Here is a 227,719-nt window from a genome sequence, read left to right on the forward strand (position 1 = left end):
GGCCCACCTGGGGGGGGGCCGGGGGGGGGCGGGGGGGGCGCGGGCGGGGGGGGGGGGGGGGGCGCGGGCCCCGCCCCCCCCACCGCTCGTGCCGGCCTCGTCAGAAGCGGGACCACTTCTGGTTGGCCGCGCCGAGGCAGTCCCACAGGTGCAGCTTGCCGCCGTTGTTGGGGTTGGCGTCCCGCACGTCCACGCACTTGTTGGCGCTCAGATTGACCAGGTCGCCGGCGCCGTTGAGGGTGAAGCGCTGGGCCGGATTGCCGTTGCAGCTCACGAGGTTGACCTCGGTGCCGTTGGCGGTGCCGGCCCAGGCCGGGTCCATGCACTTGCCCATCGCGCGTACGGTGCCGTCGGAGGCGAACGTCCACGCCTGCGCCGCGGTCGTGTTGCAGTCCCAGATCTGCAGCTTGGCGCCGTCGACCGGGTTGGCGCTCGGGATGTCGATGCAGCGCCCGCTCTGCGCCCCCCTGATCCGGGTGGTGCCGGGCGCCGGGTCGCCGCCGCCGCCGGAGGTGTAGCTCGACACCCGGACGTAGTCGACAAGCATCTGCTGCGGGAACTGGGTGGAGCCGTCCGGGTAGCCGGGCCAGTTACCGCCGACCGCCACGTTGAGGATCATGAAGAACGGGTGGTCGAACACCCACCGGTTGCCGCCGAGCCGGGCGGGGTCGACCCGGTGGTACTGCACGCCGTCCAGGTACCAGGTGATCGCACCCGGCTCCCAGTCCACCCGGTAGTCGTGGAAACCGTCGGCGAGCGGGCTGCCGAGGGTGCGGCTGCCGGTGATGCCGCCGCTACCGGAGTAGCCGGGCCCGTGCACGGTGCCGTAGACGGTGTTCGGCTCCCGGCCGATGTTCTCCATGACGTCGATCTCGCCGGCGTCGGGCCACCCGCCGCCGGTGCCGAGCATCCAGAACGCCGGCCAGATGCCCTGGCCGCGCGGGATCTTGATGCGGGCCTCGAAGCGGCCGTACGTCTGGGTGAAGGTCGCCGCGGTCAGCAGTCGGGCGGAGGTGTACTCGCAGCGACCGTAGTGGCACTGGTAGTTGGCCGGGTTCTCCCGGCGGGCGGTGATGACAAGGTTGCCCTGGCCGTCGTGCACCGCGTTGCTGGTGCTGTTGGTGTAGTACTGCCGCTCGTTGTTGCCCCAGCCGCCACCACCGATGTCGAAGCGCCACTTGTTCTGGTCGACCGGCGTGCCGGCCGGGGCGTTGAACTCGTCCTGCCAGGTGAGCGGGCCGATGGCGGCCTCGGCCCGGTCGGACTCTCCCGGGAGGGTGAGGGAGGCGAGGGTGGTGACGAGGGCGACCGCCGCGAGGACGAGGGGACGCAGGCGGGATGGGGGGCGGGCTGTGAACACGGGAGGCTCCTCAGCGGAGGGGGGTGGCGGAGGCTACGCGCCGGAGAGGTCGGAGAGCGCTCTCTGAAGTGAAGCATGTCGATATCATGACTTTCTGTCAAGAGTGTTTCCAATGCGACGACGGTCCGTTACCGCCTGATCACACCCCTCCATAGCGGTCGAATCGACAGTTCCTATTGCCGTGGAGCGTCCACGCGGGACAGGATGACGAGGTCCGCAGGAAACCTCCCCGTAACCTGCGTGCTGCTGGTCTCTGTCACAAGGAAGTGGGAGTCAGTCATGAGCGACGCGTCGACGGCGCTGGGTGTGCGCCTCTACCCGGACCTGGTCGAGCGGGGTGGCCTCGCCCCCGCGCTCATCGAGACCGCTGCCCACCACCAGCTCGACATCGGGCGGGTGACCGCCCCCGAGCAGGGGCGCGCCCGGTTCACCTGCGCCGAGCTGCACTCCGATCAGGGTGTGGTCTGCATCGGGCTGGGTTCGCAGGCCCGATACTTCATGATCGACCTCCGGTCCGCGGGAGAGGTTCTCGCGCGCGGTGACTGCATGGACCTCGTCCAGGTCGCCCAGGTGGCCGCGGCCTGGCGGGCCGGGCTGACGCTCGCCGAGCTGACCGCCCGCTTCGCGTTCATGGAGGAGATCAAGCACCGCCCGGCGTCGGTGCCGCAGGCCGTCTAGTGCGGTGTCCACGAACGTTCACCGGGTGTCCGGTGGTCGTTGTGGATCCTCGCCTTGTGGGCGAGCGACTCCCCTCCGGGTGGTGGGGCGGGCCTCCGCGGGCCACCTGATCCGCGCGCCGCGCGTGGGCGGCGGGGATCACGTCGGGACCGGCCGGCACCGGGAAGGTGCCGGCCGGCTCGACGGTGCGTGAGCACCTCCGACAACACAACAGCTGTCGGGGTGGTGTGTCCGCCGCCCGGGCTACGGGTGGCGATGGTGGCAGCCGCGACCAGGTCACGGTGCCCGGAAAACCGGCAGTGCGGGCAGGACAGGGTCCGCCCACGGGGTTTCGGTACCCGCCGCAGGCAGGCAGGGCAGGTCGAGGACGTGCCACGTTCGTTCACGAGGCGCAGCGTGATGCCGGCCAGGGTGGCCTTGTCGGTGAGGACCTGTAAGAGCCGGCCGACCTGCCACTGCCGCAACCGCAGGTTGTGCCGCCGCCCCGCCTCGATGTCGAGCACCCCACGCGGGTCCCCGACGCGCAGCTCACCGATACGCTGTTCTACCGCCCACGACACGACCGATCGGGCGGCTTCGTGCTGGGCCTGACGGACCCTGCGCCGATGCCGGCCCTGCACCATACGGGCGCGGCGTCGGTACTTGCGCCATCGCCGTGAACCCCGCTGACCCGGCTTCGGCGCCCGGCGTGCGACCGCCCGGCGGCGGGCTTTCGTGTCAGCCAGGTGCATGCGGTGCTCCGCGCGGATCGCCCGCCCCGACACCAGCAACCCCGCACCGTCCGGGCCGGCCACCGCATACGGGTGGATGATCCCTAGGTCCACCCCAGCGATCCGGGCCGGATCCGGTCCAGCGCCGGCCGGATAGGTCGCGATCGGAATCTCGGCACTCACGTCCAAGAACAGCCGACCGCCCTCACACAGCAGCGTGATCGAGCGGACCTGCTCGAGCGGGTACGGCACCTCCCGCGCCAACCTCACCCACAACGGCGCCGCGCCCCTGCCCGTCGGGATCCGGACGCGACGCCCGTCCAGGGCGAACGTTCCGTGATACCAACGCACCGGCACCAACCCCCGCCGCCGACGCGGGAACCCCGCCGACACGTCACCGTCCTTACGTCGCTTCGCTGCCGCGAACCACGCGTCGGAGAACCGGCGCAACACCGACCGGGCCCCCGTCGAGTCCAACTCGGCGAACGTGCCCGGCCCCGAGGCCGCCAACTCCCGACACAACTCCTGAAAGCCGGACAACGGCGCGTCCCGGCGGCGACGCCGCCACGCGTTCACCTCCAACACACACGCCCACACATCACCAGCCGAACGCAGCAACCCGAAACACCGCCGCCGCTGCCCTGGCGTCACCCGCAACGCCACCCGCGCGGTGCGATACACCACCCGGGGCGCGGCAGGATCCCGACGACGAGGCATAACCAAACCCAACACCACCGGTACGACAAAACCCCCGGCCCCAACCCGGCAAACGTTAGTGGACACCGCACTAGCCGCGGGCGCGTCAGCAGCGCAGGCGGGGAGGCAGCGGCGGCTCGGCGCTGACCTCCCGGTCGAGGTAGGACGCCTCGACGAAGGCGAGGAAGCGTTGCGCGTCGGAGGCGTTGGAGGCCAGGCCGAACGAGACCCGGACCGCGCCGCCGGTCGGCAACCGCAGCGCGCCGAGGTACTCGTCGATCGTGTCGACCCGCGCGAGCAGCCCTCGCCGCAACGAGGTCCCGCTGATCTCGAACGCGCCCTCACCGGCCCCCGGGTTGCAGAAGCAGCCGGTCCGCAGCGAGAAGCCGGCTGCGGCGGACTCCCGCGCCACCAGTCGCTCGTCCACCGGGGACCCGTCCGGGCGCAGGACGTTGAACGTCACGGTGCCGCCCCGACCCACGCCCGTCGTCGGCCCGTACACCCGCACCAGCGGTTCGCCGGTGCGGTGCCGCAGCGCGGACAGGCGGCCCAGCAGCCACTCGGTGAGCAGACCGACCCGGGTGTGCACGAGGTCCACGCCGATCGAGTCGAGCCACCGCAGCCCGAATTCGACATCCGGGATGCTCAGGAAGTTGAGCGTGCCGTCCTCGAACGCCGACTCGTCGTCCATCGAGCGGTGCCAGTCGCCCTGCACGCTCACCGCGCGGATGGTGCCGCCGGCGAACCACGGCCGTTGCAGCCGGGCCAGCGCGTCGCGGCGGGCCAGCAGCGCGCCGACGCCGGTCGGGTAGCCGAAGAGCTTGTACCAGCTCAGGCAGACGAAGTCGGGTCGGACGGCGCGCAGATCCAGCCGGTTCGTCGCGGCGAACGCGGCGGCGTCCAGCAGCACGTCGTAGCCGTGCCGGTGGGCCAGCTCGACCCAGTCCAACGGATGCTGCACGCCGGAGAAGTTGCTCTGCGCCGGGTACGCGAACAGTCCACGGCGACCGGAGCGCCCCCGCCGCCCGGCGTCGAGCACCGTGACCAGGTCGGACTCGGCGACCCGCAGCTCCGGCCCGCTCAACGGTACGTACCGCACCGGCGCGTCGGCCGCCCGGGCGTACTCCCGGATGCCGTTGACCGAGTTGTGGTTGTCCCAGGTCAGCGCGAACGGCGCGGCCGGGCCGAAGTCGTACGCCTCGCCGACCAGTCGACAGGCGCCGCTGGCGTTCGGGGTGAAGACCACCGCGTACTCGGCCGGGTCGGCGTGGAAGAAGTCGAGCACCGCCCGCCGGGTCGACTCCACCAGCGACCCGGCCGCCACGCTGGTGGGGCTCTCCGAGTGCGGATTGCCGTAGAGGCTCGCCAGCAGCCGGTCGTGGTGCGCCCGCACCTGCGCCTGCGCGGTCACCCCGGCGCCGGCGTAGTCGAGGTAGACCTGGCCGTGCCGGTCGAGGTGCTGGTACTCGGTGGCGCGCAGCTCGTCGATCCGGGCGGTGTCGGCGTACCCGGGCAGTGCCGCCGGTGAGGGGAAAGGGGCGTGCTCAGGACGCACGGCGGGCCTCCCGGCGCACCAGGACCGCCCACGCGGCGGCGAGGAAGAGCAGCACGAACCCGCCGAGCACCAGCCAGTCGAGCCAGATCGGTCGGGAGAAGCTGTCGCCGTACGTCTGCAGCAGCGGCGGGCCGAGCGGCGAGCCGCCGTCGCGCCACAGCCGCTCCACCCCGGCGGTGTGCCCCAACCCCTCGAACGCCCACCGGTTCGACATCGCGTAGCTGAGCCACCGGCCGCCGGCCGCCATGGCCGGCACCGGCAGGATCGCCCCGACGAACAGCACCTGCGGGAAGCACAGCATCGGCAGCAGGAGCGTCGCCTGGGCCGCGTCGGAGACGGCCGCCGAGCAGAGCAGGCCGAGCGCGAGCGCGGCCGCCGAGGAGAGCAGCAGGGTCGCGTACAGGGCGGCGAAGTCGCCGCCGTCGACCGGGGGCAGCCGGTCCATGGCGCGCAGCACCCCGAGCAGGGCCAGATCCGCCAGGGCGAGCAGCGGCAGCAGCACCGCGACCTTCGCCAGCAGGTACGGGAGCAGCCGGACACCGGCAAGCCGCTCCCGACGCAGGATCGGCAACTCCGTGCAGATCTGGAGCAGCCCGTAGGTCAACCCGAAGAAGAAGCCGCCGAACGCGATCCAGAACAGGATCATCACGGTGACGGTCGGGCGGGGGCTCGCCGGGTCGAAGGCGCCGGGGCGAAACAGCAGCGCGAACATGCCGAGCACCATGAGGGGCGAGCCGAGCAGGATCGCCAGCGTCAGCCGGTTGCGGGCGACGATCTCCGCGTTGCGCGCGGTGAGGAGCATCCACTGACGCAACCGGCCGACCCGCCGTGGGGCAGTCCCGCCCGGGTCGTCCGTCGCGCCCGGATGGCCGGTCGCAGCGGGGGACGGGCCGGCCGGGCCGGGGTCGACCGTGTCGGCGTCGCGGTACGCGGCGAAGCGCTCGGGCCACCCGGCCGGGTCGGACTCCTCGTCAAGCCGCAGGTGCACCTCCGCCAAGGACCCCAGGCCGAAGAACTCCCGGGCGGCGGCGGGCGTGCCGGCGTAGGCCAACCGGCCCTGGCGGGTCAGCACGACGACCCGGTCGCAACGGTCCACGTCGGTGATCTGGTGGGTGGTGAGCACGACCGTGGTCCCGGCGTCGGCGAGGGTACGCAGCACCCGGAGCAGTTCCACGGCGATCGCCGGGTCCAGCCCGGAGGTGGGCTCGTCGAGGAAGAACACGCCGGGTCGGGTCAGCAGCTCGACGGCGATGCTGGCGCGCTTGCGCTCACCGCCGCTGAGGCGGCCCACCGGCACGTCGGCTCGCTCGGTGAGCCGCAGGTCGGCGAGCACCGCGGCGACCCGAGCCGACGTCTCGGCCGGGCCGGTCCCGGAGGGCAGGCGCAGCCGGGCCGCGTAGTGCAGGGTGCGGGCCAGCGGCAGCTCGCGGTGGATGATGTCGTCCTGCGGAACGAAGCCGACCGCACCCGGCGCGGCGCCGCCGTCGTACGCCACGGTGCCCGCAGCCGGTCGGCGGACCCCGGCCAGCGTCTCCAGCAGGGTCGTCTTGCCGGCGCCGCTGACCCCGATGATCGCGACCAGCTCGCCCGGCGCGACGGTCAGGGAGATGTCGTCCAGGATGCGGTGTCCACCTCGGACACTCTGGCCCAGGCCGTCGGCCACGATGGCGACGCCGGTACGCGGTGGTGCGGCGGTCTGCTCGGTCGTCATGTCGAGGGTGCCCGATCCGGTCGGTGACGTGGTACGCCTGACATCGTGCCTCGCCGATGCTACGTCGCGCCCCGGGCGCCGCCGGGGCCTCGATCACGACGTGCGACTGTTGCCGGGCGACCAACGCGAGGTTGGACGCCACCGGAAAGGACTGGCACGTGAACCTGCCCGATGACCTGGTCGCCCTGCTGCGCGCGCCGAGCACCTGCTACCTGACGACGCTGATGCCGGACGGCTCGCCGCAGCTCACCCAGACGTGGGTGGACACCGACGGCACGCACATCCTGATCAACACGGTGGAGACGCACCAGAAGACGCGCAACGTCCGCCGGGACCCCCGGGTCGCCGTGGCGATCTCCGACCCGGACAAGCCGGGCCGCTACCACGAGGTCCGGGGTCGGGTGGTCGACCTGAGCACCGAGGGCGCAGCCGAGCACATCGAGCGGCTGGCCCAGCGCTACCTCGATGGGCCGTACCCGTGGTTCGGCGGCCGCGACCAGGTCCGGATCATCCTGACCATCGAGGCCGACCGGGTCCGCTCGATGGGCTGACCGGGCCGAGCTGACGGCCGGCGCGTCGCGCCCTTTGGGGCCTGATCCGCATCTAAGGGACGTTCAGGCGCTGATCCGTCAGCCGCGACGGTCGCGACGGGATGATCACCGTCGATCCGCCCACCGGACAGAGGCGTGGGTCACACCGTCGGCCGAAGGCTGTCGTCGGGTCCTCGTCGCGGTGCCGGCGGTGTGGCTTGGTCAAGATCCGTCGATAGTTTCGTACTCGTGGGTAGGCTGCCCGCTGTCCCGCTGCCGTGGATCGTGCCTGGTAGCGGGCCTCTTGGCAGTGACCGGGGCTGATCATGGGGCTGTCCCCGCATTTGACAACGTTGCCACCGACAGGCCATGGTGCCACGAGGGGCTGCGGGGGCGGCTGTGACGGGCGAAGACTCTGCTACGTCTATATTGCCGGATTGTTACATTTTCAACAGGCCCTCGCCTTGCGGATGGCCGGTTCACCGCAATACGTTGCCGTCAACAACAAAACCAAGTGAAGGTTCAACCTTCCGGAGGCAACGATGACGTTGGCGAGGTGGTACGAGCGATGAACGACGTGCCCACCCTCCTTGAGATGCGCTCCATCACCAAGGAGTTCCCCGGAGTCAAGGCCCTCTCCGACGTCAACCTGGTGGTTCGCGCCGGCGAGATCCATGCCATCTGCGGCGAGAACGGTGCGGGCAAGTCCACGCTGATGAAGGTCCTCAGCGGGGTCTACCCGTACGGAAGCTACGACGGCCAGATCATCTACCAGGGGTCGGAGAGCAGGTTCTCCGACATCCGGGCCAGTGAGAACGCCGGAATCGTGATCATCCACCAGGAGCTCGCGCTCATCCCGGGCATGTCGATCGCCGAGAACATCTTCCTCGGCAACGAGCCGCGCAAGCACGGCGCGATCGACTGGAAGGCCGCCAACCGGATGGCGCTGGACCTGATGGCCCGGGTCGGCCTCCAGGAGAACCCGGACACCCTGATCAAGGACATCGGTGTCGGCAAGCAGCAGCTCGTGGAGATCGCCAAGGCGTTCGCCAAGGACGTGAAGCTCCTCATCCTGGACGAGCCGACGGCCGCGCTGAACGAGGCGGACTCCAAGCACCTGCTGGACCTGCTGCGCGGGTTCCGCTCGCGCGGCATCACCTCGATCATGATCTCGCACAAGCTGAACGAGATCGAGGCGATCGCCGACCAGATCACCATCCTGCGCGACGGCCGGACCGTGGAGACCCTCGACGTCAAGGCGGACGGGGTCGACGAGGACCGGATCGTGCGGGGCATGGTCGGCCGCGAGCTGGGCAGCCGGTTCCCGGACCACACCCCGAAGATCGGCGAGGTCTTCTTCGAGGTCCGCAACTGGAACGTCCGGCACCCGATCTCCGCCGAGCGCCAGGTCTGCAAGAACGAGAGCTTCGTGGTGCGCCGCGGCGAGATCGTCGGCTTCGCCGGCCTGATGGGCGCGGGCCGCACGGAACTCGCGATGAGTGTCTTCGGCCGCTCCTACGGGGTGTACGAGTCGGGCACGATCATCAAGGACGGCAAGGAGATCGTGCTGAAGTCGGTCGCGGACGCGATCGACAACGGGCTCGCGTACGTCAGCGAGGACCGCAAGGCGATCGGCCTCAACCTGCTCGACGACATCAAGGCGTCGACGGTTGCCGCGAAGCTGTCCAAGATCTCCCACCGCGGCGTCCTGAACGAGGTCGAGGAGTACCAGGCGGCCGAGGCGTACCGCAAGGAGTTGCGGACCAAGGCCCCGACCGTCGACGAGAGCGTCTCCAAGCTCTCCGGCGGCAACCAGCAGAAGGTCGTCCTGGCCAAGTGGATGTTCACCGACCCGGACCTGCTGATCCTCGATGAGCCGACGCGCGGCATCGACGTGGGTGCCAAGTACGAGATCTACGGCATCATCCAGCGGCTCGCCGACCAGGGGAAGGGCGTCGTCGTCATCTCCTCGGAGCTGCCTGAGCTGATCGGGCTCTGCGACCGCATCTACACCGTGTTCGAAGGCGCCATCACGGGCGAGATCGCCCGGGCCGACGCCACCCCGGAAAACCTCATGAAGCAGATGACCTCGACGAAGAAGATGGCCACACGATGAGCCGATTGAAGGACCTTCAGAAGAACCTGTTCGGAGGCACCACCTCCAACGCGCGCCAGTTCGGGATGATCTTCACCCTGGTGGCGATCGTCGTCCTGTTCCAGATCCTGACCGATGGCCTCACCCTGCGGTCGGACAACCTGATCGCGCTGTTCCAGCAGAACTCGTACATTCTGATCCTGGCCATCGGCATGCTCATGGTGATCGTGGCCGGACACATCGACCTGTCGGTCGGCTCGGTCGCCGCCTTCGCCGGCATCCTGGTCGCCAAGTCGATGACCGAGTGGGATCTGCCCTGGCCGGCCGCCATCGTGTTCGGCCTCGCCATCGGCGCGGTGATCGGCGCCTGGCAGGGCTTCTGGGTGGCCTACATCGGGGTGCCGGCGTTCATCGTCACCCTGGCCGGCATGCTGCTCTTCCGGGGCGGCAACCAGTTCATCGGTAACGCGCAGAGCATCCCGGTGCCGGAGGGCTTCCGGGAGATCGGCTCCGGGTTCCTGCCCGAGTTCGGCCCGGACACCGGCTACAACAACGCCACGCTGCTGCTCGGCCTGGCCGCGGCGGCCGCTGTGGTGTGGCGCGAGCTCCAGGCCCGCAAGACCCGTCGGGAGATGGACGCCGCTCCGGCGCCGATGTGGATCTCGATTCTGCGGATGGCCATCATGGTCGGGGTCATCGCCTTCGCGGCGCTGCGCTTCGCCAGCGGTCGGGTCGGCACCAGCTTCCCGATCTCCGGCATCATCCTGCTGGTCCTGGTCATCGCGTACTCCTTCTACACCCGCAACACGGCCGGCGGTCGGCACATCTACGCGGTAGGCGGCAACTCCCGGGCGGCCGAGCTGTCCGGCGTGAAGCTCAAGCGGGTCAACTTCTTCGTCATGATGAACATGTCCGTCCTGGCCGCGCTGGCCGGCATGATCTTCGTGGCCCGTTCGGCGGCCTCCGGTCCGCAGGACGGCAACGGCTGGGAGCTGGACGCGATCGCCGCGGTCTTCATCGGTGGCGCGGCCGTCGCCGGCGGTATCGGCACCATCAGCGGCTCGATCGTCGGTGGTCTCGTGATGGCCGTGCTCAACAACGGCCTGCAGCTGATGGGCGTCGGCACCGACCGCGTCCAGATCATCAAGGGCCTGGTCCTGCTGCTGGCCGTCGCGATCGACGTCTACAACAAGAGCCAGGGGCGCTTCTCCATCGTCGGGAGCCTGATGCGGCCGTTCCGCCGCGACGACTCCGCCCCACCCGCCTCACCGCCGGACGCGGAGCGCGAGCCCGCCAAGGCAGCGGTGTCCGGCTGACGGCCACCGATCCTCTCCACCCGGTTCCACCTTCCAGAAAGGCAAGTCCTCACCATGCGTAAATTCTTCGGCACGTCGGTGGTCGCGGTCAGCGCCGCCGCCATGCTGGCCCTCGCCGGTTGCGGCTCCGGCCGCGACGGCGACTCCGACAGCAAGGGCGGCGACGCCAAGGGCTTCGCGGCGAACTCGCTGATCGGCGTGGCCCTCCCGGCCAAGACCTCGGAGAACTGGGTCCTCGCCGGTGACCTGTTCACCAACGGCCTCAAGGAGGCCGGTTTCCAGGCTGACGTGCAGTACGCCGGCGCGTCGACCACGGTCGCCGACCAGCAGGCCCAGATCACCGCCATGACCACCAAGGGCGCCAAGGTCATCGTCATCGGCGCGACCGACGCCGCGCAGCTGTCGACCCAGGTCGCCGCGGCGCACGCCGCCGGCGCCAAGGTGATCGCGTACGACCGTCTGATCAAGAACACGCCGGACCTCGACTACTACGTCGCGTTCGACAACTTCAAGGTCGGCCAGCTCCAGGGCCAGGCCCTGCTGGACGGCATGAAGGCCAAGAAGCCGAACGGCCCGTACAACATCGAGCTGTTCTCCGGCTCGCCGGACGACAACAACGCCGGTGTCTTCTTCGACGGCGCGATGAGCGTGCTCAAGCCGGAGATCGACAAGGGCACCGTCGTCGTCGCCTCGGGTCAGAAGGACGTCAAGCAGACCGCCATCCAGGGCTGGAAGGCCGAGGGTGCGCAGGCCCGCATGGACCAGCTGCTGACCTCGACCTACGGCAGCAAGGAGCTGGACGGCGTCCTCTCCCCGAACGACACGCTGGCCCGCGCCATCCTGACCTCGGTCAAGGGTGCTGGCAAGCCGACCCCGGTCGTCACCGGTCAGGACTCCGAGGTTGAGTCGGTCAAGTCGATCGTCGCTGGCGAGCAGTACATGACGATCAACAAGGACACCCGCAACCTGGTGAAGGAGACCATCAACATGGTCAAGGCTCTCCAGGCCGGCAACGCCCCGCAGGTGAACGACACCAAGTCCTACAACAACGGCAGCAAGGTCGTGGACACGTTCCTGCTCCCGCCGGTCGCCGTCACCAAGGCGAACGCGGCCGAGGCGTACGCGAACGACCCGAAGCTCGCGCCGCTCACCAAGTAATCACCGCACGGTAGGCAGCAACGCCGATGGGTCCCGGATCTCCTCTTCCGGGACCCATCGCCGTCCGTGCCTCCGACGCACACCCGGCACCGATCCGGAAGGAGGTCTGACCGTGGATACACCCGTGCGGTCCAGGCCAGCCGGCGCCGGCCGTAACCCTGATTCCCCGCTGCCCCCGCTCCCCGGCGCGAGCCAGGAGGAGATCCGGCGGCAGAACCTCGGCGCCGTGCTGCGCTACGTGCACCTGCACGGACCGACGTCGCGGGCCGAGCTGACCAGTCGCCTCGGCCTCAACCGCAGCACCATCGGCGCGCTCGCCGCCGACCTGACCGCCAGCGGCCTCGTCACCGAGGAGGCGCCGACCACCGCCCGGCGGGCCGGCCGTCCCTCCCTGGTGGTCAGCCCCCGCTCCGACCGGGTCTACGCCCACGCGCTCAGCATCGACGCCGACCGGCTGCGCGCGGCGCGGGTCGGCCTCGGCGGTCGCATCCTCGACCGGCGCGAGGTCGCCCGTCCCGGTGGCATGTCGGCGGTCGACACCGTCGGCCCGCTCGCCGACCTCGTTCGCGACATGGAACGTGGCGTCGCCTCCGACGCGCTGCTGGTCGGGGGAGCGGTCGCCGTCACCGACACCACCCGCGACGCGGACGGCCGACTCCGGATCGTCGGCGTCGACGAGGGCCTCAGCGTGGCGCTGGAGGCCGAACTCACCGCCGGCCCGGGGTTCGTGGCCGGCGACCTCGCCGACATCGCGGGCCTGGCCGAGCACATCCGGGGCGTGGCCCCCGGCATCGACGACCTCATCTACCTGCACGGGGACCTGGGCATCAGCGCCGGCATCGTCGTCGGCGGCCGGTTGATGATCGGCCACCGGGGTCACAGCGGCAAGGTCGGTCACATGGTGGTCAACCCGAATGGCCTCCCGTGCGGCTGCGGATCACGTGGCTGCTGGGAGACCGAGATCGGTGAAGCCGCGCTGCTGCGCCACGCCGGCCGCGACCCGGACGACCGCGCCGCCGTGACCGAGGTGCTGCGCGCGGCGGCGGACGGCGATCCGGCCGCCCGCCGGGCCGTCGAGCAGGTCGCCGACTGGCTCGGCTTCGGCGTGGCCAACCTGGTGAACGTGGTCAATCCCGACGCCGTGGTGTTCGGTGGCTCGCTGCGCGACATCTTCATCGCCGGCGCGGACACGGTGCGTCGGCGGCTGGACGCCATGCCGCTGCCGGCCTCCCGCGAGCACCTGCGGCTGCGCGCGGCGGCGCTCGGCCGCGACGCCGTTCTGATCGGCGCCGCCGAGTTGGCCTTCGACAAGCTGCTGGCCGATCCGCTCAACGTCGGCGTCGCCGGTCAGTCGGGTTCCGCCGGCCCGTTCTAGGCGCTCTCCCGTACCCCCGCTGGTCCCGTTGCCTGGCCGGGGCTCCCAGGCCCAGGGCTCGTGCAGCTCCAGGCGGCCACGGGTCGCCGGCCACCACATCCGCCAGGCGGCGAACCGCCGGCCGTTCTACGAGATCGTCCTGCCACCGAAGCTAGTCGATCCGACGTTCCCGTACTTCCTACCGTATGTTGTACGGTAGGCCGGTGTTGAGCCACGGGAAGGGGACAGGCATGACGACGAGCGGTGCCGCCATAGTCGCCGAGGGGCTGCGGAAGCAATATCGGGACCGGTTCGCGCTGGACGGCTTCGACTTGGAGGTGGACAGCGGGACGGTGTGTGGCCTGCTCGGCCCGAACGGGGCCGGCAAGACCACCTCGGTGCGGATCCTGTCCACCCTGCTGCGACCGGACGGGGGTCGCGCCGAGGTCGCCGGGTTCGACGTGACCCGCCACCCCGATCGGGTGCGCTACCGGATCGGCCTGGTGGGGCAGCACCCCGCGCTGGACGAGGCGCTCAGTGGCCGGCAGAACCTGATCCTCTTCGGCCTGCTGTCGCACCTTGGCCGTCGGCGGGCCCGGCAGCGCGCGGTCGAGTTGCTGGAGCGGTTCGGCCTGACCGACGTCGGCGAGCGTCCGGTCAACGCGTACTCCGGGGGGATGCGTCGCCGGTTGGACCTGGCTGCCGGCATGGTCCTGGCCCCCGCCGTGCTGTTCCTGGACGAACCCACCACCGGGCTGGACCCGCGCGGCCGTAACGAGGTGTGGGAGTCGATCCGCGAGCTGGTCCGCGCGGGCACCACAGTCCTGCTCACCACCCAGCACCTGGACGAGGCCGATCAGCTCGCCGACCGGATCTCGGTGGTCGAGGCCGGGCGCGTGATCGCCGACGGCACCCCGGACGAGCTGAAGGCACGGCTCGGCGGCGACCGGATCGAGCTGGTTCTCGGGGAGCCCGCCGATCTCCCCGTCGCCGTCGCGCAAATGCGTCGGGTGGTCGACGGCGAACCGACTGTCGACGTGGACCGGCGCGCGGTAAGCGTCGGCGTCGGGCACCGCGCCGGTGCGCTCGTCGAGGTACTGCGGGCGCTCGACGCCGCGCAGGTCAGGGTGGCCGACATCGCCCTGCGTCGGCCCACCCTCGACGATGTCTTCCTGCACGTCACCGGCCACCGGGTGAACGCGGAGGTGGCCGCGTGAGCAGCTTGGCCCCGCCCACGACGGTGGACCTGACGCCCGGCCGGCCCGGTGCCCTGGCAGACAGCGGCACCCTCGTCTGGCGCGGCCTGGCCCGGTGGCGACGTGACCCCGGGCCGCTGGTCGCCTCGCTCGGCTTCAACATCCTGATCGTGCTGATCTTCGCCTACCTGTTCGGCGGGGCGTTGCAGGTGCCCGGCGGAGGCAGCTACCGGGAGTTCCTGATGCCCGGCATGTTCGTGATGACCATGGTGTTCGGCATCAGCCTCACCACGATCGCCGTCGCCGAGGACCTGGAGCGCGGGATCACCGACCGGCTTCGCTCGATGCCGGTGTCACCACTCGCGCCGCTCGTCGCCCGGGCGGTGAGCGACCTGCTGTTCGCCCTGGTCACCCTCGCGGTGCTGCTGGTCGCCGGGCTCGCGGTCGGCTGGCGGGCACACGGCGGCGCCGGTGCCACGCTGGGCGCGGTGGGGTTGATCCTGCTGCTGCGGTTCGCCCTGGTCTGGGTCGGCATCTTCCTCGGCCTGGTCACCCGGGGCCAGACGGCCGTGGTCGCCGTGCAGACCCTGGAGTTCCCGCTCGGCTTCCTCTCCAACGCGTTCGTCGCACCGGCCACGATGCCGACCTGGCTCGGCGCGGTGGCCGCGTGGAACCCGCTGTCGGCGACCGTCGGGGCCACCCGCGAGCTGTTCGGCAACCCCGGCTGGGGTGGCGACTCGTGGGCGGCCCAGCACTACCCGTGGCTGGCCGTGGCCTGGCCGATCGCGCTGGTCGCCGTGTTCCTGCCGCTCTCGGTCGCCCGGTACCGGCGGCTGGGCGGCTGAGCGTCGAGGCGTACGCGCCCCCGGTGGTCGGGCCACCGGGGGCGCTGTCGATCATCCGGCGGGTCGCAGCACCCGCCCCGGGCCGGCTGCGTTGTCGGCGGCGGCCTGGGTGCGCTGAGCCCCAGTGACGCAGACGTCGTCGCCGATGAACGCCTCGCGCCAGACGTAGCCGGCGACGCAGGTGTGCGGGCCGTACGGGCCGCTGACCCACCGGCTCGCCGCGACCGCGTTGTCCGAGAGCACCTGGGAGCGGGTCGCGCCGGTGACGCAGACGTAGTCGGACTGGTCGGCGTCGCGCCAGACGTATCCGCTGACGCAGGTGTTCGGACCGGACACCAGCCGGGCCGGGTTGCGCCGGGAGGCGGCGGCTGCGTTGTCGGCGGCGGCCTGGCTGCGCTGAGCGCCGGTGACACAGACGTCGTCCCCGGCGTACGCCTCGCGCCAGACGTACCCGGCGACGCAGGTGTGCGGGCCGTACGGGCCGTTCACCCAGCGGCTGGCCGCGGCGGCGTTGTCCGCCCACACCTGGCTGCGGGTGGCGCCGGTGACGCAGACCAGGTCGCCGGCGCGGGCCTCGCGCCAGACGTAGCCCTGGAGGCAGCGGTTGACCACGTCGGTGGTCACGGTCACCGAGGCGGCGTCGCCGGAGAGCCAGTTCACGCCGATCTGCACGCCGTTGGCGTTGAGTGACTGGGCCGGCCCGCCACCGGGGCCGGTGCGCAGCAGGGTGGGGGTGCCGTCGCGGACCTCGTGCAGCAGCACCGTGTCGGCGGGGATGCCCGCGCTCCAGCCGGTCTTCCGGCGGAACTCGACGGTGTAGTAGTGGAAGAGGTCGGCCGGGTCGAACGGGATCCGGACCAGCTGCGGGCCACTCGCGGCGGGCACCTCCAGCGGCGCCAGGGTCAGGGTGCGGGAGCCGATCCCGTCGGCGGCCATGGTGAACACCCGGTTCTTCGGCAGCCAGCCCAACTCGTCGCGGTGCGGCCCGTTGAGCCCGACCGCGCTGGTGCCGTAGTTCGCGGTGCCGAAGGCGTGGATGTGCATGGCGCTCATCTCGTCCCACGGGTCGTCGTACTCGCCCGGTTGGGACCACGGCGCGTTCTGGTACGTGGTGTCGTTGGAGAAGGAGTGCCCCAGGTTGTAGCCGTGCAGCATCTCGTGCGCGGCGAAGCCGACGTTCCAGGCGCCCGGGTCGAGCAGCACCCGGCCGCCGGCCGCGCCGGAATCCACCCAGTCGTTGAGCATGACCGCGATCCGGTTGCCGGCGGGCACCGCGTAACCAGCGGTCGCCGCCGTGTCCACGCAGCGCTGGATCCGGGTCCCCCTGTCGATCGACCCGAACTGGGCAAGCGTGTACGGCATCGTGTACCAGCCCCGCACGACCGAGCCGGCCAACGACACCCGACCACCGGACTGGTCGGCGAGGTAGTCGGCGACCCCGCCGGTGCCGGCCCCGGCGGCGGTGAGGAAGTTGGCGAAGTGCGACGGCGGTTGGGGCTCCGCCGGCTTGTCGCTGAACTTGCACAGCAGCACCGACCATGCGGTCGCGTTGCGGATCGGGCTGGCCGTCGCCGGGGCGGCCGGCGCCGCGACCGCGCCCAGCACGGCGCAGGCGAGCGCCACGGCCGACGCGGCGACTCGACGGAGGATTGTGGACTTCACACGTACGCTCCCATCTCTGCGGCCCAGCCAACCCGGGCCCGGGGTCCACATCGGAGCACCGTGGGTGAGCGAATCGGCACGTTGAGTCGAGTTGGCGACGGGCCGGAATCCGACTTCGCCGAGCGGGTGATGTCGGTGCGCGCCACTAAGCTCGGCGGCGTGGTCGTCCACCAACTCGACCGGGCACAGGCACGGCGGATCGCCGTCCGCGCCCAACTGCTGGCCGCCCCACGCCCGACCGACCTGCTGGCGGTGGTCCGACACCTGACCCTGGTGCAGCTCGACCCGACGGCCGCCGTCGCGCCGAGCGCCGACCTGGTCTGCTGGAGCCGGCTCGGCTCGTCGTACCAGCCGGAGCGGTTGCGGCGGGCCCTGGAACGGGACCGGACGCTCTTCGAACACCAGGCGATGGTGCGCCCGATGGAGGATCTGGGGCTCTATCTGGCCGCGATGGCGCAGTGGCCCTCGTACGAGCGGCAGCGCGAGTGGCTGCGCGCCAACGACTCGTTCCGCCGGGACGTGCTCGACCGGCTCGCCGCCGACGGGCCGCTGCTCTCCCGGGACATCCCGGACACGTGCGTGGTGCCCTGGCCGTCGTCCGGCTGGACCAACAACCGCAACGTCACCCAGATGCTGGAGTTCCTGGTCCTGCGCGGCGAGGTCGCGATCGCCGGTCGCCAGGGCCGGCAACGACTCTGGGACGTGGCGCAGCGGGTCTACCCGGCTGGCACGCCTGTCGTCCCGCTGGAGCAGGCACGCCGGGCCCGCGACGAGCGACGGCTGCGGGCGCTGGGAATCGCCCGGCGAAAGGCGGTACCCGTTCCCGGCGAGCCGGCGGAGGTCGGCGACGCCGGTGAGCCGGCGGTCGTCGAGGGCATCGCGGGGGAGTGGCGGGTCGACCCGGCAGCGCTCGGGCAACCCTTCACCGGGCGTACGGCGGTGTTGTCGCCCTTCGACCGGCTGGTGCACGACCGGGTCCGTCTCGCCGAGCTCTTCGAGTACGAGTACGTGCTGGAGATGTACAAGCCCAAGGCCAGCCGGCGGTGGGGCTACTTCGCGTTGCCGATCCTGCACGGCGACCGGCTGGTCGGGAAGGTCGACGCCACGGCCGACCGTCGGCGCGGCACGTTCACGGTGCACGCCGTCCACGAGGACGTGCCCTTCACCGCAGAGCTGACCCGGGCCGTGCACGACGAGCTGCGCGACCTCGCGTCCTGGCTCAAACTGACCGCCGAGGGTCTGCGCTGACGGGTGATCGCCGAGGCCCCCGTGGCTCCGGCGATCACCCGCCCCCGATCACGCGATCCGGCGGACCCGACGCACGGCGAGGTAGAGCAGGAGCACGGCGAGGGCGACGAAGATGCCCGTCTCGATGCTCTGGAACAGCCAGAACCGGTCCGCCGGCTGGTACAGCTCCCAGTTGTACGCGCCCGGCCCGAGACCCAGGTCCGCGCCGCAGGCTCGGCCGTCCGGGCCCTTGCCGCCCGGCGGGCACTGGATACGGGTGTTCTCCGCGACCATCGTCCCGTCGGCGTCGCGGATTCCCACGGCCAGAACCCAGTTGCCCCGGTCGCCCTCCGGAATCCCCGGCCCCTCGATCGGGAAGGTCTGGGTGCGGGCGGGCTGGTAGTGCGGTCGGGCCAGGATCTCCACCGCCGCCCGTACGCCGATGAACCCGGCCAGGGTGATGCCCATGGCGGGCAGCATCCGCTTGAAGATGGTGCCGGCGAAGATGCCGAGCGCCACGGCGAAGAGGGTGTAGCCGATCGGCACGATGCCCTGCAGATCGAAGACGATCACGCCGAGTCGGCCCTCGTGCGCGGCCTTGGTGAGCGGTTCGACCCACCACGACATGCCCAGTCCGTAACCGACCGCGAGGAGCACGACGGCACCGCCGACCAGCCCGAACTTCACCAGCGCCCAGCGGGTGCGGCCGACGCCCTGGGTCCAGACGAACCGGTGCGTACCCTGCTCCACCTCGCGAGCCACCAGCGGTGCGCCCCAGAACAGGCCGACCAGCACCGGCAGGGTGATCAGCAGCACCGCCACCAGGTTCAGACTGTCGTACCGGTCGCTGAAACGGCGCAGGCCCACGTCGCAGGTCTGCGCGGCAGCCTCGCTGAGGGTGGACGGGCGCAGACACTCCGCCAGCCCGAGGTCGGCGAAGGTGTGCCGCATCGACAGGCCGATCGGCACCAGCACGGCGGCGAGCACCAGGAACCCCAGGAGGGTGTAGAACGCCAGCTTGCGGTGTTGCCGCCAGGTCAGCCAGATCATGCCGCCACCCCCCACTCGCTGTGACTGGTCTGCGTGACGCCGTCGGCCAGGTAGGCCAGGACGACGTCCTCCAGGCTGACGTCGCGCACCGTCCAGGCGGCGTCGGTGACGGGGCCGTCGGTGCGTACCAGCAGCGTGGACTGCCGGTCGGTGTGGCTGGCTCGGACCACCTGCGCGACGCCGCCGATCGGACCGCCGTCGTGCCGCGGGCCGACGAGCTGCCGGTGCGCCGCCACCAGGTCATCGACCGAGCCGGTGAGCTGCACCCGGGCGGCGTTGAGCACGATCAGGTAGTCGCAGACGCGCTCCAGGTCGGCCAGCAGGTGCGAGGAGAGCAGAACGGTGGTCCCGGAGTCCGCGACGCTGCCCATCAGCGACTGGAGGAACTCCCGCCGGGCCAGCGGATCGAGGCTGGCCACCGGCTCGTCGAGCAGGAGCAGCCGGGGTTGTTTGGCCAGCGCCAGAGCGAGCGCCACCTGGGCCCGTTGCCCACCGGAGAGTTTGCCGACCGGCTTGTCGGGCGGTATGCCGAGCTGCGCCAACCGGGTCCGGGCCAGCGCCGCGTCCCACCGCCTGTTCAGCTTGCCCCCGGCGAAGACCAGCTCGGCGGCGGTGAAGTCCCGGTACAGCGGGGTGTCCTGGGCGACGAACCCGATGTCGGCCAGCCCTTCCGTGTCGCCGTACGGCGACCTGCCGAACACCCGCACCGCGCCCTCGTCGGGCTTGATCAGCCCGACGGCCAGGTGCAGCAACGTGCTCTTGCCCGCCCCGTTGGGCCCGACCAGCGCGGCGATCCGGCCGGCCGGAAGGTGCAGCGAACAGTCCCGTAGCGCCCACGTTCTGCCGTACCGCTTGCCCAGCCGGTCGGCCTCCAAGACCATGTCCATCCTCTGTCCTCTCGTTGCGCCGCGTGCTCGCTGCGCTCGCCCGCTCACGCGGGTTCCTTCTGTGGGGTGTCGTCGGCGAGGGTGGCGCGCAGTGTGGTCTCCACCAGGGCGACGACGTCCTCGGCCGTGAGGCCGGCGGCCTGCGCCCGGTGCAGCCACGCCACGAGGTCGTCGCGTAGCTCGGCCTGGTTGGGCAGGGACGCGCCGGCGAGGGTGCGCTGGACGAACGTGCCCACCCCCGGTCGGCCGCCGACCAGACCCTCGATCTCCAACTCCCGGTACGCCTTCAGCACCGTGTTCGGGTTGATCGCCAGCGACTGGGCGACGTCCCGGACCTTCGGCAGCTGGTCGCCGGGTGCGAGCAGACCGACGCGCAGCGCCTGCTTCACCTGCTGCACGAGCTGCATGTAGGTGTTCACCTTCGACCGGCTGTCCAGCACGAACTCGATCACTCGTGATGATCCTTCCTGTTGTCCTACGACAGTAGGACTAATAGACAGCTTGGTGGGACGCGCGCCCACTGTCAAGCGACTCCGCCGCCCTGGCACCACCGGGCCAGCGATTGGCACCGACGGGTCAGCCACCCGGGAAGGGAACCGGCACGCGATCCGTGCGGAGGGGAAGGTGCTCGATGGTCACCAACGAACTCACGACGACGAGGGCGACGCCGTTGCAGGTCGCTCGCGCCCGGGGCCGGGTACGCGGGCGGCTGATCCTGCTCGGCCCGGCGTTCGTCGCCGCCGTCGCGTACGTCGACCCGGGCAACTTCGCCACCAACTCGGCTGCCGGCGCCCGCTACGGCTACCTGCTCGTCTGGGTCGTGGTCGTGGCCAACCTGATGGCCATGCTGGTGCAGACCCTCACCGCCAAGCTGGGCCTGGCCACCGGCCGCAGCCTGCCCGAACTGTGCCGCGAGCGCCTGCCCCGCCCGGTGAACCGGATGATGTGGGTGCAGGCCGAACTCGTCGCGATGGCCACCGACCTGGCCGAGGTGATCGGTGGCGCGGTCGCCCTGTACCTCCTCTTCGGCATCCCGCTGCTACCCGGCGGGATCATCATCGGCGCCGCCGCCTTCGTCGTGCTCGCCCTGCGCTCGCGCGGGTTCCGGGCGTTCGAAATCGCCATCGCCGTGCTGCTGGGCGTCATCGTCCTGGCCTTCGCGGCCAACCTGCTCGCCGCCGGCTCCGATCCGGGCTCCGCCATGGCCGGCCTGGTGCCCCGGCTCCAGGGCACCGACAGCGTGCTGCTGGCCGCCGGAATCCTCGGCGCCACAGTCATGCCGCACGTCATCTACGTGCACTCCGCGCTGACCCGCGACCGCATCCCCGCGACCGACGACGCCGAGCGCCGTACCCTCTTCCGTGGCCAGCGCACGGACGTGCTGCTGGCCCTGACGGCGGCCGGCGCGGTCAACCTCGCGATGCTGCTGATCGCCGCGGCCAGCTTCCGGGGTGGCGGGCCGGTGGGCGCCGACAGCCTGGAGGGGGTGCACGCCGGCCTCGGCCAGAGCATCGGCACCGCCGCCGCGTTCGGGTTCGCGGTCGCCCTGCTGGTCTCCGGGCTCGCCTCCACGAGCGTCGGCACCTACGCCGGTGAGGTGATCATGCAGGGTTTCCTGCGCCGCCGCGTCCCGCTGCTGCTGCGTCGGCTGGTCACCCTGGCACCCGCGCTGGCCGTGCTCGCCATCGGCCTCGACCCCACCCGGGCCCTGGTGTTGTCGCAGGTCATTCTCAGCTTCGGCATTCCGTTCGCGCTGATCCCGGTGGTCGCCTTCACCCGCCGTCGCGACCTCATGGGCAACCTGGTCAACCACCCGCTCACCACCGCCGCCGCGGCCCTGGTGGCCGTCCTGGTCGGCGCGCTCAACGCGTTCCTACTGTGGCAGGTCGTCGCCGGCTGACCCGGCCGGCCCACGGACCCGGCCCGCGCGGCCTGCGGCGGGACGCCGTGGGCGGACTCCGCGGGAACGGACCCGATCCGCCCGCCGGTCGCGACCCGGTCGGGCCGCGACCGGCGCGGTCAGGTGCGGCGACCCTCGTCGCGCGCGGGGATCTCCTGACGCTGTTCGAGGGCGTCCGCCGGGTTGGCCTCCGCCGGGAGCGACGTGACCTCCTCAAGCGTGCCGGCCGGCAGGGCGCCCTGCTCGGCCAGGTCGGCCTCGGACGCCTCCGGGTCGACGTCGCCGGACATCCGGTCCGGCGGACCGAGGTCGAACGCGTCCTGCCGCTGCTCGACGGCGTCCGCCTCCGGCGGAGGAATCGGTTCGCCCTGATCATCCCGGAACGTGCTCATCGAAAGCCTCCTGCCCGACGGGTGTCGACATGCCGCCGGGCCGCTGCCTACCCGCCGTGGTCGCGCTCACGCCTGGCACACCACTCGCGCGGCGACGGCCTCGACCGTGTCGGGATGCTTCGCCACCAGCGCGGCCACGCCGCCCGGATCGGCGGAAGCGTCGGTGACCGGCAGCCACCCGCCGTCGTGTCCGAGCAGAGCGGCGATCGCGTCGACCGCCTCCGGATGCGCGGCGACCAGGACGCCCACCCGACCCCGTGGCGCGACGACGGCGCGCTCGTCGCTCTCCCGCGCGTCCACCCGCCCCAGAGGCGGGGACGCGACCCACGGCGGCACCCAGGAATCCAGCTCCGGCAGCGCCTCCGGAAAGGTGCGCCCCGCCTCGCGGATCAGCAGCGGGACCAGCTCCGGCCCCTGGTCCCGCAGTGTCGTGATCAGGGTCGGTAGCCACGGCAGCAGCACCGGGTCGGGTAGCCGGGCGAAGGCGGTGGACATCGTCTCGACGACGAACGGCGCCAGCGTGGGCACCGGCTCCAGCGCGTGCACGAACCCGGCCAGATACTGCGGGAAGGCCGGCACCACCAGCGGGTTGGCCAGCAGTTCGGCACACCGGGCCCGCAGCTCGGCCAGCGGCAGCAGGCCGAGCTGGTGTCGGGCCGCCCAGAGCAGGGCGACCTTCGCCGGCGCCGTCGGGTGCGACTGCCCGACGGCCAGCTCCAACTGAGACCGGTCGCAGCCCAGCGACAGCGCCAGGCCCTCCATGGAGAACAGGAAGCCGAGCATCGCGCCGACCTGCCGGACCCCGGTCTCCTCGACGGCGATGGCGGTCGGCAGCAGGGTGCAGTAGTGCGCGTACCCGGTGGTCACGAAGGCCGCGCACCAGGGCGGAAGGGCCGGCGCGGTGGCCCGGTAGTGGGCCAGCAGGCGCCGGATGCGGCGCAGCACGTCCGGCGCGTCGTCGACGGTGCGCTCGGCGGCGAGCAGGTCCACCGCACGCGCCCCCAACTCGTCGACCAGGCGAGGGCTGTCGAGCAGCCGGATGGCGTCCTCGACGGCGGCCAGCGCACCTGCGGCGGTGGCGTCGGGGCCGCGTACCGCCCGCCGCAGTCGCTGCTCCAGGACCTGCTCGACGGTCACGCCCTCGTAGCCCAGCTCGATAAGCGCCCGCTGGTGCCGGCCGAGCGCCAGGTCCCAGCTCTCCTGGACCGAACGGTGCCCGAGCCGCCGCTCACCCATGATCGGGCGGACCGCGGCCGGTGGCAGCAGGTGCCGCAGGATCCACAACAGGTCCGAGCAGCGGCCCAGCTCCGGCTGGGCGGCCAGATCCAGTAGCGCCCGCTGCACTGTCCGCTTCTCCAGGGCCAGGCCGAGGGGCTGGAGCCGATCGAGCACGTCGCGGGCCAGCGGCGGGAGGGCGTCGTAGCCGACCTGACCGATCCGGTCGCCGCCCAGCAGGATCTCGCAGAGCCGCCGGACGTCGCGCCGGCCGGGCACCACGTCCTTCTCGATGCAGGTGACCGCCGCGTCGGCGAAGTCGTACGGGGTGGGCCGGGCGCGGTTGCGCATGCCGGCCAGCAGTACCGAGGTCTCGAAGACGGCGATCGCGTCGGCGGTGCTGGCCAGGTACCCGTTGCGCCGGGCCAGCCGGACGATGTCCACGCACCAGCCGCGCAGCTCCGCCTCGTCCAGGCCGTGCAGGTCGGGCGCCGCGGCGAGGAAACGGGTGAGCCGGTCGCTGACCGGCCCGACGGGGGAGGGCGCCGTCGGGGTCCGGCCCCGCCGCCCCCGGCTGGTTCCGGTGCGCTGGCCGTCCAGCCGGTACGGGGACAGCCCGTGCCGGCTCACCGCCTTCGTCCAGGTCGCCGCCGCGATCGACACCGAGCCCGGGGCCAGCCCGAACTGGGCCTCGATCGCCGAGTGGCTGGACGGGATCAGCCCGTACCGCCAGCGGGTGTCGGTGCGCGGGGTGATCTCGAAGTCGTCCGCGGTGGAGCCCAGCCCGAACTGCTCGACCCGGCTGGCGGCGTGGAACGCGCCGCAGACGTAGAGGCAGTCGGCCGGATCGACGCCGGAGGTGGCGAGGTGCTGACGCATCCGCGTCCACATGTACCGCTCGCGGTCCTCGTCGCGGTCCAGCCGATCCTGTCCGGCCGGGCGCAGCCGCCGGAACAGGCTGCCGATCAGCACCATCACCTGCCGGTAGGTGTCGTGGTCGGCGTCGGCCAGCGGGCGTTCCACGTACTGGTCCCACCACTCCGACCAGTGCCGCACCTTGCCGTGGTGCAGCAGGTACGCCTCCAGCTCCGCGAACCGGGGCCGCAGGTCGCCGATCTCCACCCCGACGGCGTCGCCGTGCAGCCCGGACTCCTCTCCGACGGCGGTCGGCCCGACCGCGCCGCCCCCGTCGGTCGGCCCGGCCGCGCCGCTCCCGGCGGTTGGTTGGTCGCGCGGCGACCACTGGAAGACGTGGTCGGTGGAGCGGTCCACCAGCACCAGCTCCACGCCGGGGGTCTCCAGCGCGTACGCGATGGCCTGGTATTCCGCCGACGCCTCGGTGACCGGCGCGACGACACTGAGCGGCCCCCAGTCGGCGGGAAAGCCGGACAGCTCCGACGCGAACGCCTGCACCGCGACGGGCAGACGGCAGTTGCGCAGCTCCCCGAGCAGCGGCTGGAGATCTTCGCACAGCTCCAGGTAGATGACCCGGGGCTGCTTGGCCCGCAGCCGCCGCACCATGGCCAGCGCGGAGGCCGGTGAGTGGTGGCAGACCGGGAAGATCTCCAGTCGCTCGCCGAGCGCCCGGTCCACGTCGTCGACCATGCCGGCGAGGATCGCGCCGAGCGCGTCGGGGGAGCCCGCGAACGCGGCCGCCGCGTCGCTGAGCTGCTCGCGGAGCGCGCCGAACGGGCCGGCGACGGTGGACGCGGTCACGACAGGGACGCGATCGCCTGACGACCGCCGTCGAGGAAGCCCGCCCACCCGTCGTCGTCCTTGCGGGCCCGGGGCTCCACCACACCGTGCAGATACTTGTTGAGGATCGCCAGGTCCTCCGGGCTGCGCCGAGCCAGCGACCCGACCAGCGAGCCGGCGAGCGTGGCCGCGCGCAGCGTACGGTCGCCGAAGAACTGGCTGTGCAGGATGGCGTCCTCCAGCACACCGATCTGCTCGGCGGTGGACAGCGCCGACTCCAACTTCTCGTCATCGCTGGTCGCGGCGGCGGCGCCGGCGCGCAGGTCGGCGAAGCTCTGCAACAGGATGTCCAGGAGGGTCGGCGGGACGTCCAACTCGATGCGGTGCCGGCGCAGCAGCTCCTCGGTGCGGAACCGGACGATCTCCGCCTCGCTGCGCTTGTTGGTCACCACCGGAATCCGCACGAAGTTGAACCGCCGCTTGAGCGCCGAGGAGAGGTCGTTGACGCCCCGGTCCCGGCTGTTGGCGGTCGCGATGATCGAGAAACCGGGTTGGGCGAAGACGATGTTGTCCTGGTCCAGCTCGGGGATGGCGACGTACTTCTCGGACAGGATCGAGATCAGGGCGTCCTGCACGTCGCTGGTGGAGCGGGTCAGCTCCTCGAAACGCCCGACCACCCCGCGCTCCATCGCCGTCATGATCGGTGAGGGGATCATCGACTCGCGGGACTGGCCCTTGGCGATCACCATGGAGACGTTCCACGAGTACTTGATGTGGTCCTCCGTCGTGCCCGCGGTGCCCTGCACGACCAGGGTCGAGTTGCGGCAGATCGCGGCGGCCAGCAGCTCGGCCAGCCAGCTCTTGCCGGTGCCGGGATCGCCGATCAGCAGCAGACCCCGGTCCGAGGCGAGGGTGACGATGGCCCGTTCGACGAAACTGCGGTCGCCGAACCACTTCTGCGGGATCTCCCGGGACAGGCCGTCGGCCCGCTCCGAGCCGAGGACGAACAGCCGGACCATACGCGGGCTCAGGCGCCACGAGAACGGCTTCGGGCCGGTGTCCACCGACTCCAGGAAATCCAGCTCGTCGGCGTACGTGACCTCGGCGGGGGCGCGCAGCATCTCGGACATGAGGGGTTGCTCTCCTAGGTGAGGAAGTTCTTCAGCTCGACGACGAGCTTGCGGATGTGACCGGAGATGACCGGGGTGCCCTGGTCCTTGAAGCGCTGCCGGAACCAGGGGTTGACGCTCTGCTGCCCGGAGCTGCTGACCGAGCCGACCGGAATGACCTTGACGCCGGAACGGTGCACGGCCTGGAGCCCGTCGAAGACCGCCTGGTGGTTGGCCTCGTAGAAGTCGGATATCCACACCAGCACCGTGTTCTTCGGCTCAGCGATCTTGGGCCGGGCCAGCGTCAGCGCCGCCGTGCCGTCGGTGCCGCCGCCCAACTGGGTACGCAGCAGCACCTCGAACGGGTCGTGCACCCACGGGGTGAGATCCAGTGCCCGGGTGTCGTACGCGACCAGGTGCACGTCGACCTTCGGCAGTCCGGCGAAGATCGAGGCGAGGATCGTGCAGTTGACCATCGCGTCGACCATCGAGCCGGACTGGTCGACGACGACGATGAGCCGGGACGGTGTGGTACGCCGCGCGGTGTGCCGGTAGTAGAGCCGGTCGACGTAGAGCCGCTCGTCGTCCGGGCTCCAGTTGGTCAGGTTCTGCCAGATGGTGCGGTCGAGGTCCAGGTTGCGGAACACCCGCTTGGGCGGCACCGACCGGTCCAGTGCGCCGACACTGGTCTGTTGCACCTGCGTCCGGAGCACCTCGGCGACCTCGTCGACGAAGCGCCGGATCAGTGCCTTCGCGTTGGCCAGCGCAACCCCGGACAGGTTGGCCTTGTCGCGCAGCAACTGCTCGATCAGCGACATGCTCGGGGTCAGCTGGCTGGCCAGCGCGGGGTCGGCGAGGACCTCCCGCAGGTGCATCCGCCGGACCAGATCACCCTCCAGCCCGGCGAGGGTGCCGCCCAGCCCGCCGGCCTGTCGGCGCAGCTCGCCGGGCTCGCAGCCGAGGGCCTGCTCGAACCAGCCGGCGTCGGACTGCCAGCGGGCCAGTTGGGTGGCGCTGACCGGACCGGAGCCGGTGGCGAACACGTTCAGCAGCACCTTCGACACCAGCGCCGCCCGGCGCACCTCGGCCGCACCCGGCCGGTAGGTCGAGCCGTCGCTCTCCGACCCGACCGCCCCGGTGCCCTCCGGTGCGGCGGCATGCGCCTCGACGCCCTCCGGCCCGACGCCCTCCGGGTCGGCGACATGCGGCCGGTCGTCGTGCAGCCGGTCGTCGTGCGGCTGGGCTTCGTGCGGCTGGGCTTCGTGCGGCTGGGCTTCGGCGGAGGTGAGCAGGCCGCGCAGCTCTGCCGCGAGTGCCGGGAAGCGCTGCACGATGGTGTCCACCGAGACCGACGGGTCCAGCAGGGCGGCGGGCAGCCCGAGGTCGTCGACCACGGCCACGCTCGCCGACTCCAGGCCGGGCTGCTCGTCGCGGTCGAAGAGGCGGGACAGCAGCCGCCAGTAGAGGACCTGACGGCGGTTGGCGTCGGCGAACCCGCCGGTGGGGATCGGCGCGGTCATCGGCGCAGCAACCGTCCCGCGCGCTCGCGCAGCACGGCCACGGCGTCGCCCGCCCGGGCCTCCTCCTTGGCGACCTTCGGATCGGTGACGCCGCACGCCCAGTCGCCGTTGTGCACCTGCACCGTCCGCCGCTTCACGGTCGCCCGGACCGCCAACGGCTGGAGCAGCCAGCGGCCGTCGTCCCAGCGTAGGAGGCCCAGGCAGGCCGACGCGGCGGCGACCAGGTCGGCGGTCAGCGGGCCGGCGGCCGGCAACCGGTCGACGGCCAGCGCGACCCGTTCGCCGTCCACCTCGATGCCGAGCGTGCCGTCCTCGTCGCGGATCGCGGCGCCCTCGACGAGCACCGGCTCGGCGATGCCCGTCGGGTGCCGGTCGAGGGGGTCGGTCGCGGCCGTGCTCGCGGCGGGCAACAGCACCCGGGCGGTGGCGAACGGGTCGGCGGGCTCGTCGAGCTGGACCCGGTCATCGACCCAGCCCAGGTCGCCGCCGCGCAGCGGCAGATCGGTCACGACCAGCGCCCGCCGCTCGGCCAGCGCGGTGAGCAGCAGCGGGTGTGCCGACAGCAGCCGCCAGATCGCCGGCCCGACGATCGTGTCGACCTTCGCCGCGGCGACCGCCGTGCGGACCAGCAGCGCCGGTCCGCCGTCCGCCGGCTCCAGGACGGCGTGCAGCTGGACCTGCACGGCGGTGTCGTGACTGTGCACGTCCACACCCAGCGGCAACAGCCGCCCGGAGATCGCCGGCGCCTCGTCGGTCGGCGGTGCGCCCTCGGTGAGCAGTACGCCACGGGCCCACAGGTCGGCCCAGCGGCGGGCCGGCACCTGCGCCATGGTGGCGACCGGAACGCAGGCCCGCAGCTCCGCGGCGAGCCCGTCGAGCAGCACCGCGATCCGGCGCAGCTCCGGCACGGCCAGGCTGGCCTCGACCACCCCGGCGGCGGCGGAGAGCAGCTCGTGGTCGACGCCACGCCAGCCGGTTACCGCCACCTCGTGCCACCACGCCCGCGCTCCGGCGAGCGCGGGCGGCGCCTCGCAGGGCGCGGTGGTCGGCGTCGTCCACGGCGACCGGGTGCGGCCCAACGCCTCGTCGAGCTGCCCGAGCAGGGCGTCGTGTGCCGCGCCGAGCAGCGCCGAGCGCGCCCCGGCGAGCGCGGCGAGGTGCTCCGGGGTGACCGATCCGGCGGTGACCGCGTCGACCGCGGAGGTCACCGGGCCACCCAGTGGGGTGCCGGCCAGCGCGTCGGCGAGCGCGGCGAGCGCCGCGGCGCCCCGTTCGCCGATCCGACCGAAGCCGTCGGCGAGGGCGTCGTCGAAGCCGGCGACCACGTCGAGCGCGTCGCTCAACCCGGCCGGGACCGCATGCAGGCGCGCGACCTGGGCGCCGCGCATCAGCGGCCCGCCCCGGTGGCCGGGAACCAGTGCAGCTCGGGCAGCGCGACAGTGCTGACGGGCAGCTCCAGGTAGGAGAGGTGGCGCAGAAAGCGACTGAACACCACCGCCGCCGAGGCGGGCTCGGGCTGGCCGTCGAGCCGGGACAGCAGCTCGCTGCCGTCGGCCAGCCCGTCGCCGACGTCGACCCGCAGGTAGCGGGCCACCCGGTCGACGCCGTACTGCAGGACGGCCTCGTCGGCGAGCGCGTGCAGGTGCTTGCACGGGATGCCGCGCAGACCGCCGCAGGGCCGGTTGTTGTTGGTGCTGCACTGGTAGGCGTGGGTGCCGGCGGCGACCGACGAGACGTAGACCCGCTCGACGTCCGACCCGCTGGAGACCACCCCCTGCATCCGGCCGTCGGCCAGCTCGACGAAGGGCACCTTGGCCAGCTTGCGGGGGCGGGCGGGCGGCACCACCGCCACCACGCTGCGCCGCCGCCAGTCGGCTCCGTCGGCGTTCGTCACGTCACGGCCTCCCACATCGAGAAGAATCCAGGGTGGTGCGCACTCCGGCCGTGCCGGTGTGCCGCTACGACGACACGATCATGGACCACGGGTACGACAGATCCGGTGGCGGCGCCGGTCTCCGCGAACCGTTCGGCGCAGCCAGCGCGGCGTTCGGCTCGCGGCCGGGCCGGGCCGGGTCCGGCCCACCCGACCGATAGCCGAGTATCGATGGATCCCGTTCGGATGTGGTCGCCGTTTTCGGCGGGCGGCGTGCCACGACGGTCCCGAACGACCCGCGAGGAGAGGGATCAACCATGCGATGGAACGCACGACGGGCCGCCGCCGGGGCCTTCGGGCTCGCCCTGGGTGCCGTACTGGCGTTGGCCCAGGTCGCGCCCGCCCAGGCCGAGTCGAACGGCGGGGTACGCGTGATGCCGCTCGGCGACTCGATCACCGACGGGTTCAACGTGCCCGGTGGGTATCGGATCAACCTGTGGCAGCGGCTGGCCGGCGGCGGCTACACCGTCGACTTCGTCGGCTCGCAGTTCAACGGGCCGGCCAGCCTCGGTGACCACGACCACGAGGGCCACTCGGGCTGGCGCATCGACCAGCTCGACGCCAACATCGTCGGCTGGCTGCGGGCCACCGCCCCGCGGACGGTCCTGCTGCACATCGGCACCAACGACGTGAACCAGAACTACGACCTGGCCAACGCGCCAGCCCGGCTCTCCGCGCTGATCGACAAGATCAGGGCGACGGCGCCGGAGGTGGAGCTCTTCGTCGCCACCATCATCCCGGAGTCCGACCCGAATCTTGAGGCGCGGGTGCGGACGTACAACGCGGCGATCCCCGGGATCGTGGCGCAGAAGGGCAGCCGGGTGCACCTGGTCGACATGCACGCGGCCCTGACCACCGCCGATCTCGCCGACGGGGTCCACCCCAACGCCGGCGGGTACGACAAGATGGCCGCCCGCTGGTACGACGCGCTGCGATCGGTGCCGGGCAGCCTCGTCCCGCCGAGCGGGCCGCCGGTCGGCACCCCGGTCGGCCTGCTCAACCCGAACTCCGGGCGCTGCCTGGACGTCTCCGGCGCCAGCACCACCGCCGGCGCCCCGGTCATCATCTGGGACTGCCACGGCGCCGCCAACCAGCGTTGGACCCGCACCGCCGCCGGGGAGCTGCGGGTCTACGGTGACCGATGCCTGGACGTGCAGGGCGGCGCGAGCGCCGACGGCACCAGGGTGCAGATCTGGACCTGCAACGGCGGTGCCGCCCAGCGGTTCACCTTCCGCTCCGACGGGGCGATCGTGCTGACCAGCGTCGGCAAGTGCGTCGATGTGGCGTCGGCCGGCACGGCCAACGGGACCGTCGTCCAGCTCTGGACCTGCAACGGCAGCGGCGCGCAGCGCTGGTCCACGAGGTAGCGGTCCCGGCGCCGGTCCACCTCGTGCCCCGGTGGACCGGCGCCCGCCCTCGGCGAGCCCTGGTCGGCGGCGCGGATGTCGTCGGGTCCGCGCGGATGGTCGCCGCCGCTGGTCGCGATCGGCCAGGATGGGCGGGACGGCCGGGCAACGGCCGCGGCGAGGAGGCGGGCGATGCGGGTACGCGGCTGGGTGACCCGGGGGCGGTACGCCCGCGCGGCGGCGACGCTGGCGGCTCTCGTCACCGGCGCGGTGCCGCTGGCCGCGGTCCAGTCGCCGGGCCCGGCGACTGCCGGCGCGGCGTCGGCGGGGGCGCCCGTGTGCCAGCTCCGCGACGACCGGCTCACCGAGATCTCCGGGATGGTCGCCACCGACGACGGGTACGTGGTGGTCAACGACGGCGCCGACGACGAGGCCCGCCTCCGGATCTTCTTCCTGGACCGGCGCTGCGCGGTGGCGCGGACGGTCAGCTACCCCTCCCGGCCCCGGGACACCGAGGACCTGGCCCTCGGCCGGGACGGCACCATCTGGGTGGCCGACACCGGTGACAACGACCGCAACCGCGAGACGATCGCGCTGTGGCGGCTCGCGCCGGGGGCGGATCGGCCGGTGCTGTACCGGATGAGGTACCCGGACAATCCGCACGACGCCGAGGCGCTGCTGCTCGACGCGGCCGGCCAGCCGTTGATCATCACGAAGGGCGGCAGCGGCACCCTCGTGGTGTACTCGCCGGCCACCGCGCTGAAGCCGGGAGCCACCACACCGCTGGTCTCAGTCGGCCGGGTGGTCCTTCCGTCCAGCACCACCAGCAACCCGTTCTCGTTCCTCGGGCGGGGCGTCGTCACCGGTGCGGCGAACGCGCCGGACGGCCGCCGGGTGGTGCTGCGCACCTACGCCGACGCGTTCGAGTACGACGTGGCCGGCGGTGACGTGGTCGCCGCGCTGACCGGCGGCACCCCACGAGTCATGCCGCTGCCCGACGAGCCGCAGGGCGAGTCGATCACCTACAGCCGCGACGGCCGGTCCCTGCTCACCGTCTCCGAGTCCGCCGACCAGCCGGCCGGCAGCCGCCCGACGATCCTGCGGTATCCGGCCCCGACGGCGACGGCCGCCGCTCCGCACCCGGCGGAGTCCACCACGGCGGCCCCGTCGTCGCCCCCGCCGGCCCGCCCGGCGGCACAGGCGGCCGGTATCGGGGGCGGTCGGACCTGGCCGCTGGCCGCCGGCGCCGGGACGCTGCTGGCACTGTTCGCCGTGGCCGGGGTCCTGTGGCGGCGGCACACCGACCGACGCTGACCGACGACTGCGGGCCGGGCGCGCGTCACGGTGTGCGGGCGGGCACCGCGTCGCGAGCCGGGGGACCGGCGCGCTGCGGCAGGATGGGTGGATGTCCGTGCTGTCCGAGCTGCGCCACCCGATCGTCGCCGCACCGATGGCCGGTGGCCCGTCCACCCCGGCCCTCGTGTCGGCTGTCTCCGCCGTCGGCGGGCTGGGCTTCCTGGCCGCCGGCATGATCGACATTGCGCGGCTGGTCGCCGACATCGCCGAGGTGCGCGCGCGTACCGACCGGCCGTTCGGGGTCAACGTCTTCCTGCCCGGCGACGACACGGTCGACGAGGCCGCCATCCGGGCGTACGCGCAGCGGCTCGCCCCGCACGCCGACCGCCTCGGGGTGCGGTTGGGTGAGCCGGTGGGCGGCGACGACGCGTACCCGGAGAAGCTGGCCGCGCTTCTCGCGGACCCGGTCCCGGTGGTGTCCTTCGCGTTCGGGCTGCCCGACCGCGCCGTGGTGGCCGCCCTGCGGGAGCGCGGCACCGAGGTGTGGGCCACGGTCACCCGTCCGGCCGCTGCCACGGCCGCCGCCGAGCTGGGTGTGGACGCCGTCGTGGTGCAGGGCACCGAGGCCGGTGGGCACCGGGGCGGGATCCCGGACGACGACGACTACGCGCTGTTGCCGCTGCTCCGGCTGGCCGCCGCCGAATGCGACAGGCCGTTGGTGGCCGCCGGTGGCATCGCCGACGGCCCCGCCCTGGCGGCGGCGCTGGCCGCCGGGGCGCAGGCCGCCCAACTCGGCACCATGTTCCTGCGCTGCCCGGAGGCGGGCAGCTCACCCCTGCACCGGGCGGCGGTGGCCAGCGCCGCGCCGACGGCTTTGACCAGGGCCTACACCGGCAAGCGGGCCCGCGGCGTGGTCAACGACTTCCTGCGTACGCACGACGCGGTCGCGCCGGCCGGCTACCCGCAGGTGCTGCACCTGACCCGCCCGCTGCTCGCCGCCGCCCGGCGCGACGGCGACGCCTCGGTGGTGAATCTGTGGGCCGGGCAGGCGCATCCCCTCGCCCGGGACGTACCGGCGGCCGAGCTGGTCGTCGAGGTGAGCGCCGCCGCCCGGGCCGCGCTGACGGCGGCGGCACAGCGGGCGACCCGCTGGGGCTGACCAGGCAATCTGTCGTCGGTCCGGGCGGGCGGAACGGGCCGGACGCGCAACCCGTTAGAGTCTCGCCGTGATCGAGATCGGCGCGCACGTCGACCTGTCCCACCCACCCGACCGGGTCTGGCTCGCACTGACCGATCGGGAGCTGCTGGGCCGCTGGTTCGCCGAGGCGGACATGGTGGAGGGGGTGCCGGACCGGCTGCTGCTGCACACGGCCGGCCTGCCCGGCTTCGACGCCGACGTCGAGGTCGAGGTGACCGAGCGGCGGGTGCCGGAGCTGTTGGTGTTGCGCTGCGACGAGGCCGGTCGGCTCACCGAGCTGACCTGCGCCGTCACCGCCACCAAAGAGGGCAGCCGGTTGACCGTGCGGGAGGTCTCGACGCACGGTTCGTGGTCGCAGGAGCAGCACGAGCCACGCGAGCAGCAGCTCCGGCAGGCGTTGACCGTGCGCCTGCCGGCCATCCTCGACTGGCTCGCGTTCCAGCAGGTCGATCTGCGGCGTGGCGTGGCGGGGATGACGACCGAGCTGCCGGTGATCGGCGCGTCCGGCCCCGCGCCGGGCCGGGGTCGGCGCCGTGCGGCGGTCGCCGGGCTGACCGGGGTCGTGCTGGTGGCGGGGCTGGTGGCGTGGCTGACGCTGCCGGGCGAGCCGGAGCACTCCGCCGCGCCGACGCCCACCTCGACGCCGACGACGACGCCGCCGAGCATGGCGGCGGCGGCGCCGACCGCGCAGCCGACGGTGACACCGTCGGCGCGAGCGTCGCGCAGCGTCGCGCCGACCACCGCCCGTCCGAGCCGCACCCCGTCGGCGACGCCGTCGCGTACGCCGACGGCGGCGGTGCCGCCGCCCCCACCGCCGCTGGTGGCGCGCTACGACACCGACTCGAGCCGGCTGTTCGGCTACACGGGGGAGGTGGTGGTCGACAACCCGGGCCTCGCGCCCGCGCAGCAGTGGGTCGTGGTGGTGACCCTCGCCGAGGGCAGCAGCGTCGACGACGTCGAGGGAGCGGACTGGCGTCAGGACGGACAGACCATCACCTTCAGCGGCTTGGCCGTGCCCGCCGGTGGGTCGCGGACGATCCGGTTCGACGTCCGCGACAGTCGGCCGAAGGCCAGGGAGCCGGAGGGCTGCACGGTGGACGGCAACCCGTGCGCGGGGCTCTGACTAGGCTCCTGAAGCATGGCACTGCTGCACCGGGCGACGCTGCGCCCCACCAAGCTGGAACTGCTGACGACCTGGCTGCCCGACCGACCCTGGTGGCAGGGACCGTCCGGCGTGGACGTGGTGAGTCGGGGCGCGTACCGCTTCGACGACCCGGCCGGCGAGGTCGGCATCGAGACCATGCTGGTCGCCGCCGCCGACGGGCCGGTCCACCAGGTCCCGCTCACCTACCGCGCCGCGCCCCTGGTCGACGCCGACGAGTGGCTGATCGGCACGACCGACCACTCGGCGCTCGGCCCCCGGTGGGTGTACGACGGCTGCGCCGACCCGGTCTACGCGGCGGCGCTGACCCACGCCATCCTGGCCGGCGCGGGTCAGGCGGAGCAGTACTTCGAGGTCGACGGCCGGCGTGAGGTGCGACCGCCGACGATGACGATCGAGGTCAGCGGCGACGGCGGGGCCGTGCCGGCGATCGGCGCCGTCCGGCAGGTCGTCGACGAGGTCGACACGGTCATCGTCACCGACGCGGTGGAGCTGGTCGTGGTCCGCCGGCCGGCTGCCGGGGCGGTCGAGGCCCGGGGCGCCACCCTGAGCGGCGCCTGGGACGGGCAGCCGACGACCGTGCCGCTGGCGTACGCCCGGAGGCGGTGACGGCGGTGGGCGGCCCGATCGGTCGGGCCGCCCACCGCGTTCACCACTGGGCCGGAGGCGGTGGCGGCGCCACCGGCGGTCGGTCGTCGCAGGTGATGGTGTTGGGCAGCAGCCACGGGGCGAGCCAGCCGCCGTCGTTGCCGCCCAGGTCGGTCAGGGTGAACTCCGAGCCGGCCGGAGTGAAGTGGAACGACCCGCAGTTGTTCACGCCGACCGCTCCCACGTTGCGGGCGTCCACATTGGCGAACGAGGCCGACCCGGCCGAGCGGGCGCTGAGCACCGAGGTGCCGGTGCCGTCGACCCGGACGTCGCGGAAGCGCACGTTCGTGATCGAGTAGAGGTCCTTCACCGGCCAGTCGCTGACCAGCATGATCGCGTTGTAGGTGCTGTCCAGGTACGCGTCGCCGCTCACCTCGACGTTCGCGTCGATGCTGCGGTCCAACGCGAACATCCAGATGGCGCCGAGCCCGATGTTCCAGTTCAGCTCGTACGTGCCGGCGCGGGCGGTGGTGTTGGCGGTGAACCGGAGGTACCCGGCGAACGGCTCCGCGCCGAAGCGGGCGCCGGCGTGCAGCCCGCTGCCCTCGCGGACCGGGTCGGCGACGAGGTTGTGGGAGACGGTGGTGTCGGTGCCGCCGTAGATGGCGATGCCGTTGGCGAGCGTCGGTGACTGCACGGTGTTGTGGTCGAACGTGTTGCGGGCGTTGGCCGTCTTCTCCGACCACATCGCCAGGCCGTCGTCACCCGTGTTGCGCACGAAGGTGTGCGCCACGAGGGAGTCGGTCACGCCGGTGTGGAAGTTGAGCGCGTCGGCGATCTGGTCGACGACGATGGTGTTGGTGACGCGGACGTTGCGCATCGGGCCGTCGAACCACAGGCCCGCCTTCGTGTGGCGCAGGTGCAGCCCGTCGACTGTGGAGTCGCTCAGCGCCCCGCCGATCGCGTTGACCTGGTCGGTGTCGATGCGCTCGCGGACGTCGCCCTCGATGGCGAAGCCGGAGAGGTGGACGTTGCGGCTGCCACCGTCGGCGGCGTCGCGGCCGTAGAAGCCGACGCCGGTGTGCACCGAGCCGTCCGGCGCGGGCGTCGACAGGGCGACCTCGCGCCCCTTGAAGACCGTGTACCAGTTGCCGGCGCCCTCGATGGTCACGTCGTCGACGATGATGTGCCGGTTGACCTGGTACGTCCCCGGCGGAACGTAGACCTTCAGGTGGGCGCGCCGGGCGAAGGCGATGGCCTTGTCCAGAGCGTCCGCGGAGTCCCGCCGACCGGTGGGGTCGGCGCCGAACGCCAGCACGTTCGCCGCGAGCAGCCGTACGCGCGGCGGTGCGACCAGTTCGGAGTCGAGCAGGTCGATGACCGTCCACGCGGCGGCGCTGCCGGCCGGCGCGGTCAGTCGGACCGTGTCACCGGCCCGGTAGGTGCGCCCGAGCAGCAGCCGCTGCTCGTCGTAGAAGTGGGTGGGCCGAAACGGCGTGCTGATGCTCGGGTACGGCGTGGTGGCCGACGGCACGCACTGGCACTCGGTGATCCACCAGTCCGGGTGCAGCAGCCCGGCCTGCGGATCGTTGGTGAACGGGTACTGGTTGTAGAGCCACGAGTACTGCGACGTCAGCGTCATGGTGCGGACGTGCTTGCCGTTGACGGCCACCCGCAGCGGCGCGGTGATCCCGCCGCCGGAGGGCGCGTCCGGGATGCTGTACCGCACGGTGATCCCGTTGGTCGTGCTGGGCAGGACGAACTCGACGTACTCGCCGGGGGTGAGCCGGACGGCCCGGCGGCCGGACGCCTCGGCGGGCAGCGTGTAGGCGGACCGGTCGGGGCCGATGACCTCGCCGTTGGTCCGGGCGTTCTCGGCCTCCTGTTCGACGAAGTCGACGTCGGCGCCGCGCCCGGCGACCAGCGCCGGATCGAGCGCCGCCCGGGTGACCACCGGCTGTGCGCCGGGTGAACCGGGTGGGCCGGCGGCGGCCCCGGTGGGCCCGGCGACCAGCACGGTGAGGCCGGTCGCGAGCGCGACGGCGGTGGCGACCGGGCGGCCCGGGCGTCCCCGTGCCGGCAGGATGCTGCGAAACATCGGTGACCCTCCTGGTTGGGTGGTGGTGGAGGTCCGCCCGGCGTTCCCCCGGACGCCCGACATTGATCGTCATGATGCAGCACCGAACATCGCACTGCAAGACAACAATCGAAGATTGAAAAGAGGCGACTATTAGTCCGCAAGAAATGGACGGTCGGTGAGTTGAGGTGGCGCGCGTCGCGTGCGCCCCCGGGCCACCCCGGCGGGCGTAGGCTGAGGCGCGTGGATCAAGAAGACCGGATCGCCCTTTTCCTCGACTACGAGAACCTGGCGTTGGGGGCCCGCGACCACCGTGGCGGCGCGGACTTCGACTTCCGGCCGATCGCCGACGCGCTGGCCGAGCGGGGGCGGGTCGTGGTGCGCCGGGCGTACGCCGATTGGTCGTACTTCGACGAGGACCGCCGGATGCTCACCCGAAGCCACGTCGAGCTCATCGAGATCCCGCAGCGCATGGGCGCGTCCCGCAAGAACGCCGCCGACATCAAGATGGCGGTCGACGCGATCGAGCTGGCGTTCGAGCGCGACTACATCTCCACCTTCGTCATCTGCAGCGGCGACAGCGACTTCACCCCGCTGGTCCACAAGCTCCGCGAGCTGAACAAGCGGGTCATCGGTGTCGGGGTCGAGGGGTCCACGTCGGCGCTGCTGCCCCCGGCATGCGACGAGTTCCTCTACTACGACCGGCTGGAGGGTGTGGACATCCCGCCCACGCGCAGCCGGCGCGGTCGCCCGACCCGGCAACCCAGCCCCGACCAGCGCCCGCCCGAGCCGGAGCAGCAGCGCGAGCAGGAACACGAGCAGGAGGCCGAGGGCCGGCCGGTGGGTGAGGAGCCCGGCCGGGACGTGGACGCCCTCGCCGTGCAGGTGGCCCAGACGGTGGCCGGGTTGCAGGGCAGCGCCAGCGGCGAGGTGACCGCCTCCCGGCTCAAGCGCACCCTGCTGCGCAAGGACCCCACGTTCAGCGAGTCCGACTACGGCTTCCGTACCTTCGGTGAGCTGCTGCGTCACCTCGCCGAGCACAACGTGATCGACCTGGGCGAGGGGCCCGCGAAGGGCGACCCCGAGGTCTCCCTGCCCGAGCACGGCGACCGGGAGGTCGCCTTCGGCCTGCTCCGGGGTGTGGTGGGCGACCTCGGCAGCGCCGGCAATCCGGTGGCGCTCTCCGGTCTGAAGAACCAGCTGCGCCGGGCCCGCCCCGACTTCAGCGAGAAGAAGCTCGGCTACCGCAGTTTCCTGCAGTTCTGCAAGGCCGCCGCCACCAGCGGCGCTGTCGACCTGCGGTGGAGCCCCGAGGCGGACGACTACCTGCTCACCGCCCAGGGGTGAGCGACCGCCTCCGGTGGGCCCGTGACTCGGAGTCCCGTTCGACCCGGCCGTGCGGGTGGCGTTCCCGCCACCGATCACTCCAAGTGATATCCAGATCACCGCAGCGGGTGGATCGCCCCTCTGGGCAGGACACGTTGGCCAACACCCTGGCTGGCGTGCTCAGCGGTGTGTGACGCCGGCCTGATTGATCGCTCAGGACGGGGAGAAATCGCCGATGCGGCTCCTCCCCGTCGCCCGCACAGGTGGAACTGTGTCTGAGTTGCGGCTATTACGGCGATATATGCTCACCTGCGCCGTACCCCCAGCACGAAAATTGCTATACGGTCGGCGAATGAAGGTGGAGGAACACTGGTGGAACGGTGACACGACCCCGCGCGGGCGCCGGGACGTGTATATCCGTACTGACGGGCAAGGTTGGGAGGTCCGCGCCCAGATCGGTGGGGCGTCGGGTCGTGAGCGGGTGCAGCAGTGCCCCAGCCGGGCCTCGGCGGCCATCCTCGCCGACGCCTGGCGCGGCACTCACCCATCCTGGCGCGAGCTGAAGCAGCGCTGATCCGGCACCGGGCCGGGCCGGCAACGCTCCTGGGCTCCCGCCCGGTGCGCTCCCCGGCCCGCCCGGTGCTCGACTCACCCCCGACCGTCAGCGCGTTCCCCGGTAGCTGTCGACGATGTGCTTCGGCTCGTCGGTCACTGCTTCTGGAACATGACCGAGGCGACGTCTGCGACGAATGCCGAGGCCCAATCGAGCTGGGGACAGTCGTCGCGGCCCCTGCACTCCAGGCACCCACCTGCTCGCCATGGCGAATCGAGGGCGGAGGTCCAGTGTGCGTCCAGGATCCGCTTCGCGGTGAACAGCTCGGTGGCCCTGGACACGGGCTCGTCGATCGGCATGATCGGCACCTTCCGCGAGATCACGATTAGGTCCCGCCCCGGTGCGGACGGCCAGACCGTCCGCACCCTGGGCGGTTTCGTGGCCTAGCTCCGCCGCTTGCCGAACGAAGGAACCGGCCCACCCTCGCTTGAGCTTAGAGACCTTTAGTACCTAAGGCAATGATGGTCTTGAAGGCGTGTGGTCGGCGTGATCCGATGGAAGGTGCCGAACGAAGGAACCTTCACATGCCCATACCGACCAGTGGATACCGCGAGGTGGCCGAGGATCTCGCCGCACGCATCAGAAGCGGGGAGTACGCACCGGGTGAGCGGTTGCCCACCTACAACGAACTCTCCGATATCTACAACGTCAGCGTGACCACGGTCCAGAGGGCGGTCATCGTTCTGCAGACCCGTGGTCTTGTGGTGGGTCTCCAGGGCCGCGGCCTGTGGGTCGCCGAAGAGTTGCCAGCCTGATCAGCGCCGCGCCTCATCCGGAGTCCTCGATCACTTGCTGGTGAGCAGTTCAGGGAGGCTTCCTGGAACTGGTGAGCATCACGTGATCAAGGCGCCAGCGCGCAGCGAGACTGGAGTGGCCGGTGGCCGGGTCCGGCGAGTGCTTTCCGTGTTCCCCGCGGCAGGCCGGGTACACGGGGGCGGTCCGCGCCGATGGAGGTCGCCCATGTCGCAGGGTCCCGACGAGGAGAACCCCAGGATCGACGAGGAGGTCCGGGAGGCCGAGCGTCGGCTCGCCGACCTCGCCGCCTCGACGGACGACGCGCTGACCGACGACGACGCTCGCGTGCCGGATGGCGCCCTCTCCGAGCAGGAACCGGAGTAGGGCCTGTCCGGCAGACGAAACCGGACAGGCCCGTGGTCCGAGACGGCCTCAGCGCTTGAAGGTGAAGGTGAAGTCGCCGGAGAGCTTGCCGCTCAGGCGAACCGTCGAAACGATCTTCCCCTCCTCGCTCAGCCTGTCGACCTCGGCCCGGGAAAGACCGAAGCCCTCGGCGATCAGTCGCGCGGGCCGGACCGGGATGCGCGCCGCGAAGCGGACCGAGACGTCGACCATCTCGCGGTCCAGGTGCGCCGATCCGTTGGTGTCGAGACGCCAGGCGCCGTCCCAGTCCAGGACGAATCGATTGCGACGCTGCACGACCGGATCCTGAAGCAGTTCGGCGATCAGGCGACGGTCGTTGTCGTGCAGTTGGTCGAGCAGCTCAGGTCGGATGGTGCGGACTGTCGTCCGCTCCAGGACCGTGAGCTTCACCGTGTCTCCGCACCCGGCGCAGAGCGCGAGGAGCCAGATGTCGATGAGCTTCTGGTTGGCGTTGACGCGGAATTTGCCGCTCGACCGGAGGTGCGCGGACGCGCACACGTGGCACCGGCGGCGAATGATGGGCAGGCAGGTGGGCACGACGGCCCATTGAGAGAGCACAGAAGTACACCGTTTTCAGTGAGAAGTCCGCAGCAAGAAGGAGCGCGGCGCACAGGCGCGACGCGCGAATCAGCGCTCGGGAGGTCTCACAGGGTGTACAACGGGACGTCCTCGCCTCGACGACAGGTTGAGGCAGGACGCTAGCGGCGCAAGCGCCGCCACTCCACCGGTTTTCGCGTACCTCTTAAGGGCTCGGCCGTCTCAGGCGGCCGGGACCGGCAGCACCACGCCCTCAGCCGCCGACCGGTGCGCCAGCTCGATCAGCTCGACCGTGGCGACCGAGTCGCGCGGGTCCACCGGCATCGGCGTGCCGTCGCGCAGCGCCGCCGCCACCTGGGCGTAGAAGCTCTGGTACGCCCCGGGCCTGGTCGGCGTCGGACGCAGCTCACCGTCGACGCCGAGCAGGCCGTACCGCTCCGGCGGGACCTCGCCCCAGCCGGGCTGGTCCGGTCGGCCGCCGTCGTGCAGCGCGGCTTCCTGCACGTCCAGCCCGTAGGTGGTGTAGCCGGCCCGGTCGCCCAGCACCCGCAGCCGCGGCCCAAGCTGAGCGGTGATCGCCCCCATCCACAGGTGCGAGTGCACGCCGTTGGCGTGGGTCAGCGCCACGAACGCGTCGTCGTCGACCTCGGCGCCCGCGCGGCGGCGGTCGACCTCGGCGTAGACCCGCTCGACCGTGCCGAAGAGCTGCACGGCCTGGTCGATGAGGTGCGCGCCCAGGTCGAACAGCGCGCCACCGGCCTCCTCCGGGCCGGCGAGCTCCCGCCAGCCCGGCTTGATCGCCGGACGGAACCGCTCGAACCGGGACTCGAAGCGCAGCACCCGCCCCAGCTCGCCCCGCTCCACGAGCTCGCGGACGGTCAGGAAGTCGCCGTCCCAGCGGCGGTTCTGGAACACCGTCAGCGGCACCCCGAGACGGTCGGCCTCCTCGACCAGCGCCCGGGCGTCGGCGGCGGTGGGGGCCAGGGGCTTGTCGACGACGACCGGCAGGCCGGCCGCGAGGGCCGCCCGCGCCATCGGCACGTGCTGCCGGTTCGGCGTCGCGACCACGATCAGGTCCAGAGCTTCCGGGGTACGCCACAGCTCGTCGGCGTCGTCGACCAGGCGGGCGTCCGGGAAGTGCTGGTGCGCCTGCTCGCGCCGTTGCGGATCGCGCGTCACGATGGCGTCCAGCCGCAGCCCGGGGGTCGCGGCGATCAGCGGTGCGTGGAACACCCGGCCCGCCAACCCGTATCCCAGCAGACCGACCCGCAGCGCCTCCGCCATGCCGTACTCCCATCTCCTGGCCCGCGCCCTGGACCGGCGGCGGTGCCGGTGCTCGAATCTACGCCGCGCCCGGTCGGGCCCGATCGAGGCCCCGGCGCTGGTCAGCCCACCGGGTCGGCGCGCAGATAGGTGAGCACGGCGAGCACCCGGCGGTTGGTGTCGTCGCTGGGTGGCAGGTCGAGCTTCAGCAGGATGTTGCCGACGTGCTTGCCGACAGCGGCCTCGGTGACGTGCAGCCGGGCGGCGATGGAGGCGTTGGAGCGGCCCTCGGCCAGCAGCGCCAGCACCTCCCGTTCCCGGCCGGAGAGCGCGGCGAGCGGGTCGCGGGGGCGGTGCAGCAGTTGCCGCACCACGTCCGGGTCGATGGCGGTGCCGCCACCGGTGACCCGGCGCAGCGTGTCGACGAACTCGGTCACCTCGGCCACCCGGTCCTTGAGCAGGTAGCCGACCCGCTGGCCGTCGCCGCTGTCCAGCAGCGCCGCCGCGTACCCCGTCTGCACGAACTGGCTGAGCACCACCACCGGCAGGCTGGGCCGCTCGGCGCGCAGCGCGACTGCGGCGCGCAGCCCGTCGTCGCGCCGACCGGGTGGCATCCGGATGTCGGTCAGCACCAGATCGGGTTGGTGCGTGCGGGCCGCCTCCAGCAGTTCCGGCGCGGAGCCGACGGCGGCGCACACCGTGAATTCGAAGCGGGTCAGCAGCGCGACCAGGCCCTCGCGCAGCAGCACCTCGTCCTCGGCGAGCACCACCCGGGTCAGCGGCGACATGGCAGCTCCACCCGGACCAGCGTGGGCCCGCCGGGCGGGCTGGCCAGCAGCAGCCGTCCGTCGGCGGCGGCGACCCGGTCGGCGAGACCGGTCAGGCCGGTGCCCCGGGCCGGGTCGGCGCCGCCGCGCCCGTCGTCGGACACCTCGACCACCAGGTCGCCGCCGGCCCGGGAGAGGCGCACCTCGGCGCGGGTCGCCCCGGCGTGCCGGGCCACGTTGCTCAACGCCTCCGACACCACGAAGTACGCGGTGGTCTCGACGATCTCCGGCAGCGCACCGTCGACGTCGGCGTGCACGGTGACCGCGACGGGCGCCGCGTCGGCCAACTCGCGTACGGCGCCGGCGAGACCGAGGTCGGTGAGGCTCTGCGGCCGGATGCCGTGCACCAACTGCCGCAACATCACCATCAACCCGCGCGCCTGGTCGTGCGCCACGGCGAGGGGCCGGGCGGCGGGGGATTCCTCGGGTACGTCCAGCCGGGCCAGGCCCAGTTGCAGGGTGAGGCTGGTCAGCCGGGGCTGCGCGCCGTCGTGCAGGTCCCGCTCGATGCGCCGCCGTTCCGCCTCGTACGCGCCGACCAGCCGGGTGCGGGAGCGGGCGACCTCCCGCAGCGCGGCCGCGTCGACCGGCGAGCCCAGCGCCCACCGGGCCACGGCGGCCTGGCCGGCGGCGAGCAGCCCCACCCCGTAGCAGAGCACCGGCAAAAGCAGCACTCCCACGATCGCGTACGGGATGGCTTCGCCGGTGCTCTCGATCGGCTGCCAGATCACGACCGGTTCGGTGTCCCCGGCCAGCCAGGGGCTGGTGACCATCCCGACGTCGAGCAGCACCAGCACCAGGAACACCCAGTACGCGACAGGCACGAAACCACCCAGCCAGAAGAGGTACGCGACCTCCCGCCAGCCGGCCGCGGTGCGATAGCGGGCGGCCAGACCCGGCCACGGTGACGCGGGCAGCGGGCGGCCGTCCACGAGGCCGAGCCGCCACCGTTCGACGGCGGCCACCGGGAAGCTCACGATCGGCGCGAGGGCCACCAGGGTCAGGCTGCCGACCGCCAGGAACAGCATCAGCGGTATCTCCGGCGGCCTCCCGTGCAGTCGCAGCGCGTTGGCGGCGGCCAGCAGGGGCGCGCCGATGACGAGCAGTCCGACGGCGAGCACGCTGGCGATCGGCACGGTGCTCACCAGGTAGGCCAGCGCGCGCCAGGGCCAGGCGGAGACCAGCCAGTCGCGGCGGCGCAGCGTCGCGGCCAGGTGGCGGGGGTGTTCCGAGGTCATGCCGCAGACGCTAATCGCCGGTCACCTGGCGCCCCAGCCGTCCAGATCCCCTTTCCGGGGTATGCCCAGCACTACCGCCGTAGCGGGTGTGCGCGGTCCGGAAACGGGAAGAACGCGCCATCACGCGATCCGTGTGACCTGTGGCGGCGGCGGCTGGAGAGACATTGGGTACCAGAACCTTCGTGGTGGTCGGCGGTACCAGCGGGCTGGGCCTGGCGGTGACCCGGCTGCTGCTCGACGAGCACCGCGTCGTGGTGTTCGGCAACGTGCCGGCCGAGGTAGCCGCGACGACCGACGAGCTGGGGTGCGACGGAGCGGTCTGCGACGTCTCCTCCTACGAGCAGGTCCGGGACGCGTTCGCCGAGGTGGTGGGGCGCTACGGCACCGTCGACGGGGTCGCGGCGTGCGCGTCGATGTGGGCGGGCGGCGACCTCGGTGACCTGCCCGTGGAGCACATCCGGCGGGCCGTGGAGATCAACGTCCTGGGTACGACGTACCTGCTGCGGGAGGCGCTGGAGCATCTGCACCGGCAGGGCTACGGGAACGTGGTGTACATCGGCGCGATGGCGCTGGCGGCACCCCGGCCCGGCATCCCGGTCTACCGGGCGACCAAGAGCTACGGCGCCAGCCTCGTCGAGTCACTGGCCCAGGCCCAGCACAGCAACCGAATCAAGGTGATGGAGCTGGATCCCGGGCCGATGCCGACCCGCTTGCAGGAACGCGTCGGCGCGGAGTTCCTCGACGAGGTGTACGCCCTGCCCGAGCAGGTCGCCGCCGAGGTCGTCCGGCTGTTGCTGCTGCAACCCGACGACCTCTACGTCTCCGGCGAGCGCGTGCTGCGCGCGGACGGGCGGTGGTGACGGCGGCAGCCGGACCGCGGGACCGTCCGGCCTCCGCGTGGGCGCCCCTGCGCGGCGCCGTCTACCGCAATCTCTGGCTGGCCCTGCTCGCCGCCAACATCGGCACCTGGATGCAGACCGTCGGCGCGCAGTGGCTGCTGATCCACCACTCCAACGCCTCCACGCTCGTCGCGCTGGTGCAGACCGCCAGCCTGCTGCCGGTGCTGCTGCTGGCGCTGCCCGCCGGGGTGCTGGCCGACAGCTTCGACCGCCGGCACCTGTTGATCGCCGTGCAGCTGTTCCTGGTGGCGGTGGCGTTGGCGTTGACCCTGCTCACCCTGACCGACCGGATGCCGCCGGCCCTGCTGCTCACCCTCACCTTCGCGTTCGGGGTCGGGCAGGCGCTCACCCTGCCGGCCTGGGCGGCGGTGATTCCGGAGCTGGTGCCGCAGGAGCAGCTGCGGTCGGCGTCCGCGCTCGGCTCGATAAGCGTGAACGTGGCGCGGGCGGTGGGGCCGGCGGTGGCCGGCGTGCTGATCGCCCGCACCGGCGTCGCCCCGGTCTTCGGGCTCAACGCGGTGGCGTTCGCCATCTTCGCGGCCGCGCTGTGGCGCTGGCGGCCGGGAAGCGCCCGCGCCGTCGAGGTGCCCGAGCGGTTCACCGCCGCGCTGCGGGCTGGCAGCCGCTACGTACGCCACTCGCCGATCGTGCGCCGGCTGCTGCGCCGCGCGCTGGTCTTCGTGATCCCGGCCAGCGCGCTGTGGGCGCTGCTGCCGCTGGTGGCGGCCCGGCGGCTCGGGCTGGGCTCCGGCGGGTACGGGCTGCTGCTGGCCGCCCTCGGAGTGGGTGCCATCGCGGGCGGGGTGCTGCTGGCTGTGATCCGCGCCCGGCTGTCGGCCAACCAGCTCCTGCTGATCGCCGGCGCGCTGTTCACCATCGCGCTGGCGGTCCTCGGCACCGTACGGGTGGTGCCGCTGGTGCTCCTCGCCCTGCTGCCGGCCGGGATGGCCTGGGTGACGGTGCTGGCCAACGTCAACGCCGAGATGCAGCTCTTTCTGCCGAGCTGGGTACGGGCCCGGGGGCTGGCCGTCTACCAGGTGTGTTTTGCCGGCGGGCAGGCCGTCGGCGCCCTCGTGTGGGGTCTGGTGGCCGACGTGGGCGGGCTGGTCCTCGCCTACCTCGCGGCGGCGGCGTTGATGCTCGTCGGGACCGTGACGAGCCGGATCTGGCCGCTGCCGGACCTGCGCTCGGTGAACCGCGAACCGGCGGCCTACTGGCCGCAACTGCACCTCGCGTACGAGCCGGACCCGGGCGTGGGACCGGTAGTGGTGACGGTGCAGTACACCGTCCGGCCGGAGCGGACGGGACAGTTCCTCGCGGCCATGGACGTCGTGCGCGGCGCCCGGCAGCGCACCGGCGCGATGCGCTGGGGGCTGTTCCGGCCGGCCGAGACGACGGACCGGTTCATCGAGGTGTACCTGGTGCCGTCCTGGGGCGAGCACCTGCGCCAGCACGGCGGTCGGTTGACCGGTGAGGACCGCGAGGCCGAGGCGCGGGCCCGGGAGCTGGCCGACGGCGAACCGGAGGTGCGCCACCTCGTGCCGGCCGCCGCCGGGCCGGCGCTGACCGACGACCGCGAAGGACTCTGATTTCCGTACGCCCCATCTCGTGGACGATTTCTGCCCGCGTCATGTGCAGGGCGTGACTCTCGGGGTACGTGGTGGCCCTGAGAGGGGAGGGAACCCATGGATCTGCTGGCCACCACGACCATCCGCCGGCCGGTGTCCGACGTGTACGCCTTCTGGCGTCGTCTGGAGAACCTGCCGACGTTCATGGCCCATCTGCAAGAGGTGCGCACCACCGGGGAGCGTACGAGCCACTGGACGGCGAGCGCGCCGTTCGACCGCAGCGTCGAGTGGGACGCGGAGATCACCGACGAGGTGCCCGACGAGCGCATCGGCTGGCGCTCCACCGGGGACGCCGACGTGCCGAACACCGGCAAGGTGTGGTTCGTGCCCGCGCCCGACGGCGTGAGCACCGAGGTGCACGTGCTGCTGGTGTACGACATCCCCGGTGGCAGGCTCGGTCAGGCCGTCGCCCGGTACTTCGGCGAGGAGCCTCACCAGCAGCTCGACGACGACCTGCGCCGACTCAAGCAGGTCCTGGAGACCGGCGAGGTGGTGCGCTCCGACGGCGCGCCGTGGGGCAAGCGCGCCCGCAAGGAGTTTCCGCAGCGGCCGGCGCAGCCGCTGTCGAGCGACGAATTGGCGAAGGGGGAGGCGGCATGAGGGCGAACACCTGGGCCGGCCGGAACAAGGTCGAGGTCCGCGACGTGCCGGACCCGAGCATCCTCAATCGGCGCGACGCGATCGTGAAGGTCACCTCGACCGCGATCTGCGGATCCGACCTGCACCTGGTCGACGGGTACGTGCCGACCATGCAGGACGGTGACGTGCTGGGCCACGAGTTCATGGGCGAGGTGGTGGAGGTCGGCGCCGGCGTCGACCCGGGCCGGCTGCGCGTCGGCGACCGGGTCGTGGTGCCGTTCCCGATCGCCTGCGGCGCGTGCGCGGCGTGTGCGGCGCAGCTGTGGTCGTGCTGCGAGAACAGCAACCCCAACGCCGGGATCGCGGAGAAGATGTTCGGCCACCCGGTCGCCGGCATCTTCGGCTACTCCCACCTGACCGGCGGGTTCGCGGGTGGCCAGTCCGAGTACGTGCGGGTGCCGTTCGCCGACGTCGGGCCGCTGAAGATCGAGTCGGACCTGACCGACGAGCAGGTGCTGTTCCTGTCCGACATCCTGCCGACCGGCTACATGGGCGCCGAGATGTGCGACATCCAGCCCAGCGACGTCGTCGCCGTGTGGGGCGCCGGCCCGGTCGGGCAGTTCGCGATGGACAGCGCCCGCCTGCTCGGCGCGGCCACGGTCATCGCGATCGACAAGGAGCCGTACCGCCTGCGGATGGCGGAGGAGGCCGGACACACCACGATCAACTTCGAGGAGGTGGACGTCCGCTCCCGGCTGTTGGAGCTGACCGGCGGACGCGGGCCGGACAAGTGCATCGACGCCGTCGGCATGGAGGCCAGCCACGGCAGCGCGCACCTGCACGCGTACGACCGGGTGAAGCAGGCCGTGCGGTCGGAGACCGAGCGGCCGCACGCGTTGCGGCAGGCGATCCTGTCCTGCCGCAGCGGTGGCATCGTGTCGGTCATCGGCGTGTACGGCGGCTTTCTCGACAAGTTCCCCTCCGGCGCGTGGATGAACCGGTCGCTGACCCTGCGCACCGGTCAGTGCCACGTCCAGCGGTACATGACGCCGCTGCTGCGCCACATCGAGAACGGCGAGCTGGATCCCACCCGGGTGATCACCCACACCCTGGCGCTGGAGGATGCGGCCCGCGGCTTCGACCTGTTCAAGAACAAGCAGGACGACTGCGAGAAGGTCGTGCTGAAGCCGTGACGCCGTCGGTGCCGGCGAGCGGTCGTAGCAGGGCCCCGCCGGCACCGCCTCGCGGTCGGCGTACCCCGTACGACCGCGTTGTTAGGATGGCCGCACCATGGCGAGTGAGCGCAAGGCGACCGCGGACCCGGCCCGCAGCCTGGCCATTCTCTGGCGCACCCGGGAGCCGACCAGCCGCAGCGCCGGGCCGGGCCTCAGCGTCGACCGGATCGTGCGGGCCGCGATCGACATCGCCGACGCCGAGGGCCTCGACGCGTTGACCATGCGCCGGGTCGGCGAGGCGTTGGGTGTCGGCACCATGTCCGTCTACACCTACGTGCCGGGCAAGGCCGAGCTCGTCGACGTCATGATCGACACCGTGTACGGCGAGATGCCGCGTTCCGCAGTCGAGGGCGACTGGCGGGCCCGGTTGGAGCGGATCGCCCACGACAACCTGGCGCTCTACCAGCGCCACCCGTGGATGCTGCGAGCCGAGACGACCCGCCCGGTGCTCGGCCCGCACCTGGTGGCCAAGTACGACCACGAACTCGGCGCGGTCGCCGACATCGGGCTCACCGACGTCGAGATGGACGCGGTGCTCACCCTCGTCCTCGGGCACGTGAAGACCTCCGCGCGCGCCGCATCCGAGGTGGTCGACCTGGAGCGGGAGACCGGCATGACCGACGGCCAGTGGTGGCAGTCGCACGCGCCCTGGCTGGAGACGTTCCTGACGGCCGACAGCTACCCCACCGCGTCCCGCGTCGGCACCGCGGCCGGCCAGCAGCACGGCGGGGCGTACGGCCCGGAGTACGCCTTCGAGTTCGGCCTGCAACGCGTCCTCGACGGCATCTCCGTGGTGGTCGCCGAGCGGGCGGCCAGCCGGTAGCCCCGATTTCTGGTGCTATCCGTGCGCCTCCGGCGCTGAGACGGTGGCCCCGAGCCGAGCGAGGGAGCGGGCGGACGGGCTGCCCGGCTCGGCGTGGTAGACGACCAGCGACTGCGTGGTGCCGCTGATCGTGAACTTCTCGTAGCGCAGCTCCAACTCGCCCACCTGCGGATGGCGGAACACCCGGCGCCGCCCGCTGACCTCGACGCCCCGGCCCCGGCGGAACCCTCCCGACCGGGGCCGCCCGGGTGGTACGACTGGGGCGGCAGGTGACGTCCGGGAAGGTGAGGGCGATGGCGAGCGGATTTCCCGGCCGGCTGCTCCCACTGATCGTTCTGGTCGACGCGCTGCCCGACCTGGAGCGGCTCGGCCGACGGGCCAACCGGAGCTACGCGCCCGGCCAGCGACGGCACGGGTAGCTGCCCCGATGCCGCAGGGAGTGCCGCGCCCCGGCGACCAACCGCGACGCGACGACGTGGTGGAGTTGCGGGTGCACGGTGTGTCGGGGGCGGACCCCTCGGTCATCCTGGGCGCGCAGCGGGTACGGCAGGTCGCGGGCGACGCCCGCGGGGGCTTCCACCGCCGTGACGGGTCGGACGGCGTCGACCCGCCCGGGGTGACGCTCGAGGCGTACCGCTGGGGTGACCTGCCCTCGGGCACTGTGGTCCGGACGCTCGCCCTGGTCTTCCTGCTGCCGTTCATGTTCAGCAACGCGGCGGTGTGGATGCGGCCCGCCGGCCGCGGCGCCGCCGCGGTCACCGTCCTGTGCCGGCTGCTCGCGCTCAACCTCACAGTGGTGTACGTGGTGTCCATCGCCGGGGTCGCCCTCGACCTGCTCGCCTGGCGGTGTCTCGGCACGGCCGGATGCCGGGGGCCCTTCGACACGCTTGCCGGGCTCGACGACAGGCCCGTCGGGCAGCGGCTGGCCGTGCTGGCGCTGCTGCCCATCGCCGCCGTCGCGTTCCTGCGCCTGTTGGGAACCCGCCGCTCCCGCCCGACCGGCAACCCACTGTGGGCGGTGGAGCCGCTTGTGGTGCGGTTGCGGGCGATCCACATCGCCGCCGCGCTCGCCGTCCTCGACGTCCTGCTCCTCGCGGCCCGGCGCGTCGGCGGCACGACGCCGGTGACGACGCTGCTGCTGACGCTCAGCGCGGCGGTCCTGGTGGCCTGCGTCGGCCTGCTCGCCGTACCGGGGCTGATCGACCGGGCCACGACCGCCCGGACAGCCACGGTGACAGCCCGCACGACGGGCGTGCTGGCGGCGGGTCTGACGGCGGCGACCCTCGTGGCCGTCTCAAGCGACGAGCGCGGCTGGTCGTCGGCGGCCGGGCTTCCCGGCTACGACGAGATCGCCGGCCATGCCCTGCTCGGCCAGATGGCCCTGCTGGTGCTGCTTAGCGGCGTGGTGCTGTGGCACCGCGGTCGGTCCGCGCTGCCGGGAGGGCTGGGCGCGGCGGTCATCGCGGCCATCGGCGTCGGTCTTGCCAGCGCGCTCTCCGCCGGTCTCGTCTACGGGGCGGGAATCCTGCTCGGTGGCTACCGCGGCGACGGAGGGCCGCCGTTGCCGTTCCGCTGGACGTTGCTGGCCTTCTTCCTGCACGTGTCGGCGGCGGTGCTGCTGTGCGGGGCGCTTACCGTCCTGTCGGGGCACCGCCGACGCCGCGCGGCGTCGGCGATCATCGCGCGCGACTTTCCCGCGCCGCCGCCGGAGGCGACCACCCGGGTGCGGCGGGTCACGAAGACGGTGGCCCGGGCGCGGTTCACCGAGTGGCTGGGCCTGCTGGCGGCCACGTACGCGTTGCTGGCGGTGATCGGGCTGGCCACGATTCTGTTCGGGCAGTTCGGGCACGATCCGGACGAGCTGGCGCGGCAATCTCTCGGGCTGCCGGCCAGGGCCGTCGGGATGGGGCTCACGGGGGGCGCCTACCTCCTCGCCGCGGTGCTGCTCGCGTTGCTGCTGGGGGGTGTCTTCGCCTACCGGACGGCGTGGTTCCGCCGGCACGTCGGGATCCTGTGGGACCTGGGCACCTTCTGGCCCCGGGCCGCCCACCCGTTCGCGCCCCCGAGCTACGCCGACCGGGCGGTGCCGGAGCTGGCCGACCGGATCGGCCGCCTGACCGAGCGGCACACCGGGGTGCTGCTGTGCGGGCACAGCCACGGCTCGGCGTTGCTGGCCCTCGCGGTGCTGCGGCTGCCCGCGACCGTGCGCCGGCAGGTCGCGCTGCTCACCTACGGCTCGCCGCTGGACCGCCTCTACGCCCGGCTCTTCCCGGCGTACCTCGACGAGAAGACGCTGCGCGAGGTGGGGGTTCGGGTCGGGTGGCGGTGGCTCAACCTCTGGCGGGACACCGACCCGGTCGGCGGTTGGATCTTCGCGGCGCACCGGCCCGGCGATCCGCCGCCGGAGGCAGCCGATCCGGCCGGCCGCGTCGACAGGCGGCTGCGCGACCCTGCGGGCCTGCTGCCCCAACCGGGCGAGCGCCAGCCGCCACCGGTGCGCGGACACCAACCGGGCGAGTCCGACCCCGCGTTCCGGGCGGCGGTACACGACCTCATCGCCCGGCTGCGCGCAGCGAACGGCGGATGAGCCGGCAACGGCCGGTCACCGGTCCTCGGGCAGCCGCTCGGACTCCGCGACCACCGCGCGGATCTTGCGCAGGGTGGCGTCCGGGGCGTGCACCGCGGCACGCCACCGGTCGAGCGTGCGGCTCAGCACCCGGACGAGGAACTGCAACTGGTTGACCTGCTCGCGCAGCAGCCCCAGCTCCGATCGCGCGCTCACCGCCTCGCCCTCCAACTCGGTGACCCGCAGTTGGAGCGGCTGAACGAGCGTCAGGGCGGCCTCGGTCAGCGTGTCGGCGGCGTCGGCCTTGAACTTGCCCCGCTGCGACACGACCGTGGCGATGGCGGCAAGACCGGTCGTCCCGCCGAGGATGCCGAGCAGGCTGAGCAGCACCTGAACCCAGTGCGGCGCTTCGGGTGTCGGTGCCGAGATCACGTGACACCTCCCACGATTCGTCGGTGCGTCGCGCACTGGTGGCCGTAGGCCAGACAGCGGAGGTCGGCGGCGATCAGGCCGGCCCGCCAGAAGGCGCCCAGGGGCACGGCGCTGATCAACGACGCCGCGACGAGGCCCTGCCTGCCGAGTACCGCCACCAGCGCCACCGCGTACATGCCGGTGAGGGTGCCGAGCACCAGTACGGACGCGAACTCGATGCCGAGGCCGGTGGAGAGCCGACCAGGCCACACGATGCCCAGCAGACCGCCCACGCCGACCACGATCAGAGCGACCTCCCAGCCGAGCCGGACGGGTTCCGGCATGGACAGTTGGACCGACGTTGATCGGACGTCCAGCACGAGCAGGAGGAATCCACAGATGGGCGTCGTAATCAGGGCGGCCACCTCGAACGGCTGGTTCTTGGCCCGGGAGCGGGGGTGTACCACGGCGACTCCTTGGTCGAGACCGGGACCGTTGGCCCGCCGCCGGCCGATGTCGTCTCAGGTCGGGCGTGCGATCCGTTTGGGTGGCGGTCGTGTGGACGGTCGGTGGTCGAGGCGATTGGCGACTCGCCGTCGTTGGCTGCCGATATCTGCCTGTGTAGCACCGGCGACCGGTTCTCGTCCACCCGGTGTAACGTCGCTTTTCCGCAGGTCAGAGCCGGTTTCCGGGGCTTGTGGGCGACCCGCGCGCGAGGGATCGCCGGCACGCCGGCGATCCCTCGCGATCGATGGTGAAGAGTGTCGGATATCTTACTTTCAGTGAGGATGTTCGTCCGACCCGCGTATTACCGCAGGAGCAGGTCGCGCAGCGCCCGGACCACCACGGCCGGCGCTTCCTCCGCCATGAAGTGGCCGCAGGTGACCGTCTGGTGCTCCAGGTCCGGGGCCCAGGCCCGCCACACCCCCGCCGCGTCGTAGCCGAGCGCCGCGCCCCAGTCCTGCTGGAGCACGGTCACCGGCATCCGCAGCAGGTTGCCGGCCGCCCGGTCGGCCGTGTCGTGCACGACGTCGATGCCGGCCGACGCCCGGTAGTCGGCGACGATCGAGGTGACCGCGTCGCGGGACGCCCGCAGGTACGCGGCACGTACCTCGGCCGGCAGCGCGTCCGGGTCGCGGGTCCAGACGTCGAGGAAATGGCCGAAGAACGCGTCGGGGCTGGCGCCGATCAGCTCCTCGGGCAGGCCCGGCGGCTGCGCCATGAGGTACAGGTGGAAGGCGACCGCGGCGCTGGCGCCGTGCAGCACGTCCCACATGTCCAGGGTGGGCACCACGTCGAGCAGGGCGAGCCGGCTGATCGCCGCCGGGTGGTCGAGGCCGGCGCGGAACGCGACCAGGGCGCCCCGGTCGTGCCCGGCCAGGGCGAAGCGCCCATGGCCGAGCGCGCCGGCCAGCGCCACGACGTCGGCGGCCATGGTCCGCTTGGCGTACGCCGTGCCGTCGCTGTCCACGGGCTTGTCGCTGTCGCCGTAGCCACGCAGGTCGGGGCAGATGACCGTGTGGTCGGCGGCCAGGTCGGCCGCCACGTGCCGCCACATGAGGTGGGTCTGCGGGAAACCGTGCAACAGCACGATCGGTGGTCCGGAACCACCCACGGCGGCGGTGAGCGTCACGCCGTCGGCGACGGTGACGCGCTGGTAGTCGAATCCGTTGATCCTCGGCTGCACGGAAAACCTTCCTGGGAAGCGGGGTCGGCGGGCGGGACGCCCGTCGCCGTCGTACGTCATCGAGGCTGCCCGGCGGTGATCAGCAGACGGTCAGCGCCGGATGAGTGCGGGCCGGCACGGCCGCCTAGATTGGTGCCATGACCAGGGAACCGACGTCACCGGTGGGGGTGACGCTCGGCGTACTCGGGCCGGTGACCGCCACCACCGCGGACGGTCCGGTGCCGCTGCGGGGACACCGGCAGCGCCTGGTGCTGGCCCGGTTGCTGATCGCCCACGGCCGGGTGGTGCCGGTGGAACGCCTCGTCGACGACCTGTGGGAGGTCCCGCCGGACGGCGCGGTGGGCGCGATCCGCACCTTCGTCGCCGACCTGCGCCGGGCGTTGGAGCCCGACCGGCCGCCCCGGCAGCCACCCCGCCTCCTGGTCACCGAACCCCCGGGGTACGCGCTGCGGGCCGCCCCAGACACGGTGGACGCCGACCGCTTCGAGGCGGCCGTCGGCGAGGCGGGACGGCTGCTGAGCGGGGAACTGCCCGCGCCGGCACTGACCGCGCTGGACGCGGCGCTCGGGCTGTGGCGGGGTCCCGCGTACGCGGACTGCGCGGGCGCCCTCTGGGCCGTCGCGGAGATCAACCGGTTGAACGAGCTGCGTATGCTCGCCGTCGAGCGGCGCGCCGAGGCGCTGCTCGCGCTGGGTCGTCCGGACGAGGCCGCCGCCGACCTGCCCGCCCACCTCGCCAGCCATCCGCTGCGGGAGGACGCCTGGCGGCTGCTCGCGCTGGCCCGGTACCGCGCCGGCCGGCAGGGCGAGGCGCTGGCCGCGTTGCGCGAGGCCCGCGACGTCCTGGTGGCTGAGCTGGGTCTGGACCCGGGGCCTGAGCTGCGCCGGCTGGAGGCCGACATCCTGGCCCAGGCGCCACACCTGACCCGTGCCCCCGCCGTGGCCGTCGCAGACCGTGCCGGACCCGTTCGGGACGGTGGGTCCGCAGCGGCCCCGCAGCGGCCGTTCGTCGGGCGGGACGCGGAGCTGGAGCGGCTGGGGCACGCCGGTCAGGTCGCCGCCCGATCCGGCCGGCCCACGCTGGCCCTGCTCAGTGGGGAGCCGGGCGCCGGCAAGACCGCCCTGGCCGAGGCGCTGACCCGGCAGCTCGCCGCCGAGGGCTGGACCACGGCCTGGGGCCGCAGTCCCGAGTACGAGGGCGCCCCGGCCGCCTGGCCGTGGACCCAGATCACCGACACGCTCACCGAGCCGTCCGGGTCGGGCGCGCCGGCGGGACCGGGCGAGCTGTCCGGGTCGGTCGAGCCGCTGGACGGCGGCGGGACGGCCGGGACCGGTGGCGCGGGTGACCCCGCCGTGGCCCGGTTCCGTCGGCACCGCGCGGTGGCGTCGTTGGTCTCCGCCGTCGCCGACTCAGGGCCCCTCCTGCTGGTCTTGGACGACCTGCACCGCGCCGACGGCGACACGCTGGATCTGCTCACCGCCCTGCTCACCGGGCCGCAGCCGGCCACCGGGCCGGTGCTGGTCCTGGGCACCTACCGGGCCACCGAGATCAGCCCGGAGCTGACCGCCGCCCTGGCCCGCGCCGCCCGGCTCGAACCGGTGCGCGTATACCTCGGCGGCCTGTCTGCCGAGGCGACCGGCGAGCTGGCCCGCGCCCTCGTCGGAGGGGACCTGGACCCGCCCACCGTCGGGCTGATCCACCACCGCAGCGGCGGCAACCCGTTCTTCGTCCGGGAGCTGGCCCAGCTGTACGCCGGTGCGGGCGGCGCCGCGCTGGCGGCGGTGCCGCCCGGGGTGCGTGATGTCATCCGGCACCGCCTCGCCCAGCTGCCCGCGCCGACCCGTACCGTGCTCCGGCAGGCGGCGGTGCTCGGCCGGGACGTCGACCCCGCGGTGCTCGGCGCGCTGACCGGCGACCCGGCGGCGCTGCTGGACGCCGTGGACCGCGCGTTGCAGGCCGGGTTCCTGACCGAGCGGGAGCCCGACGGGCGACTTCGGTTCACCCACATCCTGGTCCGCGACACGCTCTACGCGGACCTCTCCGCGGCGCGTCGCGCGGCCTGGCACGCCGCCGTCGCCGAGGCGTTGCAGCGGCGCCAGCCCGTCGACCCCGCCACGCTCGCCCACCACCTGCTGCGTGCCGGCGGCCCGGCAGCCGCCCGCCAGGCCGCCGGCTACGCCCGTACCGCCGCCGAACAGGCCGAACGCGCCGGCAACCCGCACGAGGCGGCCCGGCTGTGGGCGCAGGTCATCGACGCGTACGACCGGGCCGGGGGGACCGAGCGGCGCGAGCGGTTGAGCGCGGTGCTGGGTCTGGGGCGTGCTCTGGCGGTGACGGGCCGGTTGGCCGAGGCACGGACGTACCGCGCCGAGGCGATCGCCGACGCCGAGGCGGTCGGTGACCCCCGGCTGACGGCGGAGGTGCTGGCCGGTTTCGACGTGCCCGCCATCTGGACCCGCAACGACGACGACCTGCTCTCCGCGCGGATCGTCGGCGCTGCCGAGAACGCCCTGAACGGCCTCGGCCCGACCGGCTCGGCGCAGCGCAGCCGGCTGCTGAGCACGCTCGCGCTGGAGCTGCGCGGCACCACAGGTGACCGTGGCCGCCGGGCCGCCGCCGAGGCCGAGCGGATCGCCCGGACCGTCGCCGACCCCGGGTTGCTGGCCTTCGCGCTGAATGCGCGTTTCATGCACGCCTTTGACCGCGTCGGGCTGGCCGCCGAGCGGGCCCGGATCGGCGCGGAGCTGATCGACCTGGCCACTGCGCGCCAATTGGTGACCTTCGAGGTGCTGGGTCACCTCATCGGGGTCCAGTCGTGCTGCGCGCGAGCCGACCGGGCCGGCGCGGACCAGCACGCCCGCGCCGCCGACCGCCTCGCCCAGCGATACGAGTTGCCGCTGGTCGGGGTCTTCACCGGCTGGTACGCCGCGCTGCGCCGGGCGTTGGGCGGGGACCGGGAGGCGGCGGCGACCGCGTACCGGGCGGCCGCCGAACGGCTCCCCGCCGACGCCATGCCGGGTCTGGCCCACGGACTGCTGCCCCTCGCCCTGCTCGGCCTGCGCCTGGCCGAGGCGGTCAGCGCCGACCCGCTGGCGCACGCGCCGACAGGTGCGCGCCGAACGGGCTACGACCAGCCGGTCCCCGGGTCGGCCGGTCAGCGGCCGATCCCCGGGCCGGACGACGAGGACTGGGTGGGCCTGGACTGGGGGCCGCACGAACCGTGGGTCCGCCCGCTGCTGCTCGCGGCCGAGGGGGACCTCGGCGCCGCCCGAGCGGCCCTGCGGGTCCTCCCGGACGGACCGCACGACCTGCTGCGGGAGGTGCGGCTGTGCCTCACCGCGCGGGCCGCCCTCGCCGTCGGCGACCGGCCCACCATGGAGCGCGTCGCCGCCGCGCTCCGGCCGGCCGCCGGCGAACTGGCCGCCGGCAGCGGGGTGCTCACCGTCGGCCCGGTGGCCGGGCACCTCGCCGACCTTGCCACCGCCCTGGGCCGCGACGAGGAAGCCGCCGTGCACCGTCGTACCGCCCGCCTGCTCACCGCGCGCGTCCGCACCGCCGATCCGGCCTGACCCGGCCGGGGACGCGTCCCCGCGCCCGGCGACTTGCCCGTTCCTGTGGAACCGGCAACCGGGGTGCGATCAGATGGAACAACCCGGCGTTCGTCGTCGGCCGGGGATCGAGGGGGGTACGCCGTGCAGGTGCTCGTCCTGATCGTGGTGGTGGGCGTCACCGTCCTGGTCGGCACCACCCTCGGCGGCCGGTACCGGGTGGCGCCGCCGGTGCTGCTCATCGGGTTCGGGGTGCTGCTCGGGCTGGTGCCGCCGCTGTCCAAGGTGACCCTGGAGCCGGACCTGGTGCTGCTGATCTTCCTGCCCGCGATCCTCTACCGGGAGAGCCTCACCATCAGCCTGCGCGAGATCCGGGCCAACCTGCCGGTGATCGGGCTGCTCGCCGTGGTGCTCGTGGTGCTCACCATGGTCACGGTGTCCCTGACCGCGCAGGCGCTCGGCGTGCACCCGGCAGCCGCCTGGGTGCTCGGCGCGGTCCTCGCGCCGACCGACGCCGCCGCGGTCACCGGCCTGGCCAAGCGGCTGCCCCGCAAGCTGCTCACCACCCTGCACGCGGAGAGTCTGATCAACGACGGCACCGCCCTGGTGATCTTCGCGGTGACCGTGGATCTGCTCACCGGCAGCGCGAAGCCGGGGGTGCTGGGCATCGGCAAGGAGTTCGTCGGGGCCAGCATCGGTGGGGTCGTCGCCGGTCTGCTGGTGGGCACCACAGTGGTGCTGATCCGCAAGCGGCTCGACGACCCGCTGCGCGAGGGGGCGCTGAGCGTGCTGACGCCGTTCGGCGCGTTCCTGCTCGCCGACTCGGTGCACGCCAGCGGTGTGCTGGCCGTCGTGGTCGCCGGTCTGGTGCTCGCGTACGCCGGTCCACGGGTGATCCGCGCCCGCTCCCGGGTGCTGGCGTACGCGTTCTGGGACCTGTCCACGTTCCTCATCAACGGCGGGCTGTTCGTGCTGCTCGGCACGCAGATCCCCCGGGCGGTGAAGGGCATCGTCAGCACGTCGCCGCAGCGGGCCCTGCTGATTGTGCTCGTGGTCACGACCGTCGTCGTCTGCACCCGACTGGCCTTCGTCTTCCTCACGGCGGAGTCGGCGACGCTGCGGCGACGTCGGATGGCGGACCAGGGGGCGGTCAACTGGCGGGTGGGGATCGTGGCCGGCTGGTCCGGTTTCCGGGGCGCTGTGTCGCTCGCCGCCGCACTGGCCGTCCCGACGGTGACGGCCGCCGGTAGACCGGTGACCGAACGTGACCTGATCATCTTCGTCACCGCGCTGGTCATCGTCGTGATCATGCTCGTGCAGGGCACCACTCTGCCGCTGGTGGTGCGCTGGGCGGGGCTGACCGGCGACCCCGAACGCGTCGACGAGGCCCGGCAGGCCCGCCTGCGCGCCACCCAGGCCGGCCTGGACGCGCTGCCTGAGGTAGCCGCCGAGGTCGGCGTCGAGGGGGAGGTGGTACGTCGGCTGCAGGCCGAGTACCAGCGGCACCTGGAGGACTTCAATGACAGCGGTGGGCGTACCGCCGAGGAACGCCGCCTGGACCGCCGACTGCGCCTCGGCGTCCTGGCCCGCAAGCGGCGGGAGTTGACCCGGCTGCGCGACGACCGGGAGATCGACGACCTGGTGCTCCAGGAGCTTCAGGCCGCCCTGGACAACGAGGAGATCCGGCTGCTGGGGCGGGGACCCAACGAGTGAACACCCGGCGGTGCGGCCCGGTTCGGGCTGACGGATTGGTGACACCGCCCCCCGCGTGTGCCGGACGTCCGGGCACGTCGTCGGCGGGTACGGTGGTAACCGGTTCGGCGTCCGTCGATGTGTGCGGTCCGCGAGGGGGTGCCCATGACCACCGGAGGGAGCGAGGCCGACCTACGGGCGGTCACCGAGCGGGAGTTCCTCGACGACCTCGCCTCGGTCACCCGCGAGCGCGTCGCCACCGAGTTCCTCTACCTGATGGCGCAGGACGACGCCGTCGTCGGCGTCCAGTGGGAGCAGCCCGGCGTGGACCACCTCCGCCGCTACCGGGTGCGCGACGCCTGCCCGCACTGCGTCGTCCTCGCGGGGGTGTTGACGCTGGCGCCGATGCTGCCGCTGGACGAGCTGCGCGCCGGGCGCACCCGACCCCAGTACGAGACGGTGCTGCGCACCGGCCGGCTGCCCCACCTGGCATTCGCCCGTCCGGCCGGTCCGCCCGGCGCGAGCTGGCTGGGGGACTGCCACGCGGTCGACGGTGACCCGCACTCGGCTGCCGACTGCCCGAGGCACGCCGTGGCCTCGCCCACCGGCGACCCGCTGGAGCTGCGCCTCGGGTCGCTGCCCCGGGCCGTCCGGGAGCTGTACCCGCACGATGGCGCCGCGACCGCCGACCTGGCGCAGCGGTTGCGGATCGCCCAGGACTGGCGGGCCGACGCGCAGGCGGTGGCGAGCGGCATCCGCGAGGCGGCGGCGACGTGGGCGTTCCTGCGCACCTCCTGCGTGCTGGGCGTGCCGGTGCCCGGCGTCAACGGTCTCGTGCTCACCCTGCCACCGGGCCCGGCCCCGGACGACCGGCCCCTGGCCGAGCTGCACGCCGCGACGGCGCGCGCCGTGCCCACCGGTGGCCCGCTGCCCTACCAGGAGCGGGCCTGCCTGCTGCCGGAGCCGGCGTCGGGAACGCACCGCATGCCGACGTACGCCGGCGCGGTGGACCTGACGGCCGCGGCGCCGGTGCGTACGCTGCGTCTGCCGTCGCCCCGCCGGCCGCTGAGCACCACCGGCCGGGGCGTGCTGCTGCTCTACGAGGCCCGGCACGCCATGGGCCGGCACGTCGCGAGCGCGCCGGTGCGCGACGCCGCGTACTGGGATTCCGAGGCGGCGTTGAACGTCTTCGAGTTCACCCTGCTGGAGCGGGTCGCCGGACGGCACTACCAGGAGGCGGTGGCCGCCTACCTTCAGGCGCTGCGCCGGGAGGGCGACCTGCTCGCCCGCCCGCACAAGGTGCTCGACAGGCGCCGGCGCAAGGCGCTCTCGCTGGCGTTCGGCGGACTGGACGACGAGGAGCTGCACCTGTGGGCGTCGGTCGCGTACCGCAACGCCATCCTGGAGCTGCTCGGCGACCTGAAGGCGTTCGCGTTGCACCTGCGCCTCCAGGCCGGCTGAGCGGCCGTCTCAGAGCACCTGGGCGAGGAAGCGGCGGAGCCGGGGATGCTCGGCCCCCTCGAAGATCCTCTCCGGCGGGCCAGCCTCCAGCACCACACCCCGGTCCATGAAGGCGACGGTGTCGGCGACGTGCCGGGCGAAGCCCATCTCGTGGGTGACCACCACCATCGTCATTCCGGCGGCGGACAGGTCGGCCATCACCCCGAGCACCCCCTTGACCAGTTCGGGGTCGAGCGCCGAGGTGGCCTCGTCGAAGAGCATCACCTCGGGCCGCAGCGCCAGCGCCCGGGCGATCGCCACCCGCTGCTGCTGACCACCGGAGAGCTGCGCCGGCCGGGCATCGGCCTTGCCGGCGAGCCCCACCAGCTCCAACTGGGCGCGGGCGACGGCCACCGCCTCGTCCTCGCCGAGCTTGCGCAGCCGACGCAGCGCCAGGGTGACGTTGCGCAGCACGCTCATGTGCGGGAAGAGGTTGAACTGCTGGAAGACCATGCCCACCCGCTGGCGCAGCGCGTCCGGATCGTCGTGCAGGACGCTGCGCCCGTCCAGCAGCACGTCGCCGCGGTCGGGCTCGATGAGCCGGTTGAGGGTACGCAGCAGAGTGGACTTGCCCGACCCGGACGGCCCGATCACGCAGGCCGTTCCACCACGCTGCACGCTCAGGTCGACGCCGCGCAGCACGCGGTTCGGCCCGAAGGCCAGGTGGACGTCGCGCGCCTGGAGGCTGACCGAGGTGGTGGTCGCGGTCGTGGTGGTGGTCATCGCCGGTCTCCTTCCGGGGCGCCGGTCAGCGCCGGGTCGTCCTCGTCCTCGTCGTCGGCGGGTGCGGTGGCCGGCCGGCCGTGGCGCAGCCGCCTGTCGATCGCGTTCACGACGTGCGTCAGCGGGACGGTCAACGCCAGATAGAAGAGCCCGGCGAGCAGCAACGCGGACTCGTTGCCGGTGGTGGCCGCGTAGTCCTGCCCGATGCGGAACAGCTCCCGCTGGCTGGCCACCAGGCCGAGGAAGTAGACCAGGCTGGAGTCCTTGATCAGCGCGATGAGCTGGTTGACCCAGGCGGGCAGCACCCGCCGGATGCCCTGCGGGATGATCACCAGCCGCATCGCGTCGGCCCAGGAGAAGCCGAGTGCCCGCGCGCCCTCCAACTGGGCCGCCTCCACCGACTGGATGCCGGAGCGGAAGATCTCCCCGATGTACGCCGCCGCGATCAGCGACAGCGCGAGGATGCCCAGCGGGTACGGGTCCGGTCCCCAGACCTGCATGCCCAGCGGCGCCAGCCCGACGCCGATCAGCAGGATCGTCGCCGCGGCCGGCAGCCCCCGGAACACGTCGGTGTAGACGCGTGCCGGCCAGCGCAGCCACCGGCTGCGGGAGATGCCGGCCACGGCCAGCAGCAGGCCGAACACCGTGCCGAGCAGGGCGGCGGAGACCGCCAGGATCAGCGTGTTGGGCAGCCCGACGGTCAGCATCTCGGGCAGCGCCTCGCGCATCGCGTCAGCGTCGAAGAAGGTCTCCCACAGGGTGCTCAACGGATCCATCGGTCGCCTCTCCTACCGCCCTGCTCGTTCGTCACCGGTTCAGGACGCGGCCGACGCCGACGCCGACGGCGCGGCGGACGCGGACGGCACCGCCACCGTGCCGCTGCCCGGGGTGAAGTCCGCCGGGATCGGGCGGCCCGGGTAGTACTGGGCCTGCAACCGGCTCCAGGTGCCGTCGGCGATCACCTCGTCGAGGCCCTTGTTCAGCGCCTCGCGCAGCTTGTCGCTGCCCTTGGCCACGGCGTACGCGGTCGGCGCCGGGCTGAGCTGCTTGGCCGCCACGGTGATCTTGCCGTTGCTGTCGGCGGCCGACTTCTCGCCGATCTCCGCCGGGGCGATCCACGCGTCGGCGGTGCCCGCCTTGAGCTGGTTGAGTGCGCCGTTGTAGTCCGGCACCCGCACCGGGTCGAGCTGCTTGCCGGTGGCGTAGTCGTCCTGGACGGTGCCCTGCACCACCACGACCCGCTTGCCGGCGAGCTGGTCGAACCCGGTGATCGGCGAGCCGGCCGGCACGTCCAGACCGAAGTAGCCGAAGTCGTAACCGTTGCCGAAGTCGACGGTCTTCTTCCGCGCCTCGGTGATCGTGATCGAGGAGCTGCCGACGTCGAACTTGTGGTTGTTGACCTGGGAGAGCAGCGCGGAGAAGTCGGTGCCGACGAACTCGACCTTCAGGCCGAGCTTGCCGGCGACCGCGGTCAGCAGGTCGTTGTCGAAGCCGGTGAACTTACCGTCCTTGAGGTACACGTTCGGCGGGGCGTCGGTAAGCGTGCCGGCCCGCAGCACGCCGGCCTGCGCCAGGCCGTACGGGTTGCCTGCGGTGTCGTTCGAGGCGTCGTCGGTGCCGCAGGCGGTCAGCGCGCCGGCAACCACAAGGGCCGCCCCAACGGCAACGGCACGGCTCAAGCCAGAAGAAAATCGCACGGGTGTCTCCAAAAGGGTGCGTCGACCCGGTCGATCATGAAGTTGTTGCCCCGACACGCCGGTCGGGCGGGCAACAACGTCATGATCGACGCGAGGGTGGGTGGGCGTGGTGCGCCCAGAAAGGGGAGGGGAGGAACTAGCGCGTCAGGCGGCGGTACACGCCGCGCTGCACATTCGCATCAGGTCCACGTGGCGACGCCGGGTCAGGGGCGGCGTGAGCCGACCGGCCGGTGGCGTGGGGCTGAGGTTGCGCATACGGTCTCCCGGGTCTGTTGCTGACCTGGGTGCCAGGCCACGCTTGCACCGGCGTCCTGCCGGTGCCTGGTCTTCACCCGGGGCACCCCACCGCGGAGGAGGGTTGCCGGCCAGCGAGCCGGGGCTTCGCGCTGGCACTCATGACCTGCGCCGAGGTTAGCAGCGCCCACCGGTGGATCGTCCAGCCGTTATGACCACGCTCACCACCGGCGACGGTTCGGCCGGCAGGTCAACCGGTGTGCACGTGCGGCCGGCGGCGCGGGTCGGGCTCCTGGCGACGCAGGATCTCCCGGGTGACCGAGGCGATGGCACCCTGCCCGAACGCCAGGTAGCGCAGGATGTTGCGACCCGGGCCACCCTCGCTCCATTCGAAGTAGATGTGGGGGCGTCGCCGGCTCCGCTCGCGGATCTCCAGCAGCAGGGCGGCGAGCGCGGTGGGCACCGAGGAGCCGGTCAGGCTGAGCACCGGGTAGCTGTCGTGCACCACGCTGCCGCGCACCAGCAGCTCGGTCTCGAAGTCCGACGGGTCGGTGACGTGGACCTCGACGAAGATGACGTCGCTGTCGTCGGGGAAGTCGTTGTCCGCCATGGTCTGTGCCAGCTTGGCGCGGTACTCGGCCGGGTCGCGGCGGTCCGGCTCGTGCGCGATGAGGCGGATCCGACGGGTGGCACGCTCGTCGATCATCCGGGCGGCGGCCGGATCCAGCTCGACGTGGTCGACTCGCACCTCGTAGGCCCGTACGAGCCGGGACAGCACCGACACCAGGATCATCCCGCCGATGAAACAGGCGGCGATCTTGACGCCGTCGGGGCGTTCCACGACGTTCGCCACGGTGGTGTAGACGAAGATCAGCGTGATGGCCCCGAAGGCGTACATCCGCCCCCGCTGCCGCCGTCGTCGCGCCGCGAGGGTCACGGCCGTCGCCGCCGACGTGATCAACACCAGGACCCCGGTGGCGTACGCGCCGCCCTGCGCGTCCACGCTGGCGGAGAAGATCACCGTGATCAGGAATGCCACCGAGGTGAAGACCAGGACCAGCGGCCGGATCGCCCGCGCCCAGGTAGGGGCCATACCGTAGCGCGGCAGATACCGGGGTACGAGATTGAGCAGTCCGGCCATCGCCGACGCGCCCGCGAACCACAGGATCCCGATCGTGGACAGGTCGTAGACCGTGCCGAAAACGCCGCCGAGGTGCTGGTGCGCCAGGTAGGCCAGCGCCCGGCCGTTCGCCGGCCCGCCCGGCTGGAACGCCTCCGGCGGGATCAGCACGGTGGTGGTCACACTGCTGGTGATCAGGAAGACGCTCATCGTCGCGGCGGCGGTGGTGAGCAGCCGCCGCGCCCCCCGGATCCGGCCCAGCGGCCGGTCCTCCGAGTCCTCGCGATCCCCCCGGATGTGCGGCATCACGGCCACCCCGGTCTCGAAACCGGACAGGCCCAACGCCAGCTTCGGGAACACCAGCAGGGACAGCCCGACCACCAGCAGGGGATCGCCGTGCCCGGTGCTCAGCGCGGTGGTCCAGTCCCCGACCGCGCTCGGGTGGGTCACCACCCGCCACAGCGCGTCGGCGATCACCACCGCGTTCAGCGCCAGGTAGACCGCGACCAGGACGACGGCGATCCCGATGGCCTCGCCGAATCCCTTGAGGAACACCGCGCCCAGCAATGCCACCAGCAGCAGCGTGATGGCCACCTCGTGTCCCTTGAGCCCGCTGGGCCAGAACGGGTTCTCGTCGAGGTGGGCGGTCGCGTCCGCCGCCGAGAGGGTGATGGTGATGATGAAGTCGGTGGCTGCGAAACCGAGCAGCACCAGCACCAACAGCTTGCCCGGCCAGTAGCTCAGCAGGCGTACGAGCATCGCGATCGAGCCCTCACCGTGCGGGCTCTCCACCGCCACCCGCCGGTACACCGGCAGCGCGCCCAGCAGCGTCACCAGCACCAGCACCAGCGTCGCCACCGGCGACAACGCCCCGGCCGCGAGCGCGGCGATGCCCGGCTGGTAGCCCAGCGTCGAGAAGTAGTCGACACCGGTCAGGCACATCACCTTCCACCACGGGTGGTGCCGATCCTCGGGCGGGCGGCCGCCCGGGCCGGAATGCCGCGCGGCCCGCTCCGTACCGCCGTCGAGCAGCCAACCGCGCAGCCGCCCGGCGCGCCTGTTGCCCTGCACCGGCGCTTCCCCCGTCCTCCGCCCATGGTCACCGCGAGTATCCGCCCGGCCACACGCGCCCGTCCCCAGGTACGCCGAACCCACCCGTACCGGGTGGGGACGGCCGGCGAGTCGGAGGGTTTCGGCCCGGGGGCAGGGGGGATGCAGCGCCTCCGGCGCGCCTCGCACCGAGTCGTCCGGTCGGGCCGGGAGGCCGCCGGATCGGATGCCACCGGGGAAGGAGCGGGTCATGGTCGGCGGCCGTCGCTTCCGCCCGGGTGGTGGCTTCGGCCGTCAGCTCGACGAGCACGAGACCCGCGTCGGCGTGCCGCCACCGCCGGAGCCGCCCCCGCCCGCCGGTGGCATGGTGGACAGTGCCATCTACATCCGGGGACACCGGTTCGCCTCACCGGCCGGCCTCGCCGAGACGTACTCCTGCCTCCAGGAGCAGGACGACGCGATGGCCTGGATCGGGTTGTACCGGCCCGACATCGACCAGATCTCCTCGCTGGCGCGCGAGTTCCGCCTGCACGACCTGGCGGTGGAGGACGCGATCAACGCCCACCAGCGACCCAAGCTGGAGCGGTACGGGCACACGCTGTTCGTGGTGCTGCGTGCCGCCCGCTACGACGACCTGCGGGAGGAGGTCGAGTTCTCCGAACTGCACCTGTTCATCGGGCCCGGTTTCGTGGTGACGGTCCGCCACGGCGAGGTCCCCGACCTGGCCGCGGTCCGGCGACGGATGGAGGCCGACGCGCCGATGCTCGCCCAGGGGCCCGAGGCGGTCCTGTACGCGATCCTAGACCAGGTCGTCGACGGGTACGCGCCGGTGGTCGCCGGGTTGGAGAACGACATCGACGAGATCGAGACCCAGGTCTTCGGGGGTGACCCGAACGCCAGCCGGCGCATCTACGGGCTCAGCCGGGAGGTCATCGAGTTCCAGCGGGCCGCCCGGCCGCTGCTCACCATGCTCGACGCGTTGGCCACCGGCGCCGGCAGCTACGGCACGGACGAGGAGCTGCTGCGCTACCTGCGTGACGTGACCGACCACCTCACCCAGGTGGTCGAGCGGGTGGACGGGTTCCGGCACCTGCTGCAGAACATCCTCACCGTCAACGCCACCCTCGTCTCGCAGCAGCAGAACGAGGAGATGCGCAGCCTGACCGCGGCCAGCTACGCGCAGAACGAGGAGCTGAAGAAGGTCTCCTCGTGGGCCGCGATCCTGTTCGCCCCCACGCTCATCGGCACCGTGTACGGCATGAACTTCGTCCACATGCCGGAGCTGAACTGGCGCTTCGGCTACCTGTTCGCGCTGCTGCTGATGCTGCTGGTCTGCGGAACCCTCTACCTGGTGTTCAAGCGGCGCGGCTGGCTCTAGCAGCGGGGCGCGAGGCTCACTCGATGCCGCGCAGGATGTGCCGCTCGTCCTCGCTGTCGTCGTCACCGGCGCCGATGCGGCCGAGCAGCACGGCGGCGGCCCAGATGGTCAGGGGCGTAGCGGCCCCGGTCATCCCGCCGCCGGTCCGGTCGTGGCTGGTCTGGCTCCGCTCGGTGCGCGGTGGCCTGCGCTGAGCCTGCATGGGCCCTGCCTCTCCTCGTCGAAGCCGCCGCGGGCGGCGCGGTGTGCGCCCGCGCCCCCGGCCGGGCGGCCCGCGCGCGGGTCACCACCGGTACGGCATCCACGTCGAACCATCCCACGCCCGGCCGCATCCGCACCCCTTGTTTTCGGTTTCCCGACTGTCGCCCGCCAAACCGGACATCTCGCCTCGATGGTGCACCGACCGGCCGAGTGGGTAGCGAGGTACGGGTGAGCGGATCTCTCGACACCGCCGTCCGGGTCGCCGCCGGACGTGGAGCCCTGCCTCGCTACCTCGTCGCGGCGACGCTCGCCCGCGGCGCGGACGCCGGGGCGACCGTGGGAGTGGTGTTGCTGGCCACCGTGTCGCAGGTCGGGGCGACCCGGCCGGCGTTGCTCGGCGGACTGCTGGCCGCGTGCCTGACCGCGCCGCACCTGCTCGGACCCCTGCTGGCTCGCTGGCTGGACCGGGCGCCGGACGGTCGAGGCCGGTTGGCGGCCGGCTTCGTCACGTACGCCGCAGCGGTCTCGACGGCCGCGCTGCTGCTCGGTCGGGTGCCGGTGGGTGTGCCCGCCGCGTTGCTGGTCGTGGCCGGGACCTGCGGGCCGCTGCTGACCGGCGGACTGAGCAGCCGGCTCGCCGGGCTGCTCGACGCCGACGAGCGGGTGCAACGTCGCGGTCAGGGCTGGGACGCGGTCACGTACGGGGTGGGTGGCAGCGCCGGCCCGGCCGCCGTGGCTGCCCTCGCCGCCCTGGCCGGGCCTCGGCCGTCCCTGGTCGGGTTGGGTGTCGCCACCCTGCTCGCGGCCGCACTGGTGGTCACGCTGCCGGCACGCGTACCCGTCCGGCACGGGCCGGCGCGGACCGCGCCCGCCGCCCGTGGCGCGCTGCGGGCGCTGCTCGGTCCCGGACCGCTGCGCCGGGTCACCGCTGTCACCACGCTCGCCGCGCTCACCGGTGGAGCGGTGTCGGTGCTCGCCGTCGCGCTGGCGGTGGACCTCGACCGGGAGGCGGTCTCCGGTGCGCTGCTGGCCGCCGCGTACGGCGGTGGAAACCTCGCCGGCGCGCTCGTGGTCACCGCGTTTCCGCTTACCGGTGAGCCGGAACGACTCACCGTCCGGTGGGCGGCGCTCGGCGCGGTGGGGATCGGGCTCTGCGCCGCCGTGCCCAGCTTCCCGCTCGCGGTCGTCGCGTTCACCCTGGCCGGGGCGGCGACCGCGCCGCTCTTCGCGGCCACCCTGGCCGCCCGGTCGGCGTACGCGCCGGACGCCGTGCGGACGCAGGTGTTCGTGTCGACGGCGGCCCTGAAGGTGGCCGCCGGCTCGCTCGGGACCGGGCTGGCCGGTGCGCTCGCCCCGCTGGGTCCGCGCCTGCTGCTGGTGGCCGGGGCATCCATCGCGCTCGCCGCAGCGGTGGCGGCGGCGGTGTCCGCGCGTGGTCACCGGGGTGCTCGGCCGCCCGCACCCACGTCTCCCCTAGTGTGAACCCGTGTTTGATCAACTCTGCGGTCGTGGCGCCGAACCCGACCCCATCCTGGGCCCCCGTCGATGATCTCGACGTTCCTGGTCGAACACCGGTGGATCGCACCAGCAGCCCTGGTGCTGCTGATCCTCGTTGGGCCGTTCGCAGGCGGTTGGCTGGCCACCCGGCCGAGGATCGCCTGGGTGCTGACCGCGGCCTCGATGCTGCCGCTGGCGTTGCTCACCCTGGTGCCGCAGGACCGCGAGCTCTTCGCCCGCTGTGCGGTGCGGTGGGAGCTCCCCACGCTGACCGGCCCCGAGTCGCTGGCAAACATCCTGCTCTTCGTCGCGCCGGTGCTGCTGGTAGGCGTGGCCACCCGCCGCCCGATCCTGGCCGTGCTGGCCGGGAGCGGACTGTCGGTGGTGGTGGAAGCGGTGCAGGCAGCGGTGCCCGCGATCGGCCGCTCGTGTGACTCCGCCGATTGGATCAACAACACGATCGGCGTCGTCATCGGTGGAGCGCTTGCTTGGCTGTCGTTGACCGTAGCCGCGCGCCGGGCTTCCTTCAGGTCAGCGGCTGGCGCTGGGACGGTGGGCGCAGCCGGCGGCCGGCGGTGACCCTCGGTCACCTCCGTGGGGGCGGATGCGCTGGTGAGCGGTATACCTCAGAGGTATGAATATGACTCTGAGGTATACCGCTCAACAGCACATCGACACGGCGGGCAGCCAAAGCGGAGTGCTCGTCTAGGCCAGCGGATGGGCGATGCCGCGGGCGTGGTCGGTGAGGGCCGCGCCGACCACTGTCGCCGCCAGCGGCAGCACCTCCAGGCAACGGCGCACCGCGGCCGCCATCAGCGTGTTCGGCACCCGCATGGACAGCGTGCAGTGCGGCACCCAGCGCCCCGGCTGGTAGTGCTCGACCAGGGTGATGCCGGCGGCGGCGAGCCGGCCGTGCACCAACCGGTGGTGCGCCAACAGTTCCGGGGTGGGCGCCGGGCCGAGCCAGAGCACCCGTCCGACGAACTGCCCCGCGTACTGGAAGTCCAGTCGTAGTGGGGCCGCCACGACCGTTCCGCGCAGCGCCTCGGCGACCTGTTCGGGGTCGAAGCGGGGCGCGACCGCGAGCGACACGTGCGGGCGGTGGCGCTGCTCCAGCAGCGAGCGCATGCTCTGCACGCCCTCGGCCTCCAACGCGTCCCACAACACCCGGATCCGCCGGGTGGCATCCGGGTCCAGATACAGCTCCAGCGCCGCGACCACGTGATCACCGTAGCGGCCGAGATCTGGCTGTCGGTGTCGGGCGGTACCGTGATCGGAAACCGACCAGGAGGCGTGCCCCGTGGACGTGAGTGACCTGCTGACCGAGACGTACGACCGGCTGCCCGACCTCGTCCGCGCGGCGGTCGACGGCCTCACCACGGAGCAGCTGCGTCGGGCGCCCGGCGAGGGCGCCAACCCGGTCGGGTGGCTGGTCTGGCACCTCACCCGCGTCCAGGACCATCACGTCGCCGACCTGCTCGACGCCGAGCAGATCTGGGTCAGCGGGGACTGGGCGGGGCGGTTCGGGCTCACCGCCGACCCGGACAACACCGGCTATGGCCACACGCCCGCGCAGGTGGCGGAGGTGCGTCCGGAGAGCGCGCAGGCGCTGATCGACTACTACGAGGCGGTTTCGGCGCGTACCGGATCGTTCCTGGCGGGGCTGCGCCCGGCGGACCTGGACCGCGTGGTGGACGAGTCGTGGGACCCGCCGGTCACTCTCGGCGTACGGCTGGTCAGCATCGCCGACGACGACCTGCAACACGCCGGGCAGGCCGCCTACGTCCGCGGCCTCGTCGAGGCCGGCTGACCCGCGTCCCCCGGTTCACCCGGTTCGGGTGACTCCCGCTCACCCCGCGCCGGGTGATTCTGCGGGGATGCGGGAGGTGACCTGATGGGCACGACGGCGGCGCGGTTCCTGCAGGACCTGGACCCCGGCCGGCGCCCCGACCTGTCCGAGACCACCGCCGGGACGCTGCGGCTGGACATGCGCGGCGACGGCTGTACCGATCACTGGTACCTGACCGTCGCTGACCAGCACGTCCAGGTGACCCGGTCGGCCGACGACGCCGACCTGCTGGTCCGCGCCGATCGGGCGGTCTTCGACGAGTTGGCCAGCGGTCAGCTGCACCTCGCCGAGGCGTTGCTGCGCAACGAGCTGACCGTGCGGGGCGACATGGCACTGCTGTTGCTGCTGCGGCGGCTCTTCCCCGGCCCGGCCGACGCCCGGCATCCCCGTGCGTTGGGCCGGGCGGCCCTCGCGAGACGGGAGGGGTCGCGATGAGGCAGGAGCAGGTGCACGTGATCGCCGGCAACGTGTTCGCGATCAGCGACGCCCAGGGCGACATGGAGGTCGACCCGCAGGCGCCGGTCGGGCTCTTCTCGTTCGACACCCGCTTCCTGTCCCGCTGGGTGCTCAGCGTCGACGGGGAACGCCTCAACGCGCTCTCCCGCGACGACATGACGTACTTCGAGACCCGGTTCTTCCTGGTGCCCGGTGCGGCGAGCCACTACGTGGACGCCGACGTGTCGATCATCCGGCACCGCTCGGTGCACGACTGCTTCCACGAGCAGATCACCGTGCTCAACCATTCGCCGAAGCCCGCCGACTTCACGGTGCGGATGGAGGTGGGCGCCGACTTCACCGACATCGCCGAGATCGCCGACGTCGCACGGCCCCGACCGCGGGCCGTCCACGTCGCGGCCGACGCCCACCGTGCGGCACTCGTGCTGCGCTACGAGCGGGAGCGGTTCGGCCGCGTCACCACGGTGCACAGCACCGCCCCCGCCGAGGTCGACGAGGAGGGATTCACGTTCCGGATCAGTCTTCCGCCCGAGGGGAAGTGGGAGACCAACCTGCACGTCAGCATGACGATGCGGGGCGAGGGTGACCGGGACATGCGCGCCGATCTGGGGTCGCACCAGCAGATCCTGCGGCGGGGAATGGGTGACGACCTGACCGCGTGGTTGGCCCGGGCCCCGCAGTTGGTGGCCGAACGGGCGGGCCTGGAGGCGACGTACCAGGGCGCTCTGGCCACCCTGGCGGCGCTGCGGTACCAGCCGCTCGCGTACACCGACCGGGTGCCGGTCGGCGGCCTGCCGTGGGCGATGGGAATGTGCGGGCGGGACAGCATCATCACCTGCCTGCAGAGCCTGGCGTTCACCCCCGAGCTGGCCCGCGCGACGCTGCGGATGCTGGCGCTGCTGCAGGGTGGCCAACTCGACGACGACCACGACGAGGAGCCGGGCAAGATCCTGGTCCAGTTGCGCTACGGCGAGTTGGCCGCGTTCGGGGAGCGGCCCAGCGCGCTGTACTACGGCGCGGCCGACACCACCCCGCTGTTCGTGGTCCTGCTCGACGAGTACGAGCGCTGGTCCGGCGACGCCGAGCTGGTCCGCGAGCTGCGCCACCCGGCCCGGCAGGCGCTGGACTGGATCGACGAGTACGGCGACATGACCGGCGACGGCTACGTGCGCTACCAGCGCCGCAACGAGCGGCACGGCGCGGTGAACCAGTCCTGGAAGGACTCCCGGGACGCGATCGTCGACGCGCACGGGCGGTTGCCCGCGTTTCCCCGCGCCACCTGCGAGTTGCAGGGCTACGCGTACGACGCGAAGCGGCGCGGCGCCCGGCTGGCCCGCGAGTTCTGGGGCGAGCCCGAGTACGCCGACCGGCTCGATCGGGAGGCGGCGGCGCTCAAGGAGCGGTTCAACCGGGACTTCTGGTTGCCGCACCGGGAGTACTACGCGTTGGCGCTGGACCCGTACGGCGAGCAGGTCGACGCCCTGACGTCCAACATCGGGCACCTGCTGTGGAGCGGGATCGTCGCGGACGATCGCGCCGAGGCGGTCGCCGAGCACCTGCTCGGGCCGCGCCTGTTCAGCGGCTGGGGGGTGCGGACGTTCGCCACCGGCCAGCGCCCGTACAACCCGGTGGGCTCGCACCTGGGGGCGGTGTGGCCGTCGGACAACGCCCTGATCGCCGCCGGTCTGCGGCACTACCGTTTCGACGCGCACGCGGCCCGGATCGCGGCCGGCATCTTCGACATGGCGCAGACGCTCGGCGGAGCGGTGCCGGAGCTGATCGCCGGCTACGAGCGGAGCTTGACCAAGTATCCGGTCCAGTTGCCCTCGGCCGGTCGTCCCCAGTCGTGGTCCTCGGCCGCGCTGCTGATGTTGCTGGGCACCCTGTTGGGCCTGCGGCCCACCGGCGAGAACCTGCTGGTGAATCCCGCCCTGCCCAGCGGCTTCGGCGGCGTCGAGCTGCTCGACATCCCCGGCCGTTGGGGGCACACCGACGCGTACGCCGGTGACCGCTCCACCCAGGCGGGGGCCCGCCCGCGGACCCAACGGCGACCGTGACTCAGCGGCCGTCGCTTCCGCCTGTCGCACCGTCGGCGTCCTGATCGAGGGACGGGGACACGTGGGCCGGGGGAGGCCGCCGGCGGTACGCCTGGGCGCGCCGGAAATCCTGCACGGCGAGGCTCAGGCCGGCCAGCTCGTCGGGGCGCGGCGCGGCGCGCACCGCCGTCAGGACCAGCACGACCGGACGCGTGCCGGTCGACGGGTCGACGGGGAAACCGCCGAGCAGCCGCTCGGCGGTTTCCTGGTCCATCCGGTCCGCGTTCATCTCGTGTCCCTCAGCGCCGACCCCGCGGGCGATGTCACATCGGCGTCCGCGGCGGAACCGGTGGTGACGGCACGAGGCGAAGCGCCCGAGGGCCGGCCGGGGCTCAGCCCATGGTCTTGGACCCGTCGATCGCCTCACGCAGGATGTCGGCGTGCCCCGCGTGCTGCGACGTCTCGGCGATGAGGTGCAGAAGCACCCGGCGGACCGTCCAGCTCGCACCCGGCTCGAACCAGGGCGCCTGCGGCAGCGGGTGGGCCGCGTCCAGATCGAGGGTGGCGATCAGCTCGTCGGTGTGGGCGGCCACCGCCTGGAACCGCTCGACCAGCCCGGCCAGGGTCTCGCCCGGCGCCATCCGGAACTGACCGACCCAGTCGATCTCCTCGCGCTGCATGGCCTCCGCACCACCCACGGCGAACAGCATCCACCGCTCCTCGGTGCCGGCGACGTGCTTGATGAGCCCGCCCGGGCAGAGCTCGCTCACGGTGCTGCGGGCGGCGGCCTGCTCGTCGGTCAGCCCGTCGACGGTCTGCAGGAGGAAGCCCCGGTGCCGGCGCAGCGTCTGCAGCAGGTCGGCCCGTTCCCCGGTGAGCTGCGCGGTGCTGGTCATGGTGTCGCCCTTCGGTCGAGGTCCGTCGGGCGCCAGCCTAGGACCGGGCACCGACACTTCGGGGTCGGACACGACGAGCGCGCCGGCCGCCAGCGGTTGCCGATCGGGGCGCGGGACTGTCCACTGAATGACATGGGTGTGATCAAGGTGGGCACGTCGTCCTGGGCGGACCAGACGTTGCTGCGCTCCGGCTGGTATCCGCGCTCGGCCAACACACCGGCCGGCCGGCTGGCCTACTACGCGGGGCGGTTCCCGCTTGTCGAAGTGGACACGTCCTACTACGCCGTTCCGGTGCCGGAGACGACACAGGGCTGGGTCGACGCGACGCCCGACGACTTCACCTTCAACGTCAAGGCGTTCAGCCTGTTCACCGGGCACCCGACGCCGGTCGCCGTGCTGCCCCGGGATCTGCGGCCGGCCGGCGGCCCGAGCCGGGTCCGCCGTCGCGATCTGCCCGAGCAGGCGTACGACGAGCTGTGGGCCCGCTTCCGGGCGGCGCTGGACCCGATCGCGGCCGCCGGCAAGCTGGGCGCGGTGCTGTTGCAGTTTCCGCCCTGGTTGGCGCGCGGCGCCGCCGCCGAGCGTCGCATCGTGGAGCTGGCACAGCGGTGCCGGCCGTGGCGGGTGGCGGTGGAGCTGCGGCACGGGTCCTGGTTCGACGGCGCCGCCGCGGCGGCGACCCTGGACCTGCTACGCGCGCACGACCTGTCCCTGGTCTGCGTCGACATGCCACAGGGGCACCCGTCGTCGGTGCCGCCGATCCTGACGCGGACGGCGGAGCCCGCGATCGTCCGCTTCCACGGCCACAGCGACGCGTGGGGCGACGGCGACAAGCAGGACAAGTTCCGCTACGCGTACGACGAGTCGGAGCTGCGGGACTGGGCCGTGCGGCTGGCCGAGCTGGCCGCAGATGTCGACGACCTGCATGTGCTGTTCAACAACTGCTGCGCCGGGCAGGCCCAGCGCGACGCCACCCGGCTGGCGCAGCTGCTCGCCGAGACCATGCTCGCCGATCTGCGGGTGCCACCCGGGCCGCGTGGACCGGCCGACGGTCAGACCGTCGCGGCGCTGCCCGCGTCGAGCGGCTGACGGACCGCTGCCCGCGTGCACCTCGTTTCGAGCGGGCACGCGGGCAGCGCCGTTGATCAGGAGCGTCGACCCCGGGTGCGCAGCGCGTCCTGGGACCGCTCGTTGACGTCCGCGTCGTCGGGGAAGCTCCGCCCGCTGGGCGCCGGATCGGGTGGCGCGCCCGGCCCGGCCGTCGTCGTGCGGGTGGGTTCGACCGGACCGAAGCCGTGCCGTCCGGCCGGACCGCTCCGGCCGGCCGGAGCGCCCGCGCGCCGCTCGCCGCGCTGTCCCTCGGGCACCGCTGTCTCCTCGCTGCCCTCGTCCATCGGCGAGTCGTCGTCCGCGCCCCAGGGCGCGTCGGCGTCGAAACCGTCGCTGGTGCCCCACGGTTTGACCGCCTCCGGTACCGGCCGGTCGCCACCGCGACTGCTGCGTCCCTCGTGTGCCGTCATGGCCACCTCGCTCGTCGGTCCGCCGCTACCGACGGACGAAATGCCCGTCCCCGGGCCGGTCCTGCCCGCGCGGTACGCCATGGAGCGTGGCGGGCGCGCAGGGTCGGCCGGCTTCCCGCCGTCGACGGTACGGCGGGGAACCGGCCGGCCCGACGCTCAGCGTCCGGACATGGCCATCTGCCGCTTTCCCATGCCCATGCCCATCTTGGCCATGCTCATCGGCGCGCTGCGGATCCCGCCGGTGCGGTTGAGGATCCCGCGCAGCACCTGACCTGGCTTCTGCTGCTCACCCATGTAGGCGGTGACCACGACCAGTGATCCGGTCAGCGCCGGAATCGCCCACTGGAGCAGCTTCATCTGCCGCTGCGAGGAGGCGACGCTGGCCGGCGTCTGGTGGCTGGGTTCCGTGGTGCCGTTCACCGGCGGGCCGCCCGCCTTCTGCAACCGCATGCCGACCAACCGGCTGTAGCCGGTGACCGCGAGCGCGCCGATAGTCAGCGCCGTCTTGATGGCGCTGGCCCGGCCGACCCCGCGCTGGGCCATCACCCGTGGGCTCTCCGTGACCAGTTCGCCGACGGCACCGGCCAGGTGCGCGCCGATCGCCGCCGCGTTGACCGGAGTCCACTTCGACCAACCGGCCGAGGCGACCGGAAGTCGCTGGGTCGAGTCGTTGATTTTCGCCGCTGCGCCGTTGACGCCGAGGGCACCCATGAGGGAGCCGCCGAACCAGGCCGCCAGACCCAGATCGTGCATCGAGCGCAGTGCGGTGTGTCGTTCGGACATGTGATCCCCTTCCGCCGTGTCGGGCGAAGCGGCTTACCCGCCGCCCGGGCGGCTAACCCCGTCGCCTGCCGGCCGATCCCCGTCGCGCCGACACGACGGGGACGTACGGGCGTCGCGGTCGGAGATCGCCGTCGGGAGGAGTCGTCCGCGCGGTGGCGGGTAGATCCGTCCGACGCCGACGGAGAGGGGAACGCGATGTCGCAGCCGGATGAGGTCCGCGAGAAGACCCCCAAGACCGACGCGGTGCTCATGCACCCGAACAACGATCCGCACCGGAACACCGCGGAGGTCGCGCCGCGCAAGGACCACGGGCAGATCCAGGTGGAACGCGACGACGAGCTGGTGCCGCTGGACCCGGAGGAGTGAGCGGGGCGGGCCGCCCCGGTCAGCCGGTACGGCTCAGCGGGGCGGCAGGTCCGCGGCGAAACGGGCGATCCGCCCGGCCAGGTGCGCGCCGGCGCGGACCCAGGTGAAGTGGTCCAGCGGCGCCCCGGCGTCCGCCACCGTGTACCGCTCGCGGGTCACCGGTGCCGCGGCGAGCTTTGCGCAGAGGTGGTCCATGGTCTCGTGCGGGGTGTACTGGTCGTCGTCCACGCTGATCGCCAGCACCGGTGTGCGCACGGCGCGTACCGCCGCTTCGGTGTCCGTGCCGTCGAGCCGGGGAAAACGGCCGGTCCGCGCGGTGTGTGCCCAGTCGCGGATCACGCCGCGCGCCTGCCGGCCGCCGAAGCCCCAGCCCGGCCAGACGCCGAGCAGCGCCGCGGTGGCGGCGATGCCCTGGGTGTACGGCAGCACGCCGAGCCCTCGGCGACCAGGATAGGTGCGCCAGTACGGGACGCCCACCGCGATCAGCGCCAGAGCGTCCACCGCGTCGCCGCCGTGGCGGGCGAGGTGCAGCAGGGCGGCCTGCCCGCCGAGGGAGTGACCGAGCAGCACCCGGGTACGCCCGTCCAGCCGCGACTTGAGCGCCGCCAGGACAGCGCCGACGTCGCTGGCCAGCTCGGCGTAGCCGTACCGGTCGGCGCGGCTCGGGGCGGGCGTGCTCGCTCCGGTGCCCCGCAGATCCGCGACGATCACGGCCAGGCCGGCGGAGCGCAGCGCGGCGGCGAACGGCCGGTAGTAGCGGGCGCGGACCCCCATCGCGGGCCAGATCACCACCACGGGCGCGCCGGGCGGGCCGTCCGGCTCGGGATAGACCTGCATGCCGAGCCGAGCGCCGTCGACGTCGACGAACTCCTGCGCGTACTCCGGATCCCCGTTCACCGGGCCAGCCTACGGCCCGACGTTACCGGCGGGTAGTCACGGCGGGCCGGACACGGCGGAGGCCCCGCCGGGTGGCGGGGTCTCCGGTGGCGCGCGAGCGGTCAGGAGACGGAGATGGTCCCGTCACCGGCGCGGACACACGACACCGCGCGGGCGGCGGTGACGGCCGCGCCGGCGAGGCACCGGCCGAGCACCTGGTGCCCGGTGGCGTTCGGGTGCCACGACTCCTGGCAGGTCTGGAAGTAGCTGACGCAGGTGTTGGCGATCCGCTGAATGGCGATCTTGTCCTTGCCGGCGAGGCTGGTCACGAAGGTGCCGGTCGCGCCGTCCTGCAGCCGGATGGGCGTGGCCAGCGCGCCGGTCGGGCTGGACGTCGACTCGCACAGCCGCGCGCCGTCGAAGGCCCGCTGCACGTTGAGGTAGACCAGGTCATCGGCGGGGAACTCGGCGGCCAGGGTGTCCCGGGTGGACTTCACGATGCCGCCCAGGCCCTGCGAGAAGCGGTGCCCGGGGGCGAGGCTGGCCCGGTGGATCGGGCAACCGGCGGCGTACCGCTCCGCGCCGAGGTCACGGAACTTGTCCCGGGTGTCGTCCCGGCCGTCCTCCTCGTAGTACACCGGGTTCACGTCCAGCGGCAGCGGGTTGGTGTAGTCCTGGAACACCACCCGGTGCTGGCCGTCCGCGTCCACCTGGTCGAGGGTGGTCAGGATCTGGCGTACGGCGGCCGTGGTCTCCGCGGTCGCGGCGCTGAGCTGTGCGGCGGTGGCCAGGTCGGCGTCGGTGCACGGCTTCTGCTCGACCGGCCCGCCGAGGTACGCCCAGAACTCCCACCAGCCCGTCCAGGCGTCGGCGATGAACCGGTTGGCGCACGTCTCGGCGACGCTGCCGAAGGTGAACGAGCTGTTGTTGGAACCCAGGCCGATCAGCACGAGGTCGATGTCCTGGGTCTGCGCGACGGCGCGGAGCTGGTCGAGCTGCGCGGCCACCGTGCGGCCCTTCTCCCGGGCGGCGGAGGCGGTGGCGATGTCGTGCGGCTGGCCCCCGGAGCAGGCCAGGTTGAACCGGTTCTGGATGCCCGGCAGGTTCGCCTGGTTCAGCGAGGCGTTCGCCGAGCGGTGGCAGAAGTACGCGTTGTTGTTGGGAGCGGTCCAGCCGGGGAAGCCCTGGGCCACGCCGTTGATGTCGACCACGGAGGTGTACGCCCCCGCGCCCTCGCCGCTGATGAAGCTGTCGCCGAGCGCCACGGCGGCGGTGGGCAGCGCGGCGGTCGCGGGGGCGGGCAGCGCGACGGCGGTCGACAGCGCGGCCGTGACGATCGTGAGTGCCGCGGCGAGCGCGGTACGGCGGAACCTGGGCATGGGGCTCCCATCCATCGAAAGATGAAAGATTCTCTGAGAGCGCGATCAGATCACCCTTGTGCAACGGGCGTCAATGGCCGGTAACGGAATCGTTCGATGAACGACACACCCGTTCCGGCGCAGGGGTGTGCGCCCCGCGCGGGGGTCGAGCACCGATGTGGATCAGCGCAGGGGTGGCGCCGGCGTCACGCGCCCCCGCCGGCCGGCGCGTCCGTGTCGCCCTCGGGCCGGCCGCGCACGGCCGCGCCGAGCGCGTTCAGACCAACACCCCAGATCAGGAGTACGCACAGCCACTGCGCCCACCGCAGCACGCTCATCTCGCCGGAGAGCAGGTGGCGGACGCTACCGAGTGGGGTGAGCCACGGCTGTGCCGGACGCAGCGCGTCCACGGCCTCCAGCAGCCCGAACAGACCCAGCGGGAGGACGATCGTGGCGAGGAACGCGACCACTCGCGAGCGCAGCAGCAGGCCCAGGCCGGTGCCCACCAGGCCGGCGACGATCTGCACCAGCACGCCGCCCACTGCGACCGTGCCGACGTGCCGCCACGGGTCGTCCGCCCCGTCGGCCGGACTCAGGGCCAGCGTCGCGGCGCAGACCACCGCACCGCTCACGCCGATCACGGCGGCCGGCAGCAGCACCCCGGGCACCGTCGAGACGACACTGGCGGACGCCCGGCGTGGATCGCGCACGAGCAGGATGCCGAACAGTGGCGTCGCCACCGACATCAGGCTCTGCACCGCGCCCGACAGGTCGACGAACGTCCGATCGGCGGGCGCCGCCGTCGCGACGAGCGCCACGGCGGTCAGTAGCCCCGCCAGGACGGTGCCGGCGAGCAGCCACCGCCGGGCACGCGTACCGAGGGAGCGCCGCAAGGCGTCGCGCGTCGTCCCGTCCACCCCGACCGCCTCCCGGCGTCCGTCGTGCCCTCAAGTGAGGAATCGTACCGGCGTGGGTATCTCTGCGTGGTCCCGCGCTCACCGGGCGACTGTTCGGTGGCTCACGTTCGCCGAGCCGAGCACGGCGGGTCGCGTAGGTCCTCCGGGAGTTGTCTCAGCCTCGGGCTAGGCTCGCTGCGGCGCGCCACGCCGGCTGACATCACCGGTGACAGGCAGCACAGAGCCGAGACCGGGGAGTACGACCAGTTGACCGCAGAGCCTGACACCCTGTACGGGGCCGATGACCTCACCCACCTTGAGGGGCTGGACGCCGTCCGCAAGCGGCCCGGCATGTACATCGGTTCCACCGACAGCCGTGGCGTGGGTCACCTCGTCAACGAGATCCTCGACAACTCCACCGACGAGGGCGTCGCCGGTCACGCCACCACCGTCGAGGTGATCCTGCACGCCGACGGCTCGGTGCAGGTCGACGACGACGGCCGCGGCATCCCCACCGACGTGCACGCCAAGTCCGGCATCTCCGGCGTCGAGCTGGTGCTGACCCGGCTGCACGCGGGCGGCAAGTTCGGCGGCTCCGGCTACAAGACCTCCGGCGGCCTGCACGGCGTCGGCGCCTCGGCGGTCAACGCGCTGTCCCGCCGCTTCGACGTGACCGTCCGCCGAGCCGGCAAGGTCCACGCGATGTCGTTCCGGCACGGCGTTCCGGGGATCTTCGACGGCGACGGGCCGGACGCGCCCTTCACCGCTGGCCCCGGCCTGCAGGTGGTCGGCGCGATGAAGCGCGGCCAGCGCACCGGCACCTCGATCCGCTGGTGGCACGACGCCCGCTACTTCGAGACCGGCGCGGCGCTCGACATCGACGCCGTCCGGATGAAGCTGCGCAACACCGCGTTCCTGGTCCCCGGCGTGACGTACCTGCTGCGCAACCTGACCGGCGAGGCCCCCGCCGAGGAGCGGTTCCACTACCCCAACGGGCTCAGCGACATGGTCGAGTTCCTCGCACCGGCCGGCGACCGGCCGGTCTCCGGCATGCTCCTGGTCAACGGCGAGGGGACGTACCGGGAGAACGCCGCCGACGCCAACGGCGTCATGCAGTCCAACGTGCAGCGTCGCGCCGAGGTCGAGGTGGCGTTCCGGTGGGGCACCGGCTACGAGCGCACCGTCGAATGCTTCACCAACACCATCCGCAACGCGCACGGCGGCACCCACCGCAAGGGCTTCGAGCGGGCCCTCGTCCGCACCCTCGCCGACGCCGTCCGCAACACCCGCGGCCTGCTCAAGGCCAAGGAGGAGCCGCCCACCCTGGACGACGTCCTGGAGGGGATGACCGCCGTGGTGCACGTGCGGATCCCCGAGCCGCAGTTCACCTCGCAGACCAAGGACGAGCTGTCCACGACCGGCATCACCAAGGTGCTCCAGACCCTGGTCGACGCGCACGTCAAGGCCTGGCTGGAGGACCGGCGCACCAAGGCCGAGGCGCGCGTCGTCCTGCAGAAGATCGTCGACGCGGCGCGGGTGCGACTCACCCAGAAGCAGCAGAAGGACGCCGCCCGGCGCAAGACCGCCCTGGAGGGCGCGTCCATGCCGCCGAAGCTGGTCGACTGCCGCGCCACCGGCATCGACCGCAGCGAGCTGTTCATCGTGGAGGGCGACAGCGCACTCGGCACGAGCCGCATGGCCCGCAGTTCGGAATACCAGGCGCTGCTGCCGATCCGGGGCAAGATCCTCAACGTGCAGAAGGCCAACCTCCAGCAGGTTCTGGACAATGCCGAGTGCGCCGCCATCGTCCAGGTGCTCGGGGCCGGCTCGGGGCGGACATTCGACCTCTCCACGCTGCGCTACGGCCGCGTGCTGATCATGGCCGACGCCGACGTGGACGGCGCGCACATCCGTACGCTGCTGATCACCCTCTTCGCCCGGTACATGCGGCCGTTGATCGAGGCCGGTCGGCTCTACGCCGCCATGCCGCCCCTACACAAGATCACCACCAAGGGGCGCAACCCGCAGACCGTCTACACCTACACCCAGGCCGAGATGGAGGCGACGGTTCGCAAGCTGGAGAAGGCCGGCAAGCAGATCGTCACGCCCATCCCACGCTTCAAGGGCCTCGGTGAGATGGACGCCGACGAGCTGTGGGACACCACGATGAACCCCGCCACCCGCGCCGTCCGCCGGATCACCCTGGACGACGTGGACGCCGCCGAGCGCATCCTCGAACTGCTGATGGGGGAGAAGGTCGAGCCGCGCCGCAACTGGCTGATCGACTCCGCCGACCGGGTCGACCGGGAAGCGATCGACGCATGAGCAGCACGCGTACCGTCCGAGGGGAAAGCTGAGTCATGGCACGCCGTAAGGAAAACAAGGTCGACCTCTCCTCGTTCGACCAGGCCGGCGCGCGGGTCTTCGACAATCCGCTGGTCACCGAGGTCTCCGACTCCTATCTGGAGTACGCGTTCTCGGTCATCCACTCCCGCGCCCTGCCGGACGCCCGCGACGGCCTCAAGCCCGTGCACCGGCGCATTCTCTGGTCGATGTACGAGCAGGGCTACCGCCCGGATCGCGGGCACGTGAAGTCCGCCCGGGTGGTCGGTGACGTGATGGGTAAGTACCACCCGCACGGCGACACGGCCATCTACGACGCCATGGTCCGCCTCGCGCAGGACTTCTCGCTCAACGTGCCGCTCATCGACGGGCACGGCAACTTCGGCTCCCCGGACGACGGCCCGGCCGCCGCGCGTTACACCGAGGCGCGGATGTCCCGCGAGGCCATGCTGCTCGTCGGGGAGCTGGGCGAGGACACCGTCGACGTCGAGCCCAACTACGACGGGTCGCTGACCCAGCCGACAGTGCTGCCGGCGGCCTTTCCCAACCTGCTGGTCAACGGCGCGTCCGGGATCGCGGTCGGGATGGCCACCAACATGATCCCGCACAACCTCGCCGAGGTCGTCTCGGCGGCCCGCTGGCTGATCAACCACCCGGACGCCACCCTGGACAAGCTCATGGAGTACGTCCCCGGCCCCGACCTGCCCACCGGCGGCGTGCTGCTGGGGCTGGACGAGGTGCGCCGCGCGTACGAGACCGGGCGCGGTGTGGTGCGGATGCGCGGCAAGGTGGAGATCGGCCCGCTCGAGGGCAGCCGGGGTCGCCAGGCGATCACAGTTGTCGAATTGCCCTACGGCGTCGGCGCGGAGAAGGTCATCGCGGCGATCACCAACGAGGTGACCAAGACCAAGCGGCTGACCGGCATCGCCGACGTCAAGGACCTCACCGACCGGGAGAGCGGCACCCGCCTCGTCGTCGAGTGCAAGGTGGGCGTCAATCCGCAGGCGCTGCTCGCCGACCTCTACCGGTTGACCCCGCTGGAGCAGTCCTTCGGTGTCAACAACCTGGTGCTGGTCGACGGCCAGCCCCGTACCCTCGGGCTGAAGGCGCTGCTGGAGGTCTTCCTGGCCCACCGGTACGACGTGGTCACCCGGCGTAGCTCGTACCGCCGCCGTAAGCGCCAGGAGCGGCTGCACCTGGTCGACGGCCTGCTGATCGCTCTGCTGGACATCGACCGGGTGGTCCGGTTGATCCGCGGCAGCGACGACGCGCAGGCTGCCAAGGACGGGCTGATGAGCCAGTTCGGCCTCTCCGACATCCAGGCGACCTACATCCTGGACACTCCGCTGCGCCGGTTGACCAAGTACGACCGGATCGAGCTGGAGGCGGAGCAGGAGCGGCTGCGCGCCGAGATCACCGAGCTGTCCACGATCCTGGACGACGAGCGGGTGCTCAAGAAGCTGGTCTCCGACGAGCTGGCGGCTGTGGTCAAGCAGTTCGGCACCGAGCGGCGGACGACGCTTGTCGACGGCGACCTCAAGGAGGTGCTCGCGGCGTCCGCGCCGGCCGGTCCGCTGGAGGTCGCCGACGACCCGTGCCAGGTCATCCTCTCCGCGACCGGGCTGGTCGCCCGGACCGCGGCCGAGTCGGAGGAGAGCGCCGAGGGGCGCCGGCGCAACGGCCGGGTCAAGCACGACACGGTACGCGCGATCGTGCACTCCACCGCCCGTGGTCGGGTGCTGCTGGTCACCAGCGCGGGTCGCGCCTTCAAGATCGACGTACTGCCGCTGCCGGTGCTGCCCGAGCAGGCTGGCACGGTGTCGCTGCGCGGCGGGATGTCCGCCGCCGAGCTGGTGCCGCTGGAGGCGGGGGAGACCGTGGTTGGTCTGGCGCCGCTCGGCGGTGCGGCGGACACCTCACCCGGGCTGGCGCTGGGCACCCGGCAGGGCGTGGTGAAGGTGTGCGCGCCGGAGTGGCCGGTGCGCTCCGACGAGTTCGAGGTGATCGGCCTGCGCGACGGTGACGAGGTGGTCGGGGCGACCTGGCTGACCGACGGCGCCGAGACGCTCACCTTCGTCACCTCGGAGGCGTCGTTGCTGCGTTTCGCCGCCGGGCTGGTGCGCCCGCAGGGCCTCAAGGGCGGCGGGATGGCCGGTATCAACCTGCCGGCCGGGGCGCGGGTGGTGTTCTTCGGCGCGGTACGCACCGACGACGCGGGGCACGGCGAGCCGATGGTCGTCACGTCCACCGGGGCGACGGTCAAGGTGACGCCGTTCAAGGCGTACCCCGCGAAGGGCCGGGCGACCGGCGGCGTCCGCGCGCACCGCTTCCTCAAGGACGAGACCGACGTGGCCGTTGCCTGGGTGGGGCCGCGCCCGGTCGGCGCGACCGGCACCGGCGAACCGGTGGAGCTGCCGGCAGCCGACCCCCGCCGCGACGGCAGCGGCTTCGCCGTGATGCTGGGCCCAACTGTGGTAGGCCACCTCATCGAACGCGACTAACCCACCGGGTTAGGCGACGTTGATCGGGCGGAACTGGACGCTCACCCTCGGGCCTACCGGGCGGGTGGTCTTGGGGATGGCGTGTTCCCAGGTGCGCTGGCAGGAGCCGCCCATCACGATCAGGTCGCCGTGGCCCACCGGGAACCGCAGGCTGTCGCCACCGCCGCGCGGGCGCAGCAGCAGCGGCCGAGGTGACCCGAACGAGACGATCGCGACGATGGTGTCGCTGTGCGCGGAGCGGCCGATGGTGTCGCCGTGCCAGGCGACGCTGTCCCGGCCGGAGCGGTAGAGACACATGCCGGCGGTGACGAACGGCTCGCCCAGCTCGGGGGCGTAGTGCCGGGTCAGCGCCGCCCGCGCCGAGGTGAGCACGGGGTGCGGCAGTTGCCGGTCGACGCCGTACCAGCAGAGCAGGCGGGGCACGTCGACCTCGCTGTCGTACATGGTGCGTCGCTCCGCGCGCCACGGCACCTCGGCGAGCAGGGTGTCCAGGACCGCGTCGGAACCGCGCACCCAGCCGGGGAGGTGGTCGACCCAGGCGCCCCGGCTGAGCTGGTGCCGCCGGAGCTGGCCGGGCAGGGGCCCCAGGGTCGGCTCCGCGTCGGTCAAATCGAGCATCGACGGCTGGTAGGCGGCCTGCGTCATGCAGCCACCCTAGCAGCACTTTCGTACACCCGTGCTAGGCCGTGGCTGCCGCGTTGTGCTTCGCCACCAGGTCCGGAAGGTCGTCCAGCGCGTCGATGCGGAACAGGCACTGCTCGGCCACGGCCGGCATGTCGAGGATGTGCCCCCACGGGCCGCGCCGGATCAGGCACGTCTTCATGCCGGCCTCGATGGCCGGGCGTACGTCGTTGTCGGGCCGGTCGCCGACGTACAGGATCGACGACGCGTCGCCACCGCCCTCCCGGACGACCCGGTCGAAGAAGGCTGGTGACGGTTTCGCCACGCCCCAACCGGTCGAGGTGCCGATCAGGTCCACGGGGAGGTCGAGGGCGTGCAGGAGCGCCTCGGCGGAGGCGGGTTGGTTGCCGGCCAGGCCGACGAAGAGGCCCTGCTCCTTGAGCGAGGTCAGGCAGCCGCGCGCGTCGGGGTAGAGATCCTCCTCGCCGAACCACTCGGGTTCGCCGGCGGCGGCGCGACGTTCCAGCTCCGCGGTGAGGTCGAAGTCGGGCCGGAAGGCCCGGAACGTCTCCTGGTAGTCCTGGCCACGGGCGATCACGGCACCGAGGACCGCCGAGAGCGTGTGCCGTGGAACGCCGAACCAGTCCGCCCAGCCCGCGAACTCGCGGGACTCGTCGAGGATCGTCCCGCCGACATCGAAGAAGACCGCTCTGATCACGTGCGTCCCCCGTTCGCCTGGTCGACGGATCATAAGCGGGAGAACCGCGCGTCGTCAGTCCGCGACGGCGGCCGGGCGTACGGCCTCGAACACCGCGTCCACGACCCGCGCCCGGCCCCGGCCGTCCACGGTGGACCAGGCCCGCGCGGCCAGCGCCGCGCGGCGCTGCGGCGAGCTGAGCAGCCCGTTGAGGGTCCGCGCCGCCGTCGCGCGGGCGGCCCGCCCGGGCACTCCGGCGCCGGTCAGCTCCGGCAGTTCGCCGAGGCCGGCGGCCAGACCGTGCTGGACCACCCGGGTGTACGACTCGCGTTGGTTGTCGACCACGCAGACCAGCGCGGCGGGCGCGCCGAGGCAGCACAGTTCCCAGGTGGAGGTGCCCGCGGCGCTGACCACCAGGTCCGCCCCGGTGATCAGGGCCGGCAGTGAGCCGGTGGGCGGGACGGGACGGACGATCTGCCCCCGCCCGGGGGTGATCGTTTCCAGCTCGGCCTCGATCTCGGGTCGGCCGACGACGACCGTGAGGTCCATCGGGTGTCCGGTGGCCAGCAGCACCCGGGTCAGCACCGGGGCCGCGCCGACCGCGTCGGTGCCGCCGAAGAAGGCCAGCACCCGGGGCCTGCTGACCGCCGTGGCGGGCCGGGGCGTCGCCGGACGGGCGGTCACGACCGAGTCGCGCAGCAGGGCATACCCGCTGCCGGCGAGCAACCGCCCGGGCAGCGCCGGAAGCTGGGCCCCGAAGTTCTGGTCGAGGTAGAGGTCGGCGTCCTGGCCCCGGCTGTCCCCGTCGATGACGGCGAGGGTGAACACGCCGGCCGCGCGCAGGGCACCCGCGCCGGCCGGGTCCAACTCGTAGGAGTCGACGACCATCACGTCGAGGTCGTGTCGTCGGGCCGCCTCGACCAGCTCGGCCGGCGACTCGGGGCCGGGGTGCAGTCCGATGCCGCGCGCGGCCAGTTCGGCGGTGGCCCAGCCGAGCCGTTCCACAGTGCCGAACACCGCGACGTGGGCGCCCCGGGCCAGGAACTCCTCGGCGAGCGCCAGGCAGCGAACGAGGTGCCCGACTCCGCGCCGCGGCCCGGCGTCGCAACGCAGTCCGACCCGTAGCGTGCTCAGGACTCCTCCAGCCGCTTCTGGCGTACGTCGGCGTTGAGCGCGCGCAGCCGCGGCTGCCCGTCGAGCCAGTCGGCGAGCTTGGCCAGCGGCACGCTGACGTCGCCGAAGTGGTCGGCGACGGCGCTCACCAGCGCCCAGTCCTGCTCGGTGTCGAGGGTCAGCCGCAGCGCCGAACGGTCCGGGGTGAGGGTCACCCCGAGCACCCGGAACAGATCCGGATGGGTGTACGCGTACGAGGTGACGTGCACCCGGTGGTGACCGGTGGCGAGCCGGTCGAGGGTCCGCAGGGTCTCCGCGCGGATGATCTCGACGTCCAGCCCGCGGGGCAGGGTCCGGGCGATCGACGTGCTCGCGTAGTCCAGGCCGGGCACGGCCCGGTACACCGAGGCGACCAGCGTGATGATCTCCGGGTCGAGCAGGGGACAGTCGGCGGTGAACCGCATGACCGCGTCGCCGGGGTGTGCGGCGAGCGCGCCCACGAACCGGCCCAGCACGTCGTCGACCGGCCCGCGGTGACACGGCACGCCGAGCCGCCGGCACTCGTCGACCACCGCGTCGTCGACGGTGTCCGTGCTCGTCGCGACCACCAGGTCGGCGAGGACGCCGCTGTCGCGGGCGGCGCGTACGACGCGGCCCAGCACGGACCGTCCGGCGAGCGGGCGGAGCACCTTGCCGGGTAGCCGCGACGAGCCCATCCGGGCCTGCACGATCCCGACGATCCGTGGCCCCGCTCCCGTGTCGGCCGTCGGGTCCGGTCGGCTCGCCGTCGCGGATGCGTTGTCGTCGCCGGTCACTGCTGCTCCTCCTGCCTCGGCGCGAGCGCCGCCCGCGCTCGCCGCTTGGCGGCACGGGCACCCCGCTTGGCCAGCCGGGCCGGGGTGATGGCGAGTCGGCCGACGCGGTAGCTGATGGACCCGCTGAGCAGGCCGATCTTCGCCTCGGCCCGGCGCAGCGCCCGCTCCCGGGAGGTGAGCAGCTCGTCGGTCCAGCGGGCCAGGGCGGCGAGCCGGCTGATCTCCTCGCGTTGCCGCAGCCACGCCTCCCGCAGCTGCTGGTAGCTGCGCGCGCCGACCGGCGGATCGGTCGGCTCGACGGCCTGCAGCTCGGCGGCGAGGGTCGCGCGGCCGTTGGCGTCCAGGCCGTGCAGCGTGGCCGCGATCGCCGCCTCGGCCTGCACCGCCTCGGCCACGGTCGCCCGGTCCAGGTCGTGGCCGGCGAGCCCGCCGAGCACCACGGTCAGGCCCGCGACGTCGAGAGTGGACGACCACGGGTGGGCGTACCCGCCGGTGAGCAGGGCCGCCGCGAAGCGCCACAGGCCGCGGGCCAGCACCACGTCGCCGGGCAGCGTGTCGGTGGCCCGCCAGCTCGGGTCGAGCACCGCGTAGCGTTCCCCGCTGACCACCATGTTGTCGGTGCTGGCCAGCGCCGCCGCGCTGGCGAGTCGGCCGTCGGCGTCGGCCTGGCCGGCGAGCCAGCCCGCGTACCCGTGCAGCAGCGTGCGCAGCGTCGCCAGGTCGCGGCGCAGCGCGGCGTCGAGCAGCAGGGTGTGCAGCAGCCGCCCGGTCGGCACCGGCCCGGACAGTGCGGCCGGGTCCCGGTACGCGGCTTCGCGGCTGGCGAACGGCGCGGCCGGCGTGCTCGTGCCGGCGCCAGTGCCGCCGCTGTGGCCCCACCGCCAGCCCGATGGGCCGTCGAGCACCTCCAGCACACCGATCCCGGGCAGGCCGGACTGCCCGGTCTGCGCTAGCGCCACCGGCAGGTCCCCGTCGACGGTGGCGTCCGTGGGCCCACCCGGCCGACGGGCCAGCATCAGCCAGGCCGGCGCGAGATCGGCGGCACGCCCGGCGTGCAGGGCGTCCACCGCCAACCGGGCCGGGTCCTGGAGCACGGTCGCGGTGACGAAGGCCCCGGCGCAGGCGCCGTGCAGCACCGCGTCGAACAGCCCGCACCCCGCGCCCCGGTCGAGCTGGTCGGCGTCGAGCAGCGCCGTCGCGGTCGCGCCGTCGGGGTACGCGGCCCAGCAGGCGACCGAGCGCAGCCCGGCGCCGGTGAGCCGCTCGCGCAGTTGGTCCCGGTTGGCGGGGTGCGCCCGGTCCAACACGCCACCGATCACCCAGGCGGAGTCGTCGCGGGCGGCGTACCAGGGGGTGGTGGCGACCAGCCGGTGCAGCCCGAGCGGGTTGTCCAGGCGCAGCAGCAGCGCGCCGCCGGGGCGTATCGCCGCGATCAGCCGTGCCAGCACGCCGTCCCAGCCCAGCCGAGTGCCCTCCACCGACTCCACCGGGTCCAGTCCGGCGGCGGCGATCACCACGTCGTACGTCTCGTCGTCGGGCAGCCCGGCCGGGCCGCCCACGACCACGCGGGCGGCCCGCCGGGCCAGCGCCACCGCGTCCGGGTGGCTGCGCAGCAGGCAGGTCACCTCGGCGTGGGCGAGCCGGTCGAGCAGTGCCGGGTCGTGCGGGCCGGCCAGCAGGACCCGGGCGCCGGGCGGCACGATCCGGGCGGCCAGCGCGGCGAGGGGCCCTCCGTCGGCCAACCGCTCCTTCGGCAGGTCGGACCAGGCCAGCATCTCGCCGCCCGGCAGGGTGATCCGGCCGGCGGGTGCGGTCTCAGTCGTCACTGTCGTCCTCTTCTTCTTCCGGAAGGTTCGCCCAACCGAGCAGCTCCCGCAGCTCGGCAGGTGTGCAGCGGTGGTCGGTGCCCAGCTCCGCGCGGGCGATCGAGACCGCGGTGGGCAGGTCGACAGTCGCGCCGTGCAGTTCCGGCCACTGCCGCCGGATGCGGGCGGTTCCGCCGAAGGTCGGGTCCTCGTTGGACAGGATCATCGGGTCGCCGTAGACCGCCGGTTCGCAGCCGGCCGCGATGCCGTAGAAGATCGCGCTGGTCAGCCGGTTGGATGCTACCCGCTTGTGCCGGCGCAGCTCGGTCAGCTGCTTGTCGAGGAACTCCGGGTCGGTGTCCTTCCACCAGTGCCCCCGGTAGCCGTGGCAGATCACCCGGAACCCGGCGCGTTCGTAGAGCCGGCGGACGTGGCGCATGCCGTACTCGTGCCAGTAGAGGCAGACCGTGACCGGGCCGGGCTCGGTGTCGCGGATGCGGGCGATCAGCTCCCGGTGGTCGCCCTTGACGTGCTGGCCCTCCCAGCCGTGGAACGGGTACCAGATGGTGCCCTCCCGCTCCTGCTCCGGCGGGTTCTCCGGCCGCATGGCCAGCAGGTAGGTGAACGGGGCGCCGATCACGACGACGTTGCGCCGCCCCACCGACCAGGCCCGGCGGCGGGTCTGCTCGGACCAGAGCAGGCTCGGGGTGCCCTCGGCGTACGGGTGGCCCGGGGCCAGGCCGTCGCCGATGTTCCAGCCGTGCTGCACGTACCCGTTGATGCGCGGGGGATGCCGGTCGCCGAGGCCGGCGTAGCGGGCCAGCACGTGGGCGTGGCCGTAGAAGTGGTTCGCGTGGTGCATCAGGTTCCCATCAGGCGGCGGAACGCAACGCGCTGCCCCGCAGGACCGCGGTCAGCGCGTCGATGACGCGGTCCTGGTCGGCGTCGCTGAGTCCCGGGTACAGCGGCAGCGACAGCTGCTGGGCGTAGAACGACTCAGCCACCGGGCAGGATCCGCGGCGGTAGCCGAGGTCGGCGAAGGCCGGGTGCCAGTGCACCGGGATGTAGTTGACCTGCACACCGATGCCGGCGGCGCGCATCCGGTCGTACACCTCGCGTCGGCGGCCGTCGAGCACCCGGATCGGGTAGAGGTGCCAGGCCGGGTCGGCCCACGACTTACGGGTGGGTGTCAGCACGCCGTCCAGGTCGGCCAGTGCCTCGTCGTAGCGGGCGACGAGGGCGGACCGTCGGGCCTTGAACTCGGCGAGCCGGCGCAGCTGGCTGCGGCCCAGGGTGCAGAGCACGTCGGGTAGCCGGTAGTTGAGCCCGAACTCCTGTACCTCGTAGTACCAGCCGCCCTCGTCCTGCAGGCGCAGGTCCCGGCGGTCACGGACCATGCCGACGGTGCGGAACCGGCGGGCCCGCTCCAGGATCTCCGGGTCCACCGCGGCGACGGCGCCGCCCTCGGCGGTGGTCAGATTCTTCGTCGGGAAGAACGAGAACGTGGTCAGGTCGGCGAGCGAGCCGACCGGCCGACCGTGGTACGTCCCACCGATCGAGTGCGCCGCGTCCGCGAGGAGCAGCGCGTCGCTGCCCTCGACCGACGTACGCAGCGCGTCGTAGTCGGCCGGGTGACCGCCGTAGTCGACAGCGGCGACGACCTTGGTACGCGAGGTCACCGCAGCTGCGGCCGCGGCCGGGTCCAGGCAGAACGTCTCGTCCTCGACGTCGGCGAACACGACCTTCGCGCCGAGGGCTACGGCGCTGCTGGCCGTCGCCACGAACGTCATCGGCGGCACGACGACCTCGTCGCCGGGGCCGACACCCGCGGCCGCGTACGCCACGTGCAGCGCGGCGGTGCCGTTGGAGACGGTGGTGACGCCGGCCCCGCCGGCCCACCGGGACAGGTCCGCCTCGAAGGCGTCCACCTGCGGCCCGGTGGTGAGCCAGTCGCCGCGCAGCACGTCGGCGACGGCCGCGATGTCGTCCTCGCTTATCGACTGTCGGCCGTACGGGAGCATCGCTGTCATGCGGTGAGGCCGAGCATCTCGCGTAGCTGCTGCACGCTGAGCCACTCGTCGTTGGTGTCCGACTGGTAGGCGAAGCCGTCCGGCACGGGCTCGCAGTCGACCGGCGGCTGGTAGCCCCAGCCGGCGATGGTCGGCTGGACGATGTAGCGGTCCTTGGCGCGCAGCGTCCGCCGGCTGTCGTCCGGGGCGATCATTTCCTCGTGCAGCTTCTCGCCGGGCCGGATGCCGATCTCGTGGGTGGTGGCGTCCGGCGCGACGGCCTCGACCAGGTCGAGGATGCGCATGCTGGGAATGCGCGGCACGAACAGCTCGCCGCCCTGCATCTGGTCGAACGAGTCCATGACGAACTGGACGGCCTGCTCCAGGGTGATCCAGAAACGGGTCATCCGCTTGTCGGTGATCGGCAGGCTCTTGCCCTCGGCGGCCAGCCGGTGAAACAGCGGGACGACCGAACCGCGGCTGCCGACCACGTTGCCGTAGCGGACGACCGAGAACCGGGTCGGGTGGTGCGCGGCGTAGTGGTTGGCCGAGACGAACAGCTTGTCGCCGACCAGCTTGGTGGCGCCGTACAGGTTGATCGGGCTGGACGCCTTGTCCGTGGAGAGCGCGATGACCTTCTTGACGCCGGCCTCGATCGCGGCATCGACCACGTGCTGCGAGCCGGTGATGTTGGTGGCGATGAACTCGGAGGGGTTGTACTCCGCGGTGTCCACCTGCTTGAGGGCGGCCGCGTGCACCACGTGGTCCACGCCGTGCATCGCCCGGGTGAGGCGGTGCCGGTCCCGGATGTCGCCGATGAACCAGCGCAGGCGCGGGTCGTCGCCGAGCTGCTGGCGCAGCTCGTACTGCTTGAGCTCGTCGCGGGAGAAGACCACCACCCGGGCGGGGTCGGCCTCGGTGAGGATGTGCCGGAGGAAGGTCCTGCCGAAGGAACCCGTTCCCCCGGTGATCAGAATGGACGATCCATTCAACTCACTCAATTTGGTGCTCCCGTGATCGTGGATGAACCGGCGGCCCTCGGCCGGCCGACCGGGGTGAGACGCTAACCCCGGCGGGTTAACGCCTCGGCGCTCGCGGGTTAACCGCTGCCCCTGCCGTCGTGAATGGCGGGCAGCGCGCGGGCGAACACTTCCAACCGTCCGGAAAGCGGGCTGACCAGGCCGGAAACGGCCGCTACAGTGGCCGCGCGAGCGACCCGCAGCCTCTGCGCGCCGTCGTTTCCCGCGTTCACCCGACATCCGCACCGCCTCGGTGCGAGCGGGTCATCCCCGAGCGTCACCGGCCGGTCGGCGTGCCCACCGGCGGGCACGCCCGTCCGGCACGGCCGGCAGTTCAGGAGGCGTTGATGACATCCGGCAGCGACGTGATGGAACGGCCCGCGGTCCCGACCGGGACACCGCCCGCGACACCCGCGCGCCGGTGGCTGATGCCGCTGCTGCTGTTCGTCGGCTGGGTGCTCAGCGTCGCCTGGCGGATGTGGCTGTCGCGGCACATCGCGCTGCCGATCGCCCACACCGACGAGGACAGCTATCTGAACACCGCCCGCGCCCTCGCTGGCGGACCGGGCGGGTTCAGCAGCGAGAACGACCTGCTCCGCCGCGTCGGCTACCCGATGCTGATCTCGCCCGCGTTCCTTGGCCACCACGACTTCGCCGACAGCTACCGGCTGGTCCAACTGATCAACGCGATGGTCAACTCCGCGCTGCTGCCGCTGGCGTACCTGCTCGGCCGCCGGGTGCTCCGACTGCCCCGCGCGTCCGCGCTGCTCGCGGCGGTGGTGGCGGCCACGCTGCCGGCCACCGCCTTCTACGCCGGCGTCGCCATGATCGACACGGTGATGGCGCCGCTGGTGGTCGCCTGGCTGCTCGCCGTACACCGTTGGATCGAGCGTCCCGGCCCGCTCGCCGCGGCCACCGTAGGCCTGCTGGTGGGCGCGTTCCACCTGCTGCACTCGCGCGGCCTGGTGATCGTGGCGGTGCACGCCGGGCTGGTCCTGCTGCTGTTCGTCCGCCGCCGGATCACCGCGGTCGCGGTGCTCGCGGCGCTGCTGCCGGTGTTGGCCATGGCGTTGGTAAACCAGGCCGGCATCCACGTCCTCGGCGACAAGGTCTACCTGCTGGGCAGCACCCCGGGCGGCGGCACGGTCGCCGCGGTCGCCTCGGCGCAGGGGGTGGTCCGCGTCGCGGCGGCCGTCACCACCCAGCTCTGGTACCTCGTGGTGATCACGTTCGGCCTGGCCGGGGTCGCCTGGGCCGCCGCCGTCAAGGAACTGTGGCGCCCGCGCCAGGGCGACGCCATCCGCTGGACGATGGGTGTGGCGCTGGTGGTCACTGTCGGGGTGGCCGGCGGCGCATCGGTGATCCTCGCCGGGATCACCGGCAAGCCGCTGGACGCGATCTATGGCCGCTACGTGCAGATGCTGGCCCCGTTCTGGCTCCTGGTCGGGCTCGGCGTGCTGTTCACCGCGGAGCGTCGGGTGGTGCTGCGCCGGGCGGCGGTCGCGGTGGGCCTGCTGGTCGCCGGTGGCGCGTTGGTCGCCGTCCGACTCGCGTACGTGGCCAGCCGGGGGCACTCGCTGCGCTACGGCGGCTTCGGGGCACCGGACCTGATGGCGTTGACCGGCGGCTGGCGGGAGATGCGTCCGGTGGTCGGGTCGCTGCTCGGCATCGGCGCGTGTGTGCTGCTCGTGGCCGCGGTCCGGGTGCCCCGGCTGCGATTGCCGGTGCTCGGCGCCCTGGTCGTGGTCAACCTCGTCACCATGCAGGTGATCGACCAGCGGCTGGTGCGGCCGATGGCGGCGAGCACCGCGCCGACCCCCCGGGTCGCCGACGTCGGGGTACGCCCCGGCGAGCGCGTCTGGGCCTCCACCGGCGTGCACTACATCCTGCGGTTCAATCTCAGCCACCAGGTGACCTGGACCGATGTGCGGTGGTTCCGCGAGCAGCCGCCCGCCGCCGCGCAGGTGGTGTTCACCCGCTGGGCGCCCGGCCAACCGGACGACTGGGACGGCGCGAAGTACGGCTTCGTCCGGCTCGGCGGCAACGCGCAGCAGCACTGGGCGGCCTGGCGCCGAGTCTGACCCGTGGACCCCTTCCGCCCGGTGGACATCGTGTTTCGTGAACGGCGGATGTCCACCGGGCGGACGGGCAGTTAATAGTGTCGGGCCGGTTCGAGAATTGCGCCGACAATCAGCGCTGGCGGCGGTCCTGGAGTGCCAACGAAATCGGGATGACGGTGATTTCCCGACCATCGGACAGTTCCTGTCGCGGTGTGCCCTCGACGAATCGGAAACGCCGGTTCATCTGCCGCACCACGGTGTTGTGTTCCAGCACCTCCCCGTCGAGCCGCACCAGGTGCAGCCCGTCGAAGGCGTACTCCACGGCCTCCCGCATTACCCCGAGCCAGGCCGGCAGCGTCTCGCCCCGCTCGGCCAGCCCGTCAGCGTCCAGATAGAAGCCCCACGCGCCGGTACGCGGGCCGTCCAGCCGCAGGTCGAAGAAGGTGACCACGCCGCAGGGCCTGTCGTCGCGGACGTACACCAGCACCCGCCGCGTCGGGTCGTCGCGCACCGCCGACCACCACCGGGCGTGCTCCTCGGCGGTGATTTCGTGGCTGGTCTTGCTGACCTGACGGTTGGTTTCCTGATTACGCCAGGACAACATCAGATGAACGTCGTCCGCCGTCGCTTCGCGCAGCACGTGCTCTCTCTTTCCTGTCTGTTCACGTCGGGTCCCGGCACCTTACCCGGGCCTACCGGGAAAGCAGTTATCCATTCGCTGGGTTGTAGACTCCGGCGCATGAACGAATTGAGTCGCGCGCAGATCCGCGACCTCATGGCTCAGGTGCTGAAGAACCAGGACAAGGAGTTGCCCGCGGACGACGCGGCGCAGCTGCGGGACATCGGCTTCCGGTCACTGGACTTCTCCGAACTGGCCCTGCGGGTGGAGGACGAGACGGGGGAGGAGCTCAACTTCGACGCCCCTGGCCTGCGCCGCATCGCCACCGTCGGCGACGTCCTCGACTTCCTCGTCGAGCTCCAGCAGCAGTGACCGTCGCGACACCCCGTCCGGCGGCCGCGGGCTCAGAGCCGGCCGGCGTCGACAACCGCCTCGTCGTCGGCGGCGCCCCGCTGACCTGGCGGACGTTGCCGACGCCGACGCTGCCCGACCCCGCCGCGGTGCTGGCGCACTCCGCCGGGCAGGCGCTCGCCGCCGCGCGGCAGCACGCCGTGCACGGCACCGAGCTGCTGCTCAGCACCGCGAGCCGGGTCGACGCGACGATGCGCGCCGAGCTGCGGGACGCCGGGTTCACCGTCACCGTCCTCGACGACGACGGCGTGCATCCCAGCGCGCCGACCCGCCCTCGTGCCGCCGAGCCCGGCCGGCTGTGGCTGCTCACCTCCGGGTCGACGGGGCGCCCCAAGCGGGTCGGCCACACCCTCGACACGTTGACCACCGTGCGGGCCGACCAGCCCGACCGGACCTGGCTGTGCCCCTACGCCCCCGGCACGTACGCCTGGTGGCAGGTGGTGACCCTGTCGCTGACCCAGCCCGGTCAGCATCTGGTGGTGGTCGAGCCCGACGAGCTGGACGACTGGCCCGTGGTCGCCGCCGCGCACGGGGTCGACGCGGCGTCCGGCACGCCGACCTTCTGGCGGCGCACCCTCTACCGGGACGCCGCCGCGCTGGCCCGGGTGCCGCTGCGCCAGCTCACCCTGGGTGGGGAGCCGGTGGACCAGGCGATCCTGGACCAGCTGCGGGAGGTCTTTCCCGCCGCCCGGATCTCCTGGATCTACGCGTCCTCCGAGGTCGGAGCGTCCATCGTGGTGCACGACGGGCGGGCCGGGTTCCCGGTCGAGTGGCTGGACCGGGAAACCGCGGGCCGACCCACCATCTCCGTCCACGACGACGAGCTGGTCGTCACCTCCCCGTACCACGGGGCCGGGTTGGCCGGCCCGGTCCGCACCGGGGACCGGGTGCAGGTGGTCGACGGGCGAGTGCTGATCACCGGCCGACTGGACTCCGACGAGATCAACGTCGGCGGCAGCAAGGTCTCCGCCGGTGTGGTCCGCGGCGTGCTGACCGAGCACCCGAACGTGGCCTGGGCCCGGGTCACCGGCCGCCGGGCTCCCGTGCTCGGGCGGATGGTGGTCGCCGACGTGGTCCTCACCCCGGCTGTCGGTGTTGCCGACCCGACCGACGTTTCCGCCGTCAGCGTGCCCGACGAGGCGGCGCTGGTCCGCTGGTGTGCCGACCGGCTGCCCGAGCACGCGGTGCCCCGCAGGATCCGCGTGCTGACCGAGATTCCCGTCAAGGAGACCCTGAAGAGCGATGTCTGACCCCGCCGACACCCAGCTCGTTCCCCCCAGCTCCGTGGTCCTCGTCTCCGGCGGTTCCCGAGGGCTGGGCCTGGCCATCGTCACCGACCTGCTCGACGCGGGCGTACGGGTGGCCGCGTTCGCCCGTACCGTCACCCCGGAGCTGGAGAAGCTCGCCGCCGAGCACCCCGACCGGGTGCACGTCGGCTCGGTCGATGTCACCGACCTGCGTGCCGCCCAGGGCTTCGTCCGCGAGGTGGAGCAGCGTCTCGGCCCGATCGACGGCATCGTCAACAACGCCGCCGTCGGGCAGGACTCGCTGCACGTGCACACCGCCACCGACGACATCGCCCGGATCATCGAGACCAACCTGACCGCGCCGCTGCAACTGACCCGGCTGGTGATCCGCCGGATGCTCGGCAAGGGGTTGCGCGGCCGGATCGTCAACATCACCTCGATCTGCGCGCAGCGCGGCTTCCCGGGCCTGGTCGCGTACTCGGCGACCAAGGGCGGCATGGACGCCGCCACCCGCTCGCTAGCCCGGGAGCTCGGCGGCCGGATGCTGGTCAACGCGGTCGCGCCCGGCTTCTTCGCCTCGGAGATGTCCGCCGTGCTCGGCCCGACCCAGCTCGACCAGATCGTGCGCCGCACCCCGTCCGGCCACCTGACCGAGCCGGTGGAGGTCGTACCGGTGGTGCGGATGCTGCTGCGTGAGCACACCAACATCAACGGCCAGGTCATCGTGGTAGACGGTGCCGCCTCCATCTGACCTGCGGCCGGTACTGTCGGCGGCGCCCGGTCTGGTCGACGCCGGCCCGGTCGACGCTGGCCCGGCCGCGCCGCCGCCGTCGTCCGGGACGGCACGCCCGGTGCCGGGACTGCTCGCCAGCGCCGAACGGCATCTACGGATCGGTACGCCCGCCGAGCTGGCCGACGCGACGACCCGCAGCCATCTCGACGACGGACGCTGCGTCGGCTGGTACGGCCCGCTGGTGCCGGGCTGGCGCGCGGCCATCGACGCGGAGCGCGCCGACGCCCCGGTGCCCCCGGCGCTGGCCCGGCGCTTCGGCGCGGGTGACTTCTGGGCCCGGTGGACCCGGGCCGAGTGCTGCTGCAAGTTGGCCGATGTGCCCATCGCGACCTGGTGGCGCCGGCACGGCCTGGGCACTCCGGTGGACGGCACCATCCTCTGGCGCACCCTGCGCGTCGCCGACCTGGTGGTCACCGTCGGCTTCGCCCCCCGCCAGTACGCCGGACCAACCCACCGCGACTGACGCTCGGAACGCCGCAGCTGTCGGCCCGTGTCGGTGTCGCCGCAGCTGTTGGTGTTGTGCCGGTGGCGTCGCAGGTGTCGGCGTGCGTCGGTGGCGTCGCAGGTGTCGGCGTGCGTCGGTGGCGCCACGGCCTTTTGGTGTTCTGCCGGTGCTGCCGCAGCTGTCGGGGTGCGGCGGTGCTGCCGCGGCTGTCGGCGTGCGGCGAGGGCTGCCGCAGGTGTCGGTGGTGCCTGTCGAGCTGCCCCGAATATGGGGCAGTACCGGGAGCACACGCCATGCCCCACCTATGGGGCAGCTCGACAGGACGCAAACGGGGTCGTGCCGGGCGGAGCGTGGCCGCTCGTCATGTGTGGCGCAGCGCGGCCGCGGCCGACCCGGCCCAACCCCGCCGGCTTCAGCCCAGGCCCCGCTGCTGTCAGCCCAGGCCCCGCTGCTGTCAGCCCAAGCCCGCCGGCGTCAGCCCAGGTCCGCCCGCGTCAGCTCAGCTCCGCCGATATCAGCCCAGCAAGCCAGCCCAGCCCAGTCCAGTCAGCTCAGCTCAAACCCCAGCCGGCTCAGGCCAGCAAGCCAGCTCAGTCCTGCCAGCTCAGCTCGACCCCAGCCAGCTCAGCCCAGTCACACGGTTGAGCTGAGCTGAGCTGAGCTGAGCTGAGCTGAGCCGGGTCGGGCCGGGTCGGTCAGATCAGGTCCCAGCTCAGCGGGGTACCGCGCGGTACGTCGGTGGCGAAGGTGCGGCCCAGCACCCGCTCGATCTCCACCGGAGCCAGCCCACCGGCCGGCCGGATCGACCGGACGTTCCGTGCGGTCACCGGGTCGCCGGCCCGGACGTCCTCGACCACGAACAGCGAACGGCGGAACCGCAGCCCCTCCCGCTCCGCAGGGGTCGGGCCGATCGCGGTGCCACCCAGCGCCGCGTACGCGCGGCCCGACTCGGCGACCAGCGCCGTCAGCTCCGCCGGGTTCAGCGAGAAGTCCGAGTCGACGCCGCCGTCGGCTCGGTCCAGGGTCACGTGCTTCTCGATGAAGCAGGCTCCCAGCGCCACCGAGGCGACCGCCACGCCGATCCCGGGCGTGTGGTCGGAGAGCCCGACCGGGACGTCGAACGCGCCGGCCAGCACCGGCAGGCGGCGCAGGTTGCTGTCGGCGGGCGGCGCCGGGTAGGACGCGGTGCAGGCCAGCAGGACGATGCCCGCCGCGCCACCGTCGCGGGCGGTCCGCACCGCGGCGTCGATCTCGGCCACCGTCGCCATCCCGGTCGAGATCACCATCGGCTTGCCGGTGCTGGCCACCAGCCGGATCAGCGGCAGGTCCACCAGCTCCGAAGAAGCGATCTTGTACGCCGGCGCGTCCAGCGACTCCAGCAGCTCCACGGCGGTCGCGTCGAACGGTGACGAGAAGACCGTCAGCCCCCGCTCACGGGCCCGGGCGAAGATCGGGGCGTGCCACTCGTACGGAGTGTGCGCCCGCTCGTAGAGGCGGTACAGGTTCTCCCCGCCCCACAGCTCGTGCCCGCTGGAGATGCGGAACGCCGGGGTGTCGACGTCGATCGTGATCGTGTCCGGCCGGTACGTCTGGAGCTTGAGCGCGTGCGCCCCGCTCTCGGCCACCGCGTCGACGATGGCCAGCGCCCGGTCCAGGTCGCCGTTGTGGTTACCGGACATCTCGGCGACCACGAAGGGTCGCTCCCCGGCACCGACCGCGTGCGGTCCGATCTTGATTGTCGCCGTCATTCCGACCTCTGCTCAGGTACGCCCGCACCGGGGTGCGGTGGTGCTGTCATCGTCCACCCGACGGGCGGACGACCTGGAAAACTCCGGCGCCGAGAGCCGACGTGGCTCCCGGCGTGCGGTGCGGTGCGACGGGTCACGACAGGCGGCCGCCGGCCAGCGCGTCCGACCGGTCCGGGGTGACCTCGCCGGCCGTGTGCCCGGCGTCCGACGTGCTCGCGGGCGCCGCCGGTCGGGAAGGGTCGTCGTCGGCCGGCGGCGACCCGGTGCTCGCGTCGGCACCACCGGCCGGGCCGGGCCGGCGCAACCGACCCGCGACCCGGTGCGCCTGCCGCAGCGCCGAGTACGCCAGCCAGTCACCGCGCCCCACCAGCCGGTGCTTGAGCCCGGTCACGCCCGAGGGCATCGGGTAGCCGCCGGTGGGCAGGTAGCGGCGGTAGTGCTCGGCGACCCGCTGGAAGAAGGCCCGCCGCAGGTGCGGGTGCAGCCGGTCGTCGTTGCCGACCACCACCAGGTAGTGGCTGATCATCAGCTGGAACAGCTCGGCGTGCAGGCCCTCGTCCGGGTACCGGCGGTTGACCCAGTCCATCAGCCGCTCGTACTGGCTGAACGCGTCGAAGTGCCGGCCGCTGCGGGTGGAGGTGATCGCGCCCTGGCGGCCCTGCCGGTACAGGTAGCAGACCCGGTCCAGCACGGAGATCTTCTCCGCGCCGATCAGCAGGGGGTGGCTGAACGGGATGTCCTCGTACCAGCCGGGGAAGAAGCGCAGCTCCAGCTCGTCGAGGAAGGCTCGGCGTACCACCTTGTTCCACGCGGTGTGCTGCACGCGCAGCAGCTGCGGCTGGTCGGCCAGGCGGGCCACGCCCGGTACCCCGCGGAGCAGGTGGCTGCTCGCGTCGGCCTCCCGCCGGCCGTCCTCGTGCACCCGCAGGTGGTCCAGCATCAGCACGTCGGGCTGGTGCTCGCGCAGCCGGTCCAGCACCGCGCCGATCGTGCCCGGCGGCAGCCAGTCGTCGCTGTCGACGAACCAGACGTACCGGCCGGTGGCCACGTCGAGGCCCGCGTTGCGGGCCAGGCCCAGACCCACGTTCTTTTCCAGGTGTACGACGCGCACGCCGTCGCGGCCGGCGACGTAGGACCGCAGCATCGCACCGCAGCCGTCCGGGGAGGCGTCGTCGACGGCGATCAGCTCGACCGCGTCCGACTCACCCGCTGGGATGTCCGCCCGGATCGACTCGAGGCACTGGTACAGGTACGCCTCGACGCCGTAGACGGGCACGACGATGCTCAGCAGCGGCGCGTGCGTCGGCTCATTGACCACGTCGCCACCCTTGACGACGCGGGTGGCCAGCCCCGGAACCGCACGTGGCCGAGGACTGTGGAATCCCTGAACACCCGCGAAGCGGAAGGTTAACAACGGCCGCCCGGTTCACCCGGGAGTGACCCGGTAGGGTGCCTCGGTGCGGTCCTGCCGGGCCGTCGCGGGCGTCGCCGTCGCGCCGTCCGACGCCGCGCGCCGAGGAGGAGACGTACGTGCTGGTGACCCTGCGAAGCGTCGGGACCCCGGCATGACGAGCACCACCGACGCGCCGCCCGCACCGCCCGCGCCCGCTGTCGCCCGGCTGCCCTCACTGACCGGGTTGCGGTGGATCGCCGCGTTGCTCGTCTTCGGCTTTCACGCCGGGACGATGCGGATCATCGCCGAGCCGGACTACAAGGCGGTGGTCGACGCGCTGTTCACCCTCGGCCTGTCCGGGGTGCAGTTCTTCTTCATCCTCAGCGGCTTCGTGCTGGTCTGGTCGGCCCGCCCGGGCGACTCCCGGGCAGCGTTCTGGCGGCGACGGGTCGCGAAGATCTATCCGAACCACCTGGTGCTGTGGGCGGCCGCGCTACTGGTCGCCTGGTGGTTCGCCGACCCCATCCTGCCGGCGGCCGCCCTGGAGAACGTACTGCTGTTGCAGGCGTGGGACCCCCGGCCGGGCTGGTTCTACAGCATCAACACGGTGAGCTGGTCGCTGTCCTGTGAGTTCTTCTTCTACCTGTGCCTGCCGCTGGCGCTGCCCCTGCTGCGCCGCGCCCGGCCGTCGGTGCTCTGGACGCTGATCATCGCGCTGCCGCTGCTGATCCTCGCGCTCTGGCCGGCGCAGCACCTGGTGCCCGAGGTCAGCCGCTGGTGGTTCACCCAGGTCTTCCCGCCGGCGCGGTCGCTGGAGTTCTGGCTGGGCGCGGTGGCGGCGGAACTGATGCTGCGCGGCCTCTGGCGCGGGCCGCGGCTGACGGCGGCCACCGCGATCTTCGTGGTCACCTGGGTGACCGCCGCGCAGTGGATCCCCGCCCAGTGGTGGACCACGCTGCTCGCCATCGCGTACCTGCTGGTGATCACCGCTGCCGCCGACGCGGACGTGCGGGGCCGGCGCTCGCCGTGGCGCTCCCGCCCGCTGGTCTGGCTCGGCGAGGTCTCCTTCGCCTTCTACCTGGTGCACGTGCTGGTCATGACGAGCGTGCTGCGCCTTAGCGGCGACTGGGGGACCGGCTTTCGGGGCTGGCGCGGCCCGGCGGTGGTGCTCGGGTTCCTGCTGGTGAATCTGGTGCTCGCCGGGCTGCTGCACCGCTACGTCGAGACCCCGATGATGCGCCGGCTCGCGCCGCGCCGCCCGAAGCCGCCGTCGGCCGTCCCTCCACAGCGCACCGGCGACACCGACGACTGGGCCTCCGGCGCCGGCCGGACCGACGAACAATCGACGTACGCGGACTCGCGCTGACCCATCCGCGCAGGCCGGACGCGGTCGGCGCGGCGCGAGCCGACACGCCCGGCGTCGATGCGCACGGTCGTCGTCGGCGGTAGCGTGGGGACGTGCTTCCGGTCGCGCTCACCTGTCCCCTGTGGTGGGTGGCGCGCTGGGCGACCCGGGTGCTGACCAGCCTCGCCGTCATCGCCGCCCTCGCGCTCGGCGCGACCACGGCCCTTCCGGGGTCGCCAACGCCAGCCGCTGCGGCGACGTCCGCCGTCGCGCCGCCCGCGTCGCCCGACCGACCCGCCGCCGTGACCAGCACCGGGCCCGCGACGTCCATCGTCGACGACGACCAGACCGCCGCCCGCGACAGCGCCACCCAGGAGCGGGCAGCCCGCGACAGCGCCGCCGCTGACGAGTCCGCCGCCGTTGACGAGTCCGCCGCGGTGTGGTCCGGCGACCCGCAGCCCGCGCTGCACGACACTTCGCGCACCCTGGCCGCCACGTCGACCGGTGTGACGCCGGGGCGGGCGGTCTCCGAGCGGTCACTCCGCGCCGACAATCCGGCCGCCCGCGCTCCTCGGGCCCCACCGGAGCACCGGATCACAGCGGGCCGCTGACCGCGCACCGGCTCCTGACCCGCGCTGGGTCACTGACCTCCGCGCCGGCCAACTGACCACCGCACCGGCTGCTGAGCCGCCCCGCCGGAGCACCGAGGCCCTGAGCGAGCGTCCCGCCACCCGCACCTGTCGACACACCAGTCCGTACCGGCCGACCCGTGGGTCACCGACCCTCGTGCGGCTTCCCCGTCGCAACGCGCTTTCTTCCGAGGTGCCGACCATGGAGACCGTCGTCTTCTACCAGTTCCTGACCGAGGTGCCCCAGGCCGCCGCCATCTGGTCGGCCCTGTTCCTGCTGGCGCTGACCGTTCTCGCCGTGCTGGTCGCCCGCCCGGAGCGGGATTCGACCGCCTCCGAGCCGACGCCGCCGCCGCCCACCGCACAGGAGGTGGCCGCCGCCGAACTCGCCGACCTGCGCCGCTACGCCGAAGAGGTGGCCGTGGCCGCGGCCCGCGCGGCGCAGACCGCCCGGCGACGACGCGCTGACTGGCTGATCACTCAGGAAGAGGCGCAGGTCGCCTGGTCCCGGTACGACGAGGCGGACACCGCAGCCCGTCGGTTCGCCGCCGCCGGGGCGCTGCCGACCCCGCGTACCCCGCACACCCCGGCCGAGTACGCGGCCCGGGAGCGCTACCTGCACCGTGCCGCGATGGCGGCGCACTGGCGCGGCGAGTTGACCATGACTCAGCTCGGTGACGTGTTCGGGCACCGGCGCGGCTGGGATCCCCGCCGGCATCCGGTCGAGCAGGAGGTGCTGCTCACCCGGGCGATCCGTGACGCGAGGCTGGCCGACCACCGGGCCGCTGCCGAGCGGGAGCGGTCGGCCTGGCGGGACGCCGAGCTGGCGGCCGAGTCGGCACGCACGCTCGCCGAGGAGGCGTACGCGGCGGCGGTCCGGTTGCGGCCGAACCCGTCGCCGTCGCGCCGCATGACGACCCGGGCGTCGCGCTCGGCAGTCGTGACACGCTGGCGTCCGGCCCGGGTCGGTTGAGCCCGATCTGTTATGTGAGGCCCGTCACGGACGATGGAAATCGGGCGACCGGCACCATCGGCGGCCATTGTTCCCGCGATTGTGGCGGCGTTGCCGGCGGCCTGTCCGGTTGTCGCCCATCGGCGCCTCCGGAACCGGTTGTCCCATCGAGTCACGTCAGCGGCAATACGCGCAGAAATTGCTGTGCCAAACGATGTTTACGCAGGTGGACGCGGCTTGGCAGGGTCCGCACCGGCCAGTACTGTCGTGCTGTCCGGTGCGGTAACCGATCGCAGGAGGCGACGCCGTGCCGACCCGCTCAATCGTGATCTACGAACCGGGGACCCACAGTAAGTCCGGGGTGAATCCGCGAGCCACGGCCCGCGGTAGGGCGATCTTCCCGCCCGAATCCGTCAGCTAACCCGGTAGGCGGTGACGGAAGGAGTTCCATCCTCGTGCAGCACCTTTCCACCCCTCGGTTGTTCCCCCGCCTCCACGGCGTCGCGGTGCCCCCGCTCATCCGCCTTGTGACGGTGAGCTGACCCCCCGGGTCACCGCCTTTCCCGCCCGGCCGCGCCGGGCGTTCCCCTGAGCGGTTCACCATCCGCGGACCACGGTTCGCGCGCTGGCGCCTGCCCGGATACCGGCCGAGCCCGGTGTGCCGCTCGCCCCCCGAACCGTGGAGGACCCCGTGAAGCACACCCTGCAGCGTCAGCTCCGTCGCCTCGCGACCGAGCGCCCGTACCAGATCGTCGCCGCCTCCGCCGCGGCCCTCGCGATCGCCACCACGACCGGCGCCCTGCTCGCCGGCGCCGAGGGCGCCCCGGCCAGCGAGCACACCGCGACCACCGTCGCCGAGATGCGCAGCGACACGATCGCGTCCCGCGACCAGGCACGCGTCGCCTCCCCCTCGGCCGCGCCGAGCACGGCCGCCCCGGCCACCAGCGCCGCATCGCCCGCCGCGAAGGCCACGAGCAACCCGGACCTCACCCGTAAGCCGACGCCGCCGAAGCCGCCCGCGACCAAGGTGCTCGACTACGACTACGAGGCGCAGAACACCTACTACAACTGCGGCCCGGCGGCCACCCGCAACGCCCTCAGCGCCACCGGCATCGACCGTACGCAGGAGGAGCTCGGCGCCGAGCTGGGCACCACCGAGATGGGCACCAACTCGGCCGAGGACACCACGCGGGTGCTCAACGCCGAGGTGAAGGGCTCCCCGTACCAGACCCGGATGTTCGCGGGCGCGCCCAGCCCGGCGCAGATGGACCGCCTCCAGGCCGACGTCGTCAAGGCCATCACCGACGGCCGGGGCGTGGTCGCCAACGTCGTCGGGGACGCCACCGACACCAATGGCGGCTGGCACTCCTACGGCGGTGGGCACTACATCGCCGTCGTGGGCTACAAGGACAACGGCCGGACCGTGCGGATCGCCGACTCGGCCAACGCAGCCGACCCGGCGTACTGGATCACCACGATCGACCTGGCCAACTGGATCGCCACCCGGGGCTACTCCGCCTGACCCAGGCGCTGACGCCTACGACGCCGCGGGCGCCGTCCCCCACGAGGGGCCGGCGCCCGCGGCGTCTCGCGTCGATGCCGATGACGGCTCTCGTACCGGGCCGCGAACCGTGGGAGACTGCGGCCGTGGTGGACGAATCGGGTGGTCACGCCGGCCGCGGGCCGGTCCTGCTGCTGCTGCACGGCATGGGAGCGACGGGCGACGTGTGGCTGCCCTGGGCGCCACTGCTGGAGCAGCACTGGCCAGGGCGGTGGTTGGCGCCGGATCTCGCCGGCCACGGCTGGTCGGCCCCGCTGTCGTCGTACTCCTTCGAGGGTCTGGCCCAGCGGATCGCGCAGGGCCTGGCCTTCGACGACCGCATCGTGGTGCTCGGCCACTCGCTGGGTGGGGTGGTCGGCCTGGCGCTGGCGGCCCGCGCCGCCGGGCTGCCGGTGGACGCGGTGGTCGGGTTGGGCATCAAGGCGGTCTGGTCACCCGCCGAGCTGGCCCGGGCCGCGGAGCTCGCCGCCCGCCCGGTCGGTTGGTTCGCCAGCCGCACCGAGGTCGCCCGCCGCTACCTGCGGGTCGCCGGCCTCACCGGTCTGGTCTCCCCGGACCATCCGATGGTGGACGCCGGCCTGCGCCAGGTCGACGGCCGGTGGCGGCTCGCGATGGACACGACCGCGTTCGCCGTCGGTGAGCCCCACCTGACCGCGTTGTTGGCGGCGACCGACGTGCCGGTGGTGCTGGCGCGCGGCGAGCACGACCCGATGGTCACCGACGCACAGCTCAAGGAGTACGGCGTGCCGGTCGCCACGCTGCCCGGTCTCGGCCACAACGCGCACCTGGAGGACCCGGCCGCCGTGCTGGCGCTGCTGGACGCGTACCGCTGAGCTGCTAGACCGGTGCTGACGTGGCCAGGTTCTCCGCCGGCGCCAGCTCTCGGCGCGCGGCCGTCAGGAAAGCCTCGGCGTACGACTCGGCGGGGAAGTCACCCAGGTAGCGGCGGCGGGTGGCCCACCGCTCCTCGGCCAGCGGGTCGGTGTCCAGCAGCGCGGTGAGCACGGCGTCCACATTCGACATGTCGCGCCGCAGCACGTAACCCGACCCGGCCAGCGGGAAACGGTCGGTGAACCGGTCGCCCTCGTCGCCCATGTCGGTCACGGCGTACGGCTTGCCGGAGTAGAGGTAGTCCGAGATCACGCCGGACACGTCGGAGACCAGCGCGTCCGAGCGGTTGACGCAGTCGGTCAGGCTCAGCTCCCGGGCGGCCGCGCCGAAGACGTGCTGCCGCCCGCTGCGGGCCCGGTCAGCGGCCAGCAGCTCGGTCAGCCGGCCCAACTGGCGTGCCGACGCCGGGTTCTGCGCCGTGTACGGGTGGGCCCGCAGGATCACCGTCGCACCGCGCTCCAGCAGCCGTCGCAGCGGCTCCTCGGCCACCGGCAGCGAGCAGTAGTCGACGTCGGCGTGGTGCCCGGTCCAGGTCGGGGTGTAGAGCACCGTCGGGCTCGCGAGGCCGCGCGCCGGCTCCCGGCGTACGTCGATCGACTCAACCTGCGGGCGGCCCACCACCACGAACTTGTCCGCCGGGATCCGCACCCCGGCACGGGCGTACCTGTCGATCGCCGCCGGACCGGCCACGAAGATCCGGTCGAAGATCCCCGAGACCGGGTTGGCGCTCGGCGCCTTGTCGCTGTCGCCGTGGTGCAGCTGGATGTGGGTGAGCTGGGTGAACCGGACGCAGTGGCTGTTCTTCGCCCCGTGGTTGACGTAGAACGCCACCCGCAGGCCCGGCACCAGCGCCTCGTCGATCGCCCGCAGGGTGGGGCAGTAGATCACCGGCGCGTCGGTGGCCGCGGCGATGGGCGCCAGGAACTCCGGCTCGCGCACCAGGACCAGGAACGGCCTGCCGATCCGCTCCAGGTACGGCAGCCACATGGTGACCTGGTATTCCGAGCCGGGCGGCGCGGAGAAGTAGAGCAGGAACTCCGGCTGGTGCCGGCGCAGCGCGCGGGCCACCGGCCCACCGCCGACGGTGGGCCGGAACCGCCGCCGGGCCAGATCCAGCGCGACCACCCCGGCGCCGGCGCCCACCAGCAGGCTGACGACGAGCGCCACGACGGCGGGCAGGGTCAGCGCGGCGGCGAGGGCCACCGCCGCGAGCAGCCCCAACAGGGCGACGCCGAGCCGGTCGGCGATCAGCGGGGTCCAGGCCCGTACCGGCAGGTTGGCCGCCCGGACCTCCAGGTTGCCGGCGGTCCGCAGCGGCCCCACCAGCAGCACCAGCCCCAACAGGACCAGCGCCGTGGCGGCCAGCGCCGGCTCGAACCCGTCGTCGAGTCGCCGGGAGTAGCCGACCAGGACCGCCGCGGCGATCAGCGCCGTCTCGGCGACCAGGTCAGCGCCGGGCCGGATCCGCTGCTCGGCGGCCGCCGCGGCCAGCGCCGCGACGGCCAGCGCCAGCCCCCACCCGGTGCCGCCGGTCAGCGCCACCACGACGAACGCCAGCACCGCCAGACCGACGCTCAGGCACCGGGCAAGCAGCTTTCGGACCAGGTCACCACGCATGTCGTTCCGTTCGCCGCCGTCGGAGTTCCGTCGCCCGCGTCAGCTCGCGGAGGTCACGGCCGCCGCCGCCTCGGCCCGCGCCGACTGGGCCGGCACCGACGGACCGTCACCGGGCGCCCGGCGTACGTCGATGACCTGACCGGTCAGGTCGGAGATCAGCACGTCCAGCGACGACTGGGCGACGGCCTCCGCCGCGAGCAGGGTGTGCTCCGGCTCCTCGCCGAACGCCCGGGTCCGCATCGGGGTCGCGGTCCGCTCCGGGTTGATGCAGTTCACGCGGACGCCGACGTCGGCCCACTCGTCGGCGAGCGCCTGGGTCAGGTTGACCAGGGCGGCCTTGGTGGCCGAGTAGAGCGCGTAGCGGGCCCGACCCCGGGTGTACGAGCTGGAGGTGTAGAGCAGCAGCTGACCCTTGGTCTGCTGGAGGTACGGGAGGGCCTGGCGGGCGATGGTCACCGGGCCGACGAAGTTGACCTGCAACAGCCGGTCCATCGTCTCCTCGTCCATCTCGGCCAGGGCGCCCTTCTCCAGGATCCCGGCGGTGACGACCACGTGGTCGATCCGGCCGGTGGCCTCGAAGGCGGTCGTCAGCGCGGCCTCGACGTCCTCGGCGCGCTCCACGTGGGTGCCCGTGGTGGAGCGGCTGAACGGGAAGACCTGCGCGCCGTAGCGCCGGGCCAGCTCGGTCAGCTCGTGGCCGATGCCGTAGCTGCCGCCGAACACCACGATGGTGCGGCCGGTCAGCTCCTCGCTGTAGCTGCGGTGGTCGGTCAGCCGGGGCGCCTGCGCCGCGGCGAGCTGGAAGAGCTTGTCCGCCAGGTGCACGTCGACCGGGTGGGTGACCTTGATGTTCTCGTCCGAGCCGTCGATCACCTTGATCGGGGTGCCCGGCAGGTAGCGCAGCACCACGCCGCAGTCGTCGGTGGCCGCGAAGTCGGGGTCACCCTCGGCGATCCGGTACGCCTCGCGGATGGTGGGGGAGCGGAACGCCTGCGGGGTCTGTCCCCGGCGCAGCCGGGAGCGCACCGGGATGTCGGTGATGCAGTCGTTCTCGTCCACCTGGATGATCGTGTCGGCGGAGGGGATGGCGACGTCGACGGCGTCGTAGGTCCACAGCGCGTTCACGCACTCGCGGACGATCCGGCCGCTGAGCAGCGGGCGCACCGCGTCGTGGAAGAGGATGTTGCAGTCGGCCGGGCCGACGGCGTCCAGCGCGATCCGGGTGGTCGCGTTGCGGGTGTCGCCACCCTCGATCACCTTCGTGACCTTGCGCAGGCCGGCCTTTTCGACGATCTGCCGGGCGTCCTCGACGTGGCCGGTGGCCATCAGCACGATGATCTCGTCGATCTCCGGAGCGGCCTCGAAGACAGCCAGGGTGTGCTCGATGATCGGCTTACCGGCGATCTTCAGCAGCTGCTTGGGGATGCCGAGGCCCAGCCGGGTCCCGGTGCCGCCGGCCAGCACCACGGCCACTGTCCGCGAGGGCCGCCACGGTGCGGGGGTCTCCGTTGCGGCGTCCGGGCCAGTGGTCTGGTCCTGCGTCATTGCCGGATCCTCACTCTCAAGAATTGCGTTAACGGAAGGTTCCGCCCGAGCGGCGACGGAATGAACCTTAACGCGCGGACCGCGCCGCCCCAATGCGAGCGACGCGGTCCTGGTGCCGTGTCGATGCCGGAGGTTGGCCGGCACTCTACTTGCTGTTCGCATACGCCTCGTATGCGCGGATGACCTCGTCGGTGGGGCCGTCCATCCGGAGAACGCCCGATTCCAGCCAGATCGTCCGTTCGCAGGTGTCGCGGACCGACGAGAGCTGGTGGCTGACCAGGAACACCGTGCCGGCGCCCTCGCGCAGCTCACGGACGCGCTGCTCGCTGCGCTTGCGGAACCCCTTGTCGCCGGTGGCGAGCGCCTCGTCGATGAGCAGCACGTCGTGCCTCTTGGCGGCGGCGATGGAGAACCGCAGGCGGGCCGCCATCCCGGAGGAGTACGTGCGCATCGGCAGGCTGGCGAAGTCGCCCCGCTCGTTGATTCCGGAGAAGTCGATGATGCCCGCGGCCTGCTTGGCCACCTCGTCGGGGTGCATGCCCATCGCCAGGCAGCCCAGGACGACGTTGCGCTCGCCGGAGAGGTCGTTGAGCAGCGCGGCGTTCACACCGAGCAGCGACGGCTGCCCCTGGGTGTGGATCGCGCCCCGGTTGACCGGGAGCAGGCCCGCGATGGCCCGCAGCAGGGTGGACTTGCCCGACCCGTTGCTGCCGATCAGCCCGATCGCCTCGCCCCGGTACGCCGTGAACGAGACGCCCTTGACCGCGTGCACCTCCCGGACGTTCGGCGCGTTGGTGCGCTTGACGAGGCGGCGCAGCGCGGCCACCGGAGTGGTGCCACCGGTGGCACCCTGGTGGACCCGGTAGATGATGTGTGCGTCGTCCACCACCACGGTGGGGATCCGCTCCTGCGCCAGCACGGGCAGGGACACGGTCGCCTCGTCGGCGGCCCGCAGGGAATCAACCACGGCCGTACTCCTGTTCGCCGCGCCAGAAGTAGATGTAACCACCGATGCCGGCCACCAGCGCCCACCCGGCGGCGACCAGCCAGAGCTGGGTCAGCGACTCGTTGAGCATCGGCGGCTCGTCCAGCAGCGCGTAACGCGCCAGCTCGATGTAGACCAGCAGCGGGTTGAACTGGACCAGCGTCGCCGCCCAGCCGGGCAGCCGCGCGAAGAGGCTGACGCTGTAGAGGACGCCGGAGCCGTACATCCAGGTACGCATGAGGAACGGCATGACCTGCTTGAGGTCGCTCGCCTTGGAGCCCAACCGGGCGACGATCAGCACCACGCCGGCGTTGAACACCGCTTGGAGCAGCAGGGCCGGCACCAGCACCAGCCACTTCCAGGTGATCGACTCGCCGGTGACCAGCACGATCCCGATCAGCACCACCATCGAGGCGAGCAGTTGCTGGAACTGGGTCACCGTGGTGGACAGCGGCAGGCTGGCGCGAGGGAAGTGCAGGGCCCGGATCAGCCCGAGATTTCCGCTGATCGACTGGGTGCCCGCCAGCACCGCGCTCTGGGTGAAGTTGAAGATGAACAGGCCGGTGGTCAGGTAGCCGATGAAGTTCGGGATCCGGTCGTTCTGTGCCAGCACCACCCCGAAGATCAGGTAGTAGACCGCCGCGTTGGTCAGCGGGGTGAGCACCTGCCAGAGCTGGCCCAGCTTGGCGTTGCTGTACGAGGCGACCAGCTTGGCGTTGGCGTACGCGGCGATGAAGTGCCGGTAGGCCCAGAGTCGGCGGCTGTACTCGGCGAGGGTGGGTCGCTCACCGGCGACCCGTAGCCCGTGCCGAGCGGCCAGCTGCGCCTGGGTCAGGCCCGTATCGGGGTCGACCAGCGCGGTGGTGGCCATGGAAATGGCGCTCCGATCTTTCGTGCAGACGGGTTGCTCGCGACGATGGAATCCTAGTGGGAAGGGTGCGCGGGGCGCCGCCTCGCCGCTGCGTGGACAGTAGTCCGAAACACGTCGGGACGCAACCGTATCGTCGTTGCGCTACTGTAGTGGGCGTGACCTGCGAGAAGAGTCCATGGTGACGACCGAGAAGAGGCGTGTCCCGGCCGGCGCGGCGGTGCTGCGCGACGAGATCACCACGGGCATCCGGCGGGCGCTCATGCAGGAGCTCGCCGCGGTCGGCTACGGCCGGCTCTCCATCGAGGCGGTGGCCCGCCGGGCCGGCGTCAGCAAGACGGCGATCTACCGACGGTGGAGTTCGAAGCTGGACCTGGTGGTGGAGATCGTCGCCGCCGCGGCGCACGGCAAGCTGCCGGTGCTGGACACCGGCACGCTGCGCGGCGACCTCGCGCTGCTGTTCCAGGCGGTGGCGCACGCGCTGCGCCACCCCCTGGCGTCGCAGATCATCCCGGACCTGCTGGCCGAGGCCGCCCGCAACCCGGCCATCGACGAGACCCTGCGTCAGGTGCTGCACGCCCGCCAGCAGGAGATCGGCGGCCGCCTGGTCACCCGCGCCGTGCAGCGCGGCGAGCTGCCCGCCGACACCGACCCGGACGCCGCCGTCGACCTCATCGTCGGCCCGCTCTACTGGCGGCTCGCCATCGCCCGGCTGTCGCTGACCGACAGCTATCTGGACAACCTGGTCGAATCCGTGGCCGCCGGACTCGGCGCGGCCAGGGCCGTACCCCTGCCGCGGGCCACGCCGGTCTCCGGCTGACCGGCCCGTGACACCACCCGCAGCGGGGACCTGACCGGCCACCCTCCTCCGCTAGGCTGCCCCTTTGACACCCGGCCGTCACCGAGCCGACATCCGCTTTTCGCCCTCACATCCGCCGCCGCACGACAAGGACGCCCCGTGACGAAAGTCGAAGACGCTGTTGTGGCACCAGCGCTAGCCGACAGTGATACCTCCGATGGTGCGGGTGTTCGGGGCCAGGGCGACCGCCGGCCCGCACGGGATCGCGGCCTGCTCAGCCGACTGAACGCCGCGGTGGCCGCCACGCCGGTCGTGTTCACCGACGCGGCGGTGGTCGGCTTCGCCATCTGGACGCTGCTCTACCACGTCAACCTCGCCCTCGACCTGCGTCCCTCGGTCGTCTTCATCGCCTGGGTCGTCCTGCTGCCCGTTGTGGCGTACGTGTCCTGGAGGTTCCGACGGCCAGCCACGCGGCTCGCGGGCCCCGCCGACGACGAGACGGTGACCACGCCCGCCGCCGTCGACCGCGCGTCTCTGCTACGTCGCTACGCCCTGCCGGTCGGCGCCGCGATCGGCGCGGCGATGTCCGCAGCCCTCGGCACCGGCACAGTGAGCTGGTGGCTGGCGGCGCTGCTCGGCCTGGTCTCCGTCGTCTCCGCCTGGCTGACCCTGCCCCGCCGCGACTCATCGGCCGGCCCTGGCGACGCGCCACGCGTCCGGGAGACCACGACCACTCCGGCACAGGGATACGTGGTCATCGCCGTCTCCCTGGCCGCCGCCTACTTCGCCACGCTGATCGGCCGGGTGTCGCTCGACGACGTCTTCTACGTCGGCAAGTCCGTCTGGGTCGCCGAGCGCGACGACATCCCGTTCCGGGACTTCCTGTTCAGCGAGGGCGTCCTGCCGGGTGGCTCGGCCAACCCGCCGCTGCCGTCCTTCGAGGTGTTCATCGGGGCGCTCGCTCGTGTCCTGCACATCCACGCCGCGTCGGCGACGTGGTATCTCCTGCTGCCGGTGCTGGCTGTCTTCGCGATCCTGGCGCTGTGGCGGCTCGTGCAGCGGTGGGCGCCGCGGCGTCCGCTTGTCGTGTTCGGCGTGGCGGTGGCCTACATCCTGCTCGTCGCGTACTACGTCGATGCCCTGAACACCTATCACCTGCCCAAGTTGACCCAGGGCAAGAGCGTCTTCGTCCACGCCCTGATCCCGCTCGCCTGGGTGTACCTCACCGACTTCCTGGAGCACCGCTCGCGCCGCGCTCTGGTCCTGCTGACGCTGCTCTCCGTCGCCAGCGTCGGCTACACGACCACCGCGGTGATCCTCCTACCCCTGCTCGCCGCGGCGGCCGGTGTGGTGCTGCTCGCCGCCCGACGGGTGCGGGACGCCGTGCTCTGCGTCGCGGCCATCACGCTCTACCCGCTGCTGTCCGGCTTCCTCGTTCAGGTGCTGCGCGGCGGAGTCGCGGAGGGCGCCGCGGAGTACAACCCGCTGGTGCCGCTGCGGACCATCTACGAGCTGACGTTGTGGCTCGGCGTCCTCGGCGTCATCGGAGGGCTCGCGCTGTGGTGGTCGCCGCTCCTGCTCCGTCGTGGGGTGCCGCAGCAGCTCGCTGCCGGCGCCGCGCTCGCGGTGACGGTGTTGATGGTGCCCGGCCTGTTGAAGCTCGGTGCCGATCTGAGCGGCCTGACGGCGGTGCTCTGGCGGGTGCCCTGGATTCTGCCCGTGCCGGCGCTCGTCGGTGTCCTCGCGGTCATCCGCCTGCCCGGACTGACCCGGGTGAACCGTGTCCTCGCCTTCGCGCTGCCCGTCCTCCTGGTTGTCGCCTTCTTCACGCAGGGTAAGCCGATGTGGAAGGGCGACGTGGTCCAGTCGAAGCCGACCTGGCGGATGCCGGAGACCCGCAAGAACGTGTCCTTCTGGATCAGGAACCTGGACCGCCCCGAGGGTCTGGTGCTCGCCCCGTCGACCATCATGCGGGCACTTCCGCAGGTCACCACGGAGGTCCGGGTGGTACTACCCCGGGACCTGTACCTGTCCGACTACGGCCGGCAGAGCCAGTTCTCCCTGGACCGCCTGTTGTTGACGCAGTTCGCCGATGCCATGCCGGTCCCGATCGACGAGGTGGACGCGGCCATGCGCCGGCTGGGGGTGGGCACGGTCTGCGTGTGGAAGACCAACACGATCGCCGCTGACGCCGCGCCCCGGCTGGGGCTGGAGCTGTTCGCGTCCCGTAAGTCCCCCGGCGGGATGAACTGCTACCGCACCACCAGCAGCGCCGGCGGATGAGCCAGATGCCCGCAATCGCGTCCGATACCCGGGTGATGCCCGCGCGTCCCACAACGTTAAGGTCGCAGTCACACGCGAGCGGTCCGCTGGGGTCGAGGCGGGCCGGCACGCGCGTGGCACACTGAGATTCAGGAGCTTGGACATCCAACGTGGCGTGTGTGTGGGCCGGACCGACCCGGCGGCGCACGAGGCTGCGCACTCCGTGTTGTCGCGCTCGCCCGGCATCGGCCGTCACCCACCCCACTCCGCTTCGCCGTCGAGGGCCCACCCGCTCAGCCGGTCACCACTCGCATAGGGAGCTGTACCTTTGTTCGGCACGTTATCGGGACGCATCGGCGTCGCGGCGCAGAGCGCGCTGCTGGTGTTGTCCTACCTGGTCATGCTCGTCGCCGGCGTCTTCGGTTGGGTCGGCCTGTTCGCCGTCGCCGGACTGGCGGCGGTGCTCGGCGAGTTCGCCGTCGCCCGCTGGTCCCCACCGTCGCAGCTGTTGCTGGAGAAGGTCGGCCTGCACTGGTCGTACCGGCAGTTGACCCGGGACCTGGCGGCCGTGCTGCTGGTGGCCGCGAAGGTCACCCTCGACGGCACCGAGCTGAGCCTCCTGCTGATCCTGCCGGCGGCGGTGTGGGTCGTCTCGGTGTTCGCCGGCGCGCTCTCCACCATGATCGACCGTCGTAACCCGCTGTCGGCCCTGGTGCGCAACATCGAGCTGGGTCCGCTGCGCTCGGCCCCTCGGCCGCCGGCCTGGGCGGCGGCGGTCGCGGGCGAGCGGATGCCCCTGCTCAACGTGCTGCTGGTGCCGGCCGCGGTGGCCGCCGCGGTGCAGCACGATCCGACGCCGTTCCTCGTGGCCGCCACGGTGACGGTGGCGGCGACCGCGGTGGTGGGCGCGATCATCGCGGTGACCTGGCTGCGTGGCCGGGGCTCCGGGCAGGGCCCGTTGCTGCCCGCCGTGCAGCGCTGGCTCGACACGTACCGGCCCGAGGTGGCGCTCTACTTCGCCGGACCGGCCAAGGACGTCTACCAGGCCAACATGTGGCTCGCGCCGACCGAGGCGCTGAACCAGCGCGCGGTGGTGCTGATGCGCAGCCGGGAGGCGTTCAACGAGCTGGCCGACACCCGGCTGCCGGTGATCTGCGTACCGGCCGGGGTGGACTTCATGAACCTCGAACTCGGCAGCGTCCGCGCGGCCCTCTACGCCGCGAACGTCGGCGCGAACATCCACATGCTGCGCGAGCCCGGCATGAAGCACGTCTTCGTCGGGCACGGCGACAGCGACAAGCAGGCCAGCGTCAACCCCTACAGCAAGGTGTACGACGAGGTCTGGGTCGCCGGCTTGGCCGGCCGGGAGCGGTACGCCCGCGCCGGGGTGGGCGTGCTCGACGCGGACATCGTGGAGATCGGCCGGCCGCAGCTGGCCGGGGTGCACACCTTCGGCGCCGAGTCGGTGGACCGGCCGTTCACCGTGCTCTACGCGCCCACCTGGGAGGGTTGGCTCGACGACGACCCGTACCACACCTCGCTGGTGCTGATGGGTGAGCGGATCGTCAAGGGCCTGCTGGCCACCAACCCCCGGGTGCGCCTGGTCTACAAGCCGCACCCGCTGACCGGGTCGCGGTCCAAGGCGGCCAAGGCCGTGCACGACCGGCTGGTGGAGGCGATCCGGGCCGCCGGCGGCAACCCCAACGCCGCGTCCCTGGACGGCACCGCGCACCTCGTGGTGACCGGCCGTACGCCGGGGCTGTTCGACTGCTTCAACCAGACCGACCTGCTGATCAGCGACGTGTCCAGTGTGGTCTCCGACTTCGTGCAGAGCCAGCGGCCGTACGTGGTGGCCAACCCGGCCGGCCTGCCGGAGGACGAGTTCCGCCGGGAGTACCCGACCGCGCGGGCCGCGTACCTGCTGTCCGCCGACTGTGGCGAGCTGGAGAAGATCGTGGCGGTCACCCGGGCTGGCGACGACCCGATGATCGAGGCACGCCGCGACCTGAAGACCTACCTGCTGGGGCCGGCCGAGGCCAACCCCATGGACCGGTTCGCCGAGGAGATCGCCCGCCTCTGCCGCTGACCCGCGTACGACGTCCCGCGCCCGGCCCGACACCCGTCGGACCGGGCGCGGTCGCGTCAGCGGAGCCAGGGTGGTGCGGTCGCGTCAGCGGAGCCAGGGTGGCACTGTGGCGTCAGTCGAGCAGGGCGGCTACCGCGTCGGCGACCGGTGTGTCGGCGGGCAACGCCCGGGCCGTCACCACCGCGGTCAGCGGCAGCGGTCCGTACAGGTGCGGGAAGAGCTGCCCGCCCCGCGACGGTTCCCAGCGCAGGGCGTCGCCCAGCCGGTCGGCGTCCACGCCGAGCAGGGTGAGGCCGGTCGCGCCGGCGAAGTGCCGGCGGGCCGTCTCCACCACCTGGTCCGCGGCGGAGAGGTGGATGAAACCGTCCTGCCGGTCCACGGCCGAGCCGGCGACGGCGCCGGCGGCCTGGGCGTCGTCCCACTCGACGGTCGGCAACAGCTTGTAGATCACCTGGGCAGACTACGTCGCCGATGTCGCCTTGCGAGAACGTCGGCCGGTGCGCGTTTCGGCCGTACCGCCGCCGACGCCCGTCGCCGCCCGGCATGCTCAGGTGGAGCGGCCGGAAAGGGATGGACGATGGCGAGCTACGACGACGACTGGACCGACACCCAGCGCGGGTTGTACGACGAGTGCTACCGGGCCGGCGGTGAGTGGGCCGAGGACCCGGACACCCCGTCCGACGACGTACAGCATGTGATCAACCTGGCCGAGGCGGACGACGACGCCTTCGACGACGCCGAGATCGACTTCCCGCCCCTGGTCGACGCCGTGACCCAGGCCAGCGGGGTCAACGTCACCAGCGTGCCGGCCCGGCACGACGACCCCGGATTCCGGGGCTTCGCCGACGGCGTCCGCGACGCGGTCGCCGACGACGTCTTCGGTCTGTAGCCGACCCGACCGGGAGGCGGCCCTCCCGCTCGCGGCACGCTTCTGCCACCATTCGCAGGACGGCTGCGACGGATGGGGGCACGGTGCGGATCCTGCTGGTGGAGGACGACCGGCGGGTGGCCGCCGCGCTCTCCTCCGCACTGACCCGCCGCGGCTACCAGGTCGAGCACGCGGCCACCGTCGCCGCGGCGCTCTCCGCCGCCCCCTGCGACCTGGTGCTGCTCGATCTGACCCTGCCCGACGGGGACGGCACCGACGTGTGTCGGGAGCTGCGCCGACGCAGCAGCCAGCTCGGCATCATCGCGGTGACCGCGCGGGGTGAGGAACGCGACCGGGTGCTCGGTCTGCGCCTCGGCGCGGACGACTACGTGGTCAAACCGTTCTCGATGGTGGAGCTGCAGGCCCGGATCGAGGCGGTGCTGCGCCGGGCCGCGAACGCGGCGCCCGAGCGGCACCTGATCGAGGCGGGGGCGGTACGCATCGACGTGGCCGCCCGAACGGTGACGGTGGCGGGGCGCGCGGTCACGCTGACCCGCAAGGAGTTCGACGTACTGCTGTCACTGGCCCGCCAGCCGGGGGTGGCGGTGCCCCGCGACCGCATCCTGCTCGACGCCTGGGGCACCACCTGGGCCGACCGGCACACCGTCGAGGTGCACGTCGGGTCGTTGCGCGGCAAGCTGGGCGACGCGCGCCTGGTGGAGACCGTCCGCGGGGTCGGCTACCGGTTGCGCGATGCGTGAGGGGCCGCCGTGCGCCGTCGACTGGTGATCAGTTATCTGCTGCTGATGGTGCTCGTCCTCATCGCGTTGGAGAGCCCGCTCGCCGTCACCCTGGCCAGCCGGGAGACCGAGCGGGTGCGCGCCGACCGGCTCGCCGACGCCACCCGGTTCGCCTCGCTGGCCGGTCCGGCGTTGCGCGGCGGCGAGCCCGGCCCGATCGGGGCGGAGCTGCGCAGCTACGACGAGCTGTACGGGATCGGCGCGGCGGTCGTCGACCGGGACCGGGGCATCGTCGTCGACTCGGCGAGCTGGCAGTCCACGGGGACTGCCACGGTGCTGGACGTCGCGCTGTCCGGGCAGCAGGCCAGCGCGCCCGAGTCGGTCTGGCCGTGGTCGGCCGGGCCGGTGGTGGTGGCGGTGCCCATCAACGACGGCGGTGAGGTCCTCGGCGCGGTGGTGATCGTGACCCCGGCCGACGAGATCCGCCGGGCCGTGAGCACCTGGTGGCTGCTGCTCACCCTGGCCGGCCTGCTCGTCGTGCTGGCCTGCGTGCTCACCGCGTTCGGGCTGGCCGGTTGGGTGCTGCGCCCGGTGACCGAGCTGGACGCGGTCACCCACGAGATCGCCGAGGGCGACCGGGGCGCGCGCGTGCAGCACCGGCTCGGCCCGCCGGAGCTGCGCCGACTGGCGGCCAGTTTCAACCACATGGCCGACGTGGTCTCCGACGTGATGGACCGACAGCGTGCGTTCGTCGCACACGCCAGCCACCAACTGCGCAACCCGCTCACCGCGCTGCGGCTGCGGGTGGAGGAGCTGGGTCCCAGCCTCACCGACGCGGACGGGCGCGCCGAGCACCGGTTGGCGCTGGAGGAGACCGACCGGTTGGCGCTGGTGCTCGACGCGCTGCTTACCCTGGCCCGCGCCGAACGGGAGGAGAACGAGCGGGTCACCGTGGACGCCGCCGCCGTGGCCGCGTCCCGGGTGGCCGCGTGGGCGCCGTTGGCCCGGCACCGGTCGGTCGCGCTGCGGCTGGCCACCAGCGACGCCCCGGCGTACGCGCGGACCGTGCCGACCGCCGTCGACCAGGCGCTGGACGCGCTGATCGACAACGCGGTGAAGTTCAGCGGGGCCGGCGGGGCGGTGACGGTGACCGTGGCCCGCCGTGCCGACGGGGTGGCCCTGGATGTGCGCGACACCGGCCCGGGGATGACCGAGAGTCAGCTCGGCCAGGCCACCGAGCGGTTCTGGCGAGCGCCGGACGCACAGAACGTCGACGGCGCCGGGCTCGGCCTGACCATCGCCGCCGTGCTGGTCGACGCCTCCGACGGGCGGCTCACCATGCGGCCGGCCCAGCCGCGCGGGCTGGTCGCCGGCCTGTGGTTCCCGGCGCCCGAGCCCGAGCCGGCGGGGGAGCCGGCGGACGAGGACACGTCCGCCGACCTGCGGCCCGCCCCGGCCCGGTAGCGGCCCGACCAGGGCGGCGGGCCCTCGGCGCGGCCGGCGACAGTCAGGGTTTGGCGGCCCGGTACCAGGCGGCGGCACCGGGGTGCAGCGGCAGCGGCGCGGTGGCGATCGCCGAGCGGGGGCTCATCCGTCCCGCCGCCGGATGCGCCGCGCCCAGCTCGGCCCGCCGCTCCATCAGCAGCCGGGTCACCTCCCGCACCAGCGGCTCCGGCAGATTGGCCCGCACGATCAGGTAGTTCGGGTCGGCGACAGTCGTCACCGGGTTCATGCCGTACACCGAGCGGGGGATGTCCCGGGAGACGTAGACCTGGCCGTAGCGGGCGCGCAGCGGCTCCGTCCACTCACCGAGGTCCACGATCCGGGTGGCGCTGCGCTCGGCCAGCTCCTCGATGCCCCGCACCGGCAGACCGCCGGAGAAGAAGAACGCGTCGATACGCCCCGAGCGCAGGGCCGCCACCGAGTCGTCCAGGCCGAGCCGTTCCCGGCGTACCGCGTCGCCACCGAGCCGGGCCACCTCCAGCAGCCGGGTGGCGGTGATCTCGGTGCCGGAGCCGGGCGCGCCCACGGAGACCCGTCGGCCGCGCAGGTCGCCGATCGTGCGGACCGGCCCGCCGTCGGTCGTGACCAGGTGCAGCTGGTCGTCGTACACCCGGGCCACCGCGTCCACCGTCGGGCTCTGCGCCGGGCTGGCGGGCAGCACGTCGGCCTGGGTGAAGCCCAGCTCGGCCGCTCCGGAGCCGACCAGGCGGACGTTCTCCGCCGAGGCGGCGGTGATCACCACGCTGGCCCGTACCCCGGGCAGTTCCCGGTTGAGGATGGTCGCGAGGGACTGCCCGAACGCGTAGTAGACGGCGGTGGGGCTGCCGGTGGCGATCCGGATCGCCACCGGCTCGGCCCGCTCGTCCCGGCAGCCGGCGGCGGTCAGGGCCGCGACCAGCACCAGCGCCGCCGCCCCCGCGCGGCGCGAACCGGCCCGACCCGACGAGGTACGACTCACGCGGTGCACTGTGCGCGCTCCGGCGGACGCGCGCAAGCCCGCACCCGTCAATGCCCCCGACGGGTGCGGCGCGGGCTCCGCTCAGCAGGCCGGGTGGCGGGCCGGCTCGGGCACCGCGCCGCGGGCCGGCTCCATCGACGCGCTGCGCAGGATGCGCGCCCGGTCCGGCCCGTCGGCCACGCTGACCAGGAAACAGCCGGTGCCCGGGCGGAGCACGGCCGGCACGTCGAGCACTGCCGCACTGCGGATCAGCACGGCGGCCAACTCCCGGTCGGTGAGCCGCACACCGAGGATGTGCCGCCGCACGTGCCGCCCGCCGGCCAGCAGCGCTGAGCGCCACGCCGCCGCCGCGAGCCGGGACATCCACCGGCGGCGGGCCGGCGAGGCGCCCGGCACGGGACCGCCCAGCAGCTCCCGTCGCCCCTGCCACCAACCGGCATCCACCATCCGGGCGTACGCCTTGCGGTGCTCCGGCGGCACCCAGAGCCGGTGCAGTTCGTAGCGGCGGCGCAGGCCGCCGACGGCCACCTCCTGGGTGACCGGGATGTCGAGGCGGGCGAGCAGCTGCCGCATCCGCTGCGCGGCATCCTCCCGGTTGAACTCGACGCCCGGCGCGTGCGACGGCAGCGCGGCGCGCGACCGGGCGCCGGCCGGTGGGGCCGTGCAGCGCAGCAGGCAGGCGGCCTCGAACGCGTCGCCCAGGGTCAGCCAGTCCAGCGGGGGTGGCGTCGCCGGCGAACGGGGCCGGTCGAGCAGGGCGGGATCGCGGGCCAACGAAAGGCTCCTTTGTCGGAGTCTGGGTTTCCCTACCGTGGCCCCTGCGCGGCCGTTGCGGAACGCCTCCCGCCCAGCCTTGAGGAAAATTTGCGGCTCCCGCGCCGCTACAGGTCGGTGACCACCAGGTCCACCTGCCGGACCCGACCGGGGACGGCGGGTTCCTCCACCACTGTGTGCTTCAGCTCCCGCAGCGTGCCGATCAGCTCCGCGGCGGTGCGCGGTCGGGCCCCGGCGACCAGCAGGTCGCGTACCAGCCGCCCCTTGGTCGCCTTGTTGAAGTGGCTCACGACCGAGCGGACCGGCACACCGTCGACCTCCCGTTCGTGCAGCACCCGCACGGTCACCGTCCGCTCGGCCAGCGCGCCGCGCGGCGTCCAGGTGGCGGCGTACGCGCCGGAGCGCAGGTCCAGCACCGGGCCCCGACCGGCCGCGTCGGGCAGGACCGGCGCCAATTCCCCGCGCCAGTACGCCGACAGCGCCCCGACGCCCGGCAGGCGGGCGCCGATCGGGCAGCGGTACGGCGGGATCCGGTCGGCGAGCCGTACCGCCCCCCACAGGCCGGAGCTGATCAGGATCGACCGGCGGGCCGCCCGCAGCGCCGCCGACGGCAGCGTGGCCAGCTCCAGCGCCTCGTAGAGCACCCCGGTGTAGAGCCGCTCGGCCGGCGCGGTGGCCGCCGCGCGCAGCCGGGCGTTGCGGCGCAACTCGCCGCGCTGGCCGTCGCTGAGCCCGAGCGCCGTCCGCGCGGCCTCCTCGTCCGGCCCGGCGCAGAGCGCGACGAGCGCGTCGAGCACCCGCTCGCGGGCGGGGTTCAGCTCCGGCAGCGAGAGCTTGTCGGGGGTCCACCGCCGTCCGGTGCCGGCGTCGGCCTTCCCCTCCGAGGGCGGCAGCAGGATGAGCATCGGGTCTCCTCGGGCGGGTGCAGCGGCAGCCCGGCCAGCGTACGACCCGCCGCTACCGCCAGGGCCGCACCGGGGTGTCGGGGTGGTACACGCGATAGCCGCCCACCTCGCGTACCGGTGCGGCGTCGGGCCGGTCGGCGAGCAGCCGGCGCAGCCGCCGGTCCATCGGCGAGTCGATTTCCACCACGTAACCCGGCCGGGCGGCCCGCCCGACCTGCCGCCAGTACGGGCGGTAGCGGTTCTGCCCGGGGGACAGGTCCCCGTCGAGCACCCCGCAGACCACCGTCTCATCGGTGTTGAAGATCAGCCGGTTGCAGGTCCAGTAGTCCCCGTACACCTCGTGCGGCCCGTCGGCGCGCAGCGCGGCGGCCAGCTCCCGGGCCTGACGTTCCTCGGTCCGCGACGCGGCGACGCCGGTGGTCGCGAAGAGCACGGTGACCACCAGCGTCGTCGCGGCCAGCGCGGCCAGCACGGCCGTGGCGAGCGCTCCGGTCAGCCGGCCGAGCGCGCCCACCGTGCCCCGCCAGCAGGCCAGGGCCGCCACCCAGAGCGGCCACAGCACCGCCGGCAGCGACAGTTGCAGCACCGACAGGTAGCGGGCGTTGTCCAGGGGACTCGTCGCGGCGAGCGGGCTGCGGACGTACGACAGCAGGGTCAACGCCGCGCCGACGACCAGCGCGAGCTGCACCACCGGTCCGACCCGCGCGCCACGTGGCGTGCCGGCGACCCGCGTGCCGGGCCCCGCGGCCTGCGGCTCGCGCGGCGTGCCGGCGACCCGGCGGTACGCGAGGAGCGCGAGCGCCGCGGCGGCCACCAGCAGCACCGGGTACAACACGCCAAACCACTGCTGCCACCTGCCGCAACCGTCGATCGGGCAGAGCCCGTGCGCCAACGGCACCCCCTCCAGCAGGCCGCCGGAGATCCGGTCGGACCACGGCGGCAGCGGGCCGGCCTTCGTGCTGACCTCCCGGAACACCGTCAGCGAGTCCTCACCCGGCCCGGCGCGCAGGTTGTCGACGATCATCGGCGCGATCCCGACCGCGAAACCCGCCACCAGCAGCAGTCCCGACCAGCCGAGCAGTTCCCGCCGCACCGCCCAGAGCAGGGCCAACGCGGCCACCGCCAGGTACGGCAGGATCAGCCAGTCCGACCAGGCGGCCAGCCCGACCAGCAGCCCGAACAGCGCGACGGCGAGTCGACGGTGGCGCACCGTCCCGGCGGCCAGCCCCACCGTGATCAGCAGCATCAGCAGCACCGCCGGCTTCACCTCCGGCCGGCCGCCGACCACGGTCAGCTGGTCGCGCACCACCCGCTCCGGCCCCAGCGCCAGCAGGCCGACGACGAGGACGGCGAACCACGGCGTGTAGAGCCGGCGGGTGAGCCGGTACACGAGGTAGAGAAAGACCGCGTACAGGGCGAGCATCGGCAGCCGCAGCACCGGCCAGCTCGGCCCGGCCACGGCGAGCAGCGGCGCGGCCAGGTACGACTCCAGCATGCCCATGTAGTGCTGGCCGTAGAGGAAGACGGGACGTTCCCGGCCCTGCCCGATGTGCAGGGCGGCCAGCCCGAAGGTCGCCTCGTCGCTGTTCGACACCGGCACGGTGTACAGCGTGAGGACCAACCGGTACCCGACGCCGACCAGACCGAACAGCAGCGCGACGAGCGCCGGCCGGTCGAGTCGCGGACGCCACCGCCCGCGGTGCTGCTCTGGATGCGACACGACCACGCCCCCGTCGTCGTCCCGACCGGAGTGTTTCACGGACCACGAGCCGGTCGGGGTGGTTCGGCGCAGTCCGGACCGGCTCGCGTGGCCGTGACCGTCGACGTGTGGCAGGGTTGGCGCGTGCCACCCACACCCGCCGGCCAACTGGCCGTGCCGAACCTGCACCGGGCCGCGCGGATCGAGGACGCCGTGCACCAGCTCGTGGAGCGTCGGCTGCGGCGCACCGGCTGGCGGATGAACATCGTCGCCTACACCGGCTACGGCCGTCCGGGCTGGGTGCGGGTGATGTGCCGGGTGCTGCTGGGTCGTCCGGACACCCGCCAGCGGGGCCGGCTGGACAAGGTCCGAGGCTGGCGCAGCTTCGCCACCCTGCCCGCCAAGCACGTCACGGTGCAGATCGAGGCCGGCGGGGTGCGGTGTGAGGCCCAGGCCGACCGCAGCGGTTTCGTCGACACGCTCGTCGAGGCCGACCTGCCGCCCGGGTGGGGCACCGTCCGGCTCAGCGTGGCGGACGCCGAGCCGGTCGACGCGCCGGTGCGCATCATCGACCCGGACGTGAAGTTCGGCATCCTCTCCGACATCGACGACACGGTGATGGTGACGGCGCTGCCCCGGCCGCTGCTCGCCGCGTGGAACACCTTCGTCCTCGACGAGCACGCCCGCGCCGCCGTGCCCGGCATGGCGGTGCTCTACGAGCGGCTGGTCACGGCGCATCCCGGCGCCCCGGTCTTCTACCTGTCCACCGGCGCGTGGAACGTGGCGCCGACGCTGACCCGGTTCCTGTCCCGGCACCTCTACCCGGCCGGGCCGCTGCTGCTCACCGACTGGGGTCCGACCGCCGACCGCTGGTTCCGCAGCGGCATGGAGCACAAGCGCTCCACCCTGGCCCGGCTGGCCAAGGAGTTCCCCGACGTGCGCTGGCTGCTGGTCGGCGACGACGGCCAGCACGACCAGGAGATCTACCGGGAGTTCGCCGCCGCCCATCCGGAGAACGTCGCCGGAGTGGCGATCCGCAGGCTGTCCCCGACGCAGTCGGTGCTGGCCGGTAGCCTGCCCGCCCCGGCCGGCCGCCCCTCATCGGGGCCGGTGGGGCAGAAGTGGCTGTCCGCCCCGGACGGCGCCGGCCTGTGGCAGTTGCTCCGCGACGCCGGCCTGGTCTGAGGGCCGGCAGACCGCGATTCCGTGTAAATCTTGGACAGTTTCCGTCATCAGCTGACGGAAACTGTCCAAGATCTGCGGTGCGGCAGCCTCCGGTCAGCTCTGGCGGAGCCAGATGACGCCCAGCGGGGGGACCTGGAGGGCAGCGGACGCCACCATCCCGTGCCAGGGCACGTCCTCGGCGTGCACCTCGCCCAGGTTGCCCACCCCCGACCCGCCGTAGTGGTGCGCGTCGGTGTTGAGTACCTCGGTCCACGTCCCACCGGCCGGTAGCCCGATCCGGTAGTCATGCAGCGGAGACGCGGAGAAGTTTGCCACGCACACCAGCGTCGAGCCGTCCGGGGCGATCCGGACGAAGGACACGGTGTTGTTGGCGACGTCGTCTCCGGCGATCCAGCGGAACCCGGCCGGCTCGGTGTCCTGCGCCCACAGCGCCGGGGTGTCCCGGTAGACGCGGTTGAGGTCGCCGACGAGCCGCTGCACGCCGGCGCGGGCCGGGTCGTGCAGCAGGTACCAGTCGAGGCCGCGCTCCTCGCTCCACTCCCGGTCGTCGGCCAGCTCGGAACCCATGAACAGCAGCTGCTTGCCCGGGTGCGCCCACATGTACGCGAGCAGCGCCCGCACGTTGGCCAGCCGCTGCCAGGTGTCGCCGGGCATCTTGCCGGCCAGGGAGCCCTTACCGTGCACGACCTCGTCGTGGCTGATCGGCAGCACGTAGTTCTCGCTCCAGGCGTACGCCAGGGAGAACGTGAGCTGGTGGTGGTGGTGCTGGCGGTAGATCGGGTCCTTCGAGGTGTAGAGCAGGGTGTCGTGCATCCAGCCCATGTTCCATTTGAAGCCGAAGCCCAGCCCGCCCTCCGCGGTGGGTCGGGTCACGCCAGGCCAGGCGGTGGACTCCTCGGCGATCATCACGACCCCGGCGTGGTGCTTGTAGACCGTCGCGTTCACCTCCTGCATGAGCGCGATGGCCTCCAGGTTCTCCCGACCGCCGTACTGGTTGGGGGCCCACTGGCCCTCGTCGCGGGAGTAGTCGAGGTAGAGCATCGACGCGACCGCGTCGACCCGTAGCCCGTCGACGTGGAACTGGTCGCACCAGTAGAGCGCGTTGGCGACCAGGAAGTTGCGCACCTCGCGGCGGCCGAAGTCGAAGACGTACGTGCCCCAGTCGGGGTGCTCGCCGCGCCGCGGGTCGGGGTGCTCGTAGAGCGGGGTGCCGTCGAAGCGGGCCAGCGCCCACTCGTCCTTGGGGAAGTGCGCGGGCACCCAGTCCAGGATCACGCCGATGCCGGCGGCGTGCAGGGAGTCGACGAGGTGGCGGAACTCGTCCGGGTCACCGAAGCGGGACGTCGGCGCGTAGTAGCCGGTCACCTGGTAGCCCCAGGAACCGCCGAACGGGTGCTCCATCACCGGCAGGAACTCGACGTGCGTGAAGCCCAGCTCGGTGACATACGCGGTGAGCTGATCGGCCAGCTCGCGGTAGCCCAGGCCGGGCCGCCAGGAGCCGAGGTGCACCTCGTACACGCTCATCGGCTCCTGGTGCGGCTGGCGCTCGGCCCGCCGGGCCAGCCAGTCCGCGTCGTTCCACCGGTAGGTCGAGTGGTGCACCACCGACGCGGTGGCGGGTGGCACCTCGGCGTACGCCGCCAGGGGGTCGGCCTTGTCCCGCCACTTACCGTCGGCGCCGAGCACCCGGTACTTGTAGCGGGCCCCGACCCGGGCATTCGGGACGAACAGCTCCCAGACGCCGCTGGAGCCGAGCGACCGCATCGGCCAGCCGTCGTCCGGACCCCAGCCGGTGAAGTCGCCGACCACCCGCACTCCGCGGGCGCTGGGCGCCCAGACGCTGAACGCCACGCCCTCGTCGAAGACCCGGGCGCCGAGCGCGTCCCACAGCCGCTCGTGCCGACCCTCGCCGATCAGGTGCAGGTCCAGCTCGCCGAGCGTGGGCGGGTAGCGGTACGGGTCGTCGTGGACGGTGCCGTCGACCTCCACCCGGTAGTCGAGCACGTTGCCCTCGATGTGGGTCTCGAAGATGCCCACGTCGTGCACCCGCTTCATCGGGTGCCGTTCGTCGCCGACGAGCAGCAGCACGTCGTCCGCGCCCCGGCGCATCGTGCGGATCGTCGTCCATCCGTCGGCGGGGTGCGCGCCGAGCAGCGCGTGCGGGTCGTGCGTCACGCCGGTGATCAGCTGGTCCATCGGTCGTCCTTCGGGGCGGCGTCGGTCGGTGCGGAGGCAGACGGGCGGGGCTTCGCCGAGCGGGCTGCGGCCGAGCGGGCTGCGGCCGAGCGGGGAGGAGACGGGCGGGGAGCGCCCGGGCGGGGAGCGGACGAACGCGGGGCAGTCCCAGCGCCCGCCGACGAGCCGGCGCCGGCCGTCGGTGCCGGGGCCGTCGGCGCGGTCCCGCCGGAGAGGTCGTCCGGCACCTCGGCGACGGTGAGGTCCGCCGGCTCGGCGCCCGCTGGCTGCGGCGCGGCGGGCGGGGTCGGGCGGCGGACGGTCAGCACGTGCGCCGGTTGCAGGTACGGGTCGAGCCGCACCGCGTTGCGCTGACCCCAGTCGTAGCTGGTGCCGGTCAGCTCGTCGTACACGGTGAACCGCTCGTGCCAGTCGAACCCGAGCTCCGGCATGTCGAGCGTCGTGTTGCCCCACTGCACCACACGTGGGTCGAACGAGCAGATCACGATGACGGTGTTGCCGGTGTCCGGGTCGTGTTTCGACCAGCACAGCAGCGCCGGGTTGTCGATCTCGTGGAAGCGCAGGTTACGGAGCTGGTGCAGGGCCGGGTTGTCCCGGCGTACCCGGTTGAGAGTGGCCAGGAACGGCGCCAGCGAGCGGCCCTGCGCCTCGGCGCCGGCCCAGTCGCGGGGGCGCAGCTCGTACTTCTCGTTGTCCAGGTACTCCTCCGCACCCGGCCGGGCCACGTGCTCGAACAGCTCGTAGCCCGCGTACAGGCCCCAGGAGGGGGAGAGCAGCGCGGCCAGCACCGCCCGGATCTTGAACATCGGCGGGCCGCCGTGCTGCAACGAGGAGTGCAGGATGTCCGGCGTGTTCGGCCAGAAGTTCGGCCGCATGTGGTCGGCCGACGCGACCAGTTCCTCGCAGTACTCCCGCATCTCGGCGGCCGTCGTGCGCCAGGTGAAATAGGTGTACGACTGCGTGAAGCCGATCTTGCCGAGCCCGTGCATGATGGCCGGCCGGGTGAACGCCTCGGCCAGGAACAGAACGTCCGGGTCGACCGCCTTGACCTCGGCGATCAGCCAGTGCCAGAAGTCGAACGGCTTGGTGTGCGGGTTGTCCACCCGGAAGATCCGGATGCCCTCGCCCACCCAGTGCAGCACCACGCGCAGCACCTCGGCACGGATGCCGTCGGGGTCGTTGTCGAAGTTGACCGGGTAGATGTCCTGGTACTTCTTCGGCGGGTTCTCCGCGTACGCGATGCTGCCGTCGGCCCGGGTGGTGAACCACTCCGGGTGCTCGGTGACCCACGGGTGGTCCGGCGCGCACTGCAACGCCAGGTCCATCGCCACCTCCAGGCCCTGCGCCGCGGCCGCCTGGATGAAGGCGCGGAAGTCCGCCGGCGTACCCAGGTCGGGGTGGATCGTGTCGTGGCCGCCCTCGGCGGCGCCGATCGCCCACGGCGAGCCCACGTCGGTCGGCCCGGCGGTGAGCGCGTTGTTGCGGCCCTTGCGGTTGATCCGGCCGATCGGGTGGATCGGCGGCAGGTAGAGCACGTCGAAGCCCATCGCCGCGACACCCGGCAGCCGCTCGGTGGCGGTGGCGAAGGTGCCGGAGCGCCCACCCGCCGCTCCTTCGGAGCGCGGGAAAAACTCGTACCAGGCCGAGAAGAGCGCCCGCTTGCGGTCAACCCAGAGGGTGTACGCCTCACCGGCGGTCACCAGCTCCCGCACCGGGTGCTCCCAGAGCAGGTCGGCCAGTGCCAGCGCCGGGTCGACCCGCTGCGGCAACGGCAGGTCGGTGTCGACCAGCGCGGTGAGCGCGTCGGCGACCCGAGGCCGGTCGGCGGCCGGCACCAGCTCCCGGGCGGCGGCGAGCACCCGTGCGCCCTCGGCCAGGTCGTTGGCCAGGTCCTCCGGCCCCTGCCCGGCGGCGATCTTCTTGGTCACCGCGTTCTGCCAGGTCAGGTACGGGTCCTGGAACGCCTCGACGGCGAAGGTCCAGGAGCCGACGGCGTCCGGGCGGATGGTGGCGTGCCAGCGGTCCTGGCCCGGTTCGCCGGGGCGCATCCGGGTGAACGGCCGCCGCACGCCGTCCGGGCCGGCCCACACCACGTTGCAGCCCAGCGCGTCGTGCCCCTCCCGGTAGGCGCGCGCCGACACCGGAACCGGCTCGTCGACGACCGCCTTGGCCGGGTATCGCCCGCACGAGACGACGGGGGAGACGTCTTCGATCGGGAACCGTCCTGTCACCCCGCCAACCTACTGTGCGAGATCCGCTCGCGCGCGGCCAAGCCCGCCAGGTGCCCTTCTCGGCGAGGACGTCGGATGCCAACGGGTAACAGGACGTGTCGCAGGACCTACCCCGCGCTCCAGCCGGTGTTCGTCGCCCGCCAGGACGGCCAACCCTGTGGCCAGGTGTCGGGCCAGTTGCCGACTCGGCCGGCCGGCATGATCCCGGAGGGGCTGAGCACGGCTCGGGCGACCCGTTCGGCGACCTCGCCGACCTCCACCGCCGTCAGCGGCACCCACCGGTGGAGCCGCTCGCCGAGCGCTCCGTCGAGGAGAGCCTGCGCCTGTTCCGGCGGCATGCCGGTGGCCGTGAGGAACCATCGCAGGGTGATCTCGCACCACCCCGGCCAGTCGTCGTCGTACTCGACGACGGGGGCGGCGGCGACCGTCATCAGCTCCGCGACGGCGACCTCCCAGGCGGCGACGACGTCGCCCGCGCCGACGGCCCGCGCCGGATCGAGCGACGGCAGGATGCGGGCGAAACGCTCAGCCAGGTTCTCCAACCAGCGCCGCCAGGCCAGCAGCGAGTCGACGACGAAGGTCGGCGCCTGCGCCGGCGTCGGAATGCGGTCGGTCACGAAGCCCGACTCCCCTGGCCCCCAGTACCAGCGGTGGGCCCACTGACCGTACCGGTCGGCCAGGATCACGCTGACCGACTCGACCCAGGCGAAAGCTTCTGAAAACCCGACCCACCCACCGTCGCGGAAGGCCGGCGGGGGAGGCGGCGGAGGGACCAACGCCCGGACCGCCACCGACATCTCGACCGGGTCGAACGAGTGCCGCGCCGGGTCGACGTCCGCCCACGTCGCGAGAAGTGGTCCATGGTCCGCCATGGCTCAGCATGATGGCAGCCGGCCGTCCCGGCGTCGAACCAATACCCACGAGTGACGGCCAACGACGTCAGGCGGCCACGGTGATCGTTGGCACCTCAGCAGCGTCGCACTCGGCGTGTCGAATTGCTCAGCTGACAACGATCAAGGAACGGGGGTGAGGGCTCAGGTGGCTGCCGCCGCCGCGATCCTTCCGGGAGCTCCGTCGGGACCGCCTGCGCGGCGACCGTCCTGGCTGACGCTCGATCGGCTGTCTATCTCCGCCGGTGGTAGTGGTTGCGGCGGGGGAGTTGGTCGGGGTCGAGCCACGCGGGTGGGATGAATTCTGGATGCCCATCGCCGCCGAGCCGGACGGCCCAGTCGCCTCGATGCACGTGTCGGTGGTGGTGGCCGCAGAGGAGCACCGCGTTGTCGAGGCTGGTGTCGCCGCCGTCGGCCCAGTGCCTGATGTGGTGGGCGTCGCACCAGCGGGGTGGGCGGTCGCAGCCGGGAAACGCGCAGCCCCGGTCCCGGAGCACCAGGGCGCGTCGTAGCGGCCCGGTGATGAGTCGGCGTTGCCGGCCGACATCAAGGGGTTGTCCGGCGCCGCCGAGGACGGCCGGCAGGACGGCGGCGTCGCAGGCGAGCCGACGAACGGCCTCTGGGGTGAGCTGAAGGCCGGTGTCGAGGGCGCCGGCGCCCAACTGCCGCGTCAACCCGTCGTAGCCGGTGGTGATGACGACCTGGGTGGGGTCACCGCCGTGCTCGGGCAGCTCGCCGGTGCGCAGGGCGAGTCGGCAGACGTCGGCCAGGGCGTCGTGGCGGCGTTGGCCCGGGGTGCGGGTGTCGTCGGGGCCGGTGGGTGCGGTGAGGGGGTCGATGGCGGCGCGCAGCATGGCGGCGGCTTCGGTGTCGAGGACCCCGGAGAACCGTAGCCGCCCGTCGGGCTGTTCGCTCACGGTGACGTGCCGGTCGCGGGCGGCTCGTGACTCCTGCGCCCGCAGCGCCGCCTCGGCGGCGGCGTCGGCGACCTCCGGCGCGACGTGGTCGAGGATGCGGGTGCCGAGCTTGCGCAACAGGGCGGCGTCGAACTGCTTCGCCCACTCGACGAGGACACCGACGGCCTTGTCGGCAGCCTCCGCGCCAGCGACGGCGTGCACGGTCTCGACCGTGCCGGAGATGACCCGCACCTGCTCCACGTCGACCGCGCCGCCGACCAACGCGTCGCGCACACCGGGCGGGACGGTGTCGAGGGTGGCGGCCAACTCGACCAGCCGCCGGGCGGCACCGACCCCGAGCCGCAACCGATCCCGCAGCCACACCGCCGTCGACGACGCGCCCTGCGCCGTCGCGGTGCCTCGACCGTCCAGCTCGCGCACGAGGGTCAGCTTGACCGCGGCCAGGCGTTGCTCAAGGTGGTGCGTCGCGTCCAGCGCCGCGACGAGGTCGCGCTCGCGGGCAGCCCAGACGGGCGTGTCGAAGCAGGCCGCCACCGCGGCATCCGCCTGCTCCAACGCATCGATCATGATGAGAGACTAGAACAGATGTACGACACTTTCCGGCGCTGGTCGCTCCGCCGCGTTCCGCGCAATCGGCCGATCGACCGTCGGCCGACCTGCCGCTGCGGGTCCGGCCGGAGCGGATCGCCGCACCGCCGAACGCGCCGAGGTGCCGTAGCCTCCGGCCATGATCGAACGGGTGAAGGTCGCGGTTGTCGGCGTCGGCAACAACACGTCGGCATTGGTGCAGGGGCTTTCTCTCTACCGCCAGAGCGGCAGCCTGGTCGGCATTCGCCGGCCGCTGGTCGACGGCCTCGGGGTGGGGGACATCGACGTCGTCGCCGCCTTCGCCACCTCCGCGGAGAAGATCGGTCGGGACCTGACCGAGGCGATCTTCCTGCCGCCCAACAACTTCCCTCGGCTGGACTGCGACCTACCCCGAGCAGGTGTGCCCGTCACGAAGGGCCTTGTCGACGCTACCGGAGTGCCGCGGGTAGCGGCGGCGTTGGCCGGGGCGGAGGTGCTGCTCTACTCGGCGCCGAGTGGCCGGCCGGAGACCGCCCGGGCGTACGCCGAGGCGGCTCACACCGCGGGTGTCGCCTTCATCAACACCACGTCCGACGCGGTCGCCCGCGATCCGCACCTGGTGGACAGGTTCGAGGCCGCCGGTCTGCCGCTGCTCGGCGATGACCTGGCCAGCCAGTTCGGCACCTCGGTGCTGCACAACGCGCTGCTGCGGCTGCTTCAGGAGCGGGGCCTCACGCTGGTCAGCTCCTACCAGGTCAATCTGGGCGGCACCGAAGACTTCCGAAACCTGGTCGACAACCCCAACACCAAAAAGCAGTCCAAGCTCAACGCCCTGTCGGCGGCTGACAGCGTGGAGGTCGCCCCGCTCGGCTACCTGCCGCATCTCGCGTCGCAGAAGGTGGCTCACCTCAACATCGAGGCGCAGGGTTGGGGTGAGACAGCGGTGAGCCTCGACGTGAAGCTGACGGTGCACGATCCGAGTGGCGCTGCGGGGGTCAACATCGACCTGATCCGCATCGCCGCCAGCGCGCTCCGGAACGGGCGTGGTGGTTACTGCGCCGAGGCGACGTCGTTGCTCAAGTCGCCGCCGGGAACGGCGATCTGAGGCCGAAGGCGCGCAGCTGGTTCTCACCAGCTGCCACGACTCCGTCTCCCTCAGGCCGCGCCAACGGACCGGTAGACCTCCAGGGTCTGCCGGGCGATGGCGTCCCAGGAGAAGTGCTCGACGGCGCGCCGCCGGCCGGCCAGGCCGAACCGCTCGGTACGCGCCGAATCGGCGAGCAGCGTGTTGATCGCCGCCGCCAGGTCGGCGACGAACGTCTCCGGCTTCAGCGGCGTCCCCGACCCGTCGGTGGCCTGCTCGATCGGCACCAGCAAGCCCGTCTCGTCGTCGGCCACCACCTCGGGGATGCCGCCGGTGGCGGTCGCCACCACGGCCGTCTCGCAGGCCATCGCCTCCAGGTTGACGATGCCCATCGGCTCGTACACCGAGGGGCAGACGAAGACTGTCGCGTGGGTGAGCACCTGGATCACCTCGGGCTTGGGCAGCATCTCGGCCACCCAGACCACGCCGGAGCGATTGGCCCGCAGCTCGGCGACCAGCTCCTGGACCTCGGCGGCGATCTCGGCTGTGTCAGGCGCGCCGGCGAGCAGCACGAGCTGGGTGTCCGCCGGCAGCTCCCGGGCCGCCCGCAACAGGTACGGCAGGCCCTTCTGCCGGGTGATCCTGCCCACGTACACCACGCTGGGCAGCGCGGGGTCGATGCCGAGCCGCTCCAGCACGTCGGTGCCGGAGTCCGGCGCGTACTGCACGGTGTCGATGCCGTTGTAGACCACCTGGACCCGGTCCGGGTCGATCTGCGGGTAGGCGGCGAGCACGTCGTTGCGCATTCCCGCACTGACCGCGATCACCGCGTCGGCGGCCTCCATCGCGGTGCGCTCGATCCACGAGGAGAGCGCGTAGCCGCCGCCGAGCTGCTCGGCCTTCCACGGCCGCAGCGGCTCCAGGCTGTGCGCGGTCACCACGTGCGGCACCCCGTGCAGCAGCTTCGCGGTGTGCCCGGCCAGGTTCGCGTACCACGTGTGGCTGTGCACCACGTCGGTGCCGGCGGTGCCGGCGGCCATCTCCAGGTCCACACCCATCGTCCGCAACGCGGCGTTCGCGCCCGTCAGGCCGGGCGGATCGGCGTACGCCGTGACGCCCGGCTCGGTGCGCGGCAGGCCGAAGCAGTGCACCCGCACGTCGGTGAGGTGGCGCAACTCCCGGGCCAGGTACTCGACGTGCACGCCCGCGCCGCCGTAGACCTCCGGTGGGTACTCGCGGGTGAGCAGATCGACGCGCAGCGGGGTGGGTTCCGTCATGACCCCGCACCCTAGTGCAGAAGAGTCCCCGTACGAGTGGTGAAGTCCGACGCGGGTGGATAGCGTCGTGGCATGGCTGCCAAGGTGCTCGCGATCGTCCTGGCGGGTGGGGAGGGCAAGCGCCTGATGCCACTCACCACGGATCGGGCCAAGCCGGCCGTCCCGTTCGGCGGGATGTACCGCATGGTCGATTTCGTCCTCTCCAACCTGGCCAACGCCGGCTATCTCAAGATCGTCGTGCTGACCCAGTACAAGTCCCACTCCCTCGACCGACACATCACCAAGACCTGGCGGATGTCCACCCTGCTCGGCAACTACGTCACCCCGGTGCCCGCGCAGCAGCGTCGTGGTCCGTGGTGGTTCGCCGGCTCGGCCGACGCCATCTACCAGAGCTTCAACCTCATCAACGACGAGCAGCCCGACTACGTGATCGTCTTCGGCGCCGACCACATCTACCGGATGGACCCGCGGCAGATGGTGGAGGACCACATCGCCTCCGGCGCGGCGGTCACCGTCGCCGGCATCCGTCAGCCCCTCTCGATGGCCGACCAGTTCGGTGTCATCGAGGTCGGCGAGGACGGTCGGAAGATCCGTGCGTTCCGCGAGAAGCCCACCGACGCGGTCGGCCTGCCGGACGCGCCCGACGAGATCTACGCCTCGATGGGCAACTACGTCTTCACCACCCGCGCTCTGTGCGAGGTGGTGGAGCGGGACGCGGCGGACAAGTCCAGCAAGCACGACATGGGCGGCAGCATCATCCCGATGCTCGTCGAGCGGGGCGAGGCGAACGTCTACGACTTCCGCGACAACGAGGTGCCGGGCAGCACCGACCGGGACCGCGGCTACTGGCGCGACGTGGGAACGCTCGACTCGTTCTACGACGCGCACATGGATCTGATCAACGTGCACCCCGTCTTCAACCTCTACAACTTCGACTGGCCGATCTACACCGAGCAGCCGCCGTGGCCGCCGGCGAAGTTCGTCCACCAGTGGGGTGAGCGGGTCGGCCGCGCGGTCGGCTCGATGGTCTCGCCGGGTGTGGTGATCTCCGGCTCGCTGGTGGAGAACTCGATCGTGTCGCCGAAGGTGCGGGTGCACTCGTGGGCGCACGTCGAGGGCTCGGTGCTGATGGAGGGTGTCGAGATCGGCCGGCACGCGGTGGTTCGCCGGGCCATCCTGGACAAGAACGTGTTCGTCCCCGAGGGCGCCGAGATCGGCGTCGACCTGGAGAAGGACCGGCAGCGTTACACCGTCTCCGACAACGGCATCGTGGTGATCGGCAAGGGCCAGCGGGTCGAGCCGTGACCGTCGCACTATCAAGGAGGTAGACCCCGTGACCCATCCCCGTGCCGGCCAGCCCGCCGAGCCCGCCGACCTGGTCGACGTGCCGCGCCTGGTGACCGCCTACTACGCCGAGCATCCGGACCCCGCGGACCCGGCGCAGCAGGTGTCCTTCGGCACCTCCGGCCACCGGGGCTCCAGCCTGCGCAACGCGTTCAACTCCGACCACATCCTCGCCGTCACCCAGGCGCTCTGCGACTACCGGCGGGAGCAGGGCCTCGACGGCCCGCTGTTCCTGGCCCGGGACACGCACGCGCTCTCCGCGCCGGCCGCCGTGGACGCCCTCGAGGTGCTCGCCGCCAACGGGGTCACCGTGCTGGTCGACAGCCGCGACGGCTACACCCCCACCCCGGCGCTGTCGCACGCGATCCTCACCCACAACAGGGGCCGCACCAGCGGCCTCGCCGACGGCATCGTCATCACCCCGTCACACAACCCGCCCGACGACGGGGGCTTCAAGTACAACCCCACCAACGGCGGGCCCGCCGACACCGACGTCACCCGCTGGATCCAGGATCGCGCCAATGCGATCCTCGCCGCCGGGCTCAAGGACGTCCGCCGGATCACCTACGCGCGGGCCCGGGCCGCCGACACCACCGGGGAGTACGACTTCCTCGCGCACTACGTCGACGACCTGCCGGCGGCGATCGACATCGACGCGATCCGCGACGCCGGCATCCGAATCGGCGCCGACCCGCTCGGCGGTGCCAGCGTGGCGTACTGGGGGGAGATCGCCGAGCGGCACCGGCTGGACCTGACCGTGGTCAACCCGACGGTCGACCCGACCTGGCGGTTCATGACCCTCGACGGGGACGGCAAGATCCGGATGGACTGCTCCTCGCCGAACGCGATGGCGTCGCTGATCGCCGCCCGTGCCGAGTACCAGATCTCCACTGGCAACGACGCCGACGCCGACCGGCACGGCATCGTCACTCCCGACGCCGGCCTGATGAATCCCAACCACTTCCTGGCGGTGGCGATCGGGCACCTGTTCCGCACCCGCGCCGACTGGGGTCCGGCCGCCGCGGTCGGCAAGACCCTGGTCTCCTCCTCGATGATCGACCGGGTGGCCGTCGACCTGGGCCGGCCGCTGCTGGAGGTGCCGGTCGGCTTCAAGTGGTTCGTGCCCGGCCTGCTCGACGGTTCGGTCGGCTTCGGCGGTGAGGAGAGCGCCGGGGCGTCGTTCCTGCGCCGCGACGGCTCCACCTGGACCACCGACAAGGACGGCATCCTGCTCTGCCTGCTCGCCTCCGAGATCCTGGCCACCACCGGGCGCAGCCCGAGCGAGCACTGGGCGGAGCTGGCCGAGCGGTTCGGCGCGCCCGCGTACGCCCGCATCGACGCCCCGGCCAGCCGGGAGCAGAAGGCCGTCCTCGCCAAGCTCTCCCCGGACCAGGTCGACGCCACCGAGCTGGCCGGTGAGCCGATCACCGCGACCCTGACCACCGCCCCCGGCAACAACGCCCCGATCGGCGGCCTCAAGGTGAGCACCGAGTCCGGCTGGTTCGCCGCAAGGCCCTCGGGCACGGAAGACGTCTACAAGATCTACGCCGAGTCCTTCCAGGGCCCCGAGCACCTCAAGCGAATCCAGGAAGAAGCCAAATCCCTGGTAGACAAAGCCCTGACCCAGTCCTGACGGCCGGGGAGCGGGTGGAGAGCTAGCAGCGGGGAGGGATTTCTTCTTCGTTGGGGTTCTGGAGTTCCTTTGGGAGGAGTGCCTTGAGCTGTTCGGGGAGGAAGGGCAGGTCGAGCAGGCTCATCTTCAACTGGTTGCGTTCCTGGTACCGCAGCGGGTCGAAGCGGACCACCAGCCCGGCGTTGCGCCGGTAGCTGATGTCCACCGCGCCCTCGTCAGCCGCGTCCCGGAACACCAGCCCGTCCATCTCCACCACGACGGCCGACGAGTGCGGCTCCAAGTCGAGCCGGATCTTCTCGTCCCCGGAGAGCACCACCGAGCGGGAGATGCCGGCCATCGGCGCCGACGGGGTGACGACCACCGCGTCCGCCGCCGGGGAGATCAACGGGCCGCCGGCGGCATAGCTGTACGCGGTGGAGCCGATCGGCGTGCTCACCACCACCGCGTCGGCGCGGTAGTAGCCGTACTGCTGCCCGTCGATGGCCAGGGTGGCGGTGACGAAGCCCGAGCCGGGCCGCCGGACCAGCGCGATGTCGTTGAACGCCACCACGTCGTCGCCGCACACGTCGCAGGCCAGGCAGGCGTGTGACTCGATGGTGAAGTCCTTCGACAGCAGCCGGCTCAGCGCCTCGGGCAGCGCCGGCGGCTCGATCTCGACGAGGAAACCCAGCCGACCCAGGTGCACGCCGAGTACGGGCTTCGGGTCGAGGACGGCGGAGCGCAGCGCGCCCAGCATGGTGCCGTCGCCGCCGATGCTGATCAACGCGTCGGCGCGGACGGCCACCTCGTTCTCCGGCAGGGGCTCGACGCTGGCCGGCACCCGGTGCTTGTCCTCCGCGCGCACGTAGAGCGACTTGTGGTGGCGCGTCGCCCACCGTTCGATGATCCCGACCACCTCGGTGACATCCCGGGTGGGGTGTAGTACCAGTCCCAGCCCCGACACCCGTACAGCTCACCACACCGGCGTCGGACGCGTCCGGCGTACCGGGCGGAAGGTACGCCGGCGGTCCACGGACCGCCGGCGTACCGTCGTGGCCGTCAGCGGCGCGGCCGGCCGCTCAGGTGGGTCAGCGAGCGGGCGACCAGGTCGTTGCGGGCTGCCGGCGGCAGGCCCTCCAGCCCGAAACCGAGGTACACGGTGTCCGCGGTGACCACCACCGACCCCTCCTCGAACGCCTGCTGGCTGCGTGACCAGTCGGTGGCGTTGCCCCCGGAACCCGCGGGCGGCCCGGCGACCGCCCAACCACCAAGGTCGGTGGACTCGAACGAGGTCTCGGTGGCCGTGGACCCGTCGACGAGCACCTGGGCGTCGTCCAGGAAGACACCCACGCCCTGGGTGCCCCAGTCCGAGACGTACGAGATCGACACCTCGACCTGCTTGCCGGCGTACGCCGACAGGTCGATCGAGAAGTCCTGCCAGCCACCGGATGAGCCGGTGACCGCGTGCCACTCGCCGGTGCTGCCGGTGGGCGAGCAGTCCGCGCCCTGGTAGTGCCCCAGGAACGGGTGCAGGGTCTGCCAACCCGACTCGCAGCTCTCCCCGGTCTCCCGACCGGTGTGCCCGTTGGCGTCGGGCAGCGTCGTCCAGTCGTCGCTGCCGACCTCGTGCGCCTCGACGATCAGGAAGTCCCAGTTCGTCTCGATGCCGTACGACGCGGCGAACCGCAACTCGCCGCTGGTGGCCCCGGAGAGGTCCACGGTGCGGGTGAGGCGCTTGAACGACTCGTCGGCCTGCCCGCTCCACAGGTACCAGTCACCGGTGCGCGGGTCGAACGGCGCCGACCCCGGGCGGACCCAGTCCACCGGCGCGGAGCTGGCGAACTGCGGGAACTGATCGACCGGCAGGAAGCTCGACGTGGTCAGGAACGAGGCCGTGTGGTCCTGGTTGCCCGCCGACCCGGCCGCGTTGAGGGTGCCCTCGAAGCCGGCGAACGCCCCCTCGGAGCCCCGGACCGGGAGCGGGCCGTCCGCGCCGGTGCCGCCGTCGCTGACGTAGGTGTGGGCGCCCAGCCAGTACTGCTGGAAGTCGTTCAGCAGCGGCAGACAGGTGGGATCCTCGCCGTCTGTGCACTCCGGCGGCGCGTCCGGGTGGTACACGTACGACCCGTTGGCGCCCTGGGCGTAGAGGGCGTACTGGCCGCTGACGAGCAGCTTGCCGCCCTCGTTGAGGTAGTCCCGCACGGCCAGTTCGGTGTCCAGCGCCGCCTTGGCCGCGGTGCCGGCCACCTGGCCGGGGGAGCGCGGGATGACGTCGTCGCCGGTCTCCCAGACCACCGTCCTGTAGTGCGACAGCACACCGAGCGGGTGCGGGGCCGTGCGTCGCATGGCGTCGAAGTCGTACACGTCGCTGCTGCGCCCGGCGGCGGTCAGCGACGCGGCGACCTCGTCGGCGTACTTCGCGGTGGTGCCGGTCTGCGCCGGGCTCAACCCGGTGACGTCCTCCATGGCGAGGACCAGCACGTCACCACCGATGTCGGTGTGCACCCGGTAGGTGAAGTGCTCACTGGCCACCATCCCGGCGCGCTGCTTGACGCCGGTGAACCAGACCTCCACCCGGTCGCCGGGCTTCGTGCCGGTGACCGTGCCGCGCAACTCGGCGTAGTAGTCGCCGTTGGTGTCGCCGTACCGCTCGCCGCCGCGCCACTCGCGGACCCCGACGGTCTTCGGCCGGCCACCGTTGACGACGTAGTGCATCCGCACGTTCTTCAGGGCCCGCCGGGTGATCGAGGCGACCTGCTGGGTGCGCCCGTACGAGGTGTCGAAGGCGTCCACCACGAAGTCCGGGGTGCTGCGGCCCACCACCGAGACCGGGTCGTCCGGGTCGGCCGCGGATTTGGCCACGGCCAGCGCGAACGGCAGGTTCTTGCCCACCTCGCCGGCGATCAGCGTCTCGTCGTCGGGGAAGATGAAGTCGCTGACGCAGTCCTCCGGACGCCACTGGTCGTCGGGGTCGACGTTCGCGGCGGAGTCACAGGTCGACATCTCCGGGGTGAAGCCCAACGTGCCGTAGCGGACAGTGGCGTGGCTGTCGGTGTCGCCGTTGGTGGTGTAGAGCTCGGCGGAGATGTCCGGGTCGTAGCCGGGCACGGCCGGGTGGGCGTCGTCACCGGCCATCGCCTTGTAGATCACGTCGTCCGGTGTCGGCGTGCTCACCTGCCAGCCGACGCCGTAGAGCAGCAGCTGGGCCGCCGAGTGGTAGTTGACGAAGAACTCGAAGCCGACCCGCCGCAGCAGCCCGTCCAGCGCCTTCGTCTCCGGCTCCGAGGCCGGGCGGGGGCCCCGGTAGGTCTCGCTGTTGGCGTCGGGCGAGGAGCCCTCGTTGTCGTACCCCCACTTGTAGGCGAAGTTGCGGTTGAGGTCGACGCCGTCGGCGGGGCCGATCTGGCCGTCGCCGTCGTTGTCGCGCAGGTTCTTGCGCCACAGCCGGTTGCCGGGGGTGAAGGTGTAGTCGTAGCCGTCCGGGTTGGCCACCGGCAGGAACCACAGCTCGGTCGTGTCGAGCAGGCGGGTGATCTCCCGGTTCGTGCCGTAGCTGTCGAGCACGTGGTGCATCAGCCGGCGGGTCATCTCCGGCGTGATCCACTCGCGGGCGTGCTGGGCGCCGGCGTAGAGCACCGCCGGTCGCTGGCCGTCGCGGACCTTCGTGGCGTCCCTGGTCACCTTGATGGCGAGGATCGGCTTGCCCTGCTGGGTCCTGCCGATCGTCTCCAACTTGGTCAGCTTCGGGAACCGCGCCGCCGTGGCGCTGATCTCGTCGCGCAGGCCACCCGGCTCGCTGTACGGGCGAAACGCCGACCAGCCCGCCGCGGCCTGCTCCCGCAGCGCCTGCGACGCGTCCTTGCCACGGACCTTCTTCACGGTCAGGGGGACGCCCTTGTCGGTCAGCCGCTTCGCCTGGCGCGGGGTGAGGACCGTCTCGACGGCGGTGCGGCCGGTGGAGTCCGCCGTGGCATCGTGACCGAGGTCCACCCCGGCCTCGCGCAGCAGGTCACGCTGCTTCGCGTCGACTGTGCCGACGTACACCTCCAGGCCCTCGCGGGCACCCGGATCCGACGGTGGCCGCGCGCTCGCCGGTGGGGCCAGTGCCAGGGCACCGAGCAGGGTGACCACGCCGGCGATCGCCAGTCGTCTCGGTCTCATCGCGCCTCCTTGTAGGAAGGACCTGTAGGCGCGAGCCTTCGGTGCGGCGTGACGGGTGTCAATAGGTTGATGGTCGGGAGCTTGCCGACCGTGTCGGCACCGGTGCTGGACGTGACCACTCGACGAGGTGGCTACCGCAGCGTCGCCGCGATGATCCCCGCGATCCGTTCGCCGGCCGTGCCGTCCCACAGTGGCGGCGTGGACCGCACGGTGAGCCGTCCTGTCGCCACCGTGCTCGCCACCGCCTCGGCGAGCGTCGACCGGGTGACGAGGCGGTTGGTGCCGTGCGTGATGGTGATCGGGCGTTCGGTGTTGGGCCGCAGCGTCAGGCACGGCACGCCGAGCATCGTCGTCTCCTCCTGCACGCCTCCGGAGTCGGTGACGACGACCGTCGCGCCGCGTACCAGGCTGACGAACTCGAGGTACCCCAGCGGCTCGACGACCCGCATCGCGCGATGCGAGAGCAGGCCCGCGTTCTCCAGGTGACGCCGGCCACGCGGGTGCAATGGCAGGACGACGGGAAGTTGGTCGGCGACAGCGTGCATCGCCTTCACCAGGTCGACGGCGTCCGCCGCGTCGTCGACATTGCCCGGCCGGTGCAACGTCGCGACGACGTAGCGCTCGGGGAGCGCGAGCGCGGCACGGATGGCGGCGACGTCGAAGCGGTCGAGGTTGGCCAGCAGGGTGTCGATCATCGGGTTGCCGACCAGGTGGATCTTCTCCGCCGCGATGCCCTCGGTCCCGAGGTGTGACACGGCATCGGGGCTGGTGGCGAACAGTAGGTCGGACACATGGTCGACGACGATCCGGTTGATCTCTTCGGGCATGGACCTGTCGAAGCTGCGCAGACCAGCCTCCACGTGGGCGACCGGGATGCCGAGCTTCGCCGCGACGAGGGCGGCGGCGAGTGCGGAGTTGACGTCGCCGTACACGACGGTGAGTGCCGGGCGGTCGGCCACCATCAACTCTTCCAGGCCGGTCATGGCGGCCGCCGTCTGGCTCGCGTGGCTGCCCGAACCCACCCCGAGGTTGAGGTCCGGCTCGGGTAGCCGCAGTTGACGGAAGAAGACCTCGGACATCCGGTCGTCATAGTGCTGTCCGGTGTGGACGAGACGCTGCCGGACGCCGCGCCGGTCCAGCGCGCGGATCACCGGCGCCGCCTTGGGGAAGTTGGGGCGTGCGCCCGCGACGTGCAGAACGGCGTCGGCTGGCATGGGTCTCCTCCTAAATTCAGTACGAATCAGCAGCGGCGTACCAATGGTACAAGTTATCCAATTTGATACCTTTGCTCTCTGTGCAGTGTCGACTGACTCCTACCTCCGAAGGCAGGCAGACCGCGTGAAGCAGATCGTCCAATCCGTGTCCGGCGGCGAGTTGAGGGTCGTCGAGGTTCCGCAACCGGAGCCCGGCGCCACCGAGGTGCTCGTCGCCACGCGCAGGTCCCTGCTCTCCGCGGGCACCGAACGCGCCGTACGGGAGCTGGCCTCGGCGAGTCTGCTGCGCAAGGCCCGAGCCCGGCCGGACCTCGTCCGCCAGGTCGTCAACCGGGCGCGCACCGGGGGAGTCCGCTCGACGCTCGCCGCGGTGCGCAGCCGGCTCGACGAGGACATGCCACTCGGGTACAGCGCGGCCGGCGTCGTCGTCACGGCGGGCGCGTCCACCGACGGCCTACGCCCCGGGATGCGGGTGGCGACGGCGTCGGCGGGGCACGCCGAGTACCAAACGGTGCCCGGGCTGCTCGCGGTGCCCGTCCCGGACGCGGTGTCGGACCAGGCGGCCGCCTTCGGCGCGGTGGCGGCGATCGCGCTACAGGGACTGCGGCAGGCCGAGGTGGGCCTGGGCGGTTCGGTAGCGGTCGTCGGCCTCGGCCTGGTCGGGCAGCTGACGGTACGCCTCGCACTCGCCTCGGGGCTCACCGTCGTCGGCGTCGACCTGCGCGGATGGACAGCCGAGCTGGCCAGCGGCGCGGGCGCGGTCGGGCTGGTCGAGGCCGGCGCGGCGACCACGGAACAGGTCATGGAGCTGACCCGTGGTCGGGGCGTCGACGCCGTCCTCATCACGGCGGCGACCGCCTCGTCGGAGCCGGTGGCCCGCAGCGCGGAGATCGCCCGTGACCGTGCCCGTCTGGTCGTGGTCGGTGACGTCGGCCTGGACCTCGACCGGAGGCGGTTCTACGAGCGCGAGCTGGATCTCCGCTTCGCCCGCAGCTACGGTCCCGGTCGCTACGACCGCGCGTACGAGGAGTGGGGCGTCGACTATCCGATCGGCCACGTGCGGTGGACGGCGCGGCGCAACGTGGAGGCCTACCTCGACCTGGTGGCCAGTGGCCGGGTCGTGGTCGACGACATGGTGACGCACGTCTTCGACGTCGAGCACGCGACGTCGGCGTACGAGGTGCTGGCGTCGGACCCGCGCTCGCTCGCGGTGCAGCTCACGTACTCGGCGCCCGCGCAGCCGACGTCCCGCGCGGTCACGATCCGTCCGCGCCGCCAGTCGACGTCGCCGCGCGCGGGACTGATCGGGGCCGGCACGTACGCCAAGGCGACCTTCCTACCCGCCCTCAAGGCGGCCGGCTGGGGGGACGATCTCGTCGCCATCACGTCAGCGAAGGGCCTGTCGGCGCGCCACGCCGCGGAGCGCAACGGCATCGCCGTCGTGGCACCCACCGTCGATGACCTGCTCGTCCGCGACGACGTCGACGTGGTCTTCATCCTCAGCCGCCACGACTCCCACGCCGAGCTGGCGGTACGGGCACTCGACGCCGGCAAGCACGTCTTCGTGGAGAAGCCACTCGCGCTGACGCAGGATGAGCTCGACGACGTGCTGGCCGCGTACGACCGCAACCCGGGCCACCTGTTCGTCGGGTTCAACCGGCGGCACGCGCCCATGGTGGCGTACACCAGGAAGGTCCTGACGGCCGGGTCCGGGCCGATCACCATCGCCTACCGGGTCAACGCCGGGCGGCTGCCCGACGCGCACTGGTACCACGACCGCCGCCAGGGCGGTCGTGTCCGCGGCGAGGTGTGCCACTTCATGGACCTCGCGTCGTGGCTGGTCGGCGAGCAGCCCCGGGCCGTGCACGCGTACGGCAGCGGCCGCGGTGAACCCGGCCTGGAGGAGGACGTGAGCGTCCTGCTCGGCTACCCCGACGGCTCCACGGCGACGATCACGTACTCCACCGGCGGGCACCGGCGCACCCCCAAGGAACGATTGGAGGTCCTCGGCCGCGGCCATACCGTGCTGATCGACGACTTCCGGCGCCTCGAGATCGACGGTCGGGAGATCAAGCGGGTGCCCGGGGGAAAGGGACACCAGGAACAGCTCGCCCACGTGCGAGCGGTGATCGCTGGGAACGCGCCGTACCAGCGGGGGTTCGAGGCGTCGATCGGTACGACGGGGGCGGCCCTGTCCGCGATCGCCGCCCTGGCCGGCATCCCGGAGCACCCGACGCGCCTGCCCACGCAGGTCGACGCGGAGAGCGGCGTGAACGCCGGGCTCACCTCGTGACGCGACGCGGCCGGCGCTGACCCGGGCGGGTCAGCGCGCCGCGTCGTCGACCAGCGCGGCGAGCAGCCGTCCGAGCGCACCCGACATCGCGGTACGCGACTGGTTGTCCCGGATCCACCGCCGACCCGCCGCGCCCCTCTTCGCCAGCTCGTCCGGGCTCGCCTGCACCATCTGGGCGAGGCCGTGGGCGAGGTGCCCCGGCGGCGTCACCGAGCCGGCGTCCGCGCCCATGACGAGGTCACCGACAATTCCCGGGCTGTTGGTGACAATCGGCAGGCCGGCGGCCATGTAGTCGAACACCTTGTTGGGGCTGACGCCGGCACGGAAGAGCTCGACGTCGGCGAGCACGTGCACGCCGACGTCGGCGGCGTGCAGCAGATCGGGGATCTCGGTCTTCGGCACCGGGTCGAGAAACCGTACGGTCGGGATGTCGCGGGCGGCCGCCCGCAGGCGTGCCTTCTCGACGCCCGACCCCACCAGCACGATGTCGATCTCGGGTACCGCGCGGGCGGCGGCCAACAGCAGGTCCAGCCCGTTCGCCGGGCCGTGCGCACCCGCGTAGACGGCGGTCCGGCGGGTGAACCCGTACCGTCGCCGCAGCTCCTCGCGGTCGGCGCTGGGGACGAAATCGTCGGGGTCGGCCGCGTTGGGGATGAAGACGATCTTCTCGGGCGGTACGCCCTTGCTCTCGATCGCGGCCCGCACACCCGCCGCCAGGATCACGACACGGTCGGCGCGTCGGTACAGCAGCCGCTCCAGGCTCTCCAACGCCCGGTACACCGTCGACGTCTCCGACAGCGTTCCCATCTCGACAAGCACCCGTGGCCACAGGTCCCGGACCTCCAGGACGAACGGCGTACGCCGCAGTGCCGCCACGACGCAGCCCGACAGGCCGGCCAGCAGGTGTGGCGACGACGCGTAGACCACGTCGGGTCGGGGTTGCCGCAGGCCGGCCAGCGTCGCCGTCACCGCGTAGCTGGCCCAGTTGAATACCCGTCCCAGGCCGTTGCCGCGGTAGGGCGTCACGGCGACCAGGTGGAATCCCGGCTCGGGGCGCTGCGGCAGACCAGTGATCATGTTGCGGCGGCTCGCGATGATCACGTGCGTCCAGCCGGGCAGGCGGCTGAACAACTCGACGTGCCGGGTGCCGCCCGGATGGCCCGGGGGCACGGCGAAGTGGTTGAGGACGAGGACGCTGCGTCGGGTCATCGCGGTGCTCCCACGTGCTGGACTCCCCCGGAGGCGAGGTCGGTGACGGTCAGGGTGGCGCCCGCTTCGCTCCAGGCCACCTCGTACCGGAGGCCGTCGAGCGTGGTCGCGTCGGGCCGTGGCCCGGGCACGGCGCCCAGCCCCCAGACGACGGTGTCCTCCCGGGTCTCGGTCGTGAGCCACGTCGCCGGCTCCCAGCGCCCGTACGTCCGGCTGTGCCAGCCCGCGAACGGCACTGACCGTCCGCGCACCGCCTCGTACCCGTTTAGGCCGAAGAGGCCGACCTTGGTGTCACCGGTGACGAGCGTGTCGTTCTCCACGGCGACGTCGGGGTGCAGGGGGATCGTGAGCGACCAGGAGCCGGCGGACCCCGGAGGGTCGGCGAACTCGAAGACCGCCACGTACGCGTCGGCCACCACGACGGCGCGGCCGACGCGGACTGGGCGGTCGCCCCGCGCGTACGCGTCGTGCCAGCCAAAGAGGATGGTGCGATCCGACCGGACGAGCGGTGGTCCCAGGTGACCGCGCCCGGTGGCGAGCCAGCGGAACGCGCGGTGCGGGACGAGCTGGTCCTGCCCGTCCGGGCGGCGCACGGGGTGGGCGGCCGAGGTGCGCAGCCCGTTGCGTACCTCGAGGGGGCCGTTGTAGGTGCCCGTGCCCGGGTCGGCGATCAGCCACCGGCCGCTGTGCGTGACCCAGACCGAGGTCAGGTCGGCGTGACCGTGCGAGGGACCGCCGGCCACCTTGAACCAGACCCGCCACGGACCGCGGTCGACCAGCGCGATGCCACCCGAGGCCGTCGCACCGGGCCGGGCCGGCGTGAACGGCGCCGCGGTGGTCTCCCGGGCGCTCGCCGGGGCGTACCAGGCGAGTTCGTCGAACTCTGCGTACCACCGGGCTGGCAACCGTTCGCCGCACAGCGCCAGCCCGAGCGCCGCCGAGCCGGCCACGTCGAGCGGGTCGCCGGAGGAGGCGAGCACCCGGCCCTCGTCCCAGTCGCCGTACTGCGGGACGTCACCGTCGAACACGCCGAGCCGGGCCAGGTGCAGGCTGGCCGCGCGCAGGTCGCGGCGGACGCCGGCGGGCGCGTCGCCGAGCAGCAGTCGCACCACGAGCATTTCGAGAACGAAGCGGTGGTACGACAGCGAATCCTCGATCATGCGGCCGTCCGGCCCGAAGTGGCGGCGCTGCTGCGTGGCGAACATCCGCTCGCCGGTACGCGCCCACCATCGGGCGCGCGCAGCGGTGGGGAACATGCGCGACAGCAGGATCAGCCCGAGCGCGTCGCCGAGCATGTGGTTGTTGCGCATGCTGCTCACCGTGTAGGGCAGCTCGACCATCAGGTGCCGCGCGCTGGCCAGCAGGTGCCGTTCCATGGCGGTCACCACGTCGCGGGGGAGCCGCTCGCCGGCCAGCGCCAGGATCTGGTTCCAGGCGACCGCGCGCAGGGCCAGTTCCAGGCTGGAGTACCAGTTGACGCCCTGCTCGGGTGGTGACTGCTCGCACCAGGACCGCAGCAGGTCGCCGAGGCCGTCCTGCCAGGGGCCGGCCGGGTCGAGGCGGGCCGCTCGGGCCAGGACGACCAGGTCGCGGTGGCGGGCCGCCTCCCACGTGTGCTTCACGTCCGACAGTCGTGTCCCGGAACGGATGTCGACGCGCCACCACGGTGTGTTCGCCGGCCACTGCCTCCCGGTCAGCGGGTCGGTGCCCCACGGCGCCGACACGCCGGTCGCCACCCGGGCGCCGAAGACCCGCAGCCCGTCGCGCAGGACGCGGGCGGCGTCGTCCAGGCAGCGTTTGCGCGCTTCGTCGCTGAGCGGCGCCGTGCCGGTCAGCGGCACCAGGATGGCCGGCTGATGCCGGGGGTGGCGGCCCTGGAACAGGACGGCGTGCAGACCGCTGCGCTTGGACGCCTCGTAGGCCGCGCGCAACGGCGCCGACAGGCCCAGGGCGCGCATGTCCACGCCGATCGCACGGAGATCGGGTCTCACCATCAGCTTCCCCTTGGACATCGCGACGGGGGCGGTCGCGGTCTGCGTGAATGCGATCTGGTCGCGGTCGAGCGAGGGCAAATCGCAGCATTACGGGCGACGTTATCAGCCCGTTAGCTATATTTGCGGCGACTCACCCCGACTCTGGCCGCCTGTCCGATCATTTCCGATTGTAGGGCAGCTTGAGCATTTCGTACGTTTCCTCGGTGGTTGTGGCGTCGTTGCGGTGGTGAGTGGCGGTCGGACCGCCTCCGTCGCCGGGTCGCGCCCCCACCGCTGAGCAAGGCCGACGGGCACCAGACAATGTGGAGGGTTGGCGAGTGGAATCGCAGAGTCCTGCCCGGGTCGATCCATGGCGGTCCAGGGCGGGCCGTCGCACGGACCGGCCAGTAGGGAGCGGGCCTCGATGACCGCCATCGACGAGATCAGCCGTGGCCGGCACCGATCGCCGATCGGGAGTGTCCGCGACCGGGGTCCCTGGTCGTTGCCGCCGTTCGAGCACCGTGGGCACCGACCGGCCGTCACCGACCGAGCGACGTCGCGACCTCGAACGGTCACGTGGCTGCCGTTGGTGCTGGCCCTGACGTGGATGCTCGGCACGTTCGGCGCGTTCTGGCTGACGAGGCTGGCCCGCAATGTCGAAAATCCCGGTCAGCTCTGCGTCTTCGTGCTTGCGGCGACCACTCTGTTCGCGGGCGGATACGTCGCCCAGATGTCGCGTCGCGTCCCCGTGGTGGCGGCCGCGAGCCATTCGACCGACCGCATCCGGCAGGTGCGGCGGCTGGTCCTGGCCAGCTCGGTCTACTTCGTCGTCGTCAGCCTCACGAGGCTGGCCGAGTTCGGCGCCACCGGCCCGCAGAGCGTGTGGGCGAGCATCGAGGCGCCGGCCACCGGCTACGTGAACAAGTTCGACGTCTACCAGCAGGGCCCCGGCAGCACGAACCCGTGGATGAGCCTGCTGTTTCCGCTCGGCGTCCTCAGCGTGGCCCTCGTGCCGCTGCTGGTGGTGCACTGGCGGAGCTTGCCCGGCTGGTTGCGCCTCGCCGGCGTGGTCGGTACGGCGACGCACATAGCGTTCTACCTGTTCATCGGCACCATGAAAGGCCTCGGCGACGTCGTCATCATGCTGGCGGCGGCGATGCTGATCGCTCGGGCGTCGGTCCGGAACCGGCCGCGTGCGCGCTCGCGGCGTCGTCGGGCGCTCGTGCTGGTCGTCGGGGCGTTCGTGCTCCTGGCCATCTACATGGTCTTCAGTCACGCCACGCGGGCGACCGAGTTCGGCACCACCGGTGAGGTGGTGCGGGTGAATCCCGCGGTGGAACGTGTCGTGGGCAAGCCGATGGCGGTGGGCGTCGCTGCCATGATCGGCTACCCGACGCACGGCTACCTCGGGTTGTCCTACAACCTGCAGCTGCCCTTCGAGTGGTCCCGTGGCCTCGGTAGCGCGCCGTCCGCGGCGATCGTTGCCGAGCAGTCGTTCGGAGCGGACCTGAGCGAACATCCGCCCTTCCCCGACCGGACGGAGCACGAGAAGGGGTGGCCGGCACGCATGTACTGGGCCACCATCTATCCCTGGCTCGCCTCCGACCTCACCTTCCCGGGCGCGGCGTTGTTCATGGGGCTGGTCGGATGGCTCTTCGCCGGCTCGTGGCGCGCGGCGGTGTCCTCCCGGCGGGTGGTCCCAACGTTGATCTTCGCGCAGCTCTGCATCCTCCTCGTCTACGTGCCGGCGAACAATCAGCTCGGCATGGCGCCAGAGTCCATCGTCGGCATGGCCACGCTCCTCGCGCTGTACGCGCTGCAGTCGCCTGCCGGCGGTCGACGCCAGCCGGCCCCGGCACCGGATCATCACCCACTCAGCTGGCGCTGAACTCCGGTTGACCGGCGCCGGCGCGAACGGTGCCGCGCGCGTCAGTCCCAGCGGCGAAAGAATCGGCCGAGAGGCTCCGCGTAGGCCCGGTAGTCGAACGACTCGAGGGCCTGGCTGCGTGCGGCCTGGCGCATCAGGCTCCGCTGCGCGTCACTCAGCCGCGCGGCGGCACGGAACGTCTCGGTCACCCCGGCCACCGTGTGGTCCCGGCACACCAGACCCTCCAGGTTGGGACGCAGGTACCTGCCCATGTCGCTGGTGAGATTGGCGATCACCGGGGTGCCGCTGGCCAGACTCTCGCAGAACTTCGTCGAGAAGCCCGCGTTCGTGGCCCGATCCGGCCGACGGATGAGGACGGTGAAGTCCGCACCCTGCAGGGCGCTCGCCACCTCCGCCTGCGGCAGGCGGCCCAGGCACCGTACGCCGTCGGGCAACGAGCGGCCCTCGACGAGGCCGCGCACCTCGTCGAGCGTCGGGCCGTAGACGCGCAGCTCGACGCGCGCGCCGTCGCGCTGGACGCGATCCACCGCCTCGATGACGGTACCCAGCAGATCCTTCTTGTTGCCGTGTGGATTGCCCGCGTACGCGAGCGTGAGCGCAGACGAGCCGCCCGCTGTCTGCCGGGCGTCCAGGGTCAGACCCTTCACGTCGAGAGTGGGCGGCACCCGCAACAGCGGCTGACCGGTACGGCGGTAGTGGTTCTCCAGATAGGAGCTGATCACGATGGCGCCGTCGCAGCGCGGGTAGTAGTGGTGCAGGGCCAGTTTCATGCTGACGTGCAGCGGACCGAGGTAGCCGCCGCGCACGTGACGACCGTTGAACCAGTCCACGACGTCGACGATCAGCGGTACGTGATGCCGTCGGCACCACCGCTGAAGGTGGAACATGTACTGGGCCTGCCCGCCGTGCACCAGAACGTGTGACGGCTTGGTGGGTTGGGCGTCGAGCCATCGGACCGTCCGCTGACCCCAGCGCACCAGGGTCTGAATCGAGCTGCCCACTGGTCCAGCCGTCGGCGGTGGCCTCTCGGCCAGGCCGATGTGCGAGACCGAACCCGGGCCGTCGATGCCCGGCAGCGGCGTGCTGGCGCGTGGCTCCGGACCGCCGCTGGCGACCACGACGTCGTAGCCGGCGGCGGCCAACGACGCCACCAGGCCGTGGACCCGTCGCGACCCGGCCTCACCCCACGGGAACAGGAACGGACCCACACAGGCGACCCAGCGTGTACGTCTCATCGCAGCACCCCGCCGCGACTCTGGGCCAGTTGTTCGCGGGCGGCGTCGGGGGTGGCCGACCCGGCTCGCGCCGCCGCGCGCAGCGTGGCGGCGAACCGCGCGGCCACGTTCTCCCTGGCGTGTTCCTGCCGGGCGAAGTCGACGCCGTTGCGGGCGAGCCGCTCCCGCAGCGCCGCGTCCCGACAGAGGGTCGTGAGGTCGTGCACCAGGGTCGCGGTGTCGTTCGTCCCGACGATCACGCCGGCGTCGGCCTGCCGGATGTGGTTCATCGACGCCACCTCGGCGGGACCGTAGCCGAGGATGGGACGGCCCGACGCGAGGTACTGGGGGATCTTCGTCGAGACCGAGTAACGGGTGTAGCGGCGGATCTCCTCGGCGAAGGACTCGATGTGCACGAGGATGTCCGCCGAGCGCAGCGCCGCAGGCACCTCGTCGCTGGTCAACGAAGGGCCCAGACGCACCCGCCGCAGGTGGGCGAAGTGCCGTCCGTACTGGGCGAGGTCCCTCTCCGGGGCGTGGATCGTCAGCCGGACGGGCGGGCCGGCGTCGGCCACGTCGTCCAGCGCGGCGCCGATGTCGCGCAGCGATTCCCAGCGGTTGAGGTGCAGCGCGCCGACGTAGACCAACTCGACGCTCCGCTGCTGGTCCGCATCGCTGCGGGGCGCGGCGAAGAAACTCTCGTCGACGCAGTTCACGAAGGCGGTGAACGGGATCCCGTACCGCCGGGCGTACTCGTCGGCCATCGGCTGGCTGATGACCATGCCGAGCGGGGCCAGGCGGATGAGCTTCGCGGTCGTCTCCTGGACGGTCCGGGTGGCCCGACCGAACAGCTCGCCGTTGGCGTGCAGCGTCGCGGGCCAGTCGTCGGTGAAGTGCGGTACGACGGGGACGCCGCAGGTCCGCGCCGCCAGAGCGGTGATCCTCGTGAGCCGGACGCTGCCGAGCATGGAGTAGACGACGTCGGGGCGGAAGTCACGCATCCACCGGATCAGCGCCGGGGGGACACGGATCGGGCTGAGATCCGCGGTCGCGCGCAGTTGCGCGTAGACCTTCGCCACCGTGGGACGGCTCTCCGCAGCCGAGTGGACGGCGGCGATCGGCCGGCTCTGTTGCAGCGGTGTCTGGCCGTTCCACCCCAGCATCCGCATCGAGTAGTACTGGACGGGCAGGTAGTGGTCTCGTGGCGGGAAGTGGAAGTACTTCTCGCACACCTCCGTCGACGGCGTGATGTTCCCGGTGTGCACCTGTCCGAGGCGGTCTCTGGGCCAGCCGGAGAAGAGATTGGACAGGGTCATGGCGGTGCCGCTGACGCGGCTGAAGGGCGTGTGGCTCACCACCAGCACCCGGGGGAATTCCTCGTCGACGAGCATCGGTACGTCCGCCTCTCTCATGTGGTCCGCATGGTCAGTGCGCGCCGGTAGCCGTAGATGGCGGCCGGGACAACGGTCAGGCTGTAGATGACGACTGCGATGTACGGCGCCGCCCAGACGCCCAGCCAGTGCAGGCCGAACAGCTTCCCGGTGACGGAGAGCGGCAGGTACAGCAGGTAGCCCCACAGTTGAGGGCGGACGACCCCGGCCGCGTTCTGCACCATGAATCGCGGAGAGATCGCGGCCAGGACGATCCACCAGCAGGCGAGGCCCGCAAGGAGGGCCCGGTTGCCGATCGGGATCGGCAGCCAGGCGGCGAAGAGCTCCTCGCCGAACACCACCAGGAGGGTGGACGGCACCACCGCGACGAGCGTGGAGACGATCGTCATGCGCCGCACCGTCCGGCGCACCCAGTCGAGGTCGCCGCGCGCCAGGGCTTCACCGTGCATCGGCCACAGCGGCTGGTTGACCAGCGTCACGAGCGCGCCGAGTTGGGTGAAGAGCCGGGCCGGCACCGCGTACGCGGTGACGCTGGCCAGCCCCAGCACGTGTGCGATGAGCAGTGGGTCGGCATTGTCCGCCAGCACCATCACCAGCGTCACCAGGAAGAACAGGCCGCCCAGGCCGAACAGGTCCCGGATTCCCCGACCGTCGATGAACCTCGGGCGGGGCGCCAGGCGCGGCAGCCGCCACCCGAACGTCCACAGCGTGTTGGCGATGTTGACCAGTAACGGGGAGACGGCGATGCTGGCGATGACCACGATGGGGGGCATCTTCGCGGCCACCGCGCCGAGCGCGAGGGGCAACGAGAGCGCGCTCGCGGCCGCCTGCCAGACGTTGCTGAGCGCCACCTGCTGATACGCGTACTGCACCCGCGCGACCAGCGACAGCGGAATGTTCAGCAGGAACGCCGTCAGGCAGACCAGGGCGACGAGGCGCGCGTCCTGCGCCGCCGCTCCGGTGGCGTTGAACAGCGCCGGCCACGGGACGAACCCGCTGACCAGCCAGAGCACGCCACACGCCGGAAGCGCCACGCCGCACACCGCCGCGTAGGCGCTTGAGACGTACCGCCGCGCGGTCGCCCAGTCACCGTCCACCCGACAGGGCGCGAGCCTGGTCATGAGCCCGAGCCCGACGCCCAGATCGGCGAAGGCGACCATGCCCGTGACGGCCAGGACCGCCGCCCAGAGCCCGTACAGGTCGGTGCCCAGATACGACAGGGTCACGGGAAGGAGGAAGAGCGGTACGACAGCGCTGACCGCCCGACTCAGCGCCGCGGTGGCGATCCAGGACAGCAGCCGGCGACCGCGGCCCCGGCTCGGGGGAGCGGGGGCGGCCGGCGCGGGCGGCTCCACCGTCTGGACGGCCCGCCCGGTCCCTGTCACCGCCGAATCCGGCTGTTCCTGCCGCTCGAACCTGCTGTCGGGGGCCCGCAATCCTTCGGTCCTATCGGTCGACGGCAGAGGGTCGCGCCTGGCGACGCGGATGCCGCTGCGCGGCCTCATGCTGGGGGCTTCCGCACCGCATAACGGCTGGCGAGGGCTTTTGGGTGTGGGGTCGATCAACGCGACTGCAGGGGTACGCCCAGCGGGCCGTCCACCGCCGGGCCGACCGGTCGGGCGCAGAGCTGCGCCAGGTGCTCGATGAGCTTCGCCGCGTCGTCGTACGGGTCGAGCCCGCTCACCTCCATCGGGTCCAGCGCGGGCACCGCCACGTGCGACACCAGGGGATGGAACGGCCGGGTGTCGGTCTCGCCGGCGCCGAAGAGGTCCTCGTGCAGCTTCTCCCCGGGTCGCAGGCCGGTGTAGACGATCGGCACCGGGCTGGACGCCTGCTCGGCCATCTGCCGGGCGAGGTCGGCGATGCGGACCGGTTCGCCCATGTCCAGCACCAGCGCCTCCCCGTCGCGGCCGATCTCGGCGGCCTGCAGGACGAGCTGGACGGCCTCCTGGATGGTCATCAGATAGCGGGTCACGTCGGGGTGGGTGACGGTCAGCGGCCGGGACTGCTCGATCTGTCGCTGGAAGGCCGTCACCACCGAGCCGCGACTGCTCAACACGTTGCCGAACCGGACGCTGAGGAAGGTCCCCCGGAACCGGGACGCCGCGTGCGCGGTCAGCTGCTCGGTGATCCGCTTCGAGTAGCCGAGCACGCTGATCGGGTTGGCGGCCTTGTCGGTGGAGATGTTGACGAACCTGGCCACGTCCTGGCAGGCGTCCAGCACCGAGAGGGTGCCCCAGATGTTGGTCTTCACCGCCTCGCCGGGGTGCCGCTGCAACAGGGTCAGGTGCTTGAGTGCGGCCGCGTGCAGGATGATCTCCGGGCGACGCTCACGGATGATCCGTCGGATGCCCTCGTCGTCGCGCAGGTCGGCGAGGATCAGCTCGGGACCGTCCAGCAGGGCGCGTCCGGCGAGCGACATCTGCAGGCCGTGCAGGGCCGACTCGTCCCGGTCCAGCATCATCAGCTCGCCCGGGTCGGCCTTCATGACCTGACGGCAGAGTTCGGAGCCGATCGATCCGCCGGCGCCGGTGACCAGGATCCGCCGTCCGGTCAGGCTGTTGGTCCGCAGCGGCAGGTCACCGACCACCTGGCGACGGCCGAGCAGGTCGCCGATCTGCGCGTCCCGGACGTCGGTGACGGTGATCCGGTGGTCGACCAGGTCCCGCACGGGGGGCAGCACCTTGAACGCCGCGCCGGCGGCGAGTGCGGCCTCCCGGATCTGGCGGATGAGCGCGGCGTCGGCGTTGGCCACCGAGAAGATGACCGCCCCCGCCCCGGTACGTCGAAGCGCCGGGCCCACGTCGTGCCGGCCGCCGAGCACCCGGACCCCGCGGATACGCAGGTTGCGCTTGTGCGGATCGTCGTCGAGAGCTCCCACCGGCAGGTAGCGGCCTCGCGGATCGCTGAGCATGGAGCGCAGCAGTTCCTGCCCGGCGTCGCCCATCCCGAACAACAGCACAGGTGTCGACGACCGGACGTCCGGTCGCATCGAGATGTCCCGACGATGGCGGTACGCGAACCGGGCGCCGAGCATCAGGAGCAGGGCGAGTGCGCCGCCGACCAACGGGGTGCTCGCCGGTACCGGCCGATCGTTCGAGGGCAGCAGGCCGAGCAGCACGATGGCGGCCGTCAGGATGGCGCTGGCGGCGACGCCCTGGGCCTCCTGCAGGCTGCCCAGCGGGTGCCGTCCGGAGTGGAGTCGTCGAACCGCCGCCACTGCAACGTGCACGGCGGCCGCGAGCACGCCGATCGCCGTGGCCCGGGCCGGCTGGCCGGGCGGGAGGTGGAACTCGAACCGAGTCCACACCGCGGCGACGAAACCGCAGACCCAGGCGATGGTGTCGGTGGCGAGAAGGGCCGCGGTGGCGCGGCGTGCCCTGGCCCGTCGTGTCCCCCGGTCCGCGCGTTCCGTGTTCTCTGTTTCCTGCGGCATGTGCTCGCTTCCTGTCCCGTCCCCCGGCCGGCTTCCACCGCGCGGCGGAGGGCTGTGCGGCGGAGGCGCTGTGCGGCCTATGTCCCTGTTACATCTATTCTCTAGATATTCGGGCACTTTGCGGCTAGATGGTCGGAATATCCCACTACTACCGAATTTGACGAGCCGGTACGCCGGGCACCGCCACCTGATCTGCCACCACCCGACCGCCGAACTCGCCCAGCCGTGGCCGACGACAAGCCTGGGCGTCGTCTACGGCACCGACGGACCTGTCCGGGTGGTCAGGAACTCGTCGATCGCCGCGAACACCCGGGCGATCTGCGGTTCGGTGAGGGCGCTCCCGCTGGGCAGGGTGAGCCCGTCGACGAAGAGACGCTCCGCGGCGCCGGTGAGCAGGCTCTCCGCGCCGGCGTGCATCGGCTGCAGGTGCATCGGCTTCCACACCGGCCGGGTCTCGATGTCGCGTGCCGCCAGGTGGGTAGCGAGGTCGTCGGCCCGCCAACCGCAGCGCTCCGGCTCGACCGCGATGACGGTCAGCCAGCAGTTGGACTCGGTGTCCTCCGCCCCCACCAGCCGCACACCGGGCACCGGGGCGAAGAGCTTGGCGTACTGGTCGCGCAGGTGACGGCGTCGGGCGATCATCTGATCCAGCCGGAGCAGCTGGGCACGACCGAGTGCCGCGAGAAGGTTGCTGAGTCGGTAGTTGTAGCCCGTCTCGCGGTGCTCGTAATGGCGTGCCGGCTCACGGGCCTGGGTGGCGAGGTGGCGAGCGCGGGCGAGAAGCGCCACGTCGTCGGAGACCAACATTCCACCACCGGAGGTGGTCATGATCTTGTTGCCGTTGAACGACAGCACACCGACGCGCCCGAAGGAGCCGGCGGCCTGCCCACCGTGGCTGGCGCCGAGAGCCTCCGCGGCGTCCTCCACCAGGGGCACGTCGGTCTCCGCGCACAGCGGGAGCAGGGCGCGGTAGTCGGCGCAGCTGCCGAACATGTCCACCGGCACGATCGCGCCGACCCGCTCGCCGCGCGCCCGCAATCGTCGTACCAGTTCAGCGGCGAGGTCGACGTCCACGTTGCCGGTTCGTGGGTCGCAGTCGACGAAGACCGGACGCGCCCCGATATACCGGGCGGCGTTCGCGGTGGCGACGAACGTGAGGGTGGGCACGATGACCACGTCGCCGGCCCGAACCCCCACACCGAGCAGGGCCAGGTGCAGGGCTGCCGTCCCGGAGTTGACGGCGACCGCGCCGCCGGTGCCGACCCGTGTCGCGACGTCGCGTTCGAACGCCTGCAGATCCGGGCCGACCGGCGCGACCCAACCCGAGCGCAGGGCGGCGATCAGGTACGACTCCTCCAGCGGCCCGATGTCGGGTGGCGACAGGTACACGGTGTCGCTCGTGTGCGGGCGGAGCGGGAGTTCCGCCGCGTCCGCGAGACGACCTGGCACCGGCATGTTCCGACCTCCGCGACGCTGGGGCAGTGTGAGCCGACGTCGGGCAGAAGAACCTGAAGGCGCATAAGCCTCAAATCTTCGCAGTCGGTCGGCATCCGCCTGATAAACCCCCAAAGACCCGCACTGGACACGGCCGGAGCGGTCTTGGGCGGTGTCCCACCCGAGGTCAGGCTCGGTTCCGTCGCTCGACGCACCCGTCGGCGGGCACACAACTCGTCGGTCTTTATGGCGCTGTTGGGTAATTACTCCCTTTTGACACCGAACGCGTATCTGCTCCTCAGAGCATTCGTTGACCCGGGTGCCGTATCCGGCGAGGGGTCCAACCTGACCGTCGGAAGCCGGTGCCCGGACCGTGGCGCGTCGTGCTCCGCCCCGGGGGTGGCGGGTGGAAGCCGCCCGTCGGATAACGAACGGGAGAACCGATGAGCGTGATGACCGCGGGTCGCCGGGTGCTGATCACCGGCGGGACCGGATCCTTTGGACAGACCATGGCTCGGCGGTTGCTCGACCGTGATGTCGCCGAGGTGCGGATCCTCAGCCGGGACGAGGCCAAGCAGGACGCCATGCGCCGGTCGATCGGCGACGAGCGGGTTCGCTACCACGTCGGCGACGTCCGCGACGTCGACACCGTGCTGCGCGCCACCCGGGGCGTCGACTTCGTCTTCCACGCGGCGGCGCTCAAGCAGGTGCCGTCCTGCGAGTTCTTCCCCCTCGAGGCGGTACGCACCAACATCCTCGGTAGCGGCAACGTGGTCGAGGCCGCCGCGCACAACGGGGTCAGCTCGGTGGTCGTCCTCAGCACCGACAAGGCCGTCTACCCGGTGAACGCCATGGGCATGAGCAAGGCGCTGATGGAGAAGGTCGCCCAGGCGTACGCCCGGAACAACCCGAACAGCTCCACCACCGTCTCCTGCGTCCGGTACGGCAACGTGATGTACTCCCGCGGCTCGGTGATCCCGCTGTTCGTCGAGCAGATCAAGGCCGGCCGCGCACCCACCGTCACCGAACCCGCCATGACCCGTTTCCTCATGTCGCTGGCCGACTCGGTCGATCTCGTCGAGCACGCGTTCCACCATGCCCGCCCCGGCGACGTGTTCATCCGCAAGGCCGCCGCCTGCACCATCGGCGACCTCGCCGAGGCGGTCTGCCAGCTCTTCGACGTGCCGTTCAAGCTGGACGTGATCGGCGTACGGCACAGCGAGAAGTGGCACGAAACCCTCGCGAGCCGCGAGGAGCTCGCCCAGGCGGACGACTTCGGCGATTTCTTCCGGGTGCCGCTGGACGCTCGGGACCTCAACTACGCGCTCTACGTCTCCGAGGGCGATCTGCGCGACGTGCCCCGCGAGGACTTCAACTCCGCCAACGCCACCCGGCTCGGCGTACCGGAGGTGGTGGAGCTGCTCAAGACGCTGCCGGAGATCCGGGCGGAGCTGGCGCTGCGCGACCCGGTGCTGGCGTGCTGAGCCTCGCCGTCACCGGCGCTGGCGGCTTCCTCGGCTGGCACGTGCGCGTCCTGCTGCACGCGTTGGGCTGGCCCGAGCCGAGGGTGCTCACCCGCGCCGACCTGGCCGACCCGGCGGTGGTCGCCCGCAAGGTCGCCGGCGTGGACCGGGTGCTGCACCTGGCCGGGGTCAACCGCGGTGAGCCCGCCGACGTGGCCGCCGGCAACGTCCAACTCGCCGCCCAGCTCGCCAACGGCCTGCGGGCCTGCCCGGACCCGCCCGCCACAGTGGTCTTCGCCAACTCGGTCCAGGCAGGCAACGGCACCCCGTACGGCGATGCCAAGGCCACCGCGGCCGGTCTGCTCGCCGCCACCGGCGTGGCCCTGGACGACGTGCTCCTGCCCAACCTGTACGGCGAGCACGGCCGGCCCTGGTACAACTCCGCGGTCGCCACCTTCTGCCGGGTGCTCGCCGAGGGTGGCCAGCCCGAGGTGCACGCCGACCGGGAGATGGACCTCGTGCACGTCACCGACGCGGCGGCCCGGCTGGCCGGCGTGGCGGTGGGCGGCTCCTGGGATCCGGCGATGCCGGCGCTGCGCATCGGTGTCCGTGACCTCGCCGACCAGCTCACCTCGTACGCCGGGATCTACCGCACCGGAGAGATCCCGCCATTGCGCGACCGGCACGACGTACGGCTGTTCAACACCTACCGGTCGCACTGCTTCCCGGCGCACTATCCGCTCGCCCTGCCCCGCCGGGCCGACGCCCGCGGCGCGCTGGTCGAGACGGTCAAGACCCACGGGGGAGCGGGGCAGACGTTCTGCTCGACGACCCTGCCCGGCATCACCCGCGGCGAGCACTTCCACCTGGCCAAGGTGGAACGGTTCGTGGTGCTGCGCGGCACCGCCGAGATCAGCCTGCGCCGGGTCGGCGACACCGACGTCGTCCGGTTTCCGGTCAGCGGCGACGAACCGGTCGTCATCGACATGCCGACCATGTGGGCGCACAACATCACCAACACCGGCCCGGACGAGCTGCTCACCCTCTTCTGGACCAACGAGCTGTTCGACCCGCAGCGGCCGGACACCTGGCCGGAGCCGGTCGGTGGCGAACACCGCGTGCCAGCCGGCGTCCGGTGAGCGACAGGCGAAGGGATACCCCATGACCCGTGTGATGACAGTCGTCGGCACCCGCCCGGAGATCATCCGACTGTCCCGGGTGCTGGCCCGGCTCGACGAGACCGTCGACCACGTGCTGGTGCACACCGGGCAGAACTGGGACAGCACCCTCTCCGACGTGTTCTTCTCCGAGCTGCGCCTGCGCGAACCCGACCGATTCCTGCGCGTCGACACCTCGTCGCTGGGCCGGGTGCTCGGCGGGGTGCTGGTCGGCATGGAGGCGGCGATCGCCGAGGTGCGACCCGACGCCCTGCTGGTGCTCGGGGACACCAACAGCTGCATCGCCGCCCTGATGGCCCGCCGGATGCGGGTGCCGGTTTACCACATGGAGGCCGGCAACCGCTGCTTCGACCTGAACGTCCCGGAGGAGACCAACCGGCGGCTGGTCGACCACGTCGCCGACTTCAATCTCGTCTACACGGAACACGCCCGGCGCAACCTGCTCGCCGAGGGTCTGCACCCGCGCCGCATCCTGCACACCGGCTCGCCGATGCGGGAGGTCCTGGAGCACTACCGCGCGCCGATCGCCAGCTCGACGATCCTGCGTCAGCTCGAACTCGACCGGGGCCGCTACTTCCTGGTCAGCGCGCACCGCGAGGAGAACGTGGACCGGCCCGACCGGCTCCAGCGGCTGCTCGACTGCCTCGTCGCCGTCCGCGACCGGTGGGGGTTCCCGGTTCTGGTCTCCACCCACCCCCGGACCCGCAAGCGCCTGGAGGCGCTCGCCCCGGACGCCACCGCCCTGGACGGCATCGCCTTTCACGACCCCTTCGGCCTGCTCGACTACGTACACCTGCAGACCCGGGCGTACTGCACGTTGTCGGACAGCGGGACGATCAGCGAGGAGGCCGCCATCCTCGGTTTCCCCGCGGTGACCCTGCGCGAGTCGATCGAGCGCCCGGAAGCGCTCGACGCCGGGGGCATCATCATGACCGGTCTGGACCCGCAGGGCGTCGTCGAGGCGGTCGAGGTGACGGTGGCGCAGGTCGCCGCCCAGGGAGTGCCCTGCCCGGTCGACTACCAGGTGCCCGACACCTCCCGGCGGGTGGTCGACTTCATCCTGTCCACCGTTCGCCGCCACCACGACTGGGCCGGCATCCGGCACTGACGTCGGCGGGCGGTCGGTGGTCCGGCGGGACCGGCCACCGGCCGCCCTTCGTCGTACGGGCGCCGGAGGCGCCGTCAGGGCTCACCGGGCCGGGACTCCCTTGACGACGGTGTCGGCTGGCACGTCCCGGACCACGCAGGCCCCCGCGCCGACGATGGCGCCGGCGCCGACCCGCAGCCCCTGCAACACCACCGCTCCCGCTCCGATCAGCACGCCGTCGCCCAGCCGGCAGTCGCCGGAGACCGCGCCGAGCGGGTTGACCGACACGTGGTCACCCACCTCGCAGTCGTGCGCCACGGCGCTGTTCTGATTGAGGTGCACGTGCCGTCCGAGTGTGACGTTCGTGGTGACCCGGGCCCCGGGAAACGCGATCAGACCCTCGCCGTACGCGGCGTCCGGGCCGACGGTCGCGTCCGGGTGGACCAGTACCGCGGCGGGCAGCCCGTGGCCGGCCACCCGCCGGTCCACCGCCCGCCGGGCGGCCGGGTCCCCGATGCCGAGCGCCAGGTACGTGCCGGCGGGCTGGTCACCGAGACGAGCGGTGCTGCCCAGATAGGGCACCTCCAGCCGCTGCACCCGCTTCAGGTTGGCTTCGCTGGGCCGGTCGTCGACGACGCCGCGGATCCGCCAGACCGGGTCGCCGATGGCGGCGGCGTTGACGGCCCGGATGATGCCCACCACCTCCCGGCCGTGGCCACCGCAGCCGACGATGACGATGTCCAGGCTCACCGGCTGCCCGTCCCCGGAGAGTGGCCGCTGCCGGCGGTGGCGAGGTCGGACGGGCCGAGGTATTCGCGGGCGGTGGCGGCGCCGGGCGCCGTGATGCCCTCGCGGCGCAGCACGATCCGGACCGTGCGGAGCAGGATGCGCAGGTCCAGCGCGAGCGAGCGGTTCCGTACGTAGCGCACGTCGAGCGCGAACCGTTCCTCCCAGCTCAACGCGTTGCGCCCGTAGACCTGCTGGAGGCCGGTGATGCCGGGCCGGACGTCGTGGCGGCGGAACTGCTCCGGCGTGTACCGGGTCAGGTACGCCGGCAGCAGCGGACGCGGCCCGACCAGGCTCATCTCCCCGCGCAGCACGTTCCACAGCTGGGGCAGCTCGTCGAGGCTGGTGGTCCGCAGCCAGCGGCCGAACGGCGTGAGTCGGTCGCCGTCGTTGGCCGGTGCGCTGTCCTCGCCGCTGACGGTCATCGAGCGGAACTTGACCAACTGGAAGAGCTGGCCGCCGCGGCCCGGCCGGGCCTGCCGGAACAGCACCGGCCGGCCCATGGTGACCAGCACCGCCAGCGCCACGGCGGTGAGCACCGGGGCCGCCAGCAGCAGACCGGTGGCGGCCAGGAACACGTCCAGCACGCGCTTGGCGGTGTCGTAGGGGGCAAAGGAGCCCAAGACCGGGTCGTCGGTGACGGTCGCGCCGCCGCGCGCCTTGAGGGGACGGTGGTGGATCTGACCCACGGACGGCGCCTCCGATCAAAGGTGATGAAAGACCACAATGGTTGTATCAAGCCCTATGGCAGTGGATGAGAGGTTTCGCCAATTCTGCGGCGAATCGACCTGGTTGGCCTTTCGCGTTTCGGCGAGCCACCCGGGCAGCCGGTAGAGTCCTGCCGGCCGCGGTACGTCCACACCAGGGAGAACGAGTGCTGCACCTGAGGGTGATCGTCCCGGCGGATCGATCGAACGAGGTCGTCGACCTGCTGTCCGCGGACGCGGGGGTGACCCACCTGGCCGTGCTGCCGGGCGCCGCGCGGCAGCCGGAGGGCGATCTCGTCCTCTGCGACGTGGTACGGGAGAGCGCCGACGGGGTGCTGCACGGGCTGCAACGCATCGGGGTGGACACCACCGGTGGCATCGCCGCCGACGACGTCGAGCTGACCATCTCCGCGGCGGCCGACCGCGCGGCCCAGGAGGCGCCCGGTAGTGGCGCCGACGCGGTGGTCTGGGACGAGATCGCCGCGAAGACCGGCGAGCAGACCGAACTGTCCGGCACCTACCTGGTGCTGATCATCGTGGCGACGATGATCGCCGGCATCGGTGTGCTGCTGGACCAGCCGATCCTCATCGTCGGCGCGATGGTGGTCGGGCCCGAGTTCGGCCCGCTCGCCGCGCTCTGCGTGGCGCTGCTGCGCCGCCGCCTTGGCGTGATCGGCCGGTCGGTGCAGGCCCTGACGGTCGGCTTCCTGGCGGCCATGGTGGCGACCGTGCTGAGCACCTGGGCCCTGACCGCCGCCGGTCTGGTCAGCAAGGAGATGCTGCTCGCCGAGCGGCCGCTCACCGACTTCATCTGGCGACCGGACGCGCTGTCCTGGGTCGTCGGCCTGCTCGCCGGGGTGGCCGGCATGCTCTCGTTGACCTCGAAGAAGTCGGGCAGCCTCGTCGGGGTGCTGATCTCGGTGACAACGGTCCCGGCCGCGGCGAACGTGGCGGTCGCCGCCGCCTACGGAGTGTGGGACGAGGCCGGCGGCTCGGCCCTCCAGTTGGTGATCAACGTGTGCGCGATCGTCCTGGCCGGGCTGCTCACGCTCGTGGTGCAGCAGCTCTGGTGGTGGAACCTGGCTCGTCGGTCCCGTCGTCCAGCCGCCGGTTGAGCAGGGTCCGCAGCGGGATCGACTCGCCGTCGCGGCCGCCCGCCCCCACCACCAGCGGTGGCGGGCTGGGCTGCGGGTCGACGCCGAACAGCCGGGCCCGCAGGCCGCCGGGCACGGTCAGCAGGTGGAACCGCCCGGCCACGTCCACCGCCCGGGTCTCTGCCCGGTCGACGTACCAGCCGGTCAGCCGGGTCCGATAGCGCCCGCGCCCGTCGTAACCCCGGGCGACCAGGCGCGTGGTGAGCAGCCCGCGCCGGGTGGCCTCGGCCACGAACCAGGCCACCAGCTCCGCGGCCTGCGCCTGCTCGGCGGCCCGCCGCCGCGCGTCCGCGTCGGCGTGCGCCCGCACCGCGCGCTGCTGCCGCTCCCGCCACTCGCGGCCGTCGTCCTCACCCACGAGCCGACGGTACGCCCCGACTCAGTCGAGCACGGCCCGCAGGGTCTGCCGGGCGATGTCGGCCATCACCGGGTTGGTGTCGACGTAGTACGGCAGCGCGTTGATCCCCTGAGCCAGGGCCCAGCCGCGCCCCCGCTCCCAGGTGGCGTCGTCCACGCCCAACGCCCGCCGGTACGTCTGGCGCGGCCCGGGGTCCAACAGGTTCCACGCCGGCATCAGATCCACCGCGGGGTCGCCGACCTGGACCAACTCCAGGTCGATGACCGCGGCCAGCCGCCCGTCGCGCACGAGCAGGTTGCCCGGCATCAGGTCGGCGTGGATCCACACGTCGGCCGGGTCGTCCCGGCGCGCGTTCCGGCACCGGTCCCACACCTCGGCGAGCGCGGCGGTGTCGGTGAGTTCGCCACTGACGGCGAGCGCGGCCCGTACGTCGGCATCCTGGTCCGCCAGGGGCCCGCCCCGGCCGAACCCCGGCCACGACCGTCCGCCGGTGTCGATGCCGTGCAGGGCGACCACGACGGCGGCCAGGTCACGGGCGAAGACGTCCGGGTCGTCGATCCGGTCGGGCTGGGCCGTATCCCCGGGAATGAACCGGTACGCCGTCCACCACCCGGGGTACCCGTCACCCGGCGCACCGAGGGCGAGCGGTTCGGGCACCGCGATCGGCAGGTGCGCGGCGAGCAGCACGGCGAGTTCCTGCTCCTGCCGCAGCGCGTCGCGCAGCGCGGGGTCGGCGGAGGGTCGCAGCGGAAACCGCAGCACGAATTCCGTGCCGAGCCGGAACAGGCCGTTCACCGTGCCGGCCGAACGGAGAGGGCGCACCGGCAGCCCTCGCCAGCGCGGAAACTGTTCGGCCACCAGCGCGGCAACCACGTCCGCGCTCACGTCCACCTGGTCGGCATGCATTCGCACCGCGAGATCATCACCCAGAACCCCGCCGACACGCGAATCGTTTACCGTCCGCTCGCTTGCCGCCTGCCTCGCCGCCTGCCGCTGGCTGGCACGGTCACGGATCGCCGCGCTCGGCACCCGACCTTCGAACGCCCCCTGTCGAGCTGCCCCAGATCTGGGGCGGGCTCGCCTGGAATGGCCGACAACTCCAGATCTTGGACACTTTCCGTCCGCGCCGAACGGAAACTGTCCAAGATCTGCACGGAAACCGGGAGCCGCAGGCGCCCAGCCGGGCCGTGGCCCGGGGCGGGCGGTTGGAGGCATGGGACACCTCGCCCGCCCCTTCGGTGGGGCAGCTCGCCTGCCCCCCGGTGGGAAAGCCCGCCCGCCCCTTCGGTGGGGCAGCTCGCGCGCCGCGGGTGGGGCAACTCGCGCGCCCCTCCGGTGGGAAAGCCCGCTCGCCCCACACGTGGGGCAGCTCGACAGGGCCTGCGGATGGCCCGGCGAGTCGGTCACCGCGCGACCGGGCCCGGGAGGCGCCGAGGATGACCGCCCCTGCGGGGCATCCCCGGCGCTTCCTCGCGCTGGCTGACGGATCAGGCCAATCCTGCGCGGCGCAGAGCCTCCGCCATCGCGTCGTTCGCCGGCGCCGGCGCGCCCTGCCGCTGCTGCCCGCCCCGTGCGCCCTGGCTGCCGCGACCGCCGGACCCGCCCTGGCCGCCGCGACCGCCGGACCCGCCGCGACCGCCGGAACCGCCCTGGCCGCCACCGGACCCGCCGCGACCGTCCTGTCCGCCGCGTCCTCCCTGCGGTCCTCCCTGCGGTCCGCGCTGCGCCGGGCCGCCGCGGCCCTCCTGACTCGTCCGACCACCGCCACCGGTGGCGGCGGGCTCGTCGTCCAGGCGCAGGGTCAGCGAGATCCGCTTACGCGGTACGTCCACGTCGAGCACCCTGACCTTGACCACGTCGCCGGACTTCACCACCTCGCGGGGGTCCTTCACGAAGGTCCGGGACATCGCCGACACGTGCACCAGACCGTCCTGGTGGACCCCGACGTCAACGAACGCGCCGAAGGCAGCCACGTTGGTGACCACACCCTCCAGCACCATGCCCGGCGTCAGGTCACCGATCTTCTCCACCCCCTCGACGAAGGTGGCGGTGCGGAACTCCGGTCGCGGGTCGCGCCCCGGCTTCTCCAACTCGGCGAGGATGTCGGTGACGGTGGGCAGGCCGAACCGGTCGTCGACGAAGTCCGTGGCCCGCAGCCCGCGCAGGATCGCGCTCCGGCCGATCACCGAGCGCAGGTCCTGACCGGTGCTGGCGAGGATGCGCCGTACCACCGGGTACGCCTCGGGGTGCACGCTGGAGGAGTCCAGCGGGTCGTCGCCGTCGGGGATGCGCAGGAAGCCGGCGCACTGCTCGAACGCCTTCGGCCCGAGCCGGGCCACCTTCTTCAGCTCGGTCCGCGAGCGGAACGGCCCGTTGGCGTCCCGGTGCAGCACGATGTTCTCGGCTAGGCCGGCCCCGATCCCGGAGACCCGGGTCAGCAGCGGCGCGGAGGCCGTGTTGACGTCCACCCCGACCGCGTTGACGCAGTCCTCCACGACCGCGTCCAGCGACCGGGACAGCTTCACCTCGGACAGGTCGTGCTGGTACTGGCCGACGCCGATCGACCGTGGGTCGATCTTGACCAGCTCGGCGAGCGGGTCCTGGAGGCGGCGGGCGATGGAGACCGCGCCGCGCAGCGACACGTCCATCCCGGGCAGTTCCTGCGAGGCGTACGCGGACGCGGAGTAGACCGACGCGCCGGCCTCGGAGACCATCACCTTGGTCAGGTTGAGCTGCGGGTGCCGCTTGATCAGGTCGCCGGCCAGCTTGTCGGTCTCCCGCGAGGCGGTGCCGTTGCCGATCGCGACCAGCTCCACTCCGTGCGCCCCGGCCAGCCGGGCCAGGGTCTCGATCGACGCGTCCCACTGTCGACGTGGCTCGTGCGGGTAGATCGTGTCGGTGGCGAGCACCTTGCCGGTGGCGTCCACCACGGCCACCTTCACCCCGGTGCGCAGGCCCGGGTCCAGTCCCATCGTGGGCCGGGTGCCGGCCGGCGCGGCGAGCAGCAGGTCACGCAGGTTGGTGGCGAAGACCCGTACGGCCTCCTCCTCGGCCGCCTGCCACAGCCGCATCCGCAGGTCGGCCCCGAGGTGGATGAGGATCCGGGTACGCCACGCCCAGCGGACCGTGTCGGCCAGCCAGCGGTCGGCCGGGCGGCCGGCGTCGGACACCCCGAACCGGCCGGCGATCACCGCCTCGTACCGGCTCGGGCCCGTCGGCACGGCGTCTGCCTCGCCGGCCTCCTCGGGTTCCATGGTCAGGTCGAGCACGCCCTCCTTCTCGCCCCGGAACATCGCCAGGATCCGGTGCGAGGGCAGCTTCGGGTACGGCTCGGAGAAGTCGAAGTAGTCGGAGAACTTGGCGCCGGCCGTCTCCTGACCCTCGCGTACCCGCGACACCAGACGGCCCCGCGACCACATCTGCTCGCGCAGCGTGCCGATCAGGTCTGCGTCCTCGGCGAAGGTCTCGATGAGGATCGCCCGCGCGCCCTCCAGCGCGGCGGCGGCGTCGGCGACACCCTTGTCCGCGTCGACGAACCCGGCGGCCGTGGCCCGCGGATCCTGGCTCGGGTCGGCCAGCAGCGTCTCGGCCAGCGGCGCCAGCCCGGCCTCACGGGCGATCTGCGCCCGGGTCCGCCGCTTCGGCTTGTACGGCAGGTAGATGTCCTCCAGCCGCGACTTCGAGTCGGCGGCCATGATCTGCGCTTCCAGGGCCTCGTCCAGCTTGCCCTGGCCGCGGATCGACTCCAGCACGGCGGCCCGCCGCTCGTCCAGCTCCCGCAGGTAGCGCAGCCGCTCCTCCAGGGTGCGCAGCTGGGTGTCGTCGAGCAGGCCGGTGGCCTCCTTGCGGTAGCGGGCGATGAACGGCACGGTGGCGCCGCCGTCGAGCAGCTCCACGGCCGCCCGCACCTGACGCTCGGCCACGCCGAGCTCGTCGGCGATCCGCTGATGAACAGACTGGGTCACGATCTCGATCCGCCTTCGGGAGTGGGTACCGCCTGCATTGTGCCGGGCGTCCCCGGCCGCTGTCGCCGCGCCCGGCCGGTCGCACCGTCTCGCCCACCGCGCCCGTCCGGGTTGATCCGCCGACAGCCCCCGTCGGGCCTGCGCTAGCGTGGCGATCATGGAATCACCTGCGGAGCCGCGCGCCCGGCGGCTCTTCGGCGGCAGCGCCCGGGCCCTCGGCGACCTCACTGCCAACCCGTTCCGCGCCGACCGGGACCGGATCGTCGGCTCGCCGTTCTTCGCCCGGCTCGGAGGGGTCACCCAGGTGATCAGCCCGGTCGGTTCCGGGTTGCTGGTGCACAACCGGCTCACGCACAGCCTGAAGGTCGCCCAGGTGGCCCGGGCGATCGCCGAGCGCCTGACGGCCGACGACCGGTGGCGCGGCCTGCTGGACAAGCTCGGCGGCTGCGACCCCGACGTGGTGGAGGCCGCGGCGCTCGCCCACGACCTCGGCCACCCACCGTTCGGGCACCTGGGGGAGCGGGTGCTCGACCGGCTTGCCCGCCAGCGCCTCGGCCTCGCCGACGGTTTCGAGGGCAACGCCCAGTCGTACCGGATCGTCACGAGCACCGAGATCCGGGGCGCGGCCACCACCGGGCTGGACCTGACCGCCGCGGTCCGCGCGGCGATGCTGAAGTACCCGTGGACGCGGCTGGACTACCCCGACCCGCACCCGCGCCTGCTGGACCCGCCGCCCCGCGGTGCCACCCCGCCGCCGGACGACCCGGAGAGCGGCTCGTTGAAGTTCGGGGCGTACCGGACCGAGCTGGACGACCTGCGGCAGGCCCGGGAGCCGTTCGCCGGCCGCATCCCGGACTGGCAGCAGACCGTGGAGGCGTCTGTCATGGACACCGCCGACGACATCGCGTACGCCATCCACGACGTGGAGGACTTCTACCGGGTCGGTGTGCTCCAGCAGGGTGCGGTCTCGGCCGAGCTGATGGCGTGGCAGCGCGAGAGCGGGCACTTCCGGGCGATCACCGACGCGGCGCTGGCCACGGCCTCCCGGCGGCCCGGCGCCGCCATCGAACGCCTGCGCCGCCAACTGCACCGCAAGGACGCCTGGATCGCCGACGACGACGCGTTCGCCGCCGCCGTCGAGCACGTCCGCGAGGAGCTGGTGGAAGGGCTGCTGGCGATGCCGTTCGACGGCTCGATCGAGGCGGAGCAGTACGTGTCGCGGTTCTCCGCCCGCTGGTCCACCCGTTTCGTCGAGGCGATCACGGTGACCGACCAGCCGTCGGTGCGCTCCGGGTACGTGCTGCTCGGCTGCGCGCAGTGGCACGAGGTGCAGGTGCTCAAGTTCGTCCACCACCGGTTCGTGCTGGCCCGCCCCGACCTGGCCCTGCACCAGCGTGGTCAGGCCCGGCTGCTGGGCACCCTGGTCGAGGCGCTGTGGGAGTGGCTGCTCGACCCGGAGGAGGAGTCCCGGCTGCCCCGCCGGCTGCACGACCTGGTCGAGCTGGCCGAGGCGGAGCTGCACCCGCGTACGCCGCACCGGATCGGCCGCGCCCGGGGCCGCGCCATCGTGGACTTCGTCGCGCAGCTCACCGACGGCCAGGCGGTCGCGATGCTGGACGCGCTCTCCGGCCGCTCCGGCGCGCTCTGGACCGACGCCTTCGTGCTCTGACCCGAGGCCATCGTGCTCTGACCCGACCGTCGGGCCGGGTCAGAGCCGCCTGAGGACGTCAGGCGACGGACTGCCACCACCCGTCGACGGCGGGCGGGTCGTCGACGACCACCCGCTCGCCGGGGCGGGGCACGGCCAGTCGTACGTCGCGGGCCTTGGCCTCGGCCCACAGCCGGTTCACCGGCTCGGACCAGTCGTGCAGGGCCAGGTTGAACGTCGCCCAGTGCACCGGGATGAACAGCCCGCCGCGCAGGTCCAGGTGGGCGTCGACCGCCTCCTCCGGGAACATGTGGATGGTCGGCCACGCCCGGTCGTACGCGCCGATCTGCATCAGCGTCACGTCGAACGGCCCGTGTTCCGCGCCGATCGCCGCGTACCCGGCGAAGTAGCCGGAGTCGCCGGTGTAGAAGACCTTTCGTCGGGCCCCGGCGACCACCCAGGAACTCCAGAGGGTGCCGTCGCGACGCAGCCCTCGGCCGGAGAAGTGTTGGGCGGCGGTGGCGGTGATCTCCAACCCGTCGACCCGGTGCGACTCGGACCAGTCCAACTCGATGATCCGCTCGGCGGGCACACCCCACCGGTCCAGGTGGGCGCCCACCCCGAGCGGCACCACGAACGGTGCCGACTGCCCGGCCACCAGCGCCCGCACGGTGGCCATGTCCAGGTGGTCGTAGTGGTCGTGGGAGATCAGGATGGCGTCCAGCGGGGGAAGCTCGTCCAGGCGTACCGGCGGCTCGTGCAGTCGGCGCGGCCCGACCAGCCCGGACGGCGAGCAGCGGTCACTCCACACCGGGTCGAGCAGGACCCGCCGACCCTCGATCTCGATGAGCGCCGAGGCGTGGCCGTACCAGACGATGTTCAGCTCGTCGGCGATGTCGGCGATGTCGGCGGCCGGCGACGCGCTGGGGCGCAACAGCGGCACGGGCGCGGTGGGTCGCCGCTTCTGCTTGCCGAAGATCAGCTCTCGGAGCAGGTTGCGACCCGGCTCGGCGACCATCGTGCGGGTGTCGGCCTGGTTGTGGAAGGTCCCGTCGCGAAACTGTGGCGAGCGGGCCGCCCGTTCGGCGCGGGCGCCGGCGAGCCGGCCGCCGAGCGCCGCGGGCACATCCCGGGCCACCCAGGCCAGGCCGGCGAGCGCGGCCAGCCCTGCCGTTCCCCGCATCCGTCGCCCGAGTGACCGTTGCCCGTTCGTGCGTTCCGCTGGCCCCATCGCCGTCCCTCCGCCGTGTCCCGCACTACACGGTAGTTCCCCCGGGCGGTTCCCGCCCCGGCGGTCGCCCGCACCGGGTCGGTCGTCACCCGACGACCGACCCGGCAGCGGGATCAGCCGCCGTTGCTGGGTCGGCGGGCGGTCGTCCGGTACGCCGTGCCGGTGCCGCCGAGACGGTCCACCGCCGCCAGGAACTTCGGACCCATGGCGGCCCGGGCCTGCACCGCCGGGTGGGTCGCACCGAAGTTGTCCGGGTCGGCCTGCCCGTCGGCGAAGAGCGCGTAGGTCAGCACCGCCGCGCCGGACCGGTCGAAGATCACCCCGGCCTCGTGCCGGGCGTCGGCGAACCAGCCCGCCTTGGTGGCGATCCGGGCCCGCTCGTCCGACGACATGGTGCGCCGGATGCCGTCCGTGAAGGCCACCGGGGAGCGCAGCAACCCGAGCAGGTGCGCCGTCGAGGCCGGCGACAGCAGCGTGCCGGCGACCAGGGCGCGCAGCAGGTCGTGGGTCTCCCGGGGCGTGCTGGTGCCGAGGAAGAAGCGGTTCGGGTTGGCCACCGGCTCGACCTGGGTGTTCGGGAAACCCTTGCCGACCAGTATCGAGTTGATCTCGGCGGCAGGGGCGACCAGCCCGCACAGCCGCACCGCCGTGTCGTCGGAGACGGTCAGCAGGTTGGCCAGCACGTGCCCGATGGTCACGCTGCTGGGGTACGCGCCGTCCAGGCTGAAGATGCCATCGCCACCCGGCACCACGATCGAGGCGGCCACCTCGACCCGCTGGTCCAGCGCCAGCAGCCCGCGGTCCACCTTGTCCAACACCGCCGTGGCCACCGCGATCTTGTTGACGCTGTACGCCTCGATCCGCCGGTCCGCGTCCGTCGTCACCGCGACGACCGGCGGGCCCGCCGGGTCGGCCACACTGACGTACGCCTGCCAGTTGCCACCGGCCTCTGTGCTGTACCGGGTGAAGGCGGCGGCGACCCGGTTGGCAGCCCGGGCAGGGGTGGTCGGCGCCGCCTCGGTGCTCTCAGCGGCGCTGGCCGGAGCGGCCGCGCCGAGCACCGTACCGGCAGTGGCCACTGTGCCCAGTCCGAGTGCCGTCCTGCGGTTCAGTCGGAGGGTCAATCGTCTCTCCCATCGTGGGGCGCCGGAGCGCTTGCCGGCCCACCACCCTAGGCGAGTTGATCGACGCACGATGCCCCCAGAGAAGTCCCGAACGATCCCGGACAGGTCAGCCGTGCCGTCGCCGCAGCACGGCGCCGACCGCGTCGGCGGCCGCCCCGCGGAGCCGCGCGGCCGGCCCGCGAAGCTGCACGGCCGGGCCGGACATGGCGCGGGCGAACCGCCGCAGGTCCGGCAGGTGGCCGCCGCGGACCGACTCGCCGGCCGGATTCGGGGCGAAGACCGTGCCGTCGTGCGCCGGGACCTGCCGCCCGCTCAGGCCGGCCAGCCGCATCAACGGCCCGACCAGCACGTCGTAGACGCCCGGCAGCACCGTGAAACCGGCCCGCAGCACCACATTCAGCCGGCCCACCGACACCTCCCGACGGGGGCGGTCGACACAGTCGACGATGGCCCGGGCCACCCGCTGCGGCCCGGCGACCGGCGGTGGGGGCCGGCCGACCCGACCGAGGTAGTTGGCCGCCTGCTGGTACACCGGCGTGTCCACACTGCCCGGGTTGACCAGGCACAGCCGAATCTCCGGGCTGTCGCGCAGCTCCTGCTGGATCGTCCGGGCCAACCCCTGCAACCCCCACTTGCTGGTCACGTAGGCGCTCATGTAAGGCGCGGTGATGTGCCCGAGCACCGACCCGGTGAGGATCAGGGTGCCGGCGCCGGTGGCCCGGAAGTGCCGCAGCGCGACCCGGGCCGCACCCGCGGCGGCCAGCAGGTCGGTCCGCACCACCTGCTCGAACACCCGCTCCGGCAACTCGTCAAAGCGCCCGTACGCCATCACCGCCGCAGTGTGCACCCACACGTCGATGCGGCCGAACCGCTCAATCGCCGCATCCGCCAGCGCCTCCAGCGCGCCCGCCTCGGTGACATCCGTCGGTACGGTCAGGACCTCGACGTCCGCGCACTCCTCGCGTACCTCGGCAAGGGTCTGCGGCGCGCGGGCCGCGAGCACCAGGCGGTCGCCGCGCTCGGCGAACGCCCGGGCCGTCGCCCGGCCGATCCCGCTGGTCGCGCCCGCGACCACCACCACCCGGCTCATGGTGCGAGCACGACCTTGATGCAGCCGTCCTCCTTCTTCTGAAACATGTCGTACGCCCGCGGCGCCTCGCTCAGCGGCAGCCGGTGGGTGCGCAGGTCCTCCACGCCCAGGGGGTCGTCGTCGCCGGAGAGCAGCGGCAGGATCTCGTCGGTCCACCGGCGCACATGGCACTGCCCCATGCGCAACTGGATGCCCCGGTCGAACATCTCCATCATCGGCATCGGGTCGGCCTCGCCGCCGTAGACGCCGGAGAGCGACACGGTGCCGCCGCGACGGACCGCCTTCACGGCGGCGTGCAGGACGGCGAGCCGGTCCGTGCCGACCCGGTCGGTCATCGTCTGGGCGAGCTTGTCCGGCAGCAGCCCGACGGCAGCGTGGGCCAGCTTGCCGACCGGCGAACCGTGCGCCTCCATGCCGACCGCGTCGATGACGGCGTCCGGCCCGCGCCCGTCGACCAGATCGATCAGCGCGCCCGGCACGTCGGACAACTCGCGGACGTCGAGCACCTCGATGCCGTGCCGGCGAGCCAGCTCCAACCGCTCGGGCACCAGGTCCAGCCCGATGACCCGGCCGGCGCCGAGGTGACGGCCGATCCGGGCGCAGAACTGGCCGACCGGTCCCAGCCCGAAAACGGCAAGCGTGCCGCCCGGTGGCGTGTCCGCGTACTTCACCGCCTGCCAGGCCGTGGGCAGGATGTCGGAGAGGTAGAGGTACCGCTCGTCGGCGCCGCTCTGCGGGATGACGATCGGTCCGAAGTGGGCCTGCGGTACGCGCAGGTACTCGGCCTGCCCGCCGGGCACCGAACCGTAGAGCGAGGTGTAGCCGAACAGCGCCGCGCCCTTGCCCTCGCTGGTCACCTGGGTCGTCTCACACTGGGCGTAGAGCTGGCGGCGGCACATCCAGCAACTGCCGCACGAGATGTTGAACGGCACCACCACCCGGTCGCCGGGCTTGAGCCCGGTCACCTCCGACCCGACCTCCTCGACGATGCCCATCGGCTCGTGACCCAGGACGTCGCCGGGCTTCAGGTACGGCCCCAGCACCTCGTACAGGTGCAGATCCGAGCCGCAGATCGCCGTAGACGTGATCTTGACGATGGCATCGGTCGGCTCCTCGATCCGGGGATCGGGCACCTCCTCGACCCGTACGTCCCGCTTGCCGTGCCAGGTCAACGCCTTCATGTCCGGCTGCCCTCCCTCGGTCCTGTCTGACTGCTACCCGGGGGTGGGCGGTTGAACCGGCTGCGACCGGTGGGCGTGTCGGTGCGTTCAGCTGGCGGTTTGGCGGGCTTGCTGGCTTGCCTGGTTCGGCGGGCTTGCTGGTGGTTGCGGTTGGGGCTGGGGGCGACCGTGCCCGGCTCCGGGCGGTCAGGCTTGATCCCTGCGCCGGGCACGGTCGCCCCCAGCCCGCGCTGGTCGCCGTCCGTGCATTCGCTGCTGGCGTCGTTCGTGGTCTGGGCTGGGTCGTGCGCGCGTTCGGGCTGGCGCGGCCGTTCGTGGTTCGTGTTGGGTTGCAGTCCGTGCGTTCGACGTTGGCGTGGCCGTTCGTGGTCGGGGCTGGGCGGCGTCGGTGTGGTCGTCGCTGGGCGCGGTGGTCTCTGGCCCGTGCGGGGTGGCCGCAATGTGCTCCTGCCTTGATGGGGAGGCGGTCGCCCCTCCTTGATCGACTCAGGTTCCAGGAAGTCGGGGTGTCGTGGGCGCCGGGACAGGCCGGCTTCCTGGAACCCGAGTTGATCTGGTCGTGCTGCCCGTTCACCGCCTCCGAAAGCGGCGAGAGTCGCTAGCATTCACCCTTTTTGTCCACCGTGCTGGACCGAGGCGGCATGTACGCCGAGGGTGCGGCGGCATGATCGACTCCGTTACGCCGATGCGGCGGCATTCGAGCCCTCGGACACCGCCGTATCGGCGATATGGAGTGGATCATCCGCTCGGGCCCGGCCGCCGGGCCGGGGCGCCGGGCCGGGCCCGGGGCGAACCCGGGGCGGGGCCAGGATCGAGCCAGGTCGGGTCGGCTGCGTGGAGCCGTGGCCGGTCTCCGGCTCTGCAGCGCAAGCGAACGTCCGGCACGGGCGCCAAGCCCTGCCGCGCTTGCTGCCAACCGGTGCCCGGAGCAATGGGCCGGAGCAGGCCCTGGGGTAGGGGGCGGAGTCGGACTGGGGTGGTCGCTGCGTTCGGCGGGTGCCCCCCGAACGCCTGACCGCCGTGCCCCGAGGGTCGGGAGCACGGCGGTCAGGAGTGGCCAGAATGGGCCGGGGTGGCCGGGGCGGCGGGTCAGGAGCCGGGGGTGTTGCCGGCGCCCTTCGTGGTGGCCGCGAGGTAGTCGCGGTTGAGCCGGCCGATGGTGTTCAGCGGGATGCCCTTCGGGCAGGCCACCGTGCACTCGCCGGCGTTGGTGCAGCCGCCGAAACCGGCCTCGTCGTGCGCGTCGACCATGCCGATCACCCGGGTATAGCGCTCCGGCTGGCCCTGCGGCAGCAGCGAGAGCTGGGTGAGCTTGGCGGCGGTGAAGAGCATGCCGGAGCCGTTCGGGCAGGCCGCCACGCACGCGCCGCAGCCGATGCAGGCCGCCGACTCGAAGGCTGCGTCCGCGTTGGCCTTGGCGACCGGGGTGGAGTGCGCCTCGGGCGCGCTGCCGGTCGGCGCGGTGATGTAGCCACCGGCAGCGATGATGTCGTCGAAGGCGCTCCGGTTGACCACCAGGTCCTTGATGACCGGGAAGGCGCTGGCCCGCCACGGCTCGATGTCGATCGTCTCGCCGTCGGTGAACTGCCGCATGTGCAGCTGGCAGGCGGTGGTGCCGCGCTGCGGCCCGTGCGCGTCACCATTGATCATCAGGCCGCACATGCCGCAGATGCCTTCGCGGCAGTCGTGGTCGAACGCCACCGGGTCCTCGCCGTCGAGGATCAGCCGCTCGTTGAGTACGTCGAGCATCTCCAGGAACGACATGTCCGGGGACACGTCGTTGACCGGGTAGGTCACCATCCGACCCTTGTCCTCAGGGCCCTTCTGGCGCCAGATGCGCAGGGTCAGGTTCACTTGTAGCTCCGCTGCGTGGGGTGGACGTATTCGAACTTCAGGTCTTCCTTGTGCAGGACCGAGGGCTCACCGGTGGCGGTGAACTCCCAGGCCGCCACGTACGCGAACCGGTCGTCGTCGCGCTGCGCCTCACCGTCGGGGGTCTGGTGCTCGGCCCGGAAGTGCCCTCCGCAGGACTCCTCGCGGTGCAGGGCGTCGATGCACATCAGCTCGGCCAGCTCGAAGAAGTCGGCCACCCGGCCGGCCTTCTCCAGCGACTGGTTCAGCTCCTCGCCCGTGCCGGACACCTTGACCCGCTGCCAGAACGCGTCGCGCAGGTCGCGGATCTCGCCGATCGCCTTGCGCAGCCCGGCCTCACTGCGCTCCATGCCGCAGTGCTCCCACATGATCTGGCCCAGCTCACGGTGGAAGGAGTCCACGGTCCGGTCCCCGTTGACCGCCAGCAGCCGCTGGATCCGGTCCTCGACGTCGGTACGCGCCTCGACCGCCGCCGGGTGGCTGGCGTCGACCTTCTCCAGCGGGCCCGAGGCCAGGTAGTTGGCGATCGTGGTGGGCAGCACGAAGTAGCCGTCGGCCAGGCCCTGCATCAGCGCCGAGGCGCCGAGGCGGTTCGCGCCGTGGTCGGAGAAGTTCGCCTCGCCGATCACGAACAGGCCCGGGATGCTCGACTGGAGGTCGTAGTCGACCCACAGGCCGCCCATCGTGTAGTGCACGGCGGGGTAGATCCGCATCGGCACCTCGTACGGGTCCTCGCCGGTGATCCGCTCGTACATCTCGAAGAGGTTGCCGTACTTGGCCTCGATGGCCTTGCGGCCCAGCCGGCCGATCGCGTCGGCGAAGTCGAGGTAGACGCCGAGCTTGGTCGGCCCCACGCCCCGACCTTCGTCGCACACGTTCTTCGCGGCGCGGGAGGCGATGTCGCGGGGGACCAGGTTGCCGAAGGAGGGGTAGATCCGCTCCAGGTAGTAGTCCCGCTCGTCCTCCGGAATGTCGCGCGGGTTGCGGTCGTCGCCCTTGGTCTTCGGCACCCAGACCCGGCCGTCGTTGCGCAGCGACTCGCTCATCAGCGTCAGCTTCGACTGGTGGTCGCCGGAGACGGGGATGCAGGTCGGGTGGATCTGCGTGTAGCAGGGGTTGGCGAAGTACGCGCCCTTGCGGTGTGCCCGCCAGGTGGCGGTGACGTTGCAGCCCTTGGCGTTGGTGGAGAGGTAGAAGACGTTGCCGTAGCCGCCGGAGGCGAGCACGACCGCGTCGGCCATCTCGGTGCTGATCTCGCCGGTGACCAGGTCGCGGACGACGATGCCGCGGGCCTTGCCGTCGACGATGACCAGCTCCAGCATCTCGTGCCGGGCGTTCATCTCGACGTTGCCCAGGCCGATTTGCCGCTCCAGGGCCTGGTACGCGCCGAGCAGCAGCTGCTGGCCCGTCTGACCCCGGGCGTAGAAGGTGCGCTGCACCTGGGCGCCACCGAACGAGCGGGTGTCCAGCAGGCCGCCGTACTCGCGGGCGAACGGCACGCCCTGGGCGACGCACTGGTCGATGATGTTGACCGACACCTCGGCGAGGCGGTGCACGTTCGACTCCCGGGAGCGGAAGTCGCCGCCCTTGACGGTGTCGTAGAACAGCCGGTGCACCGAGTCGCCGTCGTTGCGGTAGTTCTTCGCGGCGTTGATGCCGCCCTGCGCGGCGATCGAGTGCGCCCGGCGCGGGCTGTCCTGGTAGCAGTAGGACTTCACGTGGTAGCCCTGCTCGGCCAGCGTCGCCGCGGCCGAACCGCCGGCCAGGCCGGTGCCGACCACGATCACGGTCATCTTGCGGCGGTTGGCCGGGTTGACCAGCTTGGCCTCGAAGCGCCGGGTCTCCCAGCGCTTCTCGATCGGGCCGGCGGGAGCCTTCGTGTCGGCGATCGGGTCGCCCTCGGTGAAGAGTTCCATGTCAGGACACCAATCCGGTGAGAACGGCGAACGGGACCACCAGGTATCCGGCGCAGAGCACCACGGCGAAGACGAGCGCGGCATTGCGCGCCCGACGCTCGCCCCGGGGCGTCTGCTGGCCGAGGCTGCGGAACGCGCTGAACGCGCCGTGGCGCAGGTGGAAGCCGAGCGTGACGATCGCCAGGGTGTAGAAGAGCGTGACGTACCAGCGCTCCGGCGCGAAGTCGGCGACCACGTTGCCGTAGGGCTTGCCCTCGTTCCCGACCGGGTTGAGCGTGCCGGTGGTCAGGTCCAGGAGGTGGTAGATCACGAACAGCAGGATGATCACGCCACCCCAGCGCATGGTGCGGGCCGCGTAGCTGCCCCGGACCTTCTTGCGGTGGGCGTACTTGACCGGGCGGGCGGCGCGGGCGCGCAACGCCAGCACGGTGGCGGCCCAGATGTGGGCGACGACGGCCACCACGAGGACGGTGCGCAGGATCCACAGGAACCAGACACCGGGCAGCAGCGGCTTGCCGATGTCACGCAGCCAGTGCGCGTAGTGGTCGAACGAGGTCTCCCCCGTGAACACCTTCAGGTTCCCGAGCATGTGCGCGATCAGGAACAGCACCAGCAGGATGCCCGTCACCGCCATGACGGCCTTGAGGCCGACGTTCGAGCGAATGGGCGACCGAGTTTTCGTCATTACCACGGGACCGACGCTAGGAGCACTTCGATCAGTCGTCCAATGCATCAAACTCGTAGTGTTAATAGCCTTAGGCTATGTAGATGCAGCTCCATCAGCTCCGGTACTTCGTTGCGGTGGCCGAAGTACGACATTTCACCCAAGCCGCCGACATCGTCGGCATCACTCAGCCTTCTCTCAGTAAGCAAATTCACGCTCTGGAGACCGACCTCGGGGCACCGCTGTTCGAGCGGGTAAGGGGCAACATCGCGCTCACCGCGGCGGGCGAGGTGCTGCTGCCGCTGGCGACCCGGATCCTCGCCGACGTGGAGACCGCGACCCGGGAGGTGCAGGAGCTGGTCGGGCTCCGGCGGGGTCGCGTCCGGCTCGGCGCGACCCCGAGCCTCGCCACCTCGCTCGCCCCGCCGGTGCTGCGCCGGTTCCGCGACGCGCATCCCACCGTCGACCTGCGCGTCGAGGAGGGTGGCTCGCAGGATCTCGTCCGGAACCTGCTCCGCGGTGACCTCGACCTGGCCCTGATCATCATGCCGGCCCAGGGCGCGGACCCGGGCCTGCGGGTCGACCCGATCCTGCGGGAGAGCCTGGTGGTGGCCTCGTTGGGGGAGGTGCCCACCGCGTCGCCGACCGGCGAGCTGCGCATCACCGACCTGCGCGACCAGCCGATGGTGATGTTCCGGGAGGGCTACGACCTGCGCGACGCCACCATCCAGGCGTGTCGCGAGGCGGGCTTCGAACCGAGCTTCGCGGTGGACGGCGGTGAGATGGACGCGGTGCTCAGCTTCGTCGAGGCGGGGCTGGGCATCGCGCTGGTGCCGGGCATCGTGCTGGCCCGCCGCCCCGGGGTGCGGATCACGCCCCTCGCTCCGCCCGGGGTGCGGCGGACCATCGCGGTGGCCCGCCGCCGCGACATCGTGCCGACCCACGCGGGTCGGGAACTGCGGCGGATCCTGCTCGACTACATCCAGTCGGCGATCGACCGGGGCGAGCTGCCGCCCGGTGTCGAGCCCCTGACGTGACCGGCCCGACCGGGCCAGACCGGCCGGTCGGGTCAGCGGCCCTCGGCGTCGTCCATCGCCCGGTAGATCCGCTGCTCGGAGACGGGGTACGGGGTGCCCAGCGCCTGCGCGAAGACGTTCACCCGCAACTCCTCGATCATCCAGCGGATCTGCCGGACGGCCGCCTCCTGCCGGCGGGCCGGGGGCAGGTTGGCGAGCAGGTCGTCGTACTCCTTCTGCACCACCGCGATCCGGTCCTGCTGCTGCCGGTCCCGCTGGGGGTTGCCGCCCAGGCGGTCCAGCCGGCGCTCGATGGCGGTCAGGTAGCGCAGCAGGTCGGGCAGGCGGGCGTACCCGGTCTCGGTGATGAAACCGGCGTGCACCAGCCCGGCGAGCTGCTTGCGGATGTCGGCGAGCGCGGCCACCACGGCGAGGTTGCGGGTGGCGCCGAGCCGCTGTTCGACGGCGTACGTGGCGGCGAGGACCCGGCGGACCCGGTCCATCACCTCGACGACGGTGTCGACCAGGTCGGCGCGGACCCTCTCGCGCAGCGCCGCGAACCCCTCGGCGTCCCACGCCGGCCCACCGGCATCGCCGATCAGCCGGTCGATGGCCGCGCCCGCCGCGTCCTCGATCAGCTCCTGCACGCCGCCATGCGGGTTGCGACTCAGCGCCAGCTTCGCCTCGTTGCTGAGTCGGCCCTGGAGGAAGCGGGCCGGGGACGGGACGGTGAGCCGCAGCAACCGGCGGGTGCCCGCCCAGTGCGCCGCCTCCGCCTCGGCGGGGGAGTCGAACACCTTCACCCCGACCGTGGCGCCCTCGTCGACCAGCGCCGGGTACGCGGTCACCGCGTAGCCGGCGCGCACCTGCTCGATGGTCCGAGGCAGGGTGCCGATGCTCCACTCGCGCAGCCCCGTCCGGGCCACCTCCGGCGCGGCGGCCGCCACCACCTGGCGTACCTCCTGGCGCAGTTGACGTTGCAGGGCCGGCAGGTCCTTGCCCTCGGCGACCGGCTTCTCGTCGGCGTCGAGCACCCGGAAGGTGACCCGCAGGTGAGCGGGCAGCTTGCCCGGCTCCCAGGCGTCGCGGGGCACGGTGACGCCGGTCATCCGCCGCAGTTGGCGGGTGAGCGCGTCCAGCAACGGCTCCTCGCCGGGTGTGATCGCGGCGAGCGCGGCCCGCGCGTAGTCCGGCACCGGCACGAAGTTGCGGCGGATCGCCTTGGGCAGCGAGCGGATCAGCGCGATCACCGTCTCCTCGCGCAGCCCCGGCACCTGCCAGTCGAAGCTCTCGGCCGGCACCTGGTTGAGCAGCGGCAGCGGGATGTCCACGGTGACGCCGTCGGTCGGCGTGCCCGGCTCGAAGCGGTAGGTCAGCGGCAGACTCACACCGTCGGCCTGCCACTCGTCGGGGTAGTCGCTCTCGTCCACCCCGGCCCGGCCGTCGTTGACCAGCACGTCGCGGGTGAAGGTGAGCAGTTCGGGCTGGTCCCGGCGGGTGTTCTTCCACCAGGTGTCGAAGTGCCGGCCGGAGACCACGTCGGCGGGGATCCGCTGGTCGTAGAAGCCGAAGATGGTCTCGTCGTCGACCAGGATGTCCCGGCGTCGCGCCCGGCTCTCCAGCTCCTCGATCTCGGCGAGCAGGCGCTTGTTGTCCGCCCAGAACCGATGGTGGGTCTGCCAGTCGCCCTCGACGAGGGCGTGCCGGATGAACAGCTCCCGACTCAGCGCCGGGTCGATCCGCCCGAAGTTGACCTTGCGGGAGGTGACCAGGGGAATGCCGTACAGGGTGACCTTCTCGTAGGCCATCACCGCGGCCTGCTTCTTCTCCCAGTGCGGCTCGCTGTAGCTGCGCTTGACCAGGTGCTGCGCGAGCGGCTCGACCCACTCCGGCTCGATCCGGCCGGCGATGCGGCCCCAGAGCCGGGAGGTCTCCACCAGCTCGGCGGCCATCACCCAGCGCGGCGGCTTCTTGAACAACGCCGACCCGGGGAAGAGCGCGAACTTCGCGCCCCGCGCGCCCAGGTACTCGTGCTTCTGGGCGTCCTTGAGGCCGATGTGCGACAGCAGGCCCGGCAGCAGCGACTGGTGCACCTTCGGGGTGTCGATCTCCTCCGGCAGGTCCGCGCCACCGCGCCGGCCCCGGCCGGCGTCCGCGTCGTCCGAGGTGTCGCGCGCCGGCCGCCCACCCCGCCGGTCGCTCTCCGCCGGGGTACGCAGCACCTGGCGCAACTGGCTGACGATGTCCTGCCACTCGCGGATCCGCAGGTAGTTCAGGTACTCCGCCTTGCACATCCGGCGGAACGCGCTGGAGGACAGCTCCCGCTGCTGCTCGCGCAGGTAGCGCCACAGGTTGAGGTACGCGACGAAGTCCGACTCCTTGTCGGCGAACCGGGCGTGCGCCTGGTCGGCCTGGGCCTGCTTCTCGGCCGGCCGTTCGCGCGGGTCCTGAATGGAGAGCGCGGCGGCGACCACCAGCACCTCGGTGGCGCAACCGTTGCGTTCGCCCTCGACCACCATCCGGGCCAGGCGGGGGTCGACCGGCAGCTGGGCCAGCCGCCGGCCCAGCGCGGTGAGCCGCTTCGCCGGGTCGGCCTCGGTCGGGTCCAGCGCGCCCAGCTCGTGCAGCAGGTTGACGCCGTCGGTGATGTTGCGCTTGTCCGGCGGGTCGATGAACGGGAACGCGGCCAGGTCGCCGAGCCCGATCGCGGTCATCTGGAGGATGACCGACGCCAGGTTGGTGCGCAGGATCTCCGGGTCGGTGAACTCGGGCCGGGACAGGAAGTCCTGCTCGTCGTAGAGGCGGATGCAGATGCCGTCGGACGTCCGGCCGCAGCGGCCCTTGCGCTGGTTGGCCGACGCCTGCGAGACCGGTTCGATCGGCAGCCGCTGCACCTTGAGCCGACTGGAGTAGCGGGAGATCCGGGCGGTGCCCGGATCGACCACGTACTTGATCCCGGGCACGGTCAGCGAGGTCTCCGCGACGTTGGTGGCGAGCACCACCCGGCGCGAGCTGTGCGCGGCGAAGACCCGGTGCTGCTCGGCGCTGGAGAGCCGCGCGTACAGGGGCAGGATCTCCGTGCCGAGCAGCGAGCGCTTTTTCTGCACCAGCTTGCTCAGCGCGTCGGCGGTGTCGCGGATCTCCCGCTCGCCGCTGAGGAAGACGAGGATGTCGCCCGGGCCCTCGGCGGCCAACTCCTCGACGGCGTCACCGATCGCCTGGATCTGGTCGCGGACGTTCTCCTCGTCGCCGTCGTCCTCGCCTTCGGCCAGCTCGAGGAGGGGCCGGTAGCGCACCTCCACCGGGTAGGTGCGCCCGGAGACCTCGACCACCGGCGCGGGCACGCCCTGCGGCTCGTCGGCCGTGGGCGGGCCGGCGAAGTGCCGGGCGAAGCGGTCGGTCTCGATGGTCGCCGAGGTGATGATCACCTTGAGGTCGGGACGCCGGGGCAGCAGCTCCCGCAGGTACCCGAGGATGAAGTCGATGTTGAGGCTGCGCTCGTGCGCCTCGTCGATGATCAACGTGTCGTACTGGCGCAGCATCCGGTCGGTCTGCAACTCGGCCAGCAGGATGCCGTCGGTCATCAGCTTCACCAGGCTGCGCTCGCTGACCTGGTCGGTGAAGCGCACCTTGTAGCCGACCACGTCGCCCAGCTCGGTGCCCAGCTCATCGGCGATGCGGTCGGCCACCGTCCGGGCGGCCAACCGCCGGGGCTGGGTGTGCCCGATCAGGCCGTGCACCCCGCGCCCCAGCTCCAGACAGATCTTCGGGATCTGGGTGGTCTTGCCGGAGCCGGTCTCGCCCGCCACGATCACCACCTGGTGATCGCGGATCGCGGCGGCGATGTCGTCCTTGCGCTCACTGACCGGCAATCCGGCCGGGTACGTGATCACCGGCACCGCCGCCCGGCGGGCGGCGAGCCGCTGCTCGGCCCGGATCAGGTCGGCGGTGATCTCGGTGAGCGCCGCCTCCCGGCGCTGCGGGTCGCGCAGCTTGCGGGCACCGTCGAGGCGCCGCTGGAGCCGGCGCTGGTCGCGGAACATCAGGGGAGTGAGGCGGCGGTGCAGCTCGCGGACGGTATCGGTCGCGGCGGAGGCGGCTGGATTCTGCATGTCGTGCCCAAGGATAGGCAGCGCGGCGGCGGATCGCCCCTGGGTTACCGCGCGAGGGGTGCGGCAGCGCGGGACCGGCCGTCTAGAGTTGCGCCGACGTCGAGCGCTGGGGGGCCGGGATGGAGCTGCGGGACACCGACCGGGCGTTGGTGCAGGCCGCCACGGCGGTCGCCAAGCTGCGGTGCCGCAGCCAGCGCCATACCGGCGCGTCGGCCGCCCGGACCGCCGACGGGCGGGTGTTCTCCGGCGTGAACGTCCAACACGACAGCGGGGACATCTGCGCGGAACTGGTCGTGATCGGCACCGCCGCCACGCAGGGCGTGACCGAGTTGGAGACGATCGTCACGGTCACCGACCGGGGGCGCGCGGTCGTCGAGCCGTGCGGCAGGTGCGGCCAGGTGCTCGGCGCCTACTTTCCGTCGCTGCGGGTGATCGTCGGCGAAGGGGACGACCTGCGGGTGGTCCCGATCGAGGGCCTGCTCGGCTGACCGTCGAAGGGCTGCCGCCTACCGTCGAGCCTGCTCGGCTGGCCTCAGTCGCCGGAGGCCGCCTCCAGCATCGACCGGGGCATCGGCACGCTCTCGAACCGCACGTTGCCCTCCGGCACCATCCAACTCGTCACCCGTGGGACGAGCAGGCCCGCGCGGACGGCCGGATCGTCGGCGTAGAGCGCGCGTACCTCATCCGGGGAAATCGAGAACACGACGAAGCCCCGCAGCTGACCGTCGTCGGCGTCCAGGAACGGCCCGGCCGCCAGCACCAGCCCCTGCTCCACGAACCCCGCCTGGTGGGCCAGATGGGCGCTCTGCACCCGGTCGAGCGCCTCCGGTGGCAGGTCCGGCGGATCCGACGGCCGGACCAGCAGGACGACCGTGTGCTGGTCGAATCGCATGGTCATACCCTATGGCCCGATCGAGGCGGGATGTCCCTCTTGCGGATGCCATAGGTGCTCTGTCGCACTTGTTCCCGTCCGCACAAGATGGGCGGCCCCTGGACGTGCTGCCGGGCGGCGCCGCGGCGGCCGGGGATGGGAGCGCACCGGGCGAACCGGAGGCCGCGTCGGTATCGACCGGTGCCGGTTAGGTCACTTTCTGCAGGTCGGCTAAGGTTAGGCGAACCTAAGCTCGAACGTGCAGGAGACTCGTGACCACCCTCGTCGACCGGCCGACGCCGGCCCGCAACCGGTCCGGTGCCCGTACCGGCCGACGGGTGGCCGTCACCGTCGGGGCGGCATTGGTGCTGCTGCTCGCCGTGCTGGCTAGCTTCGCGCTGGGCAGCCGGCCACTCGGTGTCGACGCGGTCTGGCACGCCCTCGTCGCGCCGGACGGCAGCGACGCGAGCACGATCGTCCGGGAACTGCGCATGCCGCGTACCGCCCTGGGCCTCGCTGTCGGGCTCGCGCTCGCCGTGGCCGGGGTGCTGTTCCAGGCGCTCACTCGCAACCCCCTCGCCGAGCCCCGCATCCTCGGCATCAGCGCCGGCGCGTCGTTCGGCGTGGTGCTCGCCATCTCCGTCTTCGGCGTCGGCACACTCGCCGGCTACGTCTGGTTCGGCATCGCCGGGGCACTCGTCGCCGGGCTGCTGGTCTTCGCCATCGCCAGCCGGGCCCGCGAGGGCGCGAGCCCGGTCACCCTCGCGCTGGTCGGCGCGGCGCTCGACGCCAGCCTCGCCTCCGGGGTGTACGCGCTGCTCAGCATCGACGCCCGCACCTTCGAGGAGTACCGGTTCTGGGTCGTCGGCGGGTTGGCCGGCCGGGATCTCGGCGTCACCGCCCAGGTGCTGCCGTTCGTCCTCGTCGGGCTGCTGCTGGCGACGCTGGTGGCCCGGGGCCTGGACGCGCTGGCTCTCGGCGACGACGTGGCCCGCGGCCTGGGCCACCGCATCGGGCTGGTCCGCCTCACCGGTGGCCTCGCCGCGGTGCTGCTGACCGGCGCCGCGGTGGCCGCCGCCGGACCGGTCGCCTTCGTCGGGCTGGCCGTACCGCACCTGGCCCGCGCCCTGGTCGGCGCGGACCACCGCTGGACCCTCGCCGTCTCCGCCCTGCTCGGGCCCGCGCTGCTGCTCGGCGCCGACGTCGTCGGCCGGCTCGTCGCCCCGCCCGGCGAGATACCGGCCGGGATCATCACCGCCCTGATCGGCGCGCCGCTGCTGGCCGTGCTGGTCCGCCGCGCCCGGGTGGTGACCGCGTGACGACCACCCAGCGCCCGGTCCCCGGCCCGGCCGGCCCCGCCGCCTCGGCCGGTGGCGGCTCCGCACGACTGCCGGGGCGGTCGCTGCTGCGGGTCGGCCCGGTCAGCCTGCAGATCCGCCGCCGGGCGGTGCTGGTCGCCGCCGTGCTGACCGTGCTGCTCCTGCTCGCGATGCTGCTCAGCCTCTCCGTCGGCACCCCGTACGTCGCCCCGGCCGACGTGCTGCGCGCGCTCTCCGGCGCCGGCACGCCGTACGACCTGGTTGTCTTTGGTCTGCGGTTGCCCCGGATCGTGCTGGCCGCGGTGGCCGGGGCGGCCTTCGGCGTGGCCGGCACGTTGATCCAGAGCGTGGCGCGCAACCCCCTCGCGAGCCCGGACGTCATCGGCGTCACCCAGGGCGCCGGCCTCGCCGCGACCGTGGCGCTGACCAGCGGTGCGGCGGCGGTGCTGGTGGCGCCGAGCGCGCTGGTCGGCGGCCTGCTGGCGGCGGTGCTGCTGTTCGCCCTCGGCGCCCGACACGGACTGGCCGCGCAGCGGTTCGTCCTCGCCGGCGTGGCGGTCGCGTTCGCCTTCCGGGCGCTCACCGAGGTGGTCATGCTCACCGCCGACCCGATCGACGGCCTGCGGGCGCAGATCTGGCTGATCGGCACCCTCGCCGGCAAGGGCTGGACCGAGGCCGCCTGGATCGCCGGCACCCTGCTGGTGCTCCTGCCGGTGCTGGCCTGGGCCGGCTGGGCACTGAACAGCACCGCCCTGGACGACGACACGGCGCGCGGCGTCGGGCTGCGTCCGGTGGCCCGCCGGATCGGGCTCGCCGGCACCGGCGTGCTCGTCGCCGCGATGGTCACCGCCCAGGTCGGCGCCGTCGACTTCGTGGCGCTTGTCGCACCTCAACTGGCCCGCCGGCTGGTCCGCGCCGAACGGCCCCCGCTGGTCTGCGCCGCGCTGCTCGGCGCGCTGCTGCTGGTGCTGGCCGACCTGGCCGGCCGGCGGCTGTTCGCACCCACCCAACTGCCGGCCGGTGTGCTGACCGCCGCGATCGGCGGCCCGTACCTGATCTTCCTGTTGCTTCGTGGACGGCGGCGGTCGTCGTGACGCCCTCAAGGAGTCGTGTGATGCTCTCCACCCGCGACCTGGTCGTCGGCTACGACGAGAGGACCGTGCTCGACGGGCTCACCCTGGACCTGCCGACCGACGCGTTCACCGTCATCGTCGGCCCCAACGCCTGCGGCAAGTCCACCCTGCTGCGCACGATGGCCCGGCTGCTCACCCCGCGACGCGGCACCGTCCTGCTGGACGGCACCGCCGTCCGTGACCTGCCCACCCGCGACGTGGCCCGCCGGCTCGGCGTCCTGCCGCAGAGCCCGCTGGTGCCCGAGGGCGTCACCGTGGCCGACCTGGTCGGGCGCGGCCGACAGCCGTACCAGCGGTGGTGGCGGCAGTGGTCGTCGGAGGACGGCGCGGCGGTGGACGAGGCGATGACCATGGCGGACGTGGCCGACCTGGCCGACCGCCCGGTGGACAGCCTCTCCGGCGGCCAGCGGCAACGCGTGTGGATCGCCATGACCCTGGCGCAGGACACCGACGCCCTGCTGCTTGACGAACCGACCACCTTCCTCGACCTGGCCCACCAGGTGGAGGTGCTGGACCTGCTGCACCGGTTGCGCGTCGAGCGCGGCCGCACCGTGGTCGCCGTGCTGCACGACCTCAACCAGGCCGCCCGCTACGCCGACCACCTCATCGCGATGCGCGCCGGCGCGGTGGTGGCCGCCGGGCCGCCCCGGGAGATCCTCACCGCGGACCTGGTCCGGGACGTCTTCGGGCTGGCCTGCGTCGTCGTGCCCTGCCCGGTGACCGGAGCGCCGCTCGTGGTGCCCGCGCACACCGGCGGCCCCGCCGCCCGGCCGTCGGGCCCTGGTGCCCCGTCCGCTGACGCAGGCGACTCGGTTGTCCCGTCCGCTGACGCGGGCCACCCCGATTCGTCGACGGCGTCCGTCCCGGACGCCCGACCCGCCACCGGCGACGCGGCGACCCCGCTCGCCGGCACGTACCCCTCGAAAGGACTCTGATGCGTCGTCTCGTCGCCGCTCTCGCCGCGGCCGTCGCCCTCGGGGCCGGCCTCACCGCCTGCGGTGAGAGCGACCCGGTCGCCGGCTCCGCTACCGGGGAGACCCGGGAGATCACCCACGCCATGGGCACCACCAAGGTCCCGGCCGACCCCAAGCGCGTCGTCGTGCTCGACACCGACAAGATCGACACGGCGCTCTCGCTGGGCATCACCCCCGTCGGCGCGGCCACCGCCGGTGAGGCGAAGAGCTGGCCGACGTACTTCGGCGCGGACAAGCTCGCTGGCATCAAGGAGGTCGGGGTGCTCACCGAGCCCGACCTGGAGGCGATCAACGCACTCAAGCCGGACCTCATCCTCGGCAGCAAGTTCCGCCAGGAGAAGTTCTACGACGAGCTGGCCGCCATCGCGCCCACCGTGTTCACCGACAAGGTGGGCATCACCTGGAAGGACAACTTCCTCCTCGACGGCAAGGCGCTCGGCCGCGAGCAGCAGGCCAAGGACCTGCTCGGCGCGTACGAGAAGCGGGCCAAGGACTTCGGCGCCACCCTCGGCGACCCCGCCGCCCGCAAGGTGTCGATCGTGCGGTTCATCCCGGGCAACATCCGGGTGTACGGCCCGGACTCCTTCTCCGGCATCGTCATCGGTGACGCCGGCCTGGGCCGCCCCGAGCGGCAGTTGCTCGCCAACAAGGAGGACAAGCGCTTCGACCTGGTCAGCCCCGAGCGGATCAACGAGGTCGACGGCGACGTCATCTTCGTGACCGCGTACGGCGACAAGGCCGCCGCCGAGCAGGCCAAGGTGGCGGGCGGCACTCTGTGGAAGGGCCTGGGCGCGGTCAAGGCCGGCAAGGCGTACCCGGTCTCCGACGAGGTGTGGATGACCGGCATCGGCGTGGGCGCCGCCAACAAGATCCTCGACGACCTGGCCAAGTACCTCCCCGCCGCCTGACCCTGCCCCCAGCCGCGGGCACCCACGCGATCGCGGCCCCAAGATCCGCGCAGTTTCGGGGAAACTGCTGCCTCACCAGCTCGCGAGGCAGCAGGATCCCTGAAGTTGCGCGGATCTTGGTGAATGTGGGGTCTGGGAGGCGGACGCGGCGGGGGTGGGTTGTTAGGCGGCGGTGGACCAGATGGCGCGGAAGGCGGCGGCTTCGCCGGCCAGCCAGCGTTCGATCTGCTCGGGCTTGGCGTCGGAGGGCATGCGGTGGGCCTGACCGCGCCGGATGTCGACCAGGACGGGCTCGGCGTGCGGGAGGACCGCGTCCATGTGACGGGCCATCAGGTGCAGGGTGGCGAGCACCGACTCCTCGCTCGGCGGGGCCTCGTCGAAGTGCAGGCGGACCGCGTCGGCGTGGCCGTCGGCGTGGCGTACCCCGAAGTGGGGGTTGATCTTGACGGGTAGGTCGCCCAGCATGGCCAGGGCGTCGCGGGTCTGGGCGAGGTCGACGGCGGCCGGGTCGCCGAGGGAGTGCAGCCAGGCCGTGGCACCGGGCACCAGCGCCTGGTAGAGCGGGCGCCACCGCGGCTTGACCACGTCGACCACCCCGGTCAGGTGGGTGCCGCCGGTGTGGAAGGCGATGTCGGCCTTGAGCGCCTTGACGAACTGGCCGTGCGGGTTGAAGCCGGACCGGCTGGCGCGCTGCTTGCGCAGCCCGCCGACGAAGGTCGCCTTGGTGGGGCCGGTGCGGTCGACGTAGCGGGTGAAACCGAGCAGTGTGGCGTAGGGCGTGAGGGGCGTGGAGGCGGGCGCGGTCACGGGCGTCCTCCCAGTCGTAATCCTGCAGGTCAGGAACTCGATTAGTACATACATTCTAATCGACACCTCTGACATCGCCCAGCGAAAACGAGGGTGCGGAAGACGCGACAAAGGGGGCCGCCCGGCGCGCGGACGACCCCCTGTCGAGACGGTGGCTAGAGCTGGCCGACGTCCGTGATCCGGACGACCGCCGCCCCGACCTCGTCCGAGGCGGCCAGGTCGATCTCCGCGCTGATGCCCCAGTCGTGGTCGCCGTCCGGGTCGTCGAAGATCTGCCGGACCGTCCACCGTTCCCGGCCCTGCTCGATCATCAGCAGCGCCGGGCCGCGGGCGTCCGGCCCGACGCCGATCGAGTCGTACGCCTCGAAGTACGGCGCGAGGGCGTCGGCCCACGCGTCGTAGTCCCAGCCGTTCTCGGCGTCCAGCTCGGCCAGCAGGTCCCAGCGGCGCAGCGCGGCCAGCTCGACGCGGCGGAACAGCGCGTTGCGCACCAGCACCCGAAACGCGCGCGCGTTGCGGGTCACTGCGGGTGGCCGGTCGGTCAGGGAGGCGTGCGCCTGGGCGACCTCGGCCACGTCGGACGGGTTGCGCAGCCGCTCCCACTCGTCGATGAGGCTGGAGTCGACCTGGCGGACCAGCTCGCCGAGCCACTCGATGAGGTCGATCAGCTCCTCGGTCTTGGCGTCCTCGGGCACGGTCTGGCGCAGCGTCTTGTACGCGTCGGCCAGATAGCGCAGGACCAGGCCCTCCGAGCGGGTCAGCCCGTAGAACTGCACGTACTCGGTGAAGGTCATGGCCCGCTCGTACATGTCCCGGACGACGGCCTTGGGGGAGAGCTGGTGGTCGGCGACCCACGGGTGGCCCTGCCGGTACATCTCGTACGCGGCCTCCAGCAGCTCCGCCAGGGGCTTCGGGTGGGTCACCTCGTCGAGCAGTTCGAGGCGGGCCTCGTACTCGATGCCCTCGGCCTTCATCGCGGCGACGGCCTCGCCGCGGGCCTTGAACTGCTGCGCGGACAGGATCTGCCGGGGGTCGTCGAGGATCGACTCGATCACGCTCAGCACGTCGAGCGCGTACGACGGGGACTCGGCGTCGAGCAGTTCGATCGTGGCCAGGGCGAGGGGCGAGAGCGGCTGGTTGAGGGCGAAGTCGAGCTGGAGGTCGACGGTGAGGCGAATCCGTCGGCCCGTCTCGTCGGGCTCGGGCAGCTCCTCGACCACCCCGCCGGCGCGCAGGGCCCGGTAGATGGCGATGGCCCGGCGGATGTGTCGGCGCTGGGCGGCCGGCTCCTCGTGGTTGTCGGTGAGCAGGTGCCGCATCGCCGTGAAGGCGTCCCCGGGTCGGCCGATGACGTTGAGCAGCATCGAGTGGCTGACCTGGAAACTGGAGGTCAGCGGCTCCGGCTCGGCGTCGACCAGCCGGTCGAAGGTGGGCTGGCCCCAGCCGATCGAGCCCTCCGGCGGCTTCTTGCGGACCACCTTGCGGCGCTTCTTCGGGTCGTCGCCGGCCTTGGCGAGCGCCTTCTCGTTGTCGATGACGTGCTCGGGGGCCTGCACCACGACCCGACCGATGGTGTCGTAGCCGGCCCGGCCGGCCCGCCCGGCGATCTGGTGGAACTCGCGGTTCTTGAGCAGCCGGGTCCGCACCCCGTCGTACTTGGACAGGCCGGTGAACAGCACGGTGCGGATCGGCACGTTGATGCCGACGCCGAGGGTGTCGGTGCCGCAGATGACCTTGAGCAGGCCGGCCTGCGCGAGGGTCTCCACGAGCCGGCGGTACTTGGGCAGCATGCCGGCGTGGTGCACGCCGATGCCGTGCCGGACCAACCGGGACAGCGTCTTGCCAAAGCCGGAGGTGAACCGGAAGCCGCCGATCGCCTGAGCGATCATGTCCTTCTCGGCGCGGGTGCAGACGTTCACGCTCATCAGCGCCTGGGCGCGTTCCAGCGCGGCGGCCTGGGTGAAGTGCACGACGTACACCGGGGCCTGCTTGGTCTCCAGCAGTTCCTCGAGCGTCTCGTGCAGCGGGGTCATCGCGTACGAGAAGATCAGCGGGACGGGCCGCTCCGCCGAGCGCACGACGGCGGTCGGCCGCCCGGTGCGGCGGGTCAAATCGTCGACGAAGCGGGTGGTGTCCCCCAGGGTGGCGGACATCAGGACGAACTGCGCCTGCGGCAGCTCGATGATCGGCACCTGCCAGGCCCAGCCCCGATCCGGCTCGGCGTAGAAGTGGAACTCATCCATGATCACCTGGCCGACGTCGGCCTTGGCGCCCTCGCGCAGCGCGAGGTTGGCCAGGATCTCCGCCGTGCAGCAGATGATCGGGGCGTCGGCGTTGACGCTCGCGTCGCCGGTGAGCATGCCGACGTTCTCGGCGCCGAAGACCTCGCAGAGCGCGAAGAACTTCTCCGACACCAGGGCCTTGATCGGCGCGGTGTAGAAGGTCGTCCGGCTGTCCGCGAGGGCCGCGAAGTGCGCGGCGATGGCCACCAGGCTCTTGCCCGAGCCGGTGGGCGTGTTCATGATCAGGTTGGCGCCGGAGACGATCTCGATGACCGCCTCCTCCTGATGGGGATAGAGGTCGAGGCCGCGCTCCTTCGCCCAAGTGGCGAACGCGTCGAAGAGGGTGTCGGGGTCGGCGCTTGTCGGCAGCGCGGCGGTGAGCGTCATATCCCGTCCATGGTGCCTGGATCATGCCCCCGCGCGCCAACCCGACCTCCGCCGGGCACCCGTCCGGGCCGGCTCGTCACCGTCGGCGGTAGATCAGGTCGGCCACCGGCCGCCCGGCGATGATCGCCCGCCGTTCGAACTTCGTCACCGGGCGGTGCGCCGGACGCGGCGCGAAGCCGCCGTACGCGTCGACCAGCTCCGGGTCCGCGTCCAGGGTCTCCCGCATCGCCTCGGCGTACTCGGCCCAGTCGGTCGCGCAGTGCAGCGTCCCGCCCGGGACCAGCCGGGAGCGCAGCAGCGCCACGTGCGCCGGCTGGATGATCCGCCGCTTGTGGTGGCGAGCCTTCGGCCAGGGGTCGGGAAAGAAGATGTGTACGGCGTCGAGGACGCCCTCCGGCAGGCCGCTGACCAGCTCCAACGCATCGCCCTGGGCCACCCGTACGTTGCTGAGGTCACCGCGGTCCACCAGGTCGAGAAGGTTCGCGATTCCCGGCGTGTGCACCTCGACCGCCAGATAATCTCGATCCGGGTCGGCGGCGGCCATCGCGGCGGTGCTGTCGCCCATGCCCGAGCCGATCTCCAGCACCACCGGGGCCCGGCGACCGAACAGGGCGGTCAGGTCGACGGGCTCGCCCGACACGTCCCGGCCGTAGGACGACCAGAGCCGCTCCAGCGCGTCGGTCTGGCGGCCGCTCATCCGGCCCCGACGGGGGTGGAAGGTGCGGATCGTCCGGCCCGCAGGCGGGACGGTGGCGGGGTCAGGGTCGGTGGTGGTCACAGCGATCCGAGCGTACGCGACGTCGTCCGCGGATCGGATGTGATGTGCGACAGGTAATGAGAGGATCGATCTGGTACGGCAGGCCGGGCGGTCCGCTGCCCGGCGCGGTCCTACGGCGTCGAGAGGGGGCATCGTGGCAGTGACCCGCGGCGGCGCGACTTTGTCGCTGGCGACCGTGCTCGCCGGCCCCCTGCTGGCCGCCCTCCCCGCACACGCCGCACCCGCTGCTGGCGGTCCCGTGGCCGCCCCGTCGGCGCTCGCCGCGTCGGCTGCCCTCGTCTCCTTCGCCGCCGTGCCTGGTGCGCCCGTCTCCGCTGGTCTCGTGCCCCTCGCCCGACCGCTCGTGCTCGTCGCGCCGCAGCCCGGGGGTCAACCCGGAGGCGCACATCAGCCCACTCCTGCGGTGGACGTCTTCGTCGAGGTGAGCCCCAGCACGGTGCAGCCCGGCTACCTGGTCGGCATCCGGGCCAGCTGTCGGGACAACTCGGTCGGCGCCACCGTCATCTCCGACGCGTTCGGCGCGGTCGGTGTGCAACCGCAGCGCGGCGTGCTCACCGCCGCGCCGATGGTGCGCGAGCGCACCCGCCCCGGCAACTACCGGGTCAAGTTGGAGTGCCGCGGCGGCGAGACCGCGTCGACAATGCTCCAGGTGGTCAAGAAGGTGCCATCCCCCCACCCCAGTCGAGGCCCGGCCACCGGCTTCGGTGGCAGCGCCGGGGGGATGAGCGGCAGACTGCTGCTGCCCGGCGGTGCGGCGTTGACCATCACCGGGCTGATCCTCGCCGTGGTGGCCCTGCGTCGGCCGCGTACCGTCCGTGGCGTCGCGCGCCGCTGAGCCCGCCATGGAGATCTTCCGCCCCACGCCCCCGCCCGCCGGCTCCCGGCCGCCCACGGGTTCCCGCCCGCCCGCCGGTTCGTGGTCGCCCAACGACGCAGAGCCGGCCGCTGGCTCGCGTCCGGCGGCGGGCTCGCGGCCGGTGCGCGATGCGCGGGTCCCCGCCGACCGGGCACCGGTCGCCGACCGGCCACCGGTGGCCGCCCGTCCGCCGACCGCCGTCGCTCCTCGGCGCAGCCGTCCGTCGGGCCGTAGCCCCTGGTCGGTGCCGTTGGCGGTGGTGCTGGTGCTGGCGGGGGTCTTCGCCACCGGGGCGGGGCTGGGCCGCTCGGTCGGCCCGTTCGACTGGGTCCCGGCGGGCGGTGACGGCCCGGCCCGCAGCGAGACGGTCGGGTTGTCGGCCAGTCGCCCGGTGCGGCTCACCGTCCCGGCGATCAAGGTGGAGGCGCCGGTGGCGCCCGTCGGGCAGGCGCGGGACGGCACGATCGCCGTACCGCCGCTGGAACGGCACAACGAGACCGGCTGGTACGACCGTGGGCCGACGCCCGGCGAGCCCGGTCCGGCGGTCATCGTGGGGCACGTGGACACCAAGAGCGGCCCGTCGGTCTTCTACGACCTGGGCAAGCTCAAGCCCGGTGACCTGATCGAGGTGGCCCGGGCGGACCGTTCGACGGTGGTGTTCAAGGTCGACACCGTCGAGCACTTCCCGAAGGACCGGCTGCCCGCCGAGCGGATCTACGGCCACGACGGCCCCGCCGGCCTGCGGCTGATCACCTGCGGTGGCCAGTTCATCGGCGGTCGCACCGGCTACGCCGACAACGTGATCGCCTTCGCCACCCTCCAGTCGTCCCGCAAGCCCTGACCCGAGCCCGGCGGGCCGCGTCAGCTCAGGAAGTCCAGGAGCTGGCGGGTGGTCTCGTCGGGGGCCTCTTCCGGGATGAAGTGCCCGACCGGCACCGGGCCGCCGCGCACGTCGTCGGCCCACTCCCGCCAGATCGCCATCGGGTCGTCGTAGAGCTTCGCGACCTGACCCTCCTGGCTCCAGAGGAACAGCAGCGGGCAGGTGATCTTTCGGTTGCCGCGGTCCGCCTCGTCCTGCTGGTAGTCCAGCGTCGCGGCCGCGCGGAACTCCTCGCAGATCGCGTGCACCCTGGCCTGGTCGCTGAACTGCCTGACGTACGCCGCCCGCACCTCGGCCGGGAAGGCGTCCTTCACCTCGGGCCAGGTGTCGAGCATGTAGTCGACGAGCACCGCGGGCGCCGCGCCGATGAACTGCTCGGGCACCGGCGCCGGTGCCGCAAGGAAGGACCAGACCCAGTAGGAGAGGCTGAACGCCTTGTCGGCGCGGTCGTAGACGTCCCCGATCGGCACGACATCCATGACGGCCAGCCGGGTGACGACGTCCGGCGCGTCGAGCGCGAGACGGTACGCACAGCGGGCGCCGCGATCGTGGCCGACCAGGTGGAACCGGTCATGACCCAGGCTCCGCATCACCTCGATCTGGTCGCGGGCGATGGCGCGCATGCTGTACGGCTCATGGTCGGCGGTGCTCGGCGGTGTACCGCTGTCGCCCCAGCCCCGCAAATCCGTGGCGACGACGGTGAAGTGCTCGGCGAGCCGGGGCGCCACCCGGTGCCACATGAGGTGCGTCTCGGGGATGCCGTGCAGGAGCAGCACCGGCGGCCCGCTGCCGCCCCGGCGTCCGTGGATCGTCGCGCCGGACGTGGCGACGTCGAACTCTTCGAACCCGTCGAACATGGCCGGACGCTATCAGCGCACGTCACCGCCCGGGCGGGGTTCCGTCGAGCCCGGGATCGTCGGCAGGGGTGGTCAGGTCTGGGGGACGTGCAGGGCCACCTCGAACTCCAGGAGGCTGGCGCCGCTGGAAACCGGCGGGCGGGGCTTGTCGCCGGGGGCGGCGGCGTGGGCCTCGCGCGACGGCCCGGAGGCCCAGGCCTGGTACGCCTCCTCGCTCTCCCACCTCGTGTAGACGAAGTAGCGGGTCTCGCCGGCCACCGGCCGGAGCAGTTCGAAGCCGAGGAATCCGGGGGAGTTCTCCACCGCGCCGGCCCGCGCCGCGAACCGCTTCTCCAACTCGGGGCCGGCGCCCGGCGGAACCTCGATTGCGTTGATCTTCACGACTGCCATCTGCCCACCCTAGCCAGCGCCGGCGCTCAGAACGCCTCGACGGCGGGGACCAGATCCGCGTCGACCACGATCGGGGCGTGATCGGAGGGGCCCTTGCCCTTGCGGGCCTCCCGGTCCACGTACGCCGAGCGGACCGCCCGGGTGAACGGGGCCGACGCGTACACCAGGTCGATCCGCATGCCCTTGTTCTGGTGGAACATCCCCGCCCGGTAGTCCCAGTAGGTGAAGGGGTGCGGACCCTTCATCGGCGTCGGCACCACGTCGCTGAGCCCGAGGTCGCGCAGCGCGGCCAGGGCGGCCCGCTCGGCCGGGGTGACGTGCGTCGAGTGGGTGAAGACCGCCGGGTCCCAGACGTCCGCATCGGTCGGGGCGACGTTGAAGTCGCCGCAGACGGCCAGCGGCAGGCCGCCGGCTAGCTCCGCCTCCAACGCGTCGCGCAGCGCCGCGAACCAGGCCAGCTTGTACGCGTAGTGCGGGTCGTCCGGCGTCCGGCCGTTGGGCACGTACACCGACCAGACCCGCAGCCCGCCGCAGGTGGCGGAGATGGCCCGGGCCTCCGGTGCGGGAAAGCCCGGCTCACCCGCGAAGCCGACGCGGACGTCGTCCAGGCCGACCCGGGACAGGATCGCCACCCCGTTCCAGCGGCCGTCGCTGTGGCTGGCCACGGTGTAGCCCAGCTCGCCCACCTCGGCCACCGGGAAGGCGCCGTCCGGGCACTTCGTCTCCTGCAGGCAGACGACGTCGGGCCCGGTGCCGGCCAACCACTCCAGCAGCCGGGGCAGCCGGGCCTTCACCGAGTTCACGTTCCAGGTCGCCAGGCGCATGTCTCCACCCTGCCGCATCCGGTGCCGTGTCGCCGGGTCAGCTGCCCGGGGTGTCGCCGGGACGGGTCTGTTCGGCCAGGAACCGTTCCAGCTCCGCGCCGAGCTCGTCGGCGGTGGGCAGCGGACCGGCGTCGGGGGCGAGCAGGTTCCGCTCGCCGCGACCCCGGGCGAACGCGTCGTACTGCTCCTCAAGAGCCTGGACCAGGGCGGCGGCGTCCTCGGTCTGGGCGACCTGCCGGTCGATCTCCACCCGGACCACCTCGGCGGCCGAGCGCAGCCCATCGCCGGGCAGCAGCAGCCCCGTGCTGCGCGACACCGCGCTCAGCAGCACCTCGGCGGCGGCCGGGTACTCGGTCTGCGCCACGTAGTGCGGCACGTGCGCGGCGAACCCGAGCGCGTCGCGGCCCTGCTGGCCGAGGCGGAACTCCAGCAGGTGGCCGACGCTGCCGGGCACCTGGACCCGTTGCAGCCAGGGCTCGTACCCGCTGATCAACTCCGGACGGGTGGCGTGGGCGGTCACGCCGGTCGGCCGGGTGTGTGGCACCGCCATCGGGATCGAGTTGAGCCCGACGGTGAGCCGTACGTCCAAGCGGGCGGCGAGCCCCGCGACGGCGGCGGTGAACCGCTCCCACTGCAGGTCCGGCTCGGGGCCGGTGAGCAGCAGGAAGGGTGTCTCGTCGTCGTCGTTGAGTAGGTGCAGCTCCAGCTTGGGGGCGTCGAAGCTCTCCCAGTGGTCCTCGACGAAGGTCATCACCGGTCGCCGGGAGCGGTAGTCGAAGAGCTGGTCCACGTCGAAGGTGGCGATCGGCCGCCCCTCGAGCGAGGTGAGCAGCTGCTCGCGGGCCAGCCGGCTGGCGTTGCCGGCGTCCACGAACCCGGTCAGGGCCTGGACCAGGACCGGTTGCCCGAGGTCGGGCAGATCGTCGGTGAGCTGATAGAGCTCGTGTGGGTCGAGCACCGGTGCGGACCTCCCTGGAATGTGCCAACTCGGGATGCCGACGCGGTGGACGGCACCCGATTCGGGCAACGTACCCGCCATCCTGGCGCATTCCTGCGTCGGGCGATCCGTCGCCCGCCGACTGGGCGTGATCGGACGAACTACCCGATTACGACGAACGGCCGATGGGTGGTTCGGCCCAAAGGCGGAGTTTGTCGATCATGTCGGTCCGCGCGGCCCGATGTCCCTCCCTGTCGCCGTCCGTGCCGGCCCACGTGCCGCGCCGGTTTTCTCCGGTACGCGAGGTCCGTTCCCCGGGCGGGTCGAGCCGCCCCGCTCGTCCACCCGAGGACCCCGATTCTGTGGCGAGGGCCACGTGATCACCGTGCGTGATCGGGGTTTCGGCCTGCCTAGCCTCGGTTGATGCGTGACGACGGCACCCTCGACGACCCGTACGCCCCGAGCAGCCCCACCACCGAAATGGAGGAAGGCACCTCAGCCGAACGGACAACCGCCGCGAGTCGGCTTCGGGCGTACGCCCGCGACCTGACCGGTCGACGCCGCGCCCAGGTGGCCCTCGCCACCGGCGTGGTCTGCTGCCTCGCTCTGGTCGCCGTCGCACAGGTCCGCGACGAGACCGCCGGCGCGGCGACGCGGGTCGACTCGAGCGCCGAGCTGGCGCAGCGCGCCGAGCAGGAGCGCGCGTCCCGCTCCCTCGATCGCGCCGCCACCCCCTCTGCCGCCCCCTCTGCCACCCCGTCTGCCACCCCGACCTCCGCCGACCCGGACACCACCTCGCGTGCCCGCAAGGTCGCCCCGGCGCAGCCGACCGACCCGGCGCCGGTCGCCGGCCTGGACGACGACCAGATGGAGAACGCCGAGGCGATCGTCCGCGCCGGACGCAAGATGGGCGTCCCGCGCCGTGGCCTCGTCATCGCGGTGGCGACCGCCATGCAGGAGAGCAACCTCTACAACGTCGCCAGCGGCGTGCTGCCGGAGTCGCAGGACTACCCGCACCAGGGCGTCGGCTGGGACCACGACTCGGTCGGTCTGTTCCAGCAGCGCTCCAGCAGCGGCTGGGGCCCGGTCGGCCGGCTGATGGACCCCGAGTTCGCCACCCGGCAGTTCCTCAGCGCGCTGGAGCAGGTGCCCGGCTGGCAGCAGATGCGGCTCACCGACGCCGCGCAGGCGGTGCAGGTCTCCGCGTACCCCGAGCACTACCAGCAGCACGAGTGGCGGGCCACCCGGGTGGTCGACGCGATCGTGCCGACCGGGCGGTAGCCTACCGACCACTATGGACGGTGAGGGTTGAGCCTGTCGCGTCCCGGGTACATCCGTTGCGGGTTCGGGGTACACATGACTGAGGGATCACCGACAGGAGGACGTTATGTCTTTGATGCAGCGGATCAGCACCTTCCTGAGATCGCCCAAGGGCCAGCAGTTGGTGGACCGGGGTCGGCGCGAGCTGGCCAAGCCCGCCAACCAGCAGAAGCTCAAGGGGTTGGCGGCGCGACTGTCCAACCGCCGTCGCTGACCGCGCCACCGGCCGTCCTGCCCGTACCCACCCCTGGGGAGACCCGGTGACCGACACCCCGCCCGCCGGCGGTCAGCCCGCCGCGCCCACGCCCGAGCCGTCGGCCGGCCTGCCGGCCGCGCCGGCGGCCGCTCCCGAGGGCCCGCCGGCCCGACTCTGGGACCGGATGCGCGACGATCCGCAGTACGCCCCGGAGCACCTCGCCCTGGAGGCGGTGCGCCGGCTCGGGCCGGAGGCCGCGCAGTGGGCCGCCCGCGCCCGCAGCGAGCACCCCGGCGTCTCGTCCGACGTCCTTGCCGACCAGGCGGCCCGCAAGTTCGTCAACCTGGCTCGCCTGTCCGGGGCGGTCTCCGGAGCTGCCGGGCTGCCCGGCGCCGTCCTCGACGTCGGCGTGCTGGCCTGGACCCAGGCGCGCATGGTCCTGCACATCGCCGCCGCGTACGACGTCGACCCGCTGCACAGCGACCGGGCGACCGACCTGCTCGTGCTCCAGCGGGTGCACAAGGTCGCCGAGAGCGCCCGCCTGGCGCTCGGGGTGGCCGCCGGCCGGGAACGCGCCGACGCGCTCTTCGGCCTGGGCGGCCAGCGCCCGCTGGGGCGGGTCATGTTGCAGCTCGGCGTCCGGCTGGCCCAGATGGCCGGCGTCCGAGCCGCCAAACGACTCGTCGCCAAGATCGTCCCGGGCGCGGCGATCGTGCTCGGCACCTGGGCCAACTCGTCCGCCACCAAGGACCTCGCCGAGCGCTCCCGGGCGCTCTACCGTCGGCGCGGCACCGCCGTTCCGGAGCCTCGCCGCTCCTGAACCGCCCTCGGGCGGTTCAGTCGGCCAGGCCGGACGAGCGCCAGGTCACCTCGGCCAGCCGGCCCTGACCGGTGGCGTTGGGGTGGAACCAGTCCAGCGGGTTGAGCAGGTCGAGGTTGAAGCGGACCTTGTGCGCCGCGCCCCCGTCGTGCCGGCAGCGCGAGCCGTACGCCCGGCAGGCCGCCACCAACTGCGCGTTGTACGCGTCGATCCGGTCGCGGACGGCGGCTCGGCGGGCCTTGTCGGCGGGCGCCGTCGACGTCGCGTTGGCCAGCAGCGCCGGGCAGATGCCCCGCCGCCACGCTCGTGCCGCCCGCGCGTCGCCGTGCCCGACCTCCCAGAGCCGGTAGAGGTCGGGGATGCTCACCACCAGCACCCGGGCCTTCGGCCGGCCGGTCCGCAGCACGCGCAGGCCCCGGTCGACGTCGGCCCGGAACTGGGTCACCGAGGTCATCGCGTCCACCCCGCCCCGGCAGATGTCGTTGGCGCCGATCAGCACGGTGACGTAGTCGGCGCGGTCGCGTACGGCCGCCTGCGCCTGGCCCTCGAGGGCGTCGGCGCGGGCGCCGGGCCGGGCGTGGTTGTACGCCTTGCCGCGGATCGCGGAATTCTGGTCGAGCAGCCGGCGATAGTGGCTCTGCACCCGCAGGCCGTCTCCGGTCGACCAGGAGTTGCGCTCGCAGGAGGTGAGCACCAGGCAGGAGGCGAAGCCGGTGCTGATCGAGTCGCCGAGCGCGGCGATGCCGCCGGGCCCGCCGGACGGCGTGCTCTTCGTGGGACGGGGGGAGGCCGACGTGCCGCCCTCGCAGGCCAGCGCGACAAGCGCGGCGAGACAGGCCAGGGCGGCAACCCAGCGTCGAGGCATGACATCCCCCGTCTCGCAGCACAGAGCGACAGCGCGGTAACTCTATGCGCTGGACGTGGTCGGGCGGGAAGTTGCTGTCGGGTATGTGGCCGAGCGCCGTCGAAAGAGCTGCCCGAGTGCTATAAGCGCTACCAGCGCGCGCGATGGCTACCGGTTAACCGCGCCGATCGGGGGTAGCTCAGGAGGTATGACGAGATCGCAGCCCCGGCGTGCCCGTGGCACGGTCGGCCACGCGTACAGCGCGCTGAACCTCCGGCTCACCCTCGCCGGCTTCGGGTTGGTGATCATGGTGCTGTTCGCGGTGCTGGCGTTCTGGGCGGGGCTCGCCTGGCTCGGCGTGCTCTGCGCGATCTTCGCAGTCGTCGCCGTGGTCGACCTGGTCGTGATCCAGCGCCGCCGCGCCGCTCGCCGCCGTGAGGAGCCGGGCGTACGACACTCGCTGTTCGAGTGACAGGAGGACGAGATGCCCCACATCGCCACCACCAACCCCGCCACCGGACAGGTGCTCAAAACCTACGAGGCGATGTCCACCGAACAGCTCGACGCCGCCATCGAGCGCACCGACCTCGCGTACCAGCAGCTGCGCGGCACCACCGTCGACAAGCGCGCCCGGTGGATGAACGCCGCCGCCGACCTGCTGGACGCCGAGCGGGACGAGATCGCCCGGATCATGACGACGGAGATGGGCAAGACGTACGCCTCCGCGCAGGCCGAGGTGACCAAGTGCGCCACGGCGGCCCGCTTCTACGCCGACAAGGCGCCCGCGTTCCTCGCCGACCAGCCGGCCGACGCCGCCGCGGTGAAGGCGACCCGGGCCTTCATCCGCTACCAGCCGATCGGCGTGGTGCTCGCGGTGATGCCGTGGAACTTCCCGCTCTGGCAGGTGATGCGCTTCGCCGCCCCGGCGCTGATGGCCGGCAACGCCGGCCTGCTCAAGCACGCCTCGAACGTGCCGCAGACGGCGCTGCTGCTGGAGGACGTGTTCCGTCGCGCCGGCTTCCCCGAGGGGGCGTTCACCACAGTGCTGGTGGGCTCGGACGCCGTCGAGCGGATCCTCGCCGACCCCCGGGTCCGCGCGGCCACCCTCACCGGGAGTGAGGCGGCCGGGCGCTCCATCGCCCAGATCGCCGGTCGGGAGGTCAAGAAGACCGTGCTGGAGCTGGGCGGCAGCGACCCGTTCGTGGTGATGCCCTCGGCCGACCTGGACGCCGCCGCCGAGGTGGCCACCACGGCCCGCTGCCAGAACAACGGCCAGTCCTGCATCGCCGCCAAGCGGTTCATCGTGCACACCGACGTCTTCGACGCCTTCGCAGAGAAGTTCGCCGCGAACATGGCGGCGCTGCGCGTCGGCGATCCCATGGACCCCGACACCGACGTGGGTCCGCTGGCCAGCGAACGCGGTCGCGACGAGGTGCACGCCCAGGTGCGCGACGCGGTGGACAAGGGCGCGACGGTGCTCTGCGGCGGCGAGCTGCCCGCCGGCGACGGGTGGTACTACCCGCCGACCGTGGTCACCGACCTCACGCCGCAGATGCGGATGTGGTCCGAGGAGGTGTTCGGGCCGGTCGCCGGCCTGTACCGGGTGTCCTCGTACGAGGGGGCGATCGAGGTGGCCAACGGGACCAGCTTCGGCCTCGGGTCGAACGCCTGGACCCGGGACGCCGCCGAGCAGGAGCGCTTCGCCACCGACCTGGACGCCGGCAACGTCTTCATCAACGGGATGACCACCTCCTATCCGGAGCTGCCGTTCGGCGGTGTGAAGAACTCCGGCTACGGCCGGGAGCTGTCCGAGCTGGGCATGCGGGAGTTCTGCAACATCAAGACGGTCTGGGTGGGCGAGGGCGCGGCATCCGCCGGGGCCGGCGCGCACGCCGAGTAGCTTCCCGCGCGGTACGCATCACCGGACGACGTCATGGGTAGGAAGTGCGCCCATGACGTCGTTCGGATTCCACGCCTCCCACGAGCAGATCCCTCCGCGCGCCCTGCTGGAGGCGGTGATGCACGCCGAGCGGGCCGGCTTCGACGCCGCCATGTGCTCCGACCACTTCTCCCCGTGGAGCGCCCGGCAGGGCGAGTCCGGCTTCGCCTGGTCCTGGCTGGGTGCCGCGCTGCAGGCCACCGGCATGCCGTTCGGCGTGGTCAACGCCCCCGGCCAGCGCTATCACCCGGCGATCATCGCGCAGGCGATCGGCACCCTCGGCGCGATGTACCCGGGTCGATTCTGGGCCGCGTTGGGCACCGGCGAGGCCAGCAACGAGCACATCACCGGCGACCCGTGGCCGCGCAAGGACGTCCGCGCCGCCCGGCTGCGCGAGTGCGTGGACGTGATCCGGGCACTGCTGGCCGGCGAGGAGGTCAGCCACGACGGTCTGGTCCGGGTGGACCGGGCTCGGCTGTGGACCCGCCCCGAAGAGCCGCCCGCGCTGGTCGGCGCGGCCGTCAGCGTGGCCACGGCCCGCTGGTGCGCCGAGTGGGCCGACGGGCTGATCACCGTGAACGCGCCGGTGGAGCACCTGCGCGAGATGATCGACGCGTACCGGGACGCCGGTGGGCGCGGCCCCCTGCACCTCCAGGTGCACGTCTCCTGGGCGCCGGAGCAGGCGCAGGCCGAGGCGCTCGCGTACGACCAGTGGCGCAGCAACGTCTTCACCCCTCCGGTCTGCTGGGACCTGGAGACCGTCGAGCACTTCGACGTCGTCTCGGCCGACGTGCCACCCGAGCGGATCGCCCAGGTGGTGAACATCTCGGCCGATCTGGGCCGGCACGTCGGCTGGCTGGAGGAGTACGTGGGGCTCGGCTTCGACCAGATCGCCCTGCACCACGTCGGGCAGGAACAGCGCGGGTTCATCGACGCGTTCGGCGCCGAGGTGCTGCCGAAGCTGCGCCCGGGCGGCTGATCGGGCGTCGGCCGCCCGACCCCTAGGCTCGTACCCCATGGAAAGCCTGTTTCCGGTCGTCGTCTTCCTGGCGATCGCCACCCTGGGCGCGGCGCTGGCCCGCCGGCTCGGCCTGCTCGCGCCGATCGTGCTGGTCGTACTCGGCCTGGCGCTCTCGTTCGTGCCGGGCTTCCCGCAGATCGAGCTCGAACCGGAGCTGGTGCTGATCGGCATCCTGCCGCCGCTGCTGTACGTCGCCGCGTTGGAGACGTCGGTGCCGGCCTTCAAGAACAACATCCGGCCGATCCTGCTGCTCGCCGTGGGCCTGGTGCTGTTCACCGCGTTCGCGGTGGGCGTCGTGCTGCACCTGCTGCTGCCGCAGGTCCCGTTCGCGATCTGCCTGGCCCTCGGCGCGGTGGTCGCCCCGCCGGACGCCGTGGCCGCCACGGCCGTCGCCCGCCGCGTCGGGCTGCCCCGCCGGGTGGTCACGATCCTGGAGGGGGAGAGCCTCGTCAACGACGCCACCGCGCTGGTGCTGCTGCGGGTCGCGACCATGGCCTCCATCGGCACGGCCGTCGGCACCGACAAGATCGCCCTTGAGGTGCTGCGGTCCACCGGCGGCGGCATCCTGATCGGTGCGCTCGGGGCGCTGGTGTTCGGCTTCCTGCACCGGCGGATCAGCGACCCGCTGCTGGACAACGCGCTGTCGTTGATCATCCCGTTCGCGGTGGTGTTCACCGCCGAGCACCTGCACGCCTCCGGTGTGGTCGCGGTGGTCGTCACCGGCCTGGTGCTCGGGCACAAGCTGCCGCAACTGCTGTCGGCGGCGTCCCGGTTGCAGGTCGGCGCGTTCTGGCGGCTGGTCCGGTTCCTGCTGGAAGGACTGGTCTTCCTCCTGGTCGGGCTGCAACTGCGGGAGGTGCTGCGCGAGCTCGACGAGCCGACCGGCTCGCTCGTCCTGATCACCTTCGCGGTGCTCGCCACCGTCTTCCTGACCCGGTTCGTCTGGCTCTTCCCGGCCACCTACCTGGCCCGGTTGGTCCCCAGGATCCGCCGTCGGGATCCGAACCCGTCACCGAAGTTCCCGATCATCATCGGCTGGGCCGGAATGCGGGGCGTGGTGACGCTGGCCGCCGCCCTGGCCCTCCCGCTGACCCTGGCCGACGCCGAGCCGTACCCCCGGGCCCTGTTCATCTGGCTGGCCTTCGCGGTGATCGTGGTCACCCTGGTCGGTCAGGGCGCCACGCTGCCGCTGGTCGCCCGGCGGTTGAAGCTGCCCCAGGACGACCCGGTGCAGGACGCGTTGTCGGCCGCCGGAGTGCAGCAGCAGGCCAGCAGGGCCGCACGGGACCGGTTGGAGGAGTTGGCCGAGAGCGCACCCGGGTCCGTGGTGGATCGGCTGCGCCGGGTGCAGGAGGACCGCACCAACATGGCCTGGGAACGGCTCGGCGGCGACGAGCGGGAAACCCCGTCGCAGGCGTACGGTCGGCTGCGACAAAAGATGATCGACGCCGAGCGGGACGTGTTCCGGGCCGCCCGGGACGCCGGTCGAATTCCCGAGGAGGTGCTGGTGCGGGCCTATCGTGACCTGGACCTGGAAGAGTCGTTGCTGCGGCAGGAGGTCGAGCAGTGAGCTGTCAGCACCTGACCGAGGCCGGCACCGCCGAGCCGCGTACCCCCGACGAGTGCGCCGACTGCGTCGCCATCGGCGACACCTACTGGGTGCACCTGCGTACGTGCCTGAGCTGCGGCCAGGTCGGCTGCTGCGACTCGTCGCCGAACCAGCACGCGAGCAAGCACTTCGCGTCCACCGGCCACCCGGTGATCCGCTCGGCGCAGCCGGGCGAGGCCTGGCGCTGGTGCTTCGTCGACGAGGAGATCGGCTGACCGGTCCCGGACGACGCTGACCGGCCGGTCATCAGGCCCGGCGTCGCGGGGCGTCCGGGCGCTTGGCCACCGCTCACCGGCCGCCGGTCCGGCCCGGCGTCGCGGGGCGGCCAGCCAGGGCCCACCGGGTGAGCGCGGGGCTGGCCACGCCCACCACGGCGAAGAGCGCGCCGACGGCCAGCCAACCGGGCATCCCGCCGTCGAGCACCACGAGCGTCAACAGGGCCGGGCCGGCGGCGCGGGCCAGACCCGCCACCATGCCGTCCGCTCCCTGGTAGGCGCCGACCGCGTCCGGCGGAGCGAGGTCGTAGGCGAGTCCCGCTCCGCCAGCGCCGTGCCACAGGTCGCCAGCGGTGTAGACGACGGTGGCGACCAGCAGCAGTGCGACAGCCGCAGCGGTGGGCAGGCGGGCGGTGGCCGCGTACAGCAGCATCGCGGCTGCCAGCACCAGGCCGGCCCGGCGCATCGTCCGCGCCGCCGCAGCGGCGGTGTCCGCGCCGCGGCTCAGCCGCACCGCCAGCAGGACGGTGAGCACCGTGTTGGTCAGCAGCACCGCCGACACGACTGGCGGGGGCGCTCCGACCACTGTCACCGCCCAGAGCGGCACCACCAGCGTGAGGACCGTCTGGTGCAGGGCGAGCACCGCCGACGCGCCGCTGACCGCGAGGAAACGGCCGTCACGCAGCGGCCGTCCGCGGCGGGCAGCGGCCGTCGGGGCCGGCGCGGTCGTCGGCTGCGCGGTTGGGGGACAGGCCGGCAGCCGTAACAGCAGCGCCGCTGACACGAGATAGGTGGCCGCGTTGCCGGCCACCAGGATCTGGTACGCCAGGTGTGTGTCGGCGGCCAGCGCGAACCCGGCCAGGCCTGCTCCGACCGCGATGCCCAGGTTCGCCACCGCCCGTAGCGTGGCGAAGGCGTGCACCCGACCCTGCGGGCCGGCGACGGCGGCGATCAGCGCGGCGCGGACCGCGAGGTTGCCCGAGGTCAGCAGCAGGTCGAGCACCGCCACGATCAGGAACACCGGAAACGAGCCGACCAGCAGGTACGTTGCCGCGACCACCGCCTGGAGCACCTGGAGGACGGCCCGCAGCGTACGCGGGTCGCGCCGGTCGGCCAGACCACCCAGCGGCACGCTGGCGGTCAACCCGACCAGCCCGGCGACGCTGAGCCCGAGGCCCACCTGGGCGGCGGAGAGCCCCACGGCCCGGGTGAGATAGATGGCCGCGCCGGTCAGCCACAGTCCCGAGCCGACGGTGTTCGCCAACGTGGCGAGGGAGAGGGTGCGCAGCCGCCCGGCCGGCGGTAGCGGCGACACGCCCCCCATCAGCGTGAGATGACCACGGCCGAGGCGAGGTCGATGACCCGGTCGTTGGGGGTGGCCAGGTCGCCGTCGGTGGCCTGGGTGCCGTGTGTGGCCCGGTTGTTGTCGGTGGCGCGGTTGTTGTCGGTGGCCCGTTCGAACGTGTCGCCGTTGACAGTCATGGTGGCGACGCTAGGCAGGCCGGGCGGAGTTGGCGGTCCCGAACGACGCGAGGCGGGTCACACTGCCCCGCCGCAATGGCATGGACCCGAGGGCCCCGCTCGTCACAGCTGGTGGGCTGGGCCGCGGTCACGTCCGTCGGTGGTAGAGGTTGCGGCGGGGGACCTGTTCGGGGTCGAGCCAGGCCGGTGGAATGAAGTCGGGGTGGCCGTCACCGCCCAACCGGACGGCCCAGTCGCCGCGGTGGACGTGTCGGTGGTGGTGGCCGCAGAGCAGCACGGAGTTGGCCAGGCTGGTGTCACCGCCGTCGGCCCAGTGTCGAATGTGGTGGGCGTCGCACCAGCGGGGTGGGCGGTCGCAGCCGGGGAAGGCGCAGCCGTGATCGCGGAGCACGAGGGCGCGTCGGAGTGGGCCGGTGATGAGGCGGCGTTGCCGGCCCACGTCGAGCGTTTGGCCGCTGCTGCCGAGAACGGCGGGCAGGATGGCGGCGTCGCAGGCGAGCCGGCGGACCGTCTCCGGGGCGAGCTGGAAACCGGTGTCCAACGTGCCTGCGCCGAGCTGCCGGCCGAGGCCGTCGTAGCTGGTGGTGACGACGATCTGCGCCGGCTCGCCGCCGTGCTCGGGTAGCTCGCCGGTGCGCAGGCTGAGGCGGCACAGGTCGGCGAGGGCGTCGTGGCGGCGTTGCCCGGGACTCCGCGCGTCGTCCGGGCCGGACGGCGCGGTCAGCGGGTCGATCGCGGCGCGGAGCAGGCCACCGGCCTCGGCGTCCAGGGTGCCGCTCAGCCGCAGGCGGCCGTCGGTGAGGGTGGAGAGGGTGACGTGACGGTCCCGGTCGGAGCGGCGGGCCTCGGCCTCCAACGCGGCCCGGGCGGCGGCCTCGGCGACCTCCGGGGCGACATGGTCGAGGATCCGGCTGCCCAGCTTGCGCAGGAGAGTCGGCTCGAACTGCCCGGCCCACCCGACCAGCACGCCGACCGCCTTGTCGGCGGCCTCGGCGCCGGCGGCCATGTGCACCGTGCGGACCGTGTCGCCGATGACGCGGGCCTGCTCCACGCTGATGTCGCCGCCGGCCAGAGCGGCGCGCACCCCCGGCGCTCCGGTGTCCAGCGCGCCGGCGAGGTCGACCAGCCGCCGGGCGGCCGAGACCGTGAGTCGCAGCCGGTCACGCAACCAGACGGCCGTCGAGGACGCGCCCTGCGCCTGGGCCGTGCCGCGGCCGTCCAGCTCACGCACGAGGGCCAGCTGCACGGCCGCCAGGCGCTGCTCAAGCCGGTGCGCGGTGTCGAGCGCCGCGACGAGGTCGGGCTCGGTGAGTGCCCAGGCCGGCGCGTCGACGCACGCGGCGATCGCCGCCTCAGCCTGCGTCAACTCCTCCACCATGGACCGACAATAGAACAGGTGTACGACAACTTTGGTGCTTGCCTACATCGACGATGGGAGCGGGCCTCAGGGCATGCCGCCGGAGTCGCTGGTGACGCCACTGTCGTAGGCCCGGTTGTCGTCCCCGCCGTAGCCCTTGCCGCGCAGGCTGCCACGGCGCTGGCGGCGCTGCTCGTGCCCGCTCGCCCGGATCGCCTGGCGGGCTCGGCGCATCGTCTCCTCGGGCCCGTCGCCCCGGGTACGGCGACGGCGCCGCAGTGCGAAGACCGGCAGAACGGCCAGCAGTAGCGCTGCCGCCGCCCCGGCCAGGAGCCACGTTCGTCCATCCATGCTCGTGATGGTAGGTACGCAGGTCCAGCGGAGCTGGTGGCCGCCCGGGGGAGGGCGGCCACCAGCCGTGCCTGCTCAGGACAGCGAGCAGGGGTTTCCGTTGACGGTGATCAGCCCCGGCCTGGGGTTGGCGCCGCCGTTGGTCGTGGCGTTGAAGCCGAACGTCACCGTGCCGCCGGGGGCGATCTTGGCGTTGTGCGACTCGTTGCGTGCCGTCACCGTCGCGCCGGACTGGGTGACCTTCGCCAGCCATGCCTCCCGGACGCGCTGGTCACCGGTGAACGCGAACCGCACGCTCCAGCCGTTGACGGCGGTGGCACCGGTGTTGCGGATGGTCAACTGGGCGGTGAAGCCGGTGCCGCCCTGCCAGGTGCCGTAGTTGGCGTAGTTCACCGAGCAGGTGACGGCCGGTACCGCGCCGGCCTCGCGCTGGTCGGCCAGGAACGAGGAGATCCAGGCCAACGCCGAGTTCCAGTTGATCGCGACCTCGTTGGTCGAGTACGAGTTGATGTCGTCGACGTAGCAGAACATCGGCTTGCAGCCGGCGAGCAGCTGCGCCGCGAACGGATCCTGCAGCGCCGCGTTCGCGCCACCGGCGAGGGAGCCGTCGGGCGGGCGGGGCAGGTCGGGGTTGAGCTGGTGGCCGAAGATCCGGCTGTGCTGGTTCTGCGCGTTGTGTTCGCCCCAGCCGGTGACGTAGGAGATGTTCAGGGCGTTGCGGCCGAGGATGTAGTCCATGGCCTGGACGGCGCCGTCGCGGTAGGTGGCGTCACGGGTCAGGTCGAAGGCGGTGGCCAGGACGATCGCGTTGTTGATGATGCTGCTGTTGCCGCCCCAGAAGTAGCTGTTGGCGTCACCGGGCATCGGCAGCCCGTACGCCTGCCGGCGCAGCTCGGCCAGGTACGCGTCGGCGGCGCCGGTGACCGAGGCGCGGACGCGGGTCAGCTCGGTGGCCGGCAGCCCGTTCGGCACGGTGGCCAGGTCGAGGCGGCCGAGCGCCGCGACGCTCTGCCAGCCGAAGCCCCGCGGGTCGAACACGTCGCCGGTGTGGTGCGGCGAGGCGCTCAGGTCGGTCAGGTAGGTCTGCTCCCCGGTGCTCAGGTACAGCTCGACCGCCGCCCAGTAGAACTCGTCGGTGACGTTGCTGTCGTCGTACGCGCCGCCGCCGGTGCCGTCGTTGGGGCTGGCGTACACCGCGGGATGGGCCTTGGCGGCGGCGTAGGCCGTCTTCGCGGCAGTGGCGCAGCGGCGGGCGAACGCCGCGTCGTAGGGGGCGAACAGCCGCGCGCACTGGGCGGCGGTGGCGGCCAGGTTGAGGGTGGCCGCGGTCGATGGCGGGTGCAGCTCGCGTGGCTGCGGGTCGTCCTGCGGGGCGAGCGGCAGCCCGGTCCAGTTCTGGTCGTGGATCTTGTGGTGGACCATGCCGGCGAAGGGCTTGCCGGCCGGCACCTGCATGCGCAGCAGGAACTCCAGCTCCCAGCGGGCCTCGTCGAGGATGTCCGGCACGCCGTTGCCGCGCTCGGGCACCCGCAGCGAGCCGTCGGCCAGCCTCGCGCCGCCGTCGGCGGTGGCCGCCGTCTTGGTCCGCTCGAACGTGTTGAGCAGCTGGTAGGTGGCGATGCCGCCGTTGACCACGTACTTGCCGTGGTCGCCGGCGTCGTACCAGCCGCCGCGCACGTCGAGGGAGTAGTCGCAGACGCCGGGCTGGCAGGGCACGTTGGTGTCGCCCTGGTTGGGGGCCACGCCGAGGTGGCCGGCGGGGCGGGCGTACTCGTCGCCGATCAGGTCACCGTCGATGGCGATGCCGCTGCGCTGGGCGTAGAAGAACTGCAACGAGTCGGCGCGCAGCCGGTCGTAGAGGGTGCCGGAGATGTCGAACGGGTGGCTGGTCTCGCCGTCGACGGTCAGGGTCAGCCCGCTGCCCGGCGTGCGGTAGCTGGAGAAGTCGACGGTCTGCACGTTCTGCCCGGAGGCGGCGTCGACGCCGCGCGTGGTGGTCGTGCCGCTGGCCAGGACGGCGCCGGCGGCCGAGCGCAACTGCCAGGGCAGCGGCCCGGTGGCCTCGGTGACCACAGTGGCGTTCTTCGGGCCGCCGGGCAGGTAGCCGACCTGGTTGACGCGCACCCGTGGCCCGGTGTCCGGCTCGTACGGCTCGGGCGGCTCGCCGCCGCGCAGCGAGACGTCATCCAGGCAGATGGTCTGCGCCTGCGCGCTGCCGCCGACCTGGAAGATCAGTTGGGCGTTCGGGTTGTCGTCCGGGACGGTGAAGGTCTTCTCGACCCGCTGGGCGGTGCCGGTCGCGGTGGCGTCCACGGCGGCATATGTCGTGTACGGGGCGCTGCCGAGCTGGAGCACGGCCTTGACCGCCGCGCCGGGGGTGGCGGAGACGGCGAAGCCGAGGGTGTATTCGGCGCCCGCGATCAGCGGTACCCCGTCCTGGCCGATGCCGGCGTCCCAGGGGTTGGCCAGCCCGCCGGGGACCGTGGTGCAGAGCCGGCCGTCGGTGACCGCGAGCGCGCCGGTGCCGAAGGAGAACCAGGGGCTCACGCCGGCGCTGAAGTCGCCGTTGTCGATCTGCTCGGGGGCGTCCGGTGGAGGGTCGGCGTGGGCCGCGCCGGCGCCCGCGCCGGTGAGGGCCAGGGTGGTCGCCGCGGCCAGGAGGAGGCGGCGTCGGGATGGCGTCACGGGGAGTCCTTCCGGGACGGGAAGAGGAACGGTGATGGTGGTGCGGTGGTGGTGGAACCTGGGAGCGCTCCCAAGTGTCGGCTCGATGTTTCCAGTGGCGGATCGCCCTGTCAATTGATCCGACTGGATGGGTTCTGGCGCGCGACGAGGGCGGCCGGTCCGGCCGCGCGCTCCGGCACGTCGGCTGGGCAACGTGAGATTGGCCGCGCCACGCCCCGTCGGTCCTGATCTCCTAGAGACAACTGCGCCCTTCGCCTGGCAGGCTGCCTCCCATGACCCTGAAGCTGCGTTCCGTGGGAACGAGCGACCGTGGGCTGATCCGCAGCGGAAACCAGGACGCCCTGCACGCCGGCACCTGGCTCGTCGCCGTCGCCGACGGCATGGGCGGAATGGCCGCCGGTGACCTGGCCAGCTCGCTCACCATCGACGCGGTCGCTCCGCTGGACGTGGAGACACCCGAGGACGCTCTGGTGGCCGCCCTGCAGGACGGCATCGCGCTGGCCACCGCCCGCATCCGGCAGGCGGTCGCCGACGACCCCGAGCGCCAGGGCATGGGCACCACGCTGACCGCCCTGCTCTTCGCGCGTACCGGCAGCTGCCTGGCCCTCGCCCACGTCGGTGACTCGCGGGCCTACCTGTTCCGCGAGGGTGTGCTCAAGCAGGTCACCCGCGACGACACCTTCGTCCAGATGCTCGTCGACCAGGGCGTGATCACCGCGGACCAGGCGAGCAGCCACCCGCGCCGGGCGGTCGTCACCCAGGCGTTGCAGGGCGAGGACGTCTCCCCGTCGTACGCCACGATGGTGCCCCGGGCCGGCGACCGGTGGCTGCTGTGCAGCGACGGCCTCTCCAACGTCGTCCGCCCGGACACCCTGGCCGAGGTGCTCAGCGGCTACCCGGACCGGTCCGCCTGCGCCGGAAAGCTGATCGACCTGGCGCTGCACGCCGGCGGGCCGGACAACGTCACAGTGGTGGTGGCCGACGTCGTCGAGGAGTAGCCCCTCCTCAGCGCCGACGCGGCGCGGCGCGCCGGGTGGGCGTCGCCGTGCTCGGGTCCTCCGGCCACGGATGCCGGGGATAGCGGCCGCGCAGCTCCGAGCGGACCTGCGGATAGCCGGTACGCCAGAACGACGCGAGATCCGCGGTGACCGCCACCGGGCGGCCGGCGGGGGAGAGCAGGTGCAGCAGCACCGGCACCCGGCCGCCTCCGACGCGCGGGGCCGCCGGCCAGCCGAACGTCTCCTGGAGCTTGACCGCCAGCACCGGCGCCGCCGGGTCGGCGTAGTCCACCCGGATCCGCGAGCCGCTGGGCACCTCGATGCGTTCCGGCGCCAGCTCGTCGAGGCGCGCGGCCTGGGCCCACGGCAGCAGCCGGCGCAGCGCCGAGGTCACGTCCACCCGGCTCAGGTCGGCGCGTCGCCGGGCAGCGGCCAGTTCCGGCCCCAGCCACGTCGGGGCGGCCGCGAGCAGCGCCTCGTCGCTGACGTCGGGCCACTCGTCGCCGAGGTGGTGCCGGCAGAACGCCATCCGCTCGCGCAGCCCCCGTGCCGCCGGCGTCCACGGCAGCAGCCCCAGCCCCTCCTGGCGCAGGCCGGTCAGCAGCGCCGCCGCCACCTCCGCCCGGTCCGGGCGGTCCAGCCGCCGTGCCACCAGCTCGATCGCGCCCAGCCGGGTCACCTCCCGGGCCACCACGTCCCCGTCGGACCAGCCCACCTCGCGGCGCGTGGACAGCAGCGGGCCGGCCGCCTCTCGGGCGGTCGCCTCGTCCAGCGGGGTGGCCCGGCGGATCCGCGCCGACGGCGCGCCGGGGCGGCGGTCGGCGACGGCCACCGCGAGCCAGTCGGACCCGGCCAGCCCCGACCCGACCGCCAGCTCCGCGGCGGTCCCACCCGTCATGAGGTACGCGGACCCGCCCGGCCGCCGCACCCGGGCCACCCGCTCGGGGTACGCGAGACCGACAAGCAGCCCGGCGGCGAGATCGTCGGTGAGTCCGCCCGAGGCGGCCCGCTCACCGGCGGGCAGCGCGGCGCGTAACCGGCGTACCTCGGTGCGCCAGCGGGCCGTGGCCCCCGCGTCGGTGCCGGCGCGCAGCCGACGCCAGCCGGCCACCAGGTCGTCGCCCGGGCCGGCCGCGCTCTCCTCGGCGAGCAGGGCCACCACCTCGGCGGCGCGGTCCGCGCCGACCCGACCGGCGCCGTCGAGCAGCGCCCGGGCCAGCCGCGGGTGCGCCCCGGCCGAGGCGATCACCCGGCCCCGTCCGGTGATCCGGCGCGTCCCGTCGACCGCGCCCAGCGTCTCGAGGGTGTCCCGGGCCACCGCCATCGCCGCGGCCGGGGGCGGATCGGGCAGCGCCAGCCCGACGCCGTCCGGGCGCCCCCAGGCGGCCAGCTCCAACGCGAACCCGGTCAGGTCTGCGGTGGCGATCTCCGGCTCTGCTCGGGCGGGCAGCCGCTCGTGGGTCGCCTCGGACCAGCAGCGGTAGACGTACCCTGGGGCCTCCCGGCCGGCCCGGCCGGCCCGCTGGGTGGCGGCGGCCCGGGAGACCGGCACGGTGATCAGCGCGCCCAGCCCACGGGCCAGATCGATGCGGGGCACCCGGGAGAGTCCGGCGTCCACCACCACCCGCACGCCCGGCACGGTGAGGCTCGTCTCGGCCAGCGCGGTGGACAGCACCACGCGACGCCGGCCGTCGGGGGTGCCGGGCCGCAGGGCAGCGTCCTGCTCGGTGGCGCGCTGGCGGCCGTGCAACGGCAGCAGGTCGACGGTGTCCCGCAGGTCGCCGAGCCGTCCGGCGACCGCGGCGATCTCACCGGCCCCGGGCAGGAAGACCAGCACGTCGCCGTCGTGCTCGCGCAGCGCCCGCCGGACGGTGGCGGCCACGTGGTCGAGCAGGGCGCGGTCCACCGGCCCGGCCCCCGGCGGCGGGACCGGCCGCGCCGGCGGCGCCCAGATCCGCCGTACCGGGTGCAGCGCCGACTCGGCCCGGACCACCGGGGCGGCGGCGGTCCCGCCGAGCAGCGCGGCGAACCGGTCGGTGTCGGGAGTGGCGGACATCGCGAGCAGCCACAGGTCCGGCCGGAGGGTGGCCCGGGCCTCCACCGTGAACGCGAGTGCGAGGTCGGCGTCGAGCTGCCGCTCGTGGCACTCGTCGAGCAGCACCGCACCGGTGCCGGGCAGCTCCGGGTCGTGGTGCAGCCGGCGGACCAGCAGGCCGGTGGTGACCACCTCGATCCGGGTGGCCGGGCCGACCCGACGCTCGCCGCGTACGGCGTAGCCGACCCGGTCGCCGACGCGCTCGCCGAGCAGCTCGGCCATCCGCCGGGCCGCGGCGCGCGCCGCCACCCGCCGGGGTTGGGCGATCACCACCCGCCCGTCGACCCGGTCGGCCACCGCCAACGGCGCGAGAGTGGTCTTGCCGGTGCCCGGCGGGGCCACCAGGACCGCGGCGCCGGCCGCGTCGAGCGCGGTCAGCAGCGCCGGCAACGCCGGACGGACCGGCAGGTCCACTGTTACGTCGGAGAGCACGGCCCAGTCTCGCACCGGTGCGAAAGGCTCAGCCGCGACGGACCTCGGACAGACCGCGCAGGAACGAACACCAGGCGGCCGAGCCGAACGCGAGCACCGGGCCGGAGCGATCCTTGCTGTCTCGGACGGCGACCCGACCGTCGACTGTCGCGACCTCCACGCAGTTGCCGTTGCCACTGCTGCGCGTGCTGGTGCGCCAGTCCGCCCGGGTCAGGTCGAGCGCCGTCATCCGTGGTACCCCTCGTCTGCGTCGGCGTGCCGCAGACGCGGTCACGCAAAGTTACGAGAAGCCTCCTTGAGGTGGGTCAGCGACGCCCCCGGATCGAGTGCCATCCGGCACAGCTCCTCGTGCAGAAGGCTATACCCGAGCACATGATCGGCATCCTCCAGAGCCAGGCCCATCGTCAGGTTATCCAGGTAAACCACGGACGCGTCGGCGGCGTCGGCGAAGTTGAGGATCACGTACGGGGTGGTCATCGCCGGATGCTCGCCGGCCGCGAACGGCAGTACCTGAATTGTCACGTTGGGTAACTGGGCGATGTGGCTCATGTGGGCCAGTTGCTCGGCCATCACGGCGGGACCGCCGACCGGGCGCAACAGCACCGCCTCGTTGAGCACCACCGACAACTGCACGGGCTCGTCGCGGCGCAGCACCTCCTGGCGGCGCAGCCGGGCCGCGACCTTGCGCTCCAGGCCGTCCTCGCCTGCCGTGCGGCGGAAGATCGCCCGGGCGTACGCCTCGGTCTGCAGCAGTCCGGGCACCGACTCGGCCTCGTACGTGCGCAGCGTCGCCGCCTCGGCCTCCAGTCCGACGTAGAACTCGAACCACTCCGGCAGCACGTCGCTGTAGTTCTGCCACCAGCCGCGCTGCTGCGCGCCCCGGGCGATCTCGATCAGCGCCTCGGCGTCCGCGCCGGTGACCTGGTACAGGGCGAGCGCGGCCCGCACGTCGCGGGGTTTGATGCCGATCTGCGCGGTCTCGATCCGGGACAGGTTGCTCTTGGACATGTCGAGCTGGCGGGCGGCCACGTCGAGGGTCATGCCCGCCCGTTCCCGGAGCTGGCGGAGCTCGCGGGCGATGCGCCGACGGCGCACGGTGGGGCTGGCGGTGGGCCGGATGGTGGAGGCGGCGGTCACCGTCCGAGTCTGTCACGACAAGATCCGCAGGTCGCGCCTGCACGGAGTGCAACTTTCAAATCTGGGAGTTGCGTTGCAGTAGCTGTCGGTGCATCCTTTTCCGGGCGCGAACACTGTGGACACAGCCGAGCGGGAGGACCGTTTGCTCATCGCCGACGAGTTCTTTCTGATCGCCCACAACGACACCCGCGGCAAGGCCAAGCTCCACCCGGCGGCGACCGGCCTCGGCCTGGCCGCCGGGCTCCTCGGTGAGCTGACCCTCTACGGGCACATCACCGTCTCGGGTGGACAGGTCACCGTCATCGACCGGCGCCCACCCGCCGACGCGCTGGCGCACACAGTGCTCGACCAGTTGATCGGTGAGTCCCAGCACCGGGCGGTGAACGTCTGGCTCAGCTTTCTGGCGCAGAGCGCGACGACCTCGGTGGGCGAGCGGCTCGCCCGGGCCGGGGTGCTGCGCCGCCACGAGAGCCGGCGGCTGCTCCGTACCTCGGTCAGCTATCTGCCGATCGACCTCAACGCCGTGGCCTGGCCGGCCACCCGGCTGCGGGCGCTGCTGGAACGCCCCGACCCGCCGAGCGTGCCGGACGCGCTGCTGCTCGGCCTGGTCGTGGCCGCCGGGCTGACCCGCGAGGTGCTGTGGAGCGCCGGCCCTCGCGCCCACCACCGGTTGAACGTCCTCATCCCCGCGCTGCCGGCGCCCCTGAAGGAGCTCGTCGGGCACACCGAGGCCGCCGTCGGCGCAGCCGTGCTGCGCGGCATCCCCTGATTCCCCCGGTAACCCCAACCCCTCCCCCTCGACAACCGGAGTAGTCGTATGCCATCGACATCGACAGTCGATCGACCCAGCAATGTCTCCGAAGCCCTCGCGAGGGGACGCCTCGGCGTCCCCTCGGTCATCTTCTTCGTCCTGTCCGCGGCCGCGCCGCTGACCGTGGTGGCCGGCGTCGTCACCACCGGCTACGGCGTCATCGGCGTGACCGGCATCCCGCTGGCCTTCCTGGTGGTCGCCGCGGTGCTCGCCCTGTTCTCGGTCGGCTACGTGGCGATGTCCCGCCGGGTCGAGAACGCCGGCGCCTTCTACGCCTACATCTCGCGTGGCCTCGGCCGGCCGGCCGGCGTCGGCGCCGCGTGGGTGGCGCTGATCGCGTACAACGCGCTCCAGGTCGGGCTCTACGGCACCATCGGCGTCGCGGCCGAGCCGGTGCTCGACCGGATCTTCGGCGGACACCCGCACTGGTCGATCGTCGCCCTGGTGGCGTGGGCGCTGGTCGGCCTGCTCGGCCTGCTGCGGGTCGACATCAACGGCCTGGTGCTCGCCGCGCTGCTGGTCGCCGAGATCGTGGTCATCCTCGTCTTCGACCTGGGCCAGCTCGGCAACCCGGCCGACGGTCAGGTGAGCTTCGCGGCCCTGTCGCCGGACAACCTCTTCGTGCCGGGGGTGGGCGCGGTGCTGGTGCTGGCCATCCTCGGGTTCGTCGGCTTCGAGTCCGCCGTGGTGTTCAGCGAGGAGAGCAAGGACCCGAAGCGGACGGTGCCGCTGGCGACGTACCTCTCGGTGGCGATCATCGCCGGGCTGTACGCGCTCTCGTCCTGGACCATGACCGTCGCCGTCGGGCCGGACAAGATCGTCGCCGAGGCCGGGGAGCAGAGCGTCGGGCTGATCTTCAACCTGGCCGCCGCCCAGCTCGGCGACACCGCGGTGACCATCGGGCAGGTGCTCTTCCTGACCTCGGTGCTGGCCGCGATGATCTCGTTCCACAACACCACGGCCCGCTACACCTTCGCGCTGGGCCGGGAGCGGGTGCTGCCGGCCGTGTTCGGGCAGACCTCCCCGCGGACCGGCTCGCCCCGGGCCGCGTCGCTGGCACAGAGCGTCCTCGGCCTGCTGGTCATCCTGCTCTACACCGTCAACGGCTGGGACCCGGTGGTCCAGCTGTTCTTCTGGGGCGGCACCACCGGCGGGTTCGGCGTCCTGCTGCTCATCGCCACCACCTCGGTGGCGGTGATCGCCTACTTCGTCCGCCACGGCGGCGAGACCCTCTGGCGGCGGGCCATCGCGCCCGGCCTGGCCAGCATCGCACTCGTCGTGATCATCTGGTTGGCCGTGTCGAACTTCGCCAACCTGCTCGGCGTCGCACCCGACTCCAACCTGCGCTGGGCGCTGCCCGCCGTCTACCCGGTGGCGGCCGCGCTGGGCATCGCGTGGGCGCTGCTGCTGCGCAGCAACCGTCCGGACACGTACGCCCGGATCGGTCTCGGCGCGGCGGCCGCCGCGGCGGCCGTGCGATCGGGGGAGCAGCAGGCGCCGACGCCGGCCGGCGCGGAGGCGTCTCGATGAGCGTGGCCATCGAACGGCTCGGGCCGCAGGACACCGCGCTGGTCGCCAACCGGATCGCCGAGGCGTTCACGGCCCTGGAGGTGACCTCCTGGCTGGTGCCCGACGCGAGCAAGCGCGAGGCCGTGCTGGCCGGGGACTTCGAGATCCTGGTCGACCACGCCATGCGGCACGGGTTCGTGCACGCCACCGCGGACCGGGCCGGGGTCGCGGTCTGGTTCCCGTCCGTCGGTGAGCCGGCCCCGCCGCCGCCGGACTACGACGCCCGGCTCGCCGCCGCGTGCGGCGAGTGGACCGACCGGTTCCAGCATCTCGACGAGTTGTTCGCGGCGAACCACCCGCATCCGGACCATCACCACATGGCCTTTCTGGCCGTGCAGCCGGGACGGCAGGGGCAGGGGTTGGGCACCGCGTTGATGAGGCACCACCACGCCTGGTTGGACGCCAACGGCATGCCGGCCTACCTGGAGGCGAGCAGCCCGCGCAGCCGGGACCTGTACGCGCGGCACGGTTACCGGGCCGGCGAGCCCTTCCGGGTGCCCGACGGCACGCCGTTCTGGCCGATGTGGCGGGAGCCCGCCGGCCGCTGACGGGGCCGGCCGGGCCGCTGCCCTGGGGGAGCGACCCGGCCGGTGCGCCGTTCGAACGTCTCGACTCACGATGAAGGGCCGGGTCCACGCTGACCCGGCCCTTCATCGTGTGGCGTCTAGTACGTGCCGTCGAGCTGGCCGCGCAGCTTGGTCAGCGCCCGGGCCAGCAGGCGGGAGACGTGCATCTGCGAGACGCCGATCTGGTCGGCGATCTGCGACTGGGTCAGGTTGCCGTAGAACCGCAGGGTGAGGATCTTCTGCTCACGCTCGTCGAGCGTGGCCAGCGCGGGGCCGAGGGCGACCCGCAGCTCGGCCAGCTCGAACTCGTTGTCCTCGCCGCCGAGCATGTCACCCAGCTCGGTGGCCCGGTCGCCGTCGCCGGTCGGGGTGGACAGCGACACCGCGTTGTACGCGCGGGCGCCTTCCAGGCCTTCCAGGACCTCTTCCTCGGTGAGCTTGAGGTGGGCGGCGATGTCGGCGACCGTCGGCGAGCGGCCGAGGGTCTGCAGCAGCGAGCTGTTGGCGTCGGAGATGGCCAGCCGCAGCTCCTGGAGGCGGCGCGGCACCCGGATGTCCCAGGTGCGGTCGCGGAAGTGCCGCTTGAGCTCGCCGATGATGGTGGGGATCGCGTAGCCGGCGAAGTCGACACCGCGGGACGGGTCGAACTTGTCGATGGCCTTGATGAGACCGACGGCGGCGGTCTGCGCCAGGTCGTCGGTCGGCTCGCCCCGCCCGCTGTAGCGGTGGGCGAGGTGGTTGGCCAGCGGCAGCCAGGCCTCGATCGCGCGGTCCCGCAGAGCGGCGCGCGACGGGTGGTTGGCGGGCAGTGCGGCCATGGCGTTGAGCAGGTCGGCGGCGCTGTCGGTGAGCGCCCGCGGGTCCAGCTTGGTGGTGCTCGTCTGCTCGGCAGCCGTGCTGCTCGCCTGCTCGGTGATCGTTGGCGCGGTCATGGGTGGTCCTCCCTGCACCTCGTCCGCGGACAAAAAGACGTGACGCTTTGGTTTAGCTTCGAATGGGCCGTTCGGGACTCACCTTAGCCTGATCGGCTCCCGGAAATCTAGCCGAAAGGTTGATGTACTTAAGGCGTGTTGAACCACAAAACGCCCACAAGCGGCAGCCGTCGAGCAGGTTGTGAGGTCTCTTACCCATGATCCGGGCGATCCTGCGGCACCCGGTCGTCCCTCCGGGCCCGACCGGTCGGTGCCGCACCTCCGCCAAGTGGTCAACATGAAATCCGACATTCGGGCGGCAGTGTCGACTATCCGTCGTTGTCCCGTCGGCGGGACCGGCCGTAGCGTCGCTGGTAGACACCCGGTTCGGAGGCACCATGCTCGATCCAGCCGCTCCCCAGCTCGTCGTGAACAGTCGCACCCTGTACTTCAGCTGGTTGCCAGCGGATCCTGACGCGGTCGCCGCCCTTGTCCCCACCGGGCTGCGCCCCCGTGCGGACCGGCAGGTGTTCCTCAACCAGTACGTCGTCGAGGACGAGACGCAGACCTCCGGCTTCGGCGCCTACACGTTGACGTACCTCGGCGTCTCACTCGCGGGCGTGGACGCGCCCGGCGGGCTCAACCCGGGTGGCTGGTGGACCCACTACGTGGCCTCCAGCCGGCTGGTCCGCGAGTACGCCACCGCGCGGGGCGCCCCGGTGCTCGCCGGCCGGACCAGGATCGAGGTGAGCGGCGAGGCGCTGCTCGCCGAGACCGAGGCGGAGGGCGCGCCGCTGATCCGCGCCCGATGTCGGGTGGGGGAGACCGGCCACGTGATCAGCAGCGGGCACCACCGCTACTTCACGCGCCGCGACGGCCAACTGCTCAGCTCGGTCTACCCGTTCGTGGCCGAGCCGGTCGCGCCGTTCGAGATCGAGTCGGTGGAGTTCCTACAACCCCGACACCCGATGTACGCGCTGCGCCCGGCCAACCCGCTGACCATCGGCTTCGGCTACTTCTCGCCGCGCTCCTCGTTCGCCTACCCCGGCGGGCTGACGGTGCACCCGGGCGGAGCCGGCCTGCCCGAGCCGGCCCGGCAGGTTCACCAGGTGCCGGCCAGCCTGGCGCGCAGCGGCCGGCCGTCCGGGTCATAGACCAACCGGTACACCGGCAGCGCCCAGGTGCGGGTGTACCAGGGCAGCCGCTCGGGGCGGTGCGGGCGCAGCCGGCCGGGCGGACGATCGCCGACCTGGCCGCCGTCGTACCACTGTTGCAGCGCGTCGGCCGCGGCCGTGACGGCCGCGACGGCGTCGGCCGGGTCGAGCAGGTCGGCGTCGTCCGCGCCGTCCGGATCGCGGTCCAGGTGCTCGCGCCAGAGCCGCAGCCGCAGGTCCCGGGCGTAGGTGCGGGCCCCGTCGCCCATGCCCGCCGGGTCGGTGGGCGTGCGCTCGTCGCGCGTGTCGTCGAGCACCGCGCAGGACAACTCGCTGTCGTGCGTCCAGGAGCGGCGGTTGAAGTTGTCGCTGCCGACGCTGGCCCAGACGTCGTCGACCACGCAGACCTTCGCGTGCACGTAGACCGGGGTGCCGGCGTGGTTCTCCACGTCGAACACGTGCACCCGGTCCGGCGCGGCACGTTCGCACAGTGACAGCGCCTGCTCCCGGCCGACCATGTTGGGTGGCAGGGCGAGCCGGCCGTCCACGTCCGGGTGCCGGGGCACCACGGCGACCAGGTGCAGCTCGGGGTTCTCCCGCAGCGCCTGGGCGAACAGGTTCGCCACCTCGGTCGACCAGAGGTACTGGTCCTCCAGGTAGATGAGTCGTCGCGCGCGGTGGACCGCCTTGGTGTAGCCCCGGGCCACGGTCCGCTCGCCGTCGGGCGCGAAGGAGTAGCGCGGCCGGACGGCGGGGTAGGTGCGCAGCACCTGGATCTGGTGCGGCCCGCACGCGGGCGGGTCGGCGGGCTGCTCGGGCAGCGGGTCCGGTCGCAGGTCCGCGCCGCGCAGGCGATCCCGCGCGTACGCCATCGGGTTCTCCGAGTCCAGCGGCATCGGGTCGGTCCACCGCTCCCGGAAGACGGTGTCCAGCGCGCCGACCACGGGGCCGCGTACCGCGAGCTGCACGTCGTGCCACGGCGGGTTTGAGCCGTACCGGGGAGACATCTGCACCGGCTGGGGGTCGCCCTCGTGCGCGGCGTCGTCGCGCCGGCTGTGGCACAGGTCGATCCCGCCGGCGAACGCTATGTCCCGCTCCGGGGCGTTTGGGTGCCGCAGCACCACCAGCTTCTGGTGGTGCGAGCCGCCGCGGCGGACCCGCTGGTCGAGCAGCACCTCACCGCCGGCCGCCGAGACCGTCTCGCTGAGGTTGCGGTTCTCCGCCTCGCTGTAGGCCAGCGCGTCGAGGTGTGAGCGCCAGATCAGCCCCTTGACCACCACGCCGCGCTGGGCGGCCTGCGCGAAGAGCTGGGCCACGGTGGGGCCGTCCGGGCGCAGTCGCTGGTCCGGGTCGCCCCGCCAGTCGGTGAAGAAGAGGTGGTCACCGTCGGTCAGCGCCTCCACCTCCTCGACCAGCCGGTCGAAGTACGCCGCGCCGTGAATCAACGGCTCGGCGAGGTTTCCTTCGGTCCAAACGGGTAACTCAGAGACCGGGTTGGCGCGTTCCTGTGCGCTGAGGAACCAGTCCTGTAACGGCACGTCCAGCCCTCCGGAGGTCGACAACGTCCTCACGGTAGGACCCCAGAGGCGGGTCCGCATGCCAGGCCAGCCGAACGGTGACCTGGACGACGACGCGAGCACGACCGAACAGCCGAGGAGGCCACACCATGCACCGCGAGACGACGAACCCCGTGACCGAGTACCGCGAGCCGGCGGTGGAGAGCGAACGGGGTGCGCTGGTAGCGGTGTTGCTGATGGTGATTCTGGGCGTCGCGGGGATTTTCGCGGTCTCCTGAGGCTTCCGCTCCTCGATGCCGTGATCGTCACCAGACCGCCGATGTGGGGGCTTCCTCGCGACGAGATACCCCCACATCGCCGATCTGGAGTGGATCACGCGTGCGGCCGGCTCGGCCCGTCCAGGCCGCGCGGTCGGTGGTGCGACCTGCGCGGGGATGACCCGGTTGAACGGCAGCAACGCGGCGCCCTACACGCCGAACTTCTCGTCGAGGTCGCACCTGGCCACCCACTGCACGGCCAGCCCAGCATGATCATTGCCAGGTTCGAGGCGTCAGACGACATCCTCGTCCCCAAGATGTGCGCGGTAGTCGCGAGATCTTGGACAGTTTCCGTTCGGACCGAACGGAAACTGTCCAAGATCTCCGCGCTCGGGCTTTCTGGCACGCATGCCATAGCGTCGATCCCATGAAGCCGGTGGTGGTACTCCTCGTAACGCTCGCCACGTTGCTGATCGTGGCGTTCATCTTCGTTAGCTGGCGAGACCGGAAACGGCACTCGTCGCCCGAGGACTCCGCTGCGGCCGGCGATGCCAGGTCGACGCAAGAGCGATATGCCGCGGAGCGTCATGCCGTCCAAGGTGAGGTTTGGCGGCGCGGCCAAAACCCGCCCAGCACCTGAGCCCCGACCGCGCGGGCCTCGTTCCCATCGGACTCAGCCTTCGCCGAGTTCGGTCAGGATGTCGGCGGCGTCCCGGTTGCCGCGGTCGGCGAGGCGCCGCAGTTCGTCGACGTCTTCGCGTTCCTGCGCGAGTTCGACGAGCAGGTCGACCGCGTCGCGGCTGCCGGCATCGGCCACGCGACGCAGCTCGCCCACGTCGCCACGTTCAGCCATCAGCTCGACCAGTTGGCCGACGGCGTCCTGGTCGCCAGCTGCTGCCTGCGCCCGCAAGGTCGGCAGGTCATCATGTTCCATGCCTCGTATCCTGCTTCTTTCGGCCACAGGGACGCCCGCTGGCCAGGACGGCGGCCGGCGAGGATCTAGGTATCGCCCTGCGAGGTCGCGGGCTCGACGATCGGTCTGCGGAACGGTCCCCATCCCACGAACCGGTCGAACAGGGTTCGAGGGCTCGGCCCGTCGTGCGGGTTGAGGTGGTAGAGGTCGCGCATCGCCTCGTACAGCAGCCCGGCCAGGTAGATCGACAGGCTCGGCATCGTGCTCTCGTACTCGGCTTTGAGCATGAGTCGCGCGGTCGGGCACGGCCACGGCTGGCCGTCGGCGCGGCACACCCAGTGCGGGCGTAGCGGCGTGTGTGGCGGGGCTTGGCCGTGCCGACGCGGGCGGTCCGCGACCGGCCCTCGGTCGGGGCCAGAGACCTGCGCGGAGATCACGCCCGCCCCCCGCCCGCCCGCTGTACCGGGTTCAGGCGGCCCACCATCGGGACCGTTTCGCTGCTCCGGAACCTGAAGCGCACGGTGCCTCCTTCGCGCTGTCGTCGTGGGAAGGGGCCGCCCCTCAAGTGCTCGCCGGACAGGGGCGGCCCCGGTACGAACGCGTCCGCCGGGTTCGGGTCCCTGCCGGCCGCGCCGTCTGGTTCCACTCTGGTGCGTGACCGCCTAGTGTCGGAAGGTGTTCGACCACGTTGGAGAGAACGTGACGGTCAGCGAATGCCCTGGTGAGGGAACGTGGGGGTGCGCAGGCTGAAGGTGGGGAAGGGCTGGGGACATGAGCATGACGGCGGCCGAAATCCTGCTTGACGAGCTACGGCAGGCTCGGGCCTCACGCGGACTCAGCCAGGACGACTTTGGAAAGCTCATCAGCTATTCGGGTACGCACGTCAGCGCCGTTGAGACTGGCTCGCGCCCGCCCACGGGCGATTACGCCGCTGCCATCGATCGGGCGCTGAAGACCGGGGGCCTCTTCGCTCGGCTGCTCGATCGGCTCTCCGACCTTGATGCCGCGCCGCTCTGGCTACGCGAGTGGATCACTTTCGAGCAACAGGCCCGCACGTTGCGGTGGTATGAGGTCGCGTGGGTGCCGGGTCTCTTGCAGACCGAGGCGTACGCCCGCAGCGTATTCGAGAGTGATGGCAGGGTTAGTGCTGAGGAAGTCGAGACGCGGGTAGCTGGAAGGCTTGCGCGGCAACAGTTCCTTACCAGTGACGACCCCCCTCATCTCGTCGCCGTCCTGGACGATGCCGTCCTCCGGCGTCCTGTCGGCGGTGCGGCCGTGATGCGTGAGCAACTGTTCCACTTGGCGCAGCTCAACCAGGACCGGCGGCGGGTGCGAATCCATGTCGTCCCGCGCGGGGTCGGCGCGTACGCTGGGCTCGACGGGCCGTTTGTCCTCGCAACCTTGGCAGATCTGGCTGACGTGGGCTACCTCGACAACCGCCTCCGGGGTCAGGTGGTCGAGCGGTCCACCGAGTTAGCGGCCTTGCGTGAGCAGTGGGAAGCCATCCTTGCCGAGGCGCTGACCCTGCAACAGTCCACCGAGCTGATAACGGAAGTGGCGAAGTCATGGACCTGACCGGCGCACGCTGGCGTAAGAGCACCCGCAGCGGTAGCAACCAAGGGGCCTGCGTCGAGGTTGCCGACAACCTGCCCGGCGTCGTTGGCGTTCGGGACTCGAAGGACCAGGCCGGGCCCGCCCTGGCCTTCAGCCCGGCGGCGTGGCGGGCGTTCGTCGACCTGGCGAAGGCACACGAAGCCGCTTGACCAGTACTACGCAAAGGCCCCCGGCGCGAACCGGGGGCCTTTCGCATGGTCGGGGTCAGGGACGCGGGCCCTGGCCGTCGGTGTGCGGCACCCGCTCGGTGGGGATGACGCCGAGGCGGCCGGCCTTGAAGTCCTCGAACGCCTGGAGCAGCTCGTCGCGGGTGTTCATCACGAACGGGCCGTACTGCGCCACCGGCTCCCGGATCGGCTGACCACCCATGATGTAGAGGTCCAGCGCCGGGGTGTTGCTGTCCTGCGTGGCGTCGGCGCTGAAGCGCAGCGCGTCGCCCGCGCCGTGCACCGCGAGCTGACCGGTGCGGACCGGCCGGCGCTCGGCGCCGACGGTGCCGCGGCCGCCGAGCACGTACACCAGGGCGTTGAAGTCGGGGTTCCAGGGCAGGTCGACCTGCGCGCCCGGCTGCACGGTGACGTGGGTGATGGTGATCGGCGTGAACGTCGAGCCCGGCCCCCGGTGCCCGGCCACCTCACCGGCGATGACCCGGATCAGCGCGCCGCCGTCGGGCGTGGTGAGCAGGGCCGACTCCCGGCCCCGGATGTCCTGGTAGCGGGGCGGGTTCATCTTCGCCGCGCGGGGCAGGTTGACCCAGAGCTGCGTGCCGTGGAAGAGACCACCGCTCAGCACCAGGTGCTCCGGCGGGGCCTCGATGTGCAGCAGGCCGCTGCCGGCCGTCATCCACTGGGTGTCGCCGTCGGTGATCGTTCCGCCGCCACCCTGCGAGTCCTGGTGGTCGAAGACGCCGTCGATGATGTACGTGACGGTTTCGAAGCCGCGGTGCGGGTGCCACGGGGTGCCCTTCGGCTCGCCCGGCGCGTAGTCCACCTCGCCCATCTGGTCGAGGTGGATGAAGGGGTCCAGGTCGGTCGTCGAGACCCCGGCGAAGGCCCGGCGGACCGGGAAGCCCTCACCCTCGA

The 227,719-nt window shown here is 72.4% G+C and carries 198 protein-coding genes and 2 riboswitches (1 of these 200 cut by a window edge); of the genes, 92 read left to right on the forward strand and 106 right to left on the reverse strand.

The genetic code is table 11. From position 1 onward, the window contains the following. Positions 1-100 precede the first annotated feature (100 nt). Positions 101-1,360, reverse strand: coding sequence for a family 16 glycosylhydrolase (locus tag ACGGAQ_RS08225; RefSeq protein ID WP_393045872.1), 1,260 nt, complete (start codon positions 1,358-1,360; stop codon positions 101-103). A gap of 279 nt (positions 1,361-1,639) precedes the next feature. Here ACGGAQ_RS08225 and ACGGAQ_RS08230 point away from each other — a divergent pair, with 279 nt between their 5' ends. Then, entirely contained in the window at positions 1,640-2,038 is a 399-nt protein-coding gene (locus tag ACGGAQ_RS08230) for a hypothetical protein (RefSeq protein WP_393045874.1), read from the forward strand. Here the strand turns inward: ACGGAQ_RS08230 and ACGGAQ_RS08235 are convergent. From ACGGAQ_RS08235 to ACGGAQ_RS08245, 3 genes are all read right to left on the reverse strand, one after another. Then, entirely contained in the window at positions 2,035-3,432 is a 1,398-nt protein-coding gene (locus tag ACGGAQ_RS08235; protein ID WP_393045876.1) for an RNA-guided endonuclease InsQ/TnpB family protein, read from the reverse strand. The genes ACGGAQ_RS08230 and ACGGAQ_RS08235 overlap by 4 nt on opposite strands. A 118-nt stretch (positions 3,433-3,550) precedes the next feature. After that, positions 3,551-4,999 carry an aminotransferase class V-fold PLP-dependent enzyme gene (locus tag ACGGAQ_RS08240; protein ID WP_393045878.1) on the reverse strand — a complete coding sequence of 483 codons (1,449 nt, stop codon included), beginning with the start codon at positions 4,997-4,999 and terminating at the stop codon, positions 3,551-3,553. After that, complete coding sequence (locus ACGGAQ_RS08245; RefSeq protein WP_393045880.1) at positions 4,989-6,710, reverse strand: ATP-binding cassette domain-containing protein; 1,722 nt, start codon at positions 6,708-6,710, stop codon at positions 4,989-4,991. Before ACGGAQ_RS08245 ends, ACGGAQ_RS08240 begins: the two co-directional genes overlap by 11 nt. A gap of 158 nt (positions 6,711-6,868) precedes the next feature. Here ACGGAQ_RS08245 and ACGGAQ_RS08250 point away from each other — a divergent pair, with 158 nt between their 5' ends. The 7 genes from ACGGAQ_RS08250 (at position 6,869) to ACGGAQ_RS08280 (ending at position 15,204) form a co-directional block, all read left to right on the forward strand. Beyond that, the gene (locus ACGGAQ_RS08250) at positions 6,869-7,261 is read left to right on the forward strand and encodes a PPOX class F420-dependent oxidoreductase (RefSeq protein WP_393045882.1); all 393 of its coding nucleotides are present in this window, start codon (positions 6,869-6,871) and stop codon (positions 7,259-7,261) included. Positions 7,262-7,808: 547 nt separating this feature from the next. Continuing rightward, on the forward strand, positions 7,809-9,356 hold the full coding sequence (gene mmsA / locus ACGGAQ_RS08255; RefSeq protein ID WP_393045884.1) for a multiple monosaccharide ABC transporter ATP-binding protein: 1,548 nt from the start codon (positions 7,809-7,811) through the stop codon (positions 9,354-9,356). Continuing rightward, positions 9,353-10,651, forward strand: coding sequence for a multiple monosaccharide ABC transporter permease (gene mmsB, locus ACGGAQ_RS08260; protein WP_393045886.1), 1,299 nt, complete (start codon positions 9,353-9,355; stop codon positions 10,649-10,651). Before mmsA ends, mmsB begins: the two co-directional genes overlap by 4 nt. A gap of 54 nt (positions 10,652-10,705) precedes the next feature. Further along, positions 10,706-11,809 carry a substrate-binding domain-containing protein gene (locus ACGGAQ_RS08265; protein WP_393045888.1) on the forward strand — a complete coding sequence of 368 codons (1,104 nt, stop codon included), beginning with the start codon at positions 10,706-10,708 and terminating at the stop codon, positions 11,807-11,809. A gap of 112 nt (positions 11,810-11,921) precedes the next feature. After that, the gene (locus ACGGAQ_RS08270; RefSeq protein ID WP_393045890.1) at positions 11,922-13,184 is read left to right on the forward strand and encodes an ROK family protein; all 1,263 of its coding nucleotides are present in this window, start codon (positions 11,922-11,924) and stop codon (positions 13,182-13,184) included. Positions 13,185-13,414: 230 nt separating this feature from the next. Beyond that, positions 13,415-14,380, forward strand: a complete 966-nt coding sequence (locus tag ACGGAQ_RS08275; protein WP_393045892.1) for an ATP-binding cassette domain-containing protein — start codon at positions 13,415-13,417, stop codon at positions 14,378-14,380. Further along, positions 14,377-15,204: an ABC transporter permease gene (locus tag ACGGAQ_RS08280; protein WP_393045894.1), complete on the forward strand. Its 828-nt coding sequence runs from the start codon at positions 14,377-14,379 to the stop codon at positions 15,202-15,204. Before ACGGAQ_RS08275 ends, ACGGAQ_RS08280 begins: the two co-directional genes overlap by 4 nt. Before the next feature lie 51 nt (positions 15,205-15,255). Here the strand turns inward: ACGGAQ_RS08280 and ACGGAQ_RS08285 are convergent, their stop codons facing one another. After that, positions 15,256-16,866 carry a hypothetical protein gene (locus ACGGAQ_RS08285; RefSeq protein WP_393045896.1) on the reverse strand — a complete coding sequence of 537 codons (1,611 nt, stop codon included), beginning with the start codon at positions 16,864-16,866 and terminating at the stop codon, positions 15,256-15,258. 60 nt (positions 16,867-16,926) lie between these two features. Here ACGGAQ_RS08285 and ACGGAQ_RS08290 point away from each other — a divergent pair, with 60 nt between their 5' ends. Then, entirely contained in the window at positions 16,927-18,114 is a 1,188-nt protein-coding gene (locus tag ACGGAQ_RS08290) for a DNA glycosylase AlkZ-like family protein (RefSeq protein ID WP_393045898.1), read from the forward strand. A 48-nt stretch (positions 18,115-18,162) separates the two neighbouring features. Here ACGGAQ_RS08290 and ACGGAQ_RS08295 read toward each other — a convergent pair whose 3' ends face one another. The 3 genes from ACGGAQ_RS08295 to ACGGAQ_RS08305 are packed head-to-tail and all read right to left on the reverse strand — an operon-like array spanning position 18,163 to position 20,482. Next, complete coding sequence (locus ACGGAQ_RS08295) at positions 18,163-19,143, reverse strand: ABC transporter permease (protein ID WP_393045900.1); 981 nt, start codon at positions 19,141-19,143, stop codon at positions 18,163-18,165. Further along, entirely contained in the window at positions 19,140-20,030 is an 891-nt protein-coding gene (locus ACGGAQ_RS08300; protein WP_393045902.1) for an ABC transporter ATP-binding protein, read from the reverse strand. Before ACGGAQ_RS08300 ends, ACGGAQ_RS08295 begins: the two co-directional genes overlap by 4 nt. A gap of 44 nt (positions 20,031-20,074) precedes the next feature. Continuing rightward, the gene (locus tag ACGGAQ_RS08305; protein WP_355068880.1) at positions 20,075-20,482 is read right to left on the reverse strand and encodes a GntR family transcriptional regulator; all 408 of its coding nucleotides are present in this window, start codon (positions 20,480-20,482) and stop codon (positions 20,075-20,077) included. Between the two features lie 179 nt (positions 20,483-20,661). Between ACGGAQ_RS08305 and ACGGAQ_RS08310 the strand changes: the two genes are divergently transcribed. Continuing rightward, positions 20,662-21,930: an Nramp family divalent metal transporter gene (locus tag ACGGAQ_RS08310; protein WP_393045905.1), complete on the forward strand. Its 1,269-nt coding sequence runs from the start codon at positions 20,662-20,664 to the stop codon at positions 21,928-21,930. A gap of 119 nt (positions 21,931-22,049) precedes the next feature. Here ACGGAQ_RS08310 and ACGGAQ_RS08315 read toward each other — a convergent pair whose 3' ends face one another. The 6 genes from ACGGAQ_RS08315 to ACGGAQ_RS08340 all read right to left on the reverse strand — a co-directional run bounded on the left by ACGGAQ_RS08315 (position 22,050) and on the right by ACGGAQ_RS08340 (position 29,716). Next, on the reverse strand, positions 22,050-22,322 hold the full coding sequence (locus ACGGAQ_RS08315) for a hypothetical protein (RefSeq protein ID WP_393045907.1): 273 nt from the start codon (positions 22,320-22,322) through the stop codon (positions 22,050-22,052). Between the two features lie 66 nt (positions 22,323-22,388). Beyond that, a complete protein-coding gene (locus ACGGAQ_RS08320; protein WP_393045909.1) occupies positions 22,389-25,253 on the reverse strand; it encodes a hypothetical protein in 2,865 nt (954 codons plus the stop codon). Then, a complete protein-coding gene (locus ACGGAQ_RS08325; protein ID WP_234582269.1) occupies positions 25,250-26,362 on the reverse strand; it encodes an AAA family ATPase in 1,113 nt (370 codons plus the stop codon). The genes ACGGAQ_RS08320 and ACGGAQ_RS08325 overlap by 4 nt, the downstream gene beginning before the upstream one ends. 14 nt (positions 26,363-26,376) lie before the next feature. Continuing rightward, positions 26,377-27,861 (reverse strand): VWA domain-containing protein, encoded by a 1,485-nt coding sequence (locus ACGGAQ_RS08330; protein WP_393045911.1) that lies wholly within the window; start codon positions 27,859-27,861, stop codon positions 26,377-26,379. Next, positions 27,858-29,249, reverse strand: coding sequence for a hypothetical protein (locus ACGGAQ_RS08335; RefSeq protein ID WP_393045913.1), 1,392 nt, complete (start codon positions 29,247-29,249; stop codon positions 27,858-27,860). Before ACGGAQ_RS08335 ends, ACGGAQ_RS08330 begins: the two co-directional genes overlap by 4 nt. Beyond that, the gene (locus tag ACGGAQ_RS08340) at positions 29,249-29,716 is read right to left on the reverse strand and encodes a hypothetical protein (protein WP_393046786.1); all 468 of its coding nucleotides are present in this window, start codon (positions 29,714-29,716) and stop codon (positions 29,249-29,251) included. Before ACGGAQ_RS08340 ends, ACGGAQ_RS08335 begins: the two co-directional genes overlap by 1 nt. Positions 29,717-30,051: 335 nt before the next feature. On the opposite strand from ACGGAQ_RS08340, the gene ACGGAQ_RS08345 reads away from it, so the two are divergent. The 5 genes from ACGGAQ_RS08345 (at position 30,052) to ACGGAQ_RS08365 (ending at position 35,405) form a co-directional block, all read left to right on the forward strand. Further along, on the forward strand, positions 30,052-31,161 hold the full coding sequence (locus tag ACGGAQ_RS08345; RefSeq protein WP_393045915.1) for a lectin: 1,110 nt from the start codon (positions 30,052-30,054) through the stop codon (positions 31,159-31,161). Positions 31,162-31,332: 171 nt separating this feature from the next. Further along, positions 31,333-32,454: a hypothetical protein gene (locus ACGGAQ_RS08350; protein ID WP_393045917.1), complete on the forward strand. Its 1,122-nt coding sequence runs from the start codon at positions 31,333-31,335 to the stop codon at positions 32,452-32,454. A gap of 91 nt (positions 32,455-32,545) precedes the next feature. After that, the gene (locus ACGGAQ_RS08355) at positions 32,546-33,595 is read left to right on the forward strand and encodes a nitronate monooxygenase (RefSeq protein ID WP_393045919.1); all 1,050 of its coding nucleotides are present in this window, start codon (positions 32,546-32,548) and stop codon (positions 33,593-33,595) included. A 67-nt stretch (positions 33,596-33,662) separates the two neighbouring features. Next, positions 33,663-34,757: an SRPBCC domain-containing protein gene (locus ACGGAQ_RS08360; protein ID WP_393045921.1), complete on the forward strand. Its 1,095-nt coding sequence runs from the start codon at positions 33,663-33,665 to the stop codon at positions 34,755-34,757. A gap of 15 nt (positions 34,758-34,772) precedes the next feature. After that, positions 34,773-35,405 (forward strand): hypothetical protein, encoded by a 633-nt coding sequence (locus ACGGAQ_RS08365; RefSeq protein ID WP_393045923.1) that lies wholly within the window; start codon positions 34,773-34,775, stop codon positions 35,403-35,405. 40 nt (positions 35,406-35,445) lie between these two features. Here the strand turns inward: ACGGAQ_RS08365 and ACGGAQ_RS08370 are convergent, their stop codons facing one another. Beyond that, complete coding sequence (locus ACGGAQ_RS08370; protein ID WP_393045925.1) at positions 35,446-37,482, reverse strand: glycosyl hydrolase family 28-related protein; 2,037 nt, start codon at positions 37,480-37,482, stop codon at positions 35,446-35,448. 222 nt (positions 37,483-37,704) lie between these two features. Here ACGGAQ_RS08370 and ACGGAQ_RS08375 point away from each other — a divergent pair, with 222 nt between their 5' ends. From ACGGAQ_RS08375 to ACGGAQ_RS08395, 5 genes are all read left to right on the forward strand, one after another. Further along, positions 37,705-38,808 carry an NYN domain-containing protein gene (locus tag ACGGAQ_RS08375; RefSeq protein WP_393045927.1) on the forward strand — a complete coding sequence of 368 codons (1,104 nt, stop codon included), beginning with the start codon at positions 37,705-37,707 and terminating at the stop codon, positions 38,806-38,808. Positions 38,809-39,139: 331 nt separating this feature from the next. Next, positions 39,140-39,361 carry a hypothetical protein gene (locus ACGGAQ_RS08380; RefSeq protein WP_030335934.1) on the forward strand — a complete coding sequence of 74 codons (222 nt, stop codon included), beginning with the start codon at positions 39,140-39,142 and terminating at the stop codon, positions 39,359-39,361. Between the two features lie 294 nt (positions 39,362-39,655). Then, positions 39,656-39,787 carry a hypothetical protein gene (locus ACGGAQ_RS08385; protein ID WP_393045930.1) on the forward strand — a complete coding sequence of 44 codons (132 nt, stop codon included), beginning with the start codon at positions 39,656-39,658 and terminating at the stop codon, positions 39,785-39,787. 137 nt (positions 39,788-39,924) lie between these two features. Then, positions 39,925-40,155, forward strand: a complete 231-nt coding sequence (locus tag ACGGAQ_RS08390; protein WP_393045932.1) for a winged helix-turn-helix domain-containing protein — start codon at positions 39,925-39,927, stop codon at positions 40,153-40,155. A gap of 205 nt (positions 40,156-40,360) precedes the next feature. Beyond that, positions 40,361-40,519 (forward strand): hypothetical protein, encoded by a 159-nt coding sequence (locus ACGGAQ_RS08395; protein WP_393045934.1) that lies wholly within the window; start codon positions 40,361-40,363, stop codon positions 40,517-40,519. A 48-nt stretch (positions 40,520-40,567) separates the two neighbouring features. Here the strand turns inward: ACGGAQ_RS08395 and ACGGAQ_RS08400 are convergent, their stop codons facing one another. From ACGGAQ_RS08400 to ACGGAQ_RS08415, 4 genes are all read right to left on the reverse strand, one after another. Continuing rightward, positions 40,568-41,116, reverse strand: coding sequence for a DUF1062 domain-containing protein (locus ACGGAQ_RS08400; RefSeq protein ID WP_393045936.1), 549 nt, complete (start codon positions 41,114-41,116; stop codon positions 40,568-40,570). 201 nt (positions 41,117-41,317) lie between these two features. Further along, positions 41,318-42,379 carry a Gfo/Idh/MocA family oxidoreductase gene (locus ACGGAQ_RS08405; RefSeq protein ID WP_393045938.1) on the reverse strand — a complete coding sequence of 354 codons (1,062 nt, stop codon included), beginning with the start codon at positions 42,377-42,379 and terminating at the stop codon, positions 41,318-41,320. A 101-nt stretch (positions 42,380-42,480) separates the two neighbouring features. Then, positions 42,481-43,146 (reverse strand): response regulator, encoded by a 666-nt coding sequence (locus ACGGAQ_RS08410; RefSeq protein WP_393045939.1) that lies wholly within the window; start codon positions 43,144-43,146, stop codon positions 42,481-42,483. Next, on the reverse strand, positions 43,134-44,423 hold the full coding sequence (locus tag ACGGAQ_RS08415) for a histidine kinase (protein WP_393045940.1): 1,290 nt from the start codon (positions 44,421-44,423) through the stop codon (positions 43,134-43,136). The genes ACGGAQ_RS08410 and ACGGAQ_RS08415 overlap by 13 nt, the downstream gene beginning before the upstream one ends. 164 nt (positions 44,424-44,587) lie before the next feature. Between ACGGAQ_RS08415 and ACGGAQ_RS08420 the strand changes: the two genes are divergently transcribed. The 5 genes from ACGGAQ_RS08420 (at position 44,588) to ACGGAQ_RS08440 (ending at position 49,587) form a co-directional block, all read left to right on the forward strand. Next, the gene (locus ACGGAQ_RS08420; protein ID WP_393045942.1) at positions 44,588-45,283 is read left to right on the forward strand and encodes an SDR family oxidoreductase; all 696 of its coding nucleotides are present in this window, start codon (positions 44,588-44,590) and stop codon (positions 45,281-45,283) included. After that, on the forward strand, positions 45,277-46,911 hold the full coding sequence (locus tag ACGGAQ_RS08425; protein WP_393045944.1) for an MFS transporter: 1,635 nt from the start codon (positions 45,277-45,279) through the stop codon (positions 46,909-46,911). Before ACGGAQ_RS08420 ends, ACGGAQ_RS08425 begins: the two co-directional genes overlap by 7 nt. Positions 46,912-47,007: 96 nt before the next feature. Then, on the forward strand, positions 47,008-47,550 hold the full coding sequence (locus ACGGAQ_RS08430) for an SRPBCC family protein (protein WP_393045946.1): 543 nt from the start codon (positions 47,008-47,010) through the stop codon (positions 47,548-47,550). Beyond that, the gene (locus ACGGAQ_RS08435; protein ID WP_393045948.1) at positions 47,547-48,722 is read left to right on the forward strand and encodes a zinc-dependent alcohol dehydrogenase; all 1,176 of its coding nucleotides are present in this window, start codon (positions 47,547-47,549) and stop codon (positions 48,720-48,722) included. The genes ACGGAQ_RS08430 and ACGGAQ_RS08435 overlap by 4 nt, the downstream gene beginning before the upstream one ends. Positions 48,723-48,819: 97 nt before the next feature. Beyond that, on the forward strand, positions 48,820-49,587 hold the full coding sequence (locus ACGGAQ_RS08440; protein WP_393045950.1) for a TetR/AcrR family transcriptional regulator: 768 nt from the start codon (positions 48,820-48,822) through the stop codon (positions 49,585-49,587). Between the two features lie 15 nt (positions 49,588-49,602). Here ACGGAQ_RS08440 and ACGGAQ_RS08445 read toward each other — a convergent pair whose 3' ends face one another. Then, a complete protein-coding gene (locus ACGGAQ_RS08445; RefSeq protein WP_393045952.1) occupies positions 49,603-49,770 on the reverse strand; it encodes a hypothetical protein in 168 nt (55 codons plus the stop codon). A gap of 110 nt (positions 49,771-49,880) precedes the next feature. On the opposite strand from ACGGAQ_RS08445, the gene ACGGAQ_RS08450 reads away from it, so the two are divergent. Both ACGGAQ_RS08450 and ACGGAQ_RS08455 read left to right on the forward strand, forming a co-directional pair. Next, on the forward strand, positions 49,881-50,006 hold the full coding sequence (locus ACGGAQ_RS08450) for a hypothetical protein (protein WP_393045954.1): 126 nt from the start codon (positions 49,881-49,883) through the stop codon (positions 50,004-50,006). Between the two features lie 8 nt (positions 50,007-50,014). Then, positions 50,015-52,174, forward strand: a complete 2,160-nt coding sequence (locus tag ACGGAQ_RS08455; protein WP_393045956.1) for a hypothetical protein — start codon at positions 50,015-50,017, stop codon at positions 52,172-52,174. A gap of 15 nt (positions 52,175-52,189) precedes the next feature. Here the strand turns inward: ACGGAQ_RS08455 and ACGGAQ_RS08460 are convergent, their stop codons facing one another. From ACGGAQ_RS08460 to ACGGAQ_RS08470, 3 genes are all read right to left on the reverse strand, one after another. Next, positions 52,190-52,585 carry a hypothetical protein gene (locus ACGGAQ_RS08460; protein WP_393045958.1) on the reverse strand — a complete coding sequence of 132 codons (396 nt, stop codon included), beginning with the start codon at positions 52,583-52,585 and terminating at the stop codon, positions 52,190-52,192. Beyond that, entirely contained in the window at positions 52,582-53,031 is a 450-nt protein-coding gene (locus ACGGAQ_RS08465) for a hypothetical protein (RefSeq protein WP_393045960.1), read from the reverse strand. The genes ACGGAQ_RS08460 and ACGGAQ_RS08465 overlap by 4 nt, the downstream gene beginning before the upstream one ends. A 341-nt stretch (positions 53,032-53,372) precedes the next feature. Then, positions 53,373-54,251, reverse strand: a complete 879-nt coding sequence (locus ACGGAQ_RS08470; protein WP_393045963.1) for an alpha/beta fold hydrolase — start codon at positions 54,249-54,251, stop codon at positions 53,373-53,375. Positions 54,252-54,388: 137 nt separating this feature from the next. Between ACGGAQ_RS08470 and ACGGAQ_RS08475 the strand changes: the two genes are divergently transcribed. From ACGGAQ_RS08475 to ACGGAQ_RS08485, 3 genes are all read left to right on the forward strand, one after another. Then, positions 54,389-57,820: a BTAD domain-containing putative transcriptional regulator gene (locus tag ACGGAQ_RS08475; protein WP_393045965.1), complete on the forward strand. Its 3,432-nt coding sequence runs from the start codon at positions 54,389-54,391 to the stop codon at positions 57,818-57,820. Positions 57,821-57,943: 123 nt separating this feature from the next. Then, positions 57,944-59,512, forward strand: a complete 1,569-nt coding sequence (locus ACGGAQ_RS08480; RefSeq protein WP_393045967.1) for a Na+/H+ antiporter — start codon at positions 57,944-57,946, stop codon at positions 59,510-59,512. A 144-nt stretch (positions 59,513-59,656) separates the two neighbouring features. Beyond that, positions 59,657-60,952, forward strand: coding sequence for a hypothetical protein (locus tag ACGGAQ_RS08485; protein ID WP_393045969.1), 1,296 nt, complete (start codon positions 59,657-59,659; stop codon positions 60,950-60,952). 9 nt (positions 60,953-60,961) lie between these two features. Here the strand turns inward: ACGGAQ_RS08485 and ACGGAQ_RS08490 are convergent, their stop codons facing one another. From ACGGAQ_RS08490 to ACGGAQ_RS08505, 4 genes are all read right to left on the reverse strand, one after another. Continuing rightward, the gene (locus ACGGAQ_RS08490; RefSeq protein ID WP_393045971.1) at positions 60,962-61,714 is read right to left on the reverse strand and encodes an amino acid ABC transporter ATP-binding protein; all 753 of its coding nucleotides are present in this window, start codon (positions 61,712-61,714) and stop codon (positions 60,962-60,964) included. Beyond that, positions 61,711-62,490: an amino acid ABC transporter permease gene (locus ACGGAQ_RS08495; protein WP_354855079.1), complete on the reverse strand. Its 780-nt coding sequence runs from the start codon at positions 62,488-62,490 to the stop codon at positions 61,711-61,713. Before ACGGAQ_RS08495 ends, ACGGAQ_RS08490 begins: the two co-directional genes overlap by 4 nt. A gap of 39 nt (positions 62,491-62,529) precedes the next feature. Further along, positions 62,530-63,393, reverse strand: a complete 864-nt coding sequence (locus ACGGAQ_RS08500) for an ABC transporter substrate-binding protein (RefSeq protein ID WP_393045973.1) — start codon at positions 63,391-63,393, stop codon at positions 62,530-62,532. Between the two features lie 307 nt (positions 63,394-63,700). Continuing rightward, positions 63,701-63,812: riboswitch (SAM riboswitch) on the reverse strand. An 83-nt stretch (positions 63,813-63,895) separates the two neighbouring features. Further along, positions 63,896-65,836, reverse strand: a complete 1,941-nt coding sequence (locus ACGGAQ_RS08505) for an amino acid transporter (RefSeq protein WP_393045975.1) — start codon at positions 65,834-65,836, stop codon at positions 63,896-63,898. 229 nt (positions 65,837-66,065) lie between these two features. Here ACGGAQ_RS08505 and corA point away from each other — a divergent pair, with 229 nt between their 5' ends. Beyond that, positions 66,066-67,193 (forward strand): magnesium/cobalt transporter CorA, encoded by a 1,128-nt coding sequence (corA, locus tag ACGGAQ_RS08510; protein WP_393045977.1) that lies wholly within the window; start codon positions 66,066-66,068, stop codon positions 67,191-67,193. Between the two features lie 16 nt (positions 67,194-67,209). On the opposite strand, the gene ACGGAQ_RS08515 is transcribed toward corA, so the two are convergent. Next, positions 67,210-67,395, reverse strand: coding sequence for a hypothetical protein (locus ACGGAQ_RS08515; protein WP_007457747.1), 186 nt, complete (start codon positions 67,393-67,395; stop codon positions 67,210-67,212). Between the two features lie 227 nt (positions 67,396-67,622). Here ACGGAQ_RS08515 and ACGGAQ_RS08520 point away from each other — a divergent pair, with 227 nt between their 5' ends. Together ACGGAQ_RS08520 and ACGGAQ_RS08525 are read left to right on the forward strand one after the other, a co-directional pair. After that, positions 67,623-68,876 (forward strand): MFS transporter, encoded by a 1,254-nt coding sequence (locus tag ACGGAQ_RS08520; RefSeq protein WP_393045979.1) that lies wholly within the window; start codon positions 67,623-67,625, stop codon positions 68,874-68,876. Positions 68,877-68,939: 63 nt separating this feature from the next. After that, positions 68,940-69,470, forward strand: a complete 531-nt coding sequence (locus ACGGAQ_RS08525) for a VanZ family protein (RefSeq protein ID WP_393045980.1) — start codon at positions 68,940-68,942, stop codon at positions 69,468-69,470. 126 nt (positions 69,471-69,596) lie between these two features. Here ACGGAQ_RS08525 and ACGGAQ_RS08530 read toward each other — a convergent pair whose 3' ends face one another. Further along, positions 69,597-70,112, reverse strand: a complete 516-nt coding sequence (locus ACGGAQ_RS08530; RefSeq protein WP_355136042.1) for a 2'-5' RNA ligase family protein — start codon at positions 70,110-70,112, stop codon at positions 69,597-69,599. A gap of 79 nt (positions 70,113-70,191) precedes the next feature. Between ACGGAQ_RS08530 and ACGGAQ_RS08535 the strand changes: the two genes are divergently transcribed. From ACGGAQ_RS08535 to ACGGAQ_RS08545, 3 genes are all read left to right on the forward strand, one after another. After that, a complete protein-coding gene (locus ACGGAQ_RS08535) occupies positions 70,192-70,701 on the forward strand; it encodes a DinB family protein (protein ID WP_393045982.1) in 510 nt (169 codons plus the stop codon). An 84-nt stretch (positions 70,702-70,785) separates the two neighbouring features. Beyond that, positions 70,786-71,175 carry an SCP2 sterol-binding domain-containing protein gene (locus tag ACGGAQ_RS08540; protein ID WP_393045984.1) on the forward strand — a complete coding sequence of 130 codons (390 nt, stop codon included), beginning with the start codon at positions 70,786-70,788 and terminating at the stop codon, positions 71,173-71,175. Then, positions 71,172-73,253: a glycogen debranching N-terminal domain-containing protein gene (locus tag ACGGAQ_RS08545; protein ID WP_393045986.1), complete on the forward strand. Its 2,082-nt coding sequence runs from the start codon at positions 71,172-71,174 to the stop codon at positions 73,251-73,253. The genes ACGGAQ_RS08540 and ACGGAQ_RS08545 overlap by 4 nt, the downstream gene beginning before the upstream one ends. 1 nt (position 73,254) lies before the next feature. Here ACGGAQ_RS08545 and ACGGAQ_RS08550 read toward each other — a convergent pair whose 3' ends face one another. Together ACGGAQ_RS08550 and ACGGAQ_RS08555 are read right to left on the reverse strand one after the other, a co-directional pair. Next, a complete protein-coding gene (locus ACGGAQ_RS08550; protein ID WP_393045988.1) occupies positions 73,255-73,521 on the reverse strand; it encodes a hypothetical protein in 267 nt (88 codons plus the stop codon). 103 nt (positions 73,522-73,624) lie between these two features. Then, on the reverse strand, positions 73,625-74,128 hold the full coding sequence (locus ACGGAQ_RS08555) for a DinB family protein (protein ID WP_355068150.1): 504 nt from the start codon (positions 74,126-74,128) through the stop codon (positions 73,625-73,627). A gap of 132 nt (positions 74,129-74,260) precedes the next feature. Between ACGGAQ_RS08555 and ACGGAQ_RS08560 the strand changes: the two genes are divergently transcribed. Beyond that, positions 74,261-75,217 (forward strand): DUF72 domain-containing protein, encoded by a 957-nt coding sequence (locus tag ACGGAQ_RS08560; protein ID WP_393045990.1) that lies wholly within the window; start codon positions 74,261-74,263, stop codon positions 75,215-75,217. Positions 75,218-75,273: 56 nt separating this feature from the next. Here ACGGAQ_RS08560 and ACGGAQ_RS08565 read toward each other — a convergent pair whose 3' ends face one another. Together ACGGAQ_RS08565 and ACGGAQ_RS08570 are read right to left on the reverse strand one after the other, a co-directional pair. After that, the gene (locus ACGGAQ_RS08565) at positions 75,274-75,648 is read right to left on the reverse strand and encodes a hypothetical protein (protein WP_393045992.1); all 375 of its coding nucleotides are present in this window, start codon (positions 75,646-75,648) and stop codon (positions 75,274-75,276) included. A gap of 156 nt (positions 75,649-75,804) precedes the next feature. Then, positions 75,805-76,431 (reverse strand): hypothetical protein, encoded by a 627-nt coding sequence (locus ACGGAQ_RS08570; RefSeq protein WP_393045994.1) that lies wholly within the window; start codon positions 76,429-76,431, stop codon positions 75,805-75,807. Positions 76,432-76,626: 195 nt separating this feature from the next. Here ACGGAQ_RS08570 and ACGGAQ_RS08575 point away from each other — a divergent pair, with 195 nt between their 5' ends. After that, the gene (locus ACGGAQ_RS08575; RefSeq protein WP_393045996.1) at positions 76,627-76,797 is read left to right on the forward strand and encodes a hypothetical protein; all 171 of its coding nucleotides are present in this window, start codon (positions 76,627-76,629) and stop codon (positions 76,795-76,797) included. Between the two features lie 33 nt (positions 76,798-76,830). Here ACGGAQ_RS08575 and ACGGAQ_RS08580 read toward each other — a convergent pair whose 3' ends face one another. From ACGGAQ_RS08580 to ACGGAQ_RS08590, 3 genes are all read right to left on the reverse strand, one after another. After that, positions 76,831-77,634, reverse strand: a complete 804-nt coding sequence (locus ACGGAQ_RS08580) for an alpha/beta fold hydrolase (protein ID WP_393046789.1) — start codon at positions 77,632-77,634, stop codon at positions 76,831-76,833. Between the two features lie 161 nt (positions 77,635-77,795). Further along, entirely contained in the window at positions 77,796-79,052 is a 1,257-nt protein-coding gene (locus ACGGAQ_RS08585; protein WP_393045998.1) for a hypothetical protein, read from the reverse strand. A 185-nt stretch (positions 79,053-79,237) separates the two neighbouring features. Further along, positions 79,238-79,948, reverse strand: coding sequence for a hypothetical protein (locus tag ACGGAQ_RS08590; RefSeq protein ID WP_393046000.1), 711 nt, complete (start codon positions 79,946-79,948; stop codon positions 79,238-79,240). Positions 79,949-80,194: 246 nt separating this feature from the next. Here ACGGAQ_RS08590 and ACGGAQ_RS08595 point away from each other — a divergent pair, with 246 nt between their 5' ends. Together ACGGAQ_RS08595 and ACGGAQ_RS08600 are read left to right on the forward strand one after the other, a co-directional pair. Continuing rightward, positions 80,195-82,252 (forward strand): type IIA DNA topoisomerase subunit B, encoded by a 2,058-nt coding sequence (locus ACGGAQ_RS08595; RefSeq protein WP_393046002.1) that lies wholly within the window; start codon positions 80,195-80,197, stop codon positions 82,250-82,252. Between the two features lie 35 nt (positions 82,253-82,287). After that, positions 82,288-84,771 carry a DNA topoisomerase (ATP-hydrolyzing) subunit A gene (locus ACGGAQ_RS08600; RefSeq protein ID WP_393046004.1) on the forward strand — a complete coding sequence of 828 codons (2,484 nt, stop codon included), beginning with the start codon at positions 82,288-82,290 and terminating at the stop codon, positions 84,769-84,771. Positions 84,772-84,780: 9 nt separating this feature from the next. Here the strand turns inward: ACGGAQ_RS08600 and ACGGAQ_RS08605 are convergent, their stop codons facing one another. The 8 genes from ACGGAQ_RS08605 to pseB all read right to left on the reverse strand — a co-directional run bounded on the left by ACGGAQ_RS08605 (position 84,781) and on the right by pseB (position 92,832). Further along, positions 84,781-85,416, reverse strand: a complete 636-nt coding sequence (locus ACGGAQ_RS08605) for an alpha-ketoglutarate-dependent dioxygenase AlkB (protein ID WP_393046006.1) — start codon at positions 85,414-85,416, stop codon at positions 84,781-84,783. Positions 85,417-85,450: 34 nt separating this feature from the next. Continuing rightward, a complete protein-coding gene (locus tag ACGGAQ_RS08610; RefSeq protein WP_393046008.1) occupies positions 85,451-86,110 on the reverse strand; it encodes an HAD family hydrolase in 660 nt (219 codons plus the stop codon). A gap of 54 nt (positions 86,111-86,164) precedes the next feature. Next, a complete protein-coding gene (locus ACGGAQ_RS08615; RefSeq protein ID WP_393046792.1) occupies positions 86,165-87,223 on the reverse strand; it encodes a PseG/SpsG family protein in 1,059 nt (352 codons plus the stop codon). Continuing rightward, positions 87,220-87,942: a glycosyltransferase family protein gene (locus ACGGAQ_RS08620; protein ID WP_266251487.1), complete on the reverse strand. Its 723-nt coding sequence runs from the start codon at positions 87,940-87,942 to the stop codon at positions 87,220-87,222. The genes ACGGAQ_RS08615 and ACGGAQ_RS08620 overlap by 4 nt, the downstream gene beginning before the upstream one ends. A 71-nt stretch (positions 87,943-88,013) precedes the next feature. Next, positions 88,014-89,843, reverse strand: a complete 1,830-nt coding sequence (locus tag ACGGAQ_RS08625) for a class I SAM-dependent methyltransferase (protein WP_393046010.1) — start codon at positions 89,841-89,843, stop codon at positions 88,014-88,016. After that, positions 89,833-90,684 (reverse strand): hypothetical protein, encoded by an 852-nt coding sequence (locus ACGGAQ_RS08630; protein ID WP_393046012.1) that lies wholly within the window; start codon positions 90,682-90,684, stop codon positions 89,833-89,835. The genes ACGGAQ_RS08625 and ACGGAQ_RS08630 overlap by 11 nt, the downstream gene beginning before the upstream one ends. Before the next feature lie 10 nt (positions 90,685-90,694). After that, on the reverse strand, positions 90,695-91,852 hold the full coding sequence (locus tag ACGGAQ_RS08635) for a DegT/DnrJ/EryC1/StrS family aminotransferase (protein ID WP_393046014.1): 1,158 nt from the start codon (positions 91,850-91,852) through the stop codon (positions 90,695-90,697). Further along, entirely contained in the window at positions 91,849-92,832 is a 984-nt protein-coding gene (pseB, locus tag ACGGAQ_RS08640) for a UDP-N-acetylglucosamine 4,6-dehydratase (inverting) (protein ID WP_393046016.1), read from the reverse strand. Before pseB ends, ACGGAQ_RS08635 begins: the two co-directional genes overlap by 4 nt. Before the next feature lie 365 nt (positions 92,833-93,197). On the opposite strand from pseB, the gene ACGGAQ_RS08645 reads away from it, so the two are divergent. Beyond that, positions 93,198-94,931, forward strand: a complete 1,734-nt coding sequence (locus tag ACGGAQ_RS08645) for a hypothetical protein (RefSeq protein ID WP_393046018.1) — start codon at positions 93,198-93,200, stop codon at positions 94,929-94,931. Between the two features lie 109 nt (positions 94,932-95,040). Here ACGGAQ_RS08645 and ACGGAQ_RS08650 read toward each other — a convergent pair whose 3' ends face one another. Then, a complete protein-coding gene (locus ACGGAQ_RS08650) occupies positions 95,041-95,550 on the reverse strand; it encodes a GNAT family N-acetyltransferase (RefSeq protein WP_393046020.1) in 510 nt (169 codons plus the stop codon). Positions 95,551-95,649: 99 nt separating this feature from the next. Here ACGGAQ_RS08650 and ACGGAQ_RS08655 point away from each other — a divergent pair, with 99 nt between their 5' ends. From ACGGAQ_RS08655 to ACGGAQ_RS08670, 4 genes are read left to right on the forward strand one after another with little or no spacing between them, the layout of a single operon-like run. After that, a complete protein-coding gene (locus ACGGAQ_RS08655; RefSeq protein WP_354855107.1) occupies positions 95,650-95,901 on the forward strand; it encodes an acyl carrier protein in 252 nt (83 codons plus the stop codon). Then, complete coding sequence (locus ACGGAQ_RS08660) at positions 95,898-97,190, forward strand: AMP-binding protein (RefSeq protein WP_393046023.1); 1,293 nt, start codon at positions 95,898-95,900, stop codon at positions 97,188-97,190. The genes ACGGAQ_RS08655 and ACGGAQ_RS08660 overlap by 4 nt, the downstream gene beginning before the upstream one ends. Further along, positions 97,183-97,938, forward strand: coding sequence for an SDR family NAD(P)-dependent oxidoreductase (locus tag ACGGAQ_RS08665; RefSeq protein ID WP_354855109.1), 756 nt, complete (start codon positions 97,183-97,185; stop codon positions 97,936-97,938). Before ACGGAQ_RS08660 ends, ACGGAQ_RS08665 begins: the two co-directional genes overlap by 8 nt. After that, positions 97,922-98,443, forward strand: coding sequence for a hypothetical protein (locus tag ACGGAQ_RS08670; RefSeq protein ID WP_393046025.1), 522 nt, complete (start codon positions 97,922-97,924; stop codon positions 98,441-98,443). The genes ACGGAQ_RS08665 and ACGGAQ_RS08670 overlap by 17 nt, the downstream gene beginning before the upstream one ends. Before the next feature lie 677 nt (positions 98,444-99,120). Here ACGGAQ_RS08670 and pseI read toward each other — a convergent pair. Beyond that, on the reverse strand, positions 99,121-100,173 hold the full coding sequence (gene pseI / locus ACGGAQ_RS08675; RefSeq protein ID WP_393046027.1) for a pseudaminic acid synthase: 1,053 nt from the start codon (positions 100,171-100,173) through the stop codon (positions 99,121-99,123). 133 nt (positions 100,174-100,306) lie between these two features. Next, positions 100,307-101,491 carry a glycosyltransferase family 2 protein gene (locus tag ACGGAQ_RS08680; protein WP_393046029.1) on the reverse strand — a complete coding sequence of 395 codons (1,185 nt, stop codon included), beginning with the start codon at positions 101,489-101,491 and terminating at the stop codon, positions 100,307-100,309. 247 nt (positions 101,492-101,738) lie between these two features. Between ACGGAQ_RS08680 and ACGGAQ_RS08685 the strand changes: the two genes are divergently transcribed. From ACGGAQ_RS08685 to ACGGAQ_RS08705, 5 genes are all read left to right on the forward strand, one after another. Further along, a complete protein-coding gene (locus ACGGAQ_RS08685; protein ID WP_393046031.1) occupies positions 101,739-102,932 on the forward strand; it encodes an acyltransferase family protein in 1,194 nt (397 codons plus the stop codon). A 92-nt stretch (positions 102,933-103,024) separates the two neighbouring features. After that, complete coding sequence (locus ACGGAQ_RS08690) at positions 103,025-103,522, forward strand: hypothetical protein (RefSeq protein WP_393046033.1); 498 nt, start codon at positions 103,025-103,027, stop codon at positions 103,520-103,522. A 220-nt stretch (positions 103,523-103,742) separates the two neighbouring features. Continuing rightward, the gene (locus ACGGAQ_RS08695; RefSeq protein ID WP_393046035.1) at positions 103,743-104,513 is read left to right on the forward strand and encodes a hypothetical protein; all 771 of its coding nucleotides are present in this window, start codon (positions 103,743-103,745) and stop codon (positions 104,511-104,513) included. 285 nt (positions 104,514-104,798) lie between these two features. Beyond that, positions 104,799-104,939, forward strand: a riboswitch (cyclic di-AMP (ydaO/yuaA leader). Positions 104,940-105,171: 232 nt separating this feature from the next. Further along, positions 105,172-106,014, forward strand: a complete 843-nt coding sequence (locus ACGGAQ_RS08700; protein WP_393046037.1) for a C39 family peptidase — start codon at positions 105,172-105,174, stop codon at positions 106,012-106,014. Positions 106,015-106,139: 125 nt separating this feature from the next. Beyond that, on the forward strand, positions 106,140-106,886 hold the full coding sequence (locus ACGGAQ_RS08705) for an alpha/beta fold hydrolase (protein ID WP_393046039.1): 747 nt from the start codon (positions 106,140-106,142) through the stop codon (positions 106,884-106,886). A 4-nt stretch (positions 106,887-106,890) separates the two neighbouring features. On the opposite strand, the gene ACGGAQ_RS08710 is transcribed toward ACGGAQ_RS08705, so the two are convergent. The 4 genes from ACGGAQ_RS08710 to ACGGAQ_RS08725 all read right to left on the reverse strand — a co-directional run bounded on the left by ACGGAQ_RS08710 (position 106,891) and on the right by ACGGAQ_RS08725 (position 111,962). Next, the gene (locus tag ACGGAQ_RS08710) at positions 106,891-108,561 is read right to left on the reverse strand and encodes a CDP-glycerol glycerophosphotransferase family protein (RefSeq protein ID WP_393046041.1); all 1,671 of its coding nucleotides are present in this window, start codon (positions 108,559-108,561) and stop codon (positions 106,891-106,893) included. Between the two features lie 39 nt (positions 108,562-108,600). Then, complete coding sequence (locus tag ACGGAQ_RS08715; protein WP_393046043.1) at positions 108,601-110,106, reverse strand: D-ribitol-5-phosphate cytidylyltransferase; 1,506 nt, start codon at positions 110,104-110,106, stop codon at positions 108,601-108,603. Positions 110,107-110,251: 145 nt separating this feature from the next. Further along, on the reverse strand, positions 110,252-111,061 hold the full coding sequence (locus ACGGAQ_RS08720; RefSeq protein ID WP_393046797.1) for an ABC transporter ATP-binding protein: 810 nt from the start codon (positions 111,059-111,061) through the stop codon (positions 110,252-110,254). 4 nt (positions 111,062-111,065) lie between these two features. Then, positions 111,066-111,962, reverse strand: coding sequence for an ABC transporter permease (locus tag ACGGAQ_RS08725; RefSeq protein ID WP_393046045.1), 897 nt, complete (start codon positions 111,960-111,962; stop codon positions 111,066-111,068). A gap of 217 nt (positions 111,963-112,179) precedes the next feature. On the opposite strand from ACGGAQ_RS08725, the gene ACGGAQ_RS08730 reads away from it, so the two are divergent. From ACGGAQ_RS08730 to ACGGAQ_RS08740, 3 genes are all read left to right on the forward strand, one after another. Further along, on the forward strand, positions 112,180-112,779 hold the full coding sequence (locus ACGGAQ_RS08730) for a TetR/AcrR family transcriptional regulator (RefSeq protein WP_393046799.1): 600 nt from the start codon (positions 112,180-112,182) through the stop codon (positions 112,777-112,779). Between the two features lie 273 nt (positions 112,780-113,052). Next, positions 113,053-115,041 carry a DUF6077 domain-containing protein gene (locus tag ACGGAQ_RS08735; protein ID WP_393046047.1) on the forward strand — a complete coding sequence of 663 codons (1,989 nt, stop codon included), beginning with the start codon at positions 113,053-113,055 and terminating at the stop codon, positions 115,039-115,041. Between the two features lie 307 nt (positions 115,042-115,348). Continuing rightward, entirely contained in the window at positions 115,349-117,106 is a 1,758-nt protein-coding gene (locus ACGGAQ_RS08740) for a CDP-glycerol glycerophosphotransferase family protein (protein ID WP_393046049.1), read from the forward strand. A 112-nt stretch (positions 117,107-117,218) separates the two neighbouring features. Here the strand turns inward: ACGGAQ_RS08740 and ACGGAQ_RS08745 are convergent, their stop codons facing one another. Continuing rightward, complete coding sequence (locus ACGGAQ_RS08745) at positions 117,219-117,557, reverse strand: DUF952 domain-containing protein (RefSeq protein ID WP_354862097.1); 339 nt, start codon at positions 117,555-117,557, stop codon at positions 117,219-117,221. 126 nt (positions 117,558-117,683) lie between these two features. On the opposite strand from ACGGAQ_RS08745, the gene ACGGAQ_RS08750 reads away from it, so the two are divergent. From ACGGAQ_RS08750 to ACGGAQ_RS08760, 3 genes are all read left to right on the forward strand, one after another. Next, the gene (locus ACGGAQ_RS08750; RefSeq protein ID WP_354862099.1) at positions 117,684-117,995 is read left to right on the forward strand and encodes a hypothetical protein; all 312 of its coding nucleotides are present in this window, start codon (positions 117,684-117,686) and stop codon (positions 117,993-117,995) included. An 83-nt stretch (positions 117,996-118,078) separates the two neighbouring features. Then, positions 118,079-118,735 carry a response regulator transcription factor gene (locus tag ACGGAQ_RS08755; RefSeq protein ID WP_039907784.1) on the forward strand — a complete coding sequence of 219 codons (657 nt, stop codon included), beginning with the start codon at positions 118,079-118,081 and terminating at the stop codon, positions 118,733-118,735. Between the two features lie 9 nt (positions 118,736-118,744). Beyond that, positions 118,745-120,178, forward strand: a complete 1,434-nt coding sequence (locus ACGGAQ_RS08760) for an ATP-binding protein (protein WP_393046052.1) — start codon at positions 118,745-118,747, stop codon at positions 120,176-120,178. Between the two features lie 43 nt (positions 120,179-120,221). On the opposite strand, the gene ACGGAQ_RS08765 is transcribed toward ACGGAQ_RS08760, so the two are convergent. The 4 genes from ACGGAQ_RS08765 to ACGGAQ_RS08780 all read right to left on the reverse strand — a co-directional run bounded on the left by ACGGAQ_RS08765 (position 120,222) and on the right by ACGGAQ_RS08780 (position 124,574). Further along, complete coding sequence (locus ACGGAQ_RS08765) at positions 120,222-121,184, reverse strand: TAXI family TRAP transporter solute-binding subunit (protein WP_393046054.1); 963 nt, start codon at positions 121,182-121,184, stop codon at positions 120,222-120,224. Positions 121,185-121,256: 72 nt separating this feature from the next. After that, the gene (locus tag ACGGAQ_RS08770; RefSeq protein ID WP_393046056.1) at positions 121,257-121,949 is read right to left on the reverse strand and encodes a hypothetical protein; all 693 of its coding nucleotides are present in this window, start codon (positions 121,947-121,949) and stop codon (positions 121,257-121,259) included. A gap of 107 nt (positions 121,950-122,056) precedes the next feature. Continuing rightward, complete coding sequence (gene yaaA / locus ACGGAQ_RS08775) at positions 122,057-122,854, reverse strand: peroxide stress protein YaaA (RefSeq protein ID WP_393046058.1); 798 nt, start codon at positions 122,852-122,854, stop codon at positions 122,057-122,059. Positions 122,855-122,906: 52 nt separating this feature from the next. Beyond that, complete coding sequence (locus tag ACGGAQ_RS08780; RefSeq protein WP_393046060.1) at positions 122,907-124,574, reverse strand: ArnT family glycosyltransferase; 1,668 nt, start codon at positions 124,572-124,574, stop codon at positions 122,907-122,909. A gap of 123 nt (positions 124,575-124,697) precedes the next feature. Between ACGGAQ_RS08780 and ACGGAQ_RS08785 the strand changes: the two genes are divergently transcribed. Next, positions 124,698-125,738: an App1 family protein gene (locus ACGGAQ_RS08785; protein WP_393046062.1), complete on the forward strand. Its 1,041-nt coding sequence runs from the start codon at positions 124,698-124,700 to the stop codon at positions 125,736-125,738. A gap of 93 nt (positions 125,739-125,831) precedes the next feature. Here ACGGAQ_RS08785 and glgB read toward each other — a convergent pair whose 3' ends face one another. The 4 genes from glgB to ACGGAQ_RS08805 form a co-directional block, all read right to left on the reverse strand. Continuing rightward, positions 125,832-127,934 (reverse strand): 1,4-alpha-glucan branching protein GlgB, encoded by a 2,103-nt coding sequence (glgB, locus tag ACGGAQ_RS08790; protein WP_393046064.1) that lies wholly within the window; start codon positions 127,932-127,934, stop codon positions 125,832-125,834. After that, positions 127,922-130,165, reverse strand: coding sequence for a maltotransferase domain-containing protein (locus ACGGAQ_RS08795; RefSeq protein WP_393046066.1), 2,244 nt, complete (start codon positions 130,163-130,165; stop codon positions 127,922-127,924). The genes glgB and ACGGAQ_RS08795 overlap by 13 nt, the downstream gene beginning before the upstream one ends. Before the next feature lie 107 nt (positions 130,166-130,272). After that, complete coding sequence (locus tag ACGGAQ_RS08800) at positions 130,273-131,037, reverse strand: hypothetical protein (protein ID WP_393046068.1); 765 nt, start codon at positions 131,035-131,037, stop codon at positions 130,273-130,275. Positions 131,038-131,288: 251 nt separating this feature from the next. Further along, on the reverse strand, positions 131,289-132,539 hold the full coding sequence (locus ACGGAQ_RS08805) for a DUF222 domain-containing protein (protein ID WP_393046070.1): 1,251 nt from the start codon (positions 132,537-132,539) through the stop codon (positions 131,289-131,291). 160 nt (positions 132,540-132,699) lie between these two features. Between ACGGAQ_RS08805 and ACGGAQ_RS08810 the strand changes: the two genes are divergently transcribed. Next, positions 132,700-133,644 carry an inositol-3-phosphate synthase gene (locus tag ACGGAQ_RS08810; protein WP_393046072.1) on the forward strand — a complete coding sequence of 315 codons (945 nt, stop codon included), beginning with the start codon at positions 132,700-132,702 and terminating at the stop codon, positions 133,642-133,644. Between the two features lie 50 nt (positions 133,645-133,694). Here the strand turns inward: ACGGAQ_RS08810 and glgA are convergent, their stop codons facing one another. Beyond that, on the reverse strand, positions 133,695-134,900 hold the full coding sequence (gene glgA / locus ACGGAQ_RS08815) for a glycogen synthase (RefSeq protein WP_393046074.1): 1,206 nt from the start codon (positions 134,898-134,900) through the stop codon (positions 133,695-133,697). A gap of 72 nt (positions 134,901-134,972) precedes the next feature. On the opposite strand from glgA, the gene glgC reads away from it, so the two are divergent. Together glgC and pgm are read left to right on the forward strand one after the other, a co-directional pair. After that, positions 134,973-136,205, forward strand: a complete 1,233-nt coding sequence (gene glgC, locus ACGGAQ_RS08820; RefSeq protein ID WP_393046076.1) for a glucose-1-phosphate adenylyltransferase — start codon at positions 134,973-134,975, stop codon at positions 136,203-136,205. A gap of 28 nt (positions 136,206-136,233) precedes the next feature. Continuing rightward, positions 136,234-137,877: a phosphoglucomutase (alpha-D-glucose-1,6-bisphosphate-dependent) gene (gene pgm, locus ACGGAQ_RS08825; protein ID WP_393046078.1), complete on the forward strand. Its 1,644-nt coding sequence runs from the start codon at positions 136,234-136,236 to the stop codon at positions 137,875-137,877. A gap of 22 nt (positions 137,878-137,899) precedes the next feature. On the opposite strand, the gene ACGGAQ_RS08830 is transcribed toward pgm, so the two are convergent. The 3 genes from ACGGAQ_RS08830 to wecB (ACGGAQ_RS08840) form a co-directional block, all read right to left on the reverse strand. Next, complete coding sequence (locus ACGGAQ_RS08830; RefSeq protein ID WP_393046802.1) at positions 137,900-138,811, reverse strand: NAD(+)/NADH kinase; 912 nt, start codon at positions 138,809-138,811, stop codon at positions 137,900-137,902. 104 nt (positions 138,812-138,915) lie between these two features. After that, positions 138,916-142,017, reverse strand: a complete 3,102-nt coding sequence (locus tag ACGGAQ_RS08835; RefSeq protein ID WP_393046080.1) for a M14 family zinc carboxypeptidase — start codon at positions 142,015-142,017, stop codon at positions 138,916-138,918. A gap of 131 nt (positions 142,018-142,148) precedes the next feature. After that, complete coding sequence (wecB, locus tag ACGGAQ_RS08840; RefSeq protein WP_393046082.1) at positions 142,149-143,231, reverse strand: non-hydrolyzing UDP-N-acetylglucosamine 2-epimerase; 1,083 nt, start codon at positions 143,229-143,231, stop codon at positions 142,149-142,151. Positions 143,232-143,355: 124 nt separating this feature from the next. Here wecB (ACGGAQ_RS08840) and ACGGAQ_RS08845 point away from each other — a divergent pair, with 124 nt between their 5' ends. Then, entirely contained in the window at positions 143,356-145,524 is a 2,169-nt protein-coding gene (locus tag ACGGAQ_RS08845) for a Gfo/Idh/MocA family oxidoreductase (RefSeq protein WP_393046084.1), read from the forward strand. Between the two features lie 30 nt (positions 145,525-145,554). Here ACGGAQ_RS08845 and ACGGAQ_RS08850 read toward each other — a convergent pair whose 3' ends face one another. Together ACGGAQ_RS08850 and ACGGAQ_RS08855 are read right to left on the reverse strand one after the other, a co-directional pair. After that, a complete protein-coding gene (locus ACGGAQ_RS08850; RefSeq protein WP_393046086.1) occupies positions 145,555-146,733 on the reverse strand; it encodes a glycosyltransferase family 4 protein in 1,179 nt (392 codons plus the stop codon). Beyond that, positions 146,730-148,727: a heparinase II/III family protein gene (locus ACGGAQ_RS08855; protein ID WP_393046088.1), complete on the reverse strand. Its 1,998-nt coding sequence runs from the start codon at positions 148,725-148,727 to the stop codon at positions 146,730-146,732. Before ACGGAQ_RS08855 ends, ACGGAQ_RS08850 begins: the two co-directional genes overlap by 4 nt. A 403-nt stretch (positions 148,728-149,130) precedes the next feature. On the opposite strand from ACGGAQ_RS08855, the gene ACGGAQ_RS08860 reads away from it, so the two are divergent. Further along, positions 149,131-150,594 carry a hypothetical protein gene (locus ACGGAQ_RS08860; protein WP_393046090.1) on the forward strand — a complete coding sequence of 488 codons (1,464 nt, stop codon included), beginning with the start codon at positions 149,131-149,133 and terminating at the stop codon, positions 150,592-150,594. Between the two features lie 41 nt (positions 150,595-150,635). Here ACGGAQ_RS08860 and ACGGAQ_RS08865 read toward each other — a convergent pair whose 3' ends face one another. The 5 genes from ACGGAQ_RS08865 to ACGGAQ_RS08885 all read right to left on the reverse strand — a co-directional run bounded on the left by ACGGAQ_RS08865 (position 150,636) and on the right by ACGGAQ_RS08885 (position 158,090). Continuing rightward, on the reverse strand, positions 150,636-151,829 hold the full coding sequence (locus ACGGAQ_RS08865; RefSeq protein WP_393046092.1) for a glycosyltransferase: 1,194 nt from the start codon (positions 151,827-151,829) through the stop codon (positions 150,636-150,638). After that, positions 151,826-153,220: a glycosyltransferase gene (locus ACGGAQ_RS08870; RefSeq protein ID WP_393046094.1), complete on the reverse strand. Its 1,395-nt coding sequence runs from the start codon at positions 153,218-153,220 to the stop codon at positions 151,826-151,828. The genes ACGGAQ_RS08865 and ACGGAQ_RS08870 overlap by 4 nt, the downstream gene beginning before the upstream one ends. Then, complete coding sequence (locus tag ACGGAQ_RS08875; RefSeq protein WP_393046096.1) at positions 153,217-154,584, reverse strand: lipopolysaccharide biosynthesis protein; 1,368 nt, start codon at positions 154,582-154,584, stop codon at positions 153,217-153,219. Before ACGGAQ_RS08875 ends, ACGGAQ_RS08870 begins: the two co-directional genes overlap by 4 nt. 176 nt (positions 154,585-154,760) lie before the next feature. Further along, entirely contained in the window at positions 154,761-156,635 is a 1,875-nt protein-coding gene (locus ACGGAQ_RS08880; protein ID WP_393046099.1) for a polysaccharide biosynthesis protein, read from the reverse strand. A gap of 252 nt (positions 156,636-156,887) precedes the next feature. Then, the gene (locus ACGGAQ_RS08885; protein WP_393046102.1) at positions 156,888-158,090 is read right to left on the reverse strand and encodes a DegT/DnrJ/EryC1/StrS family aminotransferase; all 1,203 of its coding nucleotides are present in this window, start codon (positions 158,088-158,090) and stop codon (positions 156,888-156,890) included. Between the two features lie 422 nt (positions 158,091-158,512). Here ACGGAQ_RS08885 and ACGGAQ_RS08890 point away from each other — a divergent pair, with 422 nt between their 5' ends. The 3 genes from ACGGAQ_RS08890 to wecB (ACGGAQ_RS08900) are packed head-to-tail and all read left to right on the forward strand — an operon-like array spanning position 158,513 to position 161,818. Beyond that, positions 158,513-159,553 carry a polysaccharide biosynthesis protein gene (locus tag ACGGAQ_RS08890; RefSeq protein ID WP_393046104.1) on the forward strand — a complete coding sequence of 347 codons (1,041 nt, stop codon included), beginning with the start codon at positions 158,513-158,515 and terminating at the stop codon, positions 159,551-159,553. Continuing rightward, positions 159,547-160,671, forward strand: a complete 1,125-nt coding sequence (locus ACGGAQ_RS08895) for an NAD-dependent epimerase/dehydratase family protein (protein ID WP_393046107.1) — start codon at positions 159,547-159,549, stop codon at positions 160,669-160,671. The genes ACGGAQ_RS08890 and ACGGAQ_RS08895 overlap by 7 nt, the downstream gene beginning before the upstream one ends. Before the next feature lie 22 nt (positions 160,672-160,693). Further along, the gene (gene wecB / locus ACGGAQ_RS08900; RefSeq protein WP_393046112.1) at positions 160,694-161,818 is read left to right on the forward strand and encodes a non-hydrolyzing UDP-N-acetylglucosamine 2-epimerase; all 1,125 of its coding nucleotides are present in this window, start codon (positions 160,694-160,696) and stop codon (positions 161,816-161,818) included. A gap of 81 nt (positions 161,819-161,899) precedes the next feature. Here the strand turns inward: wecB (ACGGAQ_RS08900) and ACGGAQ_RS08905 are convergent, their stop codons facing one another. Together ACGGAQ_RS08905 and ACGGAQ_RS08910 are read right to left on the reverse strand one after the other, a co-directional pair. Further along, positions 161,900-162,547, reverse strand: coding sequence for a NeuD/PglB/VioB family sugar acetyltransferase (locus ACGGAQ_RS08905; protein WP_393046115.1), 648 nt, complete (start codon positions 162,545-162,547; stop codon positions 161,900-161,902). After that, positions 162,544-163,206, reverse strand: a complete 663-nt coding sequence (locus ACGGAQ_RS08910) for a sugar transferase (protein WP_393046805.1) — start codon at positions 163,204-163,206, stop codon at positions 162,544-162,546. Before ACGGAQ_RS08910 ends, ACGGAQ_RS08905 begins: the two co-directional genes overlap by 4 nt. A 251-nt stretch (positions 163,207-163,457) precedes the next feature. Between ACGGAQ_RS08910 and ACGGAQ_RS08915 the strand changes: the two genes are divergently transcribed. Then, positions 163,458-164,405 (forward strand): DUF389 domain-containing protein, encoded by a 948-nt coding sequence (locus tag ACGGAQ_RS08915; RefSeq protein ID WP_393046118.1) that lies wholly within the window; start codon positions 163,458-163,460, stop codon positions 164,403-164,405. Here ACGGAQ_RS08915 and ACGGAQ_RS08920 read toward each other — a convergent pair. The 3 genes from ACGGAQ_RS08920 to ACGGAQ_RS08930 form a co-directional block, all read right to left on the reverse strand. Continuing rightward, positions 164,335-164,802, reverse strand: coding sequence for a hypothetical protein (locus tag ACGGAQ_RS08920; protein WP_393046120.1), 468 nt, complete (start codon positions 164,800-164,802; stop codon positions 164,335-164,337). The genes ACGGAQ_RS08915 and ACGGAQ_RS08920 overlap by 71 nt on opposite strands. 21 nt (positions 164,803-164,823) lie before the next feature. Next, positions 164,824-165,708, reverse strand: coding sequence for an aminoglycoside phosphotransferase family protein (locus ACGGAQ_RS08925; RefSeq protein WP_393046808.1), 885 nt, complete (start codon positions 165,706-165,708; stop codon positions 164,824-164,826). A 581-nt stretch (positions 165,709-166,289) separates the two neighbouring features. Next, a complete protein-coding gene (locus tag ACGGAQ_RS08930) occupies positions 166,290-168,767 on the reverse strand; it encodes a Tex family protein (RefSeq protein WP_393046123.1) in 2,478 nt (825 codons plus the stop codon). Positions 168,768-168,924: 157 nt separating this feature from the next. Between ACGGAQ_RS08930 and ACGGAQ_RS08935 the strand changes: the two genes are divergently transcribed. Continuing rightward, positions 168,925-170,436 carry a deoxyguanosinetriphosphate triphosphohydrolase family protein gene (locus ACGGAQ_RS08935; protein ID WP_393046126.1) on the forward strand — a complete coding sequence of 504 codons (1,512 nt, stop codon included), beginning with the start codon at positions 168,925-168,927 and terminating at the stop codon, positions 170,434-170,436. Between the two features lie 58 nt (positions 170,437-170,494). Here the strand turns inward: ACGGAQ_RS08935 and ACGGAQ_RS08940 are convergent, their stop codons facing one another. The 7 genes from ACGGAQ_RS08940 to ACGGAQ_RS08970 form a co-directional block, all read right to left on the reverse strand. Next, positions 170,495-171,646, reverse strand: coding sequence for an MBL fold metallo-hydrolase (locus ACGGAQ_RS08940; RefSeq protein WP_393046129.1), 1,152 nt, complete (start codon positions 171,644-171,646; stop codon positions 170,495-170,497). 113 nt (positions 171,647-171,759) lie between these two features. Beyond that, positions 171,760-172,770 (reverse strand): serine hydrolase, encoded by a 1,011-nt coding sequence (locus ACGGAQ_RS08945; RefSeq protein WP_393046132.1) that lies wholly within the window; start codon positions 172,768-172,770, stop codon positions 171,760-171,762. A gap of 106 nt (positions 172,771-172,876) precedes the next feature. Then, complete coding sequence (locus ACGGAQ_RS08950) at positions 172,877-173,860, reverse strand: SDR family NAD(P)-dependent oxidoreductase (RefSeq protein WP_393046135.1); 984 nt, start codon at positions 173,858-173,860, stop codon at positions 172,877-172,879. Then, positions 173,857-175,041: a zinc-dependent alcohol dehydrogenase gene (locus tag ACGGAQ_RS08955; RefSeq protein WP_393046138.1), complete on the reverse strand. Its 1,185-nt coding sequence runs from the start codon at positions 175,039-175,041 to the stop codon at positions 173,857-173,859. The genes ACGGAQ_RS08950 and ACGGAQ_RS08955 overlap by 4 nt, the downstream gene beginning before the upstream one ends. 1,089 nt (positions 175,042-176,130) lie before the next feature. Then, on the reverse strand, positions 176,131-176,895 hold the full coding sequence (locus ACGGAQ_RS08960; protein ID WP_393046141.1) for a succinate dehydrogenase/fumarate reductase iron-sulfur subunit: 765 nt from the start codon (positions 176,893-176,895) through the stop codon (positions 176,131-176,133). Then, positions 176,892-178,829, reverse strand: coding sequence for a fumarate reductase/succinate dehydrogenase flavoprotein subunit (locus ACGGAQ_RS08965; RefSeq protein ID WP_393046143.1), 1,938 nt, complete (start codon positions 178,827-178,829; stop codon positions 176,892-176,894). Before ACGGAQ_RS08965 ends, ACGGAQ_RS08960 begins: the two co-directional genes overlap by 4 nt. 1 nt (position 178,830) lies before the next feature. After that, positions 178,831-179,514, reverse strand: coding sequence for a succinate dehydrogenase cytochrome b subunit (locus ACGGAQ_RS08970; RefSeq protein ID WP_354858344.1), 684 nt, complete (start codon positions 179,512-179,514; stop codon positions 178,831-178,833). Between the two features lie 83 nt (positions 179,515-179,597). On the opposite strand from ACGGAQ_RS08970, the gene ACGGAQ_RS08975 reads away from it, so the two are divergent. Next, positions 179,598-180,530 (forward strand): LysR family transcriptional regulator, encoded by a 933-nt coding sequence (locus ACGGAQ_RS08975; RefSeq protein ID WP_393046147.1) that lies wholly within the window; start codon positions 179,598-179,600, stop codon positions 180,528-180,530. 32 nt (positions 180,531-180,562) lie between these two features. On the opposite strand, the gene hrpA is transcribed toward ACGGAQ_RS08975, so the two are convergent. Then, a complete protein-coding gene (gene hrpA, locus ACGGAQ_RS08980) occupies positions 180,563-184,621 on the reverse strand; it encodes an ATP-dependent RNA helicase HrpA (RefSeq protein WP_393046150.1) in 4,059 nt (1,352 codons plus the stop codon). A 119-nt stretch (positions 184,622-184,740) separates the two neighbouring features. Between hrpA and ACGGAQ_RS08985 the strand changes: the two genes are divergently transcribed. Further along, positions 184,741-185,109: a cytidine deaminase gene (locus ACGGAQ_RS08985; RefSeq protein WP_393046152.1), complete on the forward strand. Its 369-nt coding sequence runs from the start codon at positions 184,741-184,743 to the stop codon at positions 185,107-185,109. A 44-nt stretch (positions 185,110-185,153) separates the two neighbouring features. On the opposite strand, the gene ACGGAQ_RS08990 is transcribed toward ACGGAQ_RS08985, so the two are convergent. Beyond that, positions 185,154-185,513, reverse strand: a complete 360-nt coding sequence (locus ACGGAQ_RS08990) for a YciI family protein (protein WP_393046155.1) — start codon at positions 185,511-185,513, stop codon at positions 185,154-185,156. Positions 185,514-185,764: 251 nt separating this feature from the next. Between ACGGAQ_RS08990 and ACGGAQ_RS08995 the strand changes: the two genes are divergently transcribed. The 4 genes from ACGGAQ_RS08995 to ACGGAQ_RS09010 are packed head-to-tail and all read left to right on the forward strand — an operon-like array spanning position 185,765 to position 189,826. After that, positions 185,765-186,811 (forward strand): FecCD family ABC transporter permease, encoded by a 1,047-nt coding sequence (locus ACGGAQ_RS08995; protein WP_393046158.1) that lies wholly within the window; start codon positions 185,765-185,767, stop codon positions 186,809-186,811. Next, on the forward strand, positions 186,808-187,905 hold the full coding sequence (locus ACGGAQ_RS09000; protein WP_393046161.1) for a FecCD family ABC transporter permease: 1,098 nt from the start codon (positions 186,808-186,810) through the stop codon (positions 187,903-187,905). The genes ACGGAQ_RS08995 and ACGGAQ_RS09000 overlap by 4 nt, the downstream gene beginning before the upstream one ends. A gap of 20 nt (positions 187,906-187,925) precedes the next feature. Next, entirely contained in the window at positions 187,926-188,879 is a 954-nt protein-coding gene (locus ACGGAQ_RS09005) for an ABC transporter ATP-binding protein (RefSeq protein WP_393046163.1), read from the forward strand. Beyond that, positions 188,879-189,826 carry an ABC transporter substrate-binding protein gene (locus tag ACGGAQ_RS09010; protein WP_393046166.1) on the forward strand — a complete coding sequence of 316 codons (948 nt, stop codon included), beginning with the start codon at positions 188,879-188,881 and terminating at the stop codon, positions 189,824-189,826. Before ACGGAQ_RS09005 ends, ACGGAQ_RS09010 begins: the two co-directional genes overlap by 1 nt. A gap of 162 nt (positions 189,827-189,988) precedes the next feature. Here ACGGAQ_RS09010 and ACGGAQ_RS09015 read toward each other — a convergent pair whose 3' ends face one another. From ACGGAQ_RS09015 to trmB, 3 genes are all read right to left on the reverse strand, one after another. Continuing rightward, positions 189,989-190,633 (reverse strand): hypothetical protein, encoded by a 645-nt coding sequence (locus ACGGAQ_RS09015; protein ID WP_393046169.1) that lies wholly within the window; start codon positions 190,631-190,633, stop codon positions 189,989-189,991. 155 nt (positions 190,634-190,788) lie between these two features. Continuing rightward, complete coding sequence (locus ACGGAQ_RS09020; protein WP_393046171.1) at positions 190,789-193,302, reverse strand: DEAD/DEAH box helicase; 2,514 nt, start codon at positions 193,300-193,302, stop codon at positions 190,789-190,791. A 76-nt stretch (positions 193,303-193,378) separates the two neighbouring features. Then, positions 193,379-194,080, reverse strand: coding sequence for a tRNA (guanosine(46)-N7)-methyltransferase TrmB (gene trmB / locus ACGGAQ_RS09025; protein ID WP_393046174.1), 702 nt, complete (start codon positions 194,078-194,080; stop codon positions 193,379-193,381). A 130-nt stretch (positions 194,081-194,210) separates the two neighbouring features. Here trmB and ACGGAQ_RS09030 point away from each other — a divergent pair, with 130 nt between their 5' ends. Next, positions 194,211-194,915 carry a hypothetical protein gene (locus ACGGAQ_RS09030; protein WP_393046811.1) on the forward strand — a complete coding sequence of 235 codons (705 nt, stop codon included), beginning with the start codon at positions 194,211-194,213 and terminating at the stop codon, positions 194,913-194,915. Positions 194,916-195,111: 196 nt separating this feature from the next. Beyond that, positions 195,112-195,777, forward strand: a complete 666-nt coding sequence (locus ACGGAQ_RS09035) for a class F sortase (RefSeq protein WP_393046813.1) — start codon at positions 195,112-195,114, stop codon at positions 195,775-195,777. Positions 195,778-195,797: 20 nt separating this feature from the next. On the opposite strand, the gene ACGGAQ_RS09040 is transcribed toward ACGGAQ_RS09035, so the two are convergent. The 4 genes from ACGGAQ_RS09040 to ACGGAQ_RS09055 form a co-directional block, all read right to left on the reverse strand. Further along, positions 195,798-196,673 (reverse strand): alpha/beta fold hydrolase, encoded by an 876-nt coding sequence (locus tag ACGGAQ_RS09040; RefSeq protein ID WP_393046177.1) that lies wholly within the window; start codon positions 196,671-196,673, stop codon positions 195,798-195,800. Positions 196,674-196,745: 72 nt separating this feature from the next. Next, a complete protein-coding gene (locus ACGGAQ_RS09045; protein WP_393046179.1) occupies positions 196,746-197,063 on the reverse strand; it encodes an antibiotic biosynthesis monooxygenase family protein in 318 nt (105 codons plus the stop codon). 26 nt (positions 197,064-197,089) lie between these two features. Next, positions 197,090-197,887: an exodeoxyribonuclease III gene (locus ACGGAQ_RS09050; protein ID WP_354858311.1), complete on the reverse strand. Its 798-nt coding sequence runs from the start codon at positions 197,885-197,887 to the stop codon at positions 197,090-197,092. 37 nt (positions 197,888-197,924) lie between these two features. Further along, entirely contained in the window at positions 197,925-198,845 is a 921-nt protein-coding gene (locus tag ACGGAQ_RS09055) for a proteasome assembly chaperone family protein (protein WP_234587836.1), read from the reverse strand. Between the two features lie 402 nt (positions 198,846-199,247). On the opposite strand from ACGGAQ_RS09055, the gene ACGGAQ_RS09060 reads away from it, so the two are divergent. The 3 genes from ACGGAQ_RS09060 (at position 199,248) to ACGGAQ_RS09070 (ending at position 201,160) form a co-directional block, all read left to right on the forward strand. Further along, positions 199,248-200,105: a peptidase M23 gene (locus ACGGAQ_RS09060; protein WP_393046184.1), complete on the forward strand. Its 858-nt coding sequence runs from the start codon at positions 199,248-199,250 to the stop codon at positions 200,103-200,105. 106 nt (positions 200,106-200,211) lie between these two features. Next, positions 200,212-200,358: a hypothetical protein gene (locus ACGGAQ_RS09065; RefSeq protein WP_354858304.1), complete on the forward strand. Its 147-nt coding sequence runs from the start codon at positions 200,212-200,214 to the stop codon at positions 200,356-200,358. 46 nt (positions 200,359-200,404) lie between these two features. After that, positions 200,405-201,160, forward strand: coding sequence for an EcsC family protein (locus ACGGAQ_RS09070; protein ID WP_393046187.1), 756 nt, complete (start codon positions 200,405-200,407; stop codon positions 201,158-201,160). A 16-nt stretch (positions 201,161-201,176) separates the two neighbouring features. On the opposite strand, the gene ACGGAQ_RS09075 is transcribed toward ACGGAQ_RS09070, so the two are convergent. Further along, a complete protein-coding gene (locus ACGGAQ_RS09075; protein WP_393046189.1) occupies positions 201,177-202,025 on the reverse strand; it encodes a GDSL-type esterase/lipase family protein in 849 nt (282 codons plus the stop codon). 187 nt (positions 202,026-202,212) lie between these two features. On the opposite strand from ACGGAQ_RS09075, the gene ACGGAQ_RS09080 reads away from it, so the two are divergent. Genes ACGGAQ_RS09080 through ACGGAQ_RS09100 form a run of 5 tightly spaced genes read left to right on the forward strand, consistent with a single transcriptional unit; the run spans position 202,213 to position 206,788 of the window. Then, on the forward strand, positions 202,213-202,476 hold the full coding sequence (locus tag ACGGAQ_RS09080) for a DUF6343 family protein (protein ID WP_354858297.1): 264 nt from the start codon (positions 202,213-202,215) through the stop codon (positions 202,474-202,476). A gap of 12 nt (positions 202,477-202,488) precedes the next feature. Then, the gene (locus tag ACGGAQ_RS09085; RefSeq protein WP_393046192.1) at positions 202,489-203,904 is read left to right on the forward strand and encodes an NADP-dependent succinic semialdehyde dehydrogenase; all 1,416 of its coding nucleotides are present in this window, start codon (positions 202,489-202,491) and stop codon (positions 203,902-203,904) included. Positions 203,905-203,956: 52 nt separating this feature from the next. Beyond that, positions 203,957-204,922, forward strand: a complete 966-nt coding sequence (locus ACGGAQ_RS09090; RefSeq protein WP_393046195.1) for a TIGR03885 family FMN-dependent LLM class oxidoreductase — start codon at positions 203,957-203,959, stop codon at positions 204,920-204,922. 37 nt (positions 204,923-204,959) lie between these two features. Next, positions 204,960-206,534, forward strand: a complete 1,575-nt coding sequence (locus ACGGAQ_RS09095) for a Na+/H+ antiporter (RefSeq protein ID WP_393046197.1) — start codon at positions 204,960-204,962, stop codon at positions 206,532-206,534. Further along, positions 206,531-206,788: a UBP-type zinc finger domain-containing protein gene (locus ACGGAQ_RS09100; RefSeq protein WP_354858289.1), complete on the forward strand. Its 258-nt coding sequence runs from the start codon at positions 206,531-206,533 to the stop codon at positions 206,786-206,788. The genes ACGGAQ_RS09095 and ACGGAQ_RS09100 overlap by 4 nt, the downstream gene beginning before the upstream one ends. Before the next feature lie 73 nt (positions 206,789-206,861). Here ACGGAQ_RS09100 and ACGGAQ_RS09105 read toward each other — a convergent pair whose 3' ends face one another. From ACGGAQ_RS09105 to ACGGAQ_RS09125, 5 genes are all read right to left on the reverse strand, one after another. Next, positions 206,862-208,112: an MFS transporter gene (locus tag ACGGAQ_RS09105; RefSeq protein ID WP_393046200.1), complete on the reverse strand. Its 1,251-nt coding sequence runs from the start codon at positions 208,110-208,112 to the stop codon at positions 206,862-206,864. Further along, positions 208,112-208,270: a hypothetical protein gene (locus ACGGAQ_RS09110; RefSeq protein WP_393046203.1), complete on the reverse strand. Its 159-nt coding sequence runs from the start codon at positions 208,268-208,270 to the stop codon at positions 208,112-208,114. The genes ACGGAQ_RS09105 and ACGGAQ_RS09110 overlap by 1 nt, the downstream gene beginning before the upstream one ends. A 127-nt stretch (positions 208,271-208,397) precedes the next feature. Continuing rightward, positions 208,398-209,648 carry a DUF222 domain-containing protein gene (locus ACGGAQ_RS09115; RefSeq protein ID WP_393046205.1) on the reverse strand — a complete coding sequence of 417 codons (1,251 nt, stop codon included), beginning with the start codon at positions 209,646-209,648 and terminating at the stop codon, positions 208,398-208,400. Positions 209,649-209,714: 66 nt separating this feature from the next. Then, entirely contained in the window at positions 209,715-209,978 is a 264-nt protein-coding gene (locus ACGGAQ_RS09120) for a hypothetical protein (protein ID WP_393046208.1), read from the reverse strand. 75 nt (positions 209,979-210,053) lie between these two features. Continuing rightward, positions 210,054-212,663, reverse strand: a complete 2,610-nt coding sequence (locus ACGGAQ_RS09125; RefSeq protein WP_393046211.1) for a glycoside hydrolase family 9 protein — start codon at positions 212,661-212,663, stop codon at positions 210,054-210,056. Between the two features lie 272 nt (positions 212,664-212,935). On the opposite strand from ACGGAQ_RS09125, the gene ACGGAQ_RS09130 reads away from it, so the two are divergent. Further along, complete coding sequence (locus ACGGAQ_RS09130; RefSeq protein WP_393046213.1) at positions 212,936-213,661, forward strand: PP2C family protein-serine/threonine phosphatase; 726 nt, start codon at positions 212,936-212,938, stop codon at positions 213,659-213,661. A 7-nt stretch (positions 213,662-213,668) separates the two neighbouring features. Here the strand turns inward: ACGGAQ_RS09130 and hrpB are convergent, their stop codons facing one another. The 3 genes from hrpB to ACGGAQ_RS09145 are packed head-to-tail and all read right to left on the reverse strand — an operon-like array spanning position 213,669 to position 217,283. Beyond that, complete coding sequence (gene hrpB, locus ACGGAQ_RS09135; protein WP_393046815.1) at positions 213,669-216,188, reverse strand: ATP-dependent helicase HrpB; 2,520 nt, start codon at positions 216,186-216,188, stop codon at positions 213,669-213,671. A gap of 28 nt (positions 216,189-216,216) precedes the next feature. Continuing rightward, the gene (locus tag ACGGAQ_RS09140) at positions 216,217-216,417 is read right to left on the reverse strand and encodes a DUF397 domain-containing protein (RefSeq protein WP_393046216.1); all 201 of its coding nucleotides are present in this window, start codon (positions 216,415-216,417) and stop codon (positions 216,217-216,219) included. A gap of 41 nt (positions 216,418-216,458) precedes the next feature. Further along, a complete protein-coding gene (locus ACGGAQ_RS09145) occupies positions 216,459-217,283 on the reverse strand; it encodes a helix-turn-helix domain-containing protein (RefSeq protein WP_393046818.1) in 825 nt (274 codons plus the stop codon). 184 nt (positions 217,284-217,467) lie between these two features. On the opposite strand from ACGGAQ_RS09145, the gene ACGGAQ_RS09150 reads away from it, so the two are divergent. The 3 genes from ACGGAQ_RS09150 to ACGGAQ_RS09160 are packed head-to-tail and all read left to right on the forward strand — an operon-like array spanning position 217,468 to position 220,253. Further along, on the forward strand, positions 217,468-218,094 hold the full coding sequence (locus ACGGAQ_RS09150) for a GPP34 family phosphoprotein (RefSeq protein WP_354858351.1): 627 nt from the start codon (positions 217,468-217,470) through the stop codon (positions 218,092-218,094). A gap of 48 nt (positions 218,095-218,142) precedes the next feature. After that, positions 218,143-219,666 (forward strand): APC family permease, encoded by a 1,524-nt coding sequence (locus tag ACGGAQ_RS09155; protein ID WP_393046219.1) that lies wholly within the window; start codon positions 218,143-218,145, stop codon positions 219,664-219,666. Beyond that, positions 219,663-220,253: a GNAT family N-acetyltransferase gene (locus tag ACGGAQ_RS09160; protein ID WP_393046222.1), complete on the forward strand. Its 591-nt coding sequence runs from the start codon at positions 219,663-219,665 to the stop codon at positions 220,251-220,253. The genes ACGGAQ_RS09155 and ACGGAQ_RS09160 overlap by 4 nt, the downstream gene beginning before the upstream one ends. 116 nt (positions 220,254-220,369) lie before the next feature. Here the strand turns inward: ACGGAQ_RS09160 and ACGGAQ_RS09165 are convergent, their stop codons facing one another. Beyond that, complete coding sequence (locus ACGGAQ_RS09165) at positions 220,370-221,203, reverse strand: SigB/SigF/SigG family RNA polymerase sigma factor (RefSeq protein ID WP_393046225.1); 834 nt, start codon at positions 221,201-221,203, stop codon at positions 220,370-220,372. A gap of 377 nt (positions 221,204-221,580) precedes the next feature. Here ACGGAQ_RS09165 and ACGGAQ_RS09170 point away from each other — a divergent pair, with 377 nt between their 5' ends. After that, on the forward strand, positions 221,581-222,336 hold the full coding sequence (locus tag ACGGAQ_RS09170) for a hypothetical protein (protein WP_393046228.1): 756 nt from the start codon (positions 221,581-221,583) through the stop codon (positions 222,334-222,336). Here the strand turns inward: ACGGAQ_RS09170 and ACGGAQ_RS09175 are convergent. Then, positions 222,285-223,874 (reverse strand): phospholipase D family protein, encoded by a 1,590-nt coding sequence (locus ACGGAQ_RS09175; protein ID WP_393046821.1) that lies wholly within the window; start codon positions 223,872-223,874, stop codon positions 222,285-222,287. The genes ACGGAQ_RS09170 and ACGGAQ_RS09175 overlap by 52 nt on opposite strands. 128 nt (positions 223,875-224,002) lie before the next feature. Here ACGGAQ_RS09175 and ACGGAQ_RS09180 point away from each other — a divergent pair, with 128 nt between their 5' ends. Then, entirely contained in the window at positions 224,003-224,131 is a 129-nt protein-coding gene (locus tag ACGGAQ_RS09180; protein WP_354860174.1) for a hypothetical protein, read from the forward strand. 406 nt (positions 224,132-224,537) lie between these two features. After that, on the forward strand, positions 224,538-224,750 hold the full coding sequence (locus ACGGAQ_RS09185) for a hypothetical protein (protein ID WP_393046231.1): 213 nt from the start codon (positions 224,538-224,540) through the stop codon (positions 224,748-224,750). Between the two features lie 33 nt (positions 224,751-224,783). Here ACGGAQ_RS09185 and ACGGAQ_RS09190 read toward each other — a convergent pair whose 3' ends face one another. Beyond that, complete coding sequence (locus tag ACGGAQ_RS09190) at positions 224,784-225,044, reverse strand: hypothetical protein (RefSeq protein ID WP_393046234.1); 261 nt, start codon at positions 225,042-225,044, stop codon at positions 224,784-224,786. A gap of 65 nt (positions 225,045-225,109) precedes the next feature. Next, positions 225,110-225,460 (reverse strand): hypothetical protein, encoded by a 351-nt coding sequence (locus ACGGAQ_RS09195; protein WP_393046237.1) that lies wholly within the window; start codon positions 225,458-225,460, stop codon positions 225,110-225,112. Positions 225,461-225,794: 334 nt separating this feature from the next. Between ACGGAQ_RS09195 and ACGGAQ_RS09200 the strand changes: the two genes are divergently transcribed. Next, positions 225,795-226,598 (forward strand): helix-turn-helix transcriptional regulator, encoded by an 804-nt coding sequence (locus ACGGAQ_RS09200; protein ID WP_393046239.1) that lies wholly within the window; start codon positions 225,795-225,797, stop codon positions 226,596-226,598. Then, complete coding sequence (locus ACGGAQ_RS09205) at positions 226,589-226,786, forward strand: DUF397 domain-containing protein (protein ID WP_393046241.1); 198 nt, start codon at positions 226,589-226,591, stop codon at positions 226,784-226,786. The genes ACGGAQ_RS09200 and ACGGAQ_RS09205 overlap by 10 nt, the downstream gene beginning before the upstream one ends. Positions 226,787-226,841: 55 nt before the next feature. Here ACGGAQ_RS09205 and ACGGAQ_RS09210 read toward each other — a convergent pair whose 3' ends face one another. Continuing rightward, a protein-coding gene (locus ACGGAQ_RS09210) for a pirin family protein (RefSeq protein ID WP_393046244.1) crosses the window boundary here: on the reverse strand, positions 226,842-227,719 show its 3' portion. It continues 109 nt past the right edge of the window; only the last 878 of its 987 coding nucleotides appear in the window; its start codon lies off the right edge, out of view; the stop codon is at positions 226,842-226,844.

Origin of the sequence: Micromonospora sp. NPDC047557 (assembly GCF_043205095.1) — a bacterium.
Taxonomy (GTDB): Bacteria; Actinomycetota; Actinomycetes; order Mycobacteriales; family Micromonosporaceae; genus Micromonospora.

Excerpts from the sequence above, each read along its gene's own strand:
- ACGGAQ_RS08750 (WP_354862099.1), top strand. The coding sequence starts at position 117,684 with ATGGCGAGCTACGACGACGACTGGACCGACACCCAGCGCGGGTTGTAC.
- ACGGAQ_RS08490 (WP_393045971.1), bottom strand. The coding sequence starts at position 61,714 with ATGACCACCACCACGACCGCGACCACCACCTCGGTCAGCCTCCAGGCG.
- ACGGAQ_RS08975 (WP_393046147.1), top strand. The coding sequence starts at position 179,598 with ATGCAGCTCCATCAGCTCCGGTACTTCGTTGCGGTGGCCGAAGTACGA.
- ACGGAQ_RS08570 (WP_393045994.1), bottom strand. The coding sequence starts at position 76,431 with ATGTCCGAACGACACACCGCACTGCGCTCGATGCACGATCTGGGTCTG.
- ACGGAQ_RS08810 (WP_393046072.1), top strand. The coding sequence starts at position 132,700 with ATGATCGAACGGGTGAAGGTCGCGGTTGTCGGCGTCGGCAACAACACG.
- ACGGAQ_RS08525 (WP_393045980.1), top strand. The coding sequence starts at position 68,940 with ATGATCTCGACGTTCCTGGTCGAACACCGGTGGATCGCACCAGCAGCC.
- ACGGAQ_RS08475 (WP_393045965.1), top strand. The coding sequence starts at position 54,389 with ATGACCAGGGAACCGACGTCACCGGTGGGGGTGACGCTCGGCGTACTC.
- ACGGAQ_RS08925 (WP_393046808.1), bottom strand. The coding sequence starts at position 165,708 with ATGCATGCCGACCAGGTGGACGTGAGCGCGGACGTGGTTGCCGCGCTG.
- ACGGAQ_RS08515 (WP_007457747.1), bottom strand. The coding sequence starts at position 67,395 with ATGCAGGCTCAGCGCAGGCCACCGCGCACCGAGCGGAGCCAGACCAGC.
- ACGGAQ_RS08865 (WP_393046092.1), bottom strand. The coding sequence starts at position 151,829 with ATGAGACGTACACGCTGGGTCGCCTGTGTGGGTCCGTTCCTGTTCCCG.
- ACGGAQ_RS09045 (WP_393046179.1), bottom strand. The coding sequence starts at position 197,063 with ATGGCAGTCGTGAAGATCAACGCAATCGAGGTTCCGCCGGGCGCCGGC.
- ACGGAQ_RS08855 (WP_393046088.1), bottom strand. The coding sequence starts at position 148,727 with ATGGTGAGACCCGATCTCCGTGCGATCGGCGTGGACATGCGCGCCCTG.
- ACGGAQ_RS08330 (WP_393045911.1), bottom strand. The coding sequence starts at position 27,861 with ATGACCGCGCCGATCCCCACCGGCGGGTTCGCCGACGCCAACCGCCGT.
- ACGGAQ_RS08415 (WP_393045940.1), bottom strand. The coding sequence starts at position 44,423 with ATGACCTCGGAACACCCCCGCCACCTGGCCGCGACGCTGCGCCGCCGC.
- ACGGAQ_RS08410 (WP_393045939.1), bottom strand. The coding sequence starts at position 43,146 with ATGTCGCCGCTGACCCGGGTGGTGCTCGCCGAGGACGAGGTGCTGCTG.
- ACGGAQ_RS08940 (WP_393046129.1), bottom strand. The coding sequence starts at position 171,646 with ATGGGGCCAGCGGAACGCACGAACGGGCAACGGTCACTCGGGCGACGG.
- ACGGAQ_RS08890 (WP_393046104.1), top strand. The coding sequence starts at position 158,513 with ATGAGCGTGATGACCGCGGGTCGCCGGGTGCTGATCACCGGCGGGACC.
- ACGGAQ_RS08335 (WP_393045913.1), bottom strand. The coding sequence starts at position 29,249 with ATGCGCGGCGCCCAGGTCGCGCGCCTGCATGCGGTCCCGGCCGGGTTG.
- ACGGAQ_RS08325 (WP_234582269.1), bottom strand. The coding sequence starts at position 26,362 with ATGTCCGAGATGCTGCGCGCCCCCGCCGAGGTCACGTACGCCGACGAG.
- ACGGAQ_RS08550 (WP_393045988.1), bottom strand. The coding sequence starts at position 73,521 with ATGAACGCGGACCGGATGGACCAGGAAACCGCCGAGCGGCTGCTCGGC.
- ACGGAQ_RS08365 (WP_393045923.1), top strand. The coding sequence starts at position 34,773 with ATGGCACTGCTGCACCGGGCGACGCTGCGCCCCACCAAGCTGGAACTG.
- ACGGAQ_RS09075 (WP_393046189.1), bottom strand. The coding sequence starts at position 202,025 with ATGCCTCGACGCTGGGTTGCCGCCCTGGCCTGTCTCGCCGCGCTTGTC.
- ACGGAQ_RS09165 (WP_393046225.1), bottom strand. The coding sequence starts at position 221,203 with ATGACCGCGCCAACGATCACCGAGCAGGCGAGCAGCACGGCTGCCGAG.
- ACGGAQ_RS08955 (WP_393046138.1), bottom strand. The coding sequence starts at position 175,041 with ATGAAGGCGTTGACCTGGCACGGCAAGCGGGACGTACGGGTCGAGGAG.
- ACGGAQ_RS09065 (WP_354858304.1), top strand. The coding sequence starts at position 200,212 with ATGTCTTTGATGCAGCGGATCAGCACCTTCCTGAGATCGCCCAAGGGC.
- mmsA (WP_393045884.1), top strand. The coding sequence starts at position 7,809 with ATGAACGACGTGCCCACCCTCCTTGAGATGCGCTCCATCACCAAGGAG.
- ACGGAQ_RS09060 (WP_393046184.1), top strand. The coding sequence starts at position 199,248 with ATGCGTGACGACGGCACCCTCGACGACCCGTACGCCCCGAGCAGCCCC.
- ACGGAQ_RS09085 (WP_393046192.1), top strand. The coding sequence starts at position 202,489 with ATGCCCCACATCGCCACCACCAACCCCGCCACCGGACAGGTGCTCAAA.
- glgC (WP_393046076.1), top strand. The coding sequence starts at position 134,973 with ATGGCTGCCAAGGTGCTCGCGATCGTCCTGGCGGGTGGGGAGGGCAAG.
- ACGGAQ_RS08395 (WP_393045934.1), top strand. The coding sequence starts at position 40,361 with ATGTCGCAGGGTCCCGACGAGGAGAACCCCAGGATCGACGAGGAGGTC.
- ACGGAQ_RS08245 (WP_393045880.1), bottom strand. The coding sequence starts at position 6,710 with ATGACGACCGAGCAGACCGCCGCACCACCGCGTACCGGCGTCGCCATC.
- ACGGAQ_RS08635 (WP_393046014.1), bottom strand. The coding sequence starts at position 91,852 with ATGACAGCGATGCTCCCGTACGGCCGACAGTCGATAAGCGAGGACGAC.
- ACGGAQ_RS08805 (WP_393046070.1), bottom strand. The coding sequence starts at position 132,539 with ATGATCGATGCGTTGGAGCAGGCGGATGCCGCGGTGGCGGCCTGCTTC.
- ACGGAQ_RS08440 (WP_393045950.1), top strand. The coding sequence starts at position 48,820 with ATGGCGAGTGAGCGCAAGGCGACCGCGGACCCGGCCCGCAGCCTGGCC.
- ACGGAQ_RS08695 (WP_393046035.1), top strand. The coding sequence starts at position 103,743 with ATGGAGACCGTCGTCTTCTACCAGTTCCTGACCGAGGTGCCCCAGGCC.
- ACGGAQ_RS09110 (WP_393046203.1), bottom strand. The coding sequence starts at position 208,270 with ATGACTGTCAACGGCGACACGTTCGAACGGGCCACCGACAACAACCGC.
- ACGGAQ_RS09090 (WP_393046195.1), top strand. The coding sequence starts at position 203,957 with ATGACGTCGTTCGGATTCCACGCCTCCCACGAGCAGATCCCTCCGCGC.
- glgA (WP_393046074.1), bottom strand. The coding sequence starts at position 134,900 with ATGACGGAACCCACCCCGCTGCGCGTCGATCTGCTCACCCGCGAGTAC.
- ACGGAQ_RS08560 (WP_393045990.1), top strand. The coding sequence starts at position 74,261 with ATGGGTGTGATCAAGGTGGGCACGTCGTCCTGGGCGGACCAGACGTTG.
- ACGGAQ_RS08715 (WP_393046043.1), bottom strand. The coding sequence starts at position 110,106 with ATGACGCAGGACCAGACCACTGGCCCGGACGCCGCAACGGAGACCCCC.
- ACGGAQ_RS09115 (WP_393046205.1), bottom strand. The coding sequence starts at position 209,648 with ATGGTGGAGGAGTTGACGCAGGCTGAGGCGGCGATCGCCGCGTGCGTC.
- ACGGAQ_RS09080 (WP_354858297.1), top strand. The coding sequence starts at position 202,213 with ATGACGAGATCGCAGCCCCGGCGTGCCCGTGGCACGGTCGGCCACGCG.
- ACGGAQ_RS08710 (WP_393046041.1), bottom strand. The coding sequence starts at position 108,561 with ATGCGTGGTGACCTGGTCCGAAAGCTGCTTGCCCGGTGCCTGAGCGTC.
- mmsB (WP_393045886.1), top strand. The coding sequence starts at position 9,353 with ATGAGCCGATTGAAGGACCTTCAGAAGAACCTGTTCGGAGGCACCACC.
- ACGGAQ_RS09155 (WP_393046219.1), top strand. The coding sequence starts at position 218,143 with ATGCCATCGACATCGACAGTCGATCGACCCAGCAATGTCTCCGAAGCC.
- ACGGAQ_RS08835 (WP_393046080.1), bottom strand. The coding sequence starts at position 142,017 with ATGAGACCGAGACGACTGGCGATCGCCGGCGTGGTCACCCTGCTCGGT.
- ACGGAQ_RS09180 (WP_354860174.1), top strand. The coding sequence starts at position 224,003 with ATGCACCGCGAGACGACGAACCCCGTGACCGAGTACCGCGAGCCGGCG.
- ACGGAQ_RS08275 (WP_393045892.1), top strand. The coding sequence starts at position 13,415 with ATGACGACGAGCGGTGCCGCCATAGTCGCCGAGGGGCTGCGGAAGCAA.
- ACGGAQ_RS08600 (WP_393046004.1), top strand. The coding sequence starts at position 82,288 with ATGGCACGCCGTAAGGAAAACAAGGTCGACCTCTCCTCGTTCGACCAG.
- ACGGAQ_RS08880 (WP_393046099.1), bottom strand. The coding sequence starts at position 156,635 with ATGCCGCAGGAAACAGAGAACACGGAACGCGCGGACCGGGGGACACGA.
- ACGGAQ_RS08575 (WP_393045996.1), top strand. The coding sequence starts at position 76,627 with ATGTCGCAGCCGGATGAGGTCCGCGAGAAGACCCCCAAGACCGACGCG.
- ACGGAQ_RS08950 (WP_393046135.1), bottom strand. The coding sequence starts at position 173,860 with ATGAGCCGGGTGGTGGTGGTCGCGGGCGCGACCAGCGGGATCGGCCGG.
- ACGGAQ_RS09010 (WP_393046166.1), top strand. The coding sequence starts at position 188,879 with ATGCGTCGTCTCGTCGCCGCTCTCGCCGCGGCCGTCGCCCTCGGGGCC.
- ACGGAQ_RS08455 (WP_393045956.1), top strand. The coding sequence starts at position 50,015 with ATGCCGCAGGGAGTGCCGCGCCCCGGCGACCAACCGCGACGCGACGAC.
- ACGGAQ_RS08430 (WP_393045946.1), top strand. The coding sequence starts at position 47,008 with ATGGATCTGCTGGCCACCACGACCATCCGCCGGCCGGTGTCCGACGTG.
- ACGGAQ_RS09020 (WP_393046171.1), bottom strand. The coding sequence starts at position 193,302 with ATGACGCTCACCGCCGCGCTGCCGACAAGCGCCGACCCCGACACCCTC.
- ACGGAQ_RS08685 (WP_393046031.1), top strand. The coding sequence starts at position 101,739 with ATGACGAGCACCACCGACGCGCCGCCCGCACCGCCCGCGCCCGCTGTC.
- ACGGAQ_RS08300 (WP_393045902.1), bottom strand. The coding sequence starts at position 20,030 with ATGGACATGGTCTTGGAGGCCGACCGGCTGGGCAAGCGGTACGGCAGA.
- ACGGAQ_RS08990 (WP_393046155.1), bottom strand. The coding sequence starts at position 185,513 with ATGCGATTCGACCAGCACACGGTCGTCCTGCTGGTCCGGCCGTCGGAT.
- ACGGAQ_RS08665 (WP_354855109.1), top strand. The coding sequence starts at position 97,183 with ATGTCTGACCCCGCCGACACCCAGCTCGTTCCCCCCAGCTCCGTGGTC.
- ACGGAQ_RS08435 (WP_393045948.1), top strand. The coding sequence starts at position 47,547 with ATGAGGGCGAACACCTGGGCCGGCCGGAACAAGGTCGAGGTCCGCGAC.
- ACGGAQ_RS09120 (WP_393046208.1), bottom strand. The coding sequence starts at position 209,978 with ATGGATGGACGAACGTGGCTCCTGGCCGGGGCGGCGGCAGCGCTACTG.
- glgB (WP_393046064.1), bottom strand. The coding sequence starts at position 127,934 with ATGGACCAGCTGATCACCGGCGTGACGCACGACCCGCACGCGCTGCTC.
- ACGGAQ_RS09005 (WP_393046163.1), top strand. The coding sequence starts at position 187,926 with ATGCTCTCCACCCGCGACCTGGTCGTCGGCTACGACGAGAGGACCGTG.
- ACGGAQ_RS09190 (WP_393046234.1), bottom strand. The coding sequence starts at position 225,044 with ATGGAACATGATGACCTGCCGACCTTGCGGGCGCAGGCAGCAGCTGGC.
- ACGGAQ_RS09130 (WP_393046213.1), top strand. The coding sequence starts at position 212,936 with ATGACCCTGAAGCTGCGTTCCGTGGGAACGAGCGACCGTGGGCTGATC.
- yaaA (WP_393046058.1), bottom strand. The coding sequence starts at position 122,854 with ATGCTCATCCTGCTGCCGCCCTCGGAGGGGAAGGCCGACGCCGGCACC.
- ACGGAQ_RS08405 (WP_393045938.1), bottom strand. The coding sequence starts at position 42,379 with ATGGCGGAGGCGCTGCGGGTCGGTCTGCTGGGATACGGGTTGGCGGGC.
- corA (WP_393045977.1), top strand. The coding sequence starts at position 66,066 with ATGGTCGGCGGCCGTCGCTTCCGCCCGGGTGGTGGCTTCGGCCGTCAG.
- ACGGAQ_RS08545 (WP_393045986.1), top strand. The coding sequence starts at position 71,172 with ATGAGGCAGGAGCAGGTGCACGTGATCGCCGGCAACGTGTTCGCGATC.
- wecB (WP_393046082.1), bottom strand. The coding sequence starts at position 143,231 with ATGCCAGCCGACGCCGTTCTGCACGTCGCGGGCGCACGCCCCAACTTC.
- ACGGAQ_RS08230 (WP_393045874.1), top strand. The coding sequence starts at position 1,640 with ATGAGCGACGCGTCGACGGCGCTGGGTGTGCGCCTCTACCCGGACCTG.
- ACGGAQ_RS08315 (WP_393045907.1), bottom strand. The coding sequence starts at position 22,322 with ATGAGCACGTTCCGGGATGATCAGGGCGAACCGATTCCTCCGCCGGAG.
- ACGGAQ_RS08580 (WP_393046789.1), bottom strand. The coding sequence starts at position 77,634 with ATGCAGGTCTATCCCGAGCCGGACGGCCCGCCCGGCGCGCCCGTGGTG.
- ACGGAQ_RS08630 (WP_393046012.1), bottom strand. The coding sequence starts at position 90,684 with ATGCACCACGCGAACCACTTCTACGGCCACGCCCACGTGCTGGCCCGC.
- ACGGAQ_RS08870 (WP_393046094.1), bottom strand. The coding sequence starts at position 153,220 with ATGAGAGAGGCGGACGTACCGATGCTCGTCGACGAGGAATTCCCCCGG.
- wecB (WP_393046112.1), top strand. The coding sequence starts at position 160,694 with ATGACCCGTGTGATGACAGTCGTCGGCACCCGCCCGGAGATCATCCGA.
- ACGGAQ_RS08985 (WP_393046152.1), top strand. The coding sequence starts at position 184,741 with ATGGAGCTGCGGGACACCGACCGGGCGTTGGTGCAGGCCGCCACGGCG.
- ACGGAQ_RS08885 (WP_393046102.1), bottom strand. The coding sequence starts at position 158,090 with ATGCCGGTGCCAGGTCGTCTCGCGGACGCGGCGGAACTCCCGCTCCGC.
- ACGGAQ_RS08645 (WP_393046018.1), top strand. The coding sequence starts at position 93,198 with ATGACATCCGGCAGCGACGTGATGGAACGGCCCGCGGTCCCGACCGGG.
- ACGGAQ_RS08725 (WP_393046045.1), bottom strand. The coding sequence starts at position 111,962 with ATGGCCACCACCGCGCTGGTCGACCCCGATACGGGCCTGACCCAGGCG.
- pseI (WP_393046027.1), bottom strand. The coding sequence starts at position 100,173 with ATGACGGCGACAATCAAGATCGGACCGCACGCGGTCGGTGCCGGGGAG.
- ACGGAQ_RS09205 (WP_393046241.1), top strand. The coding sequence starts at position 226,589 with ATGGACCTGACCGGCGCACGCTGGCGTAAGAGCACCCGCAGCGGTAGC.
- ACGGAQ_RS08605 (WP_393046006.1), bottom strand. The coding sequence starts at position 85,416 with ATGACGCAGGCCGCCTACCAGCCGTCGATGCTCGATTTGACCGACGCG.
- ACGGAQ_RS08390 (WP_393045932.1), top strand. The coding sequence starts at position 39,925 with ATGCCCATACCGACCAGTGGATACCGCGAGGTGGCCGAGGATCTCGCC.
- ACGGAQ_RS09170 (WP_393046228.1), top strand. The coding sequence starts at position 221,581 with ATGCTCGATCCAGCCGCTCCCCAGCTCGTCGTGAACAGTCGCACCCTG.
- ACGGAQ_RS08800 (WP_393046068.1), bottom strand. The coding sequence starts at position 131,037 with ATGGCGGACCATGGACCACTTCTCGCGACGTGGGCGGACGTCGACCCG.
- ACGGAQ_RS09160 (WP_393046222.1), top strand. The coding sequence starts at position 219,663 with ATGAGCGTGGCCATCGAACGGCTCGGGCCGCAGGACACCGCGCTGGTC.
- ACGGAQ_RS08655 (WP_354855107.1), top strand. The coding sequence starts at position 95,650 with ATGAACGAATTGAGTCGCGCGCAGATCCGCGACCTCATGGCTCAGGTG.
- ACGGAQ_RS08540 (WP_393045984.1), top strand. The coding sequence starts at position 70,786 with ATGGGCACGACGGCGGCGCGGTTCCTGCAGGACCTGGACCCCGGCCGG.
- ACGGAQ_RS08295 (WP_393045900.1), bottom strand. The coding sequence starts at position 19,143 with ATGATCTGGCTGACCTGGCGGCAACACCGCAAGCTGGCGTTCTACACC.
- ACGGAQ_RS09095 (WP_393046197.1), top strand. The coding sequence starts at position 204,960 with ATGGAAAGCCTGTTTCCGGTCGTCGTCTTCCTGGCGATCGCCACCCTG.
- ACGGAQ_RS08965 (WP_393046143.1), bottom strand. The coding sequence starts at position 178,829 with ATGGAACTCTTCACCGAGGGCGACCCGATCGCCGACACGAAGGCTCCC.
- ACGGAQ_RS08860 (WP_393046090.1), top strand. The coding sequence starts at position 149,131 with ATGACCGCCATCGACGAGATCAGCCGTGGCCGGCACCGATCGCCGATC.
- ACGGAQ_RS08970 (WP_354858344.1), bottom strand. The coding sequence starts at position 179,514 with ATGACGAAAACTCGGTCGCCCATTCGCTCGAACGTCGGCCTCAAGGCC.
- ACGGAQ_RS09105 (WP_393046200.1), bottom strand. The coding sequence starts at position 208,112 with ATGGGGGGCGTGTCGCCGCTACCGCCGGCCGGGCGGCTGCGCACCCTC.
- ACGGAQ_RS08350 (WP_393045917.1), top strand. The coding sequence starts at position 31,333 with ATGCGGGTACGCGGCTGGGTGACCCGGGGGCGGTACGCCCGCGCGGCG.
- ACGGAQ_RS09040 (WP_393046177.1), bottom strand. The coding sequence starts at position 196,673 with ATGTTCGACGGGTTCGAAGAGTTCGACGTCGCCACGTCCGGCGCGACG.
- ACGGAQ_RS08265 (WP_393045888.1), top strand. The coding sequence starts at position 10,706 with ATGCGTAAATTCTTCGGCACGTCGGTGGTCGCGGTCAGCGCCGCCGCC.
- ACGGAQ_RS09140 (WP_393046216.1), bottom strand. The coding sequence starts at position 216,417 with ATGACGGCGCTCGACCTGACCCGGGCGGACTGGCGCACCAGCACGCGC.
- ACGGAQ_RS08370 (WP_393045925.1), bottom strand. The coding sequence starts at position 37,482 with ATGTTTCGCAGCATCCTGCCGGCACGGGGACGCCCGGGCCGCCCGGTC.
- ACGGAQ_RS08565 (WP_393045992.1), bottom strand. The coding sequence starts at position 75,648 with ATGACGGCACACGAGGGACGCAGCAGTCGCGGTGGCGACCGGCCGGTA.
- ACGGAQ_RS08555 (WP_355068150.1), bottom strand. The coding sequence starts at position 74,128 with ATGACCAGCACCGCGCAGCTCACCGGGGAACGGGCCGACCTGCTGCAG.
- ACGGAQ_RS08850 (WP_393046086.1), bottom strand. The coding sequence starts at position 146,733 with ATGACCCGACGCAGCGTCCTCGTCCTCAACCACTTCGCCGTGCCCCCG.
- hrpA (WP_393046150.1), bottom strand. The coding sequence starts at position 184,621 with ATGCAGAATCCAGCCGCCTCCGCCGCGACCGATACCGTCCGCGAGCTG.
- ACGGAQ_RS08450 (WP_393045954.1), top strand. The coding sequence starts at position 49,881 with ATGGCGAGCGGATTTCCCGGCCGGCTGCTCCCACTGATCGTTCTGGTC.
- ACGGAQ_RS09050 (WP_354858311.1), bottom strand. The coding sequence starts at position 197,887 with ATGCGCCTGGCGACCTGGAACGTGAACTCGGTGAAGGCCCGGCTGCCC.
- ACGGAQ_RS08585 (WP_393045998.1), bottom strand. The coding sequence starts at position 79,052 with ATGCCCAGGTTCCGCCGTACCGCGCTCGCCGCGGCACTCACGATCGTC.
- ACGGAQ_RS08380 (WP_030335934.1), top strand. The coding sequence starts at position 39,140 with ATGAAGGTGGAGGAACACTGGTGGAACGGTGACACGACCCCGCGCGGG.
- ACGGAQ_RS08495 (WP_354855079.1), bottom strand. The coding sequence starts at position 62,490 with ATGGATCCGTTGAGCACCCTGTGGGAGACCTTCTTCGACGCTGACGCG.
- ACGGAQ_RS08935 (WP_393046126.1), top strand. The coding sequence starts at position 168,925 with ATGGAATCACCTGCGGAGCCGCGCGCCCGGCGGCTCTTCGGCGGCAGC.
- ACGGAQ_RS08485 (WP_393045969.1), top strand. The coding sequence starts at position 59,657 with ATGACCACCGGAGGGAGCGAGGCCGACCTACGGGCGGTCACCGAGCGG.
- ACGGAQ_RS09185 (WP_393046231.1), top strand. The coding sequence starts at position 224,538 with ATGAAGCCGGTGGTGGTACTCCTCGTAACGCTCGCCACGTTGCTGATC.
- ACGGAQ_RS08355 (WP_393045919.1), top strand. The coding sequence starts at position 32,546 with ATGTCCGTGCTGTCCGAGCTGCGCCACCCGATCGTCGCCGCACCGATG.
- ACGGAQ_RS08310 (WP_393045905.1), top strand. The coding sequence starts at position 20,662 with ATGGTCACCAACGAACTCACGACGACGAGGGCGACGCCGTTGCAGGTC.
- ACGGAQ_RS08345 (WP_393045915.1), top strand. The coding sequence starts at position 30,052 with ATGCGATGGAACGCACGACGGGCCGCCGCCGGGGCCTTCGGGCTCGCC.
- ACGGAQ_RS09200 (WP_393046239.1), top strand. The coding sequence starts at position 225,795 with ATGAGCATGACGGCGGCCGAAATCCTGCTTGACGAGCTACGGCAGGCT.